This is a genomic window from Romboutsia hominis (genome assembly GCF_900002575.1).
In the GTDB taxonomy this organism is placed as follows: Bacteria; Bacillota; Clostridia; order Peptostreptococcales; family Peptostreptococcaceae; genus Romboutsia_C; species Romboutsia_C hominis.
Map to the genome: position 1 here is coordinate 230,686 of NZ_LN650648.1, position 230,686 is coordinate 461,371.

A 230,686-nucleotide genomic window follows, 5' to 3' on the forward strand; every position below is an offset into this window, starting at 1 on the left:
ACGATATTGAGAGGGTATTAAAACTTGTAAACCTAGATATTAATGATAAAAAGAAGGTAAAAAACTTTTCTCTAGGAATGAAACAAAGATTAGCATTAGCTATGGCATTGTTAGATGAGCCAGAATTATTAGATGAATTAATCGTGGGTATGATTGTGAAGAATCACCTCTACCAATTACATAATTTTTATCGTCAAACCAATTGGAATTGTTAGAGTTTAAAATCTATTAGTTCCTTTTTTATTAAAATAAATTAAAGAAATATAGGATTTATATAATAGGGAAATAAATAATTTATAACAAATAAAAGTGAACCCTATCACAAGTAAGGGATAGGGTTGATTATTATATAGCATTTGTTTGTTCATTAATACCTGAAATAGGTGGAAACATCTTAAAAAATAAAAATCTCATTAAAGGAGATACAATTAATAAATTTAAAGGAATTGCAAAAATAAAGTTTGTAACTATAGCAACACCATAAGCAGAAATAAAATTAGAATCTAATCCTACATTAGCAATTACTCCGAATAATGACATCCAAATAACCATACCACATGATGTAAAAAATGACATACACAGTCCTACTTTTTTCATAGTGTCATTTGGCTTTAATATTTTACTTGTAATGACCTTAACAATTCTACCAACTATAAAAATATCTCCTATTAGTGCATATATAAAAGCCAATGGAAACCCTAGTGCTGCATGCTTAAATATATTTAATGAAAATCCTTCAATTATAGCTATATTGTAGCAACTCATAATAAATACCATTGTTGCAGCAATCATTAATATGAATATAAAATGTTCTTTTTTGTTTTTAAACAAGTTAAATACCTCTCTTCTAATAAATTGTCAACTAAGTTGACTAATGTATAGTATCATTTTTAACTCTATAATGTCAACTAGGTTGACTAAAGTTGTATTATTTATTTTAAAAATTATATAATATAGATAGATTTGATTAAAATAAAGGAGTATTTATATGAGTTCATATTTTAAAAATTTAAATATAATAGATTTAATAAGTGAAAAACACGCAAAGCTTAGAAAAATGGTAATAGAAACTTGGGTTGAAAGGGGAGAAGAAAGGGTTAGTGATACAGAATCGTATATGATTGCATTAGTAGAAAGAAATGAATTAACAGTGGCACAGATTGGAAGGATAATAGGAATATCACGCCAAGGAGCTCATAAATGCGCAAAAGGCTTAATTGAAAGAGGATATATTATTATAGAAAATAAAGACGTAAATTCTAGGGACAAGATACTTTCTTTAACTGAAAAGGGATCAAGATTTTGTAGAGAGACATTAATTTTAAAAGAAGAATTTGAAACAAATATTATAAATTCTATAGGTGAGGATAAATTTAAAATATTAAAAGAGTGTTTAAGTGAAAATTGGTTTGCAAAATAAGTATTGTGCAAAACTAACTCTAATATAAAATTCTTTAGGTTATATTTTAGAATACCCAAAAAGCAAGGTGTAATAAAAGACTTAAAAAGTTACTTTATATAATAAAAACACGCTCCGTAAAGTAGATACGGAAAAACTATATCATAAGTAAGAGAGTATGGCTTGTGAAAATAGCTTGTTGTAAAGAAATGCTAAATAAAATTAAAATAAATACTAACGTAAAAGATTTGTCACCTTAATATACTTGCAAGTACTTCTGACCCAAAGTTATATTATTATGCCTTTTATTAAAAAATCCAAGTGATGCAATGAAAAATCTTTGAAATCAGGGGTTTGACCATTGGTTTTAGCTTTTATTATCATTTCAGATAAACCCAAAACATGAACTAAAAATTAACAAATAGATGCGTATATAAATTTAAGGATTGTGAATAATATATTACATAGTTATACTCAGTAATATTAACTAGTATGATTAACACAAATAAAATAAATATTTTGATAATAAAATATCCTAGTTATTACATATAAGATTCAGAAGCAATATTAGTTAATAATAAGTTCGAATATAATAAGTTAGTCTATAAAGGAGAATAAAGGTTATGCTATTAATAAAAAATGGGAAAATAATAACCATGGCTGATAAAAATTATAATAGTGGATCTATTTTAATAAAAGATAAAAAGATTGTAGAAATTGGAGAAAATATTAATATAAATAGTAATGAGGATTGTAAGATAATTGATGCAGAAAATTGTTGGGTTATGCCAGGCATAATAGAAGCTCATTGCCATATTGGAATTCAAGAAGAAAGAAAAGGATTTGAAGGCAATGACTGTAATGAAACAAATGAATCAATTACACCATATCTTAGGGCTTTAGATGGTATTAATGTTATGGATTCAGCTTTTCATAATGCTTTGACTGCTGGTATTACAGGAGTAATGGTAGGACCTGGAAGTTCAAATGTAGTCGGAGGACAGTTTGTTTTTATAAAAACTCATGGTAGAACAATAGATAACATGGCTGTCCTTGAACCAGCAGCAATGAAAATTGCATTTGGAGAAAATATAAAAACAAATTATAATCAAAAAAATATGATGCCATCAACTCGTATGTCAATAGCTGCACTTTTACGTGAGGAATTGTTTGAAGCTCAAAAATATAATCAAAACAAAAAAAATGCTATGAAAAATGGTGATAGTTTTGATGAGGTATTTAGGAGAGAGTGTTGGTTACCTGTAATTAACAGAGAGATTCCTTTAAAAGCACATGTACATAGAGCAGATGATATTTTAACAGCAATCCGTATAGCTAAAGAGTTTAATTTAAGATTAACTTTAGATCATTGTACAGAAGGACATCTAATTTCAGAAGAGATTAAGGAAGCTGGATTTCCGGCAATAGTTGGACCTTCATTAGCAATAAGAAATAAGATAGAGACTCAAAATGCAGATTTTAAAACAGCTGGTATATTACACAAGGCTGGTGTGAAAGTAGCTATTACTACTGATCATCCAGTTACAAGAATACAAGATTTACCTATTTGTGCTGGATTTGCAGCAAGAGAAGGACTAGGAATAGAAGAGGGACTTAAAGCAATTACAATAAATGCGGCAGAAATATGTAATGTATCAGATAAAGTTGGAAGTCTGGAAATAGGAAAAGATGCTGATATTGCAATTTTTGATGGGAATCCAATGGAGGTATTTACAAAAACAATGTATACCATAATTGATGGTGAAATAGTTTATGAAGCAAAAGATATAGATAATTAGCTATTAAAAATAAGAATGGTAGATAGTTTTATATAACAAGCTATCTACTTTTTTATATTAATTATTAATAGTTTTAGATAAATATATTATATAGATTAATAGTTTGTATTATAGCAAATAGAAATTATATTAATTTTGAATAAGATTGTAGGTAAGAATTTCGGGAATTTACTTGATGAAGTTAGCTTGGTTAAACTTTGTGGTAGAAAGGATTGGTTTGAATAATTTATTAAGTAGAATAATAATTAAAATTTTCTTATAATTTTTATAATAAAGCGATAACAAAGTTAATTTTATAATGACTTTGCTATCACCTTATCAATTACATAGAACTTGCTTTACTAACTTCTATGTAAGTTTTGTCAATAAAACTATCTATTGTTGTTGTTTCTATTATTTTCGTTGTTGTTGCAGTTATTATTGTTTCTATTATTTTCGTTATTATTTCTATTATTGTTGTTGTTGCAGTTGTTATTGCAGTTATTGTTGTTGTTATTGTTTCTATTATTGTCGTTGTTGTTTGACTTTATCATGATTATCACCTCCTCGAAAATATTATTGGCAGAAAGGTATCGTAATATACATAATCAATAAAAATAATTTTTTATTAATAATGCTAGAATTAGTTTAATTAATTTGTAGATAATATGGATGTTAATTATCGAATTACATGAAAATGAGGATAGGATTAAGGTAGTTTTACCAGATATAAGGAATTTTCAAAATGTCAAATAGAAATTAAACTATAATATATACTTATCCTAAAAATTGAAATTTTAATGCTATGAAAATAGTGAGGTTGCATACTTTTTATGAAATAAACTATCTATATTTTTTAGTATTTTGCTATATTGAATTGAAGATTTTTAGCATAGGTGAAGGAATCCTACACATAGAATACATTTATCTTTTACCCAAGTGGACTTCATATTGGGCATTTCTATCACTTTAATAGGACATTTTTTTGTATAAAGGCTGCGACAAATACAATTATTTTTTAGATGGAATCTATCTGTTTTTCTCATTTCTTCATATCTTGGGATAATACATATTACATATTTATATTTTTATCTATTTTGTTTGGATTATGGATTGTTTATTATCAAAAAATTTAAAAATGTAACAAAAAATGATATATAGAAATATAATAATATGAAACATATTGTTTATGGAGGTTGAGTATATGGAGTTAAAATGGACTATAGTTATTATTATAATTATACTTGCCTTACTCTTATATAGATGGATAATACAAAGAAAACAAGTTATTAATAATGTGTTACAAAGAAGTGATGAAGAAAAAATTAAAGATATTAATAATGCACTAGAGTTATATGGTTTTGTATATGATAAAACTAATGATATTATATGTTCAAATATGTATCCTTGGCAAAGAGAAGTAGGATATTGTAGGTTTTATGATGAAGCAGCACCTACCTTAAATATGATTATTGATAGCGAGCCTATTTATTTTGAATATGATAATAGAAGATGGCTTATTGAACTTTGGAAAGGTCAGTATGGAATGACTACTGGTGGTGAAATTGGTATATATGTAAGTGAAATGGATGATATTAATATACCAGGTATTTTTTCAGGTCCTTTTTTCGAAGCCGTATCAGATGAAGAACTATTAAATATGGATTTTAAGCTTAAAATAAATGAAGAAGAATTATTTCAAAGACAAGATTATCATTGGTGGCTAACAGGTTTTGATGTAGGTGTATTTTCTAATCCTAATAACTTATCAATGAAAATTAGAATAATTTTTCCAAATTCAATTATGAAAGATGCATTTCTTGGTGGATTAAAAAGAGCAGGTTATAAAGAAGATGAAATTAAAATAACTAAGAATATAATTTATTTTAATTTTGATAAACCTAAATCTGATCAACCATATAATCGTTATAAATTAATAATACCTTTTATCCAATTTATGAATAAAACTTACTGTAAGATATACAATTTAATTACTAAAGATTTTGAACGTACAATAGATAAAATTGATTTTTTACGATTATACTATCCTAATTTGCTTAGATTGATTGCAGGTAAAAATAGAATGAAAAAATTAAAAAAATCTTATAAAGTGATTTCATCTTATATAAGTGGAAATGAGATGAGAAGTAATGAGCATTTATAAACGCTTATCCAAAATCTATGAAAATTCTAAAGTTATTCCTTATGATTATTCTTCAAAATTTGTCATAATGAGTGATTGTCATAGGGGTAGCGGAAATTTAGGAGATAATTTTATAAAAAACCAATATATATTTTTCGCGGCACTTAATGACTACTATAAAAAAGGATTTACTTACATTGAATTAGGTGATGGAGATGAACTTTGGGAAAACAGATCTATGGAACAAATTATGGAAGTACACAGTAGTACATTTGAATTACTATCTAAATTTTATGAGTCAAACAGAATGTATATGATTTATGGTAATCATGATATGCAAAAAAGTTATACAGAATTTTTAGAGTGTCATTATAAAGGATATTATTGTGGAATAAGAAAAGATATTTTTTCATTATTCAATTATATAAGAGCATATGAAGGAATAATTCTAGAAAATGAAGACAATAATCAATATAGAACCTTTCTTGTACATGGTCATCAAGGAGATTTGATTAATGATAGACTATGGAAGCTAGGTAGGTTTTTAGTTCGTTATATCTGGAGACCACTAGAGATATGGGGATTTAATGACCCTACAAGAGCAGCTAAAAATTATAAAAAGAAAAATAGAATAGAACGACAACTGATGGCATGGTCAAAAGAGAATAACATAATGTTAATTGCAGGTCATACTCATAGACCTAGCTTTGCTAACTTAGATGAAGCTATGTACTTTAATTCAGGAAGTTGCATACATCCAACAGCTATTACAGCTATAGAGATTGAATGTGGTTGTATTAGCTTGGTGAAATGGAGTGTTATGACAGGAGAAGATAGTAGTATGTATGTAGGAAAAAAAGTTTTAAAAGGACCAGTAAAATTAGAAGATTACTTTGTAAGAAATTTAAAAGTAGAAAGTTTTTAAGTATTTAAAAGCTGATTCCTGTATTGATAAGGAGTCAGCTTTTTTAGCATTAGTATTACATTAAAAAGGAAAAGTATTATGATATAAGAATGGCAAAATCAAATATAAAAGGTATTAATATTTTAGTTAATGCTTTAGGTAATTCTTTAATGAATGGACAGTATAATCTATATAGATATCCAAATATAGGTTTTTTATACATATTTTTTTAATCTATTTATTTTTTATTATCATATTATAAGCAAATAGTATATATGGAATTTTTAAGGTAAATTATCTTACATAAATAAGAACCATTGTCTAGTATTTACATATAATATAGAGAACAATATTTATATCAGAAAAAGGGGAATCAACAATGGACAGAAATTATTGGCAAGATTATTGGGAAAATTATTACAAGTTTATGGCTGTATATCTTAGAGAGTTACAAAATGCATATCCTGATGCGGATATAAAAAATGAATACGCAGAAGTTGCTAACTTATTTGAACCTCCTATGTCTCTTGAAGATTACGAGGATTATGATGAATATGACGATGATAATGTCTATGCACAAACAGGTAACGATCCAAATTTTACATTACCTGGTGGTGGGCAATCTCCTACTCCTTTTATATCACCTGGTGGTGGTCAATTTACTATAAATAATTGTAGGAGAATGGCAGTAGTTAGAATAGTAATGAGAAGAGGCTTTACTCCTTCTAATTTCTTTATGCTAGTAGATAGAGCTGATAGAAGAAGTATTCAAGGATTTAGGATATCTTGTGAAGGTAGTAGAATTAGATTTGTACCAATGGCTGTAGAATATAGAAATATTAATCTTATAGAATGTGCATTTTAGATTAAATCTAATAATAGGGGAAATGATAATTTAATGAGTTATGTTGTGCTCATAGAGAGTATAGGTGACTTAAGTAATAAAATAGAAATAATAGTATAAGTTGATTGTGGGTTTGATTTTGCGAATCGTCTACAATATTGAAATCAAAGAAAAGATATTAGCTACTTAGCTAATATCTTTTTTTAGTATGCAAATATAAAGTATGATATTATAAAATAAAATACAAGTTAGGGAGAATGTATATATGTACAAAGAGAACATTTTAGTAGTAGAAGATGATGTAGATATAAATAACCTAATAACAAAAACACTAGAAAAACAGAACTATAAAGTAACGCAGGCATTTTCAGGGAGTGAAGCGCTGTTACAACTATCTATATCAGAATTTAAATTGATGCTACTAGATTTAATGTTACCAGGTATGAGCGGAGAAGAGATAATCAGTAAAATTAGAGATGAAAAAGAAATACCAATAATAGTAATTTCAGCAAAAACGTCTTTAAAAGATAAAGTAAATGTTTTGAATATAGGAGCAGATGATTATATAACTAAACCTTTTGAATCAGAAGAAATAATAGCTCGAATAAACTCACAGTTAAGAAGATATAGAAAGTATGAAATAAGTACACAATCAAATGAAATATACAAATTTAAAAATCTTACTTTAGAAGAAGAAACAAGAAAAGTAAAGGTCAAAGGAGAAGAGATACATTTAACTGGTCATGAGTTTGATATTTTAAGCATTTTAATTAAAAATCCTGATAAGGTATATTCAAGGGAATCATTGTATGAACAAGTATGGAAAAATGGATACTATGGGGAATATAACTCTGTAAATGTTCATATTAGCAATATTAGAAAAAAAATTAAATCAGTATCACAAGATGAAGATTACATAAAAACAGTGTGGGGAATAGGATTTAAATTAAATAATAATTAATAAAAATCTTTATGCTTTCTTTAAACTTTCTTGAATATTTATTAAAAAAATTTTTATATCATAGTTATTGTAAGTTAGTTAATAAATGGTACTTAATACTGCTTAAATAAAGAGGGAGAAATATATGAAGGAAGTTATAAAAACGTATAATTTATCTAAGAAATATGGAAATTATGATGCATTGTTAGATGTAAATATTAATGTAAAACAAGGTGATATATATGGTTTAGTAGGTGATAATGGAGCAGGTAAGACTACTTTACTTAGAATATTATCTGGGCAGTCACATGCTAGTAGTGGTAGTTTTGAACTTTTCTCAGTTTCAGATGAGAAAGAATTAAATGAAATTAGAAAACATACAGGTGTTATTATTGAATTGCCAAGTTTTTATCCTAATCTTACTGTTGAAAAAAATATGGAGTATTATCGTATTCAAAGAGGTATACCAGGAAAAGACAAAGTTATTAAAGCTCTTGAAGATGTTAATCTGAGTCATGCTAAAAAGAAAAAATTTAATCAATTATCTCTTGGTATGAAGCAACGACTAGGGTTAGCTCTTGCTATTATGACAGAACCAGAGTTATTAATACTTGATGAACCAATTAATGGCTTAGACCCATCAGGAATTATTGAAATTAGAAATCTACTATTAAAATTAAATAAGGAAAAAAATATTACTATAGTTATATCAAGTCATATACTTTTAGAGCTATCAAATATTGCAACTTGCTATGGATTTTTAAACAAAGGAAAATTAGTCAAAGAAATATCTTCAACTGAACTTAATGAAAAATGTAAAAGCTATTTAGAAATTAAAGTTACTAATGCTAATAAGTTAGCTGCACTATTAGAAGAAAAGCTAGGTTATAGTGATTATAAGGTTTTACCTAATGATATAATTCAGTTATTTGATAGAAATAGAGACCCTCAAAAGATAAGTGAACTTATAGTTAAAAATGGAATTGGATTAAATTGCATAGAAGAAAAAACTATAAATCTTGAAAATTATTATATGTCTTTGATTGGGGGATCTTACAATGCTTAATTATATAAAAAGTGAATTTTACAGAAATATAAATACTAAAGGAAATTATATATTTTTATTTGGAAGTATAGCATTTGTAATATTTATAAATGTAGCCTTAGGTTTATTTGCACAAAGCCAAGTGAATTTTTTGTATGGAAATACAAAATATTCTCTTAGTAGTTTTTATACTTATATGGGATTATTAATACTTATATCTATTTATTTAGTTTCATTAATTTTTGGTCAGGAATTTAAGAACTCTACACTTAAAAATTCTATTGCCTTTGGAATTTCAAGGAGTGAAATATATTTAGGCAAATTTTTAGTAGAAGTAGTAATTTGTACAATAAATTTAATATTAATTAGTAGTGCATATGTTATAGCTGCATACGTAATGCTAGAGGATAGCGGTATAGTATATTTAAAAGATTTTATACATGCAATAGTAGCATGCTTTCCACTGCTATTAGTTAGTATGACTGCTGCTCATGTTTTTACTTCATATTTGATAATGAGAGTATAGCTGTGACATTTTGGTCAATTTTTATAGTATTTGTGCCACTATTAATATCAATGGTTGGACGTAAAATAGATATACTAGGTAAAATAGCAATATGGTTACCTTGGAATATAGTTGGAAATGCTACATTTGACAGTAATACCAATCGAATAATCATGGCATGGAATACTACTGATGGTTTTGTAAGATGTTTTATAGTAGGATTTATAGGAGTTGTATTATTTTATACATTAGGATTAATTATGTTTAAGAAAAAAGAAATAAGATAGATAAAAAGAGGCGTGTGGATGATGGAATGGATTTTAGCAATTTTATTAATACCAAGTGTGTATTTTTCTGCACGCTTTTTCTTGCTTTCTAGAAATATTAAAAAATCAGTTAAGGACTTTAAATATATTTCTGAAAATATAGATACAAATCGTAAACTTAAGTTAAATCATCCAGATAAGAATTTTGAGAAATTATTATCTGAAATAAATCAGTATTTAGAAGATACACAAGTAAATAAATTAAAGTACATAAAAAGAGAAGAAGAAATTAGAAAAGAAATCGAAAATGTTTCTCATGATTTAAGAACACCTTTAACTTCTATTAGGGGATATTTAGAGTTAATAAATGATGAAACTATTACATCTAAAGAAAAGAAAGATTACCCTTGTATTGTAGAAAAAAGAGCTAAGGTTCTTCAACATTTAATTCAGGATTTTTATGATTTAAGTAGGTTTGAAAATAATGATTATAATTTAAATATGGAAATTATAGATATTAATAAGGAGCTAAGAGAGCATATACTGGTATTTTATAATGATTTTGAAAAGAAAAATATTGAAGTGGATTTAAAGTTAGATGAAAATCCAGTATTAGTAAGGTTAGATGAAAGTGCTATTAAAAGAGTTTTTAATAATTTAATTCAAAATTCTATTAAGTATAGTAAGAGTCATTTTTGTATGTCAATAAACAATAAAGGTAGAGAAGTTATTATTGAGTTTAAAAATGATGTCCAAGATATTAATAAAGATGAGTTAAACTTACTGTTTAATAGATTTTATATGAAGGATAAATCAAGAAGTAGTGATAGTTCTGGTTTAGGTCTTACAATAACCAAGCTTTTAGTTGAATCTATGAATGGTGAAATTGATGTTGATATGGATAAAGAATGGATTATATTTAGAATAAAGTTTTTATCAGAGATATATTAAATATATGAAAAACTAATTACTTAAATAATTTTATCGTGGGTATGATTTTTGAGAATCATCTCCACCATTGAAATCCAAAAAACACATTGAGAATATTATCAATGTGTTTTTTATTTTATAAAGTAGTTAAGCTAGTCTAATATAATATATAATTAAACATAGGCAAATATAATATGATAATATATGGAGAAAAAGTATGTTTACTATAATGATAATAGAGGATAACGAACTAATAAGAAATGAAATTCATAATTTATTAGATTTAAACAGATATAAAACAATAAAGGTAAATGATTTTAATAGTATTACAAAGCAAGTGAAAGAATACAATCCAGATTTAATACTACTAGATATAAATTTACCAGATGAAGATGGCTTTAAAATCTGTACAGAAATAAGAAGTTTTTCAAAAGTTCCTATAATATTTGTAACTAGTAGAAATACAAATATAGATGAACTTATGGGAATAACATTAGGAGCCGATGATTTTATAACAAAGCCTTATAATACACAAATACTTCTAGCAAGAATAGCATCATTACTAAAAAGAGCATATCCTAACGAAAAAACAATAGATAATATAGAACATAATGGAATAACATTAAATATATTAAAAAGCACAATAGAAAAAAATGATAAATCAGTAGAGCTTACAAAAAATGAATTTAAAATATTACATTACTTACTTATAAACAAAGGTAAGATAGTTTCAAGAGTAGATATATTAGAGTATTTATGGGATAGTGCATTATTTGTAAATGATAATACTCTTACAGTTAACATTACGAGAATAAGAAGTAAGGTAGAGGAGTTAGGGGTAAAAGACTATATAATAACTAAAAGAGGACAAGGTTATATGGTATGAATATAAAAGATTATTTAAACAAAAGGATAGGTATAATTAGCTTAAACATTATATCTTTGATAACATTATCAATATTTTTATTTAGTGTAGGAAACCCTTTTAAAGTTATAAAAATAGTGGCAATAACATGGATTATAGTATTATTAATATATCTTTTGTATGAATATAAGGCTATAAGAAAACATTTTGATGAAATAAATAAATACATTGAAAACACAGATAAAAAATATTTACTAAGTGAAATAATAAAAGAACCTAAGTATATAGAGGCAATGCCATATTACTATGCTTTAAAAAAGGCGAGTAAATCTATGAGAGACGAAATAAACACAATAAAAAAACAAAGAAAAGATTATAAAGAATATATAGAAAAGTGGGTACATGAAGTTAAGACACCTATTTCAGCTATTAAATTAATAGAAGAAAACAATAAAACATCTACGTCAAGACTAGTACTTCAGCAGTTAGAGGAAATAGATACATATGTAGAACAAGCATTATTTTATGCTAGAAGTGAAGATGTAGAAAAGGATTATTTAGTAAAAGAAATATCTTTAGATGAGTGCATTAATAGAGTTATCACTAAAAATAAGCAAGTGCTTATACTTAATAATATAAATATTGAGATAGATGATATTAATAAAAGCGTATATAGCGATAGTAAATGGTTAGAGTTTATAGTAAATCAAATTATAGTAAATGCAATAAAGTATAGGAGAGATAACAATCCTACCATAAAGATATATACTAATGAAATAAAAAATGCAGTTGAATTAATTATTTATGATAATGGTATAGGAATACCTAGTTATGAAATAGATAGAGTATTTGATAAAGGGTTTACAGGTAATAAAGGTCGCCTAAATTATAAATCAACAGGGATAGGATTATATTTGTGTAAAAATTTATGTGATAAGTTGGGGTTATTAATAAAAATAGAATCAAAAGAAGACAAATGTACAAAAGTTAGAATTATTTTTCCAAAAGGAAATTTTTCTAAATTTTAATAATTACCTCTTAACGTTACAATAACGTAACATTAATGAAAGGTTAAATCAAATCAAAACAAGGATAAATCATATAAAATAACCTTGAGGTGATAAATATGGGTGAAATATTAAAAATTGATAGTATAGAAAAATACTATGGAAATAAGGGAAATATATTTAAGACAATTGATGATATAAGCTTTAATGTGAGGGAAGGTGAGTTTGTAGGGGTTATGGGACCTTCTGGTTCAGGAAAAACGACTTTATTAAACCTAATAGCAACTATTGATGAAGTAAGTTCTGGTCATATCTACTTAAATAATCAGGACTTAACTGAAATAAATAAAAAGAATATAGCTAGATTTAGAAGAGAAAATCTAGGATTTATATTTCAAGATTTTAATTTATTAGATACTTTAACAATATATGAAAATATAGCTTTAGCACTTACAATAAATAAAACTAATAAAAATGAAATAGACGATAAAGTAAAATCTGTAGCAAAAGAATTGGGAATAATAGAAATACTAAATAAGTATCCTTATGAAGTATCAGGTGGTCAAAAACAAAGGACAGCTTGTGCAAGAGCATTGATAACAAATCCAAAGCTAATACTTGCAGATGAACCAACAGGAGCTCTAGATTCTAGGTCGGCTCAAATTCTAATAGAGATGATATCAAGTCTAAACAAGGATTTTAATGCAACAATATTAATGGTAACACATGATTCGTTTACGGCAAGTTACTGTGATAGAATTTTGTTTATTAAAGACGGAAAGATATTTACAGAATTAGTAAAGGGAAATAATACACGAAAACAATTTTTTAATCAAGTATTAGATGTAGTTGCATTGTTAGGCGGTGATGTAAGGGATGTACGTTAAATTAGCCATAAATAATGCAAAAAAATCTATTAAAGATTACTTAATATATTTTATAACTATAACAATGTGTGTAAGTTTGTTTTATGCTTTCACATCTTTATCAAGTTCTAGTTATGAACTTATAACTGAGGATACTTTCAACTTTGAATCTCTAAAAAAGATGTTAAAATACTCAACTTATATAATTACAGCATTATTAGCAATACTTGTTGCATATGTAAGTAAATATATGATTAAAAGAAGACAAAAAGAATTTGCTACTTATATATTATTAGGAGCAGAGCAAAAGAGTATAGCACTTATGTTTTTTGTAGAAATGTTGATAGTTGGAATATTATCCATAGCATGTGGGATATTTATTGGAACACTTTTCTCACAAGTTGTTACAGCTATGGTATATATAAGTGCTAAACAAGAAATAGTATTTTCATTTAAACTTTACTTAGACACAGTTTTTATAACATTTATATTCTTTATAGGAATGTTTTTAGTAGTAGGTATTTATAATATTAGAGTTTTAAATAAGTTAAAGCTTATAGATATGATGAATAATAGTAAAATAAGTGAATTTAAGTTTAAAAAAAGTAAAAAAGTTTATTCAATAGTATTTTTAATATCTTTAATATTATATGGTATATTTATATATTCAATTAAATTTATTATAAATATTAAAAAAGGAATAAATAGCACTAATCATTTAATTAGTGCAAATCAAATGATGTTTGCAGAAGTTATTTCAATAGTTTCATTTATAATAGCAACCTATGCTTTATTTTACTCAATATCATATATTCTTATAAGAATAAAAGAAAAACACAAAAAATTTAGCTATGAAGGCACAAATCTTTTTTTATTAGGAACAATAGTATCTAAAATAAGAACAACTCCAATACTTATGGCTACTATATCATTAACATTCTTAGGTGCTTCAATAAGCTTTATACTTACATTATTAATGTCCCAGTGGTCTTTAGGATACTTAGATTATAGAATTCCTTTTGATATAGAGTTAAGGAGTGAATATTCATATAGACCTGAGAAAGAGTACAGTATAAATAAAATAGAAGATATGCCAAAGTTTAATTATTCAGAGGTTATAGATTATCTAAAAAATGCTGGTTTAGATATTAATGAGTATGAAGAATTAGAAAAGTACTGTATAAATAAAGAAGATTTTTACATAAGAGATAATAGAGAAAAGCCTGCCTTAGCTATAAGTTTAAGTGATTTTAATAAACTAAGAAGTATGAAAGGTTATGATACAATAAGTTTAAAAAATGATGAATATACAACTCAATGGGATAATACTACTGATCAGCAAGAAATTGACAAGTATATAGAAGAAAATAAAGTTATAAATGTAGAAGGAAAAAGTTTAAAAGTTAGTAAAGATGCATATTATAAAGAAACTTTAGGAGAAGGTATATATAATTATCCTACTACAAATATTATTATATTACCTGATGATATATGTAAAGATCTTGTAAGTGCAGGGGTAGATTTATTTATTACATCTAATAATGAGCTAAGTTATGAAGAAGCTACTAAATTTGAATTAGAGTATATACCGAAGTGGTTTGAAGAAAATAATCCAGAATTAATGAAAAAATATGATAGATCTTATTATTTTATACACGGAAGAATTAAATCAGCAGAAACTAGTGAAATTATAAATTTTACTCTAGGAATGAGAATCTTAGGATTATATTTAGGTACAGTTTTACTTATGATAAGTTTGACAGTGCTTGCTCTTCAACAGCTTACAGATTCAATAGAACATAAAGATAGATTTAATGTTTTACGAAAACTGGGGATAGAAGAAAATGAAATTAATAAAATAGTATTAAAGCAAATAAGTGTATATTTTACTATTCCTGTAATAATAGGCATGATAGGATTTGTAGTATTTATATATAATTTTTATTTAATATATGAATCCTATATTAGTGCTTATATTGGAGATAGCATGTTTGTATTAAATATGAGTACAGGTATATTTATTATGGTAATGATTTATATAAGCTACTTTATTGGAACATATTATACATTTAAGAGAAATATAAGAAATTAAGAAAGGGATAATAAGAAAATTTAAAATATATTATCTATGATAGTTATATTCTTTTTAAATTCACTAAATAAGTATATTAGAATTTTTTGCTAAACAATAAATGCTCCAAAGAGTTTAACTCTACGGAGCGTTTATTGTTTAGTAGTGTGAAATAATTTAAATTAATAAGTATAATGACAACACATATATGTAAAGAGATTTATAAAAGATTTTTAATATAGAACTAATAATAGATAGGAGATTAATTATGGATAGATTAAGAAGAAAAGAATTATTACAACAATACAAAGAAATGAAGCCAGAAATGGGTGTATATATGTTTAAGTCTATAAAAACAAACATAGTTTATTTAGGTTGTGATAAAAATATAAAAGCAACTATAAATGGTGATAGATTTAAATTAAATTCTAATAATCATAGATGTAAAAAGTTGCAAAAAGATTGGAATGAAAATAAAGAAGAGAACTTTGAGATAACAACAGTAGAAGTATTACCTTATGATAAAGATGAAAGTAAGGTAGATTATAGTGAAGATTTAAAAATATTAAGAGAAATGTGTAAAGATAGATTTACAGAAGAAAATGTGGAAGAAATATAGAAATAGAATTTTAATCAGTTATAAAAAATTACTTTAGCGGATGAATTTAATAAGCAAGGTGAATTATTAGGTGAAAGATTTTAAGGTAATTGTAGAAACACTAGAAGAGTTAGGATGATCACTGTTAATCTCCTCAAATATTGAAATTTACGAAAACACATTGATAATTTTATCAATGTGTTTTTTATTTAATCATATTATTTTATAAATGAAAATAAGAAAACTAACAATATAAAAAATAATAACCTAGAAATAATTATCAAAGACAATTTTTAATAAAATAAGGATGCCTTTTTTCTACAACATATTTTATACACATATGTTCTTTGAAATCATCAAACTTCAAATGATATCGTTACCTCATAGAACAAAACAAAACGAAATAGGAGGTAGTAATGAAATACAAAATAAACACAGAAATAATAAAACTACAAATGTTAAGAAAAGGCTATTCAATAACCAAACTAGCAAAAGATAGCAACCTATCAAAATCAACAGTATCATTTTTGGTGTACTGTATTTAAAATATAGAAAAATAGTGTAGTCTAAAATATTTAGTACAGTAGGTACACTATAGTTAATAAAATTTTATATATTTACTTAGTATGTATAGTTTTATAGTTTAGTAGATTATTAATGTACTTAGTGTACAGGATTTTCTTACTAATAAAAACAACTTGATAATAAAGGATATTATAGATTAGTAGTGAAAATAAATTAAAAATGATAAATTAGGAAGTTATTAGAGTATAATTTAAAAGTATAGAATATAAACTTATATTAATTAAGTAAAGAAATTAGAAAGGTTGGAACACAGATGATAAGAACAATTGTAAAAGATATATCATTTTTAAAACAAAAATCAGAACCTGCGACAAAAGAAGATATAGACGTTATTAATGATTTAATCGATACATTAAGAGCAAATTTAGAACATTGTGTGGGTATGGCAGCCAATATGATAGGAGTAAAAAAACGTATATTGGTATTTACTGTAGGGAATATTATAGTTCCTATGGTAAATCCAGTTATATTAAAAAAAGAAAATCCTTATGAAGCAGAAGAAAGTTGTTTATCTTTAGATGGTTTTAGAAAAACAACAAGATATGAAACTATAGAGGTTGAATATCTAGATATAAATTTCAAGAAGCACAAACAAATATTTACGGGATTTACTGCACAGATTATTCAGCATGAGGTAGATCACTTCGAAGGTATAATAATCTAATAGATAATATTGTAAGCATTATAATATGGATTTTTCTATAAAAATTATATAATGATATAACCTTTAAAGTATTTAAATTACCGCATTAATATGTGTGGTAATTTTTTATTTTATTAATAATAAAAGTAAACGATTTTTATTGACATAAGTATCTATAATAGTTAATATAGTTTAGTACAAAACAAAATTTAATATGGAGGTGTTTCCATTATGAATAAAAATAAGCTTAAGCTAGGACTTGATATTAGCAAAATTCATCATATAATTTCAAGGAAGATGGATGCTTCTGTAATTAGTGCAATTGATGATAATTTAACTGTATCACAAGCTTATGTAATAGATTTTATTTCTAATGAAGGTAAGGATAAAGAAATATTCCAAAAGGATTTAGAAAAAGCCTTTGATTTAAAGCGCTCATCTATTAGCTTGATGCTAAATAATATGGAAAAGAGTGAGTTAATAGAAAGAGTACCTGTTACAGAGGATGCACGATTAAAGAAAATAATTTTAACTCAAAAATCTATAAAGCTTTATGAAAAAATTTCAACTGCAATTGATTCAATAGAGGATAAATTATCAGAAAATATAACTCCAGAAGAAATAAAAGTATTTCAAAGTGTACTTGAAAAAATAAGAAATAGTTTAGAATAACCGTTTGAAATTTCAATAACGGTTATATTTATATAAATATTGTTTTGCACAAAACATAAATAAAAATAGGAGGATGATATATGTCAAAAGTATCTAACTTTACAGAAGGGAAGATATTCTCCCCTTTATTAAAATTTGCAATACCTATACTACTTGCATTATTTTTGCAAACCATGTACGGTGCAGTTGATTTACTTATAGTAGGGCAATTTGGTAATGCAGCAGATGTGTCTGCCGTTTCAACAGGTAGTCAAGTAATGATGACTATAACTGTAATAATTACAGGGTTAACTATGGGGCTTACCATATTAATAGGACAAAAACTTGGAGAAGGAAATTCAAAAGAAGCTGGAAATGTTGTAGGAAGTGGTATTTCAATATTTGCTATTATAGCTATAGTTATTACTGTTTTAATTGTTAGATTTGCTTCACCTATTTCAACTTTTATGCATACTCCAAAAGAAGCTTTCGATAGCACTGTAATGTATATAAAAGTTTGTGCTTCAGGATCTATTTTTATAGTAGCTTATAATATTATAGGAGGCGTATTTAGAGGATTAGGAGATTCAAAAACTCCACTTATTACAGTAGGGATTGCATGTGTTACAAATATTATAGGAGATTTAATATTTGTTGGAATATTTAAAATGGCTGCTACAGGTGCAGCACTTGCTACTATAATGGCTCAGGCAATTAGTGTTATACTTTCTGTAATAATTATTAAAAAGCGTGGACTTCCTTTTGAATTTTCTAGAAAAAGTATAAAGTTTCATAAAGGTTTAACATCAAAGATAATTAAATACGGTACTCCAATAGCTTTACAAGATGGACTTGTACATTTATCTTTCCTTGTAATTATGATTATAGGCAATTCAATGGGAGTAATTCCATCAGCAGGAATTGGTGTCGCAGAAAAACTTGTTGGATTTATAATGCTTATACCATCATCTTTTTCTCAAGCAGTATCTGCGTTTGTTGCACAAAACTATGGAGCTAAAAAATACCATAGATCAAGAAAAGTTCTTGTTTATGCAATTTCGGCTTCTTTATGTTGTGGAGTTGTAATGTTTTATATTACCTTCTTCCATGGAAATTTACTTGCAGGAATGTTCTCTAAAGATAAAGATGTAGTCTTAGCAGCTTGGGAATACATGAAAGCATACGGAATAGACTGTCTTTTAACTGCAATTATGTTCTGTATGGTAGGGTATTTTAATGGATGTGGAAAAACAACTTTTGTAATGATACAAGGAATAATAGGTGCTTTTGGGGTAAGAATACCAGTATCATATATTATGAGTAAAATATTACCAGTATCGTTATTTAAAGTAGGTCTTGCAACACCAATGTCTACATTTGTACAAATTATATTATGTGTAATTTACTTTATGATTTTATCAAAGAAGTTGTCAAAAGAAGAGACACCTGTAGATATAACTTATCAAGTACAAGAGCAGTAAATCTTTAATTTTAATAATTGAAGTACACGAATACCTATATCCTTTTGGATATAGGTATTTTTTATTATGAATTTTTATATAAGTTTTCAAAAAGTACATAATAATTATTTTTATTTGATTTTAAAATGTTATTGATATTGATTATTAATAATGATAGAATTGTTATAGTAAATTAAATTAGGGGGAAAAGCTAGTGAGTAAAATTAAAAAGTTTATATATGTAACAGTAGGATTAATATCATTTGTGTTAGGCGCGATAGGCGTTGCACTTCCAATACTTCCGACTACTCCATTTTTATTATTAGCGTCATATTGTTTTGTTAGGGGCTCTGAAAAGTTTGATAGATGGCTTAAGTCAACAAAAATTTACAAAAAACATTTAGAAAGCTTTGTAAATGAAAGAGCTATGACTATGAAACAAAAGATAGGTATATTATTATTCGCAGATATAATGTTAGCATTTCCAATTATAATATTAGATAGTTTACATATTAGGTTATTTTTAATAGCTTTAGCATGTTTTAAATATTATTACTTTATGTTTAAAATAAAAACAATAAAACAAGATGATTTAAAAGTAAATTCTCAATAAAGGTAAAAGTAGAAAGGAAAACATGAATGTTACATAGATTAGGATCAATGTTATTTTTGTTAGCTATAATAACATATTTTTTTAAGTATTTAAAATTTATAAATAATAAACTAATTTTAAAGTTACATATTTTAACTGGAAGTTTAGGATCACTAGCAATGATTGTATATTCAATAACAGATTATATTAAGGATAAGGAAGTTACAATATTGCCAGTAGGTATAGCTAGTTTATTAATAATATTATCTGGGACTAATAAGGTCAGAAAAAAATATAAATGGTTACATTTAATGTCGGTTATAGGATTTGCAGTTGCGCTTGCATATCATATAATCAACTAATATGCAGGAGGGAATATTATGGTAAATAAAAGATTACTTTCGCTTAGCAAAGAATCTCAAAAATATGTATATTTTACAGTTTTAATGAACTGGATATCAATAATTTGTAATATAGGAATAGTTTTATTTGTTGGAAATATAATAGACAAATTATATAATAATGATTTGAATTTTAATATGGTAGCTTATGTGGCTTATTTAGGTTCGTTAATATTGATAAGATTTATATGCAATTATATGTCAGGAATATTTTCTTATAATTCTTCAGCAAAGGTAAGAGCATCAATAAGAGAAAGTATTTATAAGAAATTATTAAAATTAGGTGTAAATTATAATGACACAATATCAACATCATCAACTGTTCAAATAGCAGTGGATGGAGTTGAGGCACTTGAAATTTATTTTGGTAGATACTTACCTCAATTATTTTATAGTTTATTAGCACCGCTTACATTATTTGCTGTTATAGCACCTATAAGCTTTAAGGCAGGTATAGTACTTTTAATATGTGTTCCATTGATACCAATATCAATAGCGTCAGTTATGAAATTTGCTAAAAAACTTTTAAGCAAATATTGGGGGATATATACTAATTTAGGAGATTCATTCCTAGAAAATCTTCAAGGTCTTACTACTTTAAAGATATTTGATTTAGATAAAGAAAAAAATGATGAAATGAATAAAGAAGCAGAAACTTTTAGAAATATAACAATGAAGGTTTTATCAATGCAATTAAATTCTATAACAATAATGGACTTAATAGCATTTGGTGGTTCTGCTATAGGTATATTAATAGCTGTTAATGAATTTTCTAAAGGCAATATTACTATAGGATCTACAGTAGTAATAATATTATTATCATCAGAGTTCTTTATTCCGATGAGGCTACTTGGGTCATTTTTCCATGTCGCTATGAATGGATTAGCTGCTGCTGATAAGATATTTGATTTACTTGATGCTAAGGTTGAAGAAGAAAAAGAGTTATCAGATAAGAATAAAGCAAAATTAAAAGATATTTCTATATCAATAAAAAATGTTGATTTTAGCTATGATAAAGAAAGAAAAGTCTTACATAATGTAAATATAGATATAGAAAATAAATCAATGGTTGCTTTAGTTGGAGAAAGTGGTTGTGGAAAAAGTACAATAACTAATTTACTTTTAAAATTAAATAAGGTCGATAAAGGTGAAATTCTATTAAATGAAGTAAACTTAAATGATATACCATTTAATGAATTAAGAAAAAAAGTAAGCTTTATAAGTCATAGCTCGTATATATTTAACTCTACGATAGAGGCAAATTTAAGAATGGGTAAAGAAGATGCAACTGAAGAAGAACTATATATAGCTTTAAAAACAGCAAATCTTTATGATTTTGTAATGGGACTTGATAAAAAATTACAAACTCCAGTTGGTGAAAATGGGTCGTTCTTATCAGGAGGTCAAAAGCAAAGATTAGCTTTAGCTAGAATGATACTTACGAATCCGGAAGTTTATATATTTGATGAAGCAACTTCAAATATTGACGTTGAAAGTGAAGACTCAATACTTGAAACGATATATGCTTTAGCAAAAGAGAAAACTGTAGTAGTTATATCACATAGATTAGCTAACATAAAAAATGCGGATAAGATATATGTGTTAAATAAAGGGTATATAGCTGAAAGTGGAAATCATGAGGAATTAATGAACAATAATTCAGTATATGCGAATCTATATACTAATCAAGAAAACTTAGAAAATATATATAAAGAAGATATAGTTAGGGAGGTGGCTATAAGTGAATAATGAAAGAAAAAGATTGTCAGGTAGTAAAATAATGCTTAGACTTATAAAAATACTAAAGCCACTAGTACCTGTAATGATGATAACAATAAGTTTTGGTGTATTAGGATTTTTAGCGGCTATAGCAATAACTACATTTGGAGCAGTTGCTATGGGAGATATTATAGGTCTTGATATGGGTTATACTTTTAAAAATGCAGTAAAAGTAATAATAGTATGTGCAGTACTTAGAGGTATATTAAGGTATATAGAACAATACTCAGGTCATTATATAGCATTTAAAATACTTGCTATACTAAGAGACAAGGTATATAAAGCTTTAAGAAAGTTAGCACCAGCTAAGCTTGAAAGTAAAGAAAAAGGAAATTTAATATCAGTTATAACTAGTGATATAGAATTACTTGAAGTATTTTATGCTCATACAATAGCACCAATAGTTATAGCTATAATTACATCATCAATAATAGCATTATTTTTATATAATATAAATCCATACTTTGGGATTATAGGATTAGTTTTTTATGTAATAGTAGGATACATAATACCAGTTTTATCTTCTAAATTAGGAAGTGAAGCAGGACTTGATTATAGAAATGAATTTGGGCAAGCTAATAGTTTTTTACTTGATTCATTAAGAGGTATAAAAGAAATATTATTATTTGGTCAAGGCGATAATAGACTAAACTCAATAAATAAAAATAGTGATAAATTAAATGAAAAAATGAAAGTTATAAAAAGTCATGAAGGTTTAATAAGAGCTTTAACTGATATAACTATAATGATAGCAATACTTATAACTCTTTACGTAGGTGTTGAATTATTTAAAGCTGATACTATAAATTTAGGTCAAGTAATAGTTGCTTTAGTTTTACTTTCTAGTTCTTTTGGACCAACTGTAGCGTTAAGTAACCTATCAAATAACTTAATGCATACATTTGCTTGTGCACAAAGATTATTCGATATATTAGATGAAGTGCCTGCTGTTGAAGAAGTATCTGGAAATTGTGATTTAGAAATGAATAATACTAATATAAATGATTTAGAATTTAAGTATGCAGATAGAGATGAAGTATTACTTAAAGATGTCAATCTTAACATTAAAAAAGGGGATAAGGTTGCAATAATAGGAGAAAGTGGTTGCGGAAAGAGTACACTTTTAAAACTTATGATGAGATTCTGGGATGTAGAGAATGGAAGTATTGAAATAGACAATAAGAATATAAAAACTATTCCAACTAAAGCATTAAGAAAATCTCAATCATTAGTAAGTCAAGAAACATTCTTATTCAATGATACTATTATAAATAACTTAAAAATAGGTAAAAAAGATGCAACTATTGAAGAGGTAATAAGTGCTTGTAAAAAAGCCTCAGTACATGAGTTTATAGAAACTTTACCTAATGGATATGAAACTAATGTTGGAGAAATAGGTTCTAATCTTTCATCAGGTGAAAAGCAAAGATTAGGTATAGCAAGGGCATTTTTACATAATCCACAAGTTTTAATACTTGATGAGCCTACAAGTAATTTAGATACACTTAATGAGGCACAAATATTAAAAAGTATAAAAGAAGAATCAGATGATAAAACAATAATAATGGTATCACATAGAAAATCTAGCACATCAATATGCGATAAGAAGGTTTATGTAAAAAATAATACACTTAAATTTAACTAATATAAAAGGGCTATTTTAGCCCTTTTATATTAGAGATAATTAGGGAGAAAGAGTATGACTAGAATAGAAAAAGAGAAAAATATTATTAATCTTATGATAAATATATATTGCAATAAAAAGCATAGGCATAAAAACGGATACTTATGTAATGAATGTAGTGAACTTTTAGAATATGCTAATAAAAGGTTGGATTTTTGTAAATTTGGAGAAGAAAAGAAGTTTTGTAGTAAATGTCCTATACATTGTTATAAAAAGGATATGAGAGTTAAGATTAAAGAAGTCATGAAGTTTTCAGGTCCGAGGTTATTATTTCATGAGCCAATAGAAGTTATAAAACATATTTTTGAAAAATAATATAAATTAATGATACACTTAGAAAATTATCGTAAGTTTACATCCTTGATTATTTTTAAGTTTAGTTTAAGGTAGAGTTGTTATTATATCCTAAGAAAAAGAATACAAATAAAAATTCAAATTAAATAGATATAATTTTCGGAGGATAAATCATGAACAAAAAACTATTAACAATGTTATGTGCACTTTCCTTAACAGTAAGTGTAACAGGATGCTCAGCAAAAACTAATACAAAAACATCTACAAATACAAACAAAACTACAGTAACAAACCAAGCAATAGATTCAACAAAAAGCGAAGAATTAAAAGAAGTAGATACCTATATAGAACTTGGAGATAGCATAAGCATAAACGGAGAAGGTGCTAAGGTAGAAAATAATGTAGTAACAATAACTTCAGCAGGTACTTATAGCATAAGCGGAGAATTAAAGGACGGGCAGATAGTAGTAAGTGCAAGTGAAGAAGATAAAGTTCAAATACAATTAAACAATGCAAATATAACAAGCTCAAATAGTGCACCTATATATGTAAAAAGTGCTAAAAAAGTAGTAATAGGGCTAATTGAGGGAACTAAAAATACTATAACAGATGGAGAAAATTATGTATTTGAAGATGCTACAACAGATGAACCAAATGCGGCAATTTTTAGTAAAGATGACCTTACTATAATAGGAACAGGTTCATTAGTAGTAAATGCAAACTACAACAATGGTATCACTAGTAAAGATGACTTAAAAATAGAAGGCGGACAAATAACAGTAAATGCAGTATCAGATGGACTAAGAGGTAAAGACTCTATTACAATTTTAGATGGTAAAATAACTATAGATGCAAAGGAAGATGGTATGAAATCTAGTAATACTGAAGATGCAGAAAAAGGATATATACATATTCAAGGTGGGACTTTAAATATCACAGCAGGACAAGATGGAATACAAGCTGAAACTAATGCAGTAATATCTAATGGAGAAATAAATATAGTATCAAGTGAAGGAAGTAAAAATAGCAGTAGTAAAAATGAAAACTGGGGTAACTGGGGAGGTAAGCAACCACCAGGAACACAACTACCAGACAAGAATAATACAACCACTACAGAAGAAACAGATTCTATTAGTGCAAAAGGAATAAAAGCAACTTCAAATATTACAATATCTGGAGGTAATATAAATATAGATTCATCTGATAATTCTATTCATTCAAATGACACCATAGTAATTAAGGGAGGTAATATCAAAGCATCTTCTGGAGACGATGGTGTACATGCAGATTCTAAAATAGAAATAAATGGTGGAGATATAGATATTACAAAATCATATGAAGGTATAGAAAGTCAGTCTATAACAATAAATGATGGAAATATAAATGTAGTAGCAAGTGATGATGGAATAAATGCCGGTGGGGGAAATGATGCTTCTTCAACTGGTGGTAGACCAGGAGAAAATAATTTTGATTCATCTAGCAAATGTGAAATAGTTATAAATGGCGGATATATAGTAGTAGATGCTAGAGGAGATGGTATAGATGCAAATGGATCAATAACGATAAAAGGTGGTACAACAATAGTAAATGGTCCCGAAAATAACGGAAATGGTTCTTTAGATTATGATGGAAGTTGTGATATAAGTGGAGGAATATTAATAGCAGCAGGTAGTGCAGGTATGGCACAATCACCTAGCTCTACTTCATCTCAAAATTCAGTGAACGTAGCTTTATCATCACAACAAGCTAATACAATAATTCATATAGAAGATGAAAAAGGAAATGAAGTAATTACCTTTGCACCATCAAAACAATATCAGTCAGTAATAGTATCATCACCTGAATTAAAAACAGGTTCAACATATACCGTATCTTATGGAGGAACTTCAACTGGAGAATCTAAAGATGGATTATACACTGGTGGTAAATACTCAGGAGGAACAAAATCTACGAGCTTTACAGTATCAGAAAGTGTAACTAACCTAGGTTCAGCAGGAGGTTCTATGGGAGGTCCTGGTGGGGGTCATATGGGAGGTGGAAAAGGTGGCATTAGACCAGATAGAAATGGTAGTATGCAACAACCACCAACACAAAATAGCATGGAAAACAATATTCAAACACAATAACAAATACTAAAAAAGAGGAGCAGTAGCTCCTCTTTTTTAAGTGTTTGTTATTTTATTGAAGAGGAAGCTCTACTATAAAAGTAGTATCTTTTCCTACGTTACTTTTAGCATATATCTTACCTTTATGTTGAGCTACTATAGACTTAGCAATAGATAATCCTAATCCATAACCTCCAGTTTCTCTTACCCTGGAAGTATCAATTCTGTAGAATCTTTCAAAAATTTTCTCTAGATACTCAGGTTCAATACCTTCACCAGTATTTTTAACTATTAGCTTAACTTTATTTTTATCTTTAAATAAATCAACAGTAATTTTACCACTCTTATTACTATGCTTTATAGCATTGTCCATTAATATATTAAATAATTTTTTGATACCCTCAGTATCTCCATTAATAAAGATATCATTTGAGATATTTTCTTCTAATTCAATACCATTTTCATAGATAATAGCATCAAATCCAAGCATTATACTTTGGACTATCTTACTAATATTAATAGATTGGAGTTCAATTTTATTTTCTTCAACATCTAGCTTAGCAAGAGATAACATCTCATTAACTAACTCAGACATTCTGTCACATTGAGAGTTAATGTAGTTAATCCATTTAGACTGATTTTTTACAGCATCATTTGGATTACTTAGTACTAATGAAGTATTGGTCTTTATAATGGTAAGAGGGGTTTTTAACTCATGAGAAGCATCAGCAATAAACTGTTTTTGCTTTTCAAAAGTTTCTTTTATAGGTTTTAGAGCCTTGTTAGTTAAATAAAAACTAATAAATAATAAAGCTATTAAACTTATACAGCCAACTAATAAGAAACTCTTTAAAAGCTGAGTTACTGTATTTTGCAGATAAGTTCTATTTAGTAAAACAATTTTACTGCCCATAGGAGTATCTTCTTTTGTATAAGAATATTTAGTATCACCTATTTCTATTTTGCCAGATCTACTTTTATTGTTTAGTATTTGTACTACAGATTCCTTTAGATTATTGTTATCAATTTTAGTATTAAAACGAGTAAAAGTATTTAATACATTTTTATTTCTGTCATACTCTGCAATTATATAGTCATAATAAGGTTTAGGTTTATGACCACCCCTTAATAAAACTTCCATTTCACCATTCATTTCATTAACTATATTAGTATAAGTTATGGCAAAAATAGTTCCAAAAATAGCTACAAAAACTGTAGTAAGCAATGTCATATTAATAAGTACAAATTTTTTCTTTAGCTTATCAAACATTTTGCTCCTCCAGTTTGTATCCAACTCTTCTTAAGGTAGTAATTTGAACATTTGATTGAACATAAGCTAATTTTTTTCTAAGGAAGGAAATATATACTTCAATATTATTGTGCTCTACATCAGAATCAAAGCCCCATAGTTTAGTGATTAAATCATCCTTAGTTACTATAGATTTAGGTCTTTCCATAAAGTATTTTAGTATATCAAACTCCTTAGAAGTTAGAGCAAGAGAAGTACCATTGACTTCCATATTATAAGTAGAAATATTTAATTTAATATCTCCAAATTCCAATATATTATTATTTACCATAGGACCTTTTCTTCTAGTTATAGCTCTTAGTCTAGCCAATAGTTCTTCAGGAGAAAAAGGCTTAGGTAAATAGTCATCAGCACCATAATCAAGTCCTAAAATTCTATCTTCAACACTACCTTTAGCAGTAAGGAGTATAATAGGAGTTGAAATTCCTTCTTTTCTTAAGTCTTTTAATACATCTAGACCATTCATTTTAGGCAACATTATATCTAAAATAATAACATCATAAACATCTGTTAAACCATAATCAAGTCCATCCTCACCATCAAATACGGCATCAACAGAGTAATTATTTTTCATTAAAATCTGAGTTAAAGCTTCGGAAAGTTGTTTTTCATCTTCTACTAATAATAATTTCATAAAAATATACCTCTTTATATATTGTCTAATAATATATTACCAAATAATTACACATTTATTATCTAAATTTAAAATTATAAAATAAATCCCCTTAAAATTACTTTAAGGGGTTAATATTAACTGTAAGTATTATTTTCAAATCCAGCTAACGTTAATACTATATTTAAATTTCCATTTCTACATCTTAATTCATCAATGAATTTCTTTTGATTTACATCAGGCTTTAATTGAACTTTGTAATTTAATTCAAATAATGAACCGAAATCTCTAGTCCTGATTCTTTCTATATAAAATGAGTCAGTGTATTTGTTTAATATATCTTCAAAAGCATCTTCATAGTTTAAATCTTCAGGAATAGTAATTTTAAGTTGCATATTTTTATTTTTAGGTACAGAAAACTTAGTAAATTCAAGGATTGCCATAACTGCACATAATATAGTAGTAAATATTACAGCATATCCAATATATCCCATACCACAAGTAAGCCCAACAGCCAAAGTAAAGAATACATAAGCTATATCCTTAGGATCTCCAGGAGCACTTCTAAAACGAATTATTGAAAATGCACCAGCTAAACTAAATGCTCTAGCTATGTTGTTTCCTACTAATAAAATTATTATAGCTATAACCACAGGTAGCATAATAAGAGTAGTAGTAAAACTTGAGCTATAAGTGGTTTTGTTTGTCCTCATATATATAACGCTAATTAAAAGCCCTAAAATAATTGATGATATTATTACAATAAATGCATTTATCAGAGTAAATGACTCCCCACTTGTTGATGAAATTATTGTTTCTAACATACTTTTTTTCTCCCTTTTATATCTATATTTGAATTGTTTAAACAGTAATTCATAAATTCACTACCGTACTTTGAAAAATGAGTGTTGTAAATTTCTAGTTCACTAAGTATTCTAGTAAACCATAAAGGCATAGAGCCTAAAATTTTTACTTCCATTAAATACTTACCTTCACCTAAAATATCTTGTCCAAAACTTCCAGACTCTAAAGCTAAGTTATCTCGCCTAGTAATAATTTGAGAATCAAAGGTTAATCTAAAATCTCTATCATCGTTAGCAAAAAATGCCTTTCTAGAGTAGCTAATATATACTTTTGGATAGACTTTATTTTTTTTTAGATAATACTGTATCTCATTAATAACTTGTTTATTGATATAATCATTAGAAGTAGGTGCTATACCTTGGTTTACAAATTTATAGGCTTCATCTAAAGTAAGAACAACTCTTCTTTTATTAACAATACCGTTGATTTTCTTTTTAAGTTCTAAAAAGACACTATCATCTATACTATTAGGTACAGTATAACTTCTAAGTCTTAGCTTTTCCTTATAATAAGGTTTAGCAATAGAATGTCTAATAACATCGTTGTTATCTGTATCGTAATATATATTGTAGATAGAGTAGTTCTTACCAGACTTACAATGTTCATCTGGATTCATATACTCTAGTAATCTTGGTATTAATGCATCATACTGTTTTTGAGTTAAAATAAACTTCTTTTCATAACGTTTAAATGACTTAATCGCCATCAAAATACCTCCTAAAAAATATTTCTATATCTCTGTGATTTTATTGTATAAATTTAACCTTAAATGAATCTTAAAATAAAATTTGCTTTGTTTAAGTAACCCTATTGAAATCCATGAAAAATATATTGATATTACTACTAATGTGTTTTTATATTTTAAAATGATATAATTAATATGCTAATTAGCTAATAAAGAAAAAATATAAAAAGGAAGTACAAGAAATTATATTTAATGATAAGTGGAAGGCAGTAAAACATTTATTTTTAAGCGAAATAAATAATAAGTATAGCTCATCTTCAATAAATAATTTATTTTTATATTGTTATGAGATGATTATGTGTGAAAAGAAATTTGCATCAGTAGAATATATAAATGAGCATTATATGAATGATATAGATTTAAAAAATTTAGCTCAAATTGAACATTATAATATGAATTATTATACTGAATGGTTTAAAAATAATATGGGTGTATCTCCAATTGAATGTCTCCAAAAGTTAAGAATTGATAAGAAAATATTAGACCAAAATAATTCAAGAAATATTCTAAATAAGTGCTAAAAAGTATCTGTATATGAGATAAGAATATTTTTACTGCATAGTATAATAATTTATAAATCAATAAATATCAATAATTTATTACCATTGAGAAAGGAATTGATATACTATGATAGATATTAAAGTTTCAGAAAAGCTAAAAGAAGTATGTCCAGATATTACATTAGGATGTATACAAGCAAGTGTAAAAGTGGAAAGTAGTAGTGAAAGCATATTAAAAGAAATAGATAAATATTGTGAAGATCTAATTAAAAAAATTTCTTTAGAAGATATAGCAAGTTTACCGAGAATAAAGGATGCTAGAGAAGTATATAAAAAATTAGGCAAATCACCTAGTAAATACAGAGTATCTTCAGAATCTTTAATGAGAAGAATTTTACAGAAAAAAGGACTTTATAAAATAAATAACATTGTAGAAATTAATAATTTAATATCTTTAAAATCTGGTTTTTCGGTAGGGAGTTATAATATAAACAATACACAACCTCCAATATGTTTGACTATAGGGAAAGAAGGACAAAAATATAAAGGTATTGGTAAAGATCTTATAAATATTGAAAATCTGCCAGTATTATCGGATGAGATATCTACTTTTGGTAGTCCTACAAGTGATTCAGAAAGAGCAATGATAACTAATGATGTGAGTGAGATAATTATGTGTATTTATTCTTTTAGTGGAAAGCAAGAAATAGAAGAGTATTTAAAATACGCAAAAGAATTATTAGAAAAGTATGCAAGTGCAAAAAACATTTCGATTAAAGTAATTAGCTAATGAATTAAGGTGTTGGTAGAAATACTAACATCTTTTTTAGTATAAAATTAAAAGGGGGAAGTTAAGTTGATTTTGTAAGATTATTTAAAATAATAAAAAGAGTGTAGATAAGCTTGTTTTTACACAAATCTATCTACACTCTCATACTTAGATATTTCTCTCTATATAAATTTACTTATCAGATTTATATTTACATACACCATTTATATAAGTTTCATGTACATTTAAATTATTATCTATAACTATAAAATCTGCATCCATACCTTGGTCTATACAACCACATACATCATTAATATTACAACTTAAAGCAGGTACATATGAAGCCATTTTTATTGCCTCTTCTAAAGTTGCTATATTCCAATCAATTACATTTTTAATAGCATTATTCATTGTTAATACGCTTCCAGCCAAACTTCCGCTACTTAATCTTGCAACTCCATTTTTTACATTAACATCGAACTTCCCAAGAATATACTCACCACCAGGCATAGCACCAGCTCTCATACAATCTGTAATCAAGGCAATATTATCTCTAGATTTAATATCCATCATTATTTTAGCAGCAATAGGGCTTACATGATGTCCATCGCATATTAGCTCTGCATATGTATCTTTTAATGCCATAGCTGCTCCAACCATTCCAGGTTCTCTATGATTTAATGGGCTCATACCGTTATATGTGTGTACAAATATTTTAGCACCTGAATTAACTACTTTCTCGGCTTGTTCAAATGTAGATGAACTATGCCCAAGTGCTATTGATATATTGTTTTTAGTAGCATATTTAGTAAATTCTACTGCACCTTCACGTTCTGGGGCAATTGCTATTTTCTTTATTAAGTTTCCTGATTTCTCTTGCCATTTTTTTAGGATATTAATTTCAGGGTCCTTAAAATATTTTTCATTCTGGGCACCTTTATGTTTTTCAGTAAAAAATGGACCTTCTAAGAAAATTCCTTGTATTTTTGCGCCCTCAACTTTTTTGTAATTATTACTTATATTTTCTATAGATTCACTTAGTGTTTCTATAGAATCAGTCAAAGTTGTTGGTAGAAAAGAAGTTACTCCATATTTTAGTAATCCTTTTGAAATTGTATTAATAGCCTCAAATGTGTTATCCATAACATCTGCATTTAAAAGACCATGTATGTGAGTATCGACTAAACCTGGAGCAATATACTTACCTGAGTAATCTATGATATTGTCATTAACATCTGGTTTTTCTTTTTGAAATTTGCCAAATTTACCATCAATTATACTAAGGTATCCTTTTTCCTCTATACCATATTTCATAAAAAACTTATCTGCATAAATAAAATTTTTCAAAGTTGATCCCCCTAATCATATTATATTTGGTATGTTTCTTATCTCAAATGTCTTATTTTATATACAAATTTATCACTTCTAGCAACGCTTAGAGTAAATTCAATAACTATATTATTATCATTATATGTAGTACGAAGTAACTTTAAGCATGCTGAATCTATTGGTACTTCCAATAGCTCCGCCTCTTTATCAGATACTATACCTGCAGAAAATTCCTCATCAGCCACCTTGATAATTTCGCCATAGTCTTCTCTAAATATTTCATATAAAGGTTTTTGTATAACTTTTTCTTGTGTTAATCCCGCAAACTCTCTCATAGGAAGATATGTTCTTTCAAGCATCATAGGAATATTATCTGCAAGTCTTAGACGCATTATTTTTATTATTTTTTCGCCAGGGTTTATACCTAACTTTTCAGCAAAATATTTTGTACTTTCTACTATCTCAAAGGATAATACTTTTGTACTTGGATTTTTTCCTTGAGCTTTCATATGATCAGTAAAGCTATAACTATCCATTAAATTTTGTGAATTTTGATTAAGTGCAGCTACGAAAGTTCCTTTTCCATGTCTTTTGTATATATACCCCATATGTTCTAAGTCAGCCATGGCCAATCTAACTGTGGTCCTACTTACTCCGTATTCATCACAAATTTTTCTTTCTGATAGCATCCTATCATTAGGCTCCATCTCATTTTCGATTTTATTTCTTAGTATTTCAACTAATTGATCATATATTGGTCTTTTATCATTTCTGTTTATCATAAAAATTTTAATCCTCTCTAAGTGGTTATTACCACATTTTAATTATAAAATGAGCAACTATTTCTGTCAATGAATAAAGTATAGAGATAACTGAGCAAGGAAAATTATTAATTTATGCTAAAACTACATAGTATTGACAAAAATAATAAAATAATTTATATTCAAAGTGGTAGTAACCACATTGAAGGTTATAGATTAGGGGTTTGTATATTAATAAAAGGAGAAGTAATTATGATTACGACAATAACATTCAATCCATCTATAGATAGAATGTATCGAGTAAATAGTATAAATATAGGTGAAGTTCAAAGAGTAATAAGTACAAATGCAACTGCTGGAGGAAAGGGTCTAAACGTAACGAAAGTATGCAAAATTTTAGGAGAAAATCCGCTAGCTATGGGATTTATAGGGGGATTTAATGGAGCATTTATAAAAGATGAACTTAGAAAATTAGGTATAAAAAACAAATTTACAGAAATAAAGCAAGAGACTAGAAATTGTTTAAATATAATTGAAGATAATAAGGTAAGTACAGAGTTCTTAGAAAAAGGCCCAATAATAGGAAATAGTGATTTAGAAAAGTTTGAAAATGATATAAAAGAAGTAATAAAAGATACTAAAATACTAATAGCTTCAGGTAGCTACTGTCAAAATATGCCATTAGATTATTATGAAAAGATAGGTCATATATGCAGAGAAAATAATATAAAATTTATATTAGATACATCAGGAGAACCATTAAAAATAGCACTAAAATCAAAGCCATATTTAATAAAACCTAACACAGATGAAATAAAACAGATATTAAGAACCAATGTAGAATCAAGAGATGAGGTTATATCTGCGGGGAAAAAACTTCTTGAAATGGGAGCACAAAATGTGTGTATATCTCTAGGAAAAGAAGGAATGATTTACTTAAATGAATATGGAGTATATGAAGCAAAAGTACCAAAGATAGAAGCTGTGAATACTGTAGGTAGTGGAGATAGTACAATAGCTGGATTTAGTGTAGGTATTTTGAGAGGATATGAAGTAGAAGACTTGCTTAAATTTTCTAATGCTTGTGGTATAAGCAATGCTCTTAACATAGAAACTGGATTTGTAACTTTAGAAGAAGTTGAAAAATATCAAGGCTTAGTTAAAGTAACAAAATTAAGTTAGTAAAATCTGAGACAAATAGGTTCATAATAATTATTTTTAGCATATTTTTATAATTGTAAACTTAATTATAATTAAAGCATAAAATTTATAAGGAGAATAATATAAATATTTTCTTATTGACAAAAAATTCAAATTAATTTATATTTGGATTATTGGTAATTACCACTTGGGAGAGAATAAAATAGTTTAAGTATGATATATATTTTTTTTAAAAATAACTGGTTATAACCTTATTACCAGATTTAAATTTGAAAATATGAAAGGGGAAAGTAATATGTTTAAATTAGAAGAACAAAAGTTACAAGATTTAGGTGCAATAATAACAACAACAGAAATAAAGCAACAACCTGAGTTATGGTTAGAAGCTTATGAAATATATAAGGATAATAAAGAGCAATTAAATAAGTTTATAGAAAATATAGGTAATAAGCATGGACAATTTAGAGTTATATTTACAGGTGCTGGAACTTCAGCTTATGTAGGAAATTCAATACTTCCATATCTTAAAAATAAAAATGATATAAGAAAATGTATAATTGAAGCAATACCTACTACAGATATAGTTTCTAATCCATATGATTACTTAAAAAAGGATGTACCAACATTATTAGTTTCATTTGCAAGAAGTGGAAATAGCCCTGAAAGTTTAGCAGCTCTAAATTTAGGAAGACAAATTGTAGATAATTTTTATCATTTAGCTATAACTTGTGCTCCAGAAGGAAAACTTGCTCAAGTAACTAAAAATGATGAAAATAATTATTTATTATTAATGCCATCAAGATCAAATGATAAAGGTTTTGCTATGACAGGAAGTTTCTCATGCATGATGTTAACTGCAATGTTAATATTTGATAACTTAGAAGAAGATGTAGAGAAATCTTATATAGATGCAATAATAGAAATGGGTAAAAATGTATTAGATAGAAAAGATGAAATACACGAGTTAATAAATAAAGATTTTAATAGAGTAGTATACTTAGGATCTGGAGGTCTAGGAGGATTAACACAAGAAGCACAGTTAAAGTTATTAGAACTTACAGCGGGGAAAATAGCTACAGCATATGATTCTCCTATGGGATTTAGACATGGTCCAAAGTCGTTCATTGATGAAAATACACTTATATTTGTATTTGTATCCAATAATGTATACACAAGAAAATATGATTTAGATGTTTTAGAAGAAATAAATGCAGATAAAATTGCTAAACTTACTTGTGCAATATCAGTAGAAAATGAAAATAATTTCTCAGGTACAACATTTGGATTTGAAAGAGAATACGATAAATTACCAGATGCATACCTTGCATTCCCATATGTATTATTTGCACAAACTATATCACTATTTGCATCAGTAAAATGTAATAATAAACCAGATACACCATCGCCAACAGGGACAGTAAATAGAGTAGTAAAAGGTGTAATAATACACGAATATGAGAAGTAAGAAATTGAAAATTTATAAATATTTAGATTAAAATTAGGGGGTATAAATATGGCATTAGTAACGACAACTGAAATGTTTAAAAAAGCACAAGAGGGAAAATATGCAGTAGGGGCTTTTAATGTAGAGAATATGGAAATGGTAATGGCTGTTATAGAAGCTGCAGAGGAACTAAATTCTCCAGTCATACTACAAACTACTCCATCTACTGTAAAATATGCAGGTCTTGACTATTATTTAGCAAATGCAAAAGTTGCAGCAGAGAGAGCGAAAGTACCTGTAGCAATGCATCTAGATCATGGTTCAAGTTTTGATCTTGCAATGAGGGCTTTAAGAACAGGTTATACATCAATAATGATAGATGGTTCCCATCAAAGTTTTGAAGAAAATATATCATTATCAAAAGCAGTGGTAGAAGCTTGTAATCCATCTCTTATACCAGTAGAAGCTGAACTTGGAAAAGTTGGGGGAAAAGAAGATGATCTAGATGGTGGAGAAGGAAGTGCTCATACAGATCCACAAGAAGCAAAGGAATTTGTTGAAAGAACAGGAGTGTCTTCATTAGCTATAGCCATAGGTACAGCACATGGTTTATACAAAGGAGAACCTAAAATAGATTTAGATAGATTATCAGAAATTAAAAAATTAGTTTCAGTACCATTAGTATTACATGGAGGATCAGGAATACCTGATGAAACTATAAAAGAAACTATAAGAAGAGGTATTGTTAAAGTTAACTATGCAACTGAATTAAGAATTGCATATAGTAACGGTGTAAAAAAAGTTTTAAGTGAAGATCCTGAAGTTATAGATCCAAAGAAATATGGAAAAGCTGGACTTCAATCAGTAAAATCATTTGTAAAAGAAAAAATGGTTGTATGTGGGTCTATAAATAAAGCATAAAAATAAAAATATCCTAGATTTATTTTAGATAAATCTAGGATATTTTTATTTTTGAAAAAGGTATGTCATTTATTTAAATAATGGTATAGTTTTTTCATATAATTGTTGAAAAATATCGGCTTTTATTGGAAAAAGATTGAAGATATAATTAAAATATAATAAAAAACAAACTATAGGTTTTATTGTTGTATCAAACATATATTTTATTATGATATATTAAGATACATAAATTTCGCTATAAATATAGAAAAGATCGACTTTTTAAAGAAAGTGTTTTCAATTCATAACATTATTTAAAAGTATAAAAATAACTGAGGGAGGTGGGTATATGAGAGAGCGTGTTATTCTTGAATGCTTAAGAAACAGTGGTGACTATCTAAGTCTAGATTATTTTGCAGATAAGCTAGGGGTATCTACTAGAACTATTAGAAATGAAATTAAGAATATAGAAAGTGTAGAAGAACGCAATGGTTTTAAATTAGAATACAAGACTAGACTAGGATATATTTTAAATCTTAAAGACCAAGAAAAGTTCGAGAATTACCTAAAAAACTTACCCTCATATTCAATTGAAAATCCAGAACAACGGATAGAATCTATAATAGTAGAACTATTAGTAAATGAAGGTTACAAAACTATAGATCAGCTAAGCAAAAAATTCTTAGTAAGTTCATCTCAAATTAAAAATGATTTAAAAAAAGTAGATAAAAAGCTAAGAGATACAGAATTGAAGTTAGAGCGTAAGGCTCATTATGGAATTAAGATAGAAGGTACTGTTAAATCAATTCAAAAAATATTAGTAGAAAATTATTTTAAAGAAAATAGAAATATAACGGAATATAGAGATAAATTTATAGATGATTTCAAATTAGATGATATTAGAAGCACAATAAAAAATGTACTTAATAAGCATGATTTGGAAGCAAACCTAACGGAACTTGAAGAAATATTAGCTCAAATTGTTACTTTATATATAAGGGTCAATTTGAGAGTATTAGAAAATATTAATGAATTAAAGTTAGATACAGAAGATTTAATAATAAATGATTTACTAGATAAAATTTTTAAAGACAAAAAATATTATCTTACTTATGAGGAAAATGATTACTTAAAGCAACTTATAAAGCTAAGGACTAAAGATAAAAAAGCTACCATAATGAATGCTGACAAAAGTAAACTTCAAGATATAATATACGAATTTTTTAAAGGTGTAGATAAAAAATATAATACTAGTTTTTTAGAAGATAAAGAATTCTTTAATTTACTTTATTTACATATCGCGTCTTTAATAGAACGTGTAAAAAGGAATCATAACACAAAAAATCCTTTTTCGGTGAAGATAAGTCAGCAATATCCAACAGTTTTTAATTTAGCTATTCAACTTTCCAAAGTTATAGAAAGTGAATACAAGATAAAGATAAGTCAAGAGGAAATAGGTTTTATAGCCACTCATATAGCTGTACCATTTGAGAAAAGAGAAGAAGCTAGTTTTAATCAAAAATATAAAATAGCAGTAATATGTTCATCAGGAGGGGGAAGTGCATTTCTAATAAAATTAAGATTAAGAGAAATTTTTCCAAATGCTGAAATAAAAAACTTTTCTTTGTTAGATGAAGAAGAAGTAGTATGTTTTGAGCCAGACTTGATTTTTTCAATAACAAATCCACAATTCAAAACAAATGCTCCAGTTATACTTATAAATGAAATTTTAGATGAATTAGATTATCTAAATATTAAAGAAAGTGTACGATTTGCAGACCAGATAGGGAGTTTGTCAAATCCTAAGAAATATATATTAAGTCTGTTTAATAAAAATCATTTTAGATGTATAAAAGAAAAAATTGATTATAAAGATATTCTTGATAATATGTCACAGTGTATAGTTGATGAAGGTGCTTGTTCTCCAAGTTATCCTCAAGATGTATGGGAAAGAGAAAGTTATTTAAGTACCATTTATACAAATGGGGTATCAATACCTCATCCAATTGAAATGACAGGTAATAAAAATATAATATCAGTAGCTTTGGTACACTCTGATATTATTCATGAAAATAGAAAACCAAAAATTATTTTTATGATTTCGCTAATAAAGGGAAATCTAGAGCTTCACAAACAAATATCTAAATACTTAACTAAGATTATGGCAGATAAAGATATAGTAGATATGCTAAATAGATCACAATCTTATGAAGAGTTTATGTATAAATTAAAAATCTACATAGGGGGTTAGATATGAATATAGATTTTTTTAAGAAATTATCAGAAGCAGATGGGATAGCCTCTAATGAAGGAGAAATTAGAGAAGTCTTATTAGAAGAGTTGAAAGATTATAGTGATGAAATAGTATGTGATGGATTAGGGAGTATAATTTTTTCTAAGATAAAAAATGAAAAAGCACCAAATGTAATGATCTGTGCTCATATGGATGAAGTAGGGTTTATGGTAAGAAGTATAGATAAGCTTGGTATGATTCATTTAATAACAATAGGAGGAGTAAAACCTCTTGCACAATTCACACAAAAAGTTAGAATCACTACAAGCGAAGGGAAGAAAATCCCTGCTATCATAAATGGAACATATAATGATGGTAAAGTTGAGAAGGTGTATGCAGATGTTGGAGCATATACAGCAGAAGAAGTATACAATTTAGGTATTCAAGTTGGGGACATGGTAACATACACTACTGATTTTGAAGAATTTACTTTAGAAAATAGATTAGTAGGTAAGGCCTTTGATGATAGAATTGGATGCTTTGTAATGGGAGAGGTCTTAAAAAGACTAGAGAAAAAAGATATAAATTGTAATGTTCATTTTGCAGCTACGAGTAGTGAAGAAGTTGGTATAAGAGGTGCAAAAACAGCAACTCAGTTAATAAATCCTGATGTAGTATTTGTAATAGATGTAGCATGTGCTAAAAATGAATTTTTAAGAGATCATACAAATCAAAAACAAATAGATAAAGGCATAATGCTAATGCATAGAGATAGAACTTTAGTTCCAAATAGAAAAATGATAAATTACATAATAGAAATTGCTGATAAAAACAATATATCTCTTCAACATGATATGTTTGAGTCAGGTGGAACTGATGGTGGAGAGGCGCATCTTGTAAATGAAGGTAAGCCTTGTGCAGTAACTTGTGTCCCAGTTAGATATGGACATTGTGCATTTTCTATAGTAAGCAATAAAGACTTAGAATCTATTATAGAGTTATATACTCAGTTAGTTTTAAATTTTGATGAAGAAAGATACAAAAATATAAAGAATTTTATTTAAAAGGAGAATAAAAAAATGTCAACAGAAATGCAAATAATGGAGCTTATATCAACAGCAGGTGACAGTAAAGCAAAAGCTTTTGAAGCTTTAAAAAAGGTTAAGGAAAAGGATTTTGAGGGGGCAAGAGCATTAATAAATGAAGCTCGTAAAATAGATATTGAAGCTCACAGAATACAAACAGAATTAATCACTCAAGATTTAAATGAAGATGTTGAAAGTCCAGCAATGAGTCTTTTAATGGTTCATGCTCAAGACCACTATATGACTTCTCAATTAGCAAAAGATTTAATAGAAGCTTTAATAGAAGTTTTTGATAAGTAGTAGATAAACAAATTAATTATACAAATACTCCTTTAGAAAGATTAAACTTTCTAAAGGAAAATAAAAAATATAAACTTTAGGAGGAATTGTTATGAAAATATTATTATGCTGTGCAGGTGGATTCTCTACAAATATGTTAATGCAAAATATGAAGAAGGTAGTAAAAGAAAGTGCTAAACTTGATGAAAACGATTTCGAATTTACAGCGATACCAGCAGATTCAATAGAAAGTCAAGTTGATGAGTGGGATATAGTACTTATAGGACCTCAAATATCTCATAAGTTAGACTTCTTAAAAGGAATATTAGATCCAAAAAATAAACCTTATGCAGTAATAGATAAAGATGTTTATGGAAAAATGGATGGAGCTACAGTTATGAAGTTAGCTTTAGTAACTTATAAAAAACATCAATTAGCTCAAGGATAATAAAAATAGTATAGGGAAAAGGGGATTAAATATGTTTGCTAAGTTTGAAGCGTTTATGAATCGAGTATTTATGCCTTTAGCTCACAAGGTTGACAATCAACGTCACCTTGGGGCTATAAAAGCTGGTATGGTTGCTATGACGCCATTCACAATACTGGGGAGTATATTTGCAATACTTCCAGCACTTCCAAATATGCTTGGAAAAAGCAATCCAATAAGTCAATTTATATTAAAAAATGCAGCAGTATTAGATTTACCAGTAAGTCTTTCTATAGGATTAATAGGATTATATGCCTGTATGTGTATTGCCTTTAACTTAGGTAATTATTATAAATTATATATACCAGGTTGTGTTACACTTGCAACTTTCTCATTTTTATTCTTAGTAGCAACTTTTACACCAGATGGTGCATTAGAATTAGGAAACCTAGGTGCTAAAGGTCTATTTACAGGTATGATAGCAGGTCTTGGATCTGTAGAGTTATATAACTTCTGTAAGAAAAAGAATATTACAATAAGAATGCCAGAAGGGGTACCAGATTTTGTATCTAAATCTTTTGAATTAATACCAACTACTATTATAGTTTGTGGTACTTTCATAGCAGCTCGTTTTATTTCATTAGCTGTATTTGGAGAATTACCTCCACAAATACTTACTCAATTCCTATCTCCGTTAGTAGGAAGTATGGATAATCCATGGGCAGTTCTTGCACTTAACTTTGCTATATGTACTATATTCTTCTTTGGTATACACTCATCAGTATTTAAGCCTTTAACAGGACCTATAATGGTTACATTTATAGCTGAAAATATAGCAGCAATGCAAGCAGGAGAAGCAATACCTCACTTCTTTACAGGAGGGGTTTCAAGTGCATTCTTCGGATTTACAGGTTGTGGTATTAGTATAGGATGTGTAGTAGCTTGTATGTTATCTAAAAACCAAACTTATAAGAAGATAGGACGTGTATCATTATTCCCAGCATTATTTGGAATAAATGAACCAATATTATTTGGTGCTCCAATAATATTAAACCCAATAATGTTTATACCACATGTATTTGGTGGAGCTATAATAGGTACATTGCCAATGTTTCTTATGCACTGGGGATGGCTAGCAAAACCAGTATTTGACCCTCCATATGTAGGAGTATTCTTAGAAGGATTCTTAACTAATGGAGATTGGCGTTCTATAGTAGTTAATGCTTTACAATTAGTACTAGCAGTTGCGCTATATTGGCCATTCTTCAAGATAATGGAACGTCAACAAGAAGCTAAGGAACAAGAAGAAGCTAAAAATGCAGCTAAGAATATATTCTCTAAAGAAGACGAAGATTTATTAGGAGATTTAGAATTAGATTTCTAATATTTTATTATGGATAATAGAGTAAAAAAAATAATAGATTTAATTGAAGAAAGAGGCGTTGACGCTCTTTTAATTAAAGGAAAAAATAATAAAAGATATATAGGAGCATTAACCGGTAGCGGTGTTTATGTGCTTATCACAAAAGAACAAAAATATCAAATTCTAGATGGTAGATATACTGATGAAGCAGATAAGAAAACATCTGGATTTATAAAAAGGGTTGTATCTCAGGGATCTTATATAGAAAATATAATTGAATTGTTAGAAGAAATGAATATAAAAAATATAGCAATAGAAAGCCAAACTATGAGTATACAAGAGTATATTTTATTAGATAAGGCAGGTTTTAATATTAACTTAATAACTAACGAATTAGGTAAAGTAAGAGCTGTAAAATCTAAAGAGGAAATTGAGCTTATTAAAAAAGCTTGTGAGATTACAGATGAAGTATTTAGTGAGGTCATATCTGAAATAAAAGAAGGTATGACTGAACTAGAAGTTTCAGCCCTACTTCAATATCATGCACTTAAAAAGGGTGCAAGTGACATGTCATTTGAACCAATAGTAGTATCTGGTGAAAGGGGAGCAATGCCACACGGAAGACCTACAACTAAAAAATTAAAGAAAAATGAAGCTATAACAATAGATTTTGGTGTTGTTTACCAAGGATATCAATCTGATATGACTCGTACAATATCTATAGGTAAGCCACCTAAAATTATTCAAGAAATATATGATGTAGTTTTAAAAGCACAACTATCGGCAATAGAGTCAATTAAAGAAGGTATGAAAGCTAGTGATGTTGATAAAATTGCTAGACAAATTATAGAGAATCATGGATTTGGTGATTATTTTAACCATGGATTAGGTCATGGAATAGGTCTTGGTGATGGAGAAGTGCCAACACTAAACCCAAGAAGTGATGATATTCTAACAGAAGGTATGGTAATGTCCTGCGAGCCAGGTATTTATATTCCAGATGTAGGGGGAGTTAGAATAGAAGATGATATTGTCATAATCGATGGTAAAGGTATTTCACTTAATAAGACATCTAAGGACTTTATAATATTAGGAGAGTAAAGCTATGAAATATAATTTTGACAAAGTGTTAAATCGTAAAGAAGGTAATTGTAGAAAATGGAGCAATAGTGCAATTCAAGAAAAATTCGGATTAGATGAAGATGCAATTCCTATGGATTTAGCTGATATTGATTTTGAGTGTGCTCCAGCTATAAAAGAAGCTATTACAAAAAGAGCATCTGTGGGAGATTATAGTTATACCTTTATAGGAGATGACTTCTATGAAGCCGTGATAAATTGGAACAAAAGAAGATTTGATGTTCATATAGAAAAAGAGTGGATAAAATTAACTTTCGGAACAGTTTCAACTCTTCATTATATAGTTCAAGCGTATACTAAAGAAGGAGAAGGAGTATTAATAAATACACCTGCTTATGATCCTTTTGCAGAAGCTGTAGTAAATAACAATAGAAAGTTATATTGTAGCCCATTAAAGCTAGAAAATAATAGATATTATCTTGACTTTGAAGATATGGAAAATCAAATGAAGTCTGGTGATATAAAAGTATTTATATTCTGCAGTCCACAGAATCCATCAGGCCGTATATGGACAAAAGAAGAACTATATCAAGTGTCAGAATTATGCTTGAAGTATAATGTACTTTTAGTAAGTGATGAAATTCATAGAGACGTAGTATTTAAAGGTCATACATTTATATCTTTATGGAATGCTCATCCAGAAATTTATAAAAATAGTATAATATGTGTATCTCCTAACAAAGGATTTAACTTAGGTGGGCTAAAAACATCTTATGTAGTAATAAGAGATGCTAAGGTTAGAGAAACTTTATTGGAAAGACTAAAAAGTAACTCAATAACTTCTCCAAATGTATTTGCTATTCCAGCCATTGTTGCAGCATACAACGAAAGTGAAGAATGGTTAGATGAGATGAGAGATTATGTAGAAAGTAATTTCGAAATAGTTTATGACTTCTTTGAGAAATATATGCCAAAAGCAAAAGTTATGAAGTCTGACTCTTCTTTCTTAGCATGGATAGATGTAAGAGAAGTATTTAAGGATGAAGAAGAGTCTAAAGAATTCTTTAGAAGTGCAAATTTAACTATGGTAGTTGGAAGTTATTTTGTAAAAGATGGAGAAGGATTTATTCGTCTTAATATAGGATGCCCTAAAGAAACATTAAATGAAGCTCTAAATAGAATAAAAGAAACTTATATAAGTATGTATTGTCAAAAAGCTTAAATCAATTTTAAGGCATAAAAGGTAAGTCCCATATATATTGAATTTTAATCGATATATATGGGATTTATTTTTATTTAGGAGCTATGATGACAAGTCAAATTTTATTTGAGGAAAATGGGAATTAATCTTATCGAATATTTAAATATGAAAAAGATAGCAGGGGCAAAACCACTGTCAATGGATATAGACAAATCAATAAATAGTATTTCTTTATATTTAAGGTTTGAAAATTGTGGCTACCTTATAAGGGTATTTAAAAAGTTAGAGGGAATAACGCCAAAAGAATTTAGATATATATAACTAGTCTTATTGAAAAATAGGACTTTTTTTATGGGAAAAATAGCAAAGAACAAAAAATTACATTTTTTAAATAAAAATAGACTAAAATTTTACATAGAAAAACAAGATATTAAGATGTATTTGATAAGAAAAAAAGTTAAAATTATAACAAGGAAAACGAAAACATTAAATTGGGGTAGGATACAAAATTTAATCCCAAAATATTTTATGCTTTTTATAAATAAAAAATAATGTATACAAATTGGAGGAATATAAAATGGGCAGAATGTATGATTATTTAGTACCAAGTGTCAACTTTATGGGACCAGGATGTTTAAAAGTTATTGGCGAAAGGGCTAAAATGTTAGGCGGGAAAAAGGTTTTAATAGTTACAGATAAATTCTTAAGAAACCAAGAAAATGGAGCAGTTGAACAAACTATAAAATATTTAACAGAAGCAGGTCTTGAAGTTGTTATATACGATGGAACTGAACCAAATCCAAAAGATACAAATGTAGCTGATGGTTTAAAAGTTTTCAAAGATGAAAACTGTGATATGATAATTACAGTAGGTGGAGGTTCTTCTCATGACTGTGGTAAAGGTATAGGTATAGCTGCAACTCATGAAGGTGATTTATATGAATATGCAGGTATAGAAACTTTAACTAATGCACTACCACCAATATTAGCAGTAAACACAACAGCAGGAACTGGAAGTGAAGTTACTAGACACTGTGTTATAACTAATACAAAGACAAAAGTAAAATATGTTATAGTAAGTTGGAGAAACTTACCATTAGTATCTTTTAATGATCCAGAATTAATGGTTGGAAAACCAGCAGGACTTACTGCAGCTACAGGAATGGATGCTTTAACTCATGCAGTAGAAGCATATGTTTCTAAAGATGCTAACCCTGTAACAGATGCTTCTGCCATACAATCAATAAAATTAATATCTAATAACTTAAGACAAGCAGTTGCTATGGGTGAGAATTTAGAAGCTAGAACAAATATGGCTTATGCATCATTATTAGCTGGTATGGCATTTAATAATGCTAACTTAGGTTATGTTCATGCTATGGCTCACCAATTAGGTGGATTATATGATATGCCACATGGTGTTGCTAATGCAATGTTATTACCTCATGTTTGTAAGTATAATATAATATCTAATCCACAAAAATTCGCTGATATAGCTGAATTTATGGGAGAAAACATAGATGGTTTATCAGTTCATGAAGCAGCTGAAAAAGCAATAGATGCAATGTTTAGATTATCTAAAGATATAGGTATACCAACTTCACTAAAAGAAATGGGAATAAAAGAAGAAGATTTTGAATATATGGCTGAAATGGCTCTTAAAGATGGAAATGCATTTAGTAATCCTAGAAAAGGTAACAAACAAGATATAATAAATATATTTAAAGCAGCATATTAATAAAAACATCTCATACTATTTAAAATATCATATCAAAAAGGGAATGTTAATTAACAATATAAAAGTTGGGACAAGTATTTATTTACGATACTTGTTTCAACTTTTTTATTTTAAAAATTTCGTAAATACTTTATTAGAGCTTTTCAAGCATACTTACTATTATAAACTTATAAAACAAAATGAAATAAAAAGTACTGCACAATTAAACTAGAAAAAGAAAGTAATTTAATAAAATTAACAATATTAATAATGATTAATAAAAATGAATACTCAATACCTAAAAATATATTTAAAATATTAGAAACTTATATTTTGCTATAAAATGTGTATTTTAGCTAAAACTTACTAACCTGTTCATATAATATTAAAAATTAATAAATTGAAAGAATCAACCAAAATGATATAATTATCTTTAAAATGGAGGTAAAAAATATTATGAAGAAAATTATTATAGTAGAAGATGAAGAAAAAATTAGAATGGAGCTAAAAAACTTCTTATTAAAATATAAATATGACGTTGTATGCTTAACAAAATTTGAAAATATTATAGAAGATATTTTAAAGTTGAATGGACATCTAATTTTATTAGATATAAATTTACCTATATATGATGGGTATTATATTTGTAGAGAAATAAGAAAAAAATCTGATATACCTATAATTGTAGTAACGAGTAAAGATACAGAAATGGATGAGCTTATGAGTATGAATTTAGGAGCAGATGATTTTATAACAAAGCCGTATAATACTCAAATTTTATTAGCACGAATAAATTCTATTTTAAAAAGAACATATAAAGAATCTAATACAGATATACTTTTATATAAAGAGTTGGCATTGGATTTATCTAAAGATATTGCTATATTTGAAAATCAAGAAGTAGACTTAACTAAAAATGAATTTAGAATACTAAATTGTTTAATGAAAAATAAGGGAAAGATAGTATCAAGAGGAGATTTAATGGATTATTTATGGGACTTAGATTTATTTATAGATGATAATACTCTAACTGTTAATATAAATAGGCTTAGAAAGAAATTAAGTGAAATTGGATGTAGTGGATATATAGAAACTAAAAGGGGGAGAGGCTATATAATGCCGTAACTATGAATATAAAAGATTATTTAAAAGATAGAAACTTAGCTATATTATTAAATTTTATATTTTTTGCTTTTGTAATTTTTATACTAAAAGCATCTCAAGTTGAAAGAGTAACAATAATTTTTACAGCAATGCTTTGGATAGTTTTAAGTAGTATAGAAATTTTTTATGGATATTTTAAAAAGAAAAGTTACTACGATCAAGTAATAAATTCCTTAAATGAACTAGACAAAAAGTATTTACTACCAGTAGTTATAAAAAGACCATCTTTTTGCGAAGGAAAAATTTTATATGATGTACTTAGCATTACAGATAAATCTATGAATGAAGAAGTCAATAAATATAAATTTAATCAAGAAGAATACAGAGAGTACCTTGATTTGTGGGTTCATGAAATAAAAACTCCAATAGCAGCTAGTAAGTTAGTTATAGAAAATAATAAAAATGAACATACATTAAGTATTTTAGAAGAAATAGAAAAAGTAGAAGGTTTTATAGAACAAGCTCTTTATTATTCAAAATCTAATGAAATAGAAATAGATTACATAATAAAAGAAACAGATTTAAGAAAGTGTATAAATAACACTATTAAAAGAAATAAAAACTTAATTAGGGAAAAGAAGATCTGTATAGATATACAAGATTTTAGAGAGATAGTTTATTGTGATGCAAAATGGATGGAGTTTATACTAAATCAAATTATAGTAAATGCCATAAAATACATAGGAGATAAAATTATAAATAAAAAGTTAGAAAAAGAACTTCCAAAAATATCTATATACACAAAGCTTAAAGACAATAGCCTAGAATTGTATATAAAAGACAATGGAATTGGAATTGATAAGAAGGATTTAAAAAAAGTTTTTAACAAAGGCTTTACAGGTATTAATGGAAGAAAACTAAAAAAATCAACAGGAATGAGACTTTATATATCAAAACGATTAGCCCAAAAAATGTATTTAGGATTAGATATATACTCTGTTGTTAATAAAGAAACTACTGTAAAAATAACTTTTCCAAAAAGTAATATGATTCAAATATAAATAAACTTACATTTTCGTAAGATAGTCGTAAGGTTATCTTATTAATTAAATCCTCTAAAGACTATAAAATAAAGTTATAAATTAAAAAATATGGAGGAGATAAAATGAGTACAGTTCTTAAGGTTAAAAATATAGAAAAATATTATGGGAATAAGAAAAATCTAACAAAAGCTATTAACAATATTTCATTTGAAGTTGATAAGGGTGAGTTTATAGGGATTATGGGACCTAGTGGAAGTGGTAAAACTACACTTTTAAACTGTATAGCAACGATAGATAAAGTAACTACAGGAAACATACAAATTGAAGATAAAGATATAACAACTTTATCAAGAAAAAATATAGAAAAGTTTAGAAGAGAACACTTAGGATTTATATTTCAAGAGTTTAATCTACTAGATACTTTAACTGTATATGAAAATATATCCTTAGCATTATCTATACTAGGAGTAAAGGGATCAGAAATAGATAAAAGAGTAAAAAGTGTATCAAGTAGACTTGGAATATCAGAGATATTAAGTAAATTTCCATACGAAATATCAGGAGGGCAAAAGCAAAGAGTAGCTTGTGCAAGAGCTATAATAAATGAGCCGTCTTTGATTCTTGCAGATGAACCAACAGGGTCACTAGATTCAAAATCAGCAAGAGTTTTACTTGAAAATTTATCTGACCTAAATGAAAGTATGAATTCTACAATAATGATGGTAACTCATGATGCTTTTACAGCTAGTTATTGTAAAAGAATTTTATTTATAAAAGATGGAAAAATCTTTAATGAGTTAGTAAGAGGAAGTGATGATAGAAAAGAATTTTTCAAAAGAATTATAGAAGTTGTTACTCTTTTAGGAGGTGACAATAACAATGTTATTTAAGCTTTCCAAAAGAAATGTTCAAAGAAGTATGAAAGATTATAGTATTTACTTTTTTACACTTGTTCTAGGAGTTTGTATATTTTATATATTCAACTCAGTAGAAGCTCAAACAGCTATGATGGATATGACAGAAAATCAAAAAAAGCTAATGGAAGTTACAACTATGATAATTTCAATAGTATCAGTTTTTGTGTCTTTCATATTAGGTTTTTTAATAATATATGCAAATAACTTTATAATTAAAAAAAGAAATAGAGAATTTGGTATATATATGACACTAGGTATTAGTAGAAGTAAAATTGCTTTTATGCTATTTTATGAAACTATAATAGTTGGGGTTATGTCTTTAGCAGTAGGACTATTTGTAGGTGTATTTTTATCTCAAGGACTAGCTTCAGTTACTGCAAAATTATTTTCAGTGGATATGAAAAAATATCAATTTATATTTTCAAAGGAAGCTTGTATAAAAACAATAATATATTTTAGTATAATGTTTTTTATAACTATGATTCTAAATTTTGTAGTAGTTTCAAGATATAAACTTATAAATTTAATAAATAGTCAAAGAAAAAATGAAAAGTTAAAAGGCACAAATTTAATATTATCTGTAGCACTATTTATAATATCTATAGTTTGTTTAGGATTTGCATATAAATTAATTTTAGAAAATGCTCTTGTAGACATAACAGATAATAATTTTAAACTATCTATACTTTTAGGCGTTGTAGGAACAGTATTATTTTTTAGATCTTTGGCAGGATTTTTAATAAAATTAGTTCAAAATGATAAAAACTTATATCTAAAAAATCTTAACACTTTCACTTTAAGACAATTAAACAGTAAAATTAATACAAACTATATATCAATGAGTATTATATGTTTAATGTTATTTATATCAATTGGGATGTATTCTTCAGCAATAGGACTAAAAAATGCCATGGAAAAATCAGCAGAGTCTCAAACCCCATATGATGCAACTTTTATAGAAACGTACAATCCTCAAGAAAAAACAAACTATAACAATGAAAAATTAAGTGAAATACTTAAAAAGTTAGATTTAAATGTAAATGATTATTCAAAAGAATATTTAGATTATAATTTTTACAAATCTCCTATAAAGTTTATTAAAATGTTTGAAAATACTTCAGATGATTTTTTATCTAAGCAATTAAAAGTTACGATGGATCATAATATTCCTATTATAAAACTATCAGATTATAATAAGCTAAATAAAATGGCAGGTAAAAAACCAATAAATTTAAAAGATAAAGAAGTACTTTTTGTTACAAATTCATCTACTATGGAGAACCCAATAAAAGATTATATAAAAAATAATAAAAGTATAAAAATAGGAAATGATGAATTTAAAATAAATGAAAACTATCAAAATCAATCTTTAGAAAATGATTTAGCAAAAGATAATTTTATAACATTTGTAGTTGAAGACAAATATGCAGATAAATATGATATAAGTCAAAAGTGTTTAAGTTTTAATTATGTAGGAGATAAAAAAGATACAGAAAATAATCTAACTAAAAATCTTGAAAAAAGTAAAAATAAACAAATTCAATATCAAAAAGACAATGGTTCAATCTTAATATTTATAAGTAAACAAATGGTTTTAGAAATTAATATGTCTAATGCAGCTATGTTTTTATACATTGGTTTATATATAGGGATAATATTCTTAATATCTAGTGCAGCAGTACTTGCACTTAACCAATTATCAGGAGCAACAGAAAGTTTAGGAAGATATGAAATACTTAAAAAACTTGGAGTAAGCTCAAAAATGATAAACAAATCAATTTTTATACAAGTATTTATATATTTCTCACTTCCAATAGCCTTAGCCTTAGTTCATAGTTATTTTGGAATAAAGGTAGCAAATAACGTAATTAAAATATTTGGAGACTATGATACAGTAGGAACTAATGTGGTTGCAGTAGTGAGTATATGTGTAATTTATGCTATATACTTCTTTGGAACATGTAAAGGATATAGGAGAATTGTAAATAAGTAATTAAAGTATGTACTATTGAAAGAACATAGATAGTCAATATTACATATGATTCTTAATGATTGTATCAATCATTGAATAAAAATAACTCATCCTATAATTGAAAGCTTAAATTATAGGATGAGTTATTTTCTATATTTAAATTATAGCATATAAATAAATTTAATTATAGACTAGTTGGATAGACTGTATTTTTATATACTATTTTAAGTACAAATGATATACAGAAAATATAAACATCGGGGGTAAAATAATGAACTTATTTATGGCAAAGACAAATATTCATAAATTTGAAAAGGTAAAAGAGTTTATTGAAGAATTTAAAATAGGAGAGAATGACTTTATTTTTGCAAGTAAAGGTATATATGAACGAAATTTTAAAGAGTTAGACATAAAGGCAACGGTAGCTTATAAAGATACATATGGAAATGGTGAGCCTACAGATATAATGATGGATGCTCTATTAAAAGATTTTAATAAAGGTAACTACAAAAGAGTTATAGCCATTGGTGGTGGTTCAGTAATAGATATGGCTAAAATATTAGTTCTAAAAAATGGAAAGTGTACAGCAGATTTATTTGAGAAAAAGATAAAGTTAGAAAAAGTAAGAACATTGATAACAATTCCAACAACTTGTGGATCGGGGTCAGAGGTATCAAATGTTAGTATAACAGAAATAACTAAGTTAAACTCTAAACTTGGACTGGCAATTGATGAGTTATATCCAGATTATGCGGTACTTATTCCAGAGTTACTAGTAAATTTACCATATAAATTCTTTGCAACAAGTGCAATAGATGCGTTAATTCATTCTATAGAATCATTTCTTTCACCAAAGGCTAATGTTTATACAGAGATGTTTAGTAAGCAAGCTATGGAAATAATAATAAAAGGGTTTAAAAGAATTGTTAAAGAAGGGCAAGATGCAAGAGTTTCGATGCTAGATGATTTTCTTATTGCTAGTAATTTAGCTGGAATTGCTTTTGGTAATGCAGGAAATGGAGCAGTGCATGCTTTATCATCTCCTTTAAGTGGAACATATCATGTACCTCATGGTGAAGCTAATTATCAATTTTTCACATCTGTTTTTAAAGTCTATAATAAAAAAAATCCAAGTGGAAAGATAATGGATTTAAATATTATTTTAAGTGGATTACTAGAATGTGAAGTTTGTAATGTATATGATGAAATGGAAAAGTTACTAAGTAATATTATAGAAAAAAAATCTTTAAGAGAGTACGGTATGAAGGAATCTGACATATTACTATTTACTGAAAATGTTATAGCTAACCAACAAAGATTACTTAGTCAGAGTTATACTTCATTATCAAAAGAAAATATTAAATATATTTATAATGAGTTATTCTAAATGCCTAATGTTAAATTTTACATTTATTTTATATTTAATAAAGTAAGATGTATTTTTCAATCTGAAAACATAGATGAATATATTTATATTAGATTAATAAAAAATAGGTGCGTTAAAGTAATTAAAAAATTACTTAATGCACTTTTTTATAGTACAAAAATTATACAAAATATATATGTATTAAGTATTACTTAAAAGTTAATTATAACATTAAAATAAAATACGTAAGTAGGGGGAAAACATCCGATATGATAAGAATGTTAGAGAATAAAGATATAGATAGAATAATGGAAATATGGTTAGAAAGTACTATAAAAGCTCATGATTTTATAGAAAAAAAATATTGGGAAGATAATTATAATACAGTAAAACATGATTATATACCTGTATCAGATGTTTTTGTTTATGAAGACGGAGAAAATATAAAAGGATTTATAGCAATTATAAATAGTGAATTTATAGGTGCATTATTTGTTGATAATAATTACCAAGATCGTGGAATTGGTAGAAAGTTAATTGAACATATCATTAATTTATACGATAACTTAACTTTATCTGTTTATAAAGATAATACAAAATCTGTTGAATTTTATAAAAAGATGAATTTTGAAGTTGTTAGTGAAAGTATTGATGAGGGCACTATGTGTATTGAATATACTATGAAAAATAAAAGTAAAATTCATAGATAAATTAGTTGGTTGGATAAGTAATATAGCTACACTTGATAAATAGATACAGTTGTTAGATTTAGTCTGAAGATTTATATAGAAGAATAATTTAAAATTTAAAAAAATGAAATCGAAGTCATATAAAAAGTAGGGGAATTTAAATAGAAAATTAAATTTATAAATAAAAGGTATTATCAAAATCTTGATAATACCTTTTATTCACTACTTAAGTAGTGAAACACCTTTGTTATAGTATTCATCCATCATATCCTTAGGAACCATACTTCCTCCAGTTGCCCAAGCTATATGAGTTATATTTTCTATCTTATCTTCAAGATTATTAGCTTTTAAATATTTCTTACCTTCTTCAGAAGTAAGTATATTTATTATACCTGGGACACCAGCAAGAGCTGAAGGTTCTAAGAATATATTTTCACTATCAGCCATTTTAGTTAATAATCTATACATATTTTCATCAGTAACAGAGTAGCATCCACTCATTAGTTTTTCTAATGTTTTACCAACAAATCCAGAAGCTCTACCAACAGCTAATCCATCAGCAGCAGTTATATTATCTATTCCAAAGTCTTGAACAGAAACTTTATCATGCTCACCAGTCATGCATCCTATCAACATGCATGGAGAATGTGTTGGTTCAGCAAAGAAGAAGTGTACATTATCTTTGTATAAAAGCTTAAGTCCAAAGGCAACTCCACCAGGACCACCACCAACACCGCATGGTAAGTATACAAATAATGGATGATTATCATCTACTTTTACATTCATATCTTTTAATTGTTTATTTAATCTTTTAGCAGCAACAGAGTACCCTAAGAATAAGTTTTTAGAGTTTTCATCATCTACGAAGTAGCTATTAGCATCTGCTTCAGCTTGTTTTCTTCCTTCTTCAACAGCTTTGCTATAATCAGATTCATACTCTATAACTTCAACACCTCTGCTTCTTAATAAATCTTTTTTCCATTGTCTAGCATCTGCAGACATATGAACTGTAACTTTAAAACCAAGTTTAGCACTCATTATACCTATACTTAAGCCTAAGTTTCCAGTAGAGCCAACTACTACAGAATATTGAGAAAAGAATTTTCTAACTTCATCGCTATCTAATTTAGCATAGTTGTCTTCTAATGATATTATATTGTTTGCTAAAGCTAAATCTTCAGCATGTTTTAATACTTCATATATTCCACCTCTAGCTTTTATAGATCCTGATACTTTAAGGTGACTGTCACATTTTAATAATAGATTTCCAACAAGTTCTTTACCACAGATTTCTTCTAGCGTAGCTTTCATGTTATCTATTTTAGCTATTGGAGATTCTATTATTCCATTTTCTGATTGAGTTTCAGGAAATACCTTTGCTATGTATGGAGCAAATCTATTTAATCTTGCTTCTGCATCTAGTACATCAGCTTCAGAAAGCGAAACATTTTCCATACCCTTATCAAAATTAGTATGAAGTGGATTTATCCATATTGATTCTTTTAAATCTATTATTTCTTGTAATGAAGGATATTCATCAATCCAAGTTGATATTTCTTTGTTTAAAACTTTTGCATTAGACATAATAATAACCATCCTTATATTTTTATTTTTAATTCTTAAAGATAAATATTTATATAAATTTACCTAAGATAAATGAAGTTTATATTAAAACTATTTGTTAATTTAAATAAGTATTAATTAATTTTATTTCAAATAATTAAATAATACTTAACTAATACTAACATTTTTTATGATTGACGTCAATTGAATTTAATTATTATTATAAAAGTTAAATAAAATTTAATTAAATTGATAAGAATAAGTTATATTGATATAATATGTAATGATAATTTCAAATACACAAAAGAGGTAAATTAACATATGAATGAAGTAGATATATCAAGAAATATTACTGAATATAGAAAAAGTAAAAATTTAACCATAAAAGAATTAGCTAACTTAACAGGTGTAACACCTTCTTTACTTAGTCAAATAGAAAAGGGAACATCAAACCCGTCTATAAATACGCTAAAACAAATTTCTAAGGCTTTAGATATACCCCTATTTAATTTTTTTATAAATGATAATCCTACTGAAAATTTAGTAGTTAGAAAAGATAGTCGAAAAAAAATAATGTTTGCTGAGGATGATAGCTTTGCTTATGAATTATTGACTCCAAACTCGCGAGGAACCATAGAGTTTATGCTTATGAAGATACCTAAAAGAGAGTCATCTTCAAAAGAACTTTTTAGTCATAAGGGCGAAGAAGTGGCTTATGTTATGAAAGGCTGTGTAAGTTTACATTTGATGAATACAGTTATTGAGTTAAATTGTGGAGATAGTGTAAAAATACCACCACACTCAAATCATAAGTGGGAAAATAATTCTGATGAGGATTGTGAGGTTATATTTGCAGTAACACCACCATCATTCTAAAAAATAAAAAATTTAAAATAAATTAGAAGAATAGAAGGATTTGTATAAAAAAGTACCTAAAGCTAAAATAGTTTTAGGTACTTTTTTTATATATTGCCATAATTATTCTGTTTAAATTTATTAAAAAGGTATATTAATTATAATAAGAAATAATTATAATAGATAAAAATTTAAAATAAACATAGAGGGAAAGGTATGCTATGGAAGAAGCAAAACTTATAAAGATGATAAATAATAATCCATTTGTTATAAAAACTATAAACAATCCAACAGATGAGATTAAGTTATTAGCTATAAAGAAAAATGGGCTTGTATTAGAGTATATAGAAAATCCAACTATAGAGATGCAAGAATTAGCTATAGACAACAATGCTAGAGCAATTAAATATATAGATAAACCAACAGAAGATATGATGATAAAAGCTGTAAGCGATGGATGGACTATTTTAGAGTGCATTAAAAATCCAACTGATAAGGTAATTAAATTAGCTATAGATAAAGCTGGATGGGCTATTAAATATGTTGAAAATCCAAATGAGGAGCTACAATTATTAGCAGTAAGGAAAGATTATGATTCATTAAAATATATAAAAAATCCTTATGAAAGTGTTCAAGAAGAGGCTGTAAAAATAAATTATACTGCATTAAGATATATAGATTCACCTAGCTATAATGCACAGATTTTAGCTATTAAAAGCAATGAATCGGCTATTAGATTTATAAAAAACTTGGATAAAAGTAAAATGTTAGAATTTTTAAAGGTAAATATTTTAACTATTAAATATATTTCAAATAAGATATCTAAAGAAGAATTAGAAGAAGTGTTAAAAGAAATGCTATCAAAGGAAGATATTGAAGAAAAATATGTTAGAGATTTTTTAAACTGTAAAACTATAGATAAAAATAATGATAATATATCCATGGATAAGATAATATTCATTCATAAATACGGAAGTAAAAAAGCTAAAAAAATAGCTGTAGATGAAAAACTTAAGATGATATAGGAGAAATAAAAAATGAATTTTATAGAGACATTAAAAAGCGTTGACTTAGTTTTAGCTACTGGGGAAGTACCTCTAGTAGTTGGCGAAAGTGGAATAGGAAAAACTGCATTAGCAAAAAAGCTTGCTAAAGAAAATGAGTGGAGTTTAATTGTTATTGATGGAAACTTACTTAAAGAAGGTGAAATAGGAGGCTTACCAACTGTAGAATCTTATATAATAAGCAATTCTAATGGTCAGGAAGTAGTAAAGAAAACAACAGTATATGCAGTTCATAACAAGCTAAGGGAAATTGATGAAGAAATATCTAAAGGAAGAAATGTTCTTTTATTTATAGATGAAATAAATCGTTGTGAGCATACGGTACAACAAGAGCTTATGAACTTAATATTAAATAGAGAAATAAATGGATATAAGTTACATGATGATGTAAAAATTTTAGCAGCAATGAATCCATCAAGCAAGTATGGTTCAGATTTTGATTATCAAGTTGTAGATATGGATGCAGCTCAAGAAAATAGATTTGTATGGCTAAATATGGAGTCTGATTATAATCAATGGCTAAAATGGGCAATAGGTGAAGGTCTTGAACAAAAGGTTATAGAGTTTATTTCAACCTTCCCAGAATATTTACACAAAATAAATGAAGGAGATGTATCAGCAACTCCAAGAAGTTATGAAAGAGTTTCTAAAAGTTACAAAGTATATAAGGATCAAAAAGATTCAATACCAAAGGCTGTATTTTTAAATGTTATAAAAGGAAATGTAGGTAAAGTTATCGCAGAGGAATTTATAAACTTTATTGAATCAGATTATAGTCCACTTATATCTTATGAAGAGGTTTTTTGTGGAGAAACTTTAAGTGAATCTGTTATAGAAAAAGTAAAAAATGAAAGTCATACAAGACTTTATTTATCAGTAATGAATATTTTAAGGGATTTAGAATCAAATATTAAAAATGAAGATTATGAGGCAAGCTATTATATTAATAGATTTGTACAGTTTTTAAAAGTATACCCTATAGATTTAATGGTAGGAATTATGAAAGAGATTAAAAATAGCTATAAAAAAGTATATGAAAAAGCTATAGAAAATGAAGAATTTGTAGAAGCTTACTTCGAATCTTATAAATTAATAAGGGGATAGCCTATGGAAACTTACTTTGATAAACAAAAAAGAGATCTTTATTATAAAACAGAAAAAATTATAGATACGTATGCTATGTTAAAAGCAAATCACAAGGGTGAAAAATTTGAGATAGATATACCACAAGATTTCAAAAATGAATTTTTCAGTTTAGTAGATAAAGTTAATCTAAGCCTTATGGAAGACAAAGATAATTTCTATGGATATTTTTTATTTCAAACATCAAGAGAAATAAGATTTGATATAAGTAGTCCCACTGCTATAAATTTTAAAGGTGCTAAGTATGTCATATACTTTAATCCAATAATTTTTTTAGACCTTAATATGAGACAAATGGAAAGTACAATTAAACATGAAATTCTTCATGTAATATCTATGCATTTAGTAAGAGCAAGAGAATTAAAAGGAAAATACAGTACATTAGCTATTAATATGGCGATGGATATAGTGGTTAATAAATATTTAAATAATTTACCACCATATGCTGTTACTTTAGAAAATGTAAATGTAAAATATAATTTAAAACTTGAGCCTTATGAGCCTTTTGAATACTATGTAGAAAAAATTCAAACTGAATTAGATTTACAAGAAGTAGATAAAGATGGCGAAGAAGATGATACTCGTCAGTCTGATGATATAGAAACTGAATACAATCCAGAAAAAACTCATGATATTTGGGAAGATTCTAGTAATATAGATGAGGAAACTCTTAAAGAATTTACCCAAAAAGCTATTAATAATTCTCAAAAAGGTAAAATTCCAGAATACTTAGATGGTATGATATCATCACTTAAAAATAGTAAAGGTGAATTGCCTTGGAACTTATATCTTAATAGATTGATGGGAACAGTCGAAAGCAATAAAAAGAAGACTATAACAAGAAGAAATAGAAGACAGCCAAATAGATTAGATTTGAGGGGACAGTTGAGATCTCATAAAGCAGAGATAGCTGTCGCACTTGATATAAGTGGAAGTATTAGTGATGAAGAATTTAAACAAGCTATTAAGGAAGTACTTAATATAGTAAAAAATTATAACCATGAAATTACAATCATAGAATGTGATAATGAAATTAGACGTGTGTATAAAGTCAAATCTGTAAAAGATATAAAAGAAAGGCTTAAAAGAAGAGGATCAACTAAATTTAGCCCAGTTTTTGAATATGCTAATAATAAAAAAATTAATTTATTGGTATACTTTACTGATGGTAAAGGAGAAGACAGGCTACAAGTAATACCTAGAGGATATAAAATTTTATGGGTTATTTCAGGAAGAGGAGACAAACTTTCATTAAGAGAGCCTTATGGAGCAGTTAAAAAACTTAGCAAGGTTAAAATAAAAGATGATACATTAGATATGAGTGATGTTAGAAATGATGGATATTCAATGAATAACCAAGCTCCAATTTTATAAATTTATGTATTAAATTCTGGTTATTCTAATAACATAATAATAAAATTTCAATGAGAAATATAATTTCTAAAGGAGATAATAATATTATGAAAGAAGCAGAAAGATTATTAAATGAATAATTTGCGATTATTTTAAATATTTCTCCTGATGAAGTAACCTCATATATATTAAGTCAAATATCAAAATAAAGTACTTTATACTATACTTTATTTAAAAATATTAAAATTAAAAAATCTCAAAAAGTATCTTAATTTAAGATATTTTTGAGATTTTTACTTTAAAGTAATACAATTATATTAATAATTAAGCTAATTTATTAAAGTTTTTTACCTAAACAAGCCATATAAATTACAAACTCATTTTCTCCATCTAAATCTAACATATTATCAATTATATCCTGATCATATATTCCGATAGCACAAGTCCCGTAATTAAGAGATTCTGATGCTATGTAAAGATTCTGGCAAACATGTCCAATATCTATAAGTATTTTCTTATGAGCAGTTATACTAAATCTATGTTCACTTCTATATGGAATACAACTCCAAGCAAACACAACGGCACTTTTAGATACGAAACCTTGAACAAAAGGTTGGTTTGGAGTTGCTTTATCTATTTCATCATCTATATTGCTTAAAGTCTTTATAAATAAAAGTTTATGTTCTAAAGGTAAATATCTGTAAACTCCACTCTTTAAACCATCAACATTATTTATTATTAAATATGTTTCAAATGGGTGAGTGCAACCAGCAGAAGGTACAGTTCTTAAGGCACTAAATTTATCTTTTACAGTTTGGATTCCTTGAGTAGCCCATAGTAAATACGAAAGTTCAGATAAATTTATTTTTTCATCACTATATTTTCTTATACTTCTTCTATCATTTATACAATCTAGTACGTTAGGTTTAACTAAAATGTCTTTGCTTACAGGAGGTAACTCTATTAAATTAGAATTTGAATCATATTCTTTTTGGAAAGAAGGAGCGGGTATTCCTTTTTGTTTATCCGTTTTTATCTGTTTTAGTATTTCAAAATCAGCTTTGAAAAATTCTCTGTTTTGTGCAATTTTATCCATAGATGTCTCCTTATTAAAATGTATAAATTTTTACACTTATTATACCATATATATAAATATAAGTGGAAAAAGCCTAAATGGTAAAAATTTCATATCAGAAGCTTAATTACAGATAAAAATTAATAAATATTTTTGTGTAGTAATAATTAATATTTGCTTTAATAGAATATATTCAAAAATATATTAAAATTATTTTAAATTAAAAAAAACTATTTTAATTTATAAAAAATTATGTATAATTAATATAGATGACTAAAAATTACATATTAGCAAACCTAGAGAAATCTAGCGACGCAAAGCTAAAGGGGCTAAGGTAAAATTAGACTATGCCAGCCAGTTGCCAAAGAATTGATATTCTTTGTTTTTATAGAGTTATCTTATGATATAATTGTAAGATTGTTTTATAATGTTTACTTTAGATGGCAACTACCCTTTATAAAGGGTAGTTTTTTATTTAATAAAAACAACTATAGCTCTATAGCAAGACTATATTTTGAAATTTGGGGTAAAATATTTAGTTATTGTAAATTCATATAATATAAGAGGGAGAATATTATGAAGAAAAAGATAGCATCAATATTGGCCATATCTGTTATAGCAACAAACAGCACACCTGCTTTAAATGTTTTTGCTAACGAAGTAATAAAGGAAAAAGCATTAGCGATAGAGGAACAAGTTTCTAAAAGTATGACAGTTAGTGATTTTAAAATTAAGAACAATCCTAACTTCGCTAAGTATAATGAACTTTATAGAGTTGAGATACAGTCTATAACAAACAATGGAAGAAGTTACCCAGGAACTAAGATAGAAAATGCTATAGATGGAAAACTTAATACACATTGGGAAACATACACTAGAAATACAAATGAATTTAAAAATGAAGTAATTGTGGAGTTTAAAGATATAGCCGAGATAAATAGATTAGCTTATGCTACAAGACAAGACGGGGCTAAAGGTAAAGGATATCCTACTAGTGCAGAGATATATGTTTCAGAGAGTGAAATAGGTGAAGATTTTAAACTAGCAGGAAAAATAGAAGGAAGTAAAGTTACAGGTGGAATGGTTGAATTTAAATTTGATACTGTAAGAGCAAAGAGAGTTAAATTCAAATTCGTAGAAGCACATGACGAGTGGGCAAGTGCCGCAGAGTTTTGGTTCTATAAAGAGGATAGAATTCTAGATAAGATGGAAAGATTATTTACTAATGCAAACATGAATGAAGTAAGTAAAGAGTTTGCAACTCCTGAAGCATTAAACACTTTAGAGAAAGAAACTGAAGGACATCCATTCCGCGATAGCTTTAAAGAATATATAGATAATGCAAGACTTGTTCTAGAGAACAAAGAGGTTAACTTTATTGAAACTAAAGTATCTAAGTTATTAGGGTATGGAACTGAAAACCAAAAAGCTTATGATGACAAGTTTATGTTAGGTAAAGACCACATCGTTAATACACAAGTAAATGGTGGAACTTACTCTACAACAAAAATAGAATATATGTATGATGGTGACCCTAATACACATTGGGAAACAAACAGAAGCAATGGTAATGGTTTCACTAATGAAGTGGTATTCACTTTTGATGAAATAGAACAACTTGATAGAATAGCATTATTACCTAGAAGCGGAAATCAAAAAGGATTTCCTACTAAGTATGAAATATATGCTTCAGAAACTTCTCAAGGGGATACATTCAAATTAGTTTCTAGCGGTACTGCAGAAGTTACTAAAGACTTCATGCAATTTAAATTTAACCCAACAAACTTTAAGAGACTGAAGTTTGTATTTAAAGAGTGCCATGAAAATAGACCATTCATATCAGAAGCTAGGTTCTATAAAGAAGATGCTTTATCAGAGAAAATGGATAAACTATTTACAGACAGTAATAAGAATACAGTAAACCCTGATTTTGGGACTTTAGAGAAACTTACTGCTTTAGAGAATGAAGCGAAGGCACATCCTTTATACAGTAAGTTCAAAGAAGATTTAGATGATGCTAAACTTGTATTAGAAGGTAACGAGGTAACTTATGCAGATGCTAAAGTTTCGAAGTTTAAAGCTTTTGGAACTCCAGAGTTAGCAGAGTATGATAAGACTTATAAGATAGATAATAGTCATATAAAGAATATAACTACTAACGGTAGACATTGGTCAAATCAAACTATAGATAAAGCTATAGATGGTGATCCTAACACTAATTGGCATTCTGATGCTAGAAATAGCGAAACTCATACAAACGAAGTTATAATGACTTTAGACCAAATAAGAACTTTAGATAGAATAGTATATTATTCTCCGAGAGATAGAGGTTTCGCAGAGAAGTTCGATATCTATACTTCTAAGACTAGTGAAGGAGACACATTTACTAAAGTAACTAGTGGTAGTGCTTCAAGAACTGGAGACTCTATATCTATAAAGTTTAATCCAACTCAAGCTAGAAGAGTTAAGTTTGTTTATAAGCAAGGATATGAAGGTTGGGCTTTAGCGTCAGAGTTCGGATTATATAAACAAGACCAAACTCTAGATAAAATACAAAGGTTATTCACTGATGATACTATGTCTAAAGTAAGTGAAGAGTTTGATACAGTTGATAAATTAAAAGCTTTAGAGAACGAATGTAGTACACACCCATTCTTTGAAGACTTTAAAGAGGACTTATACAATGCAAGAGTTCTAATAGAACAAGGCAAGGTAGAGAGTTCTGTTGCTACAAGTAAGAAGTTTAATCATCTGGATAATGCGGAGTATGTAAAACAATTTAGAATACCTTACGAGAATATAAAGAGTATAAGTAATAATGCAGGGCAATATCTACAACAGCATATAAATAACGCGGTTGATGGTAATGTAGACACTTACTGGGAGACTAATAGAGGAAACGATAAAGAATGGTCTAATGAAGTAACTATAGAATTCAAACAACCTATAACTGTAGACAGAATAGCTTATGGTGCTAGACAGTCAGATAGAAAAGGATTTTTAGAGGAATTCGAGATATATGGTTCTAACGCTACTAAAGGTGATAACTTCCAATTAGTGGCTACAGGTAGAGCAGACAGTACTTCTGGTTTAGTTGAAGCTAAATTCAAACCTACAACATTTAAGAGAATGAAATTAAAGTGGGTTAAAAGTAACCAAAACTGGGCTACACTAAACGAAATAATGTTCTTTAAGAGAGATATAGTTTCAGATAAAGTTAATAACTTATTTACAAATGAATTAAAGAATGAGTTAAACCCAGAATTCAATTCATTAGAAGCTATTGAAGCTTTAGAGAAAGAAGTTAAAACACACCCATTAAAAGTAGAACTTATGGAAAGTATAGACATGGCTAAAGATTTAATTAAATCTCCTGATAAGAATAAAGGTCATGTTTATGAATTAGAAAGCAGAGGAGACGCTATAAAGGAAAGTCAAAAGAGAAAGGTATGGAATTTCAGAGATTGGCAACCTACAGGTTTAGCAGTTAAGTCAGGTGAAAAGATAACTGTGTATGTTGATACAGAACCAGGCGACCCAGTACCTAACTTAGTATTTAAACAAATGGATAGTAGACATAACGGTTTAGCAGATATAAGATTAACTAGAGGTAAGAACGAAATTACAATACCTGAGGTCGAAGTAAATGATATAAGACCAGGGACTGCTAAAGCAGGAGTATTATATGCTTCAAATCCTTATACTCCAGAGCAACAAGCAAGAAAGCCTAAGATAAGAATAATAGGTGGTGTAAGTTATCCTCAATTCGTAAAAGGTGTAGATAATGATGAACAGGTAATAAATGAGTTACGTGAATATACTGAGAAGTTAAAGAAAGATCCTAAACTACCTGATGTATTCGAAGTATTAGGAGATAAAGCTTTAGTAAACGTTAGAGCAACGTATGCTTTAGATTGGTATACAGAAAATAATAAAGTACCTAGTTATACAGCAGATAGATCTGACGAAGTAATAAAGGAAGCAATGAAGTTCTGGGGATTTGATGGTTCTAAAGATATACATTCGGACTTCAACTTTAGATATGTAACTATGCTTAAGAACTTAAGTGGTGGAGTATTCATGAATGCAGGAAACGGTATAACTGGATACAACCAAGGACAACAAGGTGGAGCTCTAAACGTTGACACTGGCTGGGGATTCATGCATGAATTAGGACACAACCTTGATACAAATAATAGAGCAATGCCTGAGATAACTAATAATATTTTACCTCTTCATTTCCAAATGATTAAAGGTGAAGCTAGTAAGATATCTCAACAAAACTTATGGGAGAGTAAAATATTCCCTAAAGTAAGTAAAGAAGATTATTCTAACAATGAGTGGTACCCTGCAAGTGACACTAGTTCATTAACTCATATGGCACCATTATGGCAATTACAACTATATGATAATACATTCTGGCCTCGTTTTGAGCAACAATTTAGAGAGAGAAACATAGGTGGTGGTGACTGGAATAACAAGCATGAAGCTTGGGCAGTTGTTGCATCAGATGTTCTTCAATTAGACTTAAAAGAACATTTTGCTAGACATGGTTTCTACGTTAATGAAGAGACTGCTAAGCATATGGCTCAGTACAAAAAGCCAGATAAGAAGTTATGGTATATAAATGATAATAAGTATCTGAACAAAGGTGAAGGTTTCAATAACGAGGTAGATTGTAAAGTTAAAGTTAAGACACAAGAGACTTCTGTTAAATTAGATATATCAATAGATAAAACCAATGCTAATAGTCTTCTTGGATATGAGATAATTAGGGATGGTAAAGTGATAGGATTTACTACTAAAGATACTTTCATTGACACTAACATAAATCCAGGTACTAATCACGAGTATAAAGTAGTTGCTTACGATACTCAATTAAATCCTTCTGAAGGTGTAGGCGTTAAGGCACATCAACCTATATTAGAAACAGTCGGAGGGTTGACATTAGCTTTAGGTGAAAATTTCAATGCTTTAGATTATGTTAAGGCAACTGATTACAATGGTAATAAATTGAAAGACATTAAGGTCACAAGTGATGTGGATACTACTAAGAAGGGTAACTACACAGTAACTTATGAGGTAACTGATAATGATGCAATTTCTAAAGAAACAATGAACGTTAATGTTGTTAGTAAATATGATTACTTATCAGATAGTGAGTGGAAGAGTGAACATACCGATTGGGGTAAACCATCACGTAATAACTCTATAAAGGGAAGAATTTTAGGAGAGATTAAAGACTACGATAAGGGAATAAGATTACATGCTAACGGAAATGTTGTTTATGATTTAGGTGAGCATAACTATGATAACTTTGAGGTTAAAGTTGGAGTAGACATGAACTTAGAAGCTCAAAATAATTCAAGTATAACTTTCAAGATTGTAGGCGATGGAAAGACTTTAGCAACAACTAAAGTATTAAAGCATGAGGATAATATGCAGTATATAAATGTTCCTGTAAAAGGAGTTAAAGAACTTAGATTAGAAGTTAACAATGGTGGAAACGGAAATACTTCAGACCACGGTATATTTGTAGAACCTAAATTAACAACTAATAATGCTAAACCTGAGTTAACTATACCTAAGTCTCAAACTGTTAAAGTTGGTCAAACTTTAGAAGACATAGTTGGAACTTACAAAGCTACAGATGCCGAAGACGGTGACATAACTGGTAATGTAGTCGTGACTGGACAAGACAAAGTTAACTTTAATAGAGTTGGTAACTATACTATAACTTATAGTGTAACAGATAAAGACGGCAATAAGGTAGAGAAGAGTAGAGTTATAAATGTAATAAACATGGAAGACTTTAAATACTTGAGTGACTTTGATTGGAAGTCTGCAAATTCAGGCTGGCAAAGTGTTAGGAAAGACAACGCAGTAAGTGGAAATAAGTTAAAACTTACTGGAGAAGATGGTCAAGAGGTTGTATATGATAAAGGAATTGGGACTCATGCAAACTCTACAATAGTATATGATTTAACAGATAAAAATGTAGACTTATTTAGTGCATTTGTAGGAGTAGACCGTGCTATGTATGGTTCAGTAGGTAGTGTACAATTTGAAGTGTATGTAGATGGTGAAAAAGTTTATGATAGTGGTTTAATGAATTCTAGAGATTCACAAAAGTTTGTGGATGTAGACTTAGCAGGAGCTAAAGAACTTAAACTAATAGCTAAAGATGGTGGAAACGGAATAGGTTCTGATCATGCTACTTGGGGAGATGCTAAGTTACATTATGTTAATACTGAAAGAGTTTATACTGAAGAATTAACTACTGCATTAGAAGAAGCTAAGAAGTTGGATAAGGATAATTATACAGACAAAAGTTATCAAGTTTTAGCAGACAGTATAGCTAAAGCTGAAGCATTATTAACAGAAGAGAAACCAAATCAAGAATCTATAGACGCTATGACAAAAGAACTTCAAGATAATGTAAAAGGTTTAATAGAAATAAATCTACAGGAAGTTGTTAATATTCCAGATAAATATTTAGTTAAATCTATACAAAATCAATTGGGAAAAACCGGAAATATAACTTTAGGTGATATGCGTAGTTTAACTACTTTAAGGTTATCTGGTGTTGTCGATTTAACAGGTATAGAGCATGCTAGAAACTTAGAGACTCTAGAAATGAGCTATAATGAAGTTAAAGATTTAAGACCATTAGCAAATCTAAAAAAACTTAAAACATTAGATGCAAAAGAGCAAATTATTGCAGTAGGAGAATTAACTCCATCTAATGGTAAAGTTGTAGTTGACTCTAAAGCATATAACAGAGAAGGAAAAAATGTAGCTAAAACTGTTAAACTTGTAGATAAAGATGGTAATACAGTAATAGAACAAGATGCTAAAGATGAGTCTGTTATAAGTATAGAAGGTTTACCTAAAGGTTTATATGGTGTTCATGTATTATTTGAAGACGAAGATTTTGATGGCATAATGATATATTTATTCAATATAAATTAAAAAAGTATTCAAAATATTACTTTTTTAACTATAGAAAAATCACTGCTTATTTTTAATAGGCAGTGATTTTTTTATATTTTATTAAACATATTGATTTATCTAAGCTAGTAATTGTTTTTAAAAGACCATTTGAATATAGAAAAAGATACAATGTAAACAATACTATATTTATAACGCGACCTAAGAGTTTTGGTAGACACGTATAAGTAAAATTAATAACTAAATTTTAAAAGATCAAAAAATAATAAAAGAAAAAGGAGCATATTCAATAAATATTTCAAAATATAAACTTTAAAAAGATGCAGATAATTTATTTTTATCAGAACTTTATAATGCACTCTATGGTGGTGAAAAGGTAGTTGTATTTCATAATTGTCATCAAATTGCTCTAGATTTGCTTACTTTAAATACTACTGATGAAATACTAGCAAATGGGAAGTATTTAAATTTTTATAACCGAAAAAAATGAAGAAATTATTAGAAATTTATTTTCAAATAGTTTTATGAAAAAGGCACACCACATTAAGGGGGTTGCTTTGAATATATGGGGTGAATAATTAAATAAATAATTAATATCAGAGTGCTATAAAATATTTAAATTAAAAATTAATGACAAAAATTGATAAATTTCTAGAAAACGGTTGCTAAGAAAACAAAAAGTGTGTTAGTATACTAGTATAAAGAAGAAGGGCTTGGATAGATAAAAAAATAACAAAGGAAATTATATGGATAATGACTAAGTCCAAATCAGATATTTCAGATTATATACTAAATTGCGCTTAGCAATCATCAATAATTAAGAAAACGATATTTTAACTTTGGGGGGAAGTTGGTATACTAGTATAAAATAAAGTGAAAAATTTGAAATATCATAAGGAAAAAAGAATAATAATATGTTCTAAGGAGTGGGGAAATGGAAATATCAACAGAAAAAGTTCTAAAGCAGGATGTAGTAAAACCTTTTGGTCTGCAAGACAAGATAGGATATATGTTAGGGGATTTAGGAAATGACTTATTCTTCCAATTTGTAAGTGGATATTTAATGCTATTCTATACAGATGTGTTAGGAATAACTGCGGGGGCAGTAGGAACTATGTTAGTAATTGCTAGAATATGGGATGCAATAAATGATCCAATGATGGGGACTTTTATAGATAGAAGAAAAGTTGGCAAAAATGGTAAATTTAGACCGTACTTATTATACGCCGCGTTGCCTGTAACGATTATGGGATTTTTAACATTTACAGCTATACCTGGTATACCAGATAACTTAAAGTTAGTATATGCATATATAACTTACATAGGTTTTGGTATGTGTTATACAGCTATAAACATACCTTATGGGTCATTGGCATCAGTAATGACAACAGACCCAGTGGAAAGAACATCTTTATCTACATTTAGATCAGTAGGTGCACTAATTGCAAATTTAGCAATAATGATTATAGTACCTAAATTAGTATTTAGTGATGGTGTAGCCACAGCAGGTGGGTTTATGAAAGCTTCGGCTGTCTTTGTAGTATTTTCTAATTTATGTTATTTTGGGGCATTTAAATTAACAACAGAGCGTGTTAAGCATAAAGTTCAAGAAACAAAAGAAAAGTCAAGTTTTATAAAAACAGTTAAAACTTTACTAAGTAATAGAGCTTTAATAGGGTTAATGTTAGCTTCATTTGGTATGTTAGCATCTATGATGGCAGTTAATGCTTTAACACCATACTTATATAAAGATTATTTTAAAGCACCAGAACTAATATCTCTTGGTGGTGTAATTGGAATGATTTCATCATTTTTAATATTACCATTCTTATCACCACTTGTTAATAAGTTTGGAAAGAAGGAGCTTTCAGTAGGAACTATGTTAATTGCTGTAGCAGCAAACTTAGCATTATTCTTAATGCCTATAAAAAGTCCATATGTGTATATGGCTATAAACTTTATAGCATCTATAGGAACTGGATTCTTCAATGTATTAATTTGGGCATTAGTAGGTGATGCAATAGATTATCAAGAATATATAACTGGTAAGAGAGAAGAAGGTATTGTTTATGCATCTTACTCTTTAGTTAGAAAGCTAGGTCAAGCTATAGCTGGTGGAATAGGTGGATTTGCGCTTACTTTCATTGGATACAAAGCAGGGGTAGCAACACAAACACCAGAAGTTGCTCAAGGGATAAAATACATAATAACAATACTACCTTTCGTATCAGCTTTAATTTCAACTATAGCTATGACATTTGTGTATAACTTATCAAAAACTAAATTAGCAGAAATGACAAAGGAGTTAGAACTTAGAAGGGGATAAATATAGGAAATTACTATAAAATTATAAGAAAATTAAGCAAAACAGATATAAATACTTAATTAGCCCTTGTATGTACAAGGGCTTATAGTTTATAGGCTAAATTATATTAGGTATTAGAATTTTATCAATTTATTTTTTATTAACTTTAAAAAGCAAAATTTTTGTAGAAATGAATTGAAAAACGATTGCCTTTAATTATTGCGTATGTTAGTATACTAGTATAAAGGAAAGAGCTATATAATTGCTTACTAATGGAGGATATTATGGCGAATATATTTGATAAGTATGAAAAGACACAAGAATTTTTAATATGTATTGACTCTGATGGATGTGCAATGAATACTATGGAAATAAAGCATAGAAGATGTTTTGCACCAGAGATGATAAAAACATGGAACTTATATGAAAAAGAAGATTATATATTAAACCTTTGGTATGACATAAATCTTTATACAAAAACTAGGGGTATAAATAGATTTAAAGGTTTAGCTGAAACCTTTAAAATCATAAGCAACGAAGGTATAGAAATAGATGACCTTGATAGCCTTGTAAATTGGGTTGAGACTACAAATGAATTATCAAACAAATCCTTAGAAAGAGAAATAGAAAAGACTAATAGTAAGGCCTTAAAAATGGCATATGAATGGTCTTTAAATGTAAACAAATCTATAGAACAATTACCAAAGGGTGATGAACCATTTGAAAATGTAAAAGAAGGATTAGAAACATTATCTAAGTTAGTAGATGTTGCAGTAGTATCATCAGCAAATGGAGAAGCTTTAGATGATGAGTGGAATAGACATAATTTTGTTAGGCATCTTAAAGCACTACTAGGGCAAGAAGCTGGAACAAAACAATATTGTATATCTGAGCTTAAGAAAAAAGGATATGATGAGAAGAAAATATTAATGGTAGGAGATGCACCAGGAGATTTACAAGCTGCTAAAAATAATAATGTAAATTTCTATCCTATATTAGTAAATAAGGAAGGTTATTCTTGGAAAAGATTAGTAAATGAAGTAGTTCCTAAATTAATGAATGGTACATTTGATGAAGCTTATCAAAATCAACTAATAAAGGAATTTAATGATTCATTAAAATAATAAAAATATTTGTAATAAAAAACATCCATAATAAATACAATAGGGGGAATAATTATATGTTAAATTTAAAATCAAAACCTTATAATCTTGATGAACAATCTATACAATGGGTAAAAGACACAATTGCAAATATGACGATAGAAGAAAAAATAGGTCAACTATTTGTAAATATGGGTGCAAGCCGTGATGAACAATACTTAAAAGGTGTTTTAAATAATTATCATATAGGGGCAGTTAGATACAATCCAGGTAAAGCTGAAGATGTATATGATCAAAATAAAATATTACAAGAAAATAGTAAAATACCACTATTAATAGCTGCAAATACTGAAAATGGTGGTAATGGAGCATGTACAGATGGGACATATGTAGGAAGCCAAGTTAAGATAGGAGCAACAAATGACCCTAAATATGCTTATGAAATGGGGCGTGTTTCTGGTGTGGAAGCAGCAGCAATAGGATGTAACTGGAGCTTTGCACCAGTAGTTGATATAAATAGAAACTGGAGAAATCCAATAATATCTTCTCGTTGTTATTCATCTAGTGCAGAGCAAGTATTAGAATTTTCTTTAGAGTACATGAGAGGAATAATGGAAAGTGGTATTATGCCTGCGGCGAAGCATTTCCCTGGAGATGGAATTGATGAACGTGATCAACATTTATCATTTGCTCCAAACTGGCTTTCAGTAGACGAATGGGATGCTACATTTGGAAAGGTATACGGAGGATTAATAGATGCAGGTCTTCCATCAATAATGGCAGGACATATAGCTTTACCTGAATATGTACGTTACTTTAATCCAGAAGCAACTATTGAAGAATTAACTATGCCAGCCACATTAAGTAAATATATATTAACAGATTTATTACGTAAAAAAATGGGATTCAATGGAGTAATAGTAACAGATGCAAGCCATATGGTAGCTATGACATCGGCAATGAAGCGTAGTGAAATGTTACCAACAGCTATAGCGGCAGGTAGTGATTTATTCCTATTCTTCAATGATCCAGATGAGGACTTCAAGTGGATGATGGATGGTTATAAGAATGGAATAATAACTGATGAGCGTCTTGAAGAAGCATTAACTCGTATATTAGGATTAAAAGCTGCTTTAGGATTACATAAAAAAGCTAAAACAGAAATACTACAACCAAAAGAAGAAGCTATGGCTAAAATAGGATTAGAAGAAAATAAAATACCTGCTTTAGAAATAGCAGATAAAGCTATAACATTAGTTAAGAATAAAGAAGATATATTCCCTATATCTCCAGAAAATCAAAAACGCGTATTACTTGTAGAGCCTAAAGGTCATGACGGTGGATTTGGAAAACTAATGGCTATGATGGGTGGAAAAGGTAAAAATGCAATCGAGTTAATGAAAGAGTTATTAGAAGCAGAAGGATTTGTAGTTGAAATATATGAATCTCCAATGGAAAAAGCAATGAAGTTACCACCAGAAGAGATGATGAAATCAATGATGGATATTTACTCAGGAAAGCGTCCTATATCTGAGTTAACTAGCAAATATGATTTAATAATAAACATAGCAGATATTGGACCAGGAACAGACCAACGTATACAATGGCCAATGAGCAAAGGTACTCCTGATATACCATTTTATGTAAATGAAATACCAACAATATTTGTGTCAGTACAATGTCCATTCCATTTAGCTGATGTACCTCAAGTAAAAACTTATATAAACACTTATGATAATAAAGAATACACTATAAAAGCATTAGTTGAAAAGATGTTAGGTAGATCAGAATTTGTCGGTGTAAGCTCAGTAGATGCGTACTGTGGATTATTAGATACACAATATTAATTTATAAATATAAATAATCAAATACTAATAGTTGTAGTTAAATATTGTATTTAACTACAACTATTTTTAATATATTACAAAACTTTTTTTAAATGACTAATGGATATAGTTAAATGATGTAAAATAATTAATATAAAAAGAAAAACATAATATAAACTCTACGATTAGTTTATTGAAAGATTTTCTCTAATAGTTTAAATTATTAACAAGAGGTGAAACTGATGGATTGTAAGAAAGTTGGCAAATTAATATATGAACTAAGAAAAGAAAAAAACATGACACAAAAACAAGTTGCCGAATTAATGAATATAAGTGATAAAACAATAAGTAAATGGGAGCGAGGATTAGGTTGCCCTGACATTTCTTTACTTTTAAAATTATCAGATATATTTGGTGTAAGTATAGAAGGGATTCTATCAGGAGAAATAAATTTAAATGAATTAGAGGGAGGAAATATGAAAAATATAAGATTTTATATATGTGATAAATGTGGAAATTTAATAACAACAACAGGTGAAGCATCTATATCTTGTTGTGGTAAGAAAATAGAACCATCAATTGCAAAAAAAGCAGAAGATGGACATAGACTTAATGTAGAAAATATAGAAAATGAGTTATTTATTACATCAGAACATGAAATGAAGAAGGAACATTATATTTCTTTTGTAGCACATGTAAAAGGAGATAGAGTTCAGATTGTAAAACAATATCCAGAGTGGAATATGCAGTTTAGGTTAAATCAAAATGGACGTGGTAAATTATATTTTTATTGTAAAGAACACGGACTATTTTATCAAATAGTATAGAGAAAAAATTAGTTACCAAAAAACAAATATATTTATATAGAGATATTAATTTTAAAGATAAAACCTACTATCGATTTATTGATGGTAGGTTTTTTTATAAGAAAATAATAGTAGAAAAATACTATATAAATTTTAATTATTTACATATGTTAGATTTTTGTTCTTTAATATAAAAGTTTATCTTATTATTGACAATTTTAAGAGAAGAATTAAAATTTTTTATCTCATCTTCGATATATTTTTTATGTTTTAAAAGTATATCTTCACGTTGGCATATGGTATCTGGACCTTCTATACATAAATTAACATATTCTTTAATTTTAGAAATAGGCATATGAGTATTTCTTAAACAGCATATTAGATTAAGCCACTCCAAATCTGTATCTTTAAATATTCTATTGCCTTGTTCATTACGTTCAATAAAAGGGAGTAACCCTTCTTTTTCATAGTATCGAAGTGTATGAGGTGACAAGTTATATTTTTGTGCTACTTCTTTAATAGTATATGACATATATAGCCTCCTAAAATATATGATAATATATTATACCTTTATAGTTAATTGTAAGCAAAATCAAAATAGATAAACTAAAAAATACTTATTGACTTAGAGTTTACTCTAAGGGGTATACTTATTAAAACAACGAAAATTACTTTAAAGACTAGCATCTAGGAGGAATTAATATGATATTAAATGTTTTAAATAAAATTGATGAACCAAAAGATTTAAAAGGACTTTGTAGTAATGACTTAAAAGTATTAGCTGACGAAATAAGGGAAATTTTAATAAAAAAAGTAAGTACAACAGGTGGCCACTTTGGTCCTAATTTAGGGATGGTTGAAGCAACTATAGCACTACACTATGTGTTTAATTCACCTATAGATAAGATAGTTTATGATGTTTCTCATCAATCATATACACATAAAATTTTGACGGGAAGAAAAAATGCATTTATAAATCCTGATAAATACAACAGTGTTACAGGATATACTTCACCTCAAGAAAGTGAACATGACTTCTTTACAATCGGACATACATCAACTTCAGTTAGTTTAGCATGTGGATTAGCAAAGGCTCGTGATTTAAAAGGTGGTAATGAAAATATTATAGCAGTTATAGGTGATGGTTCTTTAAGTGGTGGGCAAGCTTACGAAGGATTAAATAATGCAGCAGCATCAGGAAAAAATATAATAATAGTAGTTAATGATAATGATATGTCTATAGCTGAAAACCACGGAGGTCTTTATCAAAACTTAGCTTTACTTCGTAACACTAATGGAAAATCAGAAAATAACTTCTTTAAAGCATTAGGATTTGATTATCATTATATTAAGGATGGAAATAATATTGAGTCTTTAATTAAAACATTCTCAAAAGTTAAAGACACAAATCATCCAGTGGTAGTTCATATGCATACTATCAAAGGAAAGGGATATAAAGATTCAGAGGAAAATAAAGAAGCTTTCCATTGGGTAATGCCATTTGATTTGGAAACAAAAGAACCAAGATTTAAAAGTACAGGTGAATCTTATTCAGAGGTTGCAGGCGAATTTTTATCACAAAAGGCAAGAAAAGATAGTAGTATCGTAGCAATAACAGCTGCAACTCCTGGGCCAGTTGGTTTAGGTTCATTTAGACATGAATTTAAAGATCAATTTATAGATGTTGGAATAGCTGAGGAACATGCAATAGCACTTGCATCAGGTATAGCATCACAAGGTGGTAAACCCGTTGCATCTTTTGTTAGTTCATTTATACAAAGAACTTATGACCAATTATCTCAAGATCTTGCTATAAATAATAATCCTGCACTTATCATGGTTTATTGGGGAGGAATAACAGATAGTGATGTAACACATCTTGGATTATTTGATATACCGCTTATATCTAATATACCAAACATAGTATATCTTGCACCAACTAATAAAGAAGAATATATTGCAATGATGGAGTGGGGAATAGAGCAAGATAGACATCCAGTTGCAATACGTGTTCCTAATATGGAGGTAGTGTCAACAGGTGTTAAGGTAGAACCTAATTTTGATAACTTAAACACTTATGAAAAAGTTAAAGAAGGAAGTGAAGTAGCAATTATTGGACTTGGCTCATTCTACCATTTAGGAAATAGGGTACAAGAGATGCTAAAAGAATCAACAGGAATAAATGCTACATTAATAAATCCTAGATTCATAAGTGGAATAGATGAAAAATTATTAACTGAGCTATTGGATAACCATAGATTAGTAGTAACATTAGAAGATGGAATACTTGACGGTGGATTTGGTGAAAAGATATCGAGATTCTATGGGGATAAAGATATGAAAGTATTAAACTTTGGAGCATCAAAAGAATTTACAGATAGTGTATCATTAAAAGAATTATATGAGCGTTATCACCTAACTGAAGAGTTAATAATTTCAGATATAAAGGATGCTCTTAAATAAGATTAAAATTTGATTATAGATAGATTATAATCAACCTAATTATTGCGAATATTAAGAGGTAAGAATAGGAGTAGCTTTCACTATTAAGAGCCATATTGATGAATTTATCAATATGGTTTTTATTTATGTAAAAATAATTTATGTATAAATAAGGTACTGTATAACAAAGAACCACCTTAATTTAAATAAGGGTTTATATCAATTTGATATGAAGTTTAATGATAGATTTAACTTCTATTGTATAGTGTATATTTAAATTGATTAAAATTATTTTAAGAATATATTCTATTTTCTTAAAGATTATTGACAAATAAAAAAAATGAGATATACTTATAGATATTAATACCCCCTGGGGGTATAATGAAAATAGTATTCAAGCGGCTGAAATAAAAAATAGGGCTTATAAATATATAAAGTCTATAAAAAATATGAAAGGAGATTTAACATGAATAATATAGTAAAAAGAAGTTACAAAGTAACAGGAATGACATGTTCAGCCTGTGGTAAAGCTGCAGAAAGAGCTGTCAAAAAAATAGATGGCGTAGTCAGCCAAAGTGTAAATATGGCTACAGAAAAAATTAACATAGAATATGATAAAAATAAGGTTAGCTTTGAGGAATTGCAAAATGCAGTAAAAAAGGCAGGTTACAATTTATTAGAAGATGTTAGTTATAGCAAAATAGATTTTAAAATAGGTGGTATGACTTGCGCTTCTTGTGCAAAAGCAATAGAGAGAGCAGTCAATAAATTGGATGGAATACAAAGTATTAATGTAAATGTAGCTACCGAAAAAGCAACTATAAGTTATGATTCATCTAAGCTAAAATTAACCGCAATAAGAAATACTATTGAAAAAGCAGGATATAAAGTATTAGAAAAAAGTACAACTAGTAAATCAAACAATGTAGATGAAGATAAATTAAGAAAAGAAAAAGAAATGAAAACACTATTTATAAAGTTTTTAGTGGCAGTAGGATTTTCAATACCGCTATTTTATATAGCGATGGGACCTATGGTACCAAGTCCAATTGGACCGTGGCCAGTTCCAGATATTATAAACCCAATGACAAATTCTCTAAACTATGCTTTAATCCAAATAGTACTAGTAATACCAGTAATGATAGCTGGAAATAAATTCTACACTAATGGATTTAAAGCACTTATAAATAAAAGTCCAAATATGGATTCACTAGTAGCAATAGGAACATTAGCAGCATTTTTATATAGTTTATATACAACAGTCCAAATGGCTACTACAAATATGGTAGCAGGACATGAACATCACCAATTATATTATGAAAGTGCAGGTATAATAATAGCACTAATATTACTTGGTAAATATTTAGAATCGAGATCAAAAGGAAAAACAAGTGAAGCTATAAAAAAACTTATGGGTCTTCAACCTAAAACAGCAATAGTTATAAAAAGTGGAAAAGAAATAGAAATTCCAATAGAAGAAGTAGAAGTTGGAGATGTAATAATAGTTAAACCAGGAAGTAAGATACCAGTAGATGGTATAGTAATAGAAGGACATACTTCTGTAGATGAATCTATGCTTACAGGTGAAAGTATACCTGTAGAGAAAAGTGTAGGAGATAAAGTTACAGGAGCAAGTATAAATAAAAACGGTAGTATAAAGTTTAAAGCAGAAAAAGTTGGAGCAGATACAGCTTTATCTCAAATTATAAAATTAGTTGAAGATGCACAAGGTAAAAAAGCACCAATAGCAAAATTAGCAGATACTGTATCAGGATATTTTGTACCAACAGTTATAACAATAGCTGTAGTAACGGCATTACTTTGGTTTACAGTTGGAGGAAAAGGTGTAGAATTTGCACTTACAATATTTATATCAGTACTTGTAATAGCTTGCCCATGTGCACTAGGACTTGCAACACCTACAGCGATTATGGTAGGTACAGGTAAAGGTGCAGAAAATGGTATATTAATCAAAGGTGGAGAAGCATTAGAATTAGCACATAAGATAGATACTATAATATTTGATAAAACAGGAACAATAACAGAAGGGAAACCTAAAGTTACAGATATAGTAGTAACTAACAATATTGATAAAGATTATTTATTAAAAATAGCAGCAAGTGCTGAAAAAGGTTCAGAACATCCACTAGGAGAAGCCATAGTAAGATTTGGTGAACAAAAAAATATTGGATTTATGAAAGTAGAGAAATTCAAAGCTATACCAGGTCATGGTATAGAGGTAACTATAGATAATAAAAATGTATTACTTGGAAATAAAAAGCTTATGGATGATAGAAAAATAAGCTTAGGAAATTTAAGTAATAAATCAGATGAATTAGCAATGCAAGGTAAAACACCTATGTATATAGCTTTAGGAAATGAATTAGGTGGAATAATAGCAGTAGCCGATGTAGTTAAAGAAAGTAGCAAAAGAGCAATAGATAAACTTCACAGCATGGGAATAAAAGTTGCTATGGTAACAGGAGACAACAAAAAAACTGCTGATGCAATAGCAAAAGAAGTTGGAATAGATATAGTACTTGCAGAAGTTTTACCACAAGATAAATCAAATGAAGTTAAAAAACTTCAACAACAAGGTAAATTCGTTGCAATGGTAGGAGATGGAATAAATGATGCTCCAGCATTAGCACAAGCAGATATAGGTATAGCAATAGGAAGTGGAACAGATGTAGCCATGGAATCTGCGGATATAGTTTTAATGAGAAGTGACTTAATGGATGTTCCAACAGCTATAAAATTAAGTAAAGAAACTATAAAAAATATAAAACAAAATCTATTCTGGGCATTTGCATACAACACAGTAGGAATTCCAGTAGCAGCAGGTGTATTATATATGTTTGGAGGAACATTATTAAATCCAATGCTTGCAGCAGCAGCTATGAGTTTAAGTTCAGTATCTGTAATAACTAATGCACTTAGACTTAAGGGATTTAGGGCTTATAAATAATGATTCTCTAAGTTTAAAGACTAATGAAAAAAACTATAACCTTTATAAGAATAATGATAAAATTAAATTATAAAAAACATATAGAGATTTTAAGAGCTAGGGTAAAACCTAGCTCATTTTTATGCATAAACTTTAAAAAATATTTTATAGGGAAAACTTATTCAAGTATTATTTCTATATTCAAGTACTTAATTATAGAAAATATCTATTTAACGTGGGAAAATTCCAATGTTATAATAATAACCAGAAAAAATAGGAGGGATATTATGAATAATATTGAACAAAAAGCAAAAGAAATAAGAAAAATAGGCGAAGGATACTTTGAAAGAGGAGAATTTTACTGTTCTGAAGCAGTAGTAAAAACTATAAATGACGCTTTAGGTAATCCTTTTAGTGATGATATAACTAAACTAGCATCAGGTTTTCCTATAGGAATAGGTAAAGCTGGATGTTTATGTGGAGCAGTAAGTGGTGGAGTAATGGCCCTAGGAATGGTATATGGTAGAAAACATGGAGAGCCTATGAATGAGGATATGTTTAAACGTTCATCTGGATTACATGACCACATAAAAGAACTTTACAAAAGCACTTGTTGTAGGGTTATGACTAGAAATTTTGAATTTGTATCAGAAGAAAGAAGACAACATTGTATAAAAATAACTGGTGAAGTTTGCGAATATGTAGCAAGAACTTTAATGGAAGATAATAAATTAAATAAATAGTCGAAGGATTCAGTTACTATGAAAGATAATTTTAAGAATATACCAATAGCATTATCAGCTATATCATTAGGTTTTATGGGATTGGGAACTGCCTTTGCAGGATTTAATATTTTATGGGTAAGACACATAGCAGTTTTATTTTCAGTAATTTGTTTAGGACTTATATTTTTAAAGTATGTTATGCACCCAAAAGTAGTTTTAGAAGAAATAAAACACCCTGTATTAGGAAGTGTTTATCCTACTGTCTGTATGACACTTATGGTTATAGCTGTCTATTTTAATGATTTTAATCATGTGATAGGAAAAGGAACATGGGTATTTGCAATAGCTCTACATTTTATAATAAGTATATTTTTCTTCAAAGAAATGTTTAAAGAGTTTAAATTAGATAAAATGATACCAGGTTGGTTTATTCCTAGTGTAGGGATAGGAGTAGGAGCCGTTACCAGCGGTCCAATGAATATGCCTTTACTTTCGGATATTGTATTTTACTATGCATTAGCTATGTTTGCAATAATAACACCAATTATGATTTACAGACTAAAAAAACATTCTAAATTACAAGGGCCTGCAAAATCTACAATAATGATATTTACAGCTCCAGCTAGTGTATGTTTAGCGGGTTGTTTAGCTACTAGCAATATGGAAAATCAAATACTTGTAAATATTCTTGCAATATTAACCTACATATCTATTATTTATAGTTATGTACTATTACCACAACTTATAAGGGAAAAATCACTTCCGCATTTAGCACCATTGACATTCCCATTATCTATAGGAGTTATAGCTTCTCAAAGATATGTAAAATATCTTGGAAATAAAAATTCAAATTTACAAGGGATATGCGAAATATTATTATATGTTCAGTGTGTAGTAGCTACTTTAGTTATAGCATATGTAGTAATTAAAGCTGTTTGTTTATTATTTAGTAAATTTAAAACAGTAGATGACAAAGGATTAAGTGTATAAAGAAAGCAAGTGTAATTTTTACACTTGTTTTTTATATGCCATTTTATATAAAAGAGTATAATGTGGATTTTGAGTAAACGATTATTTATAGTCATTTTTATGTTAGTAAATAAATAAAAAATACATTTAATATTATAAAAATTTAAGGTGATAAAGATTTATTTAAGAGTATAGAATTTTTATAGTTTAATCAAGTGTTTACTTTATATAAATAAAATATATTTTATTTATATAAAGTAATAATTGGCCATATTGATGAAAGATTCAATATGGTTTTTATTTTACAAAAAAATTATATTAGTTTTTAAGTATTAAATAATATATAATTTATGTGATATGATTGAAAAGAACACAATTAAGTAATTGAATAAAGTTTAAATAGGATTAAAGTGGGGGGCTTAAAGCTAATTAAATCATAGCTTTAAATTTTATATTGGGAGAATAATAATGATACTTAGAATAATTGTAAACATTATTTTGGCAGTAAATATATTTTTATATGGTATGGAAAATGATATATACTTCGACAAAGTAAGTTATCCAATATGTATAGCTTTAATTAGCATAAGCTTATCAGTTTATATGCTATACATAATCAAACTTAAAAATAAAAAAATACTATTAGGAAATATTTTATATATGATTATAGTAACCTACCTTTATCCTCCATCTTTAGTGATTTTGACATATATGATAACTGAATATATACAAGTTAAAGGCTATAAATGTAGGTATATTTTACTTTTTGTATATATAATGTTATCTATAAAGATAGGATTAAATTATAATGATATATTTATAGGAATAATTGCTAGTATTTTTACTTATGAAATTATGAGATATGAACAAAAAATCTTGAAAATAGAAAAAATTAACTATGATTTAAAAGAGAAAAACTATAACATTGAAGAAAGAAGAAAAAAAGAAAATCGTATAAGACATCAAAATGTTGAAGTTGTAAAAATCGAAGAAAGAAATATGATATCTCAAAAACTTCACGATAAGATAGGACATACTTTGGCAGGAAGTATAATGCAACTAGAAGCTTTAAAAATAGTAATTGTAAATGATAAAGAAAAAGGCAATGAAATGCTAGAAAGTATAATTACAAACTTAAGAAATGGTATGGATGATATAAGGCAAACTTTAAGAAAAATAAAGCCAGATCAATCGCAAGTTAATATAAATAATCTAAGGTTAATGTTAGAGGATTTTTCTAATAAATCTAATATAAATACTAAATTAAATATAGAGGGAGATTTAAATGAGATAAATTTAGTTTATTGGAAAGCTATAATAGAATGTTGTAGTGAAATATTGACAAACAGCATGAAATATTCCAATGGGGAATTAATTAACATTGACATTAGCGTATTAAATAAAATTGTAAGATTACATATAAAAGATAATGGTTGTTATCAGGGTGAAATAAAAAAAGGAATGGGGTTATTAGGGATTGAAGAGAGAATCATCAATTTAGGTGGAGATATTTATTTTAATAATGAAGATGGATTTTCAAACCTAATAATACTTAAAAGGTGAGAAAATGATAAAATTAATTATAGTAGATGATGATGTTTTAATAAGAGAAAGTCTAAAAATAATAATAGGGATAGATAATGAAATTGAAGTAGTTAAAGCTTTGGAAAATGGGAAAGAATGTATAGATTTTTTAAGTGAAAATGAAGTAGATGTAGTACTTTTAGATATGAGAATGCCAGTGATGGATGGTACAGAAGTGCTAGAGGAAATTAGCAAGAAGAATATAAAGGTTAAGGTATTAATACTTACAACTTTTGATGAAGAAAAACTAATAAGTAGTGCTATAAAGCATAAGACTAGTGGATATCTGCTAAAGAGTAGTAAGCCAGAGAAAATCATAAGTGGGATAAAATCTGTTTATCTTGGAAATGGTGTGTTTGAGTCTGATATAGTGTCAAAATTGGTAGTGGGTAGTAGTAATAAAAATGATAAGTCAGATGATGAGGGTTTAAATATTTATGGGTTAACAGATAGAGAAAAAGACATAGTAAGACTTATATCAAAAGGCTTATCAAATAAAGAAATTGCAAATAAGCTTTTTTTATCTGAAGGAACCATAAAAAATCATATAACATCTATTCTGTCTAAAATGGATTTGAAACATAGGACACAGATAGCTATAGAGTATTTAAATAGTAAAATACACTAATTACATAATTGATTTTGAAGGAAAACCACTTAGGTTTTCTTTTTTATTTAACAAGGAATTATTTTAAATGAAATTAGTAAATGATTAAGGTTATTTGATAATCATGAAATTTATGACTTTAGTCATGGTTAATCAATGACTATGTGTACTTAAGGAATTTATATATCTTTAATATAATTAAAATATAAACTAATGTAAATAAATGGGAGTGATATTTATGAAATATATTGAGATAAGTGGCTTATATAAACGTTTTGGGGATGTAAATGCTATAGAAAATTTAAATCTATATATAGAAAAGGGGGATATATTTGGCCTGCTTGGACCAAATGGAGCTGGAAAAAGTACAACAATAAATATACTTTGCCAACTACTAGAAAAAGATAGGGGAAGTATAAAAATATGTAATGAAGAGTTAAGAAGGAGTGATGCTAACATAAGAGGTAAGCTTGGGATAGTTCCTCAAGACTTAGCTATATTTGAAGATATGACAGCATTAGAAAATACAATGTTTTTTGGTAGCCTATATGGGCTAAGAGGAAAAGACTTAAAAGAAAAAGCATTAAAAGCTTTGGAATTTGTAGGATTAGAAGACACTAAAAAGTTAAGCAAGACTTTTTCAGGAGGAATGAAAAGAAGATTAAACATTGCTTGTGGAATAGTACACAATCCAGAGTTATTAATCTTAGATGAACCAACTGTTGGAATAGATCCACAATCCAGAAATCATATAATGAAATCTATAAAATTTCTAAATAAAAACGGATGCACAATAATATACACAACACATTATATGGAAGAAGTAGAAGCTATTTGCAATAATATCGCAATAATTGATAAAGGGAAGGTCATAGCAAGTGGAAGTAAGGAAAGCTTAAAATCAATTATTACAGATAAAAACAAGTTTGAAGTAATGGTTAATGATATTACAGAAATAAATGAAAAAGAGTTAATGGATATAAAAGGAATAGATAGTGTTGAATTTAAAGACAATAAAATTATTGTAAGTATAGATAGAGAAATTAATGGTTTAAATGAGTTCATACTTTATATAAGTAGTAAATCCATTAAAATTTTAGATATAAAAAGTAAGGCACTAACACTTGAAGATGTGTTCTTAAATCTCACAGGAAGAAAGCTTAGAGATTAAGGAGGAGGAAAAAATGAGTATAATACTATCTGCAATAAAAAGAAGTTTAAGAGATAAGAATACAATCATTGGTACTATATTTTTAGTTATAATGCTTCCTTATATATTCTCAATAATTTTTAGATTTGATAGTGTAAAGGAAAGCCTTGATATAAGTATAGTAGGAAACAAAAATAGTGAAATAAACAAATCATATGTAAAAGCATTAGAAGAATTTGATAAAGAAAATGAGATGATAAGCTTAGATTATAAAATCTATAACAAAGAAGAACTTGATAAAAATATTGAAGAAGTAAATAAGAGTAATTTAACTGTAATTATAGATGATAAAAATAGGAATATAAAGTTTGAAGGAAGCAAAAAACTTAGTATGGGTGAAGAAGTTATTGAAGGGATTACAAAAGAATTTTTTAATTTAATGTCTGTATACGAATCAGTGGCCAAAGAAGGTGAAGTACCTAGTATAAGTAATAATTTAGTAAAGGTATCAGAATACAAAAGTGAAGGAAACAAAAACTTAATAGCAGAAGATATAGATTATGGTAAATACTTCAGTGTAGTCATGCTTCAAATGGCAATCCTTGCAGTAAGTGCTTGTTCTTTTAAAAATACCTTTTACATAAAAGAAAATATAGGAGAAAGGGCAAAGTCCTCTCCAATGAAAATATCTAAACTTATGTCACTAGAGTTAATAGGCTCATTCATAGTTATTTTTGGTCAAGGAATTATAATGTTACTTGCAATATCCATTTTATATGGTGTAAATATTACTAAACAAAATTTATTAGGAATGATAGCCTTGATAAGTGTACTTAGTATGCTTTCTGTTTGTATAGGACTATTTGCATCATCTATATGTAAGAAAAGAAGCGTTGGAGAAAATGTCTGCTCTATAATTGTAACTGTTATGGCTTTAGCTTCAGGCGAACTTATGCCGAAAATGGAACAATTTGCAAAAAATATTCCAATATTAAAGTTAAATCCATTTGTATGGATCAGTAAAGAATTTAATTCATTAGTAACTTTAAATTATAGTGAAAATTTATATACTGCATTAGGTGTTGGAATTATAGCATCTATTGTGTTAATGGCTATATCAATACTAATTTTAAGTAGAAAAGTGGTGAAATAATATGAAAAATATCATGATTATATTAAAGCATAATTTAAAATGTACTATGAAAGGGTGGTTTTGGTTAGTATTAATATTTCCAATAGCTATTAATATACTTGTTAGCGTGTTGGTTGATAAAGTAGACTCATCTCTAGAAGATTCAAATAATAGTTTTAATGTAGGGATATATACAAAAGACAATAGTGAAATAGTAGATGGTTTATTGCCACCAGATAAAGTAGGTAGTTTTTTTAAAGTTAGTAGTGTAAAAGAGCTTAAAGAAACTTTAGATAAAGGAGATATATCTGTTGGAGTCATAATAAATAGTAAAGATATATATAAAGATATAAAAACTAATAAAGAAGGAACAATAGAAGTCATTTCTCAAAGTAATTCAGGAAACAAAGAGTATATACTTAGCGTTATAAATACTGGAATTATGCAAATTCAATCTTTTGGAGATAACAAAGGTGAATACCTAAAATTATATAAAGAATATGAAAAGAATAGCTATAAATTTACTTATGAAAATAGTGATTTATCGTATGCTTTCCATTATATAATCATGTTTGGTTTATTTGAAATAGCATTTTTAATTATAGGAGGAAGATGTATAGCACCATTATTAAAAGAAAGGGAGCTCAAAATAGACAGGAGAATTTTAATGTCTAAGATAAGTAAGGTAGAATATACATTAGGACACATATTAGGATGCTTTGTATTATTGTTGTTTCAAGGTGTAACTTTAGTAGCTACTTTTTATATACTAAATCCACAGTTTGATATTAACTTAATATGGATGATGCTACTATCGTTTGCATTATCCATTGTAGGGATAGCAGTAGCTTTAGTAGTTTTAAGTATATCTAATAATTCAACAATGTATTATACACTACTTTCTGTAATAGTAACTCCAATGTGCTTATTAAGTGGTGGATTTCTTCCTATAGAATTTATGCCAGAATCAGTTCAACATTTTTCACTGATTTTACCACTAACTTGGATAAATTCAGCATTTAAAAAGATTATTATGGAGGGGAGTTATTTAAGTATAGGGTTAGATTTATTAGCAGCAGTATCAATATCATTAGTATTAATTATGCTATATTTAGTATTAGAACGTAAAAGGAAAAATAAATTAACTTGTTAAATAATATAATTAAGAATAGATAAGTTTTTATTTATATTAATTTAATATTAGATACCACTTTTTCATAAATAAACTGAAGCTAATATTTAAGACAGTTTATAATGGATAGGTGGTTTTTATTTTTGTAATAAAATATAATAAAAGATAGTTTTACTTAAAATAAATATAATGCTAAAGAGGAGACAAGGTGATTAATAATATAAATAGTAATTCATATAGCAATTTATCTAAAGCAGTATTAACAAATAGAAATAATCAAGCTAAGACAATACAAGATAAGTCAGCAATAAAAATAGATTTAGAGGCAGTATCAAAGGAACAATTTGCTAAATTAAATAAATCTCAAAAAGAAGAAGTAGCAAATTTATTAAAGCGAATTCAAGGAGAAATAGCAAAGGCAGAAATAATAGCAGTAAAAATAGTTAAGGGAGAGACATTAAATTTTGAAGAAAAAAAGTTTATAAAAGAAAAATATCCAGATTTAAAGCAAGTAGCAGAAGAATCTGCAAAAGAGGTAAAAGAATTAAAGCATGAAATAAAAAATTTAAAAAGTGAAGATCAAAAACAACAAGTAATATCAAAAGCAATAAATAATATAAAACTAATGAATAAAAAGGGAATACTTTCTGAGGTACAAACTAAAATTAAAATGTCAGGAATAGAAGAAGTTGAAAAGTTCATAAAGAATATTCAAAAAGAACTTAAAAAGTCAGAAATGATAGCAGTAAAAATAGTTAAAGGAGAGAGATTAAATTCTGAAGAAAAAAAGTTCATAAAAGAAAAATATCCAGATTTAAAGCAAGTAGCAAAAGAATCTGAAAAAGAAGTAAAAGAATTAAAGCATGAAATAAAAAACTTAAAAAGTGAAGAACAAAAACAACAAGCAATATCAAAAGCAATAAACAATATAAAACTAATGAATAAAAAAGGAATACTTTCTGAAGCACAAACTAGAATTAAAATGTCAGGAATAGAAGAAGTTGAAAAGTTCATAAAGAATATTCAAAAAGAACTTAAAAAGTCAGAAATAATAGCTATCAAAATGATTAAAAGTGAGAAATTAACTATTGAAGAAAAAAATCTTATAAATGAAAAGTACCCAGAGTTAAGACATGAAGTAGAAAAATATATAAAGAAAAGTAATAGCTTAAAGGAACAATTAAAGTTATGTAAAAATGAAGAAGAAAGGCAACAAATAGTATCAAAAGAAATTAAGAATATAGAAAATATGAGCAGTAAAGGCATTATTTCAGAAAGTGAATTAAAAATAAATATGGCAGCAATAGAAGAAGCTGTCATATTTATAAAAGATAGCAAATTAGAAATAAATAAAGAAGAAAGAGAAAATGATAAAGGTAAGTTATTAAAGTTTATTATAAATCCATATTTCTATGTAGGTACAGTTTCAGATAATCTATCAAGCATATTTATTATCATAGCAATAATAACAATTATTTATCTGTTTTTATAAACATGCTATTCATATTAAAGAAGAGTATTTTTATTTATAGCGTTACAAGAGTTTAGTTGCAATAGATGATTAATAATCCTATAGATTTATACATAAAAGACGTATATAGAATATATAGACATCAAAATAGTTAGTAGAGAAAATTGGAGGATTATAATGGGACTTTCAGAAAATACAAGCCAAACGAAAATACTTTTAGAGTCTGGCACTAATGAACTTGAGATTATGGAGTTTACAATTTCAGGTGAAGTATTTGGTATAAATGTAGCAAAAGTACGTGAAATTTTAATGGCTCAAGAAGTAAAGAAAATGCCAAATTCACATGACGTTGTAGAAGGTGTATTTAAGCCAAGAGATGAGATTATCACGGTTATAGACCTTGGAAAATATTTAAATCTTCCTAAGCCAAAAGATATAGGACATGATATATTTATCGTTACTCATTTTAACAAGTTAAACTTTGCATTCCGTGTAAATTCAGTAGTTGGGATTGATAGAGTTTCTTGGAAAGATATAAAAAAACCAGATAGAGTTATATATGGTGGAGATGAAGGCGCAGCAACAGGTATTGCAGAATACAAGGATAGACTTATAACTATATTAGATTTTGAAAAAATAATTGCAGAAATTAGTCCGGAATCAAGTATTCAATTTGAAGCTATAGAAAAATTAGGCGATCGTAAATGTAATGATAAAACTATTTTAATAGTAGAAGATTCAATGTTACTTTCAAAACTTATAATCGAGTGTTTACACAAAGCAGGCTATAAAAACACAGTTAAGGCAGATAATGGACAAGAAGCATGGGATTATTTATTAGAAGTAAAAACTTGTGGTGACCCAATTGAAAATCATGTTTCTTGTATAGTATCAGATATTGAAATGCCTCTAATGGATGGTCATAGGCTAACAAAACTTGTTAAAGAAGACAGTGTTTTAAAAGATATTCCACTAATACTATTCTCATCTTTAATAAGTGAAGAAATACGTATTAAAGGTCAGGCACTTGGAGCGGATGAACAGATAACTAAGCCAGAAATAGTTAATCTTGTTAGCATTATAGATAGATTAACAGAAAAATAATAAGGAAAAATTAAATAGAGTTAAGTAAAATACATTTTAAATATATCAAATATAAGAAAATATTATCATAAGCGTATGATAATATTTTTTTATTTATTTTAAAATATATAAAAAATTTATAAAATAAAAATATATTGACTATAAAAAATTAGATGATATAATAATTATATAAATCAAGTGATAATAATTATTAATAACAAAAAATAATGATAATAATTACATAAATAACAACACGGAGGAATGACATGAAAAGATTAAAATCATTAGTAGTATTAGGTGTAACAATAGCTACTCTTGGAATTGTTACTGGTTGTTCGGGAAACAGTAACAATGAAGATAGTAATAAAAAAGAAGAAACAAGAGTAGTACAATCCGTAAAAGGGGAGGTAGAAATACCAGCAGATCCTAAAAGAATAGTTGATATATCTGGAAGTAGTGAGGAGCTAGTTTTACTAGGTCACACTCCAGTAGCTACAGCAAATGTAGATTCATATGAAACAGATAAAGTTCCATCATACGTAGAGGATAAGTTAGGAAAGTCAAAAGTAGTTGGTCACTCAATGATGGATACTATGGATATAGAAGCAATATTAGCATCTAATCCAGATTTAATAATAATGGCACCAAGACAAGAAAAGATATATGATCAATTAAAAGAAGTAGCTCCAGTAGTTATGCTAAAAGATGAAGCAAATGATTGGGAAGCTAAACTTAAAGATGTAGCTAAGTTATTTGGACAAGAAGAAGAAGCTCAAAAATGGTTAGATAGCTACTATACAAAAGCTAAAAAATTAGGTGATGAAATAAAGAAAGCTAATGGGGACAAAACATACTTAACAGTATTAGCTAGTCAAGGTCAATTTATGGTATTTACTGAAGGTGGTATAGGGACAATATTAAAAGATGATATGGGATTACCTCAACCTGCTAATATGCCTAAGCAAGATGGAATAACTTTACCAACTGTTACTATGGAAGGTTTAACAGAGATAGATGCAGACCATATAATAGTTATAGCTACAGATTCAGATAAAGCCGATTTAGAAAAAAGTACAGTATGGCCAGAAATTAGAGCTGTAAAAGAAGGTAACGTAACAATACTTGATGCAAGTCCATACTTTAGTCAAGCATACAATCCAATAGGAAGAGAATTATTATTACAATCAATAAAAGATGAAGTTGTAAAATAATATAAGTATATAAAGTAGGTGGTAAAAGGATATAACTTTTGTCACCTACTATTTAATTTATAGAGAATTAATTTCAATTAAAAAATAATTACAATTAAATTTTATGGGTATATTTAAAAGAGTATTTCAGTTAAATTTAATCTAAGGAGGAACTATGAAAAAATTAAGCAAAAAAACTTTAGCTTATTCATTTATGCTTATAGGAATAATATTGCTTATAGCTGGAATAGTTATGTCTATTTCACTAGGAGCAAAAGATATAGATTTTCAAACAATAATACATAGCATATTTACAAATAGTAATGATGTAAGTATTAAGATAGTTAGGGATGTTAGGATACCAAGAGCTATTTGTGCAGCTCTTGTTGGAGGATTCTTAGCAGTGGCTGGAGCTATAATGCAAGGTATAACTAGAAACCCTATTGCAGAGCCATCTGTAATGGGTATAACACAAGGGGCTACATTTATGATAGCAGTAGCTTTTGTATTACAAAGAATATACAAAAATTTAGTTATAGGAAGTTTTGGGTTGATGGTATTTGCATTTTTAGGTGCTAGTATAAGTGGACTTTTAGTTTATTTTATAAGCTCAAGGTCGGCAAGGAAAGTAGATCCAGTAAAGCTTGCTCTTGCAGGAACTGCATTAGGTACTTTACTTATATCATTAGCTATGGGAATCGTAATGTACTTTAACTTATCTCAACAGCTAAGCTTTTGGATTTCTGGAGGACTAGTTAGTGCTAAGTGGGAAGGTGTTAAACTATTAGCTATAGTAGGAGGAACTGCATTTATAGGGGCTATGTTTATGGCACCTAAGATAACTATTTTAAGTTTAGGAGAAGAAGTTGCCATAGGATTGGGACAAAGAACAAATGCAGTTAGGTTTGTGAGTTTAATAATAGTAATATTTTTAACTGGAGCATCTGTTTCTGTGGCTGGAAATATAGTATTTGTAGGATTAATAGTTCCTCAAATTGCTAAAAGAGTAGTAGGAGCGGACTATAAATATATAATACCTAGTTCAATGATATTAGGTTCAGTTTTACTTGTATATAGTGATATTATGGCTAGAATGATTAATCCTCCTTATGAAACACCGATAGGTTCTTTAACAGCATTATTAGGAGTTCCTATGTTTATATACCTTGTTAGAAAGGATACAAAATAGATTATGAATATAAAAAAGAATAAAAAATTTATTATGATTATAGGCATTTTAATGGTATTAATATTTGCTACATTTTTAGTTAGTTTAAATATGGGATCGCTGTCTATAGAGCCATTAGATGTTATAAAAACTTTAGTAGGACAAGGATCTAAAAGTCATGAAATTGCTATATTTAAACTACGATTACCTAGAATAGTGATTGGAATTCTAGTTGGAACAGCTTTGGCAATAGCAGGTACTATTTTACAAGGTGTTACTAAGAATGATTTGGCAGACTCAGGAATACTAGGAATAAATTCAGGAGCTGCATTATTCGTTGTTATATACATTTATATTATGAATGGAAATGTATATGATGGTATAAGTAATATGACTATATTTACAATGCCAATAGTTGCATTATCAGGAGCTATATTTGGAGCATTTTTAATTTATATACTTGCATGGAAAAACGGAATAAATTCATCTAGATTATTGTTAATAGGTATAGGTATAAATGTAGCATTTACATCATTACTTACAATATTCCAATTAAGATTTACAACACAAGAATTTAATAGAGTAATGGCGTGGACTTCAGGAAGTATATGGGGAGCAAGCTGGAAATATGTATTAGCAGTTTTACCTTTTATATTAATATTTACTTTGCTTACAATATATAAATCTAGATATTTAGATGTACTAAATTTAGGAGATGAAGTGGCAACAGGGTTAGGTATAGAGGTTGAAAAAGAGAGAAGAAGATTAATAATATATGCTGTAATATTAGCAGGTGTAGCGACTTCTGTAGCAGGAAGTATAGGCTTTTTAGGATTAGTTGCACCGCATATAGCTAGAAAATTAGTTGGGCCTAAGCATAAAAAGTTAATTCCTACAGCTGCACTTGTGGGAAGTTTAATTTTACTAGTGTCTGACACTATAGCTAGAAATTTAATAGCACCTATGGAAATCCCCGTAGGAATAGTAGTAGCAATAATAGGTGTTCCATACTTTATTTATCTGATGCTATCAGAATAAATAATTTCATTTTAAATAATCGAAATAATTAACCAAAGGAGATAAAAATGAACTGTATAAATACTAAAGATTTAAATATTTCATATGGAAATTTAGATATAGTAAAAGATTTAAATTTAGACATACCAAAAGGAAAAATAACTACGATAATAGGGTCTAATGGATGTGGAAAATCAACTATATTAAAAACTATAGCTAGAATTATACAACCTAAAAGTGGTGACATATATATAAATGATAAAAATATAAAGGAACAAAGTCCAAAAGAATTAGCAAAAACTATGGCAGTTCTTCCACAAAGTCCTCAGGCTCCAAGTGGCCTTACTGTAGAGGAGTTAATAGCTTATGGAAGATTTCCTCATCAAAAGGGATTTGGTAAATTAAAAAAAGAAGACAATGATATAGTTACATGGGCATTAAAGTCAACGGGAATAGAGGAATTTAGAGATAGACCGATAGAAGCCTTATCTGGAGGTCAAAGACAAAGAGCTTGGATTGCCATGGCACTAGCTCAACAAACAGATATACTTATACTTGATGAGCCAACAACATATTTAGACTTAGCTCACCAATTAGAAGTATTAAAGTTATTAGAAGAATTAAACAGAAAACAGGGAACAACTATTGTTATGGTAATACATGAACTTAACAATGCAGCTAGGTTTGCAGACTATATGATAGGTGTTAAAAAGGGTAAAATAGCATGTCAAGGTAGTGCACATGAGGTTATGACAAAGGAAAATCTTAAAGAGTTATTTAATATAGATGCTGAGATTGTTGAAGATCCTAGAACTCAAAAACCAGTATGTATAACTTATGACATGGTGGTATAGGAGTAATTTATGGAAAGTCAACAAGCTTTAAAAGAAGATAAAATAGGAAGGTTACTACTTAAGTATTCAGTACCTGCTATATTAGCAATGATGGTAACATCTTTATATAATACAGTAGATAGAGCTTTTATAGGTTCTATTAAGGATGTAGGAGCACTTGCTATATCTGGACTTGGAGTGACAATGCCTTTATTTACAATACTAGGAGCATTTTGTGTAGGAATTGCTATTGGAGGAAGTACTAATATATCTATAAAGCTCGGTGAAGGTAATAAAGAAGAAGCTGAAAGAATATTAGGAAATACATTTGCTTTAGAAATAGTTGTTGCTATAGCAATAATGATAATAGGGGCATTCTTTTTAGATGATATACTTTATATATTTGGAGCTAGTATTGATACTATTAAATACGCAAGAGATTATATGAGTGTAATATTCTTTGGTACATGGTTTAATTTACCAGGGTTTGCACTTAATAGTGCTATAAGGGCAGAAGGAAGACCTAAGCTAGCTGCTACGATGATGATAATAAGTTGTATTCTTAATCTAATATTAGACCCTATATTTATATTTGGATTTGATATGGGAATAAAAGGTGCAGCTATAGGAACTATAATGTGTCAACTGTTAGTATTTATATGGTCTACCTATTATTTTACACTAGGAAAATCAAATCTTAAGCTAAAAATCAAAAATATTAGGCTAGAAAAAAGACTTTTAAAAGCTATTATATTAATAGCATTAACTCCATTTTTTATGGAACTAGCATCAGGTTCTATACATCTAGTAACAAACAGAGTACTGAAAATATACGGTGGAGACTTAGCAATAGGAGCTATGACAACCATAACATCTATATACTTGATTTTCTTAATGCCTGTATTTGGATTAAGCCAAGGAATGCAAACTATAATTGCATATAATTATGGAGCTAAGCAATATGGACGTACTAAAAAGGCATTGTTAATAGCTATGTTAGTAGGAACAATAATATTAACTTTTGGGTTTATATTTATTAGATTATTCCCAGAGTTATTCATCAGTATATTTACAAATGACAGTAAACTTACTGAGTTAGCTATGAATGGAGTAAATATATATACATTTACATTACCAACAATAGGTATTTCTATTTTGGGAGCAGTATATTTCCAATCAATAGGTAGTGCAAAGATATCTATGTTTTTAAGTTTATTAAGACAAGTTATAATATTAATACCTGTTATACTTGTAGTACCTAGAATATACGGATTAAATGGAGTATGGGCATCACAACCAATAGCAGATGTAAGTACTATGATTATAGTAGGTATATTTTTATTAAGAGAGTTTAAAAAAGTAAATAAATTTTAAAAGAAAACACCCATATCAATATTTGATAGGGTGTTTTTACAATGTACCATAAAATGGTAGTTACAAAAAAGTGCCTAATTGTTAATGTCAATTAAATTTGTTATATTAAACATATAAATATAATGAAAGGATTTTAAGTATTAAATGTACTTAGAAATAGGCATAAGATTATGACTGATAAATTAACTTACAAAATACAAAATTTACTTCTTACAAATGAATATACAGATATAAAAGTAAGCAGCAAAGTAAATGGTGAAGAAATGAATATAAAAGAGGCTAATATAAAATTTAGATATGAGCCTAAAGAAGATAAAGGATATCTAAGTTTTGGAGAATGTAAAAATACTACTGTATGTGAAGTAGAAGACAGTGCTATAGATGAGATAGTAGTATATGATGATTCTTTACGTATAGAAACAAAAGAAAAGACATATTACTGTTATAAAGATAGCGATAAGATGTATTTTTAATAATATAACGTTTAGTTAGGTAATGAGCGAAATTTAATCTAAAAGTATTAAAGGTAAAAGAAGATGCTACCATAGTCTTATGATAATATCTTCTTTTATTTTTATTCGGAATCAAAAAACTCTAAAATCTCACTCTAAAAATAATAACTATGGACAAGTTAAATTATATTTTTAGCAAAAGGAATTTTATATAATTGTGATATTGTTTTAAGTTTAAATAATTTACAAATAAAATATTATATTATATAATATAATAAAATAATCAAGCTAATAATTAAAATGTGCTTATAAATTAAGATTATATGCTGGATAAGAAGTGAGCTTTAAGCTTGCAACTTATCCAGCTTTTTATATCATAAATAAGTTATTAACATAAGGAGGAAAGAGAATATGAGTGTTTTTGTGAAAGAAAAATCTTTTTATAAAGATGTACTAAAAATTAGCATACCGATAGCTATGCAGGGACTTATAAATGTTGGTGTAAGTATGACAGATACTATGATGTTAGGCTCTTTTGGGGAGATAACACTATCAGCAGCATCCTTAGCGAATCAATTTTGTTTTATATTTTTAATTATTAACTTTGGACTAGGTGGAGGAGCAGGTGTATTATCTGGTCAATTTTGGGGCAAGAAGGATATAAATTCCATTAACAAAGTATTATCAATATTGATAAGAGCTAGTATAGCTTTTGCTATAATTTTCTTAAGTTTATCACAGTTTATGCCAGATAAAATAATGTCTATATATACTAGTGAATTACCTGTGGCAGATCAAGGAGTAATGTACCTTAAGATAATATCATTATCATTTATATTCCAAGGAATATCTACTACAGTAAATATTTTGTTTAGAACAGTAGGGTCAGTTAAAGTTGCTTTATTTGCATCTTTAACATCTTTTGGATTTAATATTTTTCTAAATTGGGTTTTAATATTTGGTAAATTAGGCGCACCAGAACTTGGAATACAAGGAGCAGCAATAGCTACTCTTATAGCTAGAATTATAGAATTTACAGTGGTAGTTACTTACTTATTTAAGATAGATAAAAAACTTAACTTCAAATTAAAGTATTTACTTACTTTAGATAAAGAGCTACTTAAAAGTTATATAAAAATAGGTGGACCTGTTTTAGTAAGTGATCTTATACTTGCTCTTGGTCTTAACATGGTATCTGTAATAATGGGTAGAATGGGTTCAGACATGGTGGCAGCTAACAGTATATCTGCTGTTGTCCTACAGTTTACTAATGTATTTTTAATGGGTGTATCTAATGCAAGTGGAGTTATTACAGGCAATACTATAGGTAAAGGAGATTATGAATCAGCATATAAAAGAGCTGTTACGTTCTTGGCTATGGCTATTATATTAGGGGGATGTTCAGGAGTAGTTATATTTAGCCTTAAATATATTGTAATAGATTTTTATAATATATCAGATTATACTAAATCTATTGCCTATCAATTAATGAACTCAACGTCAGTTTTAGTAGTATTTATGTCTGTAGCAACACTTCTTACAAAAGGGGTACTTAGAGCTGGTGGAGATACTAAGTTTTTAATGATTGCGGATGTATTATTTTTATGGATTATATCTATTCCACTAGGATATGTAGCTGGGATTGTTTTAGAATTACCTCCAGGAATAGTTCTTATTGTATTAAAATCAGATGAGATTTTAAAGGGAATTTGGTGTGTGTTTAGATTATTTAGCAAAAAGTGGATTAGAGATATTGATTATAAAGAAAAAGATAATAAAAATCTAGAGGCTTGTGTTAACAATTAATATATAAAAAGATACTACAATAAATTATGTAGTATCTTTTTTGTATAAAGGATTATAGGAGATTTAGTCGAATATATTATCTACTAACACTAAGTCAAAGGGGATGACAAGTAAAATAATGAATAGAGTTGATGAAAGAGATACAATGTTTGCTAGATCAAACTATGAAAAGGGTAGTGAGGCTTATGTAGATTACTACTCGAGAAATCCTGAAAAAAAGGATATAGATGATAGCATAAGAACTAGACCTTATCTATGCAGTGAGGAAAGTATGACGTATAATCCAACAAATTCACCAATGGCTTTGTCTGCATTTGAATTTTTATCAGACATAAAGCACTTATGTGAAAACAAACCTAAACCAGAAAAGGTAAAAGTAAATAAAAAAATAATAACTAAGAAAATAAAGGGGTTTGCAAAACAGTATGGAGCTAAATTAGTAGGGATAACAGAATTAAAAGACTATCATTATTATACTCATAGAGGAAGACATGAAGAAAATTATGGTGAAGAAATAACTAATCATCACAAATATGGAATAGTATTTGCAGTAGAGATGGATAAAGATATGATAAATAGAGGACCTATGATAGCAGAAGTTATAGAAACTAGTAAGTGCTATGTAGATGCATCTATAGTTGGGATGGTACTTAGTTATTACATAAGAAACCTAGGCTATGAAGCTAGAAATCATATGGACTCGAATTATTTATTGATGCCAGTTAGGGTGGCAAAAGATGCTGGACTTGGACAGATAGGAAGAAATACTATTTTAACTACTAAAGATTATGGCTCAAGAATAAGACTTGGAGTGGTAACTACAGATTTAGAATTAGATGTAGATGAGCAAATAGATTTTGGGCTAGATGACTTCTGTAAATTGTGCAACAAGTGTGCACATTTTTGTCCTTCGCAATCTTTATCCAATAAGCCAGATAAAGATTCTTGGGTAATAGAGCAAGAATCTTGTTACATAAAATGGTTGTATATGGGGACAGATTGTGGGATGTGTATATCAGTATGTCCATTTGCACAAGAGTTAGAAACTATAAAAGAAGTAAATACTTTTAAAGATAATCAAGAACTTATAAAAAAGGCTCTTGATGAATATAAAGAAAAGTTTGGTAAAAGACCTTTCGTTCCAGGAAATCCTGATTGGTTAAGGTAAACATATTGAATTAAAATAAGCTGTAGGTAAAGTTGTATTAAACAAACTTATCTACAGCTTTTATAAATTTATTTAATCATCAAAATCCTTATACAAAGAGTACTCATTACAATCTATAAAATAAATTTTTTCTATATCTTTTATATAAAGTTTATTTATGTCATCTGTATAAGAAAAGCTAACTCCAATACCACAGTTAGAGCTTAAATTTCTGGGAACTGGAGAAGACTCATTTTCCATACCACTTTTAGTTAAAAATCTAGAAAATTTAATAGCGCAAGAATGAGTAAACTTTTTATATTTTGACAAGCAGCATTATTATCTACCAAAACTTCTACACCTTAAGGATTTTCTTCTAAACCCTTCTTAGCCATGAGTACAGGTTGAAGACAAGAATATCCTCTAGCATCTATTTTTTTAGCCAATACTAACATCTACTTTTAATTTATTTTTTATATCTTTATCAGCCTTGCAACTGTAATATGAAATGATACCAAGTATAAAAAAGCATACAATCACAGCTATTTGACTATTAGATGTAGGTCCTTTTGAAGAAGATGCTAATTGGAAGTTGTGACAAAAAGCTGCTCCAACAAGCATACCAAATATAGTTATTACAGAGTCAATATTTCCCTCGCCAGATAAAATTAATTGTCTCATAGGACAACCACCTAATAATACAGAACCCCATTCTGCTAATACCATACCTAAAAAATTCCATAAACCATCTGTATGGGCTACTGGCTGATCAGTAAATCCAGGAGTGAAGAATCCAAAAGTTAAATTCCCTATAAAAGCAGCTACTAGCATAGCTAAAAATCCTAATAAAAAATAATAATCTTTAAACAATATTAAATCTCTAAATCCACTAACCATACACAATCTAGTTTTTTGACATATAACTCCAACAGCTAGCCCTATTGTTAAAGCTATAAAAGCTGGAGCATGCTGAGAACCAGGACCTTCTTTTGAGAATAATAATAAAGCAGAAGATGATATTAGCATAATGAATAATACAATATTTATAGCTGGGAATAAAAATCCTTCTAATTTAGTTTGTTTGTAACTTCTTTTGAGAGAGAATCCTTTTCGCAAGCAAACTATACCAATAAGTATACCTACTACAAAACCACCTATACCAAATAAAGCATTTAAATCTCCACCTGCAAGTCTAAGCACCATTCTAGTAGGACAACCTAAGAACATTAATGCTCCTATTATTACTATAAATCCTAGATAAAATCTTATAAATGGAGAAGAGCCACCACGAGACTTAAATTCACGACTACCAAGTGCTAAAATAAAAGAACACAACACCATTCCTATAATTTCAGGTCTTATATATTGAACTATTTCAGTTCTGTGAAGACCTAATGAATCTGCAATATCCCTAATAAAGCAAGCTACACATATTCCCATATTCTTTGGATTTCCATAAAGTACGGATAAAACAGATATAATTCTAATTATAGCTCCACCGATAATGATGTTTCTTTTTTCCTTCATTAAAAATACCCCCATATGAAATTGTTAGATACAAAATACTTTTCCACGCAAAGTATAACATAGCCATTTTGTAGATAATTAGGTAAAAATGTAGTATAGAAAAATTCTAAAATACTCATGTAAAGATAGATAAAAACAGTATAGCAGTAATAAAAATGAATGATATATTAAACTTAAGATATATTTAATTAGGGGGAAAAATGGATAAGATACATTGTGATAATGGAGCAACATCATATCCAAAGACAACATTAAAGGGTGGAACTATGCTAGATTATATAAATAATGTAGGTTGTAATGTAAATAGAGGTGCATATTCATCATCCTATGAAGCGGAAAATGTTCTATATGAAACTAGAGAATTAATATGTGAATTATTCAATTTTGATAAACCTAAAAATGTTGTTTTCACACCTAATATTACAACTAGCTTAAATATAGTAATTAAAGGCTTACTAAAAAAGGTGACAATGTAATAGTTTCTTCTATGGAGCACAATGCAGTTATGAGACCGTTGAATTCTTTAAATGACATAACGATTACAAAAGTTAATTGTAACTTTTTAGGCGAAATCAAACTAAAAGATTTGTAGGTGGAATAAAAGGAATAGATAAAAGTTTGTTAGTTGGAAAGCTTGATACTAAAAATAGAACCTCGGTAGTTTCTCTTGATTTTAAAGAACTTGATAATGGGATAGTATGTCATATGTTAGATAAAAATTACGGTATATCAACTAGAAGCGGTCTTTATTGTGCACCTTCTGCTCATAAAACACTAGGAACTTTTCCTAATGGTACTGTTAGATTTAGTTTTGTGTACTTTAACACAGAAAAAGAAATAGATTATATTATTGATTGTGTGAAAAATATATGGATAAATAAATAATTCATGTTTTATAATATACTTTAAGAAAATGGATAATCATTTTAAAATCAATTTACATTTAAAGATCTGAATAAGGGGAAGATATGAAAATAAAGGACATAAACTGGAAGGATATATCATACCTAAAAGAGGGGAATAATACTCAAAGAAAAAGTTATGAAATACTTAAAAGAATAAATATATTTGAAGTACTCAAGGATTACAACCCAATACTGATAGGAACTATTCCAATACAAATAAACATAGAAAGTAGTGATCTAGATATTGTATGTGAAGTAGAAAACTTCGTTACTTTTAAAGAAGTATTAGTCAATGAATTTGAAATAAGAAAAGGATTTAAAGTAATATAAAATAGTATAGAAAATATAATAGTATGTAACTTTTATGTGGATGATATAGAAATAGAGATATATGCGAGCAAAAATCATTCAGAGAAAACCAACGGATATAGACATATGGTGATAGAAGCTAGATTGATAGAGATTTTAGGAAAAGATTTTAAAAATGAAATAATAGCTTTAAAAAAGAGGGGATTAAAAACAGAGCCAGCTTTTGCTAAACAACTAGGATTAAAAGGTAATCCATATGAAAGTTTACTAGAATTAGAAGAATACTATGATGATGATTTAAAAAATTTAAAATAATATTAATATAGAAAAATATAAAGAAGTTATTATGCTTATTTTTAGTATAGTAACTTCTTTATTATATAAATATTATATAAAGTATTGTATATTAGATTATGAAATAACATATGCAAATTAACAAATGAGGTGTTTATATGAAAAATATTTTTTATTATGAAACAAAGCTGGGAAAGATAGGAATTGCTGAAGATGGAAAAGGAATAACAGATCTTTATCTAGCGGAGAAACTATCATCAGAAGATATGCATATTGAAGAAACACCATTAATTAAAGAAACAGCAAAGCAACTTCAGGAATACTTATTAGGACAAAGAATAGAATTTGATGTACCACTTTCTCTTAACGGTACAGAATTTCAAAAGCTAGTATGGAATGAACTTAAAGATGTACCATATGGCAAAACATATAGTTATAAAGAATTAGCTCAAAAAATAGGTAAGCCAACAGCAGCTAGAGCAGTGGGAATGGCAAATAATAAAAATCCTATATTAATAATAATTCCATGCCATAGAATTATAGGTGCTGATGGAAGTTTAGTTGGTTATGCTGCGGGTTTAGAGATAAAAAAACAATTATTAGATATGGAAAATAATAATTAAATAAAAGTATATTAACATTATATGGAGAAGGGATATATGAACGAAAAAATTAGAGAAGAACTTTTGAAATTATCAGAAGAAAAGTATAGAGAATTTTCTTCAAGGCTAATACCAGGAGTTGAGAATATACTAGGTGTTAGACTTTTGTGTTTAAGAAAAATAGCGAAGAGAATAGCTAAAAAAGACTGGAGAGAATATCTAAAAAATGCTAATGATACATATTTTGAAGAGGTTATGTTACAGGGAATGGTAATAGGATATGTTAAGGATAGTAATATAGAAGAAATATTAGTATATATAAAAAACTTTATTCCTAAAATAAATAACTGGTCTGTATGTGATAGTTTTTGTAGTGGGCTTAAAATAACCAATAAAAATAAAGAAATAGTATGGGAATTTCTAAAAAAATATAACACTAGAATATTTAAATAATAATAATCTTGATGATTTTACTTACAATAAATCTCTCCAGAAAATATGTGAATCTTTAAAGATTGACAAAGAAAGGAAAGTCTTAATAAAATCAATGAAGAGATAGTAAAAATGGGCTAATTTACCTTAACATAGCCCATTTCTATTTTTTTACATACAAGGATTTTATATTAAGAACAAAACTGTTGATAAATTATGGATATAAGATATATCAACAAGTTTGAAAATGTAGAAAAATATATTTTGAGCAACGGACGTAGTCGTTGGCGACATGAGCGAAGCGAATTTTTTATTTAGATTACTTCCAAGATATTTGTGCTTCTTTTCTTGGAGTTGTTCTTTGATATTTTACATCTGGATATCCGATAACCATGCAAGTTACAATTTTTTGATTTTCGTTCAGTCCTAAGAAGTCCATAATTTTTTTATTTCCTTCAGCAGATCTTGTAAAGAATCCACTAAAGAAAGTTCCAAGGCCTAGAGCATTAGTCATAAGTTCCATATTAGAGGAAGCTAAACTAGCATCTACAGGATTATCAGAAACTACAAGTATTACAGCAGGAGCATTGAAGAATAGACTATCCCTACCAGTAGGATTTGCTTTAAATTCTTCATACATTTTTACCCACATCTGGGCATATAGCTTTAAATTCATTGTTTCAGGTGTTAAGTTAGCAAGCATATATTTACCCATATCACTTAATCTTTCTAAAGACATTTCTTTTAAAGTTTCTATGCCATCTTTAACTACAATATAAGATACATCTTGTGCATTTCTTGCTGTTTGAGTAAATCTCCCTGCTTCTATGATTTTAGAAAGTTTTTCTATTTCTACATCCTGATTTTTAAAGTGTCTTACACTTCTTCTAAACTTGATAAAGTTTAGTAAATTATCTGCATCAATAGAGAAATCCTCTTTATTATAATCTTTAACTTCATTCATGTTATAATCATCAGTTGATACTGCATTTTTAGGGCATATTGCAATACAGTGACCACATTTAAAACAGGCTACATTTTTAATATGAGCCTTTTTATCTATAAGTTCAATATCTTTAACCATGCAATCTTTAACACATAGAGAACATCCTATACAAAGATCCTTATCTACTTTCATCATAAAAAACACTCCCTTTAATTTATATAATATCTTTCAATTTTAATTTATATGTCTTAATTATTTTGGTATACTAATAAGTAAAATTCATAAGAAAATACAAATATATTTATTAAGGATAATAGTGATTATAGCACTGTTATAACCACTATGTCTAATTTAAAATATTCATAAACATATAACTTTTAGTTATAGATTTGATAAATTATAAAAAGGAGTAGAAAATGAACCTACAACAACTAGAGTATTTCAAAACAGTCGCTGAAACCGAAAATTTTACTAAAGCTTCAAAGTTATTATTAGTTACTCAACCAGCATTAAGTAAATCAATAGCAAAGTTGGAAGGAGAACTAAAAGTCCCTTTATTTGAAAAGAGTGGCAGAAATGTCAAACTAACTAGGTTTGGGAAATTATTTTTAGTTCATGCAGAGAGAGCATTGGTAGAGATTGAAAAAGGGATAAAGGAATTAGATGAAATGGTTAGTGATACTACAGGGACAGTTTCTATTTCCTCTACATCTAGAGTAGGAGCTTATTTTATGAATTTTATAATAAGCGATTTCTTAAATGATAACCCTAATGTAAAGTTTCAATTTAACCAACAGTCTGTAACTGAAATAATAGAAGATTTAAAAAAAGGAAAAATTGATATTGGTTTCTATGATAATCATACAGAACCTATTTGGGATATTAATATAGAATCTATACCAATAAAAAAGCAAGAGTATATATTAATAGTACCAAAGAATCATAAATTAGCCGGTAGAGGAGAGGTATCTTTAAAGGAATTAGAAAATGAATCTTTTATAGCATTTTGTGAAGGTAGTAAAGATAGGATTCTTTCTTGTACTGATGCTTTAGGGTATACCCCTAAAATATCAATTCAGCCAAAAGGAGCTAATATAGGAAGTGTAATAGAAGGATTAGTATCTGCTGGAGCAGGGATTTCAGTAGTTCCTGATTCACCAACTATCAATACAAATACACTATCTAAAATAAATATTAAAGAAACTATTAAGGAAAGAATAATATATATGAGTTATTTAAAAAATTCATATATACCTCCAATAGCAAAGTTATTTAGAGATTATATATTAGAATATGTTGATAGAAATTATATAACTTCATCATAAAAAATGTAACTCCTAAGTTAAAGGAGTTACATTTTTTATGTTTATTAATTTAATTCAAGGATCTTTTTTTCTATATTATCTAAATTTTTATCTTCTCCATAAGTTAAATCAACCTTGTGAAGAGGGATAAGTTTAGTCTTGTGCTTAATTTTATAACCTATATATAAACTTAAAAATAGAGGTATACCTATATAAGAAGCTATTAAACCACTCCAGTCAATGCCATCTGGTTTAATACAAGAATAACCTTGACCTATTATTATAACTATACACATTATTAATGCTAGTATAGGTCCAAAAGGATACCATTTAGCAGTAAATTTTAAATCTTTTAAATTATTACCTTGATGAGTATATGCTTTTCTAAATCTATAATGGCATATTGCTATTCCAACCCATGCTATAAATCCAGCAAGGCCAGATGCAGCAACTAACCAAACATAAACAGTACTTTCGGCAAATACACCTGTTAAGAAACAAAAAGATGCAACTATAGTAGTTAATATTAAAGCATTTACAGGAACACCTCTTTTATTAGTCTTAGCAAATAGCTTTGGAGCAAGTCCATCCTTAGCCATAGAGTGAAGCATTCTGCTTGATGCATACATACCAGAATTTCCAGCAGATAATACAGATGTTAATATTACTGCATTCATAAGAGAAGCAGCTCCAGCTATACCTGCTTTCTCAAATACCATAGTAAATGGACTTTCAGAAACACCAGCCTGTGTAAAAGGTATTATAGCACCTAAAACTATTATCGTTCCTAAATAAAATATTAATATTCTCCAAAATATGGATTTTATAGCCCTAGGAATAGTTTTTTCTGGATTTTCACTTTCTCCAGCAGCAACTCCTATAAGTTCGGTTCCCTGAAATGAAAATCCTGCAACTAGAAAAATGGCAAAGATTGATTTTATTCCACCATGGAAAGGTCCATCTTTTATAAAATAATTATGAAATCCTATTTCATCAGAACCAATTATACCAACTATCATTAATACACCTATTATTAAAAATATAATTACAGTAACAACTTTAACACCAGCAAACCAATATTCAGACTCACCGTAGGCTTTTGATGATAGGAAGTTTAATCCGACAATTATTATTAAAAATAATAAACTCCAGTAAACTCCTGGTATGTTTGGGAACCAAAATTTCATAACTAAAGAACCTGCAACCATTTCGGCAGCTATTGTTATAGCCCAGTTGTACCAGTAATTCCATCCAAGTGCAAACCCAAGTGCTGGGTCAATAAATTTAGTAGCATAGGAACTAAAAGATCCAGAGATTGGCATAAAAGTAGCCATTTCACCTAAACTTGTTATTAAAAAATAAACCATAATGCCTACTAAACCATATGCAACTAATGCACCACCAGGTCCTGCTTGATAGATAGTATCTCCCATTGCAAGAAATATACCTGTTCCAATAGAACCACCTAGTGCTATCATGTTTAGATGTCTTGCTTTTAATCCTCTTTTTAATTCTTGATTTTGTTCACTCATTTGATTATCCTCCTTATGGTGTAAATTTTCCATAAGTAAGTAACTAAGATAATAAAATTTATCTAACAATAAAAATGCGCTTAGTTTATGTCGCTAACGACTTCGACGGTTACTCAGATATATTTTTATATTATTGAGTTATTGATATACCTTATATAAGTTATCAGTAATTTTAGGTTTACATAAGGTTTTTGTATACAAAAAAAGCCATGAGACTATACCCATGACAAAAATACGTAAATTATATACAAAAAATACAACGTACCGTACGTTTTCATTGAAAATAGCTCTCCACAAAAATGTGACAGTCTTATGCATATTTTACATAAGCCCAGTAAATAGTATCAAAGCCATTAACTATTTACTTCGGCGAAATTTCCTTTTGTATTATTTCATTGAGCTTACCTCCATAATACTACTCTTAAATTTCGCGCCTCTATCTCAGTTATCTACTTGTTGTTTTAAATTATAACCAAAACAAAAAATAAGTCAATAGAAAAGATTAGATTTTGTACAAAAACAATAAATAATAAGTTTACTAACAATAATTGCAAGTGTTAAAATAGAGTTAACATAGTTAGTAAAAATATAACAAGGAGCAAAAGCATTAAATAAAGAAAATTGAGGGGGAAAGCAAGTGACATTATTAAAAAAGAGCATAGCAAGCATAACAACACTATGTTTAATAACTATAAATCTAACTAGTTTGAGTTTTGCAAGTGAGGATATGCAAAAACAAGAATTAAAAAAAGCTATAGAAAAATCGGAACCATTTGTAGTAAGTGGTAATATAAAGGAAGAGAAAAAAGAAGGTATATCACCTCAACAAATCCTAATTAATTATTTAAGCAATGTAGAAAAAACTTCTACTTTCAAAGTCAAATCAAAAGAAGATGATAAAAATGATTCTCAGGTTATAGTAAGACTTCAACAGTATATAAATAATATACCTATCTATGGTTCAGATTTAGTAGGATGCGTAGATTATGACGGAAATATAAAATCAATTTCAGGATATATAGAGCCAACATCAAAGACATTAAAAGGATTTAACTATAATCCGACTTTAACTAAAGATGATGCACTTAAGATAGCAAAGGAAAAACTTGAACTAAAAAATGAATTAAATAAAAATGAAAAAGTAGAGTTATATTTATATAAAAGTAAAGAAGAATATAAACTTGCATACAAAGTAGATGTAAATATAATAGGAAAAACAATTTATAACAAAATTGTATTTATAGATGCTAACAGTGGAGATATAATAAATCAATACGAAAACACAAACAATATAATCAAATCAGAAAAAATTAAAGCAAAAGGTGTATTTGGAGATGAAAGAGAAATACAAGTAATACATAGACAAGGTGAAGCAGGCTTTAAAGACGGGTATTATTTTATAGATTTAAGTAGAGGATCAAAACCTATAAAAACTTTAGATATAAAAGGTCAATATTTTTATCAATATTATTATCAAAATAAAATTCCTTATGGCATGGATAATGATATAAAATATTTTAGCACAAAACTAGAAAAGAGCGATGGAAAGTTTGTAGATGCAAACTACCATGTAGGAAAAACTTACGATTTTTATTTAAATAAATACAATAGAGATGGGCTAGATGGAAAGGGAAGTAAGCCAGAATTACTTGTAAATGTAAATGAGCCAGGAAATGCATTTTCCAGTCTAGTAAATGGAGTTGATATACTAGTTTTTGGAAATGAAAACTCAACAACTTATGATTCTGCAGGATCATTAGATGTAATTGGACATGAATATACTCATTCAGTAGTAAGACATACTGCTAATTTAGATTATGTATCTCAATCAGGCGCTATAAACGAAGCATATGGAGATATTTTTGGTACTTTAGTAGAACATACTTATAAATCAAGCAAAAATTGGACTATAGGAGAAGATTTTTCAAAATATGGATACTTAAGAAGCATGAAAAACCCAGATATAGATAATGTAGATAATATGGAAATCTGTAGAAGGTCTCATGTACATAATGATAGCTGTGACAATGATTACGTACATGAAAATAGTGGTATAATAAATAAATTAGCTTACCTAATATCTGAAGGTGGAACACAATATGGTATTAATGTTAAAGGTATCGGAGAAGAAAAAATGGGTAAACTTTTCTATGATGCACTTACAGAAGGCTTATATTCTCAATCAGATTTTAATCATCTAGGAGAAGTATTATTATTAAAAGCTAAAACAGCAAGTGAAAAAGAAACAGTAGAAAATGCTCTAAAAGCTGTTGGGATAATGAAGGTAAGCTCAAATAATCCTAAAGTAGTTATAAGTAAAATGGTAGGAGAAACTAGATATGAAACATCTATAATGATAAGTCAAAAAGGTTGGGATACTTCTGATAATGTAGTATTAGTAAATTCAAGTTCTATAGCAGATGCTCTTTCAGCCACACCATTTGCAAAATCTATAAATGCGCCAATACTTCTAACACCAAATGACAGCTTATATTATAATATTGAACAAGAGATAAAGAGACTAAAAGCTAAAAATATATATATTATTGGAGGTACAAGTTCAGTATCGAATAATATAGTAAATGAGCTTGAATATGATGGATTTAAGGTAAATAGAATAAGTGGAATAGATAGATATGACACATCATTAGAAATAGCTAAAAGATTAGGTAACATATCAAATATAGCTGTTGTAAATGGAGTTAAAGGATTAGCAGATGCAGTTAGTATAGCACCTGTCGCAGCCAATAAGAATATGCCGATAATACTAACATCACAAAATGAAAATTTTGATAAAATTAATAAGTTTATTAAACAAAACAATATACAAACATCTTATGTTATAGGTGGACAAAGTACTATATCTAATGATATAACAACTAAATTACCTAACTATAAAAGAATAGGTGGAGATGATAGAAATGAAACCAATGCTTTAATTTTAGAGAACTTTTATAAAGAAAAAAATCTAGAAGACATACTTATAGCAAAAGATGGCATAAATAAACAAGATGATTTAATTGACGCCCTATCAGCAGGAGTATTAGCAGCTAAGAAAAACTCTCCAATTGTAATAGTTGGAAGTAATTTAAATTGGAAGCAAAAAGAAATTTTATCATCTAAAGAAACAAATGAAGTAACTCAAGTTGGTGGAAATGGAAATGAAAATTCATTTAGTCAAATAATTGATATATTAAACAAATAACTAAATTCTTTATAAAAAATACTAACAAGTAAAGTTAGTATTTTTTTGTTTAAAATCTAACTTATATGTTTTATATGTAAAAATATGGGAATAAAATTAATATATATGGATAGAAAGCTTAATTCAAGTAAAAAAGAAATTGAAGAATTTAAAGAATGTAGTTAGGAGATATTAAAATGAAGTTGGAAAAAGAAATAATATTAGAAGAAAGAGAAGCTAAAAAGATAGAAAGAAAATCTGAGAAATGTGATAAAAAGGAATTCGAAATTAACAGCGAAAGAAATTACAAAGAAGCACAAAAAGAAGCTAAAGCTCATCAAAAATCTATGAAAAAATTAGAAAAAGAAAAGTTTGAAGAAAAAAGGGAAGAAAGAAAAGTAAATAAATAAATTAAATAGGTATTTATAAAGGTATATAATTTAAGTATTATATGTTTATATAAGTATCTATTTAGATTATTTACTAAAACACTAACTTATTAAAGTTAGTGTTTTTTAATATATTTAAATAATAAATACAAAGATATAAAAAAAGTGGATTAATTAAAGGAATTTGTTTAAATTTGTAAAAGTATATTAATAAAGAGGTGAGTTCATATGTTTAACCAAAGTATTGTTTTAGAATTTGACAAAAGGTTAGTTTCAGAAGAAGAGATGATTGAGAATATAGATTATTATATTTCAAGGTCTAGTGAAGGTATGAAACTCATATCACAGGGAAAGCAAAAGGAGGCTATGAAAATATTAAAAGAAATTAAAACGTCATTAAAGAAAGAATACATATATTATAATAAAGAGAAGATTAAACCATATATACATAGAAATAATGTATATAGAACTTATCAATGGGGGATAGTTTTAGCTTATTCTAAATTATATAAAGTCTATTCTTATAAATATTTGTATGACAATTTATTTAATGTATGGGATAGTATCTCTAATCATGATTCTTGTTTATTTTTAGGATATAGAATATAAAGACACTTATATTATTTAATGATATAAGTGTCTTTTTAGTATAAAATAAATTTTATTTGTATAAAAATTTGGGTAAATATGATCTATAGCTACTTTTATATTTATTAGATTATTTACATCGAGATATTATAAAATTATCAAAAAAATATAAAAAAATAAGGAAATTTACTGAAAAATATAAAATTTAAGCTAGAATTAGGTGGTATCAAGGGGTATAAGAAAAGTGAATATAAATAGCTTGAATATACACTATATATGGTATAAAATAGAGGTTGTGTTACTACATATAGTGCTTATGCAAAGTTAAGTAAAGTGCTGAAAAACAAAAAAGTCAATACTTTTTATTAAAAAAGTTATTGTTTTTTTATCTAGTAAGACTTGACAAACACATCAAGAAATATTAGGCAAAAGGAGAGTTTTATGACCAGAAAATTAAATATAATAAAAAGAAATGGAAAGGTTGCAGAGTTTGATAAAATAAAAATCGAAAATGCAATACTAAATGCTATGAAATATGGTAGCGGTATATATGAAGAAGAAATAGCTAAAAAAATAGCTAACGAAATAGAAGAAAATTGTTATGAAAAGTCACCTTCGCCGACAGTATATCAAATAGAAGATATGGTATATAAGAAGTTAATAGATTATAAACACGAATTGACTGCGAAAGCTTATGAAGGATATAGAGCGGTACAGTCATTTAAAAGAGAAGTGAATACAACTGACGAAAGTATATTAGGATTACTAGACAATAGTAATGAAGATGTTATAAATGAAAATTCAAATAAAAATGGATTATTAGCGTCTACTCAAAGAGACCTAATAGCTGGAGAAGTTTCAAAAGATATAGCAAGAAGAAAATTAATACCAGCACATATAGCGCATGCCCATGATGAAGGTGTACTTCACTATCACGATATGGACTATGCAATTCAACCAATTCATAACTGTATGCTTATAAACTTAGAAGATATGTTAAATAATGGTACAGTAATAAGTAATAAATTAGTAGAATCACCAAAATCATTTACAACAGCTTGTACAGTTACAACACAAATAATAGCTCAAATAGCAAGCGGTCAATATGGTGGAAACTCTATAACTATAAAGCATATAGCACCATTTTTAAGAGTATCGTATGATAAATATTTCAATAAATACAAAGAAAAGTATTCTGAAGAAATGGCTAAAGAATTAGCTGAAGAAAGAATGTTAGAGGAGCTAAAAGCAGGTATACAAACTATAAGATATCAATTATCAACGTTATATACAAGTAATGGTCAATCACCATTTTCAACTATATATTTAGAGATTGAAGAAGGTCATGAATATGAAAGGGAAATGGCTTTAATTTGCGAAGAAATGATAGCGCAAAGATTAGAAGGAATGAAAAACTACAAAGGACAAGAAGTAGGAGAAGAATTCCCTAAACTAGTTTATTTATTAGATGAACATAACTGCCTAGAAGGTGGTAAGTATGACTATATTACAAGGCTAGCAGCTAAATGTAATACGAAAAGATTAGTTCCAGATTATCAAAGTGCTAAAATAATGAGAAAGAATTATGAAGGAAATACTTTCCCACCTATGGGATGTAGAAGTCACTTATCTCCATGGAAAGATGAAAATGGAAATTATAAGTGGTATGGAAGATTCAATCAAGGTGTAATATCATTAAACTTAGTACAAGTTGCATTAACTGCAAATAAAGATATGGATAAATTCTGGGAGATATTAGATGAAAGATTAGAACTTTGTAAAGAAGCTTTAATGGTTAGACATGATTTATTAAAAGGAGTAAAATCAGATGTATCTCCAATACATTGGCAACATGGAGGAATAGCTAGACTTAAAAAAGGAGAGAAGATAGACGCTCTTTTAGAGGATGGATATTCAACTCTTTCTTTAGGATATGTTGGGGTATATGAAATGACTCAAGCAATGCTTGGTGTAAGTCATACAACTAAAGAAGGGGAAGCATTTGCATTAGAAGTTATGCACCATTTAAATGATGCTTGCCAAAGTTGGAAGGAAGAAACTGGTCTTGGATTTGGATTATACGGAACTCCTGGAGAAAGTTTAACTTCAAGATTCTGTAGAATAGATAAGCAAAAATTCGGAGAAATTAAAAATGTAACTGATAGAATGTATTATACAAACTCATACCATGTTCACGTAACTGAAGAAATAGATGCTTTTGAAAAATTAAAGTTTGAAAGTCAATTCCACGACATAAGTTTAGGTGGATGTATAAGTTATGTAGAAGTACCGGATATGAGTAAAAACCTACAAGCAGTAGAGCAAATAATAAATTACATCTATCACAATATACAATACGCAGAAATAAATACTAAGCCAGATATATGCTATAAATGTGGATACACAGGTGAAATAAAGCTTGATAAGGATTTAGAATGGTATTGTCCAAACTGCGGAAACAGAGATAAAGATGAAATGCAAGTTATGAGAAGAACTTGTGGATACATTGGGGCAAATATGTGGGGTAAAGGACGTACTCAAGAGATAGGTGAGAGAGTACTTCACTTATAGAATTTGGAGTGATAATATGAGATTTGCCAAAATAAAAGACAATGACATAGCTAATGGACTTGGAGTAACAATGTCTTTTTGGACACAAGGATGTCCCCACCACTGTAAAGGATGTTTCAATGGAGAAACATGGGATTTTAACGGAGGTCAAGAATTTACACAAGAAGATTTACAATATATTATTGATAATATAAATAAAAATAATATAGATAGAGACTTATCTATATTAGGAGGAGAGCCATTATGCCCTCAAAATGTAGAAGGTGTATTTAATTTATGCAAAGAATTTAAGAAACATTACCCAAATAAAATGATATACCTATGGAGTGGATATACACTAGAAAATTTTGATGAAAGTCAAAAGAAAGTATTAAAATATATAGATGTATTAATAGATGGTAAGTTTGAAGAAAACAATAGAAATCTAAGCCTAATGTTAAGAGGTTCATCAAATCAAAGAGTTATAGACGTAAAAAAGACATTATTAAGTAATAAAATAGTATTTTATGAGCTAGGTTAAGTATGTAGAATGCATCAAGATAAATATAAATTTTATCTTGATGCATTTTTTACATGTAAGTAAATTATATTAAGCACAAAAATGTTAACAACTCATGAAAGTAAAATATGTCAATAAGATTGAAAATGTAAAACGTGACATTTGAGGAACGGACAAAGTCGTTGGTGACATGAAGTGTAGCGCCCACGCAGTGGCTTAAGCGAAGCGAATTTTTTACAAAATAAAAAATTATTATGCTAGAAGAAGTAATTTCATAGAGTACTTTAACGTTTAGTTTCAAAAAATGAAATTAATAATTATTATCATTTACAAAAATGATTAATTATGATATACTTTAAATAAATAGAGAATTAATGAGTAATTTACTAGCAAGTGAACATAAAAGTGTAAATTATATCATAGCTTACATAAATTTTTTAAATCCGATGATCTTCAGCACGTTATTAGATTTAATACAGAAAGTATAATATTCCCCTATATGATAAATTACATTATAAATGTTATGCTAATTATACTCTTAATTTACTAATATAACTACACAACTTCTATATAAAGACCACGATTCATATCGTGGTTTTTATTTTAAAAAATGATAATGAAATTCATTTACAAAAAATAAAAATTATGATATATTAAAAATAGGCTTAAAATTATCGCGGCAAATTTCTGATTTTATAGGAGATGATAATTATGGCAAGAATGATGGGACCTAGATTTAAACAATGTAGAAGACTAGGGTTAAATGTATGTGGGCATCCAAAAGCAATGGATAGAGCTACAAAAGGAACGTCTAGAGCGGACAAAAAGCTTTCACCATATGGAGTACAGTTATTAGAAAAGCAAAGATTAAAGGCTTACTATGGTGTGTTAGAAAAGCAATTTTCTAACTATGTAAAAAAAGCGATGAAATCTAAAGACTCTACAGGTACAGCATTAGTACAAATGTTAGAATGTAGATTAGACAACTTAGTATATAGATTAGGGTTAGCAAGCTCTACAAGACAAGCTCGCCAAATGGTAGTTCATGGACATATACTAGTTAATGGGAAAAAAGTAGATATACCTTCTTATGGAGTGTCAGTAGGAGATGTTATATCTTTAAGAGAAAAATCTCAAAAAAATACAATGTTTAAAGATAGTTTTCAACAAAATGCTACTAGCCAATATCCTTACTTAACTAAGGATATAGAGAACTTTTCAGGTGTTCTTACTAGAAAGCCTGAAAGAAATGAAGTACCAATAGAAATTGACGATATTTTAGTTGTTGAGTACTACTCAAAATAATCTAAATATAAAATTACCATAAATCTTAGGGTTTATGGTAATTTTTTTATTTTAAGTATTTTATAAAGATAAAAATGGACAAAATGATAGTTATATTATAAGCTAATCTATATAAAATAATTAAAAGGAGGTCGTTAATGTATAGTTTGAACAATATCAAGCAAAATAATTGTCCATTAAAATTCATATCAAACATACTCGGAAAAAAATGGGTATGTGAAATAATATGGGAAATTGGTAATGATAAAAAAAGATTTGGAGAATTACAAAGGTGCATAGAAGGATGTAGCAAGAAGATGTTAATTCAACAATTAGAATTTTTAATCGAAAATGGAATAGTAATTAATGACAAAAAAGAATTAAAAAATAATATCCAATCAACATACTATTTAAGTGAATGTGGTGTTTCGTTACTTCCAATAATGGAAACTATGATACTTTGGAGTAACAAACATATTAAATGTGATTGTTAATTTTATATAGATATTAATCTGGTTACAAAAAAGTTACCAGTTGATACAAGAGCTCATACTTGTTATATTATAAAAAACAGGTATGAGCTCATTTACTTTATATAAAAATAATCGGAAGGAGGCAATACATGAATTATACGTTTTTTTCAGAATTTCTTATGGTCACGAATTATATGACTTTAATATCAATAGCAATTTTAATAGGAATGTTTTTTGTAATAAATAAATTAAGTAAAAAGATAAAATTTAATAAATTAATGATTTTATCAATAGTATTAGGGATTGGACTAGGAGTATTAGTCCATGCTATAGCAGGATTCCCAGAAGATCCTACTAAGGTAACTTGGTTAACAGAAGTATCTAAATGGTATGGGCTATTTGGATATGGTTTTATGGATTTATTAAAAATGTTAGTAGTTCCACTTGTGTTTGTTTCAATAGTAAGAGTAATAATGAACTTAAAGCAAGGTGAAAACCTAGGTAAATTAACAGGAAAGACTATTGTAATGTTATTAGGAACAACAGCGATAGCAGCAATAATAGGTATAGTAGTTGGAAATTTATTTAACTTAGGAGTAGGACACGAAGCGATAGTAAAAAGTGGAGAAATAAGAGAGGTTACACCAATAGTCGATACTATAAGAGGTTTATTACCATCAAATCCAGTAAATGCAATGGCACAAGCTAATGTAGTTGCAGTAGTAATATTTGCAGGATTTTTAGGTATAGCAGTAAAGAGACTTAATAAAAAGTATTCAGAAATAATAAAACCATTTGTAGATTTAGTAGAAGCATTTTATAAAATAATAATAAGTGTTTCTATAACAGTAATAAAACTAATGCCTTATGCAGTAGTTGCTTTAATGGCTACTACGATAATAGATAGAGGTGTAACATCAATATTAGATGTTATGGACTTTATAATAGCTCTTTATGTAAGTGTAGCAATAATGTTTATTGTACATTTAGTAATAATAACTTTAAGTGGGGTAAATCCTATAAAATACTTAAAAAATGTATCTAAACCACTTATATTAGCATTTACATCTAGATCAAGTTTAGGAACATTGCCTGTAACAATAGAAACACTTACAGATAATGTTAAAGTAGATCAAGGTATAGCAAGTTTTGTAGGAAGTTTAGGTTCTAATATGGGAATGAACGGTTGTGCAGGAATCTATCCAGCATTAATGGCAATTACTGTAGCTAATATGTCTGGTACTCCTATGAACTTTAGTTTTTATATCATGTTACTTATAGTAATAACTATAAGTTCGTTAGGAATAGCTGGGATACCAGGTACTGCAACAATGTCAGTTTCAGTAGTTATATCAGGTATGGGTATGGGAGCATATTTCCCGCTATTAGGTGGAATACTTGCTATAGATCCAATATTAGATATGGGACGTACAATGCTTAATGTTAATGGAACTATGGCTTCAGCAATAGCAGTTGCTAGTTCATTAGATAAAATTGAAAAAGATAAAATAAGTTAATAAAATCTATAAAAAACCTTCAAACAACTATTAATTATTTGAAGGTTTTTTATTAGTTTTTTATATGAATATTTTTATTAAGAAATCTTTGAATTTATACATATACTATTTTCTTTAATTATTAGTTTGCCTAAAAAAGCTCCAATTAGTGCAGGAATAACCCAGTTAAATCCTATATTAGCAAATGGAAGATTGTTAATAAAAGGGATATTTATACCTAGATTACTAAGTACTGTAAGCAAGCTTGTTAATAATGTTGCATAAGCAGCACCCTTAAAAGCAGAATCTCTCTTAAATATTTTTCCAAACAAGCTCATTAGAACTAAAACTATTGAAACAGGATATAACACTGTTAGTATAGGAGCAGCAATAGCTATTATTTTATCTACGCCTAAATTAGAAAATATGGCACTAAATACACATATAAAGGTTACTATGTATTCATATTTTAGTTTTCTATTAGTTACATCTTCGAAATACTTAGCTGTAACAGAAGTTAATCCTATGGAAGTTGTTAAGCAAGCAAATGCAACAACTATACTTAATAATATAGTACCAGTATTTCCTAATAAAAGATTTGTTATATTAACTAGTAATTCTGTCTGAGAAATGCTAGCATCATACACCGTAGAAACTGTAGCTCCAAGATAAGCTAGTCCACCATAAACTAGTGTAAGCCCAATACCTGCAATTAAAGATGCTTTTATCGTAAGGCTTATATTTTCTTTCTTATTTCTGTAACCTTTACTTAAGAAAGATGACATAACAAGTGCAGTTATACCACCTAATCCAAGGGCATCCATAGTTTGATAACCTTGAGTTACACCTCTCATAAATAGATTATCAGAAGAAATATTAGTATTTAACTCACCAATAGGAGATAATATCCCCTTGATTATTAAGATCGCTAACGCTGCTAAAAGTATAGGCGTTAAAAATTTACCTATAATATCCATAACCTTACTTGGTTTTATAGTTAATATAAACACTAGTGTAAAGAATAAAATTGAAAATATTATTGGATTAAATGAGTTATTTAGAGGAAGTATACTCATTTCAAATGTAGTTGCACCAGTTCTAGGCACTACTAATATTGGACCTAAGCACAACATCATTATTACTTCTAAAGTAAGCCCAAATCTTTTGCCAGCTTTTCCAATAACATCTTGGAATGAACCAGCCTTTGCTATTGCATTGATAGAAAGTAGTATTATACCAACATCTGCAATTATAAACCCTAAGAAACTCATTAGCCAATTGCTACCAGAGGTAACACCTATGTATGGTGGGAAAATCAAATTACCTGCTCCAAAGAACATTGAAAATAGTGCGAAACCAATAACAATAATATCAATATTTTTTTTCATAATAACACCTCTTTTTTATTTTATATATAAAAAAGCCACATAGTATGTACCATGTGACTTTTATTTTGCCTAGGATAAATAAAAAAGCCACATAGTATTATCTATGTGGCTTTACATAACAAGTTAGCTTTCACCATCATAGATACAAACAAGTACCAGTTTGTATCTACGATTAATCTATCGTTCATAAATACAAACCAACTACAATAGCCAAAAGCTAAAATAAGATATATTTAATTGTTTATTGTTAGTTAGATTTGTATTAATTATCATATTTATATTCTCCTAAAAAATTTATATTTAAATTGATTATATATAGTTAAAGGGAATATGTCAATAATATTTTTCAGAAAATTTATACAAATTATTTTATAATTAAAGTAAAAAATATTTTATAAATATGCAGTAAATTATAAAGGCTTAAGTAATAGCAATTATAGAAAAAAATAAAAATTTAGTGTATATTAGTTAAATGCTAATATAAAAGTAATAAAATAAAAAGACAATCATAATACAATAAAACATTGAAATAAAATAAACATATTAGCCATATTCTATGATGGTTAATAAAACAATAATAGTAAAATTAGATAAGGTGGAATTAAATGAATAATAAATTTGAGAGTTTAAAATTAAATAAAGATATATTAAAAGCATTGTATAATTTAGGCTATAATTCACCATCGAAAGTTCAGAGTGAAGTTATACCAAGGTTATTAAGATATGAAAATATAATAGTCAAATCAAAAACTGGGAGTGGAAAAACTGCGAGCTTTGCTATACCAATATGTGAAACAGTAGAAGTGGATAATAACAATCTTCAAGCACTAATAGTTGTACCCACTAGAGAGTTAGCACTTCAAGTAAAAGAAGAGATATCTAATATAGGTAGATTGAAGAAAATAAGATGTAGTGCTATATTTGGAAAACAACCTATGAAAGATCAAATAAAGGAGTTAAAGCAAAGAGTTCATATTGTAGTAGCAACTCCAGGAAGAATAATTGATCATATAAGTAGGGGTACAATTAACCTTGAAAGTATAAGATATTTTATAATTGATGAAGCAGATAAAATGCTTAAAAAAGGGTTTGTAGAAGATATGGAGTTTATATTTAATAGTATACCTAAAAATAGCATTAAAGGACTATTCTCAGCGACTATAGATAAAGATATAAAAAATATTTGCTTAGAATATATGAAAGATGCAGAAATGGTAGAAGTAAAAAATGAAAATTTATTAAATAATAAACAAATATCAGAAAAGACAGTCAAAGTAGAGGATAAAAAAAAGTATGATACTTTAAAAAATATAATATATTCTCAGGCTCCAGTATCAGTTATGATATTTTGCAATACAAAAGAAACTGTTACAAAACTTTATAAAAATTTAAAGGAAGATAGGTTTTTAGTAACAGAACTTCATGGTGATATGTCTCAAGACAAAAGAAATTTTACGATAAAAGATTTTAAAAATGGTAAGTTTAATATACTAGTAAGTACAGATGTAGCTGGTAGAGGTATACATATAGATGACATATCTTTAGTTATAAATTTTAATGTGCCTAGAGATAAAGAAAACTATATACATAGAATAGGTAGGACAGGTAGAAAAAAAAGCTTTGGAAAATCTATAACTATGGTAAATCAAAAAGATGAAAAGTATATGGAAGAAATAGAACATTATATTGGATATAAAATAGAAGATCTAGATGACATAAAAAAAGAAGATATTGCTTTAGGAAAAGCTAAGTTTGAAGAAAATAATAAAAAAGTTTTAAAAAATAGAAAAAATAGAAATGAAGAAAAAAAGGTTCACAGTGAAGTAACGAGACTATACCTAAATGCTGGAAAGAAAAAGAAAATAAGAGTTATAGATATTGTTGGAGCTCTTAATAGTATAGAGGGAATAAATAATGAAGATATAGGTGTAATAGAGGTACAAGACCTTTGTTCTTATGTAGATATATTAAATCACAAAGGTGAAATTATATTAAAGAAGTATAAAGAGATTAGTGTAAAAAAGAAGATGGTAAAAATAAAAAAAGATAATAGATAAAAAACCCCCTTAACTTCTATAATACACCAAAAAAATATATAATAATAGCCTTAAAATGTAATTGTTTTCCTGTTATTATTTAAATATACAAGATAACTTGTATATTTAAAAATGTAGTCCAGATACAGGAGGTACATACTATGAGCGTAAAAATAATTTCAAAGCATGTAAAAGTTACAGAGGCAATAAGAGAAAAAATTGAAAGTAAGTTTGAAAAGCTAGAAAAATATATTAATGATGATTTTGATGTACATGTTAAAATAGATGTAAAGAGAAAAAATCAAAGTATTGAAGCGACAGTATATACTAAACATGGAACTATCGTTAGAGCTGAAGAATGCCAAGAAGATTTATATTCAGCAATAGACTTATTATATGATAAGCTTTATAAACAGCTTAGAAAATACAAAACACAAATGATAAGAAGAAATAGAAAAAATGAAAGTATAAGATTTGATAATATAGAGGAATATGAAGAAATAGATTTAGATGACGATGTAATAAAAAGAAGAAAGAAATTTAAAATGGACAAGCCAATAACTCCAGAAGATGCAATTGTTCAAATGAATTTATTAGGACATCAATTCTTTTTATTTAGAAATATAGAGACAAATAAAACAAGTATTATATATAAAAGACATGATGGATATGGCCTTATAGAACAAGTGTAATACCATAAACATTTAATAATAAAAAACGTATTGAAAATTTCAATACGTTTTTTATTATTAAAAAATAGCTTATTATTATTAATATAACTTGAATTATTTAGATTTTAGTTTTATACATTTTTTTGATATATAAAATATAATAAAACCAGCTAGACAAGTTGCTAGAGCTATAATTATATGTAAATCCACATCATACTCAAATACATAAGAACAAGCATTATCTAAAGCATGAAATAATATACAAAGCCAAATGCTATTAGTTTCCATGTATATGTAAGTAAGTACAAAAGAAGAAGCAATACAACTAAGAGCAAATGGAATAAAACTAGTATGTTGTTGTGGTGTACCAACTACAAACCATAAAGGTAGATGCCATAAGGACCAAATAATACCTATTATTAGAGAACTTTTAAAAGGAGAATATTTCTTTAGTAATTTAGGAAGTAAAAAACCTCTCCATCCTATTTCCTCTAATCCTCCCCCAAATATCATTATAGGAGTTAACCAACTTAAAAATATTAATGGGGATTTTAGTAAGGCACCATAGCCTCTAAACATTTCAACTACTATATATGGAACGGTCCAAAGTATTAAAGCGGCAATAATAACATATAAATATTCCTTTAGACTCCTGTTTGCATTTACACAGTTCCTTAAAAATCTATCAAATTCATCTTTAGACAAAAACTTTTTAGCGGTAATTAATCCAGCTAAAGCAGGAGAATACCCTGAAAGTGCATAAAATAACATAAAAATAGGAGAACCATATATTAAAATATTGAGTTGTGTTGTAGATATAGTTACTGTAAATCCAATTATACAAAAAAGTATTAGTACTATAAAAAAGTACTTTGTATCTTTTGAAATCAATTTTTTTCGCCTCCGAATTTTTTATAAGAATTAATTTATAGAATAATTCAAAGTATATTGAAATTATTGAATAACTATATAATTATTATACATAAGAAATCTAACTAATTTAATAGGGAAATTAAATAAAATTCGTATAATAAATATATATATAGTTTATTTATAAACTAATAATTTGTTGATTATGAAAATACATTGTGCTACACTCAACTTGTAAAAATAAATAAAAGCTAGGGGAGCTATGATTGGATAGCTGAGAAGTAAAGCCATAACTTTCAGACTCTAAGAACCTGATTAAGATAATTCTTACGTAGGGAAGCTCGTATATTTTAATGTACCTAGATTTTTAGTTAAATAAGGCGCTCTCTATAAAAAGAGAGTGCTTTTTTAATGCTATTAAAGTTAAATTTATATAATTATTTTTATATCTTATAAAAGATAATCCTTAAAAGGAGGAAATGTAAGTGAAGGTAAATGGGGAAGAGTTTGAATTTAAATCAGATATGACAATATCAAAGTTATTAGAAGATATTGGAGTAAAAAAAGATAGCGTAGTAGTAGAGATAAATTTAAACATAATTGAAAATAATCAATACGATAGCTATATACTAAGAGAAGAAGATGTTATAGAAGTCATAAGGTTTGTTGGAGGGGGATAAGATGCAACTTTTTATAAATGAGCTACTTGTAAATATTGATGAAGATATAGTTACAGTAGATAAAGTTAAAGAAAAATATAAAAAAGATGCAGATATAATAATACTAAATGGTCATCCAGTAGATGCATATGTAGATTTAGAATTATATGAAAATGATAGAGTTACATTAATAAAAAGGGGTGAAATTCCAAAATTTGAAGAATTAGAAAATCTTATGGTTAGCAGACATACTCCAAATGTTCACTACAAATTAAAAAATGGAAAAGTAGCAATATTAGGTATTGGTGGATTGGGTTCAAATATAGCTATATCTTTAGCTAGAATAGGCGTAGGAACATTAATACTAGCAGACTTTGATATAGTAGAACCATCTAATTTAAATAGACAACAATATTTTATAAATGATATAGGAAAATATAAAACCGAGGCACTTAAAAATAATATAGAAAATATTAATCCATTTATAGAAGTTGAAACTATAAACAAAATAATAGATTCATCAAATATACATGAATTTGGGAACGTAGATATAATAATAGAGGCTTTTGATAATCCAAAGTACAAAGCAGAAATTGCAAATAACATTTTAACTAAAATGAGAGATAAATATTTAATATCCTCATCTGGAGTGGCAGGATATTATGATTCTAACATAATAAAAACAAGAAAAATCAGAGATAAATTTTACATATGTGGAGATGAGATAAATGAAGCTAAAGAAGGTGATGGGCTTATGGCACCAAGGGTGGCTATATGTGCTAATCACATGGCTAATTTAGCAACAAAAATATTGATAGAAGACAAATAAGATTATGTGGGGGATAAAAATGGATAAATTAATATTAAACGGACATGAGTTTAATAGTAGACTTTTAATAGGAACGGGAAAATATAGTTCAAATGATATGTTACCAAGAGTAATAGAGTCAAGTAACAGTGAAATAATAACTATGGCACTAAGAAGAGTAGACTTAGACAATACAGAAGAAAATATACTATCACATATACCTAGCAATATGACAATACTTCCTAATACATCAGGAGCGACTAATCATATGGAAGCTGTTAGGATAGCAAGAATAGCTAGAAAAATGGGATGTGGAAACTTTATAAAAATAGAAGTAATAAGTGATACAAAATACTTATTACCCGATAATGAAGAAACTATAAAAGCAACTAAAATACTTGCTGATGAAGGATTTGTAGTTCTTCCATATATGAGTCCAGATCTATATGCAGGCAAAAGGCTAATAGAAGCAGGGGCAGCAGCAGTTATGCCACTTGGGGCACCAATAGGTTCTAATAGAGGGCTTAAAATGAAAGAAATGATAAAAATAATGATAGAAGAATTAGATATACCAATAATAGTAGATGCAGGAATTGGAAAACCATCTCAGGCTATGGAAGCTATGGAAATGGGGGCAGCAGCAGTACTTGTAAACACTGCAATAGCTAGTGCAGGCGACCCTATAAAAATGGCGAATGCTTTCAAATTAGCAGTTGAAGGTGGAAGAGAAGCATATTTAGCTAAAACAGGAAGAGTAAGCAATTTTGCAAATGCATCTTCACCTCTTACTGGATTTTTAAGTGAAGTAGGTGTTTAATTTGAGTTTTTATAATGTTATAGAAAAGTATAAAGATATTGATATAGATAAATATCTAGAAAATGTATCAAATTATGATGTTTTAAGAAGTTTAGAAAAGGATAATTTAGATGAATATGATTTATTAAATTTATTATCGAAAAAAGCCACTAAATACCTGGAAGAAATGGCACAAAAAGCACACGAGATAACTAATAGATATTTTGGAAAGACTATACTTTTGTATACTCCTATGTATATAGCAAACTATTGTGTAAATAAATGTCTATACTGTGGATATAATATAGATTCTGGAATAAGTAGAAAAAAGCTCAACATTAATGAAATTAAAATAGAAGGAAATGAAATATCTAAAGAGGGATTTAAGCATTTGTTGCTTTTAACTGGAGAAAGTAAGATTCATTCAGACGTAGAGTATATAGGTGAAGCTGTAGAAGTTCTTAAAGATAAATTTCCATCTATTACAATAGAAGTTTATCCAATGGATGAAGAAGAGTATAAATATTTAGTAGATAAAGGCGTTGAAGGGCTTACTGTATACCAAGAAGTATATGATGAAAATATTTATAAAGAGGTACATTTAAAAGGTCCAAAATCTAATTATAAATATAGATTAGACTCACCAGAAAGAGGAATAAAAGCTGGAATGAGAAGTGTATCAATAGGTTCGTTACTTGGTCTTAATGATTTTAGAAAAGAAACTTTTTTTACATTAATGCATGGAAGATATTTAAGAAAAAAATATCCACATGTAGACGTTTCATACTCAATACCTAGAATAAGACCATTTAAGGGATGTTATGAAAAAATAATTGATATCAATGATAATGATTTAGTACAAGCTATGGTTGTTATGAGATTATTTGATAATCAAGGTGGTATAAATTTATCGACTAGAGAAAGCTTATCATTGCGAAGAAATTTAATACCTTTGGGAGTTACAAAATTAAGTGCAGGTGTATCAACAAATGTAGGAGGGCATTCTCAAAATAGTAAAGATACATCTCAATTTAAAATTAGTGATGAAAGTAGTGTTAGTGATATAAAAGCCATGTTAAAAGATATTGGATACCAACAAATATTTAAAGATTGGGAAAGGTTTTAATGTATCTAATAACGAATAGGCATCTATGCAAATATGATAGGTATATTGAAGTTATAAAAGAAGCATCTTATTGTGGCGTTAAAAATATAATACTAAGAGAAAAAGATCTGAGTAATGATGAGCTAGAAAATTTATATCTTAAGATTAAAAAAAATATAAATAAAGATACTAAGATAATAATAAATAGCAATATAGAAGTATTTAAAAGAGTTGATGCCGACGGTATACATTTACCATTTGATAAGTTTATAGATATTTATGATGAAAAAAATAAAAAAGATACAAATGAGTATATAGATATCAAAAACTTTAATAAAATATTAGGAGTATCAACTCATAGTATAAAAGATATAGTAGAAGTACTAAAAAGAAATGCAGATTATATATTTTTATCACACATATATGAAACTAAATGTAAGGAAAACTTAAAACCTAAAGGAATTGAAATATTAAAAGAGGCCAATTCTTTACTTACTAATTCAAATATAAATTTAATTGCATTAGGTGGAATAACACCTAGCAATGTCAAATACATAGTAGATTATTGTGATGATATAGCTGTTATGTCTAACCTAATGAGTAGTAAAAATATAAAAAAAACAATAAATGAATATAATATAGATTAAAAGTTAGCGTCTAAAATAATTTTTATTATTTTAGACGCTAACTTTTATTATAAATAGGTATTTTTATGTATTTTACTATTTAAAATAGTTACAATCTTTGATCTAGTAAAGGATTAGAATTTAAAGTTAATACCATTTAAATCATGAGTTTTATTTAGATAAATTAACTTTTATTGAGATTTTTATTACATAATCATCATATTCTTGAACTGCTAAATCATCAAGTATTATATCTTCATAGAAATGACCTTGAACAGACAGATTATTTTCTTCTATAAACTTTAAAATCTTATTATAAGTAATGCTAGTGTTATAATAACTACCCCTATGATATGCAACAATGTACAATCCCTTAGCTTTAGTAAAATTAGAATATTCTTTATTAGGAAGTTTATTATATATATATTTATAATCTAAGTAATTACCATTAGCTATATCACTGTATTCAAGCATTTCACCTAAAAAATGGGGGTAAGCTATACCTCTATCTTCACAACGACCTATATGAGCAGAAAAAGCCTCATAAACTTCTTTATCTGTAGAACAATTAAAAACTTTTGAAATAAATATGTATTCTTCTTGTAATGGTAAAATGCTGACTTTATCTGTATAATTATTAATAAAATCTTTGGAGTATTCAATTTTTCTATCAATAAAGAGTTTTATCTGGTTTAACTTATCTATTTTATTGATTACATTTATACGTTCCTTTTCTAGTAAATTAATTAATTCATTGGGATTTCTCTTACTTAAGTATTCTTTTATTTCTTTTAAAGGCATACCAATATCCTTTAGCATTGTTATAGCTCCAAACGTTTCTATTTGTTGATAAGAATAATATCTATAATTATTATCTCCTTTTATTTCAGGAGAAAAAATTCCAACTTGATCGTAATGATAAAGAGTTTGCTTACTAGTTTTGCAAAGCTTAGCAAATTCTCCAGTAGTAAAATGTATATTCTTATTAATTTTCATATAAAACACTCCAGATAATATAATAGTTTAATTATAAATATAACACAAAATGTTTAAGATTAAACTAATTAGCATTAATTTATGATAGTCTCCAATTCAAAAGTAAATACTATAAAAATAATAAAATTTTTATAATAGGAAGATATGGAAAGTGTAAGGGAAGTTTTAACAAATGGAAATTTTACTTATTAGTAAAAATTAAATTAAAATTTTTTAAGGAAAATATAAGTATTTTATATCCACAAATGGATATTAATTAAAAAAAAGAAGATAAGTAGATTTTATTGCAAAAATTATGGTGTATTTGATTTTGTATAATGAACAAACTAATGTTAAATAGATTATAAAAAGGAGTGAAGGTAGTGGAAGATAATAATTCTTTTATGGATGGATTAAGAAATTTGGGAAAGCAACTACTTTACACAGAAAGTGAGAATACAAATACTGATAGAGAGAATATAACAGAAATAAACAGTAATGGGAATAAAAGATGTATAACTAGAGCAGGCGCAGGGCCTAAAAGTCATAATAGAGTAGGTAACCCAAATAATAAATTTAGATAAATAATAAAATAATATCATTATGGAGGTAGTAATATGAAAAAAGGATTAATACCAGTAGCTTTAGGAACAGTAGTAACAGCAACAGGATTGATGTTAGATGCTAAGCAAAATAAAAAAGAGAAGTTCAATAGAAAAGATTATAAAAATATGGCAGGTGCACTTCTAGTGGGAGCAGGAGTTGCTCATATTGCCTTAGGTGGAATAGACATAGCTAAATATTAAAATAAGAGGAGATTATTCATTCTCCTCTTATTTTATATTATATTTAGAAATCACTATTATTAGGTGCTTGTCATATAAATGAAAACAAGTCGTTAATATATGTAAGAGCTTATTTTTGTTTTTGAAGATAAAAATTTAAATTAATAATTATTAATAAATAAAAAAATATTGACAATGATAATAATTATCAATACAATAAAAGTAAGTTGAAAATTAATTTCAAGAGATATGTGTTTTCATATAAGGTTATAGCTAGGAGGAAAGATGAAGAAAAGATACTTAGGAATAATATTGATAATATTATCTGCAATATCAGTATTTTTAGGAGTACATAACATAAAGATAGTAGATATATTAACTTTAAATGAAGAACAATTAAATATTTTATTAATAAGCAGATTGCCTAGATTAATAAGTATATTAGTTGCAGGAATAGGAATGAGTATATGCGGTCTTATAATGCAACAAATAAGTAGAAATAAATTTGTATCTCCAACAACAGGAGCTACTATTGATTCAGCTCAATTAGGACTGATATTTGCGATGCTAATTCTACCAAATGCAACTATGGGTAGCAAAATGATAACATCTTTTGTATTTGCTCTTGGTGGGACCTTTATATTCATGAAAATATTAAAAAGTTTAAAGTTTAAAAATGCTGTGTTTGTACCGTTAGTTGGTATAATGTTTGGAAATATAATAGGTTCAATGACGACTTTTATAGCATATAAATATGATTTAATGCAAGATATAACTTCTTGGATGCAAGGAAATTTCTCTATGATACTTAAAGGAAACTATGAAATATTATACATAACAATACCAATGATAATACTTGCATATATTTATGCAAATAAATTTACTATAGCTGGTATGGGTGAAGATTTTGCGACAAACCTAGGACTTAATTACAATAAAGTTGTGAACTTAGGGTTAATTATCGTAGCAATAGTTACAGTATGTGTAGTAACAACAGTAGGAAGTATACCTTTTATAGGATTAATAGTACCAAATATAGTATCAATTTATAAAGGTGATAATGTAAAAGATAGTATATGGCATACAGGGTTATTTGGAGCAATATTTGTGTTAACATGTGATATATTCTCAAGGATTGTAATATATCCTTATGAAATACCAATAGGATTAACAGTTGGTGTTATAGGAAGTATAGTTTTCCTTTATATGATATTAAGGAGGAAGTCATATGCAAGTTAGTAGTGTAAATAAATTACCTAGTAAAAATATAAATATTAGATTACAAAAAGAAAACAGGCAAAAAAGAATTATATATTTAATAGGATTAATGGTTATTGCATTTTCAGCACTATTCTTAATAGCAGGGGTAAATCCAGAACATATAGATTATGCTATGAGCCAAAGAATACCTAAGTTAATAGCAATAGTATTAACAGGTGGATGTATAGCTTTTTCATCCATGATTTTTCAAACCATAACTAATAATAATATACTTACACCAAGTGTATTAGGTTTAGATTCTTTATACATATTAGTTCAGACGCTTATAGTATTTATTGTTGGAATAGATAGCAAATTTATAGCAAGTAAAAGTCATAACTTTTTATTATCAGTAGTAATAATGGTTGTAGCATCTTTTGTTTTATATAAGAAACTTTTTGAAAAAAGTGGGAATAATATATTTTTCTTACTTCTTGTAGGGATGATATTTGGAACTTTGTTTAAAAGTATGTCTACTTTCATGCAAGTTGTAATAGACCCAAATGAGTATGCTACTCTTCAAAATAGCCTACATGCAAGTTTTGGGAATGTAAATACAGAAATACTTTTAATAGCATCCATAATTTTAATAGCAATAATACCATTTATATATGATGAACTTAAGTATTTAGATGTATTATGTTTAGGTAAAGATAATGCCATAAATTTAGGTGTGGATTATGATAAAGTTGTTAAAAAGATGATAATAGTAGTATCTATATTAGTATCAATATCTACAGCTTTAGTAGGTCCAATAACTTTCTTAGGACTATTAGTAGTAAATATAACAAAGCAACTGCTAAGCACATATAAGCACAGTTACTTAATAGTAGCATCAATTCTTATAAGCGTGTCAACATTAGTTGGTGGGCAATTCTTAGTAGAAAGAGTATTTAGCTTTAATACAACTCTAAGTGTAATTATAAACTTTGTAGGGGGAGTATATTTCATATACTTATTGCTAAAGGAGAGTAAAGCATAATGATAGTAGTAAAAGATATAATAAAAAAATATTCAAATAAGTCAGTAGTTGATAATGTTTCAATAAATATAGAAAAAGGAAAAATAACATCCTTTATAGGCCCAAATGGAGCTGGAAAAAGTACTGCCTTATCTATAATAACTAGGTTAATGAAAAAAGATGGAGGAGAAGTTATTATAGATGGAAAGAGATTAGAAGATTGGGATAATAAAGAATTATCTACTAAAATAGCTATATTAAAACAATCTAATCATATAAATCTAAAGCTTACAATAAGGGAACTTGTTGCTTTTGGAAGGTTTCCATATAGCCAGGGAAGGCTTACAGAAGAAGATAATAAATATATAGATGAAGCAATAGAATATATGAAGCTTAAAAGTATAGAAGATAGATACTTAGATGAATTAAGTGGAGGACAAAGACAAAGAGCTTACATAGCAATGGTTATAGCTCAAAATACAGAATATGTATTTTTAGATGAACCACTTAATAATTTAGACATGAAGCACTCAGTTGAAATGATGAGGGTACTTAGAAATTTATGTGATGAGCTAGGAAAGACTGTAATTTTAGTTATGCATGATATAAATTATACATCTTGTTATTCAGATTACATAGTAGCACTTAAAGATGGAAAAATAGCAAAGCATGGAAAGACTGATGAGATAATAAATAAAAAAGTATTAGAAGAAATATATGAGATGAAATTTGATATCCAAGAGATAAATGGAGATAAAATTTGTATTTATTTCTAAAAAATTTAAAGTTTTAATGATAAAGATAATTAATATAAAATAGTAAAAATTATTAGGAGGACGTATTATGAATAAAAAAGTAGCAGCTATATCAGGTTTAGTTATAGCAGGATTAATAGGAGGGGCATTAGTATTTTCAAATAAAGGCAATAAAGAAGTTGCATCTAAAGCAGATGAAACAGTTAAGGTAGAGCATGCCTTAGGAACTACAGAGGTAGGAGTTAATCCTAAGAGAGTGGTAGTGTTTGACTATGCAGCATTAGATGCAATGCAAAGTTTAGGTATAGATGGTGTAGTAGGAACTCCGCAATCATCTTCGATACCAGAATATTTAAGTGAATACAAAGGGTCTAAATACGGAAATGTTGGAGGCTTAAAAGAACCAAATTTAGAAAAGGTAAATGAACTTAAGCCAGACTTAATAATAATAAATGGAAGACAACATAGTTTCTATGATAAGTTTACGGAAATAGCACCAACTATATCATTATCAAAAGAAGATGGGAAGTACATGGAATCTTTTACTCACAATATGGAGGTTATAGGAGATATATTTGATAAAGAAGATAAGGTAGATGCTGAGTTAGCTAAGATAAATAAAAAAGTAGAAGAAATAAATAAGAAAGTAACAGAAAAAGATTTAGATGCAACAACTTTAATGGTTAGTGATGGATCATTAAGTGTACTTGGATCAGAATCAAGATTTGGGATAATATATAAGAGTTTAGGATTTAAAGAGACAGATGAGAATGTGAAAAATTCTGACCATGGACAAGATGTTTCATTTGAATATATAGCAAGTCAAGATTCAGATTATATATTTGTTGTTGATAAGTCAGTTATATCTAGTGATGAAGGTCAAAAGCCAGCACAGGAAATATTAAATAATGAATTAATAAATAATACTAGGGCAGCTAAAGATGGAAATATAGTTTATTTAGATACTCATTCATGGTATTTAAGTGATGGTGGAATAATATCTACAAATACTATGCTAGATGAGGTAGATGAAGCAATAAGCAAATAATAATTCACGTATAATACAAATAAATGTAACTTACTAAAAGTTGTATGAGGATGGGTTTAATTCTTATACAACTTTTGTTCTTTAGTAACTATTATACAAGTTATATTATTTGTAAGAATAATATAGATATCATTTACTTATAGATAAATTAGAAATATAATTATGTGGAGTGCATAAAATCTTTGAAATATAAAATGGTTTTAAAATATTATATACAATGTATAAATATATTGAAAGATGGAGGTAGACAATGATAAAAGAATTCATAAAATATTACAAACCTTATAAAAAATTGTTTGTACTTGATTTACTAGCTGCTTTCACAGTGGCACTATGTGACTTAGTTTATCCAATGATAACTAGAAGTATAATGGATGATGTTGTACCAAATAAAGATACAAGAATGTTAGTTGTATTTGCAATATCTCTATTAGTTATATTTATTATAAAAGCAGGATTAAACTATTTTATGCAATACTGGGGGCATGTAGTAGGTGTAAGGATGCAAGCTGATATGAGAAGCTATGTATTTACTCATCTTCAAAAACTTCCAAGTTCTTATTTTAATAATAATAAAACAGGTGTTATAATGTCTAGAATAATAAATGACCTTATGGAGATATCTGAATTGGCTCATCATGGACCAGAAGACTTATTCATATCTATTGTCATGTTGGTTGGTTCATTCTTTATATTATTAGGAATAAATATAGAGCTTACACTAATAGTTTTTGCTATATTACCTATAATACTTTTATATGCTATAACTCAAAGAAAGAGAATGAATAAGGCATTTAAAGAAACTAGAGTAAAAACTGGTGATGTAAATGCTACTTTAGAAAATAGTATAGCAGGTATGAAAGTTACTAAATCATTCTGTACCCAAGAAGAAGAATTAGAAAAATTTAATAAATCTAATAACATATTTAAATACGCAAGAGAAAGTGCATATAAAGTTATGGCACAATATTTTTCGGGAATGTTTTTATTTATAGATTTATTAGAGTTAGTTGTTTTAATAGTAGCAGGATATTTTACTTATATGAATCGTATAACGTTAGGTGATTTCGCAGCATATCTTTTATATGTAAAAATGTTTATACAGCCAATTAGAAAATTAATAAACTTTACTGAGCAATACCAAAATGGTATGACAGGATTTGAAAGATTTATGGAAATAATAAATGAAGAAACAGAAAAGGAAGCTAAAAACCCAATAGAACTTAATGGTGTAAAAGGTAATATAGAAATAGAAAATGTATCTTTTACATATGAAGATGAAAATCAAGTTTTAGATAATTTAAATTTATCTATAGAAGCTGGAAAAACAATAGCCTTAGTTGGTCCATCAGGTGGAGGTAAAACAACTTTATGTAATCTTATACCTAGGTTTTTTGATTTTGATGAAGGTAGCATAAAGATAGATGGAATAAATATTAAAGACGTAAGCCTAGATTCCCTAAGAAAAAATATAGGGGTTGTAGCACAAGATGTATTTTTATTTACAGGAACTATAAGAGATAATATTGTAATAGGAAAAACTGGTGCTACTGATGAAGAAATAGTAGAGGCTTGTAAAAAGGCTAAAATACATGATTTTATACAAACTCTTCCTAAAGGTTATGATACATATATAGGAGAAAGAGGAGTTAAGTTATCAGGAGGACAAAAACAAAGAATTTCTATAGCTAGAATATTTTTAAAAAATCCTCCAATAATGATACTAGATGAGGCTACATCAGCACTTGATAATGTCACAGAATATGAAATACAAAAATCTTTAGAAGAGCTAAGTAAAGATAGAACAAATTTAGTTGTGGCACATAGATTATCAACTATAAAAAATGCAGATGAGATAGTAGTATTAACGGAAAAAGGTATAGAAGAGAGAGGAACTCATAAGGAACTTATAGAAAAAGGTGGAGTTTACTCAAAACTTCATAGAAAATAGTAAGTTATATAACAAAAAGATGATTCTAACTTTAGAATCATCTTTTGTTTTTATAAATCAACCCAAGTTGATTTACCTGTATATATAAACTCTGTATGTCTACACTTAGGACAGACGTAAATTTTAAACATTAAATGCTCCTCTACATCAAAGATAGCTTTAAAAAATCCACGGTCAGCCTCTTGAGAATCAAATCTATATTCTTTTAAAAATTCAAGACTTGTGTCACATCTTAAACAGTTCATAAAATATTCCCCCTTAATAAACAAGTAAGTAATATAATTGTAAGATATATTTAGACAAATTTGGTTGCAATATGGTTACATATACCTAAATTAGACAATAAGAAATATTAGAAAGTTATAGAATCTTACAAAAGTGTAATGAAAATGAAAGACAAATGAATATGTAGATTTTTGGATTTAGTATAAAATACATATATAAGAAATCTAAGGAGGTTATTAAATGAATAATATATTAAAAGTTGAAAATATAGAAAAATACTATGGAAATAAAGACAATATAACAAAGGCAATTGATAATATAAGTTTTAGAGTAGATGAAGGAGAATTTGTTGGTATAATGGGTCCTTCAGGAAGTGGTAAGACAACTCTACTAAACTGTATATCGACAATAGACAATGTATCTACAGGAAATATAATAATAAATGGTCAAAATATAACGAATTTAAAATCAAAAAAACTAGATAAGTTTAGACAAAATGAATTAGGATTTATATTTCAGGACTTTAATCTTTTAGATACTTTAACAAATTATGAAAATATAGCATTAGCTCTTACTATAAAAGGAGAGAAGCCATCTAATATAGACTCTAAAGTAAAAGAAGTAGCAAAATATCTAGAAATAGAAAAAGCATTAAATAAATATCCATACCAAATATCAGGAGGACAAAAGCAAAGAGTAGCATCAGCAAGAGCGATTGTTACAAATCCATCACTTGTACTTGCAGATGAACCTACAGGAGCATTAGATTCAAAATCAGCAAGATTATTACTTGAAAGATTTGAAAGTTTAAATGAAGACTTAAAAACAACAATACTTATGGTTACACATGATGCCTTTACTGCAAGTTATGCTCATAGAATCTTATTTATAAAAGATGGAAAAATATTTAGTGAGTTAGTAAGAGGTAGTGATACTAGAAAAGAATTTTTCAACAGAATAATAGAAGTTATAACCCTTCTTGGAGGTGATGACAACGATGTATTCTAAGATAGCAATAGGAAATGTAAAAAAGAGTTTTAAAGATTATGCTATATATTTTTTAACACTAACTTTAGCTGTAAGTATATTCTATAGTTTTAACTCAATAGAATCTCAAAAAGCTATTTTAGAGATGAACAATTCAACAATGGGATTTGTAGATACACTATCTAAGATTATAGGTGGAATATCTGTATTTGTATCATTTATATTAGGTAGTTTAATAGTATATGCAAATAATTTTTTAATCAAAAAACGTAAAAAAGAGCTTGGAATATATATGACTTTAGGTATGGGTAAAGGAAAAATATCTAAAATACTAATTTTAGAAACACTTATAGTTGGGGTAATATCATTAGCAAGTGGGCTTATATTAGGACTAATAATGAGTCAAGGGTTATCATTATTTACATCTAAATTATTTGAAGTAAATATGAGTGAGTATAAATTTATTTTTTCTACAAGTGCAATAATCAAAACCATAATATACTTTGGAATAATATTTTTAATTGTTATGGCATTTAATGTAATTGTAATATCTAGATACAAGATAATAGATTTATTAACTGCAGGGAAAAAGAATGAAAATATAAGATTTAAAAATCCAATTATATACCTAATAACATTTATCTTATGCTTAATTTCAATAGGAACTGCATATAAGCTAATATTAGATGCTAAACTTAATATTGAAGATATAAGATTTTCAATGTCAATAGGACTTGGTGTGGTTGGTACATTCTTATTTTTCTATAGTTTAGCTGGATTTGGATTATATATATTTAAAAATAGTAAAAATATTTATTTTAGAGGATTAAATATTTTTATAACAAAGCAAATAAATAGCAAAGTTAATACAAACTTTATATCAATGTCTATTATATGTCTAATGTTATTTTTAACTATGGGAATGTTATCAACTGGAATAGGGTTTAAAAATGCATTAGAAAAAGGACTTGAGAAAACAACACCATTTGATGCTAGTGCGAGAGTATTTGCAAATGAAGATGATAAAATTAAAAGTATAAAAGATGCTTTAAATAATTTAGGATTTAAATTTAATGATAAAGACAAATATTTATACTATAATACATATGACTCAGGATTTGAGATAAAGAATCTAAATAAAGGTTTAGATAAGGAAAATCAAAAGAATTTAGACAAGATAGAGGACATAGGTGCTGATTTTATAAAAATATCAGAATACAATGACATAAGAAAGCTAGAGGGTAAAAAAAGTATAAGCTTAGGTAAGAATGAAGTTTTAATTATGTCAAATAATAATATGGCTAGCAAAATAATAAATAACTTTTTAGAAAATAATAAAGAGATAAAAATAGATAAAAAAAATTATAAGGTTAAAAATGAAAAGGCTATAGAGGACTCTCTTCATACAACTGCTTTAGCTGACAATATGTTTACTATAGTAGTTAATGATGATTTAACAAACAAACTTCAAGTTAGAGAATCTTATTTAAATGTGAATTTTGGAGAAAATAGCAAGAACTCAGAAGAAAAACTATCTAAATTATTTGATGATTTTAAAAATGGTAAGATTGACTATAAAAATTCAGCATTTATCTACGGAGAAACTAAGGTTCAAGTATATGCAGAAAGTAAAGGTATGACAACAATTATGTTATTTATAGGTATATACCTAGGAATAATATTCTTAATATCTAGTATGGCAGTATTAGCATTACAACAGTTATCAGAAGCAAGTGATAGTATAGAAAGATATAAATCACTAAGAAGAATAGGTGCAAATGATAAAATGATAAATAAGAGTATATTTATACAAACATTAATATATTTTAGTTTACCAATAGTACTTGCATTTATACATTCTATAGTTGGTATAAAAGTATCAAATGAGTTTATAGCTATGTATGGTAAGCCAGATATAGGATTATCATCTTTAGTAACTGCGTTAATATTTGTGTTTATATATGTTGGATATTTCTATGCAACTTATACTGGATATAAAAATATAGTCAAAAATTCATAATATAAAAATAAGCTAGATACAATATATGTATCTAGCTTGTTTTGTATATTAAAAAAGTATTTGTTTAATGTGGAACTTGTAGTAACTTAAAATATTAAACTAAAAAAGGAGCTATTAGAAATCTAATATAGCTCCTTTTTTAATTATTTACTTTAATCTTTCATCATCTTCATCTACATATTCTAATATGTCTCCAGGTTGACAGTTTAGTATTTTACATATTGAATCTAATGTAGTAAATCTTACAGCTTTGGCTTTATTATTTTTTAATATAGATAGATTAGCCATAGTTATACCAAGTTCCTTTGAAAGTTCGGTAGAACTAATCTTTCTTTTAGCCATCATAACATCTAAATTTACAAGAATTGGCATAAAATATTCCTCACTAAATTGTTTTATCATTTTCATCTTTTATCTTTGTAGCTGTCTCAAATAATTGAGATAAAGTAAGACATAATAATCCTATAACTAGGCAGATAAAAGTAACTACTATAATTGCTGGAATTATAAGAGTGTCATTAAATGGACTTACAAAGTATTTTAGATACAACATGCATACAGCAAATATAATAATCTCACTAAAAGAACATATAGATATAGTTTTTAGAGCTTTTGAGCTGGCCATAGTAAAAGGTATATTCTTTATAATTAATCTACAAAGCTTTTTTAATTTAAATAAAGATATCATATAAGGTATAAAACATAAGTATACGCAAATTGATACATTAATCATTATTGGGTTAAGTTCTGACACAGGTACTTGTGTTTTACATAAAGCTATACTTATCATTGGTGTAGCTAGGAGTAAAACACCTGTAATAAATATTCCTATTAATATAATAACATTTAATATTTTAGAATTTAAGCTTTTTATCATTTTTATTTACCTCTCTTAAAAAATATATATTATACACCTATAATAAATATGTAATTATCGTTTGTCAATAAAAAAACATAATATTACAATAATGTAATGTACAAAAAAACTGTAGATAGCAAAAGGCTTTTCTACAGCTTTGATTTTATTCTATATTTTCTCCGAAATTTTCGCTTATTATTCGCGTATAACTTATAGATTTTGATATTCTGTCTAATATTTCTTCTTTTTTATCTAATACTATATCTTTTCTATCATTCCAAAGTGTATCAAATAAATTATTACACATATTTTTGAAATCATTATCACTTATTATAAAGTAATCATTTTGTCCTGAATTAGGATGTACTTTTGTAAACTTTAAATTCTTAGATAAATATAAAGATGGATTCTCTTTTTCTCTAAAATCATCAACAAAATCTCCATCAACTAATCGTATTTCAACATCATTAGATTCCATTAATATTTTTTCTATATATTCAATATGTCTTTCCCTTTCTTTGAATGTAAGAGTTACTGGTATATTGAAAAAGTGTAAGCAACCTGAAGACATATACTTTCTAAGTTCTGATTCATATATAAGTACTTTAAGATTAGATTTATAAGTAACATTATGAAGGAATACATTTATCTTTTTTAGCTCATTTATAATTTTTTTATTATCTCCAAAAACTCTTTCGGCAATCTCCATGAATAAATCCGGAGGCATAAAGAATTCATTAATAGAACCTAAAAGACATCTTAAATCATTGTTCATTATATATTGTATATAAGTTTGATTTTCTATCATAGAGGTACAATCTCTTTTGTCGTATAAAAGTTTTCCTTTATTTTTTAAAGTATACTTTATATTTGCATAAAAATCTTCTACTAATTTTCTGTCTTTAGAGGTTGTGGTAAACATACATTCACCTTCTTCAAAGAATAGATTTGTAGATAAGAATTTATTTTTAATTGCAAATATTGCAGTATTGGAATTTATACTACAGTTGTATAACTTAAAATTAAGTGAAGTAGATGTTGAAATTAAGTTTATAGCAAGGAGTGTATTAATAACGTCCTCATCTTCATAGTCATTAAGACCGATTAAAAAACTCGCTTTAACATTAACTTTTTTACTTAATTCATTTAAAAAAGCTTTCAAATTAGATAGTGTTAATTTATCTTTATGGTTTAGATAAAGTAAATTTACAGAAATCAGTACTTCTAAATCTTCATCTTTATCAGCATAAAAGCTCAATTCTTTAAAAAAGGTTTTATAAATTATGCCTGGATTAACTAAAGAAGTACTATTATAATATTCCTCTGAATGCGTAGTTTTAGGCATGGATTTTACCTGAGTATTGTTTACATTGACAGTATCCATATAAACTTCTTTGAGCTTAGTTTCTATATATTCTCCAATGAATTCATTACTGCTATCAGAAGATATTTCAAAATAATCTATTAAATTATCTAATGTATCGTCATTTAAAGACTCCATAATAAAGTCTGATATATTTTTACATATTTCATTTATTCTTTTTGAGCTTGGAAGATGTTTAGAAAGAATCCACTTATTTACATAAGAAACATCATAGCCTACATACTTTGCCAAACTACTTTTCTTTTGATTTGATAAGTATAGTAGATTCTCTAATAAACTTCCAAAAGTAATGGTTTTCAAGTTATATTCCCCCCAATAATTCGTTTTATGTCAGCTTTTAAATTATATTATATCACTTACTAAGGTATATTATAAGAGTTCGAAATAGATTGAAATATAATAAAATAGAAGCAATTTGAAGAAAGTTTTTTCAATGAAAAATGCAGAGGCATATAAAAAATGCCTTATATCCTTAAGTTTCGTTATTATTCGTAAAAGTAAGTAGATGATACGTGTTATTATATAAGCATAGACAATGAAAAATACGTTTTCTCAACAAGGGAATACGAAATATACTAAAATTACGGTAAGGAAAAACTAGAAAATTTCTAGGCAATAAAATTAGGAGGATATATGGGCAATTTAAAGAGTAACAAAATAGCAAAGGGATGGATGATAGTAATAGCATGTATGCTTATACAAGCAATACCATTTGGTGTAGCATCAAATATTCAGCCATTATTTATACATCCAGTAACAACAGATAAGGGGTTTAGTCTGAGTTCATTCTCATTAATATTTACAATAGGAACAATAGTATCAGCAGTAGCATCTCCATTTATAGGTGCGCTTTACGGGAAGATAAATGCTAAATTAATATATATAGTAGGATGTTTATTATCTGGTGGAGGATTTATGTTATTCTCTATGTGTACAGAGTTATGGCAATTCTACTTAGTAGCAGGAATAGTTAATATAGGAACATCAGCTATATCAGCTATAGGAGTTCCACTTTTAATAAACTCATGGTTTGATGAAAGTACAAAAGGAAAGGCAATGGGAATTGCTTTTGCTGGAGGATCTATAGGTAATATATTCCTTCAACAAATGGCTATATACTCAATAGCATCTAATGGATATTCTAAAGCTTATTTCTTGTTTGGGGTATTATCTTTAGCTGTTGGTATACCAGTCGCATTATTAATGATAAGAATGCCTAAAAATAAAGATGAGATAGTAGTAGGAAATAAAAAATTAGATAAGGCAGAAGATAAAAAGAAAGAAAAAGTAGATTTAGCATATACATTAAAAGAAGTACAGAAGATAAAATATTTTTGGATGATGGCAATAGGATTTTTATTTGTAGGAATATATGTATCTGCATATTCAGTACAATATGCTGCATATTTCCAAGGAGAGTTAAAGTTAAATCCTAGTGTTGTAGCAATGTCAGGTTCAATATTTGCAATTACATCATTATGTGGAAACGTAGTTGGTGGTATATTATTTGATAAAATAGGTGTTATGAAGTGCTTAGTAATATCATCAGTAGCAGTATTTGTGTCAGGAATATTCTTGACTATGTCTGGAACATCTCCAATATTTGCATATGCATTCTCTGCTATAAAAGGTATAGCTGTTTATATGTATATGATGGGACCAGCATATCTTACAGGTTCATTCTTTGGAAGAAAAGAATATGGTAGTATATTAGGTATGATAAACTTAGTATTTGCACTTGGATTCTCAGGAGGATCAGCTATATTTGGTTTATTTACAGATAAGTTTGGTTATAACACTGCATGGATGGGTATATTAGCTTGTGTTGCAGCAGCATACATATTACTTATAATAGCATCTAGAGGAATGAATAATCTAAACAAAGATAGAAGACAAAGATTAGAAGATGAAAAGGAAATTAAAATAGCTTAATAAAAAGTCGCCTTTAATTAAAGGCGACTTTTTAATTTATTTCATTAGAAATGACCATATTCTCAAAGAAATTTTACAAAATGAAGGAATAGAGATAAGTGTGTAAGGTAAATATTAAAAAATGACTATACATGATGGTATTATGCAAAAAGAGTTTGAATTAATCTAATATATATAATAATATCTTAATATGGACATAAAAATATGAGATGATAGGTGTGAATGAATGGAAGAACTAATAAAATCAATTGATGAAATAACTAAAGATGAAGTTATTAAAGTAGTTATAAGTAATAAAAAAAATAAAGATATAAAATACAATAAAATAAATATAGTTTTAAAAGAAAAAAACAATAAAGAATACTATCAAATAGAAAAGTATACGGATAAACAAGTTTTTCATGAGAATATAGAAAAAGATGAGCTAAATACTAAATTATTAGAGTATATAGGCGATAACTATAAACAATTAGCAGCATGGACTATATCTAAAACTTTTGATCTAAAAGTATCTAAAAAAGGTAAAATATTTTTAGGAAAAAAAAATAGTGATAACTCAAATATGGTAAACAAGAGCCATAATAAAGAGAAAAACTATATATTAAAAGAAGGAATGATAATACAACCACTTATAGACTTAGGAGTATTTACTAAGGAAGGGAAGGTTGTTAAATCAAAATATGATAAATATAAGCAAATAAATAGATTTATAGAGATTATTGATGATGAAATTAAGAAGAATAACTATAAAGAACTTACTATATTAGACTTTGGATGTGGAAAATCTTATTTAACATTTGTCTTATATTATTATTTTGTAGAGATAAAAAAAATAGATGTAAAAATGATAGGTCTAGATTTAAAAGCTGATGTCATTAAAAAGTGTAATGATATAGCTAAAAAGTACAATTATGATAATTTAAGCTTTGAATTAGGAGATATAAATGGATATAGATTTACAGATAAGGTAGATATGGTAATAACACTTCATGCATGTGATACGGCTACTGATTATGCTCTATATAATGCTATAAAGTGGAATACAAAGATGATATTCTCAGTTCCTTGTTGTCAACACGAGTTTAATAGTCAAATGAAGTCAGATGAATTTTCTCTACTTACAAAGTATGGGATAATCCAAGAAAGAATGGCTGCACTTATGACAGATGCTGTAAGAGCAAATTTACTTGAAAGTATAGGGTATAAAACTCAATTACTAGAATTTATAGATATAGCCCACTCACCTAAGAATATATTAATAAGAGCGGCTAAGGGAAAAGTGTCTAAAGAGAAGAGAGAAAAAGCATTAAATGAAGTAAATAATTTAATAAGTGAATTTAACTTTAAGCCGACATTATACAAACTTTTAAAAGATGATAAATTAATATAATAAATCTTTATAATTATAAGGGTTATTTATATGTGTGATAAAGTCACAGAAATATGTAGTAAAGTATGGTAACATATATTCATGAACTAAAGTACTTAAGGAGTGATAGTATGATAAGACCATCAGAATACCATAGTCAAGGGTATACTTGTGCAGAAGCATTAATAAAAGCATATAACGAAGAACATAATACAGACATACCTGTTGCACTAGGTAGTGGTATGGGAGTTGGCATGACAGTAGGAAGTATATGTGGTGCTGTAAATGCAGGTATAGTAGTTATAGGATTTATAAAAGGAAGAGAAAATAATACAGAGGCTAATATAGCTAGAAAATATTCAAATAAGTTGATGAAAAAAGTTAGAGAAAAATATAATTCTGAAATATGTGTAGACTTAAAGAAAAATAAAGTTGGATGTGATGAAATAATAAACTTTACTTATGATGCTATAAATGAGCTACTTGCGGAGGAAATGTAAAAATACAAATTAATAACTATTAAATATAAATAAATTTTACCAAGATATAAAATTTTGAAAAATTGATTTAACAGTTATTAAAGGTAATAAATATACTATTAATATATTTTACGCTAGAAATAGTATGTATTAATTTAATAAGGATTAAAGAGGCAATTTTGGAGGGAAAAAATGGGAAAAATAATTAATAGCACTAATTTTGAACAAGAAGTAAATGATGGAGTTGTAGTGGTTGATTTCTTCGCTACTTGGTGTGGACCTTGTAAAATGCTAGCTCCTATATTTGAGCAACTTAGCGTTGAAATGAAAGATGACGCTAAATTTGTTAAGGTAGACATAGATAAAAGTCTTGAAATAGCTAGAAAATATATGATATCTAGTGTTCCTACAATGATGATTTTTAAAGATGGAAAGCCTGTAGATACTATGGTTGGATTTATGCAAAAGGAATCTATAAAGAGCAAAGTAGAATCACATATATAATAAAAATGGATGCCTAAAAGTTTAGGTATCCATTTTTATTGTATTAAGAAATTGATTAAATAAAACAAATATATAAATTATATTATAAAAATGAGAAAAATATAAAATTTATTTTATAGGATGTTTAAAAATAATTAATTAAAAAATACATAAAAATAAAATTTTACATAAAAAAGAAATTATAATATGGTAAAAAATGTAGAAATATATTATATTATTAATAGTCACCGACAGGAACGGACATAGAAGGACACAACCACAATTTATATCATAAGAATAAATTAATTTACTCAGATTATTTTTAAATGATGAATAATATAAGAGTAAATCTAATGACATGGAAAATACTATCCCCCCTGAATAGTATTAAAAAAGCTTAAGACTGCATATGCAGTCTATTTTTTTACAAAAAATTAGCTTGCATATTGAGAGGATATATATAGGAAGTTAAGATAAAAGAATTAGTAAAACACAAAAAATGGTATTGATTTAATTAAAACAATACCATTTTTAATTTATTGATATTTACAGATATACTATTATATATGTAGTGCAGGCATTTTCTATAATGATTAGCTATTAAATATAAATAGTTTTTATAAAATTTATTAAAGATTATAATTAAATGAACTAATAAGGTTATCTAACTTGAATTTAGGATATATAGGTTTCGAATTGCACATAGAACGTAATATTAAGTAATGCTTATATTCATTACTATCAGATTTAAAATATTTATTTATAGATATTTCTAACATGTCTTCTTTATCACTAAAATTCATATATTTTAAATAAGAGTCCTTTAAATTAGGGTAATCTAAAGTAAGAGAATAAAACTTTCTTTCTACTATTTTCAAATCTTCTATAAGTTTATATGTTCGATTATTTATTTCTTGATTTAAAAAATCACAATCTCTAGAACTATTAGTTAAATCTGACATAATTTCATACTGGATATGCTTGATTTTTTTATTTAACATAAGGGATAAGCAAAATAGTTCACCTAGTTCTTTTTCTTTTTCAAATTCTCCTTTTAACAAAAGCCTTATAGATGGCAAATCTTTTTTTGAAAATATTTTAAGCTGTCTTCCTTTACCAAATACTATTTTTAATGGAAATTTTAAGTTATCAGGGCTTATAGACTGAGTTAAAATTCCATCTTCTACAATATAAAATTCTTCCCCTTGGTAAATAGCAAAGTTTTTACTGTAATTATAATAAAGTGTTTTTGTTGGGACTTGATCTCCAAACTCAAACTCTTTTAAATTTATGTTAGATCTTATGACTTTACCATCGTCATTTACTGTAGGATAATAAAAACAATCAAATCTCATAAAGTTTATTCCCCCTAATACATAAATTATATATCTATAATAATTATAGTCCTTATATGATGTTTTGTAATTAAGTAATGTAAAATATTTAAATAAATACAACTGTATAGTAAATACAATAAGATAAGTAATACTATATACTTGTGTAGAAAAATGTAAAATTATGTAATATAATGAAAGAGTTAAAAAATACAGATAAAGAGAGGGCAATATGACATATATAAAGAAGTTAAATATTTTTAAAGTGTTAGTAGTATTAATAATGATATTATCTATAAATACTATTAAAATATTTGCTCAAACAAGTCTGAAATTTAGGAACATAACGATTGAGCAGGGATTGTCGCAAGGTACTATAGAAGATTTGTATCAAGATAGCAAGGGATACATATGGATAGGAACTCAAGATGGTTTAAATAGGTATAATGGATATGAGTTTAAACAATATAGACATAATGAAAAATCTAAAAACTCAATAGTAAGTAATAATATTATAAAGATAAAGGAAGATAAGGAAAATAATATATGGGTAGGAACTATAGATGGAGTAAGTAAGATTTCTAAAAATGGAAAGATAAAAAACTACAAACAAGGTAGTAAAAATGGGAATATTTCTGATGACAATGTTTGTGATATACTAGTAACTTCTGATGGAAAAGTTTTAGTTGGTACTACAAATGGACTAAATATATACAATGAGGACAAGGATAGATTTGAAAGAATATTATCGAAAGAATCTGATTTAACAGATCAATTTATTTATTGCTTAGATGAAGATAAGAATAAAAATATATGGATAGGGACTAGTGATGGATTAAATAAAATAAATACAAAAAATAAAAATATAGATAAGATATATCTGACAAAGGATAAGAAACCTAATGAAAAAGATACAATATATGGACTTTATATGGATAAAGAAGGATATGTATGGATAGGAACTATGAAAAATGGTTTATTAAAAATAGATATTAATACAAATAAGATAAAGTTGCATAAAGTAAGTAAACAAAATAAAGAATTAGACTTTGTAAAAAATATATTAAAGGATAGTGAAGGAAATATATGGGTATGTACTGATGATGGATTATTAGAGCTATCTGAGGATGGAAATCATGAAGAATTGTATAAAAATAAACCTTATGATAGTCATAGTTTAATTAGCAATAGTACAAGGTGTATTATGCAAGATAAAAATGGTTTAATTTGGGTAGGTACATACACAGGTATAAGCATATTTGATCCTAAAAATAGAGTGACTCAGTATCAAAGTGATCCTTATGACAAAAACTCTTTGAGTAGCAGTGTAATTCATGGAATATATGAAGATAAAGACGGCTTAATTTGGGTAGGTACAAGATCTGAAGGCGCAAATATAATTAATAGAAAAAAAGGCATAATAAGGCAAATAGAAAAAGGAATATTAACTGATGATAGAATTAGATATATAACAGGTAAAGATGATGATATATGGATTGGAACAAATAGTGGATTAAATAGGATAAATAAAAAAACAAAGAAAATAAAGTATTACACTTTAGATAATGGATTATTAGATAATTATATAAGAACCATTTATATCGATGGAGAATATGTATTTGTAGCCACAAGGGGTGGAGTTAATGTAATTAATTCTAAAACCAATGAAATAAGTAATATAAATGATTTGCTAGAAAGATATAAAATTCCTAAAGACTATATATCTTGTATTTATAAAGATAGGGAAGGTATTTATTGGTTAGGTACATCCACTGAAGGCGGTTTAATAAGCATAAATTCTAAAACTAAAAAAGTAAAAATATACAACAAAAAAGATGGATTAAGCACTAATGAAATAAGGAATGTAGTTGAAGATAATAAAAAGAATTTATGGATAGCCACTAATTATGGTTTAAATAAATTAAACAAAGAGACTGGAAAAATAATACATTTTACAGAACAAGAAGGCTTGCCTAATAATACGATATATGGTGTAGTTCTTGATTATGAAAATAATCCTTGGATGAGTACAAATAATGGGATTTCTAAATTCGATGTAAAAAATAATAAATTTATAAATTTAAATGTTACAGATGGACTTCAAGGTAATGAGTTTAATGCTAATGCTTGCTTTAAAAACTCTAAAGGAGAGATCTTATTTGGAGGGATTAATGGATTAAATATAATTAATCCAAAAAATTTAGTAACATCAAAAGATATATCTAGAGTAATGATTGATGATATATCAGTTAATGGAGTTGTGTTTGAAGAGGGAAAAAATTTAAACTTTAAAAGTGATGAAAATACTATAGAGATAAAATTCTTCTTACCAGATTATAAAAATACTCAAAGAATACAATATGTATATAAGTTAGAAGGGAGTAAGGATAGTTGGCATACCATAAAGGATAATAAAGTAACATATACAAATTTAAGTCCAGGAGATTATAAGTTTGTGGTAAAAGCTATAAATAATGATGGTGTAATGAGCGAAAAAACTAGTATAAACTTTAAGATAAATCCACCATGGTGGAGAAGTAAAGAAGCAATAGTTATTTATGCACTTATTATAATAGCCATTATTGTCCACAATCAAAGAAAAATGAAAAGGCTAGACAAATTAGTAGGAGAAAGAACAGAAGAACTACGAGAAGAGATGGAAAAAAATAAAGTTCTTTTTGATAAGGTTATTGAACTTGAAAAAAATAAAAATAATTATTTTATAAACTTATCTCATGAATTAAGAACACCATTAAATCTTATACGTAGCACAGAGCAGCTAATAACAGGGCTTAATAATCGTGGAAAGCAAATATCAAGTGAAAAAATAGAATATTATATGAGTATTTTAAGAAAAAATTCAAATCGATTATTAAGGCTTATTAATAATATTATTGATACATCAAAAATAGAAAATGGGAACTATATACTTAATATAAACGAGCATGATATAGTCTACTTAGTAGAGGAAAGTGCATTAAGCTTGAGCAATTTAGCTAATGATAAGGGAATTGAATTGATAGTAGACCCTTATATAGAAGAAAAAACAATACTATGTGATTCATATGATATTGATAGATGTATAGTAAACTTAGTAAATAATGCTATAAAGTTTACAGATGAAGGTGGAAAGGTAGAAGTTATAATTAAAGAAGTTGGAACAAACGTACAGATAGAAATATCTGATACAGGAGTAGGAATAGAAGAAAAATATCATCATTCTATATTTAATAGATTTAACCAAGTGATAGATGAATATGGTGAATCAAAACAAGGTAGTGGACTAGGTCTTACTATAACAAAACATATTATCAATTTACATAAAGGTGAAATATATGTAGAAAGTGACTTAGGGAAAGGAACTAAATTTACAATAATATTACCAGAAAATATGTACAAAAATAACTAGCTTATAGCTAGTTATTTTTGTTACATAGATTGATTAAATACCATAAGAAATGTCAAAGATAGTATTAACAATTAATTTAGGGGGTATATAGAATGGTTTTAAGTAGAGAGAATATAATAGAGGGGCTAATAGATTTAAAAAATGAAAGAGAAAATGAAAGTAAAAAAATAATAATAAACATAAAGGAAATAGTAGAGAGTCAAAATATAGATGATATGGAAAAGTTAAAGTTGATTAATAATGAATTAGGTAAAATGCTAGTTATATAATAAAACTATACACAAAAATAATTTAATATAGTTAGCATTATAGTAAGCTAAATTAGTTTATATACAAATTTTTTTATTATTATATAGGAGACTTAGAATTGATACTAGCTTAATAAAAGTTATATAAATACAAAGTAAATTTAATATTATAAGAATATATTATTAATAACACACGAATAAGCATAAAATGTTAAGGAGTAATTATATATTTAAGAAATTTTTCTAAAATTGTTAGTTAAATTTTCCACTATATTTATGTTAATTTGTGGATAGATTATTATATTTTTTAAATAATTACATATGTTTAGATACTAGTGTAACATTAAAATTAGGTTAATATATTTATTTAAATCAATAAATAAATTATAATAAATAAAAAGATATATGGAGGGGAATCTATGAATTTTAAATTTTGCCACAATAACTTTAATGTATTAAATCTTGAGAAAAGTCTTGAGTTTTATGAAAAAGCATTAGGTCTTAAAGAAGTAAGAAGAAAAGAAGCTGAAGACGGAAGTTTCATATTAGTTTATTTAGGTGATGGAGAAAGTGATTATACGCTAGAATTAACTTGGTTAAGAGATTGGGATAGACCGTATAATTTAGGAGATAATGAATTCCATCTAGCTCTTAGAGTAGATGACTTTGATAAAGCTCACAAATTACATAAGGATATGGGATGTATATGTTTTGAGAATGAAGCTATGGGAATTTATTTTATAGCAGATCCAGATAATTACTGGATAGAAATACTTCCTCAAAATATGTAATTTGTTTAACTAGTTAAATAACATTTGAAACAGTATATAAAAAGTATTGTAGCTAATATAGCTAACAATACTTTTTTTATTAGAGTGTACTTGTATCAAATAAAAAACTATATTGATTTATATAGGACGGTTTATTTATAAGATTAATATTGACTCAGAGAATAATAAAATATAATAATATAAAGATAGATTATAAAATAGAGAGGTATTAGATATGAAGAATATAGTAGTTATATGTGAAAATTTACAAAGTGCTGAAGCAATAAAGTTAGCAGGAAAAGAATTAGGGATAAATGTAGTTTGTGAAATACAAGAAAATTGCAAAATACAAAATGAAATAAGTGAAGCTGAAATTAGAAAAGCATGTGCAGTATTATTTGTAATAAGCTTTGAAGTGGAAGATATAGAAAAGATAGAAAGATTTATAGATTGTGAATACTATGAAGTAGAGCCTAAGTATGTTATAAATGATGCAAAATCAGTAATTAAAGAGATAATGGAAGAAATAAATTAGTAGGTTAAGTAATAGAAATTAAAGTATTATATCATTAAATGTAAATTAAGAGAATATATTAATGCAAGCGGTGATATAATTGAAAATATTTAATAAAGAAAGTCTATTATTTAATATATTTGGAAATGTAAGAAAAGTAATTGCGTTGTTGCTTACATTAGTATTTTGTTATCTAAGTATTAGTGGAACCATAACACAATAACAATTTATATCTGTCTTTAGTATGGTTTTAGGATATTATTTTGGTAAGTCAACAGCACTAGATGTTCCAGATAAATTAAGAAAAAAAGAAAATACTATCACTAAAGAGATTAGTGAAGCAGATAAAAACATATTTGATTAAAATAAAAGCTCAGACTTAATTGTCTGAGCTTATTTCCATTAATACCTCTTTTAAATTCTCAAGAGATGTATTTAATTTATTAAGTTGGTCGTCTGGAATAGTTGAAAGCCTATTTTTTAAAGTATCTTTCATAAGATTAAACTTATCTTTTAAATATTGATCTCCTTTATCAGTTAAGCTAATATTAACTATTCTACGATCTTTTGTATCATGAGCTCTTTCAACCATTCCTTCATTTATAAGTTTATTAAGAAGTTTTGTCATATTTGGTGTTGAAATTAACAGCTTTTTAGCAACTTCAGAAATTGGTTGAGTACCCTTACGTCTAAGAACTTCCATTATTTGGAAGTGAGAATGATTGAATGTATCATTTCTAAAACCACATTCATTCCTAATTATTTTCTTTTGAAATAATGGCATTATCTTTACAAAATTTTGAACTATAGATTCTAATTTATCATCAGCCATAATAATACCTCCATAAAAATTTATTTTAACACAAATTTTACCCATAAAAATTATTTCATACTATATACAACATTAAATTTATTTTCAGACTGTAGGGAAATACAATATATATAAATTTTACAATATTTTATATACTATTTTTAGTTATAAAAATAGTATATAAAATATTGACTTTTTTTTAAAATACTATATACTTAAAAAATATAATAGTTAAAAAGTATAACTATTAACTAGTATAAGTAGTTTAATATTATTATACATCAAAAACTATAAATTGTGTAAAAAGACTAAAATTAAATGGAGGGAATTTTAAGCTATGTTTAAGATTTTTAAATACTCAAAACCGTTTATTGTGTCAATTATTATGGCGGTTATGCTTTTAGTAGTTCAAGCAATGTGTGATTTATCATTGCCTGATTATACTTCAAACATAGTAAACGTAGGAATTCAACAAAGTGGTATAGAAAATGCAGTACCAGTTGTTATAAGAGAAACAGAATTTAAGAAGTTAAAAATATTTATGAACGACACTGAAAAAGAAAAGGTTGAAAAATATTATAACTTGATAGACAAAGAAGACTTAAGTGACAAGGAGTATAACAAAGAAGTTGAAAAGTATCCTGCACTTAAGAATGAACCTTTATACCAATTAAATACTAAAGATAAAGATGTTATAGATAGCTTAAACAAGATAATGTCTGACTCTATGATGAGAGTAGCAGCTATAAATATGGCTAGTGATAAAGGCGATATACCAAATGTACCAAAGGGTACTGATATATGGCCTATGATAGAAAATATGCCAAAGGCTCAATTAGATACTATGATGAAGCCTATTGATGAAAAAATAGATGATTTAGATCCTAGCATGCTTACTCAATCAGCTATTTATGCAGTTAAAACTGAATATGAAAAAATAGGCATGGACTTAACTAAGTTACAAAACAATTATATATTCAAAACAGGAGCGATAATGATAGTAATAGCTCTTGTAGGTATGGCAGCTACAATATCAGTAGTTTATATAGCTGGTAGAGTTGGTGCAGGTGTAGGAAGAAATATACGTAAAGATGTATTTAGAAAAGTTGTAGGATTTTCTAATGTAGAATTTAACAAATTTTCTACAGCATCACTTATAACTCGTAGTACAAATGATATACAACAGATACAAGTATTTACTGCGATGTTTATAAAGATGGTATTTTATGCTCCAATACTAGGGATAGGTGGGGTATTAAAAGTACTAGATACAGATACTTCTATGTCTTGGATAATAGGAGTGGCTATTGGTGCAATACTAATAGTTGTTACAGTATTATTTAGTTTAGCTATACCGAAGTTTAATAGAGTTCAAAAGCTTATAGATAAATTAAACCTAGTAACACGTGAATCATTAACAGGAATGTTAGTTATAAGAGCTTTTAGTACTCAAAAAATAGAAGAAGAAAGATTTGATGAAACAAATACTCTTTTAAGAAAAACAAATACATTTGTAAATCGTATAATGACTATGATGATGCCGACTATGATGCTTATTATGAATATAACAACTGTACTAATAGTATGGGTTGGGGCTAAGCAAATAGATGCAGGTGCGATGCAAGTCGGGGATATGATGGCATTTATACAATACTCTATGCAAATAATAATGGCATTCTTAATGATATCAATGTTATCAGTAATACTTCCAAGAGCAGCTGTATCAGCTAAGCGTATAATGGAAGTACTAGGTACAGAAGTATCTATAAAAGATGTTGAAAACACTAAAATATTTGATGATTCAAAAGATGGAGAAGTTGAATTTAAAAACGTATCATTTAAATACCCTAATGCAGAAGATAATGTATTAAGTGATATAAGTTTTGTTGCTAAGCCAGGTCAAACAACTGCATTTATAGGAAGTACAGGAAGTGGTAAATCAACTCTAATAAACCTTATACCTCGTTTCTTTGATGCTACTGAGGGAGAAGTTTTAGTAAATGGAGTTAATATAAAGGACGTAAGCCAACACGATCTTAGAGAAAAAATAGGATATGTACCTCAAAAAGGAGTTTTATTCTCTGGAACAATAGATAGTAATATAAAATATGGTGCAAGAGATATAAGTAAGGAAGAAGTTGAAAGAGCAGCACAAACAGCTCAAGCAATGGAGTTTATATCTACTAAGCCAGAAAAATTCGAAACTGAAATATCTCAAGGTGGTACGAATGTATCTGGAGGTCAAAAGCAAAGACTTTCTATCGCTCGTGCTTTAGCTAAAAAGCCTAAGATATTTATATTTGATGATAGTTTCTCAGCTTTAGATTTAAAAACAGATGCAAAACTTAGAAAAGAACTGAAAAATCAAACTGGAGATTCAACAGTTTTAATAGTAGCTCAAAGAATCAGTACTATAATGAATGCAGAGCAAATAATAGTGCTTGATGAAGGAAAGATGGTAGGTAAAGGAACTCATCAAGAGCTAATAGAAAACTGTGACGTATATAAGCAAATTGCACTATCTCAGTTATCAAAGGAGGAGTTAGTCAATGAGTGTTAAGAAAAGCAAAAGACCTATGAGAATGGGTGGAGGACCTTCTATGATGGCAGGTTCAGAAAAAGCAAAAGACTTTAAAGGGACTATGAAAAAATTACTTAATCGTTTAAGTCCATATAAAGTGTCATTAATATTTGTTGTATTATTTGCTATAGGTAGTGCGGTATTTACTATAGTGGGACCTAAAATATTAGGTAATGCAACAACAGAAATATTTGAAGGATTAGTAAGCAAAGTAAGTGGAAGCGGAAGCGGAATAGATTTTACTAGCATATCAAAAACACTAGCTATGCTAGTTGGATTATATGTTATAAGTGCACTGTTTTCATTTGTTCAGACATTTGTTACATCTGATATATCACAAAAGGTATCTTATAATTTAAGAAAAGAGATATCAGAAAAAATAAACAAATTACCTCTTAAATACTTTGATGGAACAACAAACGGAGAAGTATTATCGAGAGTTACTAACGATGTAGATGCAATAAGTCAAAACTTAAACCAAATACTATCACAGATGATAACTGCAGCGACAGTACTTATAGGTGTACTAGTGATGATGTTATCAATAAGTGTAAGTATGACTTTAGTAACTTTAGTAATAATACCTTTAGCATTAGTATTTATAAGTATTGTTGTTAAAAAATCTCAAAAACACTTTAAAGATCAACAAGAGTACTTAGGTCACACTAATGGTCACATAGAGGAAATATATAGTGGGCACAATATAATGAAAGCATTTAATGGTGAAGAAAAAGCTATTGAAGAATTTAATGAGCTAAACAATACATTATATAATTCTGCTTGGAAATCTCAAGCATTATCTGGAATGATGATGCCTATAATGACTTTTATAGGAAACTTAGGATATGTAATGGTAGCTATAATGGGTGGATATCTTACAATAAAGAAAAAAATAGAAGTTGGGGATATACTATCATTTATTCAATATGTAAGATCATTTATGCAACCAATAGCACAAACAGCTCAAATTGCCAATGTAATGCAACAAACGGCAGCTGCTGCTGAAAGAGTATTTGAATTCTTAAGTGAAGATGAAGAAATGGAAGAAACTAAAACACCTGTATCAACTGAAAATATTAAAGGTGAAGTTGAATTTGAAAATGTAAACTTTGGATACAGTGATGATAAAATAATAATAAATGATTTCTCAATAAAAATAAAATCAGGTCAAAAAGTAGCGATAGTAGGTCCTACAGGAGCAGGTAAAACTACAATAGTAAAACTTCTTATGAGATTCTATGAGTTAAATAGTGGAAAGATATTAATAGATGGACACGATATAAAAGAATTTACAAGAAGAGATTTAAGAAATCTATTTGGTATGGTTTTACAAGATACTTGGTTATTTAATGGAAGTATAATGGATAATATACGTTATGGAAACCTTAAAGCGAGTGATGAAGAGGTTATAAAAGCAGCAAAACTTGCGCATGCAGATCACTTTATAAAGACATTAAGTGATGGATATAATATGGAAATAAATGAAGAGGCTAACAATATATCTCAAGGTCAAAAACAATTACTAACAATAGCAAGAGCTATACTTGCAGACCCAAAAATATTAATATTAGATGAAGCAACAAGCTCTGTTGATACTCGTACAGAAGTATTAATACAACAAGCTATGGAAAATCTTATGGAAGGTAGAACAAGCTTTATAATAGCTCATAGATTATCTACTATAAGAAATGCTGATTTAATATTAGTAATGAAAGATGGGGACATAGTAGAACAAGGTAGTCATGATGAATTACTAAAAGAAGGCGGATTCTATTCTGAATTATACAATAGTCAGTTTGAAGAAGTAGAAGCCTGTTAATAAAATAAAAAGCGATTCTTAAGTTTAATAACTTATGAATCGCTTTTTATTTTATTAAAATATTGTATTTTAAATTATAGAGAAAAGAGTTTTCGTATATATAATTACACATATTTTTATATGAATCTAGAATATAAAAGTACAAATCATAAACACAAAATTACAAATACACAGATTGAAAAAGTTACTACAATTAAAGTAAGTAATATAATTTTATAAAACATAACAAATAATATCAAAATTTAAGGAGTGGGGGATTATGCCAAATATAGTATTAACAAGAATCGATAACAGATTGATACATGGTCAAGTAGCGACAATGTGGTCTTCAAGTGTAGGAGCAAATTTATTATTAGTTGCAAATGATGAGGTATGTGCTAATGAATTTAGACAAGGTCTTATGGATATGGCAGCACCAAGCTTTGCGCAAACTAGATATTTTAGTATAGAAAAAACTATAAATATAATAGACAAAGCAAGTGATGCTCAACATATAGCAATAATATGTGAAACTCCACAAGATGTAGTGAGATTAGTAGAAGGTGGAGTACCAATAAAAGAAGTTAATATAGGAAATATGCATATGGCAGAAGGGAAAAGACAAGTATCTAAAGCTGTATGCGTAGATGATGATGACGTCAAAGCATTTAGACGTCTTCAAGAACTTGGTGTGAAGCTAGAAATCAGAAGGGTTCCAAGTGAATCTGCTGAGAGTCTAGATGAACTATTTAAATAAAATTCAATAAGGGGGTAAGTTTATGGAATTAAGTTTTATTCAAATTGGTCTTATATTAATAGTTACAATGATAGCAGCAATAGACCAATTTAACTTCTTAGAGTCCTTTTATAGACCGATAGTAATTGGTCCTATAATAGGAGCTATAATGGGAGATTTACAAACAGGACTTATAGTTGGTGGTTCATATGAACTTATGATGATAGGAGCAATGCCAGTAGGAGGAGCACAACCTCCAAATGCAGTTATAGGTGGAATAATGGCTACAGTATTTGCTATTCAATCAGGATTAGATACTTCAGCTGCACTACCTCTTGCAATACCATTTGCATTACTTGGTCAATATGCAGTAACAGCTTTATTTACAGTAATGTCTCCATTAATGGGACTATGTGATAAGGCAGCAGATGAGGCTAATCCAAAAGGTATAGATAGAGTCAATTATATGGCTATGGGAATATTAGCAGTATCATTTGCATTGATAGTTTTAGCTGGATTATTATCAGGTCAGGCAATAGGAGAAACTTTAACAAAAGTATTACCACAATGGGTTTGGGATGGACTAACTGCAGCAGGTAAGATGATGCCAGCACTAGGATTTGCAATGTTACTTAAAGTTATGTTAAGTAAAGAATATGCATTATTTATGATGTTAGGATTTGTTTTAGTAGCATATGGTAAATTACCACTTTTAGCTATAGCTATAGTAGGTATAGCTGCAGCAGTTTATGACTTCCATGTAAGTATGAAAACTAAAAATACAGGAGGAGGTATAGGCGATGGCATCTAATACAGAAGCATTAAAAAGTCAAAGAGAGTATATCGATAAAACAGAAGGCGAAACTCTTGACAATAAAACATTAAATCAAATGGCTTGGAGATCAATGTTTTTACAAGCATCATTTAACTATGAAAGAATGCAAGCTGGAGGATGGTTATACTCTATACTTCCAGGGCTTAAAAAAATACACAAAAACAAAGAAGATTTATCAACATCAATGAAACATAATATGGAGTTTTTCAACTGCCATCCGTTTTTAATAACATTTGTTATGGGGATAATATTATCTCTTGAACAAAAAAAGGCAGATGTTCAAACTATACGTGCTCTAAGAGTTGCAGCAATGGGACCTTTAGGTGGTATAGGAGATGCAATATTCTGGTTTACATTATTACCAATATCTGCAGGTATAGGAGCGAATCTTTCTTTACAAGGAAGTATATTAGGACCAATTATATTCTTTGTGTTATTTAATATAGTACATTTAGGATTGAGATTTGGTCTTATGCATTGGTCATATAAAGTTGGTGTTGAAGGTATAACTAAGCTTACTAAAAATGCTAAAGAATTTACTAGATCAGCTACAGTACTTGGTATGATAGTAGTAGGAGCATTAATAGCATCATATGTAAATATAAATATAGTTACTCCAGAATACTTAAGTATGTCTGGAACTATAGACTTACAAAAGATACTAGATTCTATAATGCCATGTTTATTACCTCTTGGATTAACATTTGGAATGTATGGATTAGTTAAGAAAAATGTTTCCCCGTTAGTTAATATATTAGTATTAGTAGTAATAGGATTAATAGGAGCATTCTTAGGTATACTCTAGGAGGATAAAATGATAATAATAACAGGACATGGGAATTTTGGAAGTGGACTTAAAAGTAGTTTGGATTTAATTGCAGGAAAATATGATTTTATAAAAACTGTTGATTTTACAGAAAATAAATCATCAGATGATTTAAAAGAAGAAATAAGAAACATAGTTAAAGATACTTATAATAAAGTATATATATTTACAGATTTACCTGGAGGAACTCCTTTTAAGGTTAGTAGTGAATTAACATTAGAACATTCGAATATAGAAGTTTTTTGTGGAACTAATCTGCCAATGCTAGTTGAATCTACTATGATGGTGTCTCTAGGATTTGAGATTGATAGTGAGGCTATAAAGACAGCTGGAATAAACAGTATAAAACCGCCAATAAGAAAAGTTGTGTTGGCTGAAGATGGAATATAAATTATAAAAAAGGAGGATGCAAAATTGCATTCTTCTTTTTTTATAATTTATTTAAGCTTTTTATAATAAAAAATAATATTATGGAAAAATTAAATATAATTATGCTATTTCTTACAGGAGGAAGTAATATGGACAATATAAGAGAAACTAGATATAAAAGAGAAGATGGAACATATGATATATCTTTAGAAGTTAAAGATTCTGCATACTTTAATGTATTTGATAACGCAGACACAACATCAGGTAAAGAATTTCTAAGAGATTATTTAAAAAGTAATGCAGATGATGCTAGATATGCGGATATTTCTGTAAATCATAATAAGGGTAGACGTATAGTAAGCATAAAAGCTAAACTAGATTATGAAGGTAATATGCACACATCATATGATAACAGAAGAAAATTATATTAAATAAAAAATAATATACATATTGTACTAGTTAAAATTAATTATAAAAATAAAGATAAGAAAAAATTAACTAGTACAATATATTTAAAACTAAGTGAATATAAGTAATTTATTGATATTAATATTAAATAATAAATATAAAAATAAAAAAGTTTATAAAAAGTATTGACGATATAAAATTATGGTGATATAGTATTACTTGTCCTTAAGAAAAGGGCAAAGCAAAAAAGTAAGCGCCGACACAGTCGCTTAAAATGAACTTTGAAAATTAAACAGTAGGTTAATTTATATAACTGATTCTTAAAGAATCGAAAACAAACCAAGCCAGATATTCAGATAATGATAGTCTGAGCAGGAAAACTTATATTTGAGCAACAGAATAAGTTGAGTGAATACGAAACTTGTTTGTTGGCGATATAAATTCAAATTTATTTTGAGAGTTTGATCCTGGCTCAGGATGAACGCTGGCGGCGTGCCTAACACATGCAAGTCGAGCGATTTACTTTTAGTAAAGAGCGGCGGACGGGTGAGTAACGCGTGGGTAACCTGCCCTGTACACACGGATAACATACCGAAAGGTATGCTAATACGAGATAACATGAGAAAGTCGCATGGCTTTCTTATCAAAGCTTTTGCGGTACAGGATGGACCCGCGTCTGATTAGCTAGTTGGTAAGGTAATGGCTTACCAAGGCGACGATCAGTAGCCGACCTGAGAGGGTGATCGGCCACATTGGAACTGAGACACGGTCCAAACTCCTACGGGAGGCAGCAGTGGGGAATATTGCACAATGGGCGAAAGCCTGATGCAGCAACGCCGCGTGAGCGATGAAGGCCTTCGGGTCGTAAAGCTCTGTCCTCAAGGAAGATAATGACGGTACTTGAGGAGGAAGCCCCGGCTAACTACGTGCCAGCAGCCGCGGTAATACGTAGGGGGCTAGCGTTATCCGGAATTACTGGGCGTAAAGGGTGCGTAGGCGGTCTTTCAAGTCAGGAGTGAAAGGCTACGGCTCAACCGTAGTAAGCTCTTGAAACTGTAAGACTTGAGTGCAGGAGAGGAGAGTAGAATTCCTAGTGTAGCGGTGAAATGCGTAGATATTAGGAGGAATACCAGTTGCGAAGGCGGCTCTCTGGACTGTAACTGACGCTGAGGCACGAAAGCGTGGGGAGCAAACAGGATTAGATACCCTGGTAGTCCACGCCGTAAACGATGAGTACTAGCTGTCGGAGGTTACCCCCTTCGGTGGCGCAGTTAACGCATTAAGTACTCCGCCTGGGAAGTACGCTCGCAAGAGTGAAACTCAAAGGAATTGACGGGGACCCGCACAAGTAGCGGAGCATGTGGTTTAATTCGAAGCAACGCGAAGAACCTTACCTAAGCTTGACATCCTTTTGACCGATGCCTAATCGCATCTTTCCCTTCGGGGACAGAAGTGACAGGTGGTGCATGGTTGTCGTCAGCTCGTGTCGTGAGATGTTGGGTTAAGTCCCGCAACGAGCGCAACCCTTGCCTTTAGTTGCCAGCATTAAGTTGGGCACTCTAGAGGGACTGCCAGGGATAACCTGGAGGAAGGTGGGGATGACGTCAAATCATCATGCCCCTTATGCTTAGGGCTACACACGTGCTACAATGGGTGGTACAGAGGGCAGCCAAACCGTGAGGTGGAGCTAATCCCTTAAAGCCATTCTCAGTTCGGATTGTAGGCTGAAACTCGCCTACATGAAGCTGGAGTTACTAGTAATCGCAGATCAGAATGCTGCGGTGAATGCGTTCCCGGGTCTTGTACACACCGCCCGTCACACCACGGAAGTTGGGGGCGCCCGAAGCCGGATAGCTAACCTTTTGGAAGCGTCCGTCGAAGGTGAAATCAATAACTGGGGTGAAGTCGTAACAAGGTAGCCGTATCGGAAGGTGCGGCTGGATCACCTCCTTTCTAAGGAGAATTACCTACTGTTTAATTTTGAGAGTTCATTGAATAAATGAAAATCTCAAAAAATGCGCGTAGCGCAAACACATTAATTTGAGCAACGTAGCATGACCGAATGGGAGTGACCGTTGGCGATATGCGAAGCATTTTAGTACTTTGAAAACTGTATAACATTTAGTGATATGACATCATTTTTTATAAATAGACAAGAAAAGTCTTTAAAATAACTTTAATAACTGGTCAAGTTATTAAGGGTGCAGGGCGGATGCCTTGGCACTAGGAGCCGATGAAGGACGTGATAAGCTGCGATAAGCTTCGGGAAGTTGCACGTAAACTTTGATCCGAAGATTTCCGAATGAGGAAACTCACTTAGAGTAATGTCTAAGTATCGTTAAGTGAATACATAGCTTAGCGAGGGGAACCCGGGGAACTGAAACATCTAAGTACCTGGAGGAAGAGAAAGAAAAATCGATTCCGTAAGTAGCGGCGAGCGAACGCGGAACAGGCCAAACCAACAAAGTTTTCTTTGTTGGGGTTGCGGACATATCATCAACGAAGAGGCTATTGTAGACGAAGAGAGTTGGAAAGCTCCGCTATAAAGTGTAACAGCCACGTAGTCAAAACGAGAAGACTTCAGATATGATCCAGAGTACCACGGGACACGTGAAACCCTGTGGGAAGCAGGAGGGACCATCCTCCAAGCCTAAATACTACCTAGTGACCGATAGCGCATAGTACCGTGAGGGAAAGGTGAAAAGAACCCCGGGAGGGGAGTGAAATAGAACCTGAAACCCTGCACTTACAAGCTGTGGGAGCACATTTCTTGTGTGACCGCGTACTTTTTGTAGAACGGGCCAACGAGTTACGTTAAGTAGCAAGGTTAAGCACTTAAGGTGTGGAGCCGTAGCGAAAGCGAGTCTTAAATGGGCGATTTAAGTTACTTGACGTAGACCCGAAACCGGGCGACCTATCCATGAGCAGGTTGAAGCGAAAGTAAAATTTCGTGGAGGACCGAACCCACGAGCGTTGAAAAGCTCGGGGATGACTTGTGGATAGCGGTGAAATTCCAATCGAGCCCGGAGATAGCTGGTTCTCCCCGAAATAGCTTTAGGGCTAGCCTTGAGCTTAGAGAAACGGAGGTAGAGCACTGAATGTCCTAGGGGGTATTGCACTTACCGAAGACTATCAAACTCCGAATGCCGTCTTCTTTTGCTCAGGAGTCAGACTGTGGGTGATAAGATTCATAGTCAAGAGGGCAACAGCCCAGATCGTCAGCTAAGGTCCCTAAATGTACGTTAAGTGGTAAAGGATGTGGGATTGCACAGACAACCAGGATGTTGGCTTAGAAGCAGCCACTCATTTAAAGAGTGCGTAATAGCTCACTGGTCGAGTGATCCTGCGCCGAAAATTTCCGGGGCTAAAACGTACTACCGAAGCTACGGCATCATTATGATGGGTAGGGGAGCTTCGTATGCAGGCTGAAGCATGACCGTAAGGACATGTGGACAGTATACGAGTGAGAATGTTGGCATGAGTAGCGAGACGTGGGTGAGAATCCCACGGGCCGTAAACCCAAGGTTTCCAGGGGAAGGTTCGTCCGCCCTGGGTTAGTCGGGACCTAAGCCGAGGCCGAAAGGCGTAGGTGATGGACAACAGGTTGATATTCCTGTACCACCAATAACCGTTTGAGGAATGGGATGACACAGTAGGATAAGCTAACCACACTGTTGGTTATGTGTGGCTAAGTGCTGAGGCAGTCAAGATAGGCAAATCCGTCTTGATAATGCTAGGGTACGATGGGGAGCTCTTTAGAGCGAAGTAGCTGATTTCACACTGTCGAGAAAAGTCTCTACCGAGGTTAAAGGTGCCCGTACCGTAAACCGACACAGGTGGGTGAGGAGAGTATCCTAAGGCCAGCGAGAGAACTATTGTTAAGGAACTCGGCAAAATGACCCCGTAACTTAGGGATAAGGGGTGCCATCCTTTGGATGGCCGCAGAGAATAGGCCCAAGCGACTGTTTACCAAAAACACAGGTTTCTGCTAAGTTGCAAGACGATGTATAGGAGCTGACGCCTGCCCGGTGCTGGAAGGTTAAGGGGATCTGTTAGGAGCAATCCGAAGCAGTGAACTTAAGCCCCAGTAAACGGCGGCCGTAACTATAACGGTCCTAAGGTAGCGAAATTCCTTGTCGGGTAAGTTCCGACCCGCACGAAAGGCGTAACGATTTGGGCACTGTCTCAACAATAGACTCGGTGAAATTGTAATCCCGGTGAAGATGCCGGGTACCTGCGACAGGACGGAAAGACCCCATGGAGCTTTACTGTAGCTTGACGTTGGGTCTTGGTACTACATGTACAGGATAGGTGGGAGACTATGAAGCATGGACGCCAGTCTGTGTGGAGTCACCCTTGGGATACCACCCTTGTAGTACTGGGATCCTAACCAGAGGCCTTGAATCAGGTCTTGGGACACCGTCAGGTGGGCAGTTTGACTGGGGCGGTCGCCTCCCAAAAAGTAACGGAGGCGCTCAAAGGTTTCCTCAGCACGGTCGGAAATCGTGCGAAGAGTGTAAAGGCAAAAGGAAGCTTGATTGCAAGACATACAGGTCGAGCAAGGACGAAAGTCGGACTTAGTGATCCGGTGGTTCCGCATGGAAGGGCCATCGCTCAACGGATAAAAGCTACCCTGGGGATAACAGGCTTATCTCCCCCAAGAGTCCACATCGACGGGGAGGTTTGGCACCTCGATGTCGGCTCATCACATCCTGGGGCTGTAGTAGGTCCCAAGGGTTGGGCTGTTCGCCCATTAAAGTGGTACGCGAGCTGGGTTCAGAACGTCGTGAGACAGTTCGGTCCCTATCCGTCGCAGGCGTAGGAAATTTGAGGAGACCTGTCCTTAGTACGAGAGGACCGGGATGGACGTACCTCTGGTGTACCAGTTGTTCTGCCAAGGGCATGGCTGGGTAGCTATGTACGGAATGGATAAGCGCTGAAAGCATCTAAGCGCGAAGCCAACTTCAAGATAAGATTTCCCACCGTAAGGGTAAGACCCCAGGAAGACTACCTGGTTGATAGGTCGAAGGTGTAAGTGCAGTAATGTATTTAGCTTATTGATACTAATAGGTCGAGGACTTGACCTCATTTAAATGATGAATCTAAATGGTATACAGTTTTGAAAGTACTAATAAAACTAAATATGCGGGTGTAGCTCAATGGTAGAGTTCCGGCCTTCCAAGCCGGCTGTGAGGGTTCGATCCCCTTCACCCGCTCCAGATAAAGATTATGTGGTTATTATAGCAAAGAGGATACACCTGTTTCCATACCGAACACAGAAGTTAAGCTCTTTAGCGCTGATGGTACTTGGGGGGCGACCCCCTGGGAGAGTAAGACGTAGCCACGTAATCTTTTTTATTTTAAGAAACTATTGAAAAATAGTTTCTTTTTTTGTTTATCTATACTCAAATTATAGATAATAGGGAATACTAAATTTTATTTATATTAAGGAGGGATGAATTGGATTTAATTTTATTTAAGTTTTTGTATTTTCTATTATTCTTTGGATTATCAAGTATAGCAGGAATGCTGATTCCATTTTTACAATATAAAGGGTTTAGTCCAATAGAAACGGCTACATTAATAAGTTTTTACACTGTAAGCGGAATTTTGGGACAACTAATAGCAGGTTGTTGCTGTGATAAATTAAAAACAATTAAAAAAATATTTATATTTTCTTTATTAGGTGTAATGTTTAGTACAGCTTTAGCTATTTTTATAAATATTAAAATATTATTTTATATTAGTTTTGTAATTATGGGATTTTTTTATTATATATTGACTAGTATACCTGATAGTTGGGTAATAGAAAGTGGAGAAAATGCAAAGTCAAAATTTGGATTTTTTAGAGCTTTTGGTTCAACTGGGTGGGCATTTGGAGTATTAGCATCAGGAATTATAACAGAAAAGTATGGATATCATATATTAAACATAATATATCTAATAATGTTGTCATTAACTCTATTTATAAGCCTTAAGATAAAAGATACGGTAAAAGAATATAAGGGTTGTGGAAATTTAAAAGAGTTATTCAATAATAAAGAATATATACTCACTGTAATTATATTATTAATAATTTGTATCCCGTTTAGAGGATACTGTCAGTTAGTACCTTATAGAATAGAATATGTAGGGGGAAACACTGTAAACTTAGGAATATTTAATTTTATAAGCTCAATAAGTGAGATAGCTATGCTTATTTTAGCACAAAAAATTATGCATAAATTAAGTCCTGACAAATTATTATTATTATCACCATTAGGACTATTTCTTCAAATACTAATCCTAAGATTTGGAAGTAATATAAATATTATATATATTAGTGCTGTCCTACAAGCATTTACATTACCAATAATATTAGTAGTAGGAAAAATAATAATAGATAGAATATCTCCTAGTAATTTAAAAACATCATCACAGTTAGTAGCATTTGCTATATTTAATAGTGTATCAACTATAATTGGAACTGCTAGTGTTGGATATTTTATAGAGAAGTTTTCCTTGGATAAAGCTAATTTATTTCTATTAGGGTGTAATATGCTATCTATATTAGGCGCATTATATTACGACAGAAATATTAAAGATAGGACTATATAAAATTAATAATATAAATTTATTAAAGTAGAATATTAAAGCTGCTTTATGGAAAAATAATAAATAGAAGTCATGATATTATTTACATAGAAGGAGAAAAACTATGGGAAAAATAAAGAAAACTATGGATGGAAATGCAGCAGCAGCATATGTATCATATGCTTATACTGAGGTAGCTGCAATATTTCCAATAACACCATCATCAAATATGGCAGAATCAGTGGATGATTGGTCAGCTAAAGGTTTAAAAAATATATTTAATCAAAAAGTAAATGTTGTTGAAATGCAATCTGAGGCAGGAGCAGCAGGAGTATTTCATGGATCACTACAATCAGGAGCATTAACTACTACTTATACAGCATCACAAGGATTGCTTCTTATGATACCTAATATGTATAAAGTATCAGGAGAGTTGCTTCCAGGAGTATTCCATGTAAGTGCTCGTGCCTTAGCAGCCCAAGCATTATCAATATTTGGTGATCATCAAGATGTTATGGCAGCACGCCAAACTGGATGTGTAATGTTAGCATCAGGGTCAGTTCAAGAGGTAGCAGACTTAGCACCCGTAGCTCATTTAGCAGCAATAAAAGGAAGACTTCCTTTTATACATTTCTTTGATGGATTTAGAACATCACATGAAATACAAAAAATAGAAGTACTTGAGTACTCAGACTATGCAAACTTACTAGACAAAAAGGCATTGCAAGAATTTAGGAATAGAGCTTTATCTCCAAATCATCCTGTAGCTCGTGGTACAGCTCAAAATCCTGATATATATTTCCAAACAAGAGAAGCAAGTAATAAGTATTATGAAGAAATAGTTCCGATAGTAGAAAATTATATGAATAAAATTGGCGAATTAACAGGTAGACAATATGGATTATTTAACTACTACGGAGCAGAAGATGCAAAAGAAATATTAATAGCAATAGGTTCAGTAACTGAGGCTATTGAAGAAACTATAGATGAATTAAATGCAAAAGGCGAGAAATATGGACTGGTAAAAGTTCATTTATTTAGACCATTTAGTAAGGAACATTTATTAAAAGTAATTCCAAAGAGTGTTAACAAAATATGTGTACTAGATAGAACTAAAGAACCAGGTGCAATAGGAGAACCTCTGTATCTAGATGTACGTGCTGTATATTATGGACAAGAAAATGCTCCTATGATTATAGGTGGTAGATATGGACTTGGATCAAAGGATGTAACACCAACAGATATAAAAGCTATATTTGATAACTTAGTATGTGACAATCCAAAAGATCAATTTACAGTAGGAATAGTTGATGATGTAACTCATAAATCTTTAGAAGTTAAAGAAGAACTTAAAGTAGTAAAACAAGGAACTATAAATTGTAAGTTCTGGGGACTTGGATCAGATGGTACAGTTGGAGCAAATAAACAAGCTATAAAGATAATAGGAGATAATACAGATAAGTATGTTCAAGCATACTTTGCATATGATTCTAAAAAATCTGGTGGGGTAACTATGTCTCACTTAAGATTTGGAGATGAACCAATAAGATCTACTTATTTAATAGATAGTGCAGATTATATAGCTTGTCATAATCAATCATATGTAACTCAATATGATTTATTAAAAGGATTAAAATCAAATGGTACATTTGTATTAAATACAATATGGGATGAAAAAGAATTAGAAGAGCATTTACCAGCAAAGATGAAAAATTACTTAGCTAAAAATAATATAGACTTCTACACAGTCAATGCTACTAAAATAGCACAAGAAATTGGTCTTGGAAATAGAATAAATATGATAATGCAATCAGCATTCTTTAAATTAGCAAATATAATACCTGAAGAAGAGGCAACTAAATATTTAAAATCATCAATAAGTAATGCTTATGGTAAAAAGGGTGAAAAAGTTGTTAATATGAACTATGAAGCAGTAGAGCAAGGTAAGAGTGCTCTAGTAAAGATAAATATACCAGATTCATGGGCAAATGCAACAGATAGTGAAGAACATCATGAAAATGAGCCAGAATTTATAAGAGAAATATTAAGACCTATGAATGCCCAAGAAGGAGATTCTTTACCTGTAAGTGCATTTAATGGAATAGAAGATGGTACATTCCCAGCAGGAACCGCAGCTTATGAAAAACGTGGTATAGGAATTAATGTTCCAGAATGGATACTAGAAAACTGTATTCAATGTAATCAATGTTCATATATATGCCCTCATTCAACTATAAGACCATTCTTATTAAATGAAGAAGAAGTAAATAATGCACCTGAAACTTTCAGAACTAAAAAAGCTGTTGGAAAAGCATTTGGTGGTTTACAATATAGAATGCAAGTAGATACTATGGACTGTACAGGTTGTGGAAACTGTGCAGATATATGCCCAGCTAAAGACAAAGCATTAGTGATGAAACCTCTAGATACTCAGATAGATGCAGAAATACCAAACTGGGATTATGCAGTATCTAAAGTATCATATAAAGGAGATCTAGTTACTGCAAATAATGTAAAAGACTCTCAATTTAGAACTCCACTTATTGAGTTCTCAGGAGCTTGTGCAGGATGTGGAGAAACTGCTTATATAAAACTTGTAACACAATTATATGGAGATAGAATGATGATAGCAAATGCTACAGGATGTTCATCAATTTGGGGTGGTTCAGCACCTTCAATTCCATACACTGTAAATCATGAAGGAAAAGGTCCTGCATGGGCTAACTCATTATTTGAAGATAATGCAGAGTTTGGATATGGTATGTATTTAGGTGTAAAACAAATTAGATTAAAGTTACGTGACTTAATGGAAGAGTTAGTGGCTAGTGAAGAATCTAATGAGTATAAAGATGTATTTGAAAATTGGATAAATACTATGAATGATGGAGAAGCATCTAAAGAGGCTAGTAAAAAGGTTATAGAAGTTATAGAAAACAAATCATTTAGTGGAAAAGCTAAAGAATTAGTAGATGAAATTAAAGCTAGAAAAGATTATTTAGTTAAAAGATCTCAATGGATAGTAGGTGGAGATGGCTGGGCATATGATATTGATTATGGTGGACTTGATCATGTACTAGCATCAGGAGAAGATGTAAATGTATTAGTATTTGATACTGAGATATATTCAAATACAGGAGGACAAGCATCAAAGTCTACTCCATTATCAGCTATGGCTAAATTTGCTGCATCAGGTAAGAGATCTAAGAAAAAAGATTTAGGTATGATGGCTATGAGTTATGGAAATGTATATGTAGCACAAGTATCTATGGGTGCAGATAAAAATCAACTTATTAAAGCAGTAATGGAAGCTGAAAAATATGATGGGCCTTCATTAATAATAGCATATGCACCTTGTATATCTCACGGATTAAAAGAAGGTATGGGAAGAAGCGTTCATAATGAAGCAGAAGCAGTTGCTAGTGGATATTGGCATTTATATAGATACAACCCAGAACTTAAGAAAGAAAATAAAAATCCATTTAACTTAGATTCAAAAGAACCAAAAGGAAATGTAAGAGACTTTATAATGGGTCAAGTAAGATATTCTGCAATAGCTAAGCAATTCCCAGATGTAGCAGAGGAATTATTTACACAACTAGAAGAAAATATACAAGAAAGATATGAAACATATAAGAGACTAGCAGGGAAATAAATAAAGAGTGCGTACTTTTAAGTACGCACTTTTTATATCAAAATTAAACAAAGTTTAATAATAGTAAAAAAAGTGGTATCATTATATAATAGCTTAAATTAAAAAATTTATTAGAAAAATAAATTGTAATAATAAAATTTAGAAATGAGGATCTAATATGGCTAAAACAACAAAAAAAGCAGCTATTATCTTAATGATTATAATATTAACATCAAAAGTGACAGGTTTTTTAAGGGATATAGTACTAGCGAGGACATTTGGCGCAGGTCATATAACAGACGCATATCTTACAGCACTTAATATACCGGTAGTACTATTTGATGGTATAAGTGCATCTCTTGGAACAACATTTATACCAATGTTTTTTAGTATAAGAGAGAAAAAGGGAATAGATGAAGTATATAAGTTTACAAGTAATGTATTAAACATAGCAACTGTAATAAGTATGATATTAATCGTAATAGGAATATTATTTGCTCCATATATAGTTAAGATATTTGCTATGGGATTTAAAGGAGAGGTGTTAGATTTAACTATATCTTATTCTAGAATATTAATTTTTTCTATGATATTTATAGCTATAAATGGTTTAATAACATCTTTTTTAGTTGCATCAGGAGATGTTCATATATCAGGTTTAATAACGATACCATTTAATATATTTGTAATGATAGCAATAGCTTTAGGTTCAATAACAAATTCATATTTTATGGTATATGGTACTTTATTTGCATATATATCACAGCTTTTATTTCAGATACCATTTTTATTTAAACATGGATATAAGTATAAATTTATTATAGATTTAAAGGACGAAAATATAATAAAGATATTATATCTTATATTGCCAGTATTTCTAGGTTCTTATGTTAACCAAATAAATACAGTTGTTAATAGAACTTTAGCATCTACACTAGATTCTGGGAGTATAACAGCTCTAAACTATGCAAATAAGCTAAATATGTTTGCAGTAGGTATTATAGTAATATCTTTATCTACTGTAATGTATCCAATACTATCTAAATTAGCTAGTGAAAAAAAAATAAAAGCTTTTAAATATAACGTATCAAAATCTTTAAATATAACACTGATAGCTATGATGCCTATAATGGTTATAGTAATGGGATTATCAACACCTATAGTAACTTTGTTATTTAAACATGGATCATTTAACTCAAAAGCTACTGAATTAACATCAACAGCACTACTTTATTACTCTATGGGGATAGTTGCGTATGGATTAAGAGAGATACTTTCTAAATCATTTTATTCACTACAAGATACAAAAACCCCAGTAAAAAATGCAACTGTATCCGTTATAATAAATGTAATATTATCTATTGTCCTAGTTAAATATATGGGTATAGGTGGTCTTGCTTTAGCTAGTTCTATATCTGCTATAGCAACGTCTGTATTATTATTTATATCTCTTAGAAAAAAGATAGGAAGAATAGGTATGAAAAATACAATAATAACTTTTATAAAAGTAGCGATAGCATCAATTATTATGGGATTAATAATAAAATTTTCATACTATGAGATAGTTAATCTAGGAATGAATATTTTTGAAAAACAAAAACAACTTATAGCCATATCTTGTATAGGGTCTACATTAATTGGGTTAATTATATATATAATATTAACATTAATTTTTAATATAAGAGAATCAAAAGAAGTAGCGTATATGATTAAATCAAAGTTTAGACAAATTATTTATAAAAGATAGATCTATAAAGGAAATTCAAGATTTATGTAGAATACTAAAAGTATTAGAAAATAAGGGGGATAGACATGAGAGAAGAGGTAGAAAAAGCATTAGTGAAAGTTAGACCAATTCTTCAAAGAGATGGTGGAGATGTAGAACTAATAGACGTTAATGACCAAGGAGTTGTATTAGTGAAGTTACAAGGAGCATGTAAAGGATGCCCAGGAGCAACAATGACATTAAAGGCTATTATTGAAAATTTACTTGTTAAGGAAGTTAAAGGTGTAACTCAAGTTATAGGAATATAAAAAAGAAAAGTGCATTTGGCACTTTTCTTTTTTTGCAAAGAGTATTAATTTATCCGTAAAATAGGCACCGATATATTTGAGAGATGTTTTGAAACATATATAAAGTAGAAAAATGATGTACAATATAGTATAATTTTGTAGGAATGATTTTTAAATAAGGGGAAAATAATGAAAAATAAATATATTGCAGGAATGATTTTATTTATAACTATATTAATATTAGGGGATGGATATAAAGTATATGGTTATGATGTACACTTTACAAAAATAAGCAATAAAGATGGCTTGTCTCAGTCAACAGCAGAAGTTATTATTCAAGATCAAAAAGGATACATGTGGATAGGTACTAATGATGGTCTTAACAAATATAATGGGTATGATTTTAAGATATATAGACATAATCAAAGGTCAAAAAGCAGTATAGCAAACAATTACATAGTAAGCCTTCAAGAAGATAGTAATGGAGATATATGGGTAGGAACAGCTAATGGGCTTAGTAAAATAGATATTAATACAGATAAGATAACTAACTATTTTAATGACAAAGAAAGTGGAAATTTATCTCACAATAACATAGGAGATATTCTTATGACTAAAGATGGAGATATAATAGTAGGAACATCAGATGGACTTAATCTATATAATTCTGAAGAAGATAAGTTTGAGCGAATTTTAGGAGGAAAAGAAGATTTAAGTAGCCAATATATACGTGAATTAGAAGAAGATGAGTATGGGAATATATGGATAGGAACAAAAAGTGGAGTAGATAAATTAAATACAAAGAATAAAAAAGTATATAAATATAGTATAGGTGAAGATGTAAATAAAACAATAAAAGATGACATATATGCTTTATTATATGATGATGGGTATATGTGGGTTGGAACTTTTAAAAACGGATTAAATAAAATTAATATAGAAACTAATGAGATAAAAAAATATACACATGATCAGAATAATAGCAAATCCATACCAAGTAACTTTATAAGAGAAGTGTATAAGGATAGCAATGATACATTATGGGTAGGAACAGATAGGGGACTTGCAAAAATAAATGAAGGTAAAGAATTTATTACATATAAAAATGAAAGTACCAACTATAATTCAGTATCTCAGGACAACGTTTTTGATATAATTGAAGATAAAAGTGGACTTATATGGGTTGGAACATATTCGGGCATAAGCATATTTGACCCTAAAAATAAGATAATTCATTATAAAAATAATCCTAATGACAAGAACTCATTAAGTGAAAATATAGTTCATGGTATATATGAAGATGAAGATGAATTATTATGGGTTGGTACAAACTCTAAAGGGATAAACATAATTAATAGAAAAAATGGAGATGTAAGTCATTTAAATAGAGAAAATACAAACTATACACTTAGTGATAATTCTATAAATGATATAACTGGAAAAGAAGACAAAATATATATAGGAACTAGAAGTGGTTTAAATATAATAGATAAGAATGATAATAGTATAATTGTATACGACAAATCCAATGGGCTAAAAGAAGATGATATAAGAACTGTATTTATAGACAGTAAAGATAACTTATGGGTGGGAACTCCAAATGGGATAAGTATAATAAACTTTAAGACTAATGATATAATCAATTTAGATGAAGTTCTAGAAAAGTCAGGAATAGAGTCTTTATTTGCTAAAGTTATATATGAAGATAAAAGTGGTGTATACTGGATAGGGTGTTTTATAGACAATGGTCTTATAAGTATAGATCCTAAATCAAAAGAAATAAAAAACTATAAATATGATAAAAATGATGAAAGTTCTATAAGTTCAAATACTATAAGAGATATAAATGAAGATATATATGGAGATTTATGGATAGGGACTAGTTATGGTTTAAATAAGCTAGATAAAGAAACGGGTAAATTTACTACTTATACAACCGAAGAGGGACTTTCAAATGATATCGTATATGGGATTTTAAATGATTATAAGGGAAATTTATGGTTAAGTACTAATTCAGGTTTATCAAGACTAAATATAAAGACAAAAAAAATTGAGAATTTTGGCATAACAGATGGATTACAAGGTGGAGAGTTTAATGGAAATGCTTTATATAAAAATAAGAAAGAAGAGTTAATATTTGGAGGAATAAATGGACTAAATATATTCCATCCATCTGATATAAATACTGAAAAATACACGCCTAAAGTTATGTTTGATAACTTTGAGATAAATGGCAAAAAATATAATGATATAAATAACATGGAATTTGAGCATGATGAAAATTTCATAAATATAACTTTGTTTTTACCTGATTATAGAAACACTAAGAATATACAGTATTATTATATGCTAGAAGGGACTAAAGAAGGATGGCGTAAAGTTGAATCTAATGATATAAATTATAGCAATTTAGATCCAGGAAATTACACATTAAGGGTAAAAGCAAGGAGCTATAATGGAACGATAACTAGTGAAAATCAAGTTAAGTTTAATATAAAACCCCCATTTTATAAAAGTAACTTAGCAATTTTTATATATATAATAATATTTGTATTTATAATTTATTATAATGTAAATCGAGTGAACCGCTTAGATAATATGGTAAAGAAGAGAACAGCTCAATTAAGAAAAGAGATGCAAAAAAGTAATGAGCTTTTAAATAAAGTAATAGACCTAGAAAGAAGAAAAAATAATTACTTTATAAATTTATCTCATGAACTACGAACGCCTCTTAATGTAATTTATACAACTGAACAACTTATAACAGAATTTAATAAATCTCAAGGTGGTATAGAACGAGAAAAATTATCTCAATATATGATGGTAATGGATAGAAATACCAAAAGATTATTAAGGCTAATAAATAATCTAATTGACACCACAAAGATAGAATATGGCAAATATAAATTAGACCTAAAAGAAAATGACATTGTATATGTGGTTGAAGAAGCCACATTATCATTAAAAGAGTATGTAGAAAACAATGGTATAGAGTTAATAATTGACCCAGAGGTTGAGGAAAAATATATCGTATGTGATGCTAGTGAAATTGAGAGATGTATAGTTAATTTAGTGGGAAATGCTGCTAAATTTACACCGAGGGGTGGAAAAATTATAATAACTATAAAAGAAGATAATGACAATGTAATAATTACTGTAGAAGATACAGGTATAGGTATAGATAATAAATACCATGAATCCATATTTAATAGATTTAATCAAGTTGTAGATGCAAACTCAGAAGTAAAAGGTGGAAGTGGATTGGGACTTACTATAACAAAACAGATAGTTGAACTTCACAATGGTAAGATATACTTAGAAAGTGAAATAAACAAGGGTACTAAGTTTACTATTATCTTATAAAATATAAAAAGAACGTTGTATTAATACAACGTTCTTTTTATATTTTATATCTACTAATGCATCATTCCGATAAACATTCCAATAAAGTAAGGTATAAGCCATATAGACCAAACCACTATACTAAATTTATGGAATACTTTCTTTTGGTTTTCATTATTTTTATATAATACATAAGTTGCCCAAAAAGCATGAAATAGCATAAGAACTATAGCAAGTAAACCTGTTATCCCATGTATACTCTCTGCAACAGGAGAGATAGATAAATTTCCGCTAGAAGCTATACTAGTCATTGTAGTTGTACCTAATGTATCACATACAAGGCCTAACCAAAATATTATAACATGTTTTTTAGTTAAGGTATTAGCTCTTCTTTCGCTAAAAACACCTACAGTGTAAAATATAAGTGCGAATGTAATGAATGTAATAGCCATTATCAGTTTAGTACTCATAGTTGTCACTCCTTAATTTTAGATAAAATATTTTCTAAGTTTAGTTTAAGATCGTGTAAATCTTCATTATTACAATTTCTAAAAGTATTATCAAAACTTTTTTGAATCTTAGATCGAAACTCAAAAGCAAAAGACTTTCCTTTATCAGTAAATTTTAGATAAGTATTTCGTTTATCAGTTTCCTTTTTAAATTTCTCCAAATATCCACTCTGTTCAAGTCTAGTAACTATACCTGAAACAGTACCTTTTGCTAAAGACATTTTTTTGCAAAGATCAGATATTGTTAAATCATCATTGTGAGCAATAATTTTAATTACTATAATTTGTTGATAAGTCAAACTTTCTTCTTCAAAATTGTCTTCTATAGAATACATTGTCTTAGAGTAGAGCTCTTTTAATAGCAAGGTTATTTTAAAACAGTCATATTTTGAATTCAAAAAATCACCTCTATAATTTATTACCCAAAAAGTTTTTATGCAAACAATTAAAAGTTAAAAAGTGAATAATTTATATATAAACTAATTTCAAAAAGATATATAGACAAAGAAAAATAACATATAATAATTAATAAAATATTTTTTTAATAAGGAGGATTAAAGTGATAGGCGCAGTAAATACATATAGAGGAAGCCTAGTTGAGTGTAGCCATAATGTTCATATAGCTGTAGTCGATAGTAATAATAAGTTACTAAAGTATTATTCAAATCCAGAGAAAATTATATATGCAAGATCTAGTGTAAAACCAATACAGGTAATACAGGTTTTAGAGAGTGGAGCTTGTGAAAAATATAATATAAGTGATAAAGAAATAGCATTAATGTGCTCTTCTCACTCTAGTGAAGATTACCATGTAGAGGGGATAAATAGTATATTAAAAAAATCAAATCTTAGTGAAGATAATTTAAAGTGTGGAACTAAGGTACCATTTAACTTAGATGTATACAAGAATTTAATTAGGTCAGGAAAAGATATAACTAAAAAACATCACAGTTGTTCTGGAAAGCATTGTGGGATGTTGATTAGTGCTAAGGCTAATAAGGAAAATTTAGATGATTACTTAGAATTGAAACATCCGGTTCAGCAAAGAATATTAAATAATATGTCTAAGATATGTGGATGTGATAAGAAAGATATTTTAATTGGAATAGACGGATGTGGTGCTCCAACACATGCACTTAAATTAAAAAACTTAGCATATGGATTTGCACAAATGGCTAATCCAACAAATATATATGTAAAATCTGAATACATAAATAGAATAACTAAAGCTATGATTAGTTATCCCGAGATGGTAGGAGGAAGTGATAGATTTTGTACAGAATTAATGAAGGCATGCAAAGGAAGAATATTTGGGAAAATGGGATCTGAGGGTGTATATTTATTAGGAGATAAAAAAAATGGAATAGGTATAGCTGTTAAGACAGAAGATGGAAGTGATATATCCACCAACTGTGCAGTGGTAGAAACTTTAGATCAATTAGGTTTAATATCTAAAGAGGAAAAAGAAAAATTATCTAAGTTTCATAATCCAAAATTAAAAAATGCTAGAGGAAAAATTATTGGAGAAACAAAATCAGAGTTTAAACTTAGGTAATTTGTGGTAAGAATATAATATATTAAATTAATCAAAATAGAGATATATATATTTACAATAATAGGTATAATAAAAGTAAGATAAAATAAAGTATTTACAAATGTTTATATGGTAATTATAATTAAGAGATGCAAAATTTAACAACGAGGTGGCTGGACATGAAAAAGTTAGGAAACGTATTACATGGTTTAAAAGAAGAATTAACAGGATTAGCAGGGGTTATGTTAGCTTCAGAAAGAATGAATACACAAAGATGTATAGGAAAAGATTTAGATACAACTAAGACTATAATAGACCAAGATGTAGAAAAAGAAGAATTAACACAGGAAGAGTTAAATAAGTTAGGAAAAGAAATATCTACAATAGCGAAAGAAATAAAAGGGATATCAGGAGTTATGTTAACATCAGAGAGAATAAATACTCAAAGATGTATAGGAAAAGATTTAGATACAACTAAAACTATAATAGATCAAAGTGTTGATAAAGAAGAGTTTACAGAAGAAGAAATAAGCAATTTAGTAGAAGAAGCTAAGAATATGGTAGATACTATGTTAGTATCAGAAAGAATAAATAGTCAAAGATGTATAGGAAAAGATCTAGATACAACTAAAACTATAATAGATCCAAAAGAAGCCAAAAAAGAAATTGACAAAGAAGAAATAGGTAAAAAAGAAATAGAAAAATTAGTACATGAATTAAAAGGTTTATTAGCAGAAATGCTAGTATCAGAAAGAATAAACAGTCAAAGATGTATAGGAAAAGACTTAGACACAACTAAAACTATAATAGATAATAATAAAAAATAATTAAAACACCTACATTAATGTAGGTGTTTTTGATAATATAAAGATGTTATAAAAATTAATTTAGGGAGAAGTATATTATGAAAAAATTTAGCATCTTTATGATAATAGTATGTTTAATAGCTATTAGTATTTTAGGGTGTACAAGTAATGAAAATAATAAAAAACAAATCAGTGTTTCGGTAGCAGCAAGCTTAAAAGAGGCAATTTTAGAATTAAAAAAAGAATATGAACTTAAAAATAATAATGTCGAATTAGTCATAAATTATGGTTCATCAGGAACTCTAAAGCAACAAATTGAACAAGGAGCTCCTTGTGATTTATTTATCTCAGCAGGGAAAAAACAAGTAGATGAGTTAAATAAAAAAGGTATATTAAATAAGGAAAGTGTAAGAAATTTAGCAAAAAATAAGTTGGTTTTAGTTAGTAGCAATAATTCCAAAAATTATAGTATAGACGATCTTATGAGTGAAAAAGTTAAACATATAGGAATAGGGCATCCTGAAAGTGTACCAGCAGGAGAATATGCATATGAAACTTTAAAAAATTTAAACTTAGAGGAAAAAGTAAAAGATAAGTTAGTTTATGCTAAAGATGTAAAAGAAGTACTAGCGTGGGCTCAAGTAGAAAATGTGGATGTAGGATTTGTATATTCAACGGATGCAGTAAATAATAATAAAATTAATATTATAAAGGAAATAGATGATAAATACCATTCACCTATAATATACCCAATGGCAATAATAAAGGATAGCAAAAATATAGAAGAAGCTAAAGATTTCCAAAAATTTTTATTTAGCAAAGAGGGACAAGATATATTAAAAAAATATGGGTATAAGGAAATATAACTATAAAATAGGGGGAATTACATATAATATGAATTTTGATTTGACACCATTAATTATATCTATAAAAACATCTCTAATTGCAACTATTATAACAAGTATAATAGGAATTTTAATAGCATATCTTATGATGAATTATAAAGGAAAATTTAGAACCTTAATCGAAATAATCTTAACCCTTCCTTTAATACTCCCTCCAACAGTAGTTGGATTTTGTTTATTACTTATATTTGGTAAAAATGGGATAATAGGAAATATATTAATATCAATGAATAAAAATATAATATTTACTTGGTGGGCTACTGTAATCTCAGCAGTAGCAGTATCTTTACCAATTATGTACAGAAGTTTAAGATCGTCATTTGAACAAATTGATGAAAATATAATACTATCAGCAAGGACTTTAGGTCTTAGTGAGTGGAATATATTCAAAAAAATAATATTACCGCTATCAACACCTGGTGTGATAGGAGGTATAGCATTATCATTTGCAAGAGCAATAGGTGAGTTTGGAGCTACATTGATGATAGCCGGAAATATACCTGGAAAAACACAAACAATACCAATAGCTATATTTTTTGAGGTTGAAAGTGGAAATATGGCTATGGCTAGCTTTTGGGTTATGGTAATAATACTAATGTCACTAGGTATAATGTTAATACTTAATTATTGGTCTAACAAACAATTAAAAATAGTAGGAAAGAGGAAATAATAATGTCTCTATATATTGATATAGAAAAAAGGGTTGGAGAAAAGATATTAAAAGTGAAAATAAATCAAGAATGTAAAAAACTAGTTTTTTTGGGACAGTCAGGCTCTGGTAAGAGTATGACATTAAAATGTATTGCAGGTCTTGAAACGCCAGATAAAGGTAAAATTATATTAAATAATAAGGTATTATTTGATTCGGATGAAAAAGTTAACTTACCTCCTCAGGATAGAAAAGTTGGATTTTTATTTCAAAATTATGGACTATTCCCTCATATGACTGTAAAGAAAAATATAGAGATTGGAATAAGTAATTTACGAAAAAAAGATATAGAAGAATTATCTCAAAGGTATATAAATAAATTAAAGCTTAATGGATTAGAAAATAGGTACCCTTATGAATTGTCAGGGGGACAAGCACAGAGGGTAGCATTAGCTAGGGTTTTAGTTACAGAACCGGAAGTATTGTTACTAGATGAGCCATTTTCTGCGCTAGATTACCACTTAAGAAAAAACATAGGATTAGAAATAAATGAAATATTAAATGAATACAACAAAAATTCAATAATTGTTACTCATGATATAGAAGAAGCATATAGAATGTGTGAAGACATAGTAGTGTATGAAGATTTAGAGGCTAAGGTTAAAAGAAATAGACATGATCTATTCAATAATCCAAGCACAGTTTTAGAAGCTAAAATAACTGGATGTAAAAACATATCAAGGGTTAAGGTTTTGGAGGATAATACCATATATGCTATAGATTGGGATTTAATAATAGAGGATATAAATGCTAAAAAATTTAAGTACATAGGTATAAGAGAAAATAATATAAGCATAGATAAGGTAGAGGATTCAATAAGTAAAGAATTTGTAGTAGAAAATGTAATAGAAAACCCAGAAACGATAAGTGTCTTTTTAAGAAAAGATAAAAGTAAAAAAGCTATAGAAGTAAGATTAAAAAATAAGGATTTAAAGCTTGTAAGAGGAAATAGAGTTAGTATAAATATTAATAGAAATAAAATATATTATTTAAATTAGAGGAAAACTAGTAAATATTACAATATATTACAGAATTTATAATAAACATAGATATAAATTAAACAATGATATAATACAATTAATATATATTTATATTTAGGAGGGGGTCAATGAAACTAGTATGGTTAGTTGTAGCAATAATATTTGCTATAGCAGAAGCTATGACACCGAGCTTAACGTTAATTTGGTTTAGTTTAGCTGCTGTAATACTTATGTTTTTAAGTAGTTTTATAGAAAGTATAATAGTCCAAGTAATAATATTTGCTGTAATCTCAATAATTCTATTAATAATAGGTACTAGAAAGATAGTTAAAAAAGATAAAACATTTAAGTATAGTACAAATCTTAATGCTGTATTAAATAAAAAAGGCATGGTAACAAAAGATATAAAAGAAAATCAAATGGGATTAGTAGTAGTAGATAATGAAGAATGGAGTGCAATATCTATAGACAATAGTGAGATTTTAAAAGGTGAAGAAGTTATAGTGATGAAGATAGAGGGAGTTAAGTTAGTTGTAAGTAAACATGATGAAGTATCTATAATTAAATAAAAAGGTATATAAATTATTTAGGAGGATGTATTATGTTTGAAATGATAGGGAATTTAGTAATACCGATACTTATAATAGTAGTAGCAATTGTTATTGCTCTATCTTGTGTAAGAGTGGTAAAACAGTCTAGGGTAGGTATAATAATGAGGCTAGGCAAATTTAGAAAGGTAGCAGACACAGGTGTTCATTTCTTAGTTCCATTTTTAGATCAGATGAGTTATATAATTGATTTGAGAGAAAATGTTGTTGATTTTCCTCCTCAACCAGTTATAACAAAAGATAACGTAACTATGCAAATAGATACAGTTGTTTATTACAAAATAACAGATCCTGTAAGATATGTATTTGAAATAGCAGATGCTATTACAGCTATAGAAAACCTAACTGCTACAACTTTAAGAAACTTAATAGGTGAATTAGATTTAGATGAAACTTTAACGTCAAGAGATGTTATAAATACAAAGATGAGAGCTATATTAGACGAAGCTACTGATAAGTGGGGGATAAAAGTAAACAGGGTAGAGCTTAAAAATATAATGCCACCACATGATATACAAGTAGCAATGGAAAAGCAAATGAGAGCTGAGAGAGAAAGAAGAGAGGCAATACTTCAAGCAGAAGGTAATAAATCAGCTTCAATACTTCAAGCAGAAGGAGAAAAACAATCAGCGATACTTAGAGCAGAAGCTAAGAAAGAAGCCATGATAAGGGAAGCTGAAGGTTTGAAAGAATCCTCTATATTAAAAGCACAAGGGGAAGCAGAGGCTGTAAAAGAAATGGCTATAGCTAAGGCACAAGGAGAAGCTGAAGTTATTTTAAAGGTTCAAGAAGCAACAGCTAAAGGATTAAGAGAAGTATTATCAGCTATGAAGGAATCTGATGTGGATGAAAGAATACTAGCTTTAAAATCTATAGAAGCACTAGAAAAGGTTGCCCAAGGAAATGCAACTAAGTTAGTATTACCTTCTGATACAGTAAACTTCTTAGGAACTTTTAAAGGTATAAAAGAAGTCTTAAGTGATGGTAAAAATTAAATTTATTAATTAAGAATAAAAAAATACCGCTAGATGCATACTTGCATCAAGTGGTGTTTTTTTATTGCTTACAAATCATTTAATCCTAGTAAATTTTGTTACTTTGTATATAAAATAAATGGATTACTTAGAAAATAACATTGTCAAAAAAATAATTAAACTAATTAACAACAAAATTAAAAAATGTATTTGAAGTTTATTAACAAATTATATAAGTAGAAGATTATACATAATTCTATTAAATAATGGTATAGATATAGAATATTATGTTAGAATTACACATCACATGACTGAATTTTACTATAAGTTATTTGTTAATTATAAGACTTACTGATATATAATTATATACTATACAGGGGAAAATGAGAGAGGATTGAAAATTTATTTATGAAATATAAAGAAGCAACATGTAATAAATCTATTATAGAAAATATAAAAAAATTTAAAAGTGGTGAGTCCTATAATAGCTATAAATTTTTAGGATGCCATATTCGTGATAATATTACTTCATTTACATTGTGGGCTCCAAATGCAAAGCAAGTTTATTTAACCGGGGACTTTAATAATTGGAATCTGTATCAGTATACAATGAACAATCTAAATAATTTAGGATTTTGGTATATATCTTTAGAAAATATAAAAGAAGGTTGTTCTTATAAATACCATATAATAGGAGCTGATGGAAGTAAAAAACTAAAATCAGATCCGTATTCTAGATTCTCAGAGAAAAGGCCAAATACAGCATCTATTGTATATAAAGAAGATGATTATAAATGGAATGATAAAAATTGGAATATACAACGAAAAAAACAAAATACTAATGAAATTCCAATAAATATATATGAGGTACATTTAGGTTCATGGAAAAGAAAATGGGATGGAGAGTTTTTTGATTATAAAGAATTATATGAACTAGTAGACTATGTAAAAGATATGGGATATACCCATATAGAAATTTTACCAATAACAGAACATCCATTAGATGAATCTTGGGGATATCAAACAACAGGTTATTATAGTAGCACAAGTAGATACGGACCACCAGAAGAATTTAAAAAGTTTATAGATAGATGCCATCAAAATCAAATTGGAGTTATATTAGATTTTGCATATAGTCATTTTTGTAAAGATGATCATGGTCTATATAAATTTGATGGGTCGGCTCAATATGAGTATGAAGAACCGTTAAAAGCTGAAAATATAGGATGGGGCACTGCACATTTTGATTTGGGAAAGCCAGAAGTAAAGAGCTTTTTAATATCTAATGCATTATATTGGTTTAAAGAATTTCATATAGATGGTATAAGAGTTGATGCTGTATCAAGCATGCTATACCTAGATTATGATATAGGCCAGTGGAAGCCTAATAAATATGGTGGAAGAGAAAATTTAGAGGCAATAGAATTTATTAAAGAATTCACAAAGATTATTTATGAAAATGTAGAGAATCCTTTGATAATAGCAGAAGAATCAACTGCTTGGCCTATGGTTACAGGACCTACCTATAAAGGATCACTAGGTTTTACATATAAATGGAATATGGGATGGATGAACGACACATTAAAATATATGGAAATGGACCCTATATATAGAAAATATCATCACGAGCTTATAACATTTTCTTTTATGTATGCTTTTTCAGAAAATTTTATACTTCCTCTATCTCATGATGAAGTAGTTCATGGAAAGAAATCTCTTTTAGATAAAATGCCTGGAGATGAGTGGAAAAAATTTGCAGGCTTAAGAACTCTATATGCATATTACATGATACATCCAGGAAAAAAATTATTGTTTATGGGAAATGAATTCGCTCAAGATATAGAATGGAGGTATGCATATGGGCTTGAATGGGAATTGTTAGAGCGAGATCAACACAAAAAAATTAAAGAATATGTAAAGAAACTTAATCATTTATATAAAAATGAAAAAGCTTTATATGAAATTGATAATAGTCATAAAGGATTTGATTTTATAGATCCGCATAACAATGAACAAAGCATAGTAGTACTTATGAGAAAAGGTAAAAAAGTAGAAGAGTTTATTATAGCTGTAATAAATTTCACACCTATAGTGCATTACGATTATAAAGTTGGAGTACCGTATGAAGGTACATATGAAGAAGTTTTCAACTCAGATGATGTAATCTATGGAGGTTCTGGTCAAACAATGAAAGGTTCAGAACTTTTCTCAATAAATTCAAAATGGCACAACAAAGAACATCACATAAAAATAAAAGTACCACCATTAGGGGCAACCTTTATAAAAGGAAAAAATCTTAAAAAAATTAAATATGAGATGGATAAGGGGAAAAAGATATTAATCGGTGGGTTAAGTCAAGATATAAAACGTATAAATAATAGCAAGATATTAGTAAAAAAGAAAAAATTATAAATTAGGGGGAAAAGCCATTGAAAAAAGATATTTTAGCTATGATTTTAGCAGGGGGACAAGGATCAAGATTAGGAGTGTTTACAAAAAGAATTGCAAAACCTGCAGTTTCTTTTGGTGGAAAATATAGAATAATAGATTTTGTATTAAGTAATTGTACAAATTCAGGAATAGATACTGTTGGAGTTTTGACTCAATATAGACCATTAATACTAAATTCACACATAGGTATAGGTAGTCATTGGGACTTAGATAGAATAAATGGAGGAGTATATATATTGCCTCCATATATGAATGAGAAAGAAGGAAGTTGGTATAGAGGAACAGCTCATGCAATACATCAAAATATGAGCTTTATAGATGATTATAATCCAGAATATATACTTATATTATCTGGGGATCACATATATAAAATGGACTACAACAAAATGTTAAATTATCATATCGAAAAGAAATCAAAAGCCACAATAGCTGTAATAGAAGTGGGGTGGGATGAGGCATCTAGATTTGGAATAATGAATACTAAAGAAGATGGAAGTATATATGAATTTGAAGAAAAACCTAAAAATCCAAAAAGCAACTTAGCATCTATGGGTGTATATATATTTGAATGGAAGATGTTAAGAAAATACTTTATAAAATCAGAGAAAGAAAATTTAAACTATGATGATTTTGGCAAAGATTTAATACCAAAAATGTTAGAGGATAAAGTAGATATGTTTGCATATCCATTTAAAGGATATTGGAGAGATGTAGGTACTATAGAAAGTTTATGGGAAGCTAATATGGACCTTATAAGATCAAAAGAGGTATTAAATTTACAAGATCCAAAATGGAAAATATATACTAATACAATGGCAATGCCACCGCAATATATTGGTAAAAATTCTAACATAAATGAATCATTAGTAGCTGATGGGTGTGTTGTGCTAGGAGATGTTAAGAGTTCTGTATTATCCCATGGCGTTACTATAGGTGAAAATAGCAATATATCAGACTCTGTGATAATGCCAAATGTCACAATAGGAAAGAATGTGGTTATAGAAAAAGCTATGATAGGTGAAGGTGCAGTAATAAAAGATAATGTAATTATAAGAGAATGTGAAAAGATAAATGTTATTTCTGAGTATGATATTGTTGATGAAGAGCTAATTTCAGAAGGGGTGATGTAATAATGAGAAATAAATGTATGGGGATAATAAATTTAAATAAAAAGGGAGATCCAAATATAAGTAAATTAAATTATGCTAGACCAATAGCATCTACACCTATTGGTGGAAGATATAGAATTATAGATTTCACTTTATCTAATATGGTAAATTCAGGCATAACAAATATAGGTATATTTGCGAAAGAAAAATATAGGTCTTTGACAGATCACATAGATAGTGGAAAGGACTGGGATTTAAGCAGAAAGAAAGGTGGATTATCTATATTTAGTCCAGAACATACGGAACATCAAAATGTGTATCCGTATAGAGATGGAGATATATATAATTTATTATGTAATATAGAGTATATTAAAAGAAGTGAAGAGGATTATGTATTAGTTTCTCCAGGTTACATGATATGTAATATCGATTATTTAGAGGTTTTAAAGTATCACAAAGAATCTAATAATTATATAACGCTTATATATAAAGAAATTGACAATGCAAGAGAAGATTTTAAAGGCAATATAACATTAACCTTAAATGATAATAATGATGTATTAAATATGGGTACTAATATAGGGGCATTTAATAAGGCTAATATATACATGGAAATGTATATTATGAAAAGATTAGATTTTATACATATAATAGAGAACCTAACAAATACAGGAGATTTCATGTATTTAGAAGATTATATATTTGATGTGGTAAAACATAAAAAAGTAGGGGGATTTAAATATGCTGGATATCTAAAATGTGTAAAATCTGTAAAATCATATTTTGAAACAAGTAAGGACTTATTAGATATAAATATAGCTAAGGAATTGCTTTATTCAGATAGAAAAATATTAACTAAGGAAAAAAATGAAGCTCCAACTATATATACTGATAGTGCTAATGTAGAAAATTCTTTTATTGCAAGTGGATGCTTAATTGAAGGAAATGTAAAAAATAGTATTATATTTAGAAAAGTTCATATAGAAAAAGGTGTTAATATAGAAAATTCTATAATAATGCAAAATTGTGTCATAGGGGAGAATAGTAAATTAGAAAATGTGATATTTGATAAAAACATAGTTTTATCAAAAGGTAGAGAATTAAAAGGTGATGAAAATTATCCTATAGTTATAGAAAAGAATATAAGTATCTAATTTAAGGGGGAAGTAGTTAGTGAAAGTTCTTTATGTTACGTCAGAATGTTGGCCATTTGCAAAAACAGGGGGATTAGGAGATGTATCCTATGCCCTTCCAAAAGCATTAAAAAAAGAAGGGGTAGACATTAGAGTAATACTACCTAAGTATTCAACTATACCTAATTATCTGAAAGAGAAATTAAAAGAGGTAGCAGTATTTAATGTAGAAGTTGGATGGAGAAATCAATACTGTGGACTTTTAGAAATGGAGCTAGATGGAATTAAATTTTATTTCATAGACAATGAATACTATTTTAAACGTGAAGGTGAAATTGCATACTTATATGGATATGATGATGATGCAGAAAGATATACTTTCTTTAGCAATGCGGTACTAGAATCTATGTCTATAATTGATTTTTACCCAGATGTAATTCATATGAACGATTGGCATACTGGAATGATACCATTAATATTAAAAGAAAAATATAGTCATTTAGAAAAATATAGAAATATCAAAACTATATATACTATCCATAATCTTCAATACCAAGGTGTATTTTCAAATAAAGTATTACCAGATGTATTAGGACTTCCACAATCCTATTTAGATAATGGGGATGTAGAATATTACGGTGGAGTTAACTTTATGAAGGCGGGAATAGTATTTAGTGATAAAGTTACTACTGTGAGTCCAACTTACTCAAGTGAAATACAAACAAAGTACTATGGATATGGCTTAGATGGATTGCTTTTATCAAATAATCACAAATTAAAAGGTATACTTAATGGAATAGATTATGACTTAAATAATCCTTCAACAGATAATGAATTATTTTTTAGATACGATATAAATAGCATAGATAATAAGGTAAAAAATAAATTAAGACTACAGGAAATATTAGGTCTTGAGGTAAATGAAGAGATACCTCTTATAGGTATAGTATCAAGATTAGTATCACAAAAAGGTTTTGATTTAATATCTTATATTATGCCTGAAATACTTAGGGAAAAACTTCAAATAGTGGTACTAGGAACAGGAGAACATCAATATCAATCTATGTTTAATTACTATGATTCAAAATATCCTAAAAAAGTTTCAGCTAGAATAATATTTAATAGCTCTCTTGCTCAACAAATATATGCAGGAAGTGATATGTTTTTAATGCCATCTTTATTTGAACCTTGTGGTATAGGTCAAATGTTAGCTATGAGATATGGAACATTACCGATAGTTAGGGAAACTGGGGGACTTAAGGATACAGTTAATCCATATAATAAATATACTGGAGAAGGAAATGGATTTAGTTTTAAAAACTATAATGCACATGAAATGCTTTTTTGTATACAAGAGGCTGTAAGAACTTATAATGATAAAGAAAAATGGAGAAGGTTAGTTATAAATGCAATGAATACCGATAGTAGCTGGGAAAAGTCAGCTAAAGAGTATATAAAGACTTATAAAGATACTCAGAATTAAAGGGGAGATTCTATGGTCAGAATTACAAAACAAGAATTTAAAGAAATGTTTAATTCAAAAATATATAGCATCTATGCACACTCTATAAATGAAGCTACAAATGAACAACTTCAAATAGTTTTAAGCAGCGTTATAAAAGATATAATAGCTAAGTATTGGGTAGATAATAGACTTAGTACTAACAAAGAAGTTTATTATTTTAGTATAGAGTTTTTAATAGGTAGACAATTAAAATCCAATTTATTAAATTTACAAATAGAAGAAGTGATAAAAGAAGGTCTAGAGGATATGGGAATAGATTTAGATGATTTAATATGTGCAGAAAAAGATCCAGCTTTAGGAAATGGTGGTCTTGGAAGGTTAGCAGCTTGTTTTCTAGACTCAATGGCATCGCTTAATATAAGTGGTCATGGATACGGTATAAGATATAAGTATGGTTTATTTGAGCAAAAATTTATTAATGGATATCAAGTAGAAGTACCTGATAACTGGCTTTTACATGAACAATACTCTTGGGAAAGTATTAGACCAAATAAAGCTGTAGTTGTTAAATTTGGTGGAGAGGTTTATTTAGAAGAAGACAATGGAAGACTTAAAGCAAAACATCATGGTTATATACCAGTTATGGCTATGCCATATGACATACCAATAATAGGATATGATAATGATTTCATAAATACATTAAGATTATTTAAAGCAGAAATCTTAAATAGAGATTTTGGAATTAATACATTATATGCAAATACTTTTACTGGTAGCTATGAGCAAGCCTTAAAATATAAATACTACACAGAAGAAATATCTCAAGTTTTATATCCAAACGACTCAAATCATGCAGGAAAACTTTTAAGATTAAAGCAAGAATACTTTTTAGTAAGTTCAGGAATACAAGATATAATAAATAAATATAGAAAAAATAAGTTTGATATACTAGATTTTCCAAAACATATAGCAATTCATATAAATGATACACATCCAACATTATGCATACCAGAACTTATGAGAATTTTACTAGATGAAGAGGGATTATCTTGGGAAGAAGCTTTTGATATAACAAAAAATACTATATCCTATACGAATCATACAATAATGGCAGAAGCTATGGAAAAATGGCCTGTAGATATGATGAAAGAGCTATTACCTAGAATTTATATGATAATAGAAGAAATAAATAAGAGATATGTAGAATATCTGAATCATAAGTATAATGATAATGAAAAAATAAGAAGAATGAGTATAATATGTGATAATAACATAAACATGGCTAATCTATCTATAATAGGGAGTTATAGTGTAAATGGAGTTGCAAAGCTTCATACAGAAATATTAAAGAAAGAAGTTCTAAGTGATTTTTATGAAGATGATCCAGGTAAATTTAACAATAAGACTAATGGCATAGCTCATAGAAGATGGCTTATAAGTTGTAACGAAGACCTTAGCAACTTGATAACAGAGCATATAGGTAATATATGGAAAAAAGATACAGAAGAATTAAAAAGGTTAGAAGATTATAAAGAAAACAGAAATTTTTTAAAGAAATTAGAGTGTATTAAGATAAAAAATAAAACTAAACTTGCTAATTTTATAGCTGAAGAATATGGTATATGCATAAATCCAGAATCAATATATGATGTACAAATAAAAAGATTACATGCGTATAAGAGACAGCTATTAAATGTACTTCATATTTTACACTTATATCATGAGTTATTAGAAAATCCAGAACTTGACATTGTACCAAGAACATTTATATTTGGTGCAAAGGCAGCACCAGGATATCACTTGGCTAAATGTATAATAAAGTTGATAAACTCTGTGGCTGAAAAAATAAATAATGATAAAAGCATAAATAACAAGATAAAAGTAGTATTTATAGAGAATTACGGCGTGTCTTTAGCTGAAAAAATAATTCCATCAACAGATGTTAGTGAGCAAATATCAACAGCTACAAAAGAAGCATCAGGAACTGGAAATATGAAATTTATGATGAATGGGGCAATAACTTTAGCAACATTAGATGGTGCAAATGTAGAGATATATGATCAAGTAGGTGAAGAAAATATCGTTATATTTGGACTTAAAGCATCTCAAGTATTAAATTACAATAAATATGGAGGATACTCATCTTTAGATCTATATAACTCTAATTTTAAAATAAAGCGAGTTGTAGACGATCTGGTAAATGGATTTATTCCAAATATATCAAAAGAAGGTAGGGTTATATATGATTCATTAATAACATATAATGATGAATATTTTGTACTAAGAGATTTTGAAAATTATATAGAGGCCCAAAGCAAGATAGATACTTTATATAGGGATAAAGAAAAGTGGAGTAAAATGTGTCTAATTAATATAGCTAATTCAGGTATTTTCTCTAGTGATAGAACTATATCTGAATATGCAAAAGACATTTGGTTTAGGGGGTGCTAGATAAATGGGAAATATAATAACTTATAATTCCTGGGAAGATAAAGCTCCTTTTGGTGCTTTAAAATTAAACCAAGAGTTTAGAATAACAGTTAAAGTTAATGAAAATTATAATGTAAAAGACATTTCCTGGGTAATTTTAAAGGAAGATGTAGAAATAGATAAAATAAGTTTGATAAAAGAGAATAAAAAATACTATAATGGTGAATTTAGTGGATTTAATGAAATAGGTTTATATTTTTATTACTTTAAAGTAGAAGTTGAAATAGAAGGAGAAATTAAAGTAATATACTATGGAAAAAATATAGAAGATGGAAGTTGTATAGAATACCAATATAATAATATAAACAAATATCAAATAACAGTATATGATGAGTATAATGCACCTACTTGGTATAAAGAAGGGATATTATATCATATATTTATAGATAGATTTAATAATGGGAATAGAAATAAGAAGATTAATAATCCAAAGAAAAATAGCTTTTTATATGGCACTTGGGATGATGCCCCTATGTATATAAAAGATGAACAAGGAGATATAATAAGATGGGATTTCCATGGTGGAAATCTAAAAGGAATAATTGATAAATTAGGATATCTTAAAAAACTGGGTGTAAGTATTATATACCTAAGCCCAGTTTTTGAGGCATCTAGTAATCACAAGTATGATACAGGAGACTACAAAAAGATTGATTCCATGTTTGGAGATGAAGAAATATTTAAGGAATTAATTGATAAAGCTAAAAGCAAGGGAATAAATATTATATTAGATGGAGTATTTAGTCATACTGGGGCAGATAGTAAGTACTTTAATAAATATAATAATTACAATGAAGTAGGTGCATACCAATCAAACCATTCAAAATATAGGGATTGGTACAGATTTAAAGAGAATAGCGACGAATATGAGTCTTGGTGGGGAGTAAAGGATCTTCCAAATGTTAATGAGCTTAATGAAACTTATATGAATTATATAATAAATGATGATGATAGTGTTATAAATAAATGGACCAGTATGGGTGTTAAAGGTTGGAGATTAGATGTATGTGATGAGTTACCATCGGAATTTATAAAAGAATTTAAGTTAAAACTTAAGAATATAGATAGTGAAGCTGTTTTAGTAGGAGAAGTATGGGAAGATGCATCTAATAAAATTAGTTACAATAAAAGAAGGGGATATCTTTTAGGTAAAGAACTTGATTCTGTAATGGGATATCCATTTAGAAAAAATATATTAGAATTTCTTAAAGGAGTAATTTCATCAAATCAACTTAATAATAAATTTTTAGAAATAAAGGAAAATTATCCAAAGGAAGCCTTTAAGTCTAATTTAAACCTATTAGGGAGCCATGATGTCACAAGAATTAAAACAGAACTTAACGAAGATAATAAATTATTAAAGATTGCAGTAGCAATACAAATGACCTTTGAAGGAGTTCCATATATATATTATGGAGATGAAGCAGGACTTTGTGGAAAAACAGATCCAGATAACAGAAGAACCTATCCTTGGAAGCATGAGGATAAGAATATGATTGAGTTTTACAAAAGCCTTACAATTATAAGAAATAAATATAAAGCTTTATTACGAGGGGAAACTGAGTTTATAAACACGAAAAATGATGCTGTATTTTCATATATAAGATATACAAGTGATGAAAAAATATTAATTATAATAAATAAATCAGACAATGAAGAATGTATAGAGCTAAACTTAGGAAAAGAGGCAAGAGGGATAGATTTAATTAAAGATATCCAGGTAGAATTAAACTTAATTGAAAAAGAAGCTGATACAATAAATTTAATTATTCCTCCTAAAGATTTTAAAATAATTAATATAAAATAATAATATTTCTATATAAATATAAAAATGTATAAATATACCATTATGTGTATATAATTCAACTAAAATACGTAAAAAAGGAAGAGAAGCTATGAATAATGTTATTTTAGTTGGAAGATTAACTCAAAATCCAGAAATTGAGTATATAGGTCAAAGAGCAAAATCCAAATTTACAATAGCAATTAGTAGAAATTATATCAATAAAGAAGGAGTACGAGATGTAGATTTTATACCAGTAGAGATTTGGGGTAGACAAGCAGAAATATTTTGTAAATATGTATTCAAAGGAAGAAGAATTGGTATAGAAGGTCAAATTAGAGTTAAAAAATATAAGACAAAAGATGGAGTAAATAAAACATATACTAATGTACTTGCAAGTAGTTTTAAATTTTTAGATAACAAAAAGAATGATCCTACACAAGAATACTTTGCTTCAAATGATATATTTGAAAAAGAAAACTCTAAAGAAGAGACTATTGAGGAAGTATTCCCTTTTTAACTATGTAAAAATATAAATTTATAACTAAAAATAATTAAAAATTAAAAAAATTTCTAAAAAATAGAATAAGGGTTTATAAACCCTTATTCTATTTTTTGTTTAATTTATAAAATAAAATTTTAAAATATAGGATGAAATAATAAGTAAAAATTAAAAGATACTTAATAAAAAAATATCTACTATATAAAATAACGAATTTGAATTGTGTAACCAAATAAAATAAAGTTAATTTAAAAAATATAGGTTTAATATATATATATGAGATAAAATAACTTTAAAAAAATAAAAAAAATAATGTTATAATCAAATGGTACTTTAATTTTTAATGTACAATTGGACGGAAATTGTGTATAATAAGCATATAGAAAGTTAAAAAAGTTCGAGAGGAAGGAAATTTTAAATGAAGAAAAAACTTACATTAACTAGTAAAATCTTATTAGGATTATTACTTGGATTTATATTCGGATTAATAGTAAAACAATTACCAACAGGATTTATAAAAGATACATTATTATTAAATGGGATACTTAAAGTATTTGGAAATGGGTTTACAAGTGCTATAAAGATGATGGTGGTTCCTTTAGTATTTGTATCATTAATATGCGGTATAGCATCTATGGGAGATGTAAAGAAGTTAGGTAGAATTGGTGGAAAGACAATGCTATTTTATCTAGGAACAACAGCAATAGCTATAATAGTTTCTCTTATATTAGGAAACGTATTAAAGCCAGGTAGCGGTATAAGCATGGGAGCTGTAGAAATGGGGTCAGTAGCAATAGGAGAAAGTAAGTCAATAACAGATATTATATTAAATATAATACCAAGCAACCCAATACAAGCTTTAGCCAGTGGTGAAATGTTACAAGTTATATTCTTTGCAGTGCTTATAGGTATATCTATAAGTGTGGTGGGTAAAAAAGCAGAGCCTATAAAGGTTTTATTTGAAAGTGCTAATGAAGTATGTATGAAAATGGTCAATATAATAATGTTATTTGCCCCATATGGTGTATTTGCTCTAGTTGCTAATACTTTTGCAACAGTAGGAACTGATGCTATGATAGGTCTTATGAAGTATGTATTAGTAGTATTACTTGGATTATTGGTTCATGTAGTAGTTGTATATGGAGGATTATTTAAATTATTTACTAGACAAAAGATAAAACCATTTTTAAAGAAATTTACACAAGTAGCAGTAGTTACATTCTCAACAGCATCAAGTAATGCATCTGTACCAGTTAGTTTAGAGATAATGGAAGAACTAGGTGTAGGAAAGTCAACAAGATCGTTTACAATACCTATGGGAGCTACAATAAATATGGATGGAACAGCTATAATGCAAGGTATAGCAGCATTATTCATAGCTCAAATATACGGTATTGATTTAGGAATGAATGATATGATAACTATAGTATTAACAGCAACTCTTGCATCTATAGGTACAGCAGGTGTACCAGGTGTTGGTATGATAATGCTATCTATGGTTTTACAATCAGTAGGACTTCCACTTGAAGGAATAGGTTTAATAATGGGAGTTGAAAGAATAATAGACATGTTTAGAACTACTGTAAATGTTATGGGAGATAATGTATGTACTCTTGTAGTAGCAAATAGTGAAAAGGATATAGATTTAGAAAAGTACAATAAAGAATCTGAGAAGTTAGTAGCTTAATATAAATACAAAATAAATAAAGAGGCGAATAATAAATTTATTATTCGCCTCTTTATTTATTTTCAATTAATTAATACCATAGAAAGAATAGAGAATATTATGTTAATGTCTACGTAATGAAATTAATTTTTTTATAGAAATGTATAAAAATAGAAAAATATTTAATATTATATATTTTTGAAAAAAGTTTAGTTATTATATACTTAAATATTAAAAAAAATAAACTTGAAGTATTGATAAAACAAATGAAATTCTAAAAAAATAAAATTATAAAACTTTTAAAAATTTACTAATACTAAACTATAAAAAAATTAATATTAACAATATGGTTTGAAAAGGTGTGTATATATTGTAAATGCTAGGATTTGAAAAAATAAAAAAGTCTTGATAAAAAATAGAAAAGTTAATATAATAAATTATGGTAGTTTAATAAAGGTAAATTTTAAGTGTAAAAATAATAATCTTAAATTTAAAAAATAATTGAATAAAAATATAGAAAGGAGGTTGGGATATGAAAGTTAATGTCGAAAAATGCGTTAAGGATTACCAAGAGGCTCCATTATTAAATTCATTAAAAGATTATTCACAGATGGATATAGTATGTTTTGATGTACCAGGTCATGTAAGAGCACAAGGTGTAGAAGTACTTAATGATTATTTTGGAGAAAATATTATGAAAATGGATATAAATTCATCTCCACTTATGGATAATGTATCTAACCCAAGAACTATTATAAAAGATTCTCAAAATATGCTTGCTAAAGCTTATGGTGCAGATGAAGCATTTTTTATAACCAATGGTACCACGGGTGCTATACATATAATGATTTTAAGTACCATAAATCAAGGGGATAAGATACTTATTCCAAGAAATATCCATAAATCGGTTATAAATGCACTTATACTTTCTGGAGGACACCCAATTTTTATACAGCCAGAGTTTGATAATTCATTAGGGATTAGTTTAAATGTTAGTTTAAATTGTATAAAGGATGCATTAGATAAACATAAGGATATAAAAGCAGTGTTTTTATTAAATCCAACATACTATGGAGCATGCTCAGATATAGAAGAAATAGTGAAATTATGTCATAGTAAAGGCGTATTAGTATTAGTAGATGAAGCTCATGGTGCTCATTTTAATTTTAATAATGACTTACCAATTTCAGCAATGAATGCAAAGGCCGATATGTCTGCAGTAAGTATTCATAAAACGGGAGGAGCGTTGACACAAGCTTCAGCACTTTTAGTAAATAGCAAAAATATAGATGTGAATAAAGTACAACAAACTATAAATATGATTCAATCCACATCAGCATCATATTTATTAATGGCGAGTATTGATGGGGCTAGATTAAATCTAGAAACTAATGGAGAGTCACAATTATCAAGAGCATTAAATTTATCTAGATATGCAAAATATAAGATAAATAAAATAAAAGGTATTAAGGTAATTTCTAAAGAAATGCTAGAAAATAATGGTGTAGAGTCAATAGATGAGACTAAACTTTGTATAAATGTTAGAGGGTTGGGCTTAACAGGATTTGAAGTCTATGACTTATTATATCAAAATTATAATGTTCAAGTTGAGCTGGGAGATATTTATAATATACTAGCATTAATATCAATAGGAACAACAAAGTCAGATGTAGATAAGCTTATAAAAGCTTTAGACTCTATTTCAAAGTCTAACATGTCAAATGAAAAAATTAAATATATAGATATTAAGCAAATAAACCCTATTGTAAAACTCAAACCTAGGGATGCTTTTTATAAAAATAAGGAAAGTGTAATTTTGGAAGAAAGTATAAATAGAGTTTGTGGAGAATCTATAATGGCTTATCCGCCAGGAATACCAATAATTGCTCCAGGAGAGATTGTAACTAAAGAAATAATAGAATATATAAAAACTTTAAAAGCAAATAATGCATACTTAACAGACATGAAAGATAAAAGTTTAAATACTATAGTAGTTATAAAAGATTAAAAGAGGAGAGTGATATTGATGAAATTTGAGACACTTGGACGTCACATATTAGTAGAATACTACAACTGCGATGAGGAAATACTTAGAGACCCTAAACTTATAGAAAAATTTATGAATGAATCAGCATTAAATGCAAAAGCAACAATAGTAGATTCTGTTTTCCACCACTTTAATCCATGGGGAGTATCAGGAGCAGTTATAATAGCTGAATCTCACTTAACAATACATACATGGCCAGAATATGGATATGCAGCAGCAGATTTCTTCACTTGCGGAGACATAGACCCTTGGAAGAGTTTTGAATTATTAGAAGAACTTCTAAAAGCAGAAAGAAGTGAATCTACAGAAATACCAAGAGGATTAACAGCTAAAATTCAAAAATTAGCAAAAAAAGATTTAGGTAAAATTACTCATAAGCCAGAAGCTATATAAGCAATAAATACCTAAATAAAATAAATAAAATTAAAATAAATTTGAATCTATATTATAACATATAAATAAAAAATACACAAATTAGTCCACACATAGATACAGGACACATAAATATAAAAATTAAAATAAATTTGAATTACTAGGAGGAACTTTTATGGAACTTTGGTACACAGAAGAATGGACAGATAATGTACGTTTTTCAATAAAAGTAGATAAGCATTTATTTAGTGATAAATCTGATTTTCAACAAGTAGATGTATTTGAAAGCAAGGAGTTTGGAAAGTTTCTAACATTAGATGGACTTATGATGGTAAATTATAAAGATGAATTTATATACCATGATATGATAGTTCATACACCTATGGCAACTAACATGAATATTAAAAATGTATTAGTAATAGGTGGAGGAGATGGAGGTACAGTAAGAGAGCTGACTCGTTATCCGCAAATAGAAAAAATAGATATGGTTGAAATAGATAAAATGGTTGTAGATGTATCTAGAAAGTATATAGATATATGTGCATGTAAATTAAATGATGAAAGAGTAAATTTATATTATGAAGATGGTGTAGCATTTGTCAAAAATTCTAAAGATGCATCTTATGATTTAATAATAGTAGACTCAACTGATCCAATAGGACCAGGAGAAGGATTATTCTCAGTAGATTTCTACAATGATTGCTACAGAATATTAACTACTGAAGGTATACTTGTAAATCAAAATGAAAGTCCATATTTTGACTTTAATGCTAAGGAAATGAAAAGAGCAAATGAAAAAATAAATAAGATATTTCCTATAGCAAAAGTTTATCAAGCTCATATACCAACTTATCCATCAGGACATTGGCTATTTGGATTTGCATCTAAGAAGTTTGACCCAGTAAAAGACCAAAATAAAGATAGTTGGGAAAAATTAAACTTAAAGACTAAATACTATAATAGTGATATACATAAAGGTGCATTTATGCTACCTCAATACGTTAAGGATATGTTAGATGAAAACAAATAAATTTTCACATATAAGTACATTTATGGGAATGGAAACTTCTTATGAAGATGCAGAGGTAGTAGTATTTGGAGCAGGGTTTGATGGGACTACTTCAAATAGACCAGGAACTAGATTTGCAAGTAGTGCTATGAGACCAGAGTTTTATGGACTTGAAACATATAGCCCAATATTAGATTTAGACTTAGAGGATTTCAAAATATGTGATATTGGTGATTTAGAATTAAGTATAGGAAATACAGATAAAGTTTTAGAAGAAATATATATAGGAACTAAAGAAATTGTAAATGATAATAAGGTTCCTTTTATGATAGGAGGAGAACATTTAGTTACTCTTCCAGCTTTTAAAGCGGTACATGAAAAATATGATGATGTATTTGTAATTCACTTTGATGCTCATACAGATTTAAGGCAAGAATATAACAACAATGAAAATTCACATGCTACTGTAATAAAAAGAGTATGGGATATAGTTGGGGACAATAGAATATTCCAATTTGGAATAAGATCTGGTACAAAAGAAGAGTTTGAATTTGCTTTAAAAGATAAGCATACTTATATGGAAGTTGAAACTATAAACACTTTTAAAGATATAATAAATAAATTAGATGGAAAAAATATTTATATAACTATTGATTTAGATGTTTTAGATCCATCAATATTTCCTGGAACAGGAACTCCAGAACCGGGTGGAGTAACATATAGAGAATTTAGAGAAATATTTACTATACTAAAGGAATCAAATACAAATATAGTAGGTTTAGATATAGTTGAATTAAGTCCTGACTATGATAGTACGAATGTATCTACGGTTGTGGCTTGTAAAATATTAAGAGAACTTTCTCTTGTAACAGCGGATAATATAAAAAGTAAAAGAAAGGTGAGATGAAAAATGGCAAGACATTTATTTACTTCAGAATCAGTAACAGAAGGACATCCAGATAAAATATGTGATCAAATATCAGACTCTATATTAGATGCATTATTAGAAAGAGATCCACATGCAAGGGTAGCTTGTGAAACAACAACTACAACTGGATTAGTATTAGTAGCAGGAGAAATAAGTACTAATACATATGTAGATATCCCTAAATTAGTAAGAGAAACAGTAAGAGAAATAGGGTATGATAGAGCTAAATATGGATTTGACTGTGATACTTGTGCAGTAATAACTACAATAGATGAACAATCAGGCGATATAGCTATGGGTGTTGATGAAGCCTTAGAAAATAGAGAAGGTGAAACAACAGAAGATGAAATAGAAAAAGTTGGAGCAGGGGACCAAGGTATAATGTTTGGTTTCGCTTGTAATGAAACAGAAGAGTTAATGCCACTTCCAATATCTTTAGCTCATAAGTTATCTAGAAGATTAACAGAAGTTAGAAAAAATAAAACTTTAGAGTACTTAAGACCGGATGGAAAGACTCAAGTTACAGTAGAATACGATGGAAACACTCCTGTTAGAGTTCATACTATACTTATATCAACTCAACATGGAGAAGAAGTTACTAACGAAACAATAAGAAAAGATTTAATAGAGCATGTTATAAAAGCTGTTATACCAGCAGATTTAATGGATGAAGAAACTATAATATACATCAACCCAACAGGAAGATTCGTTATAGGAGGCCCACAAGGAGATACAGGTCTTACAGGAAGAAAAATAATAATAGATACTTACGGAGGATACTCAAGACATGGTGGAGGAGCATTCTCAGGAAAAGATCCAACAAAAGTTGATAGATCAGCAGCTTATGCAGCAAGATATGTAGCTAAAAATATAGTAGCAGCAGGACTAGCAGATAAATGTGAAATAGAGTTAGCCTATGCAATAGGTGTTGCTAGACCATTATCAGTATTTATAGATACTTTTGGAACTGGAAAAGTTGAAGAATCTAAATTAGTAGAATTAGTAAATAAACACTTCGATTTAAGACCAGGAGCAATAATAAGAGACTTAGACTTAAGAAGACCTATATACAAGCAAGTGGCAGCTTATGGTCACTTTGGTAGAACAGATATAGATTTACCATGGGAAAGAACTGATAAAGCAGAGCTATTAAGAAAAGAAGCATTAGGACAATAATAAATAGAGAGGTAATCTTTTAAAAGATTACCTCTTTATTTATTATTGATTCCAATGATTTCATCATAAAAATAGGCTAAATAATATAAACCTTAATATTATTTAGACAAGTAGTTAATATTTATATAGTAAACAAGCATATATATGTAATGAGATTTAATATCTATAAGGAGGAATTACTATGGGAGGTAAAAGTAGTATTAGTGAGATAATTAAATTTGCAGGAACATATATATCTGTATGTATAGGGTCTGGATTTGCTACCGGACAAGAAATAATGCAATTTTTTTCAGCACATGGGATAGTTAGTATATTGTCAAATTTAATATGTATGGGTTTACTAGCATATTGTGGATCTAGTTTATTAGAAATCGGGAAAACTCAAAAACTAAGAAGTAGCAATGATATATTTACATATTTATGTGGAAATTATATAGGTGGATTTTTTAAATTATTTATGCCTATATTTTTCTTTTGTAGCTTTATGGTTATGATATCAGGGGCAGGAGCATCTATAAATCAATATTATGGGATAGATAAACAAATAGGTTCCATAATAATAGGATTGCTAGCATTAGTATCTGTACTTATGGGAATGAATAAGGTTATAGATATCTTGGGTAATATAGGTCCAATTATAGCTATAATGTCAGTAGGAGTTGGAGTAGTAACTATTGCAAGAAATTATGAATCTCTTTGTGCTGTTAATCAAATATTAACAACGATAGATGTTACTAAACCAGTAGATCACTGGTTAACTACAAGCATAATATACACAGGACTAAACCTAATAATAGCTACACCATTTTTAGTTGGAGTAGGTTCTACAGCAAAAAAGAAAAGCAGTTGTATATGGGGAGGCATTATTGGTGGAGTATTATTTATGGCAGCTGCTATAGCTCTTAATTTAGGAATAATGTCTGATATAGAAAATATATACATAACTGAAATACCTACTTTATACATGGCTGACAAAATTGGTCCAATCGTAGGGGCTATGTTCTCACTTATGTTAATTGCGGGAATATATACAACTGCAGTTCCGTTACTATGGACTGTATGCACAAGCTATTTTAAGGAAAAGAGTAGTAAGTTCACAGGCATAGCAATATTTTGTACTGTATTAGGAATAATCGGAGGAAGATTACCTTTTGCAACACTAGTAAAACTTATATATCCACTATCAGGTATGTTTGGAGTTATAATACTAATATCCATATTTGTAAATAAGATAAAAAATAATGTATTTGGTATTAATATTAAATATAAAGGTTTATAATATTTGATATAATAAATACATAATTAAAATACTAAGGAGAAAGATATGACAAAACAGCTAGAAATAGATTATGCATTTGGATATGTTTACGACAAAAGCAAGTTAGTAGTAATGTATCCAGTAGGAAGTAATATAATAGATGAAAACGAATATGAGATGGAAGTTGAAGTTGCTTTCTTAGAAGATGGAATAGAGGTTGCATTTGAAGAAAGTGACATAAAAGAAGCAAATGATACTATAAAACCATTAGAAATGTTTTTGATGAAACCAAGCAAAATAATACCATTTGTAACAAGTATAAAAGACTATGAAAGTAAAGAAGAAAATAAAAAATTATTAAAAGAATTTGATGAAGAATATAAAGTAAAGGAAAGTTACATAAATAAAGGATATGAGATAAGAGATGTATATCATGTATTTGAGAATGTGGTAAAATATATACCTCAAGAAAATTTAGATACTTTAAACATATTAAAAATAGAAAAAGAAAAATTTGATATGGACAAATTCATAGAAACTACTAAAAATAATTTAGATGAGGCTATAAACAGTGAATTAATACCTGTTAATATGGAAAAAAGTAACCTAACAAATAGATTATTCCTTAAAACATCAAAAGATACAAGTGCTAAATATGTAGTATTTGGAACAGATATAAGCACATATTCAGAAGGGATACTTTGTGCAAACAAAGAAATAATAAAAGATATGGATTTAGATATGGGAGATCTTGAAGTATCAAATACAAAAGATGTTGGATATCTTATAGAAGAAGTTGATGGATACCTAACATTTAAAATATCAAATTATAATAGTCAAACACCTAATGGAAATCAACTAGCACAAATAGTAGATTATAGCGGCGTATTTAAGAAAATGATGATTGATTTTATAGGTCAATTTATAAAATAAAGAATATATTTACATAAATAAAAAATAGAAAAAGTGTCTAGATTTATAGATACTTTTTCTATTTTTAATAAAAAAATTAAACATTATTAAAATATAAAGTAAGTTAAATAATAATTTTTCAAAAGTTTATCTATTATCATGTATTAATAATAAATAAGCTCCACCAGCTAGTTGATTATTACAATCTATTCTTCCAACTAAATCATTTCCCTTAGATATATAACCATCAGAGTCAACTTTACCAATAGGCGAATTATTTATATGGTGAGAATGAATAGTACCATCTTCTTCTACTCTCCCAATTGGATTATCACTAAGATCATACATAACATTATCACAAACTTTACCAATAGGACAGTCATGATATAAATGATTATGGACAATGTTATTAGCATCTAATCTTGCAACAGGTCTAGCATTATAAGGAAATCTAACCATTTCAAACATACTTATCACACCTCTCAAAATAAATGTAAAGATTTTGAAAATTAATACAATAATAAAATTCTATATTTATTAACTTACACCTTTTAAATAAAACAAAAATACATAATACATGAATTTAGGTATAAACAACAATATATATAAAATATATTTCTTAAAAAGGTTTTTGATACATATATTTTTATATAAATTATTTTTATAAAGGAGATTATATGTATACTGAATATATTAAAAGAAGGATAAAAGATATAGAGCCTTGGTTAATAGAGGTGAGGAGAGAATTTCACAAGTATCCAGAATTATCATTAAATGAATATAATACTAAAAATAGAATATTAAATTACTTAAAAGAAATGAATATAGAGTATACAGAATTTGAAAAACACAACGGAGTTATGGCTTACATTATAAAACCAGAAAATAAGATAACTATAGGAATTAGAGCTGACATGGATGCGTTACCAATAAATGAAGAAAACGAAATTAATTATAAATCAAAAAATAAAGGTGTAATGCATGCTTGCGGACATGATGCTCATATAGCTATGCTACTTGGAGCATGTAAGATTTTAAATGATATGAAAGATAAGTTACATGTAAATGTAAAATTTCTATTTCAACCAGCAGAGGAAACAGTAGGAGGAGCAAAATTTTTAGTAGAAGATAGATGTATGAAAAATCCAGATGTAAATTATATGTTTGGATTACATGTAATGCCATATTTAGAGACTGGATATATAGAGACAAAATATAATATATTAAATGCAAGCACTGATAGTTTAAAAATTATTATAAAAGGTAAAAAATCTCATGGAGCATACCCAGAATCAGGAAAGGATGCTATAGTAGTAGCTTCTAGTATAATTTTAGCACTACAAAGCATAGTAAGTAGAAATATATCACCATTAGATAGTGCAGTTTTGACAATTGGCAAAATTATGGGAGGAGAAGCTCAAAATATTATATGTGAAGAGGTTTCAATGAATGGAATATTAAGAACAATAAACAAAAATACAAGAAAAGAAATGATAAAAAGGATAGAAAATATAGTATCAGATATATGTAGAGCATTTGATTGTAAAGGAGAAGTATTATGGGGAAGCGATGGGTATCCTCCTGTAGTAAATGATGATTATCTAGTAGATATAGTAGCTGAAAGTACAGAAAAATTATTTGGAAAAGATAGATTTATACTAAAGGAGAAGCCATCTTTAGGAGGAGAAGATTTTTCTTATTATTTAGAAGAATGTAAAGGTGTTTTTTATCATATCGGTTGCAGGAATAGTAATCAAGAGGTTACTCAGCTTCATACTTCTACATTTAATATAGATGAAAGATGCTTAGAAGTAGGAACTCTAATGCATATAGCAAATGTTTTATATTTTAATAAAAATTAATTATAAAATTTTGTATATAGAAAAATTAAATAGTTAAACTTAAAAAATAAAATTTAAATTTATTTGTTGTTTTATATATTGACAACTATGTATAAAAATGTAATAATAAATAAAAATGAAAACAAAATAATACTAAATCAGCTTTAAAATAGTCCAGAGAGACTAAAAAGATATTAATGTTTACACTAGTAGTATAGAAATTACTATCCTTTTATCATGCTGATAAAAGGATTTTTTTATGAAATAAAAAAGTTTTATCTTTGGACAACTTAAAAAGGCGGGGTTTTGAATAAAACTAGGAGGATTTATCATGACATTTAAAAAGTTAGTATCATTAGCAACTGTAACTGTATTATCAGCATCATTATTAGTAGGATGTTCAGGCGGAGAAAGTGAAAAGAAAGATGATGGTAAATTAAAAATAGCTATGGTAACAGATGTAGCAGGAGTAAATGATCAATCATTTAATCAATCTGCATGGGAAGGTCTAGAGAAGGCAAAAAAAGATTTAGGAGTAGATGTTACATACTTAGAATCAAAGCAAGATTCAGACTATGCAAGTAACATAGAAACTTTAGTAGACCAAGATACAGATTTAATACTAGGGGTAGGTATGAAATTAGCACCAGCTATAGAAGAAGCAGCTAAAATGTATCCAGACCAAAAGTTTGCTTTAATAGATGAAACATATAAAGAAGTACCTAAAAATGTAGAAGCAGTGCAATTTAACTCAGAACAATCTGCATATTTAGCAGGTATAGTTGCTGGTAAAATGACTAAGACTAATAACGTAGGATTTATAGGTGGTATGGAGTTACCAGTTATAGAAGCATTCCAATATGGATATATGGCAGGGGTAAAAGCTACAAATCCAGAAGCTAAAATACAAGTTCAATATGCAAACTCATTTACAGACCAAGCAAAAGGTAAGGCTATAGCTAAGCAAATGTATTCTCAAGGTGCTGATATAATATTCACTGCAGGTGGAGATGTTGGTACTGGAGCTATAGAAGCTGCCAAGGAAGAAGGTAAATATGCTATAGGTGTTGATAGAGATCAAAGTTCTCTAGCGCCTAAAAATGTATTAACTTCAGCTATAAAAAGGGTTGACGTTGGTGTATATGATGTAGTCGAGAAGTTAAAAGAAGATAAGTTTGAAGGTGGAACAACAACAATATATGGCCTAAAAGAAGGTGCTGTTGGATTACCTGAAAGTACTAAAAACTTAGTACCACAAGATGTAATGGATTATGTAAATCAACAAATTGAAAAGTTTGAAAAAGGTGAATTAAAAGCACCTAAAAATGAAAAAGAATATAATGAAATGGTAAATCAATAGAATAATTTTTAATCTACTATAACTATAAAAATAGAGCTATCTTATAAGATAGCTCTATTTTGTATTTATTAATATTAAGCTAAGCCTAATATGTTAAATAAACAAGTTGTCATAAAGCAAATTGTAAATGCTATTACAGTAGGTAGTAAAAATCCGATTAAAGTCCATTTAGCACTACCTGTTTCCTTTTTTATAGTAATTAAGGTAGTAGCACAAGGCCAATGAAGTAAGCTAAATAACATAACATTAAGTGCTGTTAGATAAGTCCATCCATTATCTCTTAAAACTGTTCCTAAAGCTGAAAGTTCATCTAATTCAATCATTGAACCTGTAGCCAAATAAGACATTAGTAAAACTGGTATGACTATTTCATTTGCAGGTAAACCAAGTATAAAGGCCAAAAGAATAAATCCATCAAGACCTATAAATTTAGCTATTGGATCAAGGAAATTTGCTACATGAACTAGAATACTCATGTCTCCTATATAAATATTAGCAAATACCCATGTCACAATACCAGCAGGTATGGCAACTATAATTGCTCTGTATAAGACAAATAAAGTTCTATCAATAATAGATGTATATAAAACTCTTCCTACTTGAGGAGTTCTGTATGGTGGAAGCTCTAGTGTAAAAGTAGAAGGAACTCCTTTTAATAGTGTCTTTGACAACCCATAAGAGACTAAAAGTGTTATTAATATACCAAATACTACTATCAAAGCAATGCAAAGAGCAGTTACTATACTTGTAGAAGTGGAACTTGCAATGGCTGAAGAGAAAAATATTGTAGCTACAGCAATCAAAGTTGGAAATCTACCATTACAAGGAACAAAGTTATTGGTAAGTATTGCAATTAGTCTTTCTCTTGGAGAATCAATTATTCTACAACCTATAACACCAGCAGCATTACAACCAAATCCCATACACATAGTAAGACATTGTTTACCATGACAACATGCTTTTTTAAATAAATGATCTAAGTTAAATGCAACTCTAGGAAGATACCCAAAATCCTCAAGTAAAGTAAATAGTGGGAAAAATATTGCCATAGGTGGCAACATTACAGAAACAACCCAAGCCAGAGTTCTATACATACCAAAAGTAAGCATTTCATTTAACCAAACAGGTAGATGTATAGTTTCTAAAAAATTATATATATGTGGTTCTATACCAAAAAGTACATTAGATATCATCTGTGAAGGATAGTTTGCACCTTGTATAGTTAACCAAAGTATAAAAGCAAGACACAATAGCATTAAAGGAATTCCAAATACTTTAGATGTAATAATCTTATCTATTTTATCATCTCTCTTGTACTTTATATCACTTTTTATATTTATAGATAAATTATATAGTTCAGAAGCATATTCATAATTAGTCTTACTTATACTATCTCTTATTGATTTTTTATCTATATTTAGTGGAAGTTTTGATTTAATTAAATCAATTGATTTGTTACAGTCACCATCTACATAGTCATTCATAGATTTATAAATACTATTATCTCCATCAATAAGCCTTAAAGCAAGCCATCTAGATTTTATAAAAGGAATATATTCTTTTAAGTCTTTTTCTATAATACTTACATAACTCTCAATTTCTTTATTATATTTTATAATTTTATTATTATACTCGTATTGATTTAATACTACTTTATCTAAAGTACATAAAAGTTCATCAATTCCTTTTTTATTTCTAGCTGATGTCAAAACAACAGGTATTCCTAGATATTTTTCTATTTTGTCCTTATTAATAGAAATACCTTTTTTCTCAGCTTCATCAATTAGATTTATGCAAAGTATAACTTTATCAGTTAATTCCATAATTTGAAAAACTAGATTGAAATTTCTTTCTAAAGATGTAGCATCAGCAACAACAATAACTGCGTCTGGATTTCCAAAACAAGCAAAATCCCTAGCCACCATTTCTTCCTGTGATGCAGCAAATAGAGAGTAAGTACCTGGTAAATCTACTAAAGCATATTCTTTATTATTGTATTTAAAATCCCCACGAGCAGTGCAAACTGTTTTACCAGGCCAATTGCCAGTATGTTGCTTTAAGCCGGTTAAAGTATTAAAAACAGTACTTTTACCAGTGTTAGGGTTACCAGCTAAGGCAATGACATACTGGTTGGGCTTTCTTTCAATGTCAAACATATCTTTTAAGGATTTTGCTTTTGTAGAGTCATGAGTTAAACCCATAATAAATCCCCCCTTTATAAAACTAAAAATTAAATTCTAGAAACAATAATGTTATCTCCCTCTTCTTTTCTAAGGGCTATTTTTGCTCCTCTTATATCGTATACTGTTAAATTATTTTTAGGTCCTTTTCTTATAACATGAACTAATGCACCATCTGTAAGACCTAGAGCAAGCATTCTTTCTCTTATATATCCATCAGTTAAAAGTTGTTTAACTATAACTGTAGAGTTTATATCTATATCACTGAGCTTAGTCATAATGCACCTCCATAAAATTCAAACTTAGTCTAAGCTAACTTTCACACTAAATACTATGAAAAAATTATAAGAAATGTTACATAAAAGTACTATTAAAAATAGGCATTTAATATATTTAATATAAGACACATAGGAGGTTAAAACAATGAATAATGAGTATTACACATTTAATGAATATATAAAAAATAATAAACTTAGTCCTAGCGAAGAAGACTATATTGAGATGATATATAGATTATATCTAGAAAATAAGAAAATTAAAGTTGCTGAAGTTGCATTAGCGCTAAATGTAAAAATACCATCAGCAAGTAAGATGGTAAAAAGGCTGAGCGGTAAAAATTTATTGGAACATGAAAGATATGGATGTATAAATTTAAGTCGTGAAGGCAAGAAAATTGGAGAAAAATTATTAAAAAGGCATGACACTATAGAATCGTTTTTAAAAATTATAGGTGTTCAAAATAATCTTCATGAAGAAACTGAAAAAATTGAACATACTATTAGGGAAGAAACATTAGAAAAAATAAGTTTATTAGTAGGATTTTTAGGTGAAAATAAATCTATATTGAAAGAGTTTAAAGACTATATATTAGAAAAGGCGATGCATATTAATAAAAATAACTAATAATTAAATATATATTGTTAAAAATAACTTATAGAATGATTGAATACAAAATATTAAATTTAACATAAATTGAACAAAAGAAAAGGAGACATACTTTATGAATAAGGATAGCATAAAAGTTATTCCACTTGGAGGTCTTGGAGAAATAGGAAAAAATATAACTGCGATAGAGTATAATAATGAAATAATCATTATTGATTGTGGGATATCTTTTCCGGATGAAGATATGTATGGAGTAGATTTAGTTATACCAGATATACGATATCTGTTAGATAAAAAAGATAAAGTAAAGGGAATGTTTTTAACACATGGACACGAAGACCATATAGGAGCTATACCATATATATTAAAACAGTTAAATATACCAGTATACGGAACGAAACTTACAATAGGACTAGTAGAGAATAAGTTAAAGGAACATGATTTGTTAAATCATGTAGATTTAAACCCTGTAAAAGCTGGTCAAAGTATAAAATTAGAAAATATGAAAATAGAATTTATCAGGATGACTCATAGTATAGCCGATGCGTGTGGATTAGCCATACACACACCTTTAGGTATAATACTTCATACAGGAGACTTTAAGATAGATTACACTCCTATAGATGGGCGAATGACAGATTTAAACAGAATAGCTACACTGGGCAAAAAAGGTGTACTACTTTTAATGGCAGATAGCACAAATGTTGAAAGAAGTGGACATTCTATATCTGAAAAAACTATAGGAGAAACATTAAATAGAATTTTTACAAATGCTAAAGGAAGAATAATTGTAGCTACATTTGCTTCTAATATTCATAGAATGCAACAGATAGTAAATGCATCTGTAATGCAAAATCGTAAAGTAGTATTTAGTGGGAGAAGTATGGAAAATATATCTCAAGTAGCTATGGAACTAGGATATTTGCATATACCTACAGAATACATAGTAGATATAGATGATATAAGTAAGTATCCAAATAATGAAATAACTATAATAACAACAGGAAGCCAGGGAGAACCAATGGCGGGTCTTTCTAGAATAGCTTATGGATCACATAGAAAGATAATTATAGAACCAGACGACTTTTTTATAATATCTGCATCACCTATACCTGGTAATGATAAGTTAGTTTCTAGGGTTATAAACCAATTATTTAAAAAAGGTGTAGATGTTATATATGAGGATTTAGAAGAAATCCATGTGTCAGGACATGCCTATCAAGAGGAGTTAAAGCTTATTCATAGCTTAGTTAAGCCTAAGTACTTTATGCCAGTACACGGAGAATATAGACACTTAAAACATCATAAAGATTTGGCTATAAAGTTAGGAATGAAGCCTCAAAATGTATTTACCTTAGAAACTGGACAAGTGTTAGAAATAACTAATGAAGGGGTAAATGCAAATAAAAGAGTTCATACAGGGGTTATATTTGTAGATGGTTTAGGAGTTGGTGATGTAGGAAATATTGTACTTAGAGATAGAAGAGATTTAGCTAAAGATGGAATGGTAACTATTGTAGTTGCTATAAATAGAGATAGTTATAGTATAGTAGCAGGTCCAGACGTAATAACTAGAGGATTTATATACGCTAGAGAAGCAGAGGATTTAATAAATAAAATAAAGGAGGTATCAAAAGAAGAGATAGAAAAATGCCTAGAACAAGAAATATTGGAGTGGCAAATACTAAAAACAAATATTAAAAGATCCATAGAACAATTGCTATACCATAAAACTAAAAGAAGACCTATTGTTTTCCCTATAATAATGGAAGTATAGTATATAAAGATATATTAAATAATATAACAAAAAATTAAAAAGCCTTCTATTTGTTTATTTTAAACTAATAGAAGACTTTTTAATTTTTTACTACTTATTAGAGTTAGAAAGTGCTTTTGAGTACCACTTTAAAGATTTAGTATAGTCTTTTTCAATACCAAGTCCATCTTTATACATATTAGCTACTTTTATCTGTGCATATCCGTTCCCACCTTCAGCTAATTTAAGGTATATATCAAATGCTTTAGTATAGTCGATTTTACCTAAAGTCCCATTATAGTAGTTATCAGCATCTATTAGTCTTTTATCCTCAATATCATCGCTAAAATTAGAATTTTCAATAACTAACTCTTCAAAGTTGCCAAAATCTTCAATAGTGTAAGGAATATTAATATCATTATTCATATTTATATTAGAAAAATCTAAGATATCATTATTAATCCAATAATTTAATGCTTTATTATAGTCTTTATTTTCTCCATAGCCATTATAGTATAAATAGTCCAAAACATCTTTGGCTAATATATAGCCTAAATCGACAAGTTTCTCTAAATAGGCATGAGCTTTACAATAGTCTTTTTTATCTTCAGAGAAAACATAGATTAATGCTAGGTTAAACATAGCAGTTAAATTTCCTAAATCCTTAGCCTTTTCAAAGTAATATACACTATCTTCTAAATTTTTATTTACCCCTTCTCCATTAAAAGATAAAACACCGAGCATGTTAAAAGCTTCAGCTATATTAAAAGTGGAAGCTTTTAAATATAAACCAAATGCTTTTTTAAAATTTTTTTCTACATCTAGGCCATAATAGTATATATTTCCTAAATTAAAAAATCGAATCCCATTATTTATATATTTATTTTCTGTATTTATAAAACTCAAATATATCTCCTCCAATAAAGTTACATAAGACTTTAACACTTATTATATTACTAAATATAATATGAATGAAATTTATAAAGGGTGAATTAAAATATACTATATGTAGGACTATAGTGGAATTGTTTACGATATAGAAATTACCATATAAAATGAAAAAGGTTAAGGTTATAGGCATAGCTGAGAATTATGTATCTCATTATGTTTAGATGTTTAACAAATACTATATAAAGTTTAAATTATGTAGTTATTATAATGACAGTATCAATAGGAGCTTTAGCCTTTATGCTTCTTTATAAACTGGCAAATGTAAATATTTCAGAAATAATGAGAAAAGTAATTACGATAAAAGTCTTGGGATTTTATGATAATGAGGTAAGTATTTATATACAGAGAAAGTACAATGTTTGGTAGAATAGCAGGTTACAAAAGTTATATAATTGCATTTATATTTAAAATAGTATTATGATTAATTATCAATATATCCATGTATCATAATTAAAAAATGTAGAAATAGTGGAATTTCTCAAATCTGTCGATTAATGATGTAAATTGCAAATATAAAATTATATCAAAAATAAACCGTCCTACATAATATATCTTAAGAGTATAAAAACTCTAGAATATAAATGACAACAGGAGGTAAATATATGAGTAATATGTTAGACAGATTCTTTGGAGGCTGTGAAGGTGGATTTGGAGCATGGTGGATAATAGTACTATTTTTCTTATTCCTAGCATTTGGAGATGTATGGTGTGAAATAGATATATGTTCATGGATACCATTTTTAATATTATTATTAATAATATGTGGACAAGAAGGATTCTTTGATTGTTAAATTAAACTAAATATAATTAAATTAAAAAGCTAAGAGTAAAATCTTAGCTTTTTAAATTATTTTAAAACAAAACTTAAAAAAATAAGTATTTTTGCTGATTTACTTGTATATTTTAATATATTTGTGAATACTTAATATATATAAATATATATATTAAAAATACAAAAAATAATCTTGAAATATTGAAAAGTTGAATGTATAATATAACCTTAAAGTGAAAATAAGAGAAAAAATATTACATTTTTAAACAAATTTCACTAATACGAATAAAAATATATATAAAAATACGGTTATCAAAAATTAAATAATTTAGTGAGGTGCAAAGATGAAGATAGGATTCGATCACAAGAAATATCTAGAAGAGCAATCAAAATATATCTTAGAAAGAGTTAATAATTTTGACAAACTTTATTTAGAATTTGGTGGTAAGCTAATAGGAGATTTACATGCTAAAAGAGTATTACCAGGTTTTGATGAAAATGCCAAAATAAAAGTACTTCAACACATAAAAGAAAAAGTAGAAGTTGTGATATGTGTTTATGCAGGAGATATAGAAAGAAATAAGATAAGAGGAGACTTCGGTATAACTTATGATATGGAAGTTCTAAGACTTATCGATGATTTAAGAAGTTACGAATTAGATGTAAACAGCGTTGTTATAACAAGATATGAAGGACAACCTGCTACAACAGTTTTCATAAATAAATTAGAGCGTAGAGGAATAAAAGTATATAAGCATGCCCCAACAAAAGGTTACCCAACAGATGTTGATACAATAGTAAGTGATGAAGGATATGGAGCAAATCCATACATAGAAACTACTAAGCCTATAGTTGTTGTTACAGCTCCAGGTCCAAATAGTGGTAAGCTTGGTACTTGTTTAAGTCAGTTATACCATGAAAATAAAAGAGGAAATGCTGTTGGATATTCTAAATTTGAAACATTCCCAGTATGGAATGTACCTTTAAAGCATCCTTTAAATATAGCTTATGAAGCAGCTACAGTAGATTTAAAAGACGTAAATATGATAGACTCGTTCCATCTTGAAAAATACGGTGAAATGTCTGTAAACTACAATAGAGATTTAGAATTATTCCCAGTTCTTAAAAAAATAATCGAAAAAATAACAGGAAAAGAATCTATATATCAATCACCAACAGACATGGGTGTTAATAGAGTTGGATTTGGTATAGTAGATGATGAAGTTGTACAAGAAGCATCTAGACAAGAAATAATAAGAAGATATTTCAAGACTGCTTGTGAATACAAAAAAGGACAAGTTGATAAAGGTGCTTTTGAAAGAATACAAGTTATAATGCAAGGACTTAACTTAAAGCCAGAAGATAGAACAGTTGTTATGCCAGCAAGAGAGTACAGCAACAAATTAAAAGAAGCTGCAAATAAAAATGATATGTGCCCAGTTGTTGCAATAGAATTAAATGATGGGGTAATACTTACAGGTAAAGGTTCAGAATTAATGGATGCAACTGCAGCAGCAACATTAAATGCTATAAAACATTTAGCAAATATAGATGATGAATTACATCTAATATCACCAGCTATACTTGAGCCAATTGTAAACTTAAAAACTAAAACTTTAGGAAGTAGAAATCCAGAGTTAAGTTGTGAAGAAGTTTTAACTGCACTTAGCATATGCGCTGTTACAAACCCAACTGCACAAGTTGTACTTGACAAATTACCTTTATTAAAAGGAGCTCAAGCACACTCAACAACTATATTAAGTAAAAGTGATGAACAAACATTTAGAGAACTTGGAATAGATGTAACATCTGATCCAGAGTATCCATCGCAAAATCTTTACTACGCAAATTAAAAATTGATATAAAAAATCAGACCATATTACAAATAGTAGTATGGTCTTTTTGTATACAATTACAAAATAAAAATAAATATAAAAATACGGTCATCAAGAACTAAAAATAACTTAGTTCCTTGGAATAACTATTTTAAAGGTTTTTTCAAAAATTTGCAAGTTATTTTTTAAAAAACTTTAAATAATATATAAAAAGCAGAATTGAGGCAAATAAAATATAAAAATAAACCAAAATTAATGTAAGATATATATATAAATCAAGATTTAAAAGGTGATTAAATTGGTAGATAATAGAAAAATAATTCATATAGATATGGATGCCTTTTATGCATCTATAGAGCAAAGAGATAACCCAAGTTTAAGAGGGAAACCTGTGATAGTTGGAGGGAGACCAGAAAGTAGAGGAGTTGTAGCTACTTGTTCATATGAAGCTAGAAAATATGGGATTCACTCAGCTATGCCATCAAAAACTGCATATAAGAGGTGCCCATATGCATATTTCATAAGGCCTAGATTTGAAGAATATCATAAAGTATCACAAAAGATAAGAAATATATTTTATAGATATACAGATTTAGTAGAGCCTTTATCTTTAGATGAGGCATACTTAGATGTTACTAAAAATAAAAAAGGAATAAAATATGCAACACAAATAGCTAAGATGATAAAGAAAGATATTTTAAGAGAAGTTGGATTAACTTCTTCTGCAGGGGTATCTTATAATAAATTTTTGGCTAAGCTAGCATCAGACTACAAAAAGCCTAATGGATTAACGGTAATAACACCAGAAAATAAACAAGAATTTTTAGACAAGCTCCCAATAAACAAATTTTTTGGAGTTGGCAAGGTAACAGCAAAAACACTAAATAATTTAGGAATAAAAAATGGATATGATTTAAGGCAATTAGATATTAGTGAATTAGAATCAATATTTAAAAATAGAGGTTATGTATTTTATCAATTTGCAAGAGGCATTGATTATAGAGAAGTTAAACCGCATAGAGAAAGAAAATCAGTTGGTTCAGAAACTACTTTAAAAAATAACTTAAGTATAGATGATGAGGAAGTTTTAGAGATACTTTCACAAATATGTGAAGATGTATCACATAGACTATCATATTCTAATAATTTAGGAAAAACTATAACTTTAAAAATAAAGTATGATGACTTTAGTCAAATAACAAGGAGCTTAAGTTTAAGAAATCCAATATATAAAAAAGAGGATATTAGAACTAATGTATATGAATTATTAAAAAATGTGGATACTAAAAATAAACAGATAAGATTACTAGGAGTAACCGTATCTAATTTAGTAGATTCTAAAAAAGAATGCACAAATGTAACTATATTTGAATATATAAATAATATGAATAACAATACTAATTTAAATTAAAATCCATGAAAAGCATAATATGCTTTTCATGGATTTTTTAGTTTAAAGGTAAATGATAGTTATTACCAGATTTTAAGAGATTTCATATAATTTTATTTATTACTAAAAGGAGGCACTATGAATAGTAATCTAAGAGAAGTAAAAAAAATATTATGGATAATTTTATTTGCAAATTTAATCGTAGCTTTGTTGAAGATAATAATAGGAGGTTTTATTAAAAGTGCTAGTATGATGGCTGATGGATTTCACTCCTTATCAGATGGAGCGTCAAATGTGGTAGGAATAGTAGGCATAAGTATAGCCATAAAGCCTAAAGATAGAGAGCATCCTTATGGACATAGGAAGTTTGAAATTCTTGCAAGTATGTTTATAGGAGCTATGTTAACTCTGGTAGGAATAAATATAATCATAGAGTCTATAGATAGATTTAAAAATATTGTAGAACCATCAATTACAATTGAAAGTCTACTTATATTAATTTTCACATTATTTATAAATATATTGGTGAGTAAATATGAGTATAAAATGGGAAAAAAATTAAATAGTCATATCCTAATAGCAGACTCAATGCATACAAAAAGTGACGTGTTTGTATCGATAGGAGTTTTAATAACTTTATTTGGTATAAACATGGGTCTTCCTCCAATTATTGACCCGATAGTATCAGTAGTAGTAGCTTTATTTATACTTCATTCCGCATATGAAATACTAATATCGTCTATAGGCGTATTAGTAGATAAAGCTATTATAGATGAAAAAGTTATAAATGATATTGTAATTAGATTTGATGAAGTTAAAGATGTGCATAAAATTAGAAGTAGAGGAAGTCAAAATGATATTCATATTGATATGCATGTATTAGTAAATCCAAATTTAAGCACAGAAGAGGCACATATATTAGGTCATAAGATAGAAGATGTTATAAGAAAAGAAATAAATGAAAATTGTCAAGTTATAGTTCATACAGAACCTTATTATAACGATAGAATTAATGTATAATAGTTATAAATTATACTTAAAAAGGGAGAGAATATGTTAGAAATAATAGGGATGTCAGTTGAAGACGCTAAAACTATAGAAGCTTGTGGAGGTGATAGAATAGAACTTATTAGTGCGCTAACAGAAGGAGGTTTAACTCCAAGTTTTGCTACTATAGAAAAGGTAGTAAATAACGTAAATATACCTGTTAACGTTATGATAAGAAATCATGCAAATAGTTTTGTATATAGTGAGTATGATATAGAAATAATGGAAAAAGATATAGAGATAGCTAAAAGTTTAGGTGTAAATGGAGTAGTGTTGGGGCTTTTAGACAAAGAAAATAATATAGATGAAGTAAATCTACAAAGATTGCTTAAAAAATGTAAAGGAATTGATGTAACTTTCCATAAGGCTATAGATTTTACAAATGTGATTAAAAGTACTGAGATATTAAATAAATATAATATAACAAATATATTAACAGCAGGTGGTACTAAACGTATAGATTATAATATAGAAAAAATAAAGTCTATGATAGAAGTATCAAAAGATATAAATATACTACTAGGTGGGGGACTCAACTTTGAAAATATAAACACAATAAAAGAATTAACAAATGCCACGGATTACCACTTTGGGACAGCTATAAGAATTGATAATAGTCCTTTTGGTAGAATAGATGAAAATAAATTAAAAGAATTAATTAAAATAATAAAATAGACAATAAAATATAAAAGAGCAAAGAAGACATAATTGTTAAGTCTTACTTTGCTCTTTTTTTACTCCATTAATAACTCTTCTAAAGTTTCTATATCCAATATTTTAATTGTATCTTTTGAATAATCTATAAGTCCATCAGATTTCATTTTCATAAGCTCTCTAGATAAAGAAGGTCTAGGGATACCAAGCATTTCAGAAAGCTTTTGTTTTGTTATGCCAAGTTTTATAAATTTACTTTTCTGGATAGTATGTTGTGTAATTAGATAGTTACTTAGTTTTTGACGTATACTTGAAAAAGATAAATTTTTTATAGAATTATTAAGTTGTATAATCTTATTACTTAAGTCATTTAAAAACATATCTAAAAAATCTGGATTTTTAGTACAAAAGATTATAAATGAAGTTTTATGTATAAACATTATTTCACAATTACTAGATGCCATTATAGTAGCAGGGTACGCATTAGTATCTGAGAACGCTATAATTTCTCCAAAAAAGTTACCTACAGATAAAGAAGACATATGTATAACATTATTACTGGTTAATATACGTTTTACATCAATACTACCTTGTAATATTAATCCTACTTTGTCGCAAGGAGAACCTTCAATAGCTATAATATCATTTTTATTATATTTAGATATGGTATAAGTTGAATCTTTAAAAAAATGTAATGCTTCCTCTCTAGTTTTAAACAAAAAATCACCTACTTTTATATTTTTTTTATTAGTGTAACGTATGTTACAGAAATATATACTATTATAACATATAATTATCACATAAAATAAAGAGGAGGACATGAAATGGAAAATAAAATGTTTTGTTTTCAGTGTCAAGAAACAGCAGGATGTACAGGATGTACAAAATTTGGAGTATGTGGAAAATCACCAGATCTAGCAAGAATGCAAGATCTATTAATATATACAACTAAAGGATTATCAGAGGTTACTACTAGACTAAGAAATGAAGGGAAAAAAATAGATAGTACTGTTAACCATCTAATAACTATAAACCTATTTACAACAATAACTAATGCAAATTTTGATGATGAAATATTCTATGAAAGAGTAAAACAAACTTTAAAAACTAAAGAAGAATTATTATCAAAATTAAAGAACAAAGAAAATTTATCAGAAGCAGCGTTATGGAATGCATCAAATAATGAAGAATTAGATGCTAAAGTATCTGTATTATCTAAACTAAAAAACACGATACTAGGAAGTGGTAAGAAAGAAGTAGAAATAGATACAATACTAGACGAAAAATCAACTAAAGTTGGTGTATTAGCTACAAAAGATGAAGATATAAGAAGTTTAAGAGAACTTATAATATATGGATTAAAAGGAATGTCTGCATATATGAAACATGCTAATGCACTAGGTTATGATAGTGAAGAAGTAAATGCATTTATGCAAAGTACATTAGCTAAGACTTTAGATAACACTTTAACAGCAGATGATTTAGTTGCATTAACACTAGAAACAGGTAAGGTTGGGGTAGATGCAATGGCTTTACTTGATAGTGCAAATACTGGAACTTATGGACATCCAGAAATAACTAAAGTTAATATAGGTGTTAGAAATAATCCAGGTATATTAATATCAGGACATGATTTAAAAGACTTAGAATTATTACTTAAGCAAACAGAAAGAACAGGAGTAGACGTATATACTCACTCAGAAATGTTACCAGCTCATTATTACCCAGCATTTAAAAAGTATTCACACTTTGTAGGGAACTATGGAAATGCTTGGTGGAAGCAAAAAGAAGAATTTGAAAGCTTCAATGGTCCAATATTAATGACTACAAACTGTATAGTTCCTCCAAAGGATAGTTACAAAGATAGAGTATACACTACTGGAGCAGCAGGATTTGCTGGATGTACTCATATAAAAGGAAATTCAGAAGATGATAAAGACTTCTCACAAATAATAGAACATGCTAAAAGATGTAAAGCACCAGTTGAAATAGAAACTGGAGAAATAGTAGGTGGATTTGCTCATAATCAAGTATTTGCACTTGCAGATAAAATAGTAGATGCTATAAAAACTGGAGCTATAAAGAGATTCTTTGTAATGGGTGGATGTGACGGAAGAGCTAAGTCAAGAAACTACTACACAGAATTTGCTAAGGCTTTACCACAAGATACAGTTATATTAACAGCAGGATGTGCTAAGTATAAATACAACAAGCTACCTTTAGGAGATATAAATGGTATACCTAGAGTATTAGATGCAGGACAATGTAACGACTCTTACTCATTAGCACTTATCGCATTAAAACTTAAAGAAGTATTTGAATTAGAAGATATAAATGATTTACCAATATCATTTAATATAGCTTGGTATGAACAAAAAGCTGTAATAGTATTATTATCATTATTATATCTTGGAGTTAAAAATATACATTTAGGACCAACATTACCAGCATTCTTATCACCAAATGTTGCTAAGGTTTTAGTTGAAAACTTTGGAATAGGTGGGATAACAAATGTTGAAGATGATTTAAATATGTTCTTAGGAAACTAATTTTAATAAAGAAGATACCATATAAAATGGTGTCTTTTTTATATAAAATATTTTATGCTAAGCTAAAACTATTTATAACTCATACAGACGATACAATACACTTTAAAATATTAATGAAAAAAAATTTCATATTTACAGTAATAATTTGAGTTTTATGTAACATATGTTACATAAGTTTTACGAAAAATAGGATATAATAAGGTTAAATAAAATTTAAATAGATGTAACTTAACTTTATAAGAAAGGTAAAGTGTAGATATAGATGAGTAATTATGGGAATTTACAAAAAATAAGGGATGGTAAAAGAACATATGGAATAACTCCTCATATACCAGGAGGGTTTGTATTACCAGATACTCTTATAAAAATAGCTAATGTAGCTAAAAAATATAATGGAGTATTAAAAATAACATCAGGTCAAAGAATATTAATAACTAATTTAAAAGAAGAAGATCTAGATGATATATGGAAAGAACTTGATATGAAACCAGCAGTTACAAATCAATATTCTGTAAAAAATGTAGAGATGTGTCCAGCAAATTTTTGTAAAAGGTCAAAGTATCCAACGATAGGTATAGCTATGAGAATAAGTAAAAACTTTCATGGAATGCCACTTCCAAACAGAACAAAAATAGGAGTTGCGGGATGTAGAAATGCATGTACAAGTGTATATTCTAAAGACATTGGAGTTTTAGTAGATATTGATGGAACTTTCTTTGTATGTGCAGGAGGAAGTGCAGGTTTTTATCCAAGAATAGCTGATATAATAACTAAAAAATTATCAGAGAAAGAAGCATATACCTTAGTTGAAACTTTACTTAACTACTATAATGAGCATGGTCAAATGGGCGAAAAGTTAGGTGAATTCATAGATAGAATAGGTATAGAAAGTTTTAGAAAAGATGTATTAGAAATAGCAAATTTAAAGGAGGAATTATAATGATAACTAAAGATTCTATAATAGGAGATATAATAAAAGAAAAACCAGAGGCAGTAAAAATACTTATGGACTATGGTATGGGATGCTTAGGTTGCCCTTCAGCTGCAATGGAGAGATTAGAACAAGCTTGTGAAATACATGGAATAGATTTAGATGAGGTTTTAGCTAAGATAAATAGCCTTTAATATTAAAATAATAAATATATCAGTAAGAAATGTACATATATTTCTTACTGATATATGAAATTACCACACATATTATAAAGCTCTAAAATAGTCGAAAAAAGTATAAAAATTTAATTAAAAAAATAATGAAAACAGTTGCAAAAAAATGTTTAAAATAATATAATAGTATTGTGTTGATAAGGCGACATAGCCAAGTGGTAAGGCAGTGGACTGCAACTCCTTGATCCCCAGTTCGAATCTGGGTGTCGCCTCCAATTTAATATATGGGAATATGGCTCAGTTGGTAGAGCAATTGACTGTTAATCAATGGGTCACAGGTTCGAGTCCTGTTATTCCCGCCAATATGCTGGTGTGGCTCAACGGTAGAGCAGCTGACTTGTAATCAGCAGGTTGTAGGTTCGATTCCTATCACCAGCTCCAATTTGAATAACTCTAATCATATGATTAGAGTTATTTTTTTATAAAATAAAAAATATTTTAAAATTAAATAATTATGTATTATAATTAAAAGTATTAGTAAAATAGTATATATTTAAATTTGAAATAGTTGACAATGTAAACTTAAAATATAATAAATCTAGGAGGGAATTTGGATGAGTAATAATGTCACGGATTTGGGAAAGGGAAGCATTCCTAAATTAATATTTAAGCTAGCAACACCTGCAATAATAGCTCAACTAGTAAATGTACTATACAATATAGTTGATAGAATATTTATAGGGAGAATGCAAGGTGGAGATATAGCGATGGCTGGTGTTGGAGTTGCATTCCCAATAACATTAATAGTAGCAGCTTTTGCGGCTTTAGTAGGGATGGGGGGAGCTCCATTAGCTGCAATAAAAATGGGTGAAAAGGATAATGATGGCGCAGAAAAAATAATGAGCAATAGTTTTTCTACACTTGTACTGTTAGCAATATTACTAACTCTAGTATTTTTAGTATTTAAAGAACCATTACTTTGGGCGTTTGGAGCAAGTGAAGCTACTATAGGTTATGCAATGGATTATTTAAGTATATATCTAATAGGAACTATATTTGTTCTTGTTGCACTTGGTATGAATCCATTTATAAATACACAAGGTTTCGCAAAAATAGGTATGATGACAGTATCTATAGGTGCGGCTATGAATATAATACTTGATCCAATATTAATATTTGGATTAGATATGGGCGTTAGAGGTGCTGCTACAGCTACAATTATATCTCAAGCAATATCAGCAATGTGGGTACTAAGATTTTTACTAAGCGGTAAGGCAACATTAAAAATAAGAAAAAAATACTTAAAAATAGATTTTAGAATAATGGGAAGAGTAATGGGGCTTGGAGTTGCACCATTTATAATGCAAGCTACGGAGAGTTTAGTTTTAATAACATTAAATACAAAGCTTCAAATGTATGGTGGAGATTTAGCTGTAGGTGCAATGACTATAATGAGTAGTATAATGCAGATAATAATGCTTCCGACAATGGGAGTTACTCAAGGTTCTCAACCTATAATGAGTTACAACTATGGAGCAAAACAAATTGGTAGAGTTAAAAAGGCTTTTAAATTAACAATATTAATTACTTTAGGATATACGGCAACAATGTGTACAGCGCTTATGATAATGCCGGAGATGTTTGTTAGGATATTTAATAGTGATCCAAAATTAGTTGAAATAACAGTTTGGAGTATAAGGATTTATTTTGTTGGAATAACTATATTTGGAATACAAGTAGCATGTCAAAATACACTACTTGCGCTAGGGCAAGCTAAAATTTCTCTGTTTTTAGCATTACTTAGAAAAGTAATTTTATTAATACCATTAATATATATACTACCAACATTTATGGAAAATAAGTTATTTGCAGTGCTTTTAGCACAACCTATAGCAGATATAACGGCAGTTATAACAACAGCAATATGCTTTATGGTGTTTTATAAGAGAAATTTAAGCAATATAGAAAGTAAAAGTATAAACACTAATGATAAAGAAAGCTTAAATACAAATTAATAGAGTTAAAAAATCTCTTATGGATATATATATTTATAAGAGATTTTTTATTGTAAATAATTATTGTAATAAAATTGAATTTTCATTAAGGAGAGATATATGAAGTATAATAAAATCGTAAAGGGAAAATTTATAGAAAGGCCAAATAGATTTATAGCTTATTGTGATATAGATGGAAAAGTAGAAAAAGTACATGTTAAAAATACAGGGAGATGTAAAGAGTTATTAATAGAAGGTTGTACTGTATATTTAGAAGAAAGTGATAATCCAAATAGAAAGACAAAATATTCACTAGTTTCAGTTGAAAAAGGAAAACGTCTAATAAATATGGATTCTCAGATACCAAATAAAGTAGTATATGAAGCATTAGAGAAGGGTTTAATACAACTTCCTGGCCTTAATGAAGAAATAACCTATATTAAGCCTGAACAGAAATACCATGATTCAAGATTTGATATATATTTAGAAACTAAAAATAAAAAGGTGTTTATAGAGATAAAGGGAGTAACACTAGAAGAGAATAGTGTGGTGATGTTTCCCGACGCAAAAACTGAAAGAGGAGTAAAACATATAAATGAATTAATAAAAGCAAAAGATGATGGATATGAGTGCTATATATTTTTTTTAGTTCAGATGGATAATGTAAAATATTTTACTCCTAATAAAAAAATGCACTTTGAATTATGGGAAGCATTAAAAAGAGCAAGAGAAAAAGGTGTAAATATAGTATCCTATGATTGTAATGTAGATAAAGAAAGTATAGTCATAAAAGAAGCTGTAGAAGTTATTTTATAAAATAACATATTTTTAAAATTTAGCATATAACTTTAAAATGTTGTAAGAAAAATATAAGTATTTGAAATATTAATGGTATAATATTTGTATATGATATTTATTATGAAAGGAAGTTTATAACTATGACGAATAATTTATCAATGCAAGAACTTTTAGAACAACAAGAAAAAGAACTAAACAACATAAAAGTTGGGGAAACTATAAACGGTAAAATATCTAAGGTAAGTAATGACGGTGTTAGCTTAGAACTTAACTTTGGATTTGATGGGATAATACCTACAAACGAATTAAATCTTCCTAAAGGAAAATATACTAGTGATGTATATAATGTAGGAGATGAAATAAGTGCTGTTATAACAAAGGTTAACCATAAAGATGGAACGATACAATTATCAAAATTAAGATTAGATAAAGAAGCAGATATAAAAGAATTAGAAAAAATACATAATGAACATAGAATAATAACTGTTAATGTAAATAAAAACATAGAAAGAGGAGTATTTGCTACTTATAAAACGCAAACGTTATTTATACCAATATCTCAATTAGATACTAAGTTTGTAAATGATACAAAAGAGTATGTTGGACGTAATTTAGAAGTATATATAAAAGAGCTAGATTTAAAGAAAAATAGATTAGTAGCTAGTCATAGAGAAGTATTACAAGAAAGAATTGATAAAGAAAGAGAAGAAAGAAGAGCAAGAATAAAGGCGGAAAAAGAAGCTGAAAGAGCTAGAATTAAAGCTGAAAGAGAAGCTCATATAGCAAAAGTTAAAGCGGATAAAGAAGCTTTATTTGAATCTTTAGAAGTTGGACAAAAAAGAGACGGTAAAGTTGTTAAAATGATGCCTTATGGAGCTTTCGTTGATATCGGTGGAATAGAAGGTTTACTTCACCAAAACAATTTATCTTGGGAAAGAGTAGAGTCTGTAGAAGATGTAATTCAAGAAGGACAAGAAGTACAAGTTTATGTATTAGATATAGATAAAGAAAACAAAAAGTTTGCATTAGCGTTAAAAGATATAAACAATGATCCATGGGAATTAATAAAGCAAGAAGTGCAATTAGATGATATAATAACTGGAACTGTAGTTAGAACTATAGAAAAAGGCGCTATTGTTAAGATAAGAGAAGGTGTAGAGGCATTCTTACCAATATCTGAATTAAGTGAAGAAAGAGTTATGAGAGTTAATAATGTAGTAAATGTTGGCGATGAAGTTAGCGCTATGGTTATAGAATTTAAGCCAAAGAATAGAAAAATGATATTATCTATAAAAGAAGCTAATAAAGAACCAGAAGAAGATTACTCAGAATTTTTAGAAGTTGAAGAATCATTAGGTTCATTAGGCGAATTATTTAAAGATAAATTTAAAAATTTACAAAAATAACATTATATGAAGAGCCATGTTGTGAAACAATATGGCTTTAACTGTATATTATTAGGGGGATATAATATTTACACCGAGTAGTTCTAAGTTTGAAACGATGTTATTTATAGTATTTGATTTTTTGGGAATAATGAGTTTAGTAGTATTAGGATTAATTTTATTAATATTATTATGGTCTTTATTTAAGAAAATAACACAGTAAAAATTATAATTTATAGGGAGAATTTAAATGAAAGCATTAATAGATTTACATACACATACAATAGTAAGTGGACATGCATATAGTACAGTACAAGAAAATATACAATCGGCTATTGATAATGGATTAAAGTATTTAGGGTTATCAGAACATGCACCAAATATGCCAGGTGGACCACACCCATATTACTTCCATAATATTTATTGTATACCAAGAGAAGTTAATGGACTTAAGGTACTTAGAGGAATAGAAGCAAATATTGTAGATTTTGAAGGAAATACAGATGTAGATGATGACATGCTTACACATATAGATTATGTTATAGCTAGCTTACACACACCATGTATAGATGCTGGAAGTGTAGAAGAAAATACACAAGCTGTACTTAATGTAATGGATAAATCAAAAGTTAAGATAATAGGACATTTAGATGATAGTAGATATCCAGTTAATTATGAAAAAGTAGTAAAAAAGGCAAAGGAGAGAAACATAGCATTAGAAATAAATAATTCATCTCTAAAGCCGACGACTTTTAGACAAGGGGCTTGGGATAATGTAACTACACTACTTGAATGTTGTAAAAAATACAATGCAAAAGTAATACTTGGAAGTGATGCACATATATCTTATGATGTAGGTAAATTCCCATATTCTGAAAAGGTAATAAATGATGTGAAGTTTCCTAAAGAGTTAGTTATAAATTATAGTGAAGAAAGTATAATAGAGTTTTTAAATTTATAAATATATGATAGATTAAAGTTAAGTAAATTTAGGAAATAAAGAGTATAAAAGAAGGACAAACTATATTTAAAATATAGTATAATATAAGAGTAACACTTATTGATAAGTGTTACTTTTATTATGCTTTAATTTAAAGGAGAGAGTTGACATGGAGTATATTGCAAGGGTAGTATCTAATGTTGTTTGGCCTATGTTTATACCTTTTTTGCTTTTGCTTGGGACATACATATGTTTGCAAGTTTTTTTTAACATAAGGCAACGCATTACGACAAAGGGGAAAATAAATTACAAGTACATAATTCCACAGAGTACCGTAGCCTTGGGGACTATGATGGGAACAGGAACAGTCGTTGGTTTTTTAACTGGACTTAGTAAGCTTTCTATAAGTGGGCAAATATATGTTGAATCAATTGCTATATGGGCATTACTTGGATCGATAATATTAATACCTATATCATATTGTGAAACTTTAATATCTAAAGTTGTGAGAATGCAACCCAAAGAATATATAAAAGCATTTATATCAACTAAAGCATCAAAATTGTATGTTGCATCTTTAGTTTTATTATATATATTTGCTATAGGGGGAATACAGTTAAGTGGGATAGATGCAGTAGCAACTACTAGTATAAATAAAATAGTAAGTTTAGAATTTAATGAACTACAAAGATATATGTATATTGTTATTCCAGTAATAATTATATTAATAACCATTATACTTAAAAACAGACAGAGTATATTTTTAAGAATTTTAGTGACTATGGTAATATTATCATTTTCAACTTATTTATTATCATTTTTCATATTTCTTTATAAAACACAAGAGTATATACCTATATTTGTAGAGCGTATTATTATAGGATTTAAAAATCCTGTATCCGTGTTGTTTGGAATACCACTAGGTCTTATATTTGGACTTCAGAGAGTTATACAAATAGCAGAACCAGGTCTTGGAACACTTGCATTAGCATCTATGAAATCAAATGCTAAACCAAGGGAAGCTGCTTTAATATCTTCTATACTAACAACAGTACTTATTGTTATATCGGTATTAGTTACTTCATATATAGCATCTTATGGACTTAGTGAAGGAATAATAAATTTTTCAGTTAATGGATACGAGAAGCTAGTGTCATACTTTGATACTATAATTAGTGTAACGGGTAAATTTGGGATATTAATACTATTTACATTTATAGCTTTATCTGCATTAACCACCTTATTAGGAGGGTATCTTGTACTTATAAATGTAGCCAATTTTAATGTTAAAAATAATTATCTTGTTTATGTAGGTTTATTGATATTAGGAGGTGCATTATCTGTATTTAATGTAGAATTAGTATTTTTACTATTAGAGATATTATTATTTATATCAACATCTATTAATATTATGGCACTTGCTATGTTCACAGAGTTTGAATGGAAAAAATATAAAATAAGAAATTTAGAAATTAGGAAAGCTGCATAAAAATATGCATTAAATCATAATTAAATATAAAATAAAAATTAAAAAGGAGTGTATTTTATACACTCCTTAATTATTATTAAGCAACTCCTTGAGAAGAAGCATCTTTTTGTAATTTAGCTATTCTTTCTTTGTTTAACTTAGACATACCTATAGAAGCAGTTATTAAAGATACATAACATACAACTATAAATGTTAAAACGAATATCCAAGCTACGCTGTATCCCATTTTATCAACTAATAATCCAAATATTGATGAACCAGCAGCAAATCCTACTGCGAAGAATATTTGAACTACACCAAGTATAGCACCAAATTCTTTTTTACCGAAGAATGATCCTGCAAGTAAAGAAGGTCCCATCATGTAAGCGAATACTGATAATCCTTTTAAAGCCGCAAATATTGGAGCTAACATAGGTATTAAACCTGCATTCATTAGAGCTAAACAAGAAGTAGCAGCTAATGCAAAGGCAACCATAAGCCCTTTAGTTATACCTAATTTATCAAATATTACTCCACCAAATAAGTTTCCTCCAAGAGAGAATATAGCGAATGTAGAACCTACCATACCAACTATCATAGGATCAACTTTTAAGAAGTTCTTTAAGTAAGCAGGATATTGTACAGCAAGTACAGAAACATACATACCTAAGAAGAATAATCCTAAAGCAAATAACCAGAAGAATTTAACATTTTTAACTTCTTTTAAAGAGTATCCCCAATCAACTGAAACAGTACTTTGCTCTTTTTCTTCTTTTCCATTGTCTTTTTTCTTACCTCTAACTATTTCGCTATCATTCTTTGGCATTCTTAAGAATAATAAAGTTATAGGTATACCCACGATTAATGATAAAGCACCAAACATAAAGTATGATTTAGATATACCGAAATTAGTTAATGAATAAGCAGTCATACTTTGAAGGAATATATTACCTATAGATCCTCCAGCGAAAGCAAGTCCCATTGCCTTACCTTTTGATAGTTCATCGAACCATCCATTTATTAATAACGGAACCCCGATTGAAGATATAGCAGCTGTACCAACTTGAACTATACCAGCAACAAGGTAAAATTGCCATAATTCTTTACACATAGAGAATGCTAAGAATCCTCCACCTGAAAGTATAGAACCCATTAAGTACATTGTTTTAACACTAACTTTATTAAACATTGCTCCTATAAATGGAGATGCTATAGCAGATACAACTGTACCTAATGTAAATATTAATGAGAATCCAGCTTGTGTAAATCCATATCCTGAATCAGGAGATAGGATGTAAGCCATAAATTGTGGTTGGATATTTGCAGCAACTCCAAATGGTATAGCTTGTATAAGCATACATGCAACTACTATTAACCAACCAGTTGCGAATTTTTTACTTTTAGTGTTCATTGTATGATTTCTCCTTTGTTGTTGTTTTTTGTAAATAGACACATTAAAATGGATATAAATGTAAAATTTAAGGTTAAAATGAAATATATCCTAGAAAAAGGATATCATAAGTGATATATTAAAAACAAAGGAAGGTTGATGAACAAAATTGAAACTTGATTCAAGAATATTCAACAACTTCAATTAAAAATCAACTTTGATTAATTTATACTTAGTATGTTATTGTCAGATATACTATAAAATGGAGTCATAGTAATAAATAAAATATATAATAATATTAAGAAATCATAAAAGAATGAGCGAAAAAAAGGATGGTGAATAGGTTGAAAAATATTGCATTTGGTCAACTACTAGAAAAGTTACTTTATTTATCAAATCAAAAAAAGAGTACATTAGCAAAAGAGTTAGGATACGATATATCTTATATAAGTAAATGGATTAATGGGAGAAACCTACCAACTCAAAAAAGTATATCTAGTATATGTAAAATTACATCAGAGTTTATAGTTAAATCTTTAAATTCTACATCAAAGCAAGAACTTAAACACTACTTTGAAATAGAGGTAGAAGTAAAAGACGATACTGTATTAGCTCAATATATAGAAAGAAGTTTAAAAGAATCATATATGGTTACGGCACAAAAAAGTTCTTCTAATATATATAAGAATACACATTCTGAAGATAATTATAATAGTATGATGCATATAAACCCAAGGCTTAGAAAACAGTATTTAGCAAAGGATGCAATACTTCATATAAGTAAATCGAGTAAGCTAGATCTAATATTATCTGCAAACCTATATAGACTTAATGGAAATGATAAAGTTTCTATATCAGAAATGAAAACAGCGTTATATAGCATACAAAAAGACAAAGAAGTAAAAGCAAGGGTATTAACTGGGTTTGAAGGGAATCAAAATGATAAGGTACTAAATACACTACTTATAATTGACATGATAACAACATATCCTAATTTAGATTTTGAAGTATATAACTGTAATGTAGATAATAGTAACATTTTAGCTGTTATAAAGGATAGAATTTTCCATAGTGCCATATTTGCAAGTAATGGACAATGCTTATTTACAAATATGTCTAAAGAAAAGGCTATCATAGATGAAGTTTATTATAGTTTAGAAGAAATATTAAAAAATCAAGGTAAATTGCTTGTAGAGAAAGAAACTCCACTAGATTTATTAAAGAATAAAACTTATATACAATATATAATGGGGCAAGACTTAAAGTGGGTATTAGGAGTTATGAATGAATTCTTTATGCCATCTGATTTATTTATAGAAATTGCAGAAGATGTATTTGGAAATGACAAAGAGTTATTGCAAGAGTTGCGTCAAATAAATGCATTTTTACAAAATGTAACATATCAATCTAACATAAAGGTATTAATTTATGAAGCAAAACTAATGAAGTATATATCGACAGGAGAAATAACATTCTTTAATAAACCAGTAAAATTGACTTTAGAACAAATGGAGAGACATATAAAAAATATAGAAAAAATAATAAAAGAACATGAAAATATAGAAATTAAACTTATTGAAAATAGCTCCATAGAAGAATTTGATTCAGGTTTAAGTCCATCTATGTATTTATCTAAGAATCTAAAGTTAATAAAAACACATCCTATGGATGGGGTAAATGATTATGCAATTATTAAAGATAATGAATTCAAAAAAATATGCGATGAAGTATTTGATATTGTATGGAGTGAAAAAGAAAATATGCTAGTAAGTGAAAAAGAAGAAATTTTAGAAAAAATATCAAAAGCATTAGTTTACACTAGAATAATAAATGGTGAAATTAATTAATAATTTACTAGAAATTATGTTGACGAATTTCAAAAATATTTGAATTTGTTGAAAAAAGAAAATAAGGGTCAAAATAATTTATTGACTTAAATAATAAAAAATTGATATTGTAGTAACTGTAAATAGGCACTAACAAAATCATTAATGATCCAATAATTTTATATAGTTAATCTTAAAAGTTTTATAATTTTTATTTAAATCTTAAAACTGCTATAGATATACCGTTATTATTTAATTAATAAAATACGTAAGAATAGTCAGTTTTTTGATGGAAAAATACAATGGATAAGATTAACTTTTATAAATTGTTGTATTTCTTAATGAATGTGAAGCCTATTTTTTTTGTATATTTTAAAGGGGGAGATATACAAAAAACAAATAAAAATCAAAATAAATATTTACAAGGAGAACATAAAAGATGCTACATCAGTTAGAAGTTGCAATAACAAAAGTATCTGAAGCTATATGGCCAGTATTCTTACCATTTATATTAGTTGTTGGCGCTACAATGGCTATAAGAACAATCTTCATGATACAAAAACAAGCTACAAAGCCTGCTAAATTACAAATGAAAAATGTAATCGGGCCAGCTTCTATATCTTTAGGGGCAATGATAGGTACAGGAGCAATAATAGGTGTTCTTGGTGCATTATCAAAATTATCAGCAAGTGGGCAAGCAAATATAGAAGCTATGGCTATATGGGCGTTAATAGGTTCATTAATAATGCTTCCTGTTTCATATTCTGAAACATTAAACTCAAAAATAATGGGGAAAACTCCAAAGGAGTATATATCTACTCTAATAAGCCCTAAATTAGGAATAACATATGCTGTATGTTTCGTTGCATTAGCAGTATTCGGATTTGGTGGATTCCAATTTAGTGGTATAGATTCAGTTTTTGCTACAGTATTAAATGATAAGTTTGGAATCGAATTATCATTAGTTCAAAGATATTTATTTATAGTTATACCAGTAATAGCGGTAGTTGCTGCATTAGTATTATCTAAAAAGCATGAGTTATTCATGGGAGCAATGACTTATATGATAGGAACAGCAGTTGCTGGATACTTCATATTCTTTACAATGTTTGTTCTTAAGACTTCTGATTACATACCTACTTTCTTTGGAAGTATGATAAAAGGTATGATGAATCCAGTTAATGCAATGATGGGTGTGCCATTAGGATTTATATTAGGTATGCAAAAGGTTATACAAACAGCAGAAACTGGTCTTGGAGCATTAGCAATGGCTGCTCAAGAATCTGACTCACAACCAAGAGAAGCAGCTATGATATCGTTATTACCAACAGCTGTAACAGTATTCGTTTCTATAGTTGTTACTTCATATATAGCTTCTTATGGAGTTGAGGTAGGAACTTTAGCATTAGTTGATGCTAATGGAAATGCAGCAGGTACTGTTGCAAGATTAGGTGGATACTTTGCTACTGCTGAGCATGTAGTTGGTATATTTGGATTAATTGTATTAGCAGCATTCACAGTATTATCAGCATTAACTACAATACTTGGATCTTACTACTACATGACAAAGTTATTTAAGCAAAATCCAGTTAACAAAAATATAGCAATATATTTAGTATTAATAATAGCTGCTGGTACTTTAGCAGTATTTGGAGCTAACGTGGTATTTGAAGCTGTTGACTTATTATTATTTGTACTTTCAGGAATAAACGTAACAGCACTAGCTATATTTACATTCAAACATTGGGAAGCTTACAAGTTAAGTGGATCAGTTAAAAAAGACAAAGTAGCTTAATGATATACTAATTATTTAAATAAGCTAAAAAGCTACTTGCTATATTAGTAAGTAGCTTTATATATATACATTAAAACTTGCCTGGTGAAGGGAGAAATACAATGACTAAAAAGATTTACTTCAATGGAACAGTGGTAACTGTTGATAAAAATGAATCAATAGCACAAGCTATATTAGTTGAAGAAGGAAAAATAAAAGCAGTAGGAAGTAATGAAGAAGTTCTTGCGTTAGCAGATGAAACTACTGAAAAAATAGACCTAGATGGGAAAACAATTCTTCCAGGGTTTATAGATCCTCATGGACATGTAGTTGCTGTAGCTCAAACTTTAATGATAGTAACATTAGGAGATGTAACTTCTAAGGAAGAACTATTATCTAGACTAAAAGAAGCCTTCGAAAGTGATCCTCCAACAGATGGAAACTGGTTAATAGGATTTGGATATGATAACACTAAATTTGAAGGTGGAGAACATCCAACTAAGTTTGACTTAGACCAAATAAGTACAGAAGTACCGATAACTGTTTCTCATGCATCAGGGCATTTATCAGCTGTAAACTCTAAAGCATTAGAATTATATGGATATGTAGGTGATGACTATATAGTTCCAGAAGGTGGAGTTGTAAGAACTGTATCACCTGACTCAAAAGAACCAAATGGAGTATTAGAAGAAAATGCTATATTAGATAGTGAAAAGAAAAAAGTTATAAAAGCTCCAGGATTCGAAGAAGTTTTAAAGGCTGTTGTTAAAGCTCAAAAGATATATGCATCATTAGGTATTACAACAACTCAAGATGCTTCAGTAGAAGAAGCTAATCATTATAATCATATATTAGGAGCATGTGCTCAAAATAATATGTTAATGATAGATATAGTTGGACTTGCTACTCAGCCATCAACAATGAATTTAATGAAAAATGAAGGAACTCCAAAGAGAGAATACTTCAATCATTATAAGTTAGCAGGAGCTAAGACTTG

At 28.2% G+C, this 230,686-nt stretch carries 200 protein-coding genes, 4 tRNA genes, 3 rRNA genes, 1 pseudogene and 3 riboswitches (2 of these 211 running past the window's edge); of the genes and pseudogenes, 175 read left to right on the forward strand and 33 right to left on the reverse strand.

The window, feature by feature from the left end:
- Nucleotides 1–215 carry the final stretch of an ATP-binding cassette domain-containing protein gene (locus tag FRIFI_RS01045; RefSeq protein WP_166504750.1) on the forward strand. The gene continues 334 nt to the left of window position 1, outside the view, so 215 of the gene's 549 nt are visible here — the last part of the coding sequence; its start codon lies off the left edge, out of view; the stop codon is at nt 213–215.
- A gap of 130 nt (nt 216–345) precedes the next feature.
- Here the strand turns inward: FRIFI_RS01045 and FRIFI_RS01050 are convergent, their stop codons facing one another.
- Nucleotides 346–831 carry a DUF2798 domain-containing protein gene (locus tag FRIFI_RS01050; RefSeq protein ID WP_092922639.1) on the reverse strand — a complete coding sequence of 162 codons (486 nt, stop codon included), beginning with the start codon at nt 829–831 and terminating at the stop codon, nt 346–348.
- A 157-nt stretch (nt 832–988) separates the two neighbouring features.
- Here FRIFI_RS01050 and FRIFI_RS01055 point away from each other — a divergent pair, with 157 nt between their 5' ends.
- Nucleotides 989–1,420: a MarR family winged helix-turn-helix transcriptional regulator gene (locus FRIFI_RS01055; protein WP_092922642.1), complete on the forward strand. Its 432-nt coding sequence runs from the start codon at nt 989–991 to the stop codon at nt 1,418–1,420.
- A gap of 602 nt (nt 1,421–2,022) precedes the next feature.
- Nucleotides 2,023–3,198 carry an amidohydrolase gene (locus FRIFI_RS01060; protein WP_166504751.1) on the forward strand — a complete coding sequence of 392 codons (1,176 nt, stop codon included), beginning with the start codon at nt 2,023–2,025 and terminating at the stop codon, nt 3,196–3,198.
- A 371-nt stretch (nt 3,199–3,569) separates the two neighbouring features.
- Here the strand turns inward: FRIFI_RS01060 and FRIFI_RS01065 are convergent, their stop codons facing one another.
- Nucleotides 3,570–3,731, reverse strand: coding sequence for a hypothetical protein (locus FRIFI_RS01065; protein WP_166504752.1), 162 nt, complete (start codon nt 3,729–3,731; stop codon nt 3,570–3,572).
- 650 nt (nt 3,732–4,381) lie between these two features.
- Between FRIFI_RS01065 and FRIFI_RS01070 the strand changes: the two genes are divergently transcribed.
- Together FRIFI_RS01070 and FRIFI_RS01075 are read left to right on the forward strand one after the other, a co-directional pair.
- Nucleotides 4,382–5,341, forward strand: coding sequence for a DUF4474 domain-containing protein (locus FRIFI_RS01070; protein ID WP_166504753.1), 960 nt, complete (start codon nt 4,382–4,384; stop codon nt 5,339–5,341).
- A 67-nt stretch (nt 5,342–5,408) separates the two neighbouring features.
- Nucleotides 5,409–6,245: a metallophosphoesterase gene (locus FRIFI_RS01075; protein WP_242871284.1), complete on the forward strand. Its 837-nt coding sequence runs from the start codon at nt 5,409–5,411 to the stop codon at nt 6,243–6,245.
- A 76-nt stretch (nt 6,246–6,321) separates the two neighbouring features.
- On the opposite strand, the gene FRIFI_RS15205 is transcribed toward FRIFI_RS01075, so the two are convergent.
- Nucleotides 6,322–6,447 carry a hypothetical protein gene (locus tag FRIFI_RS15205; protein WP_271970325.1) on the reverse strand — a complete coding sequence of 42 codons (126 nt, stop codon included), beginning with the start codon at nt 6,445–6,447 and terminating at the stop codon, nt 6,322–6,324.
- A gap of 156 nt (nt 6,448–6,603) precedes the next feature.
- Here FRIFI_RS15205 and FRIFI_RS01080 point away from each other — a divergent pair, with 156 nt between their 5' ends.
- The 22 genes from FRIFI_RS01080 (at nt 6,604) to FRIFI_RS01180 (ending at nt 26,376) form a co-directional block, all read left to right on the forward strand.
- The gene (locus FRIFI_RS01080) at nt 6,604–7,089 is read left to right on the forward strand and encodes a hypothetical protein (RefSeq protein WP_166504754.1); all 486 of its coding nucleotides are present in this window, start codon (nt 6,604–6,606) and stop codon (nt 7,087–7,089) included.
- A 244-nt stretch (nt 7,090–7,333) separates the two neighbouring features.
- Nucleotides 7,334–8,029: a response regulator transcription factor gene (locus FRIFI_RS01085; protein ID WP_166504755.1), complete on the forward strand. Its 696-nt coding sequence runs from the start codon at nt 7,334–7,336 to the stop codon at nt 8,027–8,029.
- 124 nt (nt 8,030–8,153) lie between these two features.
- Nucleotides 8,154–9,074 (forward strand): ATP-binding cassette domain-containing protein, encoded by a 921-nt coding sequence (locus FRIFI_RS01090; RefSeq protein WP_166504756.1) that lies wholly within the window; start codon nt 8,154–8,156, stop codon nt 9,072–9,074.
- A complete protein-coding gene (locus FRIFI_RS01095; RefSeq protein ID WP_166504757.1) occupies nt 9,067–9,579 on the forward strand; it encodes an ABC transporter permease in 513 nt (170 codons plus the stop codon). Before FRIFI_RS01090 ends, FRIFI_RS01095 begins: the two co-directional genes overlap by 8 nt.
- A 32-nt stretch (nt 9,580–9,611) precedes the next feature.
- Nucleotides 9,612–9,845, forward strand: coding sequence for a hypothetical protein (locus FRIFI_RS01100; protein WP_166504758.1), 234 nt, complete (start codon nt 9,612–9,614; stop codon nt 9,843–9,845).
- 18 nt (nt 9,846–9,863) lie between these two features.
- Entirely contained in the window at nt 9,864–10,775 is a 912-nt protein-coding gene (locus FRIFI_RS01105) for a sensor histidine kinase (protein WP_166504759.1), read from the forward strand.
- 196 nt (nt 10,776–10,971) lie between these two features.
- Nucleotides 10,972–11,640, forward strand: a complete 669-nt coding sequence (locus FRIFI_RS01110; protein ID WP_166504760.1) for a response regulator transcription factor — start codon at nt 10,972–10,974, stop codon at nt 11,638–11,640.
- Nucleotides 11,637–12,647, forward strand: a complete 1,011-nt coding sequence (locus tag FRIFI_RS01115) for a sensor histidine kinase (RefSeq protein ID WP_092922672.1) — start codon at nt 11,637–11,639, stop codon at nt 12,645–12,647. The genes FRIFI_RS01110 and FRIFI_RS01115 overlap by 4 nt, the downstream gene beginning before the upstream one ends.
- Before the next feature lie 98 nt (nt 12,648–12,745).
- The gene (locus FRIFI_RS01120) at nt 12,746–13,513 is read left to right on the forward strand and encodes an ABC transporter ATP-binding protein (protein WP_166504761.1); all 768 of its coding nucleotides are present in this window, start codon (nt 12,746–12,748) and stop codon (nt 13,511–13,513) included.
- Nucleotides 13,503–15,584, forward strand: coding sequence for an ABC transporter permease (locus FRIFI_RS01125; RefSeq protein WP_166504762.1), 2,082 nt, complete (start codon nt 13,503–13,505; stop codon nt 15,582–15,584). The genes FRIFI_RS01120 and FRIFI_RS01125 overlap by 11 nt, the downstream gene beginning before the upstream one ends.
- Nucleotides 15,585–15,831: 247 nt before the next feature.
- Nucleotides 15,832–16,182, forward strand: a complete 351-nt coding sequence (locus tag FRIFI_RS01130; RefSeq protein WP_166504763.1) for a GIY-YIG nuclease family protein — start codon at nt 15,832–15,834, stop codon at nt 16,180–16,182.
- A gap of 319 nt (nt 16,183–16,501) precedes the next feature.
- A complete protein-coding gene (locus FRIFI_RS15085; RefSeq protein WP_242977263.1) occupies nt 16,502–16,660 on the forward strand; it encodes a hypothetical protein in 159 nt (52 codons plus the stop codon).
- The gene (locus tag FRIFI_RS15495) at nt 16,638–16,706 is read left to right on the forward strand and encodes a hypothetical protein (RefSeq protein WP_416389772.1); all 69 of its coding nucleotides are present in this window, start codon (nt 16,638–16,640) and stop codon (nt 16,704–16,706) included. Before FRIFI_RS15085 ends, FRIFI_RS15495 begins: the two co-directional genes overlap by 23 nt.
- Nucleotides 16,707–16,978: 272 nt before the next feature.
- On the forward strand, nt 16,979–17,410 hold the full coding sequence (locus tag FRIFI_RS01140; protein WP_278336166.1) for a peptide deformylase: 432 nt from the start codon (nt 16,979–16,981) through the stop codon (nt 17,408–17,410).
- 210 nt (nt 17,411–17,620) lie between these two features.
- The gene (locus FRIFI_RS01145) at nt 17,621–18,061 is read left to right on the forward strand and encodes a MarR family winged helix-turn-helix transcriptional regulator (protein WP_092922687.1); all 441 of its coding nucleotides are present in this window, start codon (nt 17,621–17,623) and stop codon (nt 18,059–18,061) included.
- Nucleotides 18,062–18,141: 80 nt separating this feature from the next.
- Nucleotides 18,142–19,521 carry an MATE family efflux transporter gene (locus FRIFI_RS01150; protein WP_166504766.1) on the forward strand — a complete coding sequence of 460 codons (1,380 nt, stop codon included), beginning with the start codon at nt 18,142–18,144 and terminating at the stop codon, nt 19,519–19,521.
- 193 nt (nt 19,522–19,714) lie between these two features.
- Entirely contained in the window at nt 19,715–20,113 is a 399-nt protein-coding gene (locus tag FRIFI_RS01155) for a YbaN family protein (RefSeq protein ID WP_092922693.1), read from the forward strand.
- A 26-nt stretch (nt 20,114–20,139) separates the two neighbouring features.
- Nucleotides 20,140–20,454 (forward strand): hypothetical protein, encoded by a 315-nt coding sequence (locus FRIFI_RS01160; RefSeq protein ID WP_092922696.1) that lies wholly within the window; start codon nt 20,140–20,142, stop codon nt 20,452–20,454.
- 18 nt (nt 20,455–20,472) lie between these two features.
- Complete coding sequence (locus FRIFI_RS01165) at nt 20,473–22,242, forward strand: ABC transporter ATP-binding protein/permease (RefSeq protein ID WP_176579598.1); 1,770 nt, start codon at nt 20,473–20,475, stop codon at nt 22,240–22,242.
- Nucleotides 22,235–23,917, forward strand: a complete 1,683-nt coding sequence (locus tag FRIFI_RS01170) for an amino acid ABC transporter ATP-binding/permease protein (protein ID WP_330405546.1) — start codon at nt 22,235–22,237, stop codon at nt 23,915–23,917. The genes FRIFI_RS01165 and FRIFI_RS01170 overlap by 8 nt, the downstream gene beginning before the upstream one ends.
- 54 nt (nt 23,918–23,971) lie before the next feature.
- A complete protein-coding gene (locus FRIFI_RS01175) occupies nt 23,972–24,271 on the forward strand; it encodes a nitrous oxide-stimulated promoter family protein (protein WP_166504767.1) in 300 nt (99 codons plus the stop codon).
- A 152-nt stretch (nt 24,272–24,423) separates the two neighbouring features.
- On the forward strand, nt 24,424–26,376 hold the full coding sequence (locus FRIFI_RS01180; RefSeq protein ID WP_166504768.1) for a carbohydrate-binding domain-containing protein: 1,953 nt from the start codon (nt 24,424–24,426) through the stop codon (nt 26,374–26,376).
- A gap of 52 nt (nt 26,377–26,428) precedes the next feature.
- Here the strand turns inward: FRIFI_RS01180 and FRIFI_RS01185 are convergent, their stop codons facing one another.
- The 4 genes from FRIFI_RS01185 to FRIFI_RS01200 all read right to left on the reverse strand — a co-directional run bounded on the left by FRIFI_RS01185 (nt 26,429) and on the right by FRIFI_RS01200 (nt 29,847).
- Entirely contained in the window at nt 26,429–27,625 is a 1,197-nt protein-coding gene (locus FRIFI_RS01185) for a sensor histidine kinase (protein WP_166504769.1), read from the reverse strand.
- Nucleotides 27,618–28,298 carry a response regulator transcription factor gene (locus tag FRIFI_RS01190; protein ID WP_166504770.1) on the reverse strand — a complete coding sequence of 227 codons (681 nt, stop codon included), beginning with the start codon at nt 28,296–28,298 and terminating at the stop codon, nt 27,618–27,620. The genes FRIFI_RS01185 and FRIFI_RS01190 overlap by 8 nt, the downstream gene beginning before the upstream one ends.
- A gap of 116 nt (nt 28,299–28,414) precedes the next feature.
- Complete coding sequence (locus FRIFI_RS01195; protein ID WP_166504771.1) at nt 28,415–29,101, reverse strand: DUF4956 domain-containing protein; 687 nt, start codon at nt 29,099–29,101, stop codon at nt 28,415–28,417.
- Entirely contained in the window at nt 29,095–29,847 is a 753-nt protein-coding gene (locus FRIFI_RS01200; protein ID WP_166504772.1) for a polyphosphate polymerase domain-containing protein, read from the reverse strand. Before FRIFI_RS01200 ends, FRIFI_RS01195 begins: the two co-directional genes overlap by 7 nt.
- Before the next feature lie 335 nt (nt 29,848–30,182).
- On the opposite strand from FRIFI_RS01200, the gene FRIFI_RS01205 reads away from it, so the two are divergent.
- The gene (locus FRIFI_RS01205; RefSeq protein WP_166504773.1) at nt 30,183–30,407 is read left to right on the forward strand and encodes an AraC family transcriptional regulator; all 225 of its coding nucleotides are present in this window, start codon (nt 30,183–30,185) and stop codon (nt 30,405–30,407) included.
- A gap of 106 nt (nt 30,408–30,513) precedes the next feature.
- Nucleotides 30,514–31,176, forward strand: a complete 663-nt coding sequence (locus tag FRIFI_RS01210; RefSeq protein WP_166504774.1) for a B3/B4 domain-containing protein — start codon at nt 30,514–30,516, stop codon at nt 31,174–31,176.
- A 171-nt stretch (nt 31,177–31,347) separates the two neighbouring features.
- Here the strand turns inward: FRIFI_RS01210 and nagA are convergent, their stop codons facing one another.
- On the reverse strand, nt 31,348–32,502 hold the full coding sequence (nagA, locus tag FRIFI_RS01215) for an N-acetylglucosamine-6-phosphate deacetylase (RefSeq protein ID WP_166504775.1): 1,155 nt from the start codon (nt 32,500–32,502) through the stop codon (nt 31,348–31,350).
- A 38-nt stretch (nt 32,503–32,540) separates the two neighbouring features.
- The gene (locus FRIFI_RS01220; protein ID WP_166504776.1) at nt 32,541–33,266 is read right to left on the reverse strand and encodes a GntR family transcriptional regulator; all 726 of its coding nucleotides are present in this window, start codon (nt 33,264–33,266) and stop codon (nt 32,541–32,543) included.
- A gap of 231 nt (nt 33,267–33,497) precedes the next feature.
- On the opposite strand from FRIFI_RS01220, the gene pfkB reads away from it, so the two are divergent.
- From pfkB to FRIFI_RS01315, 19 genes are all read left to right on the forward strand, one after another.
- Nucleotides 33,498–34,427, forward strand: a complete 930-nt coding sequence (gene pfkB, locus FRIFI_RS01225) for a 1-phosphofructokinase (protein ID WP_166504777.1) — start codon at nt 33,498–33,500, stop codon at nt 34,425–34,427.
- Nucleotides 34,428–34,701: 274 nt separating this feature from the next.
- On the forward strand, nt 34,702–35,871 hold the full coding sequence (locus FRIFI_RS01230) for an AgaS family sugar isomerase (RefSeq protein ID WP_092922732.1): 1,170 nt from the start codon (nt 34,702–34,704) through the stop codon (nt 35,869–35,871).
- 48 nt (nt 35,872–35,919) lie between these two features.
- A complete protein-coding gene (gene fba / locus FRIFI_RS01235; RefSeq protein ID WP_092922735.1) occupies nt 35,920–36,771 on the forward strand; it encodes a class II fructose-1,6-bisphosphate aldolase in 852 nt (283 codons plus the stop codon).
- A 328-nt stretch (nt 36,772–37,099) separates the two neighbouring features.
- On the forward strand, nt 37,100–39,001 hold the full coding sequence (locus FRIFI_RS01240) for a BglG family transcription antiterminator (RefSeq protein WP_166504778.1): 1,902 nt from the start codon (nt 37,100–37,102) through the stop codon (nt 38,999–39,001).
- A gap of 2 nt (nt 39,002–39,003) precedes the next feature.
- Nucleotides 39,004–40,047 carry an aminopeptidase gene (ypdE, locus tag FRIFI_RS01245; protein WP_166504779.1) on the forward strand — a complete coding sequence of 348 codons (1,044 nt, stop codon included), beginning with the start codon at nt 39,004–39,006 and terminating at the stop codon, nt 40,045–40,047.
- Nucleotides 40,048–40,062: 15 nt separating this feature from the next.
- Nucleotides 40,063–40,368: a PTS sugar transporter subunit IIA gene (locus FRIFI_RS01250; RefSeq protein WP_092922744.1), complete on the forward strand. Its 306-nt coding sequence runs from the start codon at nt 40,063–40,065 to the stop codon at nt 40,366–40,368.
- A 91-nt stretch (nt 40,369–40,459) separates the two neighbouring features.
- On the forward strand, nt 40,460–40,795 hold the full coding sequence (locus tag FRIFI_RS01255) for a PTS sugar transporter subunit IIB (RefSeq protein ID WP_092922747.1): 336 nt from the start codon (nt 40,460–40,462) through the stop codon (nt 40,793–40,795).
- Between the two features lie 31 nt (nt 40,796–40,826).
- Entirely contained in the window at nt 40,827–42,158 is a 1,332-nt protein-coding gene (locus FRIFI_RS01260) for a PTS sugar transporter subunit IIC (RefSeq protein WP_092922750.1), read from the forward strand.
- A gap of 9 nt (nt 42,159–42,167) precedes the next feature.
- On the forward strand, nt 42,168–43,238 hold the full coding sequence (locus FRIFI_RS01265; RefSeq protein ID WP_166504780.1) for a M24 family metallopeptidase: 1,071 nt from the start codon (nt 42,168–42,170) through the stop codon (nt 43,236–43,238).
- 4 nt (nt 43,239–43,242) lie between these two features.
- Nucleotides 43,243–44,439 carry a MalY/PatB family protein gene (locus FRIFI_RS01270; RefSeq protein WP_166504781.1) on the forward strand — a complete coding sequence of 399 codons (1,197 nt, stop codon included), beginning with the start codon at nt 43,243–43,245 and terminating at the stop codon, nt 44,437–44,439.
- 114 nt (nt 44,440–44,553) lie between these two features.
- Nucleotides 44,554–44,739, forward strand: a complete 186-nt coding sequence (locus tag FRIFI_RS01275) for a helix-turn-helix domain-containing protein (RefSeq protein WP_092922759.1) — start codon at nt 44,554–44,556, stop codon at nt 44,737–44,739.
- Nucleotides 44,740–44,769: 30 nt separating this feature from the next.
- Nucleotides 44,770–44,970 carry a hypothetical protein gene (locus tag FRIFI_RS01280; protein ID WP_092922762.1) on the forward strand — a complete coding sequence of 67 codons (201 nt, stop codon included), beginning with the start codon at nt 44,770–44,772 and terminating at the stop codon, nt 44,968–44,970.
- Nucleotides 44,971–44,995: 25 nt separating this feature from the next.
- Nucleotides 44,996–46,156, forward strand: coding sequence for an iron-containing alcohol dehydrogenase (locus tag FRIFI_RS01285; protein WP_166504783.1), 1,161 nt, complete (start codon nt 44,996–44,998; stop codon nt 46,154–46,156).
- Nucleotides 46,157–46,591: 435 nt separating this feature from the next.
- Nucleotides 46,592–47,260 (forward strand): response regulator transcription factor, encoded by a 669-nt coding sequence (locus tag FRIFI_RS01290; protein WP_092922768.1) that lies wholly within the window; start codon nt 46,592–46,594, stop codon nt 47,258–47,260.
- 2 nt (nt 47,261–47,262) lie between these two features.
- Nucleotides 47,263–48,300 carry a sensor histidine kinase gene (locus FRIFI_RS01295; protein ID WP_166504784.1) on the forward strand — a complete coding sequence of 346 codons (1,038 nt, stop codon included), beginning with the start codon at nt 47,263–47,265 and terminating at the stop codon, nt 48,298–48,300.
- 104 nt (nt 48,301–48,404) lie between these two features.
- The gene (locus tag FRIFI_RS01300; RefSeq protein ID WP_166504785.1) at nt 48,405–49,172 is read left to right on the forward strand and encodes an ABC transporter ATP-binding protein; all 768 of its coding nucleotides are present in this window, start codon (nt 48,405–48,407) and stop codon (nt 49,170–49,172) included.
- Nucleotides 49,162–51,192 carry an ABC transporter permease gene (locus FRIFI_RS01305; RefSeq protein WP_092922777.1) on the forward strand — a complete coding sequence of 677 codons (2,031 nt, stop codon included), beginning with the start codon at nt 49,162–49,164 and terminating at the stop codon, nt 51,190–51,192. Before FRIFI_RS01300 ends, FRIFI_RS01305 begins: the two co-directional genes overlap by 11 nt.
- Nucleotides 51,193–51,442: 250 nt before the next feature.
- A complete protein-coding gene (locus tag FRIFI_RS01310; RefSeq protein WP_166504786.1) occupies nt 51,443–52,558 on the forward strand; it encodes a 4-hydroxybutyrate dehydrogenase in 1,116 nt (371 codons plus the stop codon).
- A 248-nt stretch (nt 52,559–52,806) separates the two neighbouring features.
- The gene (locus FRIFI_RS01315) at nt 52,807–53,247 is read left to right on the forward strand and encodes an N-acetyltransferase (RefSeq protein ID WP_166504787.1); all 441 of its coding nucleotides are present in this window, start codon (nt 52,807–52,809) and stop codon (nt 53,245–53,247) included.
- A gap of 201 nt (nt 53,248–53,448) precedes the next feature.
- Here the strand turns inward: FRIFI_RS01315 and FRIFI_RS01320 are convergent, their stop codons facing one another.
- A complete protein-coding gene (locus tag FRIFI_RS01320) occupies nt 53,449–54,810 on the reverse strand; it encodes a D-serine ammonia-lyase (protein WP_166504788.1) in 1,362 nt (453 codons plus the stop codon).
- 300 nt (nt 54,811–55,110) lie between these two features.
- Between FRIFI_RS01320 and FRIFI_RS01325 the strand changes: the two genes are divergently transcribed.
- From FRIFI_RS01325 to FRIFI_RS01340, 4 genes are all read left to right on the forward strand, one after another.
- On the forward strand, nt 55,111–55,665 hold the full coding sequence (locus FRIFI_RS01325; protein ID WP_092922789.1) for a helix-turn-helix domain-containing protein: 555 nt from the start codon (nt 55,111–55,113) through the stop codon (nt 55,663–55,665).
- Nucleotides 55,666–55,865: 200 nt separating this feature from the next.
- Nucleotides 55,866–56,669: a hypothetical protein gene (locus tag FRIFI_RS01330; protein ID WP_092922792.1), complete on the forward strand. Its 804-nt coding sequence runs from the start codon at nt 55,866–55,868 to the stop codon at nt 56,667–56,669.
- A gap of 12 nt (nt 56,670–56,681) precedes the next feature.
- Nucleotides 56,682–57,812 carry an ATP-binding protein gene (locus FRIFI_RS01335; protein ID WP_166504789.1) on the forward strand — a complete coding sequence of 377 codons (1,131 nt, stop codon included), beginning with the start codon at nt 56,682–56,684 and terminating at the stop codon, nt 57,810–57,812.
- Nucleotides 57,813–57,815: 3 nt separating this feature from the next.
- Entirely contained in the window at nt 57,816–59,225 is a 1,410-nt protein-coding gene (locus FRIFI_RS01340) for a vWA domain-containing protein (RefSeq protein ID WP_166504790.1), read from the forward strand.
- A gap of 316 nt (nt 59,226–59,541) precedes the next feature.
- On the opposite strand, the gene FRIFI_RS01345 is transcribed toward FRIFI_RS01340, so the two are convergent.
- The gene (locus FRIFI_RS01345) at nt 59,542–60,300 is read right to left on the reverse strand and encodes a SagB/ThcOx family dehydrogenase (RefSeq protein ID WP_166504791.1); all 759 of its coding nucleotides are present in this window, start codon (nt 60,298–60,300) and stop codon (nt 59,542–59,544) included.
- 258 nt (nt 60,301–60,558) lie between these two features.
- Nucleotides 60,559–60,645, forward strand: a riboswitch (cyclic di-GMP riboswitch).
- Between the two features lie 210 nt (nt 60,646–60,855).
- Between FRIFI_RS01345 and FRIFI_RS01350 the strand changes: the two genes are divergently transcribed.
- The 5 genes from FRIFI_RS01350 to FRIFI_RS01370 all read left to right on the forward strand — a co-directional run bounded on the left by FRIFI_RS01350 (nt 60,856) and on the right by FRIFI_RS01370 (nt 73,291).
- On the forward strand, nt 60,856–67,251 hold the full coding sequence (locus tag FRIFI_RS01350; RefSeq protein ID WP_166504792.1) for an NPCBM/NEW2 domain-containing protein: 6,396 nt from the start codon (nt 60,856–60,858) through the stop codon (nt 67,249–67,251).
- A gap of 913 nt (nt 67,252–68,164) precedes the next feature.
- Nucleotides 68,165–69,556: an MFS transporter gene (locus FRIFI_RS01355; protein ID WP_166504793.1), complete on the forward strand. Its 1,392-nt coding sequence runs from the start codon at nt 68,165–68,167 to the stop codon at nt 69,554–69,556.
- Nucleotides 69,557–69,819: 263 nt separating this feature from the next.
- Nucleotides 69,820–70,659, forward strand: a complete 840-nt coding sequence (locus tag FRIFI_RS01360; protein ID WP_092922810.1) for an HAD family hydrolase — start codon at nt 69,820–69,822, stop codon at nt 70,657–70,659.
- A 56-nt stretch (nt 70,660–70,715) separates the two neighbouring features.
- Complete coding sequence (locus FRIFI_RS01365) at nt 70,716–72,485, forward strand: glycoside hydrolase family 3 protein (protein WP_166504794.1); 1,770 nt, start codon at nt 70,716–70,718, stop codon at nt 72,483–72,485.
- Nucleotides 72,486–72,706: 221 nt separating this feature from the next.
- Nucleotides 72,707–73,291 carry a helix-turn-helix domain-containing protein gene (locus FRIFI_RS01370; protein WP_166504795.1) on the forward strand — a complete coding sequence of 195 codons (585 nt, stop codon included), beginning with the start codon at nt 72,707–72,709 and terminating at the stop codon, nt 73,289–73,291.
- Nucleotides 73,292–73,427: 136 nt separating this feature from the next.
- On the opposite strand, the gene FRIFI_RS01375 is transcribed toward FRIFI_RS01370, so the two are convergent.
- Nucleotides 73,428–73,802, reverse strand: a complete 375-nt coding sequence (locus FRIFI_RS01375; RefSeq protein ID WP_092922819.1) for a MerR family transcriptional regulator — start codon at nt 73,800–73,802, stop codon at nt 73,428–73,430.
- Between the two features lie 170 nt (nt 73,803–73,972).
- Between FRIFI_RS01375 and FRIFI_RS01380 the strand changes: the two genes are divergently transcribed.
- The 19 genes from FRIFI_RS01380 to FRIFI_RS01470 all read left to right on the forward strand — a co-directional run bounded on the left by FRIFI_RS01380 (nt 73,973) and on the right by FRIFI_RS01470 (nt 97,520).
- Nucleotides 73,973–75,733: a 1-deoxy-D-xylulose-5-phosphate synthase gene (locus FRIFI_RS01380; RefSeq protein WP_166504796.1), complete on the forward strand. Its 1,761-nt coding sequence runs from the start codon at nt 73,973–73,975 to the stop codon at nt 75,731–75,733.
- A 445-nt stretch (nt 75,734–76,178) separates the two neighbouring features.
- Entirely contained in the window at nt 76,179–78,680 is a 2,502-nt protein-coding gene (locus FRIFI_RS01385; protein WP_176579599.1) for a heavy metal translocating P-type ATPase, read from the forward strand.
- A 266-nt stretch (nt 78,681–78,946) separates the two neighbouring features.
- Complete coding sequence (locus tag FRIFI_RS01390) at nt 78,947–79,402, forward strand: C-GCAxxG-C-C family protein (protein ID WP_166504797.1); 456 nt, start codon at nt 78,947–78,949, stop codon at nt 79,400–79,402.
- Nucleotides 79,403–79,420: 18 nt separating this feature from the next.
- On the forward strand, nt 79,421–80,374 hold the full coding sequence (locus FRIFI_RS01395) for a TDT family transporter (RefSeq protein WP_166504798.1): 954 nt from the start codon (nt 79,421–79,423) through the stop codon (nt 80,372–80,374).
- 447 nt (nt 80,375–80,821) lie between these two features.
- Entirely contained in the window at nt 80,822–81,916 is a 1,095-nt protein-coding gene (locus FRIFI_RS01400; protein WP_166504799.1) for a sensor histidine kinase, read from the forward strand.
- Between the two features lie 4 nt (nt 81,917–81,920).
- Nucleotides 81,921–82,565 carry a response regulator gene (locus tag FRIFI_RS01405; protein WP_166504800.1) on the forward strand — a complete coding sequence of 215 codons (645 nt, stop codon included), beginning with the start codon at nt 81,921–81,923 and terminating at the stop codon, nt 82,563–82,565.
- A gap of 217 nt (nt 82,566–82,782) precedes the next feature.
- A complete protein-coding gene (locus FRIFI_RS01410; protein WP_092922843.1) occupies nt 82,783–83,715 on the forward strand; it encodes an ABC transporter ATP-binding protein in 933 nt (310 codons plus the stop codon).
- Nucleotides 83,716–83,728: 13 nt separating this feature from the next.
- Nucleotides 83,729–84,847: an ABC transporter permease gene (locus FRIFI_RS01415; protein WP_166504801.1), complete on the forward strand. Its 1,119-nt coding sequence runs from the start codon at nt 83,729–83,731 to the stop codon at nt 84,845–84,847.
- Nucleotide 84,848: 1 nt separating this feature from the next.
- A complete protein-coding gene (locus FRIFI_RS01420) occupies nt 84,849–85,979 on the forward strand; it encodes an ABC transporter permease (RefSeq protein WP_166504802.1) in 1,131 nt (376 codons plus the stop codon).
- A 187-nt stretch (nt 85,980–86,166) separates the two neighbouring features.
- On the forward strand, nt 86,167–87,450 hold the full coding sequence (locus tag FRIFI_RS01425) for a hypothetical protein (protein WP_166504803.1): 1,284 nt from the start codon (nt 86,167–86,169) through the stop codon (nt 87,448–87,450).
- 156 nt (nt 87,451–87,606) lie between these two features.
- Nucleotides 87,607–88,533: a chemotaxis protein gene (locus FRIFI_RS01430; protein WP_092922854.1), complete on the forward strand. Its 927-nt coding sequence runs from the start codon at nt 87,607–87,609 to the stop codon at nt 88,531–88,533.
- A 245-nt stretch (nt 88,534–88,778) separates the two neighbouring features.
- The gene (locus FRIFI_RS01435) at nt 88,779–89,723 is read left to right on the forward strand and encodes an iron-hydroxamate ABC transporter substrate-binding protein (RefSeq protein ID WP_092922857.1); all 945 of its coding nucleotides are present in this window, start codon (nt 88,779–88,781) and stop codon (nt 89,721–89,723) included.
- Between the two features lie 154 nt (nt 89,724–89,877).
- Nucleotides 89,878–90,891, forward strand: a complete 1,014-nt coding sequence (locus FRIFI_RS01440; protein WP_166504804.1) for a FecCD family ABC transporter permease — start codon at nt 89,878–89,880, stop codon at nt 90,889–90,891.
- 3 nt (nt 90,892–90,894) lie between these two features.
- On the forward strand, nt 90,895–91,908 hold the full coding sequence (locus FRIFI_RS01445; protein WP_166504805.1) for a FecCD family ABC transporter permease: 1,014 nt from the start codon (nt 90,895–90,897) through the stop codon (nt 91,906–91,908).
- A gap of 47 nt (nt 91,909–91,955) precedes the next feature.
- Nucleotides 91,956–92,741 carry an ABC transporter ATP-binding protein gene (locus FRIFI_RS01450; RefSeq protein ID WP_166504806.1) on the forward strand — a complete coding sequence of 262 codons (786 nt, stop codon included), beginning with the start codon at nt 91,956–91,958 and terminating at the stop codon, nt 92,739–92,741.
- A 9-nt stretch (nt 92,742–92,750) separates the two neighbouring features.
- A complete protein-coding gene (locus FRIFI_RS01455) occupies nt 92,751–94,094 on the forward strand; it encodes an MATE family efflux transporter (RefSeq protein ID WP_166504807.1) in 1,344 nt (447 codons plus the stop codon).
- A gap of 170 nt (nt 94,095–94,264) precedes the next feature.
- Nucleotides 94,265–94,567 (forward strand): hypothetical protein, encoded by a 303-nt coding sequence (locus FRIFI_RS01460; protein ID WP_092922873.1) that lies wholly within the window; start codon nt 94,265–94,267, stop codon nt 94,565–94,567.
- 390 nt (nt 94,568–94,957) lie between these two features.
- Nucleotides 94,958–96,352: an MATE family efflux transporter gene (locus FRIFI_RS01465; RefSeq protein ID WP_092922876.1), complete on the forward strand. Its 1,395-nt coding sequence runs from the start codon at nt 94,958–94,960 to the stop codon at nt 96,350–96,352.
- A 118-nt stretch (nt 96,353–96,470) separates the two neighbouring features.
- Nucleotides 96,471–97,520, forward strand: coding sequence for a 4Fe-4S dicluster domain-containing protein (locus FRIFI_RS01470; protein WP_166504808.1), 1,050 nt, complete (start codon nt 96,471–96,473; stop codon nt 97,518–97,520).
- Between the two features lie 72 nt (nt 97,521–97,592).
- Here FRIFI_RS01470 and FRIFI_RS01475 read toward each other — a convergent pair whose 3' ends face one another.
- Both FRIFI_RS01475 and yedE read right to left on the reverse strand, forming a co-directional pair.
- Nucleotides 97,593–97,829, reverse strand: a complete 237-nt coding sequence (locus FRIFI_RS01475) for a putative Se/S carrier-like protein (RefSeq protein ID WP_166504809.1) — start codon at nt 97,827–97,829, stop codon at nt 97,593–97,595.
- A gap of 108 nt (nt 97,830–97,937) precedes the next feature.
- A complete protein-coding gene (gene yedE, locus FRIFI_RS01480) occupies nt 97,938–99,026 on the reverse strand; it encodes a YedE family putative selenium transporter (RefSeq protein WP_166504810.1) in 1,089 nt (362 codons plus the stop codon).
- Nucleotides 99,027–99,226: 200 nt separating this feature from the next.
- On the opposite strand from yedE, the gene FRIFI_RS15290 reads away from it, so the two are divergent.
- The 5 genes and pseudogenes from FRIFI_RS15290 to FRIFI_RS01505 all read left to right on the forward strand — a co-directional run bounded on the left by FRIFI_RS15290 (nt 99,227) and on the right by FRIFI_RS01505 (nt 101,589).
- Nucleotides 99,227–99,502 carry an aminotransferase class V-fold PLP-dependent enzyme gene (locus tag FRIFI_RS15290; protein WP_330405548.1) on the forward strand — a complete coding sequence of 92 codons (276 nt, stop codon included), beginning with the start codon at nt 99,227–99,229 and terminating at the stop codon, nt 99,500–99,502.
- 142 nt (nt 99,503–99,644) lie between these two features.
- On the forward strand, nt 99,645–99,911 hold the full coding sequence (locus FRIFI_RS15295; RefSeq protein WP_334293979.1) for an aminotransferase class V-fold PLP-dependent enzyme: 267 nt from the start codon (nt 99,645–99,647) through the stop codon (nt 99,909–99,911).
- An 83-nt stretch (nt 99,912–99,994) separates the two neighbouring features.
- Nucleotides 99,995–100,555: pseudogene (locus FRIFI_RS15090) on the forward strand (DUF4269 domain-containing protein).
- A 137-nt stretch (nt 100,556–100,692) separates the two neighbouring features.
- The gene (locus tag FRIFI_RS01500; protein ID WP_166504813.1) at nt 100,693–101,157 is read left to right on the forward strand and encodes a methylated-DNA--[protein]-cysteine S-methyltransferase; all 465 of its coding nucleotides are present in this window, start codon (nt 100,693–100,695) and stop codon (nt 101,155–101,157) included.
- Nucleotides 101,158–101,193: 36 nt separating this feature from the next.
- Nucleotides 101,194–101,589, forward strand: a complete 396-nt coding sequence (locus FRIFI_RS01505) for a DNA alkylation repair protein (RefSeq protein ID WP_330405549.1) — start codon at nt 101,194–101,196, stop codon at nt 101,587–101,589.
- A 298-nt stretch (nt 101,590–101,887) separates the two neighbouring features.
- On the opposite strand, the gene FRIFI_RS01510 is transcribed toward FRIFI_RS01505, so the two are convergent.
- Entirely contained in the window at nt 101,888–102,709 is an 822-nt protein-coding gene (locus FRIFI_RS01510; protein ID WP_166504814.1) for a nitroreductase family protein, read from the reverse strand.
- Between the two features lie 221 nt (nt 102,710–102,930).
- On the opposite strand from FRIFI_RS01510, the gene FRIFI_RS01515 reads away from it, so the two are divergent.
- Nucleotides 102,931–103,839, forward strand: a complete 909-nt coding sequence (locus FRIFI_RS01515; protein WP_166504815.1) for a LysR family transcriptional regulator — start codon at nt 102,931–102,933, stop codon at nt 103,837–103,839.
- Between the two features lie 44 nt (nt 103,840–103,883).
- On the opposite strand, the gene FRIFI_RS01520 is transcribed toward FRIFI_RS01515, so the two are convergent.
- Complete coding sequence (locus tag FRIFI_RS01520; protein WP_166504816.1) at nt 103,884–105,350, reverse strand: amino acid permease; 1,467 nt, start codon at nt 105,348–105,350, stop codon at nt 103,884–103,886.
- A 276-nt stretch (nt 105,351–105,626) separates the two neighbouring features.
- A riboswitch (Lysine riboswitch) is annotated at nt 105,627–105,797 on the reverse strand.
- Between the two features lie 190 nt (nt 105,798–105,987).
- On the opposite strand from FRIFI_RS01520, the gene FRIFI_RS01525 reads away from it, so the two are divergent.
- From FRIFI_RS01525 to FRIFI_RS01560, 8 genes are all read left to right on the forward strand, one after another.
- The gene (locus FRIFI_RS01525) at nt 105,988–108,555 is read left to right on the forward strand and encodes a cell wall-binding repeat-containing protein (RefSeq protein WP_166504817.1); all 2,568 of its coding nucleotides are present in this window, start codon (nt 105,988–105,990) and stop codon (nt 108,553–108,555) included.
- Nucleotides 108,556–108,731: 176 nt separating this feature from the next.
- The gene (locus FRIFI_RS01530) at nt 108,732–108,944 is read left to right on the forward strand and encodes a hypothetical protein (protein ID WP_092922906.1); all 213 of its coding nucleotides are present in this window, start codon (nt 108,732–108,734) and stop codon (nt 108,942–108,944) included.
- A gap of 207 nt (nt 108,945–109,151) precedes the next feature.
- Nucleotides 109,152–109,532 (forward strand): hypothetical protein, encoded by a 381-nt coding sequence (locus FRIFI_RS01535; protein ID WP_092922909.1) that lies wholly within the window; start codon nt 109,152–109,154, stop codon nt 109,530–109,532.
- A 420-nt stretch (nt 109,533–109,952) separates the two neighbouring features.
- Complete coding sequence (nrdD, locus tag FRIFI_RS01540; RefSeq protein ID WP_166504818.1) at nt 109,953–112,082, forward strand: anaerobic ribonucleoside-triphosphate reductase; 2,130 nt, start codon at nt 109,953–109,955, stop codon at nt 112,080–112,082.
- A 16-nt stretch (nt 112,083–112,098) separates the two neighbouring features.
- Complete coding sequence (gene nrdG, locus FRIFI_RS01545; protein ID WP_092922915.1) at nt 112,099–112,602, forward strand: anaerobic ribonucleoside-triphosphate reductase activating protein; 504 nt, start codon at nt 112,099–112,101, stop codon at nt 112,600–112,602.
- A 690-nt stretch (nt 112,603–113,292) separates the two neighbouring features.
- Nucleotides 113,293–113,886: a 30S ribosomal protein S4 gene (gene rpsD / locus FRIFI_RS01550; protein WP_092922918.1), complete on the forward strand. Its 594-nt coding sequence runs from the start codon at nt 113,293–113,295 to the stop codon at nt 113,884–113,886.
- 137 nt (nt 113,887–114,023) lie between these two features.
- A complete protein-coding gene (locus FRIFI_RS01555; protein ID WP_092922921.1) occupies nt 114,024–114,359 on the forward strand; it encodes a winged helix-turn-helix transcriptional regulator in 336 nt (111 codons plus the stop codon).
- Between the two features lie 128 nt (nt 114,360–114,487).
- Complete coding sequence (locus tag FRIFI_RS01560; RefSeq protein ID WP_092922924.1) at nt 114,488–115,855, forward strand: cation:dicarboxylate symporter family transporter; 1,368 nt, start codon at nt 114,488–114,490, stop codon at nt 115,853–115,855.
- Nucleotides 115,856–115,932: 77 nt separating this feature from the next.
- Here FRIFI_RS01560 and brnQ read toward each other — a convergent pair whose 3' ends face one another.
- Entirely contained in the window at nt 115,933–117,222 is a 1,290-nt protein-coding gene (gene brnQ / locus FRIFI_RS01565; RefSeq protein ID WP_092922927.1) for a branched-chain amino acid transport system II carrier protein, read from the reverse strand.
- 605 nt (nt 117,223–117,827) lie between these two features.
- Here brnQ and FRIFI_RS01570 point away from each other — a divergent pair.
- Both FRIFI_RS01570 and hpf read left to right on the forward strand, forming a co-directional pair.
- Entirely contained in the window at nt 117,828–119,279 is a 1,452-nt protein-coding gene (locus tag FRIFI_RS01570; RefSeq protein ID WP_166504819.1) for a DEAD/DEAH box helicase, read from the forward strand.
- A 140-nt stretch (nt 119,280–119,419) separates the two neighbouring features.
- Nucleotides 119,420–119,950: a ribosome hibernation-promoting factor, HPF/YfiA family gene (gene hpf, locus FRIFI_RS01575; RefSeq protein ID WP_092922933.1), complete on the forward strand. Its 531-nt coding sequence runs from the start codon at nt 119,420–119,422 to the stop codon at nt 119,948–119,950.
- A gap of 93 nt (nt 119,951–120,043) precedes the next feature.
- Here hpf and FRIFI_RS01580 read toward each other — a convergent pair whose 3' ends face one another.
- A complete protein-coding gene (locus tag FRIFI_RS01580) occupies nt 120,044–120,820 on the reverse strand; it encodes a CPBP family intramembrane glutamic endopeptidase (protein WP_166504820.1) in 777 nt (258 codons plus the stop codon).
- Between the two features lie 222 nt (nt 120,821–121,042).
- A riboswitch (TPP riboswitch) is annotated at nt 121,043–121,154 on the forward strand.
- Nucleotides 121,155–121,284: 130 nt separating this feature from the next.
- On the opposite strand from FRIFI_RS01580, the gene thiS reads away from it, so the two are divergent.
- From thiS to FRIFI_RS01605, 5 genes are read left to right on the forward strand one after another with little or no spacing between them, the layout of a single operon-like run.
- Nucleotides 121,285–121,479, forward strand: a complete 195-nt coding sequence (gene thiS, locus FRIFI_RS01585) for a sulfur carrier protein ThiS (protein ID WP_166504821.1) — start codon at nt 121,285–121,287, stop codon at nt 121,477–121,479.
- 1 nt (nt 121,480) lies between these two features.
- Nucleotides 121,481–122,287, forward strand: coding sequence for a sulfur carrier protein ThiS adenylyltransferase ThiF (thiF, locus tag FRIFI_RS01590; RefSeq protein ID WP_166504822.1), 807 nt, complete (start codon nt 121,481–121,483; stop codon nt 122,285–122,287).
- 19 nt (nt 122,288–122,306) lie between these two features.
- Nucleotides 122,307–123,083, forward strand: coding sequence for a thiazole synthase (locus FRIFI_RS01595; protein WP_166504823.1), 777 nt, complete (start codon nt 122,307–122,309; stop codon nt 123,081–123,083).
- A gap of 1 nt (nt 123,084) precedes the next feature.
- Nucleotides 123,085–124,188: a 2-iminoacetate synthase ThiH gene (thiH, locus tag FRIFI_RS01600; protein ID WP_092922948.1), complete on the forward strand. Its 1,104-nt coding sequence runs from the start codon at nt 123,085–123,087 to the stop codon at nt 124,186–124,188.
- The gene (locus FRIFI_RS01605) at nt 124,188–124,814 is read left to right on the forward strand and encodes a thiamine phosphate synthase (RefSeq protein ID WP_166504824.1); all 627 of its coding nucleotides are present in this window, start codon (nt 124,188–124,190) and stop codon (nt 124,812–124,814) included. Before thiH ends, FRIFI_RS01605 begins: the two co-directional genes overlap by 1 nt.
- Nucleotides 124,815–124,964: 150 nt before the next feature.
- Here the strand turns inward: FRIFI_RS01605 and FRIFI_RS01610 are convergent, their stop codons facing one another.
- A complete protein-coding gene (locus tag FRIFI_RS01610) occupies nt 124,965–125,789 on the reverse strand; it encodes a MerR family transcriptional regulator (protein ID WP_092922954.1) in 825 nt (274 codons plus the stop codon).
- A 362-nt stretch (nt 125,790–126,151) separates the two neighbouring features.
- On the opposite strand from FRIFI_RS01610, the gene FRIFI_RS01615 reads away from it, so the two are divergent.
- The 7 genes from FRIFI_RS01615 (at nt 126,152) to FRIFI_RS01645 (ending at nt 132,528) form a co-directional block, all read left to right on the forward strand.
- Complete coding sequence (locus FRIFI_RS01615) at nt 126,152–126,352, forward strand: hypothetical protein (protein ID WP_166504825.1); 201 nt, start codon at nt 126,152–126,154, stop codon at nt 126,350–126,352.
- 33 nt (nt 126,353–126,385) lie between these two features.
- Nucleotides 126,386–126,574, forward strand: coding sequence for a hypothetical protein (locus FRIFI_RS01620; protein ID WP_092922961.1), 189 nt, complete (start codon nt 126,386–126,388; stop codon nt 126,572–126,574).
- Nucleotides 126,575–126,838: 264 nt separating this feature from the next.
- Nucleotides 126,839–127,792, forward strand: a complete 954-nt coding sequence (locus tag FRIFI_RS01625; protein WP_166504826.1) for an ABC transporter permease — start codon at nt 126,839–126,841, stop codon at nt 127,790–127,792.
- A complete protein-coding gene (locus FRIFI_RS01630; protein ID WP_330405550.1) occupies nt 127,782–128,795 on the forward strand; it encodes an iron chelate uptake ABC transporter family permease subunit in 1,014 nt (337 codons plus the stop codon). The genes FRIFI_RS01625 and FRIFI_RS01630 overlap by 11 nt, the downstream gene beginning before the upstream one ends.
- Complete coding sequence (locus FRIFI_RS01635; RefSeq protein ID WP_166504827.1) at nt 128,795–129,550, forward strand: iron ABC transporter ATP-binding protein; 756 nt, start codon at nt 128,795–128,797, stop codon at nt 129,548–129,550. The genes FRIFI_RS01630 and FRIFI_RS01635 overlap by 1 nt, the downstream gene beginning before the upstream one ends.
- Nucleotides 129,551–129,617: 67 nt before the next feature.
- Nucleotides 129,618–130,577: a siderophore ABC transporter substrate-binding protein gene (locus tag FRIFI_RS01640; RefSeq protein ID WP_166504828.1), complete on the forward strand. Its 960-nt coding sequence runs from the start codon at nt 129,618–129,620 to the stop codon at nt 130,575–130,577.
- 250 nt (nt 130,578–130,827) lie between these two features.
- Complete coding sequence (locus tag FRIFI_RS01645; RefSeq protein ID WP_092922976.1) at nt 130,828–132,528, forward strand: ABC transporter ATP-binding protein; 1,701 nt, start codon at nt 130,828–130,830, stop codon at nt 132,526–132,528.
- A 50-nt stretch (nt 132,529–132,578) separates the two neighbouring features.
- Here the strand turns inward: FRIFI_RS01645 and FRIFI_RS01650 are convergent, their stop codons facing one another.
- Nucleotides 132,579–132,773, reverse strand: coding sequence for a zinc ribbon domain-containing protein (locus FRIFI_RS01650; protein ID WP_092922979.1), 195 nt, complete (start codon nt 132,771–132,773; stop codon nt 132,579–132,581).
- Between the two features lie 220 nt (nt 132,774–132,993).
- On the opposite strand from FRIFI_RS01650, the gene FRIFI_RS01655 reads away from it, so the two are divergent.
- Nucleotides 132,994–133,761: an ABC transporter ATP-binding protein gene (locus FRIFI_RS01655; RefSeq protein ID WP_092922982.1), complete on the forward strand. Its 768-nt coding sequence runs from the start codon at nt 132,994–132,996 to the stop codon at nt 133,759–133,761.
- A complete protein-coding gene (locus tag FRIFI_RS01660; protein ID WP_166504829.1) occupies nt 133,751–135,760 on the forward strand; it encodes an FtsX-like permease family protein in 2,010 nt (669 codons plus the stop codon). Before FRIFI_RS01655 ends, FRIFI_RS01660 begins: the two co-directional genes overlap by 11 nt.
- A 147-nt stretch (nt 135,761–135,907) precedes the next feature.
- On the opposite strand, the gene FRIFI_RS01665 is transcribed toward FRIFI_RS01660, so the two are convergent.
- The 3 genes from FRIFI_RS01665 to FRIFI_RS01675 all read right to left on the reverse strand — a co-directional run bounded on the left by FRIFI_RS01665 (nt 135,908) and on the right by FRIFI_RS01675 (nt 138,303).
- Nucleotides 135,908–136,132 carry a helix-turn-helix domain-containing protein gene (locus FRIFI_RS01665; RefSeq protein ID WP_092923282.1) on the reverse strand — a complete coding sequence of 75 codons (225 nt, stop codon included), beginning with the start codon at nt 136,130–136,132 and terminating at the stop codon, nt 135,908–135,910.
- A 13-nt stretch (nt 136,133–136,145) separates the two neighbouring features.
- Nucleotides 136,146–136,637, reverse strand: a complete 492-nt coding sequence (locus tag FRIFI_RS01670; protein WP_092922988.1) for a DUF2975 domain-containing protein — start codon at nt 136,635–136,637, stop codon at nt 136,146–136,148.
- 145 nt (nt 136,638–136,782) lie between these two features.
- A complete protein-coding gene (locus tag FRIFI_RS01675) occupies nt 136,783–138,303 on the reverse strand; it encodes a hypothetical protein (protein WP_092922991.1) in 1,521 nt (506 codons plus the stop codon).
- Between the two features lie 333 nt (nt 138,304–138,636).
- Between FRIFI_RS01675 and FRIFI_RS01680 the strand changes: the two genes are divergently transcribed.
- The 4 genes from FRIFI_RS01680 to trxA all read left to right on the forward strand — a co-directional run bounded on the left by FRIFI_RS01680 (nt 138,637) and on the right by trxA (nt 142,287).
- On the forward strand, nt 138,637–139,935 hold the full coding sequence (locus tag FRIFI_RS01680) for a conjugated bile salt MFS transporter (RefSeq protein WP_092922994.1): 1,299 nt from the start codon (nt 138,637–138,639) through the stop codon (nt 139,933–139,935).
- 226 nt (nt 139,936–140,161) lie between these two features.
- Nucleotides 140,162–141,325 carry a class I SAM-dependent methyltransferase gene (locus FRIFI_RS01685; RefSeq protein ID WP_092922997.1) on the forward strand — a complete coding sequence of 388 codons (1,164 nt, stop codon included), beginning with the start codon at nt 140,162–140,164 and terminating at the stop codon, nt 141,323–141,325.
- 110 nt (nt 141,326–141,435) lie between these two features.
- A complete protein-coding gene (locus FRIFI_RS01690; protein ID WP_092923000.1) occupies nt 141,436–141,804 on the forward strand; it encodes a C-GCAxxG-C-C family (seleno)protein in 369 nt (122 codons plus the stop codon).
- A 171-nt stretch (nt 141,805–141,975) separates the two neighbouring features.
- Nucleotides 141,976–142,287, forward strand: coding sequence for a thioredoxin (gene trxA, locus FRIFI_RS01695; protein ID WP_166504830.1), 312 nt, complete (start codon nt 141,976–141,978; stop codon nt 142,285–142,287).
- A gap of 608 nt (nt 142,288–142,895) precedes the next feature.
- Here the strand turns inward: trxA and FRIFI_RS01700 are convergent.
- On the reverse strand, nt 142,896–143,621 hold the full coding sequence (locus tag FRIFI_RS01700; protein ID WP_092923006.1) for a hypothetical protein: 726 nt from the start codon (nt 143,619–143,621) through the stop codon (nt 142,896–142,898).
- 211 nt (nt 143,622–143,832) lie between these two features.
- Here FRIFI_RS01700 and FRIFI_RS01705 point away from each other — a divergent pair, with 211 nt between their 5' ends.
- The 4 genes from FRIFI_RS01705 to FRIFI_RS01720 all read left to right on the forward strand — a co-directional run bounded on the left by FRIFI_RS01705 (nt 143,833) and on the right by FRIFI_RS01720 (nt 148,562).
- Entirely contained in the window at nt 143,833–147,009 is a 3,177-nt protein-coding gene (locus FRIFI_RS01705) for a ligand-binding sensor domain-containing protein (protein WP_166504831.1), read from the forward strand.
- A 92-nt stretch (nt 147,010–147,101) separates the two neighbouring features.
- The gene (locus tag FRIFI_RS01710) at nt 147,102–147,278 is read left to right on the forward strand and encodes a hypothetical protein (protein ID WP_166504832.1); all 177 of its coding nucleotides are present in this window, start codon (nt 147,102–147,104) and stop codon (nt 147,276–147,278) included.
- Between the two features lie 398 nt (nt 147,279–147,676).
- Nucleotides 147,677–148,048 carry a VOC family protein gene (locus tag FRIFI_RS01715; RefSeq protein ID WP_166504833.1) on the forward strand — a complete coding sequence of 124 codons (372 nt, stop codon included), beginning with the start codon at nt 147,677–147,679 and terminating at the stop codon, nt 148,046–148,048.
- A 214-nt stretch (nt 148,049–148,262) separates the two neighbouring features.
- Nucleotides 148,263–148,562, forward strand: coding sequence for a PTS sugar transporter subunit IIBC (locus FRIFI_RS01720; RefSeq protein ID WP_166504834.1), 300 nt, complete (start codon nt 148,263–148,265; stop codon nt 148,560–148,562).
- Nucleotides 148,563–148,920: 358 nt separating this feature from the next.
- Here the strand turns inward: FRIFI_RS01720 and FRIFI_RS01725 are convergent, their stop codons facing one another.
- Nucleotides 148,921–149,373, reverse strand: coding sequence for a MarR family winged helix-turn-helix transcriptional regulator (locus FRIFI_RS01725; RefSeq protein ID WP_166504835.1), 453 nt, complete (start codon nt 149,371–149,373; stop codon nt 148,921–148,923).
- A 316-nt stretch (nt 149,374–149,689) separates the two neighbouring features.
- On the opposite strand from FRIFI_RS01725, the gene FRIFI_RS01730 reads away from it, so the two are divergent.
- The 16 genes from FRIFI_RS01730 to FRIFI_RS01805 all read left to right on the forward strand — a co-directional run bounded on the left by FRIFI_RS01730 (nt 149,690) and on the right by FRIFI_RS01805 (nt 172,485).
- Nucleotides 149,690–151,912, forward strand: coding sequence for an ABC transporter ATP-binding protein (locus tag FRIFI_RS01730; protein WP_166504836.1), 2,223 nt, complete (start codon nt 149,690–149,692; stop codon nt 151,910–151,912).
- The gene (locus tag FRIFI_RS01735) at nt 151,902–153,752 is read left to right on the forward strand and encodes an ABC transporter ATP-binding protein (protein WP_202819465.1); all 1,851 of its coding nucleotides are present in this window, start codon (nt 151,902–151,904) and stop codon (nt 153,750–153,752) included. Before FRIFI_RS01730 ends, FRIFI_RS01735 begins: the two co-directional genes overlap by 11 nt.
- 259 nt (nt 153,753–154,011) lie before the next feature.
- The gene (agaB, locus tag FRIFI_RS01740) at nt 154,012–154,488 is read left to right on the forward strand and encodes a PTS galactosamine transporter subunit IIB (RefSeq protein WP_092923024.1); all 477 of its coding nucleotides are present in this window, start codon (nt 154,012–154,014) and stop codon (nt 154,486–154,488) included.
- 22 nt (nt 154,489–154,510) lie between these two features.
- Entirely contained in the window at nt 154,511–155,278 is a 768-nt protein-coding gene (locus FRIFI_RS01745; RefSeq protein ID WP_092923027.1) for a PTS mannose/fructose/sorbose/N-acetylgalactosamine transporter subunit IIC, read from the forward strand.
- Nucleotides 155,268–156,107, forward strand: a complete 840-nt coding sequence (locus FRIFI_RS01750; RefSeq protein ID WP_092923030.1) for a PTS system mannose/fructose/sorbose family transporter subunit IID — start codon at nt 155,268–155,270, stop codon at nt 156,105–156,107. The genes FRIFI_RS01745 and FRIFI_RS01750 overlap by 11 nt, the downstream gene beginning before the upstream one ends.
- 9 nt (nt 156,108–156,116) lie before the next feature.
- The gene (locus FRIFI_RS01755; RefSeq protein ID WP_092923033.1) at nt 156,117–156,518 is read left to right on the forward strand and encodes a PTS sugar transporter subunit IIA; all 402 of its coding nucleotides are present in this window, start codon (nt 156,117–156,119) and stop codon (nt 156,516–156,518) included.
- A gap of 128 nt (nt 156,519–156,646) precedes the next feature.
- Entirely contained in the window at nt 156,647–156,928 is a 282-nt protein-coding gene (locus FRIFI_RS01760; protein WP_166504837.1) for a hypothetical protein, read from the forward strand.
- A gap of 426 nt (nt 156,929–157,354) precedes the next feature.
- Nucleotides 157,355–158,858 (forward strand): 16S ribosomal RNA (locus FRIFI_RS01765).
- Nucleotides 158,859–159,090: 232 nt separating this feature from the next.
- Nucleotides 159,091–161,992 (forward strand): 23S ribosomal RNA (locus FRIFI_RS01770).
- A 58-nt stretch (nt 161,993–162,050) separates the two neighbouring features.
- Nucleotides 162,051–162,124 (forward strand) — tRNA-Gly (locus FRIFI_RS01775).
- 11 nt (nt 162,125–162,135) lie between these two features.
- Nucleotides 162,136–162,252, forward strand: a 5S ribosomal RNA gene (gene rrf, locus FRIFI_RS01780).
- Together the 16S, 23S and 5S rRNA genes with 1 tRNA gene alongside form the textbook arrangement of a ribosomal RNA operon.
- Before the next feature lie 113 nt (nt 162,253–162,365).
- Entirely contained in the window at nt 162,366–163,502 is a 1,137-nt protein-coding gene (locus FRIFI_RS01785) for an MFS transporter (RefSeq protein WP_166504838.1), read from the forward strand.
- 100 nt (nt 163,503–163,602) lie between these two features.
- Entirely contained in the window at nt 163,603–167,130 is a 3,528-nt protein-coding gene (gene nifJ / locus FRIFI_RS01790; RefSeq protein WP_166504839.1) for a pyruvate:ferredoxin (flavodoxin) oxidoreductase, read from the forward strand.
- A 157-nt stretch (nt 167,131–167,287) separates the two neighbouring features.
- Nucleotides 167,288–168,856, forward strand: a complete 1,569-nt coding sequence (gene murJ, locus FRIFI_RS01795) for a murein biosynthesis integral membrane protein MurJ (protein ID WP_166504840.1) — start codon at nt 167,288–167,290, stop codon at nt 168,854–168,856.
- A 65-nt stretch (nt 168,857–168,921) separates the two neighbouring features.
- Nucleotides 168,922–169,143, forward strand: coding sequence for a NifU family protein (locus FRIFI_RS01800; protein WP_092923047.1), 222 nt, complete (start codon nt 168,922–168,924; stop codon nt 169,141–169,143).
- Between the two features lie 168 nt (nt 169,144–169,311).
- Complete coding sequence (locus FRIFI_RS01805; RefSeq protein ID WP_240276170.1) at nt 169,312–172,485, forward strand: ligand-binding sensor domain-containing protein; 3,174 nt, start codon at nt 169,312–169,314, stop codon at nt 172,483–172,485.
- Between the two features lie 53 nt (nt 172,486–172,538).
- On the opposite strand, the gene FRIFI_RS01810 is transcribed toward FRIFI_RS01805, so the two are convergent.
- Both FRIFI_RS01810 and FRIFI_RS01815 read right to left on the reverse strand, forming a co-directional pair.
- The gene (locus tag FRIFI_RS01810; RefSeq protein ID WP_092923050.1) at nt 172,539–172,934 is read right to left on the reverse strand and encodes an HsmA family protein; all 396 of its coding nucleotides are present in this window, start codon (nt 172,932–172,934) and stop codon (nt 172,539–172,541) included.
- 5 nt (nt 172,935–172,939) lie between these two features.
- The gene (locus tag FRIFI_RS01815) at nt 172,940–173,371 is read right to left on the reverse strand and encodes a MarR family winged helix-turn-helix transcriptional regulator (protein WP_240276169.1); all 432 of its coding nucleotides are present in this window, start codon (nt 173,369–173,371) and stop codon (nt 172,940–172,942) included.
- A gap of 161 nt (nt 173,372–173,532) precedes the next feature.
- On the opposite strand from FRIFI_RS01815, the gene FRIFI_RS01820 reads away from it, so the two are divergent.
- The 22 genes from FRIFI_RS01820 (at nt 173,533) to FRIFI_RS01925 (ending at nt 199,811) form a co-directional block, all read left to right on the forward strand.
- Entirely contained in the window at nt 173,533–174,528 is a 996-nt protein-coding gene (locus FRIFI_RS01820; RefSeq protein ID WP_202819466.1) for an asparaginase, read from the forward strand.
- Nucleotides 174,529–174,686: 158 nt separating this feature from the next.
- Nucleotides 174,687–175,334 carry a hypothetical protein gene (locus FRIFI_RS01825; protein ID WP_092923055.1) on the forward strand — a complete coding sequence of 216 codons (648 nt, stop codon included), beginning with the start codon at nt 174,687–174,689 and terminating at the stop codon, nt 175,332–175,334.
- Between the two features lie 77 nt (nt 175,335–175,411).
- Entirely contained in the window at nt 175,412–176,179 is a 768-nt protein-coding gene (gene modA / locus FRIFI_RS01830) for a molybdate ABC transporter substrate-binding protein (protein WP_092923058.1), read from the forward strand.
- Between the two features lie 28 nt (nt 176,180–176,207).
- A complete protein-coding gene (gene modB / locus FRIFI_RS01835; RefSeq protein WP_092923293.1) occupies nt 176,208–176,888 on the forward strand; it encodes a molybdate ABC transporter permease subunit in 681 nt (226 codons plus the stop codon).
- 2 nt (nt 176,889–176,890) lie between these two features.
- Nucleotides 176,891–177,925 (forward strand): sulfate/molybdate ABC transporter ATP-binding protein, encoded by a 1,035-nt coding sequence (locus tag FRIFI_RS01840; protein ID WP_092923061.1) that lies wholly within the window; start codon nt 176,891–176,893, stop codon nt 177,923–177,925.
- Between the two features lie 110 nt (nt 177,926–178,035).
- Complete coding sequence (locus FRIFI_RS01845) at nt 178,036–178,476, forward strand: NfeD family protein (RefSeq protein WP_166504841.1); 441 nt, start codon at nt 178,036–178,038, stop codon at nt 178,474–178,476.
- 41 nt (nt 178,477–178,517) lie between these two features.
- On the forward strand, nt 178,518–179,510 hold the full coding sequence (locus FRIFI_RS01850; RefSeq protein WP_092923296.1) for an SPFH domain-containing protein: 993 nt from the start codon (nt 178,518–178,520) through the stop codon (nt 179,508–179,510).
- Nucleotides 179,511–179,897: 387 nt separating this feature from the next.
- Complete coding sequence (gene glgB, locus FRIFI_RS01855) at nt 179,898–181,901, forward strand: 1,4-alpha-glucan branching protein GlgB (protein ID WP_166504842.1); 2,004 nt, start codon at nt 179,898–179,900, stop codon at nt 181,899–181,901.
- Between the two features lie 17 nt (nt 181,902–181,918).
- A complete protein-coding gene (locus FRIFI_RS01860; protein WP_166504843.1) occupies nt 181,919–183,070 on the forward strand; it encodes a glucose-1-phosphate adenylyltransferase in 1,152 nt (383 codons plus the stop codon).
- 2 nt (nt 183,071–183,072) lie between these two features.
- Nucleotides 183,073–184,203, forward strand: coding sequence for a glucose-1-phosphate adenylyltransferase subunit GlgD (gene glgD / locus FRIFI_RS01865; RefSeq protein ID WP_092923070.1), 1,131 nt, complete (start codon nt 183,073–183,075; stop codon nt 184,201–184,203).
- Between the two features lie 19 nt (nt 184,204–184,222).
- Nucleotides 184,223–185,665, forward strand: a complete 1,443-nt coding sequence (glgA, locus tag FRIFI_RS01870; RefSeq protein WP_092923073.1) for a glycogen synthase GlgA — start codon at nt 184,223–184,225, stop codon at nt 185,663–185,665.
- Between the two features lie 12 nt (nt 185,666–185,677).
- Nucleotides 185,678–188,098: a glycogen/starch/alpha-glucan phosphorylase gene (locus FRIFI_RS01875; RefSeq protein WP_166504844.1), complete on the forward strand. Its 2,421-nt coding sequence runs from the start codon at nt 185,678–185,680 to the stop codon at nt 188,096–188,098.
- Between the two features lie 4 nt (nt 188,099–188,102).
- The gene (locus FRIFI_RS01880) at nt 188,103–189,944 is read left to right on the forward strand and encodes a glycoside hydrolase family 13 protein (RefSeq protein WP_092923079.1); all 1,842 of its coding nucleotides are present in this window, start codon (nt 188,103–188,105) and stop codon (nt 189,942–189,944) included.
- Nucleotides 189,945–190,032: 88 nt separating this feature from the next.
- Entirely contained in the window at nt 190,033–190,440 is a 408-nt protein-coding gene (locus tag FRIFI_RS01885; protein WP_092923082.1) for a single-stranded DNA-binding protein, read from the forward strand.
- Between the two features lie 400 nt (nt 190,441–190,840).
- Entirely contained in the window at nt 190,841–192,109 is a 1,269-nt protein-coding gene (locus tag FRIFI_RS01890; RefSeq protein WP_092923085.1) for a dicarboxylate/amino acid:cation symporter, read from the forward strand.
- 511 nt (nt 192,110–192,620) lie between these two features.
- Nucleotides 192,621–194,096, forward strand: a complete 1,476-nt coding sequence (locus FRIFI_RS01895) for an aminotransferase class I/II-fold pyridoxal phosphate-dependent enzyme (protein ID WP_166504845.1) — start codon at nt 192,621–192,623, stop codon at nt 194,094–194,096.
- An 18-nt stretch (nt 194,097–194,114) separates the two neighbouring features.
- Nucleotides 194,115–194,528: an adenosylmethionine decarboxylase gene (speD, locus tag FRIFI_RS01900; protein ID WP_092923090.1), complete on the forward strand. Its 414-nt coding sequence runs from the start codon at nt 194,115–194,117 to the stop codon at nt 194,526–194,528.
- 154 nt (nt 194,529–194,682) lie between these two features.
- On the forward strand, nt 194,683–195,537 hold the full coding sequence (gene speE / locus FRIFI_RS01905) for a polyamine aminopropyltransferase (protein ID WP_166504847.1): 855 nt from the start codon (nt 194,683–194,685) through the stop codon (nt 195,535–195,537).
- Nucleotides 195,524–196,423: an agmatinase gene (gene speB / locus FRIFI_RS01910; protein ID WP_166504848.1), complete on the forward strand. Its 900-nt coding sequence runs from the start codon at nt 195,524–195,526 to the stop codon at nt 196,421–196,423. Before speE ends, speB begins: the two co-directional genes overlap by 14 nt.
- A 3-nt stretch (nt 196,424–196,426) precedes the next feature.
- Nucleotides 196,427–197,620 carry a methionine adenosyltransferase gene (metK, locus tag FRIFI_RS01915; protein WP_166504849.1) on the forward strand — a complete coding sequence of 398 codons (1,194 nt, stop codon included), beginning with the start codon at nt 196,427–196,429 and terminating at the stop codon, nt 197,618–197,620.
- Between the two features lie 181 nt (nt 197,621–197,801).
- Nucleotides 197,802–198,899, forward strand: a complete 1,098-nt coding sequence (locus tag FRIFI_RS01920; protein WP_092923102.1) for a YkvI family membrane protein — start codon at nt 197,802–197,804, stop codon at nt 198,897–198,899.
- Between the two features lie 45 nt (nt 198,900–198,944).
- Nucleotides 198,945–199,811, forward strand: coding sequence for a hypothetical protein (locus FRIFI_RS01925; RefSeq protein ID WP_166504850.1), 867 nt, complete (start codon nt 198,945–198,947; stop codon nt 199,809–199,811).
- 126 nt (nt 199,812–199,937) lie between these two features.
- Here the strand turns inward: FRIFI_RS01925 and FRIFI_RS01930 are convergent, their stop codons facing one another.
- Nucleotides 199,938–200,258, reverse strand: a complete 321-nt coding sequence (locus tag FRIFI_RS01930) for a hypothetical protein (RefSeq protein WP_166504851.1) — start codon at nt 200,256–200,258, stop codon at nt 199,938–199,940.
- A gap of 209 nt (nt 200,259–200,467) precedes the next feature.
- On the opposite strand from FRIFI_RS01930, the gene FRIFI_RS01935 reads away from it, so the two are divergent.
- Both FRIFI_RS01935 and FRIFI_RS01940 read left to right on the forward strand, forming a co-directional pair.
- Nucleotides 200,468–201,652, forward strand: a complete 1,185-nt coding sequence (locus FRIFI_RS01935; RefSeq protein ID WP_166504852.1) for a M20 metallopeptidase family protein — start codon at nt 200,468–200,470, stop codon at nt 201,650–201,652.
- A gap of 310 nt (nt 201,653–201,962) precedes the next feature.
- Entirely contained in the window at nt 201,963–202,991 is a 1,029-nt protein-coding gene (locus tag FRIFI_RS01940; RefSeq protein ID WP_166504853.1) for a BMP family lipoprotein, read from the forward strand.
- A 74-nt stretch (nt 202,992–203,065) separates the two neighbouring features.
- On the opposite strand, the gene feoB is transcribed toward FRIFI_RS01940, so the two are convergent.
- Nucleotides 203,066–205,192: a ferrous iron transport protein B gene (gene feoB / locus FRIFI_RS01945; protein ID WP_166504854.1), complete on the reverse strand. Its 2,127-nt coding sequence runs from the start codon at nt 205,190–205,192 to the stop codon at nt 203,066–203,068.
- 29 nt (nt 205,193–205,221) lie between these two features.
- A complete protein-coding gene (locus tag FRIFI_RS01950; RefSeq protein ID WP_092923120.1) occupies nt 205,222–205,449 on the reverse strand; it encodes a FeoA family protein in 228 nt (75 codons plus the stop codon).
- A gap of 145 nt (nt 205,450–205,594) precedes the next feature.
- On the opposite strand from FRIFI_RS01950, the gene FRIFI_RS01955 reads away from it, so the two are divergent.
- Nucleotides 205,595–206,074 (forward strand): metal-dependent transcriptional regulator, encoded by a 480-nt coding sequence (locus FRIFI_RS01955; RefSeq protein WP_166504855.1) that lies wholly within the window; start codon nt 205,595–205,597, stop codon nt 206,072–206,074.
- A 97-nt stretch (nt 206,075–206,171) separates the two neighbouring features.
- Complete coding sequence (locus FRIFI_RS01960; RefSeq protein ID WP_166504856.1) at nt 206,172–207,833, forward strand: ribonuclease J; 1,662 nt, start codon at nt 206,172–206,174, stop codon at nt 207,831–207,833.
- Nucleotides 207,834–207,923: 90 nt separating this feature from the next.
- Here the strand turns inward: FRIFI_RS01960 and FRIFI_RS01965 are convergent, their stop codons facing one another.
- A complete protein-coding gene (locus tag FRIFI_RS01965; RefSeq protein ID WP_166504857.1) occupies nt 207,924–208,718 on the reverse strand; it encodes a tetratricopeptide repeat protein in 795 nt (264 codons plus the stop codon).
- Nucleotides 208,719–209,374: 656 nt separating this feature from the next.
- Between FRIFI_RS01965 and FRIFI_RS01975 the strand changes: the two genes are divergently transcribed.
- From FRIFI_RS01975 to FRIFI_RS01995, 5 genes are all read left to right on the forward strand, one after another.
- Nucleotides 209,375–209,554 carry a hypothetical protein gene (locus FRIFI_RS01975; protein WP_092923302.1) on the forward strand — a complete coding sequence of 60 codons (180 nt, stop codon included), beginning with the start codon at nt 209,375–209,377 and terminating at the stop codon, nt 209,552–209,554.
- Between the two features lie 325 nt (nt 209,555–209,879).
- Complete coding sequence (locus FRIFI_RS01980; RefSeq protein WP_092923132.1) at nt 209,880–211,388, forward strand: DUF1846 domain-containing protein; 1,509 nt, start codon at nt 209,880–209,882, stop codon at nt 211,386–211,388.
- 280 nt (nt 211,389–211,668) lie between these two features.
- Nucleotides 211,669–212,781, forward strand: coding sequence for a DNA polymerase IV (dinB, locus tag FRIFI_RS01985; protein ID WP_166504858.1), 1,113 nt, complete (start codon nt 211,669–211,671; stop codon nt 212,779–212,781).
- 117 nt (nt 212,782–212,898) lie between these two features.
- The gene (locus FRIFI_RS01990; RefSeq protein ID WP_092923138.1) at nt 212,899–213,780 is read left to right on the forward strand and encodes a cation diffusion facilitator family transporter; all 882 of its coding nucleotides are present in this window, start codon (nt 212,899–212,901) and stop codon (nt 213,778–213,780) included.
- Between the two features lie 33 nt (nt 213,781–213,813).
- Nucleotides 213,814–214,482: a copper homeostasis protein CutC gene (locus tag FRIFI_RS01995; protein ID WP_166504859.1), complete on the forward strand. Its 669-nt coding sequence runs from the start codon at nt 213,814–213,816 to the stop codon at nt 214,480–214,482.
- A 59-nt stretch (nt 214,483–214,541) separates the two neighbouring features.
- Here the strand turns inward: FRIFI_RS01995 and FRIFI_RS02000 are convergent, their stop codons facing one another.
- Nucleotides 214,542–215,180, reverse strand: a complete 639-nt coding sequence (locus FRIFI_RS02000) for a Crp/Fnr family transcriptional regulator (RefSeq protein ID WP_240276161.1) — start codon at nt 215,178–215,180, stop codon at nt 214,542–214,544.
- A 105-nt stretch (nt 215,181–215,285) separates the two neighbouring features.
- Between FRIFI_RS02000 and hcp the strand changes: the two genes are divergently transcribed.
- From hcp to FRIFI_RS02055, 11 genes are all read left to right on the forward strand, one after another.
- Nucleotides 215,286–217,010: a hydroxylamine reductase gene (gene hcp / locus FRIFI_RS02005; protein WP_166504861.1), complete on the forward strand. Its 1,725-nt coding sequence runs from the start codon at nt 215,286–215,288 to the stop codon at nt 217,008–217,010.
- A 262-nt stretch (nt 217,011–217,272) separates the two neighbouring features.
- A complete protein-coding gene (locus FRIFI_RS02010) occupies nt 217,273–217,950 on the forward strand; it encodes a nitrite/sulfite reductase domain-containing protein (RefSeq protein ID WP_092923150.1) in 678 nt (225 codons plus the stop codon).
- A complete protein-coding gene (locus FRIFI_RS02015) occupies nt 217,950–218,135 on the forward strand; it encodes a DUF1858 domain-containing protein (RefSeq protein ID WP_092923153.1) in 186 nt (61 codons plus the stop codon). The genes FRIFI_RS02010 and FRIFI_RS02015 overlap by 1 nt, the downstream gene beginning before the upstream one ends.
- Nucleotides 218,136–218,315: 180 nt before the next feature.
- Nucleotides 218,316–218,389: transfer RNA gene (locus tag FRIFI_RS02020), tRNA-Cys, on the forward strand.
- Between the two features lie 11 nt (nt 218,390–218,400).
- A tRNA-Asn gene (locus FRIFI_RS02025) sits at nt 218,401–218,476 on the forward strand.
- A gap of 4 nt (nt 218,477–218,480) precedes the next feature.
- Nucleotides 218,481–218,555, forward strand: a tRNA-Thr gene (locus FRIFI_RS02030).
- 173 nt (nt 218,556–218,728) lie between these two features.
- Nucleotides 218,729–220,129 (forward strand): MATE family efflux transporter, encoded by a 1,401-nt coding sequence (locus FRIFI_RS02035; protein WP_166504862.1) that lies wholly within the window; start codon nt 218,729–218,731, stop codon nt 220,127–220,129.
- 99 nt (nt 220,130–220,228) lie between these two features.
- A complete protein-coding gene (gene sfsA, locus FRIFI_RS02040; protein WP_166504863.1) occupies nt 220,229–220,924 on the forward strand; it encodes a DNA/RNA nuclease SfsA in 696 nt (231 codons plus the stop codon).
- A 122-nt stretch (nt 220,925–221,046) separates the two neighbouring features.
- On the forward strand, nt 221,047–222,312 hold the full coding sequence (locus tag FRIFI_RS02045) for a 30S ribosomal protein S1 (RefSeq protein WP_166504864.1): 1,266 nt from the start codon (nt 221,047–221,049) through the stop codon (nt 222,310–222,312).
- Nucleotides 222,313–222,541: 229 nt separating this feature from the next.
- Complete coding sequence (locus FRIFI_RS02050; protein ID WP_092923166.1) at nt 222,542–223,252, forward strand: phosphatase; 711 nt, start codon at nt 222,542–222,544, stop codon at nt 223,250–223,252.
- Nucleotides 223,253–223,583: 331 nt separating this feature from the next.
- Nucleotides 223,584–224,720, forward strand: a complete 1,137-nt coding sequence (locus FRIFI_RS02055) for a hypothetical protein (RefSeq protein ID WP_166504865.1) — start codon at nt 223,584–223,586, stop codon at nt 224,718–224,720.
- 76 nt (nt 224,721–224,796) lie between these two features.
- Here FRIFI_RS02055 and FRIFI_RS02060 read toward each other — a convergent pair whose 3' ends face one another.
- Nucleotides 224,797–226,110, reverse strand: a complete 1,314-nt coding sequence (locus FRIFI_RS02060; protein WP_166504866.1) for a conjugated bile salt MFS transporter — start codon at nt 226,108–226,110, stop codon at nt 224,797–224,799.
- A 323-nt stretch (nt 226,111–226,433) separates the two neighbouring features.
- Between FRIFI_RS02060 and FRIFI_RS02065 the strand changes: the two genes are divergently transcribed.
- The 3 genes from FRIFI_RS02065 to FRIFI_RS02075 all read left to right on the forward strand — a co-directional run.
- Entirely contained in the window at nt 226,434–227,936 is a 1,503-nt protein-coding gene (locus FRIFI_RS02065) for a helix-turn-helix domain-containing protein (protein WP_092923175.1), read from the forward strand.
- Nucleotides 227,937–228,354: 418 nt separating this feature from the next.
- On the forward strand, nt 228,355–229,710 hold the full coding sequence (locus tag FRIFI_RS02070; protein WP_092923177.1) for an alanine:cation symporter family protein: 1,356 nt from the start codon (nt 228,355–228,357) through the stop codon (nt 229,708–229,710).
- Nucleotides 229,711–229,811: 101 nt separating this feature from the next.
- Nucleotides 229,812–230,686: the 5' portion of an amidohydrolase gene (locus FRIFI_RS02075; RefSeq protein ID WP_092923180.1), read on the forward strand. Its footprint extends 778 nt past the window's final position; 875 of the gene's 1,653 nt are visible here — the first part of the coding sequence; it begins with the start codon at nt 229,812–229,814; the stop codon falls past the right edge of the window.

Coding starts and splice junctions, on each gene's coding strand:
- FRIFI_RS01055 (WP_092922642.1), top strand. CDS start 989: ATGAGTTCATATTTTAAAAATTTAAATATAATAGATTTAATAAGTGAA.
- FRIFI_RS01060 (WP_166504751.1), top strand. CDS start 2,023: ATGCTATTAATAAAAAATGGGAAAATAATAACCATGGCTGATAAAAAT.
- FRIFI_RS01065 (WP_166504752.1), bottom strand. CDS start 3,731: ATGATAAAGTCAAACAACAACGACAATAATAGAAACAATAACAACAAC.
- FRIFI_RS01070 (WP_166504753.1), top strand. CDS start 4,382: ATGGAGTTAAAATGGACTATAGTTATTATTATAATTATACTTGCCTTA.
- FRIFI_RS01075 (WP_242871284.1), top strand. CDS start 5,409: ATGAGTGATTGTCATAGGGGTAGCGGAAATTTAGGAGATAATTTTATA.
- FRIFI_RS15205 (WP_271970325.1), bottom strand. CDS start 6,447: ATGTATAAAAAACCTATATTTGGATATCTATATAGATTATACTGTCCA.
- FRIFI_RS01080 (WP_166504754.1), top strand. CDS start 6,604: ATGGACAGAAATTATTGGCAAGATTATTGGGAAAATTATTACAAGTTT.
- FRIFI_RS01085 (WP_166504755.1), top strand. CDS start 7,334: ATGTACAAAGAGAACATTTTAGTAGTAGAAGATGATGTAGATATAAAT.
- FRIFI_RS01090 (WP_166504756.1), top strand. CDS start 8,154: ATGAAGGAAGTTATAAAAACGTATAATTTATCTAAGAAATATGGAAAT.
- FRIFI_RS01095 (WP_166504757.1), top strand. CDS start 9,067: ATGCTTAATTATATAAAAAGTGAATTTTACAGAAATATAAATACTAAA.
- FRIFI_RS01105 (WP_166504759.1), top strand. CDS start 9,864: ATGATGGAATGGATTTTAGCAATTTTATTAATACCAAGTGTGTATTTT.
- FRIFI_RS01110 (WP_166504760.1), top strand. CDS start 10,972: ATGTTTACTATAATGATAATAGAGGATAACGAACTAATAAGAAATGAA.
- FRIFI_RS01115 (WP_092922672.1), top strand. CDS start 11,637: ATGAATATAAAAGATTATTTAAACAAAAGGATAGGTATAATTAGCTTA.
- FRIFI_RS01120 (WP_166504761.1), top strand. CDS start 12,746: ATGGGTGAAATATTAAAAATTGATAGTATAGAAAAATACTATGGAAAT.
- FRIFI_RS01125 (WP_166504762.1), top strand. CDS start 13,503: ATGTACGTTAAATTAGCCATAAATAATGCAAAAAAATCTATTAAAGAT.
- FRIFI_RS01130 (WP_166504763.1), top strand. CDS start 15,832: ATGGATAGATTAAGAAGAAAAGAATTATTACAACAATACAAAGAAATG.
- FRIFI_RS15085 (WP_242977263.1), top strand. CDS start 16,502: ATGTTCTTTGAAATCATCAAACTTCAAATGATATCGTTACCTCATAGA.
- FRIFI_RS01145 (WP_092922687.1), top strand. CDS start 17,621: ATGAATAAAAATAAGCTTAAGCTAGGACTTGATATTAGCAAAATTCAT.
- FRIFI_RS01150 (WP_166504766.1), top strand. CDS start 18,142: ATGTCAAAAGTATCTAACTTTACAGAAGGGAAGATATTCTCCCCTTTA.
- FRIFI_RS01160 (WP_092922696.1), top strand. CDS start 20,140: ATGTTACATAGATTAGGATCAATGTTATTTTTGTTAGCTATAATAACA.
- FRIFI_RS01165 (WP_176579598.1), top strand. CDS start 20,473: ATGGTAAATAAAAGATTACTTTCGCTTAGCAAAGAATCTCAAAAATAT.
- FRIFI_RS01175 (WP_166504767.1), top strand. CDS start 23,972: ATGACTAGAATAGAAAAAGAGAAAAATATTATTAATCTTATGATAAAT.
- FRIFI_RS01180 (WP_166504768.1), top strand. CDS start 24,424: ATGAACAAAAAACTATTAACAATGTTATGTGCACTTTCCTTAACAGTA.
- FRIFI_RS01185 (WP_166504769.1), bottom strand. CDS start 27,625: ATGTTTGATAAGCTAAAGAAAAAATTTGTACTTATTAATATGACATTG.
- FRIFI_RS01190 (WP_166504770.1), bottom strand. CDS start 28,298: ATGAAATTATTATTAGTAGAAGATGAAAAACAACTTTCCGAAGCTTTA.
- FRIFI_RS01195 (WP_166504771.1), bottom strand. CDS start 29,101: ATGTTAGAAACAATAATTTCATCAACAAGTGGGGAGTCATTTACTCTG.
- FRIFI_RS01200 (WP_166504772.1), bottom strand. CDS start 29,847: ATGGCGATTAAGTCATTTAAACGTTATGAAAAGAAGTTTATTTTAACT.
- FRIFI_RS01205 (WP_166504773.1), top strand. CDS start 30,183: ATGTGTGAAAAGAAATTTGCATCAGTAGAATATATAAATGAGCATTAT.
- FRIFI_RS01210 (WP_166504774.1), top strand. CDS start 30,514: ATGATAGATATTAAAGTTTCAGAAAAGCTAAAAGAAGTATGTCCAGAT.
- FRIFI_RS01220 (WP_166504776.1), bottom strand. CDS start 33,266: ATGATAAACAGAAATGATAAAAGACCAATATATGATCAATTAGTTGAA.
- pfkB (WP_166504777.1), top strand. CDS start 33,498: ATGATTACGACAATAACATTCAATCCATCTATAGATAGAATGTATCGA.
- FRIFI_RS01230 (WP_092922732.1), top strand. CDS start 34,702: ATGTTTAAATTAGAAGAACAAAAGTTACAAGATTTAGGTGCAATAATA.
- fba (WP_092922735.1), top strand. CDS start 35,920: ATGGCATTAGTAACGACAACTGAAATGTTTAAAAAAGCACAAGAGGGA.
- FRIFI_RS01240 (WP_166504778.1), top strand. CDS start 37,100: ATGAGAGAGCGTGTTATTCTTGAATGCTTAAGAAACAGTGGTGACTAT.
- ypdE (WP_166504779.1), top strand. CDS start 39,004: ATGAATATAGATTTTTTTAAGAAATTATCAGAAGCAGATGGGATAGCC.
- FRIFI_RS01250 (WP_092922744.1), top strand. CDS start 40,063: ATGTCAACAGAAATGCAAATAATGGAGCTTATATCAACAGCAGGTGAC.
- FRIFI_RS01255 (WP_092922747.1), top strand. CDS start 40,460: ATGAAAATATTATTATGCTGTGCAGGTGGATTCTCTACAAATATGTTA.
- FRIFI_RS01260 (WP_092922750.1), top strand. CDS start 40,827: ATGTTTGCTAAGTTTGAAGCGTTTATGAATCGAGTATTTATGCCTTTA.
- FRIFI_RS01265 (WP_166504780.1), top strand. CDS start 42,168: ATGGATAATAGAGTAAAAAAAATAATAGATTTAATTGAAGAAAGAGGC.
- FRIFI_RS01270 (WP_166504781.1), top strand. CDS start 43,243: ATGAAATATAATTTTGACAAAGTGTTAAATCGTAAAGAAGGTAATTGT.
- FRIFI_RS01275 (WP_092922759.1), top strand. CDS start 44,554: ATGGGAATTAATCTTATCGAATATTTAAATATGAAAAAGATAGCAGGG.
- FRIFI_RS01280 (WP_092922762.1), top strand. CDS start 44,770: ATGGGAAAAATAGCAAAGAACAAAAAATTACATTTTTTAAATAAAAAT.
- FRIFI_RS01285 (WP_166504783.1), top strand. CDS start 44,996: ATGGGCAGAATGTATGATTATTTAGTACCAAGTGTCAACTTTATGGGA.
- FRIFI_RS01290 (WP_092922768.1), top strand. CDS start 46,592: ATGAAGAAAATTATTATAGTAGAAGATGAAGAAAAAATTAGAATGGAG.
- FRIFI_RS01295 (WP_166504784.1), top strand. CDS start 47,263: ATGAATATAAAAGATTATTTAAAAGATAGAAACTTAGCTATATTATTA.
- FRIFI_RS01300 (WP_166504785.1), top strand. CDS start 48,405: ATGAGTACAGTTCTTAAGGTTAAAAATATAGAAAAATATTATGGGAAT.
- FRIFI_RS01305 (WP_092922777.1), top strand. CDS start 49,162: ATGTTATTTAAGCTTTCCAAAAGAAATGTTCAAAGAAGTATGAAAGAT.
- FRIFI_RS01310 (WP_166504786.1), top strand. CDS start 51,443: ATGAACTTATTTATGGCAAAGACAAATATTCATAAATTTGAAAAGGTA.
- FRIFI_RS01315 (WP_166504787.1), top strand. CDS start 52,807: ATGATAAGAATGTTAGAGAATAAAGATATAGATAGAATAATGGAAATA.
- FRIFI_RS01320 (WP_166504788.1), bottom strand. CDS start 54,810: ATGTCTAATGCAAAAGTTTTAAACAAAGAAATATCAACTTGGATTGAT.
- FRIFI_RS01325 (WP_092922789.1), top strand. CDS start 55,111: ATGAATGAAGTAGATATATCAAGAAATATTACTGAATATAGAAAAAGT.
- FRIFI_RS01330 (WP_092922792.1), top strand. CDS start 55,866: ATGGAAGAAGCAAAACTTATAAAGATGATAAATAATAATCCATTTGTT.
- FRIFI_RS01335 (WP_166504789.1), top strand. CDS start 56,682: ATGAATTTTATAGAGACATTAAAAAGCGTTGACTTAGTTTTAGCTACT.
- FRIFI_RS01340 (WP_166504790.1), top strand. CDS start 57,816: ATGGAAACTTACTTTGATAAACAAAAAAGAGATCTTTATTATAAAACA.
- FRIFI_RS01345 (WP_166504791.1), bottom strand. CDS start 60,300: ATGGATAAAATTGCACAAAACAGAGAATTTTTCAAAGCTGATTTTGAA.
- FRIFI_RS01350 (WP_166504792.1), top strand. CDS start 60,856: ATGAAGAAAAAGATAGCATCAATATTGGCCATATCTGTTATAGCAACA.
- FRIFI_RS01355 (WP_166504793.1), top strand. CDS start 68,165: ATGGAAATATCAACAGAAAAAGTTCTAAAGCAGGATGTAGTAAAACCT.
- FRIFI_RS01360 (WP_092922810.1), top strand. CDS start 69,820: ATGGCGAATATATTTGATAAGTATGAAAAGACACAAGAATTTTTAATA.
- FRIFI_RS01365 (WP_166504794.1), top strand. CDS start 70,716: ATGTTAAATTTAAAATCAAAACCTTATAATCTTGATGAACAATCTATA.
- FRIFI_RS01370 (WP_166504795.1), top strand. CDS start 72,707: ATGGATTGTAAGAAAGTTGGCAAATTAATATATGAACTAAGAAAAGAA.
- FRIFI_RS01375 (WP_092922819.1), bottom strand. CDS start 73,802: ATGTCATATACTATTAAAGAAGTAGCACAAAAATATAACTTGTCACCT.
- FRIFI_RS01380 (WP_166504796.1), top strand. CDS start 73,973: ATGATATTAAATGTTTTAAATAAAATTGATGAACCAAAAGATTTAAAA.
- FRIFI_RS01385 (WP_176579599.1), top strand. CDS start 76,179: ATGAATAATATAGTAAAAAGAAGTTACAAAGTAACAGGAATGACATGT.
- FRIFI_RS01390 (WP_166504797.1), top strand. CDS start 78,947: ATGAATAATATTGAACAAAAAGCAAAAGAAATAAGAAAAATAGGCGAA.
- FRIFI_RS01395 (WP_166504798.1), top strand. CDS start 79,421: ATGAAAGATAATTTTAAGAATATACCAATAGCATTATCAGCTATATCA.
- FRIFI_RS01400 (WP_166504799.1), top strand. CDS start 80,822: ATGATACTTAGAATAATTGTAAACATTATTTTGGCAGTAAATATATTT.
- FRIFI_RS01405 (WP_166504800.1), top strand. CDS start 81,921: ATGATAAAATTAATTATAGTAGATGATGATGTTTTAATAAGAGAAAGT.
- FRIFI_RS01410 (WP_092922843.1), top strand. CDS start 82,783: ATGAAATATATTGAGATAAGTGGCTTATATAAACGTTTTGGGGATGTA.
- FRIFI_RS01415 (WP_166504801.1), top strand. CDS start 83,729: ATGAGTATAATACTATCTGCAATAAAAAGAAGTTTAAGAGATAAGAAT.
- FRIFI_RS01420 (WP_166504802.1), top strand. CDS start 84,849: ATGAAAAATATCATGATTATATTAAAGCATAATTTAAAATGTACTATG.
- FRIFI_RS01430 (WP_092922854.1), top strand. CDS start 87,607: ATGGGACTTTCAGAAAATACAAGCCAAACGAAAATACTTTTAGAGTCT.
- FRIFI_RS01435 (WP_092922857.1), top strand. CDS start 88,779: ATGAAAAGATTAAAATCATTAGTAGTATTAGGTGTAACAATAGCTACT.
- FRIFI_RS01440 (WP_166504804.1), top strand. CDS start 89,878: ATGAAAAAATTAAGCAAAAAAACTTTAGCTTATTCATTTATGCTTATA.
- FRIFI_RS01445 (WP_166504805.1), top strand. CDS start 90,895: ATGAATATAAAAAAGAATAAAAAATTTATTATGATTATAGGCATTTTA.
- FRIFI_RS01450 (WP_166504806.1), top strand. CDS start 91,956: ATGAACTGTATAAATACTAAAGATTTAAATATTTCATATGGAAATTTA.
- FRIFI_RS01455 (WP_166504807.1), top strand. CDS start 92,751: ATGGAAAGTCAACAAGCTTTAAAAGAAGATAAAATAGGAAGGTTACTA.
- FRIFI_RS01460 (WP_092922873.1), top strand. CDS start 94,265: ATGACTGATAAATTAACTTACAAAATACAAAATTTACTTCTTACAAAT.
- FRIFI_RS01465 (WP_092922876.1), top strand. CDS start 94,958: ATGAGTGTTTTTGTGAAAGAAAAATCTTTTTATAAAGATGTACTAAAA.
- FRIFI_RS01470 (WP_166504808.1), top strand. CDS start 96,471: ATGAATAGAGTTGATGAAAGAGATACAATGTTTGCTAGATCAAACTAT.
- yedE (WP_166504810.1), bottom strand. CDS start 99,026: ATGAAGGAAAAAAGAAACATCATTATCGGTGGAGCTATAATTAGAATT.
- FRIFI_RS15290 (WP_330405548.1), top strand. CDS start 99,227: ATGGATAAGATACATTGTGATAATGGAGCAACATCATATCCAAAGACA.
- FRIFI_RS01500 (WP_166504813.1), top strand. CDS start 100,693: ATGAAAAATATTTTTTATTATGAAACAAAGCTGGGAAAGATAGGAATT.
- FRIFI_RS01505 (WP_330405549.1), top strand. CDS start 101,194: ATGAACGAAAAAATTAGAGAAGAACTTTTGAAATTATCAGAAGAAAAG.
- FRIFI_RS01510 (WP_166504814.1), bottom strand. CDS start 102,709: ATGATGAAAGTAGATAAGGATCTTTGTATAGGATGTTCTCTATGTGTT.
- FRIFI_RS01515 (WP_166504815.1), top strand. CDS start 102,931: ATGAACCTACAACAACTAGAGTATTTCAAAACAGTCGCTGAAACCGAA.
- FRIFI_RS01520 (WP_166504816.1), bottom strand. CDS start 105,350: ATGAGTGAACAAAATCAAGAATTAAAAAGAGGATTAAAAGCAAGACAT.
- FRIFI_RS01530 (WP_092922906.1), top strand. CDS start 108,732: ATGAAGTTGGAAAAAGAAATAATATTAGAAGAAAGAGAAGCTAAAAAG.
- FRIFI_RS01535 (WP_092922909.1), top strand. CDS start 109,152: ATGTTTAACCAAAGTATTGTTTTAGAATTTGACAAAAGGTTAGTTTCA.
- nrdD (WP_166504818.1), top strand. CDS start 109,953: ATGACCAGAAAATTAAATATAATAAAAAGAAATGGAAAGGTTGCAGAG.
- nrdG (WP_092922915.1), top strand. CDS start 112,099: ATGAGATTTGCCAAAATAAAAGACAATGACATAGCTAATGGACTTGGA.
- rpsD (WP_092922918.1), top strand. CDS start 113,293: ATGGCAAGAATGATGGGACCTAGATTTAAACAATGTAGAAGACTAGGG.
- FRIFI_RS01555 (WP_092922921.1), top strand. CDS start 114,024: ATGTATAGTTTGAACAATATCAAGCAAAATAATTGTCCATTAAAATTC.
- FRIFI_RS01560 (WP_092922924.1), top strand. CDS start 114,488: ATGAATTATACGTTTTTTTCAGAATTTCTTATGGTCACGAATTATATG.
- brnQ (WP_092922927.1), bottom strand. CDS start 117,222: ATGAAAAAAAATATTGATATTATTGTTATTGGTTTCGCACTATTTTCA.
- FRIFI_RS01570 (WP_166504819.1), top strand. CDS start 117,828: ATGAATAATAAATTTGAGAGTTTAAAATTAAATAAAGATATATTAAAA.
- hpf (WP_092922933.1), top strand. CDS start 119,420: ATGAGCGTAAAAATAATTTCAAAGCATGTAAAAGTTACAGAGGCAATA.
- thiF (WP_166504822.1), top strand. CDS start 121,481: ATGCAACTTTTTATAAATGAGCTACTTGTAAATATTGATGAAGATATA.
- FRIFI_RS01595 (WP_166504823.1), top strand. CDS start 122,307: ATGGATAAATTAATATTAAACGGACATGAGTTTAATAGTAGACTTTTA.
- FRIFI_RS01605 (WP_166504824.1), top strand. CDS start 124,188: ATGTATCTAATAACGAATAGGCATCTATGCAAATATGATAGGTATATT.
- FRIFI_RS01610 (WP_092922954.1), bottom strand. CDS start 125,789: ATGAAAATTAATAAGAATATACATTTTACTACTGGAGAATTTGCTAAG.
- FRIFI_RS01620 (WP_092922961.1), top strand. CDS start 126,386: ATGAAAAAAGGATTAATACCAGTAGCTTTAGGAACAGTAGTAACAGCA.
- FRIFI_RS01625 (WP_166504826.1), top strand. CDS start 126,839: ATGAAGAAAAGATACTTAGGAATAATATTGATAATATTATCTGCAATA.
- FRIFI_RS01630 (WP_330405550.1), top strand. CDS start 127,782: ATGCAAGTTAGTAGTGTAAATAAATTACCTAGTAAAAATATAAATATT.
- FRIFI_RS01635 (WP_166504827.1), top strand. CDS start 128,795: ATGATAGTAGTAAAAGATATAATAAAAAAATATTCAAATAAGTCAGTA.
- FRIFI_RS01640 (WP_166504828.1), top strand. CDS start 129,618: ATGAATAAAAAAGTAGCAGCTATATCAGGTTTAGTTATAGCAGGATTA.
- FRIFI_RS01645 (WP_092922976.1), top strand. CDS start 130,828: ATGATAAAAGAATTCATAAAATATTACAAACCTTATAAAAAATTGTTT.
- FRIFI_RS01650 (WP_092922979.1), bottom strand. CDS start 132,773: ATGAACTGTTTAAGATGTGACACAAGTCTTGAATTTTTAAAAGAATAT.
- FRIFI_RS01655 (WP_092922982.1), top strand. CDS start 132,994: ATGAATAATATATTAAAAGTTGAAAATATAGAAAAATACTATGGAAAT.
- FRIFI_RS01660 (WP_166504829.1), top strand. CDS start 133,751: ATGTATTCTAAGATAGCAATAGGAAATGTAAAAAAGAGTTTTAAAGAT.
- FRIFI_RS01665 (WP_092923282.1), bottom strand. CDS start 136,132: ATGCCAATTCTTGTAAATTTAGATGTTATGATGGCTAAAAGAAAGATT.
- FRIFI_RS01670 (WP_092922988.1), bottom strand. CDS start 136,637: ATGATAAAAAGCTTAAATTCTAAAATATTAAATGTTATTATATTAATA.
- FRIFI_RS01680 (WP_092922994.1), top strand. CDS start 138,637: ATGGGCAATTTAAAGAGTAACAAAATAGCAAAGGGATGGATGATAGTA.
- FRIFI_RS01685 (WP_092922997.1), top strand. CDS start 140,162: ATGGAAGAACTAATAAAATCAATTGATGAAATAACTAAAGATGAAGTT.
- FRIFI_RS01690 (WP_092923000.1), top strand. CDS start 141,436: ATGATAAGACCATCAGAATACCATAGTCAAGGGTATACTTGTGCAGAA.
- trxA (WP_166504830.1), top strand. CDS start 141,976: ATGGGAAAAATAATTAATAGCACTAATTTTGAACAAGAAGTAAATGAT.
- FRIFI_RS01700 (WP_092923006.1), bottom strand. CDS start 143,621: ATGAGATTTGATTGTTTTTATTATCCTACAGTAAATGACGATGGTAAA.
- FRIFI_RS01705 (WP_166504831.1), top strand. CDS start 143,833: ATGACATATATAAAGAAGTTAAATATTTTTAAAGTGTTAGTAGTATTA.
- FRIFI_RS01710 (WP_166504832.1), top strand. CDS start 147,102: ATGGTTTTAAGTAGAGAGAATATAATAGAGGGGCTAATAGATTTAAAA.
- FRIFI_RS01715 (WP_166504833.1), top strand. CDS start 147,677: ATGAATTTTAAATTTTGCCACAATAACTTTAATGTATTAAATCTTGAG.
- FRIFI_RS01720 (WP_166504834.1), top strand. CDS start 148,263: ATGAAGAATATAGTAGTTATATGTGAAAATTTACAAAGTGCTGAAGCA.
- FRIFI_RS01725 (WP_166504835.1), bottom strand. CDS start 149,373: ATGGCTGATGATAAATTAGAATCTATAGTTCAAAATTTTGTAAAGATA.
- FRIFI_RS01730 (WP_166504836.1), top strand. CDS start 149,690: ATGTTTAAGATTTTTAAATACTCAAAACCGTTTATTGTGTCAATTATT.
- FRIFI_RS01735 (WP_202819465.1), top strand. CDS start 151,902: ATGAGTGTTAAGAAAAGCAAAAGACCTATGAGAATGGGTGGAGGACCT.
- agaB (WP_092923024.1), top strand. CDS start 154,012: ATGCCAAATATAGTATTAACAAGAATCGATAACAGATTGATACATGGT.
- FRIFI_RS01745 (WP_092923027.1), top strand. CDS start 154,511: ATGGAATTAAGTTTTATTCAAATTGGTCTTATATTAATAGTTACAATG.
- FRIFI_RS01750 (WP_092923030.1), top strand. CDS start 155,268: ATGGCATCTAATACAGAAGCATTAAAAAGTCAAAGAGAGTATATCGAT.
- FRIFI_RS01755 (WP_092923033.1), top strand. CDS start 156,117: ATGATAATAATAACAGGACATGGGAATTTTGGAAGTGGACTTAAAAGT.
- FRIFI_RS01760 (WP_166504837.1), top strand. CDS start 156,647: ATGGACAATATAAGAGAAACTAGATATAAAAGAGAAGATGGAACATAT.
- nifJ (WP_166504839.1), top strand. CDS start 163,603: ATGGGAAAAATAAAGAAAACTATGGATGGAAATGCAGCAGCAGCATAT.
- murJ (WP_166504840.1), top strand. CDS start 167,288: ATGGCTAAAACAACAAAAAAAGCAGCTATTATCTTAATGATTATAATA.
- FRIFI_RS01800 (WP_092923047.1), top strand. CDS start 168,922: ATGAGAGAAGAGGTAGAAAAAGCATTAGTGAAAGTTAGACCAATTCTT.
- FRIFI_RS01805 (WP_240276170.1), top strand. CDS start 169,312: ATGAAAAATAAATATATTGCAGGAATGATTTTATTTATAACTATATTA.
- FRIFI_RS01810 (WP_092923050.1), bottom strand. CDS start 172,934: ATGAGTACTAAACTGATAATGGCTATTACATTCATTACATTCGCACTT.
- FRIFI_RS01825 (WP_092923055.1), top strand. CDS start 174,687: ATGAAAAAGTTAGGAAACGTATTACATGGTTTAAAAGAAGAATTAACA.
- modA (WP_092923058.1), top strand. CDS start 175,412: ATGAAAAAATTTAGCATCTTTATGATAATAGTATGTTTAATAGCTATT.
- modB (WP_092923293.1), top strand. CDS start 176,208: ATGAATTTTGATTTGACACCATTAATTATATCTATAAAAACATCTCTA.
- FRIFI_RS01840 (WP_092923061.1), top strand. CDS start 176,891: ATGTCTCTATATATTGATATAGAAAAAAGGGTTGGAGAAAAGATATTA.
- FRIFI_RS01845 (WP_166504841.1), top strand. CDS start 178,036: ATGAAACTAGTATGGTTAGTTGTAGCAATAATATTTGCTATAGCAGAA.
- FRIFI_RS01850 (WP_092923296.1), top strand. CDS start 178,518: ATGATAGGGAATTTAGTAATACCGATACTTATAATAGTAGTAGCAATT.
- glgB (WP_166504842.1), top strand. CDS start 179,898: ATGAAATATAAAGAAGCAACATGTAATAAATCTATTATAGAAAATATA.
- glgD (WP_092923070.1), top strand. CDS start 183,073: ATGAGAAATAAATGTATGGGGATAATAAATTTAAATAAAAAGGGAGAT.
- FRIFI_RS01875 (WP_166504844.1), top strand. CDS start 185,678: ATGGTCAGAATTACAAAACAAGAATTTAAAGAAATGTTTAATTCAAAA.
- FRIFI_RS01880 (WP_092923079.1), top strand. CDS start 188,103: ATGGGAAATATAATAACTTATAATTCCTGGGAAGATAAAGCTCCTTTT.
- FRIFI_RS01885 (WP_092923082.1), top strand. CDS start 190,033: ATGAATAATGTTATTTTAGTTGGAAGATTAACTCAAAATCCAGAAATT.
- FRIFI_RS01890 (WP_092923085.1), top strand. CDS start 190,841: ATGAAGAAAAAACTTACATTAACTAGTAAAATCTTATTAGGATTATTA.
- FRIFI_RS01895 (WP_166504845.1), top strand. CDS start 192,621: ATGAAAGTTAATGTCGAAAAATGCGTTAAGGATTACCAAGAGGCTCCA.
- speD (WP_092923090.1), top strand. CDS start 194,115: ATGAAATTTGAGACACTTGGACGTCACATATTAGTAGAATACTACAAC.
- speE (WP_166504847.1), top strand. CDS start 194,683: ATGGAACTTTGGTACACAGAAGAATGGACAGATAATGTACGTTTTTCA.
- speB (WP_166504848.1), top strand. CDS start 195,524: ATGAAAACAAATAAATTTTCACATATAAGTACATTTATGGGAATGGAA.
- metK (WP_166504849.1), top strand. CDS start 196,427: ATGGCAAGACATTTATTTACTTCAGAATCAGTAACAGAAGGACATCCA.
- FRIFI_RS01920 (WP_092923102.1), top strand. CDS start 197,802: ATGGGAGGTAAAAGTAGTATTAGTGAGATAATTAAATTTGCAGGAACA.
- FRIFI_RS01925 (WP_166504850.1), top strand. CDS start 198,945: ATGACAAAACAGCTAGAAATAGATTATGCATTTGGATATGTTTACGAC.
- FRIFI_RS01930 (WP_166504851.1), bottom strand. CDS start 200,258: ATGTTTGAAATGGTTAGATTTCCTTATAATGCTAGACCTGTTGCAAGA.
- FRIFI_RS01935 (WP_166504852.1), top strand. CDS start 200,468: ATGTATACTGAATATATTAAAAGAAGGATAAAAGATATAGAGCCTTGG.
- FRIFI_RS01940 (WP_166504853.1), top strand. CDS start 201,963: ATGACATTTAAAAAGTTAGTATCATTAGCAACTGTAACTGTATTATCA.
- feoB (WP_166504854.1), bottom strand. CDS start 205,192: ATGGGTTTAACTCATGACTCTACAAAAGCAAAATCCTTAAAAGATATG.
- FRIFI_RS01950 (WP_092923120.1), bottom strand. CDS start 205,449: ATGACTAAGCTCAGTGATATAGATATAAACTCTACAGTTATAGTTAAA.
- FRIFI_RS01955 (WP_166504855.1), top strand. CDS start 205,595: ATGAATAATGAGTATTACACATTTAATGAATATATAAAAAATAATAAA.
- FRIFI_RS01960 (WP_166504856.1), top strand. CDS start 206,172: ATGAATAAGGATAGCATAAAAGTTATTCCACTTGGAGGTCTTGGAGAA.
- FRIFI_RS01975 (WP_092923302.1), top strand. CDS start 209,375: ATGTTAGACAGATTCTTTGGAGGCTGTGAAGGTGGATTTGGAGCATGG.
- FRIFI_RS01980 (WP_092923132.1), top strand. CDS start 209,880: ATGAAGATAGGATTCGATCACAAGAAATATCTAGAAGAGCAATCAAAA.
- FRIFI_RS01990 (WP_092923138.1), top strand. CDS start 212,899: ATGAATAGTAATCTAAGAGAAGTAAAAAAAATATTATGGATAATTTTA.
- FRIFI_RS01995 (WP_166504859.1), top strand. CDS start 213,814: ATGTTAGAAATAATAGGGATGTCAGTTGAAGACGCTAAAACTATAGAA.
- hcp (WP_166504861.1), top strand. CDS start 215,286: ATGGAAAATAAAATGTTTTGTTTTCAGTGTCAAGAAACAGCAGGATGT.
- FRIFI_RS02010 (WP_092923150.1), top strand. CDS start 217,273: ATGAGTAATTATGGGAATTTACAAAAAATAAGGGATGGTAAAAGAACA.
- FRIFI_RS02015 (WP_092923153.1), top strand. CDS start 217,950: ATGATAACTAAAGATTCTATAATAGGAGATATAATAAAAGAAAAACCA.
- FRIFI_RS02035 (WP_166504862.1), top strand. CDS start 218,729: ATGAGTAATAATGTCACGGATTTGGGAAAGGGAAGCATTCCTAAATTA.
- sfsA (WP_166504863.1), top strand. CDS start 220,229: ATGAAGTATAATAAAATCGTAAAGGGAAAATTTATAGAAAGGCCAAAT.
- FRIFI_RS02045 (WP_166504864.1), top strand. CDS start 221,047: ATGACGAATAATTTATCAATGCAAGAACTTTTAGAACAACAAGAAAAA.
- FRIFI_RS02050 (WP_092923166.1), top strand. CDS start 222,542: ATGAAAGCATTAATAGATTTACATACACATACAATAGTAAGTGGACAT.
- FRIFI_RS02055 (WP_166504865.1), top strand. CDS start 223,584: ATGGGAACAGGAACAGTCGTTGGTTTTTTAACTGGACTTAGTAAGCTT.
- FRIFI_RS02060 (WP_166504866.1), bottom strand. CDS start 226,110: ATGAACACTAAAAGTAAAAAATTCGCAACTGGTTGGTTAATAGTAGTT.
- FRIFI_RS02070 (WP_092923177.1), top strand. CDS start 228,355: ATGCTACATCAGTTAGAAGTTGCAATAACAAAAGTATCTGAAGCTATA.